The sequence below is a fragment of the Bacillus sp. HSf4 genome, from assembly GCF_029537375.1.
GTDB classification, from domain to species: Bacteria; Bacillota; Bacilli; order Bacillales; family Bacillaceae; genus Bacillus; species Bacillus sonorensis_A.
Genome location: NZ_CP120679.1, coordinates 1,206,766 through 1,434,827, shown reverse-complemented (window position 1 = coordinate 1,434,827; position 228,062 = coordinate 1,206,766). Strand labels below are relative to the sequence as shown.

Genomic DNA, 228,062 nt, shown 5'->3' with positions numbered 1-228,062 from the left:
TGGACTTTTGACTTTGTAAATCCCGGAGGGCAGCTTGTATGATGTTTTTTTACCGCTTGATGCTGACTCTTTCTTTTTCACTTCAATGGCCGCGAGTGCTTTTTCTGTCGCCGGTCCATATATGCCATCAATTGCAATTCCCGCTTTCTTTTGCAGGGATTGAACGGCTTGTACCGTTTCATTTCCGTAAGAGCCGTCGGCCCCATACTTTGGCAGCGGGAAGCCCGCGGCGATCAAACGCTTTTGCAGCGCTTTTACTTTAGAACCTGACGATCCTTTTTTCAAGATCGTGCCTGTTGCATGGCTTGCCTGGCTCGTGGACGCCGCTGTTTTAGAGACGGTTTTATTTCCGAGCAGACGATCGACTGTTGTCCGGAATGCCGCGAGCCGGCTTGAATCGCTCACCCAGGGGGCCGGACAGTTCTTTTGTGTCACATCGTAATGACGGACGATGTTGTCAGTCGATAATCCGTAACGCTTGCAGAGATCGGCCGCTAATTCAGCTGCGTTTTGAACGGTTTCGCTATGGATTTCGCCATCTTTTTCGACGCACATTTCAACACCGATGGCTGTCGTGTTGGCATTCGGCTTTAAGAAACTCACATAACAGCGGTTTTTATCATGTGCATGGTATGCGACCTCATGTTCAGGGATAATCTGCTGCACCTCATGTCGATCAACAAAGTAATGTGCGGATGCATAACGCTGATCGGCTATGCAGGTGCCGTTGAAATAATTCCGCTCATTTAATGCCGATGCGCCGGGCGTCGCCGTCCAGTGCATGACAATTCCTTTCACCTTCGGCAATTTCAGGCCGGGTCGGGTGTATTGATTGACTTTCACAAAGTTTTCCACAACTTTAACCATTTACCTCAACTCCAATTCTGATTAAAATAACTGCCGGCCGGCTTCCTTATTTCACCAATCCTTTTTGTTTCAATGCTTCTTTTTGCAGCTTTCCTTTTTCGGTGACATAGTTGTTTTTATACCAGGCCATAAGCGCGGTCATGATTGTAAAAGCCGCAGAGCCTGCCGTATACAGAGCATCCGCCAATGTATTGATCTGATCCTCGCTGACCGGCAAGACAGGTTTGCCGAACATCATCAGCGTCTGGTTTACCAATGCCATAAAAAGAAGCACCGTCCGGACGACCGTGCCTTTGTCAACATTTTTCATCATATGTTCCTCCCTTATTTTTGCAGTAAATTATAAAAAACAGCGATCGCCCCGCCGATGATGCCGGTGCTGACCGCTGTGATGATCGCGCCTGTGATGCTGCGTTTGATCCAAGTTGTGTTTTCTTCGATTTTGTTTAGCTTTTCGTTAATCGAGATGATTTGCTGATCGTGGCGGTCAGATGTTCTTTCTAATGAAACGACCCGCTGCTCAAGTGATTTTTGATCAGCTTTAATCTCGGTGATCTCTTTCTGAAACACATCATATTCATTTGCTTGTGGCATGTCCCGTAGTCCTCCTGTTCTCACATCGTTTCCACCTCCTTTGAGGTAAATTAAAAACACCCTTATTGGGTGCTCCCTAAATCCACACTGCCGGCGGGTATATCATAGCTTCTTCCTGTTATCTGTTGATATTCTGCCGGGGTAATATGGCCCCACTCAACATAATCTCTCATGATAGCGTCATCTTCATAACATCCCCAATTATAAAATTGTTTAATAGCCACAAAGTCTGGATATATCATGAAGAACCACCACCTTTCATTGATGTAACCTCTTTTTGAAGACGTGCCAATTGATAAGTAAGTAAAGCATTTTGCATTTTTAATAAGTCGATTTCATTCGCTTCGGGCTCCGGAGGCTGTAAGCTTTCAATATACTCTTGTGTTGCTGATTCGTACCATATGTTTTGTTCATGGTCGAATTTTGCTAAATATAGGCCATCAGGTGGTTTTACATCACAGTAAAACTTTGGAATACCCCCTGTTTCCTCGTCTATCTGTATTTCTTCACCGGGCATGTAAACAAAGTTTTCATCGTATTTATAAAGCCATTTCATAAAATCGCCTCCTATGCTGCCTTAAATTTAAATGAAAAAGCAATAAATTCGTTTGGATAATCTGGGTTTGATGAATATTGAATGCAAACCCTTCCGTCTACATGGATAAATGTTCTATGAAACTGAGGCATACCGTTCATACCTTTACTGGAAGCAATACCTGCAAAGTGGATTAATTCAACAGGTCTATAGCCTTCAGGCAGTGTAAATGCAGGAACATCAAAACCCACTGTTCCGCCTTTCATAGCCCCGATAATCTCCACTTCACCTAAAGCATTTTTACTGAATTTAACTTGCTGACTATCATCGTAGTTAAACCATCCATTAACTAATGTAGGAGATTGCCAACTAACAGAAGCGTCTGCATCTGTCAGCACTCTTTTCCATCCCCTAAAGTCTCCATCTGTATGAATCGTTGCAAACCACATCGTATTGTGGTAGCTCGCTGTTGCTATGATTGTTTTTCTTCCAGAATTTCCATCCAATATATCATAGTTAAACCACCCTTTATCACTAGGGTCAGGATTGTTAAGGAGTCTATTATTAACACCATAATAATACCCTGCTGGCAATGATAATAGATCAGTGCCATCTGGGATGAAAATTCGTACACCATCATCTTTTGTGAATTTGTAGAGTTGTGCATTATTCCACTTCGAACGCTCTTCAGAAGTAATGTGAATAGATGCATTGTTGGCGTGGGTATCAACTTTTTCTTGCGCTCCGTCTGTTGATTCTATAGGAATCCATTGAATCTCTGTATGGTTTGTATTGTAATAAAACCACCAGGCATTTCCCGATGTATCAACAGCATACCCCATGCCTATCCCTTTTTGACCTACCAACTGCATACCTCGCAGGCTTCCGCTGGATGGCGTGTCTGTTACCTCATTCGTCCCGTAAAAAGTAACAGTCCCCAAGTCTTTTAAAGCATCGAAGAATGAACCAGAAGTTAGACCTATTTTGTGTAATCCGGTATCAGACGTTATTTTAATTAATTGTGCATTATTCCATTTATCTCTTTCTAAATCTGTAATATGACGAATGCTATCATTTTGATGAGAGTCAAACTCAGTTTTGGCTGCCTGCTGAATGTTGTCAACCTGTCCTAAACCAACCTGTTCCTTTGTTACCCCATGGGGATTGTCTTTTTTTGAAGCATGTGTATCCGCATATGCTTTCGCATTCTTTTCCGCCTCTTCAGCGCGCTGTCCAACCAGTTCATCATTTTCATTCAATTGATCAAGCATTTCATTGAAGATATCGGCATGGGCGCGGTCTGAAGTTTCAAAGCGTCTCGGTTTTTGGATGTCCACCTGTGAAAACCTCCTTAATAAATGTCGTCGATTTCAAAGACAAACTCAATGTCGCCGTCTTTATGCTTGTCAGTCATCGTTCTGACTGCGGTGAATTTTCCGTCTTCATCGACAAGAGCGAGCTCGTTAATGACTTCCCCGGCCAGTTCGCTTTCTTCTAATGTACATGTATAGCGGACTTTGGCCGGTTCCATGAAGACAAAGCCGTCGATCTCTTTTTGCAAAAGTTCGTTCTTCAGCGCCTGTTCCGTGCCCTGCAATGAAATCGGTTGTCCCTGGTCATTCGTTCCGCCGTTTCCGAAAGCCATTTTTGTGATTTTCGTAAGCGTTCCGCCTTCCGCTCTGGCTTTCGCCATTTGCTGCCTCGCATAAAGCGTTGTCACCGTTAATTGTTCCGCCATGTTTCATTCTCCTTTATATTGCAATTTTTTCCGTTGTCGCTGCCAGCTGCTTTGTACCGTCTAGCAAAAATGCGCCGTTGAGCGTCCACCATTTTTCCTTCATTTCAAGCGTGCCTGTTTGCTTCACTTCATGCTCGCATTTAAAGGTCAGTGTAAGGGCATGGCGCTTTTCATCTCGTTTGCTTAGACCGGTTTTCATCCGCACGGTCGGTTTTTGCTCTGTTTGCATTTCCGCCTTTTTCCTTATCACAAGATGTGAAGCAGCCAAAATGTTTTGCTGTTTTTTATGCCGCAATAAGAGCTGCTGTCTGAATCTTCGCGGCAAACCGTCGATCTCGCGGAAGCCGTTCAAATAAAATGAATCATCAAGCTGATACTGGCCGTCTAAATAGACCGGAATCGTCCCGAAAAAACCGTTTTTGCTTCTTAACACAAGTCTGTTGTGATCGTTTTTCGGAGGCCGGAATGTATAATAAAACCCGCCCCGAAACGTGTAGGCCAAATGGGCGGGCTTCATGTGGTCAACGGTTTGAATGATGGAAGGAATATATTGCAAATCTTCCCCGTTTACAGTCAGCAAGAAATGGTACCTTCCCGCGGTCAGTCTGACTTCTGCGGAAGGGTGTTTTAAAAAAGCATTGACCGCACGCTCGATTGAGCGGGAGGTAATAGGCGGGATATTGGACATTTTCGTCAATAACCTCGCCCTGCGAATGTCGATGCCGTCCGAAGCTTCCCGCCTGACATTCAAAATCGTTTCCCACCGATCAAGCCCCCAGGTTGCCGTCGTGACAAAAAGCTGGTCTGTCACATCAAATATCTGTTCATTTTGTTTTTCAAACTCCGGGGCTTCTGCAGCTAAAATCTCACTCATCTCCCGGATTTCCGTTAAATAGGGAGGCAGGTAAAATGTCATGTCTTCAAGTTTGCTCAATGATTGTCACCTGCCCCAGCTTCGGAATTTCGGTCTCTGCCAGCTGGAGATTTTTCGCCTCGCCGTTTATGGCAACGTCAGAATAGTCGCTGACAGAGGATGATTCATAGATGATGTTGTTGATTTGCGACAGACGGATGACAGTTTCTTTAAACGCATTCTCTTTAAACAATTGAATGATTTTTTCCTCAATCTCCTGTTTGGCATCATCAATCGTCCGCCCCGTTGCCGGAATGATTGTCGCCGAGATCTGAATGTCTTTCCATACTGCGCTTTCAACAGTTGCATAAGCGCCGATCGGCGCCATCCCCTCCCCTTGTCCGGGTTCAGGATCGATATACTGCTTAACTCTTTCGATTAATGCTTGTGAGGCAGGCTCCATTTTGGCGCTTGTAATCACAATCTTCACGGTTCCTTCACCGTTCCAGAGCGGAAAAACCTTTGCTTTACCGACACCTTCGACTTCCTCCGCCCACTGTTTGTAATGGAGCTGATTCGCGCTGACCGCTTCCCGGCGGACCCGGACCAAATATCTTTCGTAAAGGGATTCGTCCGTCTCTTCATCCCGGCCGGGAATCTCAAGAGTCCCCATGACCGCTTTCTCAAGGCCGGGGATGGTATCGAGCGGGAGCAGCGGTTGGCCTGAGAGGTTTGCATTGCCGCTTGTCCCCGCGGTTTCGCATTCAAGTTTTCCGTCCTCCCGTATCGTAAAGTACAAGTCTTCCAGAAAGAAACGGGTTCCGGGGGGAATTGAAACACCCTCTGTAAACTCGCCTGACCAGATTGCTTTCGATGCCTGATAGCGCGCTATGCCGGCTTCGGCGGCCCTTCTGTCCAAATACTCCCCTTCAGCTGTATCCGCATATACCAAATTCAGCACCTGATCCAGCCAAATATATGAAACGGCCAGCTCAGCCGCCGCCGGGGCAAGCGCATTCCAGATCACGCTGTTTTCACGCTTGTCAATATCAGCGGAAACCCGGTCAAGCATACGTTCCATGATCTCTTCAAATGTCTGGTTTTCAAACATCTTCCCCTATCACCTCCTCTATATCCAGTGTTCCTTCGTCGGTTTCCACTGTAAATGACACGTGAAAAGCATCGCCTTGACGTTCAATCTCAAAGTCTGTGACAGCGTCGATCCGTTCATCATAGATAAGGGCTTCTTCTATCAGCCTCGGAATCTCCATTTCTTTATAAGCGTCTGTTGTTTCATTGTCTGAGAGAACTTCCTGAAGCTCATTGCCAATGTTATGACTGTAGACGGCATAAGCATAGCGCTCCGTTCTCAACGCCATGTAGGCCATCTGTTCAATGGCTTCAAGTCCGGAAATAATGTCGCCTGTCATCCGTCCGGTCTGAAAATCAATTTTGTACGTCTTTGATGTTTCAACAGCTTCGCTGCTATCCTCAATATCTTCGAATGCTATTTCAGGTGAAAGAGCCAAACCAAACCACCTCCTATATCCGGTCGATCACAAAAAAAGATTGCCCGCCCGGCATGGCGGCAATCATGACGCGGTCGCCTTCGTGTAATTGATTGTAAAAGCGAATGGTTTTCTCTTCTCCGTCAACCCGTATCTGCATCGTATGATCGGTTAAATGCCTGGCCACCACCAATAAGTCGGACGGAATCACCAACTTTTCATGATCGCGGAGTTTAAGCTTGAGCGGAGAGGCAGAAATGACTTCCGCGGGCATGATATCAACAGGTGATTCATAATGTACGGCTCCAAGAGCCAGCTCTTTGATCGCATCGCTTAATCTCATGAGGATGCTCCTTCAGGTAGATGATTGTTGGCTACGACATCAATCGTCATGATATGCTTCGTTCCGGAAAAATGATGTTTATCTTTATCAACCCAGTAAGTCTGTTTGACACCGGCTTCCGGAATCGAAATATAAACCGGCAGACCGCTTTGGACTCCGGGAATACCGATGGCCTGTATGCTTTTCAGTTCTTTTTTGACACCTTTCTTTTCTGCCTGCAGCCTCTTTGCCCGATCGCGCAATTGAGCTTGGTTAATATCGTCGGAAACCGTTTCTGTATACTGAAGAACGCCAAACTTTTTCATGGCAGCTTCATCGCTCGCGGCGGCAGTGTAGGTTTTGTTATCCTTCTGTTTCCTCAATTTCACCCTGGTTGCCGTTTCTTCGATTGATGTGCTGTAGCTGTAATCCGTAATGTTGACGCCGGTTTCCAATACCCAAACCTCCTCAGGATCCGGCCATGCTCTTAAACAGAGCCTGCCTTTTTCTGAATAAAGCTGGTATTGTCTGCCCGTTTGTTTTTTCGTTTCCTTCAACGCTTTTAAAATGATGTCATACAGGCTGGTATTATCTTTGAATACAAGCGTTTTGATCGTATGCCCCGTTTCGGCGATCGGACCTTTAGGAATTTGAAAGTCGCTTGCAATCCGTTTGACAATCTCATCGGCCGACTTATTGGAAAAAACATATACGTCTTGGTTTTTGACTAAGTACTGCAGCATATCATACGCTTTAAACGTCATCGTATATTCTTTCGGCACCCTGCTGAAAACGATCCCGCGAAACAATTCCTTTCCCCTCCACTTGAACAGCACGGTATCACCTTCCTGTACGCTGTAGTACTGCTGCGTCCCTTGCTTGATCACGATCTGCGCCTCAATCGAACGCGGCGCCTGAAATCTTTGCCCTTCTAATGAGACGCTTTCTGTGACAAGCTCATACCATTCGCTTTCTTTTATGACAAATAATTCGATCATCATTATCCCCTGCTTTTGATTTACGAAAAAGCACCGGAGACACCGGTGCTTTATTTTACGGTATTTTCAGCTTCTGCCCCGGGAAAATCCAATGGCCCGGCTGCTTGATGTTGCGCTTGCTGCGTTTAATCATTACCTGTTTATTGGCATTCCAAATTTTCCGCCACTCTTGGCTGTTTCCATAGAAGCGCCCTGCAATATGCCAGAGCGTATCTCCTTTTTTGACGGTGTAAACTTTCGGAGCCGCCTTTGACGGCCGTTTCTTTTTTGTTTTCTTTTTTTGTTTGATTTTTCGGGGCGAAGCTGTTTTGTATTCCTTTAAGGTGATATCAAAATCGCGGTCACCGATGTCCTTTTCCCCTTCATGATGGGAAAAGCTTTCAATGCTGCATGTGAGATTGATCTTCGTCCCGGTCACGAGAAATTGAACCGGCTTTTTTGCTTTCAGCCATTTGTCAATCTTAAGAATCGCATTCTCCGGTGATGGAAACCCTTTGTATTCTGCAAGTGAAGAATATTGTTTCGGAAAATGCGACGAAAACGAAATCGTTTTCGCACCCGGTTCATTAATAAAGGTGATTTCGCCGAATTTCGCCACCTTTACCGACTCGTTTCCAAGATTATCGCTGATTTCAAGCTGCTCCGGCAGAACGGGAAGGCGCAGCTTTTCCTTGCCTTGCGTCAGCCAAAATTCGTACACGGATTTAGTCATACGCTACGCTTCCTTTCGTTCCGATATGGATGTCTCGTTCAAGCTCGTCGACAAGGGCACGCTTGATTTTGGCAATCAATGTCTCATGATCCTGCTCATTGTGGTAGTGATGATCACCGGTAATATAAATATTGAGCTCTTTGGCGCCTTTTGCAGGCGGCTGCTCTATACGGCTTTGGCCTGTTGTCGCAGCTGCCGCTTGGCCGCTTGATATAGAGCCGGACGGTTCAGAAGCCGGATCATGGACTTCCATTCCGAGCGCATCTGCAGCCTTTTGCAGCAGATAGCGGCCGCGAATGCCGCGTTCTTCGGGAATGATCCATTCCCGTTTTCCGCCTTCGCCGACGCGGGCAATTTGTTCGTTTGTGATGAGGCCGCCATTGGCATAACCCCTGTAGCCGCCGCCATTTCGCTTACTGCTCATTCCCGGCGTATTAAAAACTGAACCGTAACGAGCTTTAATGTAATTAATGGCCGCCACAGCATTATGAATCGGATTCCAGATATCATTTAACCCTTTCATCTTATAGGCGTTAAAGGTTGGATCAATCGTTTGCATTAACCCTTTGGATGGCGTGCCACGTTGGGCATTGCTATCCCACAAGTTAACAGCCCGCGGGTTTCCACCTGATTCATGCATAGCCATTTGAGATAATGGACCAAGCCAACTCATCGGCGTGCCTGTAATCATAAGGGCTTTGAGTAGCCAATCTTTTACGTTTCCGCCGACTGCTCCCATCCCTGCGAATGCTGCAGCTAGAGAGCCGGCTTGTTTTTCGGCGAAGCTCTTCACATCGACAGAGCTTAGCCCTTTCACAATACCGACAGACGCAAAACGCCCGAGACTCATCATGACTCGGGATGGAGAATGAATATCCAATTCATCGCGGAAGGCTTGTTCCACTTTCTTGGCCAGCTCTTTGGCAGCTTCTTTCACTTCACTGCCCTTTGAATTCATACCCGTTATAAAGTTGCCAATCATGCCATTTCCCCAGCCGGTTGATGACTGTTTCGCATCAAGGAATGGCTTATTGATATGAGTGCTGACAAATTGGTTTGTACCTGTAGGCGTAGAATTCTGGCCAGCCGCGAATCCTTTGACAGTATTCACACCCCAAGAAGATGCTGAATTAACCGTATTTTGAAATGGCGCTTTGACTTTGGACTGCAGGAAGCCATCCGTACCGGTCGCAGTCGCATTTTGCCCTGTAGCATATCCAGTCACCACATTTTTCCCGAAGGATGGAGATAAGGCACTCAAACTATTAAATGGCGTCTGAATATTTTTCTGCTTCCATTCTGCCATAGAAACAACGTTTGAATTTAATCCTTCATCAAAACCATCTGTGAATTGCTGACCAAATGACGATGCTTGATTCGTAACATCGCCGCCCGTATTCATCGATGGTGAGACAGAGGCAGAATAAGAAGCCGCACTTGAAATAGGTGTTACAGTTCCTGCATCAGCGGATGCCGAACCAATATCATCGACAACCTGCATGCCAAGCTGAGTTGCTGCCTGTGCCAACAACATTTTTCCGCGCCCGCGGTTGTTTTGAGTTGGAATGACAAATTCGTTTCCGGCTTCCCCGATCCAGGAGATGGTTGGTTTGGTGATATAGCCGCCCGTAGCCTTTGTATCTGGTTTCTTCTTCCGCTCGAAACCAGTCTTTTCTTTACCGATTTTTTCAAAGGCTGTTTCATTGTCACCATATATAAGATTGTTCCAGCCATCTTTTACAGACCCTCCAAAATCTTGTGCTTTTTTCCAGAGGTCACCAGCCCAACCAAATGCATTTTTAAATGCCGTACCGATTTCTTTGGCGAGGTCTAAAACGGGATCTAAAAGCTTATGAAACCACTTATCTATTCCCTTCCACGTTTCTTTAATATTTTCTATAGCCTCTTCAAACTTGTTCCAGATATCCATTGCAAGTTTGATGACAGGTTTTAAAATGGGATCCCAAACATATTCAATAAACCATGTTGATACGGTGTTCCATGTTTCCTGAATCCAATTCCATGCTTTAACAAGCCAGTCCCAAATGGCGGTTGCCGTGTGTATGGCCGGAACAAGAATTGGGTCCCAAACGTTTTCGACGAACCAAGTTGAAACGGTGGACCACGTTTCAGAAATCCAGTTCCATGCTTTAACAAGCCAATTCCAGATGCTGATTGCCGTTTGAACCGCCGGTCCAAGAATCGGGTTCCACACATACTCCATGAACCAAGATGAGGCTACCCCCCATACCAACTGGATGACGGACCAGGCAACTGCAAAGAAACCGACGACATTGTTTATCACTCTTACTGCAATATTGTAGAAGGGAATCCAAACGTTATCATTAAACCATGTTGATACGGTATTCCAAGTATTTTGAATCCAATTCCACGCTTGAACAAACCATTCCCAGACCTTAATAGCAAAATCAACGACGGGTTCGATCAAAGGAGTCCAAACGTTGTCCTGAAACCAAGTTGTTATGCTTGACCATGTGTCCTGGATCCAAGTGAGGGCATCATCAAAAGCTTTAGAGATTGGATCTGACACATTATCTGTGAACCAGTCAGACACCTTCTCCCATGTTTTTTGAATTTTACCCCATGTTTTTTCTGATTTTTTTACAATGGAATCCCATGTCTTCATGACGCCGCCGTTGTCGTCTAACATCTTCCCAAAATATTCACCGAGACTTGAGCCGCCCATGCTGCCGACGATGCCGCCGATAGCGCCTCCAATTGCCGTCCCGCCTACTGGAAGAATGGCTGTTCCGAGTGCCGCTCCCGCAGCTGCACCGGCTAGCCCGCCTCCAATTCCACCGCCTGCAGAACCGATTTTTTGACCTGCATTTTCGCTGTTCATGTCCATTAATTCAGTAGCAGATAATGCAACCCCTGCATAAGGGAGAAGTTTTCCTGCCCCCTTCCCCAATGCTTTAAGGCCTCTCTTCCATCTGCCTCCGGAACCATTTCCAGAAGGATTTCTCCCGGAACCTCTCCCTCCTGCAGGAGAGCTTTCTTCACTTCCAGGCCTGCTGCTTGTCGCCGGTTCATTGATCAGAGAACCGCCGCCTTCACAGCAGCAGCCACCGCCACCATCTTCTCCCTTGAAGAACTTTCCGAGCACTGCATCAAACGACTTATCCATAATCTTTTCGGGAAGACCCTCTACCCATTTTACAAACTTATCTTTACCTGCATTTAGGATTGCCGTCCATATCGCTTCTTCTTTTCCCTCTGAGGATTCACCGCCCGGCTTTTCCACTTTTGCATTGACTTCAATCGTTTTCTTCGCCTCTATGTCATTCAGTTTTTTCCGAAGAGCTTGGAGTTTGCCTGTTGCCTGGTCATTAAGTGTGAGGGTCGCTTGATGTTCCTTTGCAAAATGGCTGCTGATAAATGATGAGATCCGGCTGACTGTTTTTGTTACTTTATCGATCACATACAGGGTTGCGGTAAATCCTTTTTGCAATGTCGCCTTCATGTAACCGGTGATTTTTTGCACGGCTCCGGTCACTCGGTCATTGACGGCTGTGGTGATCGTATATTCATGAGATGCGAGAGCGGAAAGCATGTTTTTAATTTTACGAATGCCCGCTGTCGCCTGGTCATGAACAGAGATCGTGAATTGAAACCTCTCGGGAAGGTTCTTTTGGAGCTGATCCGAGATGTTTTGAATGGTGCTGCTTGCCAGGTCAACAGCCGATATCTTCAGCTGCCATGAGCTCAGATTTGCTTTTAATGTAAGATGAAGTTTGTTCAATGTTTTCGCGGCCTTGTCAGCCCTGACCTTAACAGTCAGTGGACGGCTGAGCATTTTTCGTCTTTTCTCTAAATTCTTAAAACCCTTTTGAATCCGCCGCAGCTTCTTCGACACCCGGTCTTCCAGCTCAAAACGTGCAGTCAGTTTAGCCATGGATTATGTACCTCCTTTCCGTGCTTCTTTTTCCAAGATGTCAAGCTTGTAGCTGATCAAGCCGTACAATAAAGCTTTAAAAGGTTTTGGCGCCTCATAAAGCTCGAGAAGCTCGGATGGAGAATAATGAAGGTCATGCATCGCAAAATAGAGATACACCGCTTCTTTATTCCCATCCTTGATCAGTTTTTTGCTTCTTCTTCCAGGTCTTCGAGATCGTCTTCAAAGCCGTTGATTTCAATCGCCTTATTGAGCCAGTTTGCGTATTCTCCGCCGACGGAGAGAACGCGTTTGGCGACTTCGACAGGATCGGCTGTTTGATATGCGTCTCTTAATTCTTTTGAACGGAAATCAGGATAGATGGTGGATTCGATCGCAATTCTCGCATAAAAACGCTGGGTGTCGAGGTCTTTGACACGGCCTCTGCCTTTGATGTTTTTATATGTTGTATTTTCTTTTTCCAGCTCATCGATTCGCTCTGTTGTAATCGGCTTGAACACAAACGGAATGACATTGCCCTTTTTATCAGCGAACCGCTTTGAAATCGGCACTTTTATTTCCTCGGCTTCAACGGTTTGGCCAGGCATAAAAAAGGAAAGATCGTATACTTTTTCTTCTTGTTTTTCGCTCATGGTTGATTGCTCCTCCTGAATTTTCATTTCTGCACAATAAAAAGCGCCCTCGGATGAGCGAGAGCACTTGGTTAAATATTCCTGCCGATCTGTTTCTATGGCAGGACCGGCGAACGTGCTTCATTAGGTGCGACCAGCACCTTTAAGCCTGTTTTTATTTAAAAGGTGTCTTTCAGCTTTTCCGGCACATCAAAATCTTCAAATGTGAACGGAACTTCTTCTTCAAGCGCCTCTGAATCGACATCAAGGCTGGCGATTTTGGCGGAGTCGAAGTTCACGTCATACAAGGTGACGCGTTCTGTTCCGCGGCCTGACGACTGGTCGTCAAGGACGGCTTGAAGAGTAAAATACGGATCATCGCCTTTTTTCACATAGTTCATCATTAAAGTGACGAATTGAGACGTTACTTTATAGAAGGTCGCCGTTCCTGTACCATTTGCGCCTGTTGTTTTATGGCCGGTCATCCGGCGTCCCATGATGTTGACTTCCGCTTTATTTTTTTCAACATTCGCCTCAAATGTTTTAATGTGCGCCATTTCCTCACCGTCAAGAAAAAGGCGTCCTTCTTTTCCTGAAATCGTGTTTTGCGCTTTTAATGCCATATTATTTTACCTCCACATTAAAGTAGAATTTTTCTGCTGCATCAACCGGCTGAATGGCTGCATCGATTAAAAATCCGTCGCGGTCTTCGTTCAGTGCAATGGCAATGTCGTTTTCCGAATCAAAACCGGAAATGCCGCCCGCTTCCTGAAGCGCCGTCATGTATTGGATGATCAATGTTTTGACATACTGCAATCCGTCCTCGGAAGCAGGAATGTCGCTGCCGCTTGCTTTACGGGCTTTGATTAAAGTCTTCAATTCACGGGTCAAGTCGTTGTTCACCCCGTCGAGGACGCGGATGATTTTGTTTTTCGAAAATTTCTTGTTCTTTTCCTCCGTAAAGCTTGTTAAAGAGTTGATGTCTTTTTCGACGCTGACCGATTGATCGCGGGCGTCAAAGGTAAATAAGAACTCGCCTTTTTTGAGGCGCTCAATCACCTGGTCTTCGTCCAGGCGGTCAAGAACGTCAACAGCACCTTCGTATTCGACAAAGGTTAATGACTGATTAAAAGTCGCGCCCGCGCTGGCTCCGGCCACCCATGCCGTTGCTTTGTCAGGAGTGATTTCCGTGCCGTCTTCAAGGACGACGCCTCCTGTCACATTTATGATGCCTTCATGATCAGCGGCATAATTGGCGACAACACCTTGAACTTTTTGGCCTTGTTTGTCGCGCAGACGCTTAATGAAAGCTGCAAATGTCGCTTTCAGCTGCTCGTTGTCAGCGACAGGCAAAGCGATCGTATGAAAATATTCTTTTTCGGCAGCATCCAAAAAAGCCGTGTAATCCGCGACGCTTGCTGTACCGTTTTCACCGCCGGACAGCGCCGTGCCGGCTGTCAGCTCAAGTGCGCCTTCACCTTGAAAAATGACATAAGCATTTGCCGTGAGCTCTGCACCTGTCGTAACGGTCTGGCGGTCTGCTTCATCTGTACCGACAAACGTCGTCACATCATATTTTTTTGGATCGAGAACATTCTCGGAAATGCGGATGGATATGTTATTCCCTTTTTCACCGCCGTATTTTGCAGTGACCGTCAGTGTTTCGCCAATTTGAGCTTTGGCTGGAACACCTGTATTTAATCGGTATAAAAGGACCGTCTCCGCGTTTTTCTTCGCTTCGCGGAATAACAGAAGAGACGGATCATCAATGTTCAATCCCACTTTTTTGTTTAAATCCTCGATGCTTGAAATGGCTGCGAATGTTTTCGGCTCTCCCCAGCTGGTGACAAGAGGAAGCGCCACAGTGCCGCGGTTTCCGAGAGAGACCCGTTCCTCTGCTGTCGTTTTGAAATTAAAGTAAATGCCGGCACGCTCTTTTTCTTTGCCTGGTGTGAATGTTCCGCCGTTCATTAATTGATGACCTCCTTGGCTAAAAATGTTTGGATAAGCTGACTTGCTTCGGTTTTTGCAATCTGTCTTTCTTTCACATGAAAAAGAGCACCGTCAAGCACTTCCGGCTTTACACCGAAAAGCTCTTTCGCGTGCTCCCGCAGATCCTCAATGTAAAAAAGCGCTTCCTGTGGCGCCTTTTTTGCTGCTGATTTCGTCTTTTTGCTGACTGTCAATTATTTCACCCCGTTTGTCACATCAATTGTTTCAAGTGAAGGCTGAGCCTCTCTTTTATACCAGTAGCGGCTGTTCCATTGCACAATAATGGAGGCCGTCCCGCGATCCCCGATCCTTGTCTCGATTCTGTTGATTCTCAAGCTTTCCCCGGTGCCGGCGCCCGACTGATCAATCAGCGGGATCATATGACGTGCCTCTCTTACGGCGTCTGCGATCCGTTCCGCTTGATCGAGGGCCGCTTGTGAGTCATGATGAAACAGTCTGACATTCAAGGTGAACACCTTCTTGAACGTTGAGACTGTATCATTTTCATCAAAGACACGAGGAGGCGGAAAATAAAGCGACGGGATTTGAAAATGATCGGGAACTTCTTTTTCATAGCATACCGCAGGAAATGTTTGATAAAAGAAATTCATGACAGATCCCGTTTCATCGTTCACATCATCACCTCCTTACAAGGAATCGAGCCAAGTTTCCAGCCTTTCAGACAGGCGTTCTTCAAATAAACGCGCAAATATCGAAAACGCGTGCTCCCAATAGCCTGTCCCTTCCACCCATTTGCGTTTCAAGGCCATACCGGCCGTTGATCCGGGATCATAGAAAAAGCGGCCGCCCTGCCACCTTCCGGGAATCCACCTGATTCCGTCCTTTGCTCCTGTCCAATGGCCGTCATTTACAAATGAGGCATACTCCAATTCAGTGCCTAGTTCAAGCGACAGCCCGCCGCTTTCTACTATCCAAATATTTTCCTCGGCTCCCCGCCGGAATGAGCGCAGCAGCCGGCCGGTATCAACAGATTCCGCCTGAATGATTTCCCGGCTGATGAGCTCTAAAAAATCGAGTCCGGCCTGTTCCAGCCAGGCGGCCGCCTGTTTCTGAAAGCCTCCGCTTGCCGCTTCGTCAAGCGCTTCTGACAGCTGTTTCAAGCCTGTGATTTTCATAGTTTTTCATCCCTTACTGCGAGCACTTCCCAATGATGATCTTTGATGTTTCGCGGTTTTTGCAGTGTGTAGCCGGTACCGTTCCAGACGACTTGATCATGCAGACGGACATCCGCATCCCGCGGAAAATGCACCAAATAAGAATGATAAATGACCTGTTCCGGATCCTTTTGCACAAGCGACTGATTTTTTTCTGCAAAATAGCAGGGAACATCGACGTGATCAGGGGTTTCTCCGTATGTGCGAAGCGGCTGAAGGTCCGCCGCCGGAACGCCGTATTTCGTTTCCGGCGCCTGTTCTTTTTTGACGTGATAGATATCACAGCGGTCGCTCAATAAATGCCGGTAGCTCATATCGCACGCACCTTGAAGCGGGCGGATTCGTAATCGGAAATATATTCTTCAAGAAGTTTGTAAACATCCGGCTTCACCATGCCCCCGCCGCCGGAGAGGGTATAAGAATAGTCTCCTAACTTCTCGGATTGATAGCCCTTCATGAATGACTCATCACCGTTTTTTAACGCATGATACTGCGCCAGCTTCAGCAACGCGAGCCTTGCTTTGTCCGGCAGCGGCTGATATGTCACATCAGTGAAAAGGTGGCCCGTGATCTGTCTGACATCTGCTTCGGCTTCGAGAATATCCTGGCGCAGCAACTCGGGAGAACGTTTTTTCACAGCCTCAAACACGGAATACTGGATGATATCATCAGGTGTGATCAGCATTTTCGTTCATCCTTTCCCGCCATCCTCCGGCGCGTTTCCTTCACTTCAAAGCATGGGTTTCCTTTTAAATACCTGTAAAGATCTCTGGAAATGGGCTGTTCTTCTTGAAAGCTGAACCTTATGCCTTTCACATCATATGTTTTGCCTTTTACGAGTCTTGCGCTATACATTGCTGCTACTCTTTCACATTCATGATTTTTGCCACGGCATCTTCTTCTTCGAATTTGCTGTCCAGTTTTGCAGTCAGGACGATGATAAATTTGCGGGCGCGAATGTCTTTATCAACTTCGATTCTGATATTCCGCGAGAAACCGAGAATAATATTTTTCGGATGCGTCAAAATGATGTCCGAAGCTTCTCCTGCTGCATCCCCTTCCCCATAGGTATACGGCTGAATGTTTGATACCCCTTTTACTGGCACGCCGAATGCGGTTGACAGCCCGCCTTGAACGGCCGCATCCCCGAGATTGGTCTGCCGGTCTGCGACGCGGTCCTTCCATTCCACTTCCTGACCGATCGATGTATAGAACCTGAATTCTTGGGGAACGCGCATGTATTTCGCAGGTACTGCTTTGAGCCCCTGTTTAAAAAGCTGGCGGCTGATTTGTTCGCCTCCGGCATCGACGATGTGGGAAACGGACTGCTTCCTGATGCCGTCAAGCTGGGCGAGATACGGATCGGACGATGTGACATCACCGTTGACAATCAGTTCTTCGATATCGACGGCGGCCCGTTCGGCCAGCATTTGCATCAGCGTATTTGTAAGACCGTCTTTTTCGATGTTGTTTTCAAGCGTGTCATACGTAATATTGACTTCTGCGATGACTTCTTTCGTGTTCAGCTGCACGGTGCTTGTCACAGGAACGGTTAATTGATCATCAGTCAGTGTTTTTCCTTCATCGGCTGCCCTTAAAATTCGCTGGCCGAATCCGATTTTTTCAAATTTCTGTGAATCGCTCTCCATTTGGATGACGCGTGATTCATTGAAAATCGTCGGCGTATTTTGCACCATGCGAATAAATGCGGAAGCCTGCGCCGGATTCATCAATCCTCCGCTTTTCAGCGATGCAAGCGACATTTCAGCTTTCTGAATAATATCTTGGTTTCTCATTGTTTTCCTCCTCTTAATTAAAGCAGTCCGCTCCAAATCGATTTTTTCACTTCTTCTGCTTCGCCTTTTTCATCTGCCGTCTGCTTTGAAGCGCCTCTCGTCTTCTCCAGTGCTTCAATGCGTGCAATAAGGGGTTCGAGCATTTTTTGGACGATGTCTTTCACATGTTTGTCAATGTCTGATTGCTCTTGATTTTCGTTTGCTTCCGTCTGTTCTTCCAATGCGTCAAGGCGCTTAAGAAGCGGGGCCAAGACAGATTCGATCGTTCCCTGGACTTCTGCTCGTTTCATTTCTTTTTCTCCCTCTCCCGTTTTTTGTTTATTTCCTGCGAAAATATGCTTAAACATCTGAATGAAGCTGCCCGCCTCATCGTTTTTTTCGCCGGGTGCTGATTGATGGTCAAGCGTTTCAGCGGTGCCGGCCATGCTGTAGCCTGTTATTTCTCCTTTTTTGATCTGCTCCCAGACTTCATCACACGCTTTTGTGACCAGAACCCAAGAGCCTTTGGCAATCGTTTCGCCGTTCACTTCAAAATCGGCCGGAGCGATATAGGATTCGACAACTTCGCCGACACCGCCCTGAAAATTGTGGTCTTTGTCAATCTTGCGGGCGTCTTTCAGAAAACCGTGAGCCGCTTTTTGGATTTCCTCAGCCGTCATGAAATCTTGGTGGGCATCGATGACATTCGGTTCATAGACCACACCGTAGACGAGCTTTTTTTCATCCTCCGCTTTTGCGATCAGCTTGACTTCCTTTTGAAAGGTCGGCGTTTGCTTTGATTTGGTTAAAAAGAATCTCTTTTGGTTGGCTGCCTTGTCGACATAACTGACGAAATTGATTTTTGCATTTTTCAGCTCTCTCGGCACGCAGTGTTCACCTCCTTTCAGGGCTGTTGTTGAACGACTCGATCATCGCTTTTAATTCGGGCAGGAGGCTTGCGATTTCAGAAGCTCCCTGAGTCTGGGCCTGTCCGGCTGCCGGACGGTTGTAAGCTTCTTCAGGCCATTCGTCAAGCGTTTTGCCGAGCACCCTTCCCGCCAAATCCCGCAGATCGTTCGCGGAAACCGCTCCCGCCTGAATAAAAGGACCAAGCACTTTTGCGATCTCCAGCGGGTCGCGAAAGTCTGGTCCTTTTAACTGCAGCCGGGCATGATGAATCCGCAAGTCGCGCAGAAACAGCGTATTCAGCTTGCCGATCAGGATTTTCCGCTCCGGCTCAAAAACCTGTTCCTCGGTTATTTTGCGCGCTGTATCAGCCGTTGCCCTGTTATATTCATGGGCGTCTCCAGTGTAAAGCGGCGGAAGCCTGAAGGATGAACGGATTTTATTGCGGCTTTTTTCGTCATATTCAAGAAACAGCGCATCTTCCTGCAAGATTTCAGCCAGCGATTTGATCTCCACTTTCACCGGGGTAATATCTTGCGTCCCGTGGATATCTTTTTCTTGAGAAATGCCTTCCGCTTCGATCAAAAGAAACTTATGCGCATTTTCGACACCTTCCAAATCATTCATATATTCCTGCAGCTCTCTGTAGGAAGTCTCTGAAAGCATGCCGTTTTCGACCGTGATCACAGCCGGCACATGCCGCCCCTGTCTGAAATACATGTAGTTCAGTTCTTCCGCCTTCCTCGCGCCGTAGAGATTGACGATATTTCCGATCCATCGGGGAACACCGTAAACACCGCTGCCGATTTTAAAATGAACCGCTTCATTCGCCCTTTCTTCAACAGGCGTCTTCCGGTTAAATTCGCCTGTTGTCATATCCATGATGCGCGGGTCGCCGTACTCTTTGAAGTACACCTTTCTTCCGTCGATCATCTGAACATATTTGCGGAATTTTTTCTGCCTTTTCATTTTTTTCACGGTTCCGTTTTCTAAATAGGCAAACTCGATCTCGACCGGCTCTGTCAATCCGCAGACGCGCATGTTTTTCACATCAAGATACTCAATTCCCGCCGGCTGCCCCGCGCCGTTCCTTAACACTTCCAAAAAGCCGTTCCCCGTTTTTTCCCGGTCTTCTATCATATAGCCCAACACCGTTTCAGCCGATTCATCGAAATGAAGATGGCGGCAAAATTCCTCAAGCTTGCTCCAATCAGCTTCAGCCGCTGCTTTTTGCTCAGGTGTTACATCCGCTCCGTTAAAATCAAATGCGTATTCGGCTGAAAGCCCGAATCCGGCAATATTTGTCTTATAGGCATCAATACATTGCTGGAGAATGGAAGAATATTCGGCGATCATTTTCAGCTCCTTGAGATTGTATGGAGGCGCGAGAATGTCATCGCCGTAAATCTCCGAAAATTGATCTTCATAAATTTGTTTTGTCACAGGTCCCCGATACTGGGATTTCATGACCTTTGCTCTTACCATTTGTTGAGAAGTCATGTGTTACCTCCTTTTCCTGTTCGGACGTTGTTTCACATCCGGTTCCGCTTTTAAATCTGTGACTTCATAGTCATCGAGCGCGTACCATAAAGCGGAAAGAGTGTGCGGGTCAATCGTGAACCGGTCCTCTTTCAGGTGTCCGTCTTTATCCGCGGCATAGGTCAGGGGCTGTAATTCATAGATCGTATGGATGCAGCGGTCGGAGCAAAAGATTTTTTTAAACCGTTTGATTTTTTTCGTATATTGGAGGCGGGACCCCTGGAATTTGCGGGCGCCTATCATATTAAAACCGTTTTGCCTGAAATACTGGATGCTTTTCGGCTCGGCCGGATCGGCTTTAATGAGCTCCTGTGTGCCGCGGAGCTCATCAAGGTCCTTCGCCGTCATATCGTCTGTCAGCTTGTTTTTGTAATACTCCCAGTAAATATAAAGGTATTTTTGCTCGGGATCGATCACCGCACGAATGACGGCATTGTAGGATTCTTCAAACCCAAAGTCCATTCCGGTTCGCTTTAAAGGATTTGAAATGCGGTCGATTTGTTTCATGACCGTTTCATGCTTCATCACTTCAAACTGCGGCAAAACCCTTGTGCCGTTCACTCCAAAGCGGCCTTTCCGGGCAATCCGGTAAAGATCCGGATCATATTCCTTCATATCGTCAAGCTGCCTGATGTAGCTTTTCGGCAGAAACAAATTGTCCTCTGCCGTGGAATGGTGGTAATACGTATCACCCACGGTGACAATCCGCTTTTTATATAAGGCTTCGTCGTCCAAAATAAACCGTTTCTTCAGCTCATCTTTAAAAAAGTGTCTGTACGTCCAGCTGCCTTTGCTGACAGGGTTTGTCGTCAAGATCATATGGAGCTTCAAAAAAGGGTGGCGCAGCCGGCCGATCAGTTCTTTAAAGCCTTCATACTTCACTTCCGAACATTCCTCAATCCAGATCAGCGATATATTATTGATCGATTTCAATTTAGACGGATTGTCCATGCCTTTAAAAATGATCCGGCTCCCATTGGCAAACCTGATGTGCATCGGTGAAGAAACCGCTTGTACCGCTTTTTGCGCCCCCAGCTCCTCAATAATCGTTGAACATAATGAAAAGGTGGAATCGCGGTGTGTTTCAAACACCTCTCGCACAACCAACGCGGTTCGCTTTTCCTGCAAGAGCTTTAACATGATTTTTAATGCGGTGTGATAGCTTTTTGATGAACCGTAGCCGCCGACAAGGAACTGAAAGGTCTGCTCCCAGTTGAATACATAATCTTCAAAATGGGGATTGATTTCCTTCCTGATCAAACCGAATCACCTTTTCGGGTGATCAGCACTTCAACCGTACCGTCTTCAGCGTCTTTTTCCGCTTTTTGTTTGGCAAGCTTCAGCTTTTCTTTTTCGATTTTCCGTTTAAACGAATCCGGGAACAGGTCAAAGTATTGAGACAGCTTGTCCAGCGCCTTCATCTTGTCGGCCAGCTTGATCTTGATTCCCTCTTTTCCGAGCTTCGCTTCTGTGACCACTGAACCGTCGATGAAATCGGAGTGTTTGACATCGACAAAGCTGACCTCTTTCATGACGGGATTGTTTTCTTCATCAAAGATCGGCCCTGCTTTTCCGACAGCCTGCACTTCTTTCTTGCCGAATGTTACATAATCCGTTATATCTGCAAACGCGATTTTTACATAGACGTGAAGGACATCCATCGCCTCGACGAAAATCTCGCCCACCATGTCTTTTTTGATGCGCCTGATTTCTTCGGCAACCTTTTCGTTTTTAAGAAGACGGCAGCCTGTCACATGAGCGCTCGCAGGCGAGTATCCCGCTTTAACGGCGGCTTGAGTGGCGTTGAAGCTTTTGACATAGTAAATGCAAAACAGCCGCTGGCGCTCATTCAGCCCTTCACTGTGAATCAGGCCGGCATCTTTTCCCTTGCGTTTCTGTCCGCTGTTTAACGCTTCCTTCCAGCGGTCGCGGCTTTTCCAGGTGCTGATCTTTTGGTTTGAAACCCCAAGCTCATCAGCGATCGCCCGATTTGCAATGTTTCCTTCATATTTTTTAAAAAGCTCGAATGCCTCGTCTCTTTTCGGGTCTCTTGGCCTTGGCATCGCAGGTCTTCACCGCCTTTCTTTTGTAGCCTGTTATATTTGATCTTTCATTCGTGCGAACGTTTGTTTCCTTCTTTCACTTATAGGTGGCAAACGTATGACAAGTGTGAATGTTTTTATGCCAAATCATCCAGCGGTTGTTCAATTCGCTTTGCCATTTTTGTTTGCGCCCGTTTCACATTGGTTTGCACGGTTGACTTTTTGATGCCGAGCATCGCGGCAATCCGCTCATAGGAAAATCGCTCTACTTTATGTAAGATGAAGATTTCCTTTTCCCTTGCCGTCAGAACGGAAAGAGCCGCTTCAATCCGGGCTTTGTCAAACGGTGAAAGCTCCTGAGCCGGCTGGAATGTCATCCGTTCTGAAAAAGTATCGATGATTTGCGGGTCCTTGATCAGCATTCGTTTATAAGAATCCCGCCTGTCAATGGCCCGTCTGATCCCAGGCTCTCTGCCGTTCTCAAGCCAGGCGATCACATACTCCAAATCCGTGATCATGTTTCTGATCAGCTTCTTATCTTTCAGCTGTTCAGCCGTCAATTCATGTTCATCTTGTAATGGCTGATACAATTTTTTTGTCGCCTTCAATGTTCTTTTATATTGAAAAAGTAAATCTTCCATGTTCGGTTCCCTCCGTTTTTCCAAATAAAAAAGGACACCAATCAGCTGCAACCAGTGCATTCTGATCAGTGTCCGCAGGCTTTCCGTCTTGGACATCTTCCATTTTCGAATCTGCTAAAGTTTATATCCGATTTCAAAATCGACCCTGGCCAGGTCTCCTTTTCGCGTTTCCACAACCGTTTTTCCGTGCTCCGGGGCTTCAGTCTGCCATGCCGTTCCTTTGACTCCGTCAAGGACGATCACCGTCACCTTCCCCTTTGTGATGCGGCTTGCGAGAGATGTCTCCTCTAAGGAACGGATTTGTGTCGGGTGTTTCATTCTGATTCCTCCTCATGTTGTGTTTCCGCTTTTGAAATGACTTTATTTAAAACATGGATCAGCTTACCCTCGATCGACTCGGGGGCGGCCGGACCTTTGCTCCGCAAATAGGCAAGAGCCAGTTTTGATGCAGTCAACAGCTCTGGTGCCGCGGCGATTAAATGAGCATTTTTTTGTTGAGAAAATGCGGTGTAATCTGCGATTTGGGCGATGAGCCTCCCGTTTGAATACGGGAAGCGCTGTTTCTCCTGCTGACTGTATGCTGAATAAATGTATAAATCCGAGCTCGTTCTGACGATGCGCCATGGCGGCGGACTGTAAACTTGAGCTTCTTGTTTCACTTTTTTCACCTTCCGTCTTCCTGAAGCCATTTTTCAATTTGCGCCTCTTTTTTCGCTGCTGTCAGAAAAATGACAATCAGCTTATATAAACATTTAAGCACTCTGTTTCACCCTTGCTTTCATTTTGAGCATCAATGCTTCAAGCTTGTTGATCGTCTCCGTCAGATCGCCGCGTTTGTCCCGGCAGTTCGGACAGGCGGCGAACATTGTAGCGGAGCCGATCTGCCTGTGCACTGTTTTTCTTCCTTCACATAGTCGGCACATTAAAGCATTCCCTCCAGTCTATGATTGATGTCGAAAGCGTTCCCTTTCAGGATGACGAGAAAGTCCCGGCACATTTCTACAAGCCTTGTACCGAGCGCTTCATCAATCGCGATGATTTCTTCTATATCAAGCTCGCTTGAAAGCAAAATCGGCTTATGGTTCAAATATCTGTAATTGACGACCGCATAGGTTTGTTCAATCTGCCATTCCGTTGCCCTGGGCTTACCGCCGGCAGGCTTGAACAAATCATCGAGAAACAGAACTTCAACTCGCTTCATCCTGTTTAGCTTATCCTCAAGCAATGCAAAGTCCCGTTTTAAATCGTTGAATCCTTCGACAAAAGGGAAATAAAGGACCGGCACATAAAGCTTCTGCATCAGATGATTGGCTGCCGCCGTAAGCAAATGGGTTTTTCCCGATCCCGGACGTCCTAAAAGCGCGATGCTGTTTCTCCGGCTTGTTCGAATCTCCGGATAAGCTTGTCCATATTCAAGGGCACAATCATAAGCGTCTTGTACAGACGGATGCTTGCCTTCGGTCTTAAAATGTTCAAAACTGAGGGTTTTAAATGCTTCGGTAATCTCACTGGACTTTAAAAGCCTTTGCGCCCTGCGCCGTTCTCTGCAGGGGCATGCCACCCATACTTCCGTATCTCCGCGCCGCTCGATAAACCCGAGTTCGTCTTTGCACATGGGGCAGTCAAACCGTTTGCCGGCGAATTCGTCCGGTTTGGCCGCCTGTAATGAACGGCTTTTTTTTCTCAGTTCTTTCATGACATCGTCGATCGTGCGTCTGCCCATTATTTTCCCTCCTTGACCTTGTCCCGGCGCCTGACTCTTGCAGTCGATCCAGGATATATTTTTCACAGTAGCTGAAGACTTTGATCGTTTCCTGTTTGCTTTTTCTCCGTTCTTCATACTCGAGAAAGCATTGTTCAAGCCATTTGATTGTTTGCGGCAATGAGACACCGCGGGCGACAATCCGGGCGATGGCTTCATAATCCCTCTGTGCAGGCCGGACATCCCTTCCTTCCTGCAAAGACCTGAGAGCTGCGAAACGTTCAGCAACCGCCTGAATTTGCTTTTGTTTTGTTTTCATCTGTATAACATCTTGATTAGATCGGACAGGTTTGCCGGTATCACTAGACTCATTTGTCCGTTCCGCAGACTGTGAACGGACATTTCGGGCCAGCCATTTTTTCGAATGTCTGACAGACAGAATCAAACCGTAAGGAGCCCGCGTCACAGCAATGTAACCGCTCTGTTCGAGCTGGGAAAGCCACCTTCTGATCGTTTTTTCATTCACACCGAATACGGCGGCGAGCTCCGACGCTTTCAGCGGCTTATTTCCGAGCACAATTCCCCATGTGATGTCTTCTTTTTCAATTTCTTTCGTCGTTGAACTGATGCACCATAAAAACAGCCAGATGGCGCTGCCGATTTTGTCGTAATGCTTCCGGTTTAAAATGCCTGAATAAATCGGGAACGGGTAACTTTTTTCAGTCATCGGCCGCCTCTTTCCGCTGTAGAGGCACTCTCTCGCTTGAGCATCACATATCGCTCATATTGGTCTTTCGTTTCAAATTGAAACACCGGCGTTCCGTCCTTTGTAAATGAGATCGATCCGCCGGCTTCTCCAAGTCTCCATTGGTCAAACCGGTTATTGCTGTATGGAATGGCAATCGCCTCCATGCTGTATCCCCCTTCTACGGCCCCTGCTTTCGCCTTCCATATCGGCTGCCGAACGACAGCCTCCCGCGGATAACCATAGGCCCGGATTTGTGTAATCATAGGATGTTCGAGATTCATCACATCGCCTTCTTTCCTCATGTGTTCATTAGATACATTTCGTATCAAGAATAACCTGAAAAAGATCGGGAAAAAGCTCACGATCCGAAACAGCATAGAGTTTTTCAAACTTCAGCATCGTTTCTCTGCCCGGATTTCGTGCCCCATTTTCGATTTTGCGAACATAGACCTCAGATATTCCCAATCGTTCGGCCACTTGCTTCCGAGTCCATCTCCGCCTTAAGCGTTCTTCCATTAAACGTTTTCGCAAATGTTTTCACCCCGCTGTTTTGATACAATTCGTATCTGTATGTCTATGATTATAATTGATACATTTATTATCATCAATACTTTTTTGATACTTTTTTTATCATTTATTTCATTCGATACATTTTGTATCTATAATGGGTATTATAATGACGAAGTGAAGGAAGCGAGGTCATTCTATGCTGGGCGGCAGACTGAAAACCTTAAGAGGAAAACGGACACAGGAAGAAGTTGCGAAACAGATTGGCGTATCACGAGCGCGCTATTCCCATTATGAAAACGGAAGAAGCGAGCCAGACTACGAAACATTGAAAAAACTGGCCGATTACTATAAAGTGACAATCGATTATTTGCTGACAGGTGCGGAAAAAAAGGAGCCGCTTCAAGACAGCCTTGATGACCCCGATCTTCAAATTGCCTATCGGGACATGCGGGAATTTTCCCCTGAAAGCAGACAGCAGGCGATTGAGTTCATTCAATATTTGAAGGAAAAAGAAAAAAAACGGCAGCCTGAAGACAAACAAACGGATAAATAAGGTATTTTTATTAAACATTCCCTGATGAGCGCCGATTTAATGAATAAGACCTGCATCAAAAGGGAAAGATTTGCTCAGGCGGTTTCTCATGATATATAGTATAATCTGCATGTGTATTAAAGCCCCTTAGCCGGGCTTTTCTTTCCCGCTCAAAACAGAACATTCGTTCGAAGGGGTGTCTCGCATTGGAATTTTATTTAACCCATCTTGAAGAATACGTCAAAAATATGTATCTAAAGTTTGGTTTTTTCGAACCGCAGCACATCGATATGAACAGAGTCGCAGCGGGGCTTAATATTTGGATTCACTATGAAAATATGGACAGCATGATGATCAAGCATGACGGAATGTACAGCATCATTCTTAACAGCAAGCTCTCAAGACAAAAGCAGTGGGAGGACTTCGCACACGAGCTGTGCCACGTTTTAAAGCATGCGGGAAATCAATTAAACATGAACAAAATGTTCAGGGAGCTTCAAGAATTTCAAGCCAATCAATTTATGTATCATTTTTGCGTGCCTACTTTCATGCTCTTGAAATTGGATTTTCCCGAACTGCGCTGCAATGCCGTGAAAATGGTTGCCGACCTGTTCAATGTAACAGACGAATTTGCCGCCAAACGAATCGAACTATTTGAAAAACGCCAGACCGGAATCGAGTTCCACAAAGCGTGGACGGACAGCCTGCAAATCGCAGGAGAGCATGCTGAAGGACGGGATCAAGAAGATGAATTGACACGCTATAAACGGGAAACCAGGCGCCCATACGCCGCCCGAAAAAGCGCTGAAAAGCTGCTTGCGGCTGAAAGGCAGACAGCATATATGCTGAAAAAGTGACGGAGAAAGCCGGCAGAAATGCCGGCTTGCGGATCATCGATACACTTTTTCAATCCCCTCTTTTATCGCTGCTATATAACGGAAAAACACCTCGTTCTTAGACGCTTCCCTTCCCTTTAAACTGAAACGCCCGAACATCGCCTTTCGCTGGGCTGTGCTGATTTCTAATTGCACGCTTAAACCTGTTTTGCACCGATTGTTGATGCTCGCAGGATTCGTCCCCGACAGATGGGCGTCTGCCGCCAGGAGTTCAGCGGAAAACCCGTGGTTGTGTAATGCTTCGGCAAAAATACGGGCCCGTTTGTGATCAGTCCCGCCGACCAGCGTCCGGCAAAGAGAGGGTTCTTCATAGCCGTGCAAAGCCAAAATATAATGGTGTCTCTCGGCCATTTGCACGGCAAGCGGGTCATCAAAATGGGCGCTTGTAACGTGAAGCTCTTTGTTGCCGGATCTTTTCAGCCCCTCAAGCAGATAAACGGAAAAATCCGCGGCCAAACAGCGGACGATTTCACTGATCCCCGGCTCAATCCCCCCTCCGTGCGGAGCCATCACAAGCAGACCGCTTTCTGATACCCTTGAAAAGACCGTATAATCGATCCCCTTCTGTTTATTTTTCGACAGCTCTGTAAAACTGGCGTATTGGTCTGTCAATCTGTGTTTCATCGTTCTCCCCGGAATGTCTGTTTTTCAAGTAGTTTACCCGCAGTCACTAAGTTTGTAAATTACAATTGGATATTTTTTTGATATGATCAGATGTATACCGCATGATTAGGAATGAATGCTTAATGAAAAAAACACTAGGAAACATGGTCGCAGTCACCTTAATCTTTCTTTTGATCCTCTTTGTCTTCGCACTCTTATTCGGATCTTATTTTTTCGGGACCGCCGGTTTTTTCGCCATTTTCGGTGTAACCTATGAATCACCGGCCTCACTGCTTTGGTTTATTCTCCTGAGCTTTGTCCTCGGCGTCGTCTTTGAAATTCCCGAAAGATTTTTAAGCCTTTTGATCAGACGTAAAGCCGTCACTTTTACAATTGATTGCTTCTTCACTTGGCTGGCGATCCATTTAGCCGATGAAATGATGGACGGGATCAATATCCCGATCGATGTTGAAATCATCGCCTGCTTGTTTTTATTTGTGATCCAGCTGGCCTTTGATGAAAATAAAGAAAGGAGCATATCTGATGACTGAGCAGGAAAAAGATTTGCAGCGTTTTCGAAAAATGAGAACATGGGAGCGGAGATCGGATTCATTTTATGGTTTATCCATGATTTCCGATTCTATGATGGTGTGTGTCAAATGGATCGGTGGTATCATCGTTAAAATAGTCCTTTGACACCATTTCGAAAAAAGGCCTTTATGAAGGGCCTTTTTTTTCGTTACAATACATGATGTTGACCGATCAGTATAAATACAAAGGAAATGATAAAATGACGGAGCAAACAAAAAGCCGCGACAAAATCCTGCGCACGGCTTCCAGGCTGTTCCGCAAACAGGGCTACCATGCGACTGGACTGGCCCAGATAACGGCAGAAAGCGGAGCCCCAAGAGGATCGATTTATTACTACTTCCCCGGAGGCAAAGAAGAGCTTGCCGCCGAAGCCATCAAATTAACGGGTGAACGGATCAAAACCTATATATCATCAACTCTCAGCCGGGAAGCGGACCCTGTAAAAGCGTTTCAAACATACATGCAAACGATGGCTGACGGCGTAAAAGCGCACATGATGGAAGAAAACGATGATATCCCGATTGTCTCAGTCGCTTCAGAAACGTGGTCTTTCAGCGAGACGCTGCGGAAAACGTGTGATCAAGTTTATCAAGATTGGCAGCTTGTCTATCAGGAAAAACTGACACAATCAGGCTTTCCCAAAGAAAAAGCGGCTTGTTTGAGCATTGCGATTCAGGCGATGATAGAAGGCGCTTATGTACTCTCCGTGACGAAAAAAAACGGCCGGCCGCTGAGCGCGGCTGCTCAACAAATTCCATATATGCTTCAACAATAATCAAAGGTGGGAAATCAAATGGAACATACAAAAAAAGGATCCATCATGATCATCGCAATCTTAATCGTCGGCAACTTCCTTGCTTTGATTAATGAAACGGTCATGAATGTGGCATTGCCGAAGATCATCGACGACTTCCGCATATCTGCAAATACGGCTCAATGGCTGTCTACCGGATATATGCTCATGATCGGAATCGCCGTACCGGTGACTGCGTTTTTAATGCAGCGGTTTACGACACGGCAGCTCTTCATTTCCGCCATGGTCTTATTTACAGCAGGGACTTTTTTGGCGGGGGCGGCTCCCGTTTTTCCCCTCGTCCTCGCAGGGCGGATCATCCAGGGCTCCGGAACCGGACTGATTCTGCCCTTGGTGATGACTGTCATTTTGACATTGGTTCCCCCAAAAAAACGCGGAACGGTCACGGGGATGCTGACCCTTGTCATTTTATTTGCCCCGGCGATCGGTCCGGTGATTTCCGGCTATATTGTCGAGCATTATTCATGGCGCATCGTCTTTTTCATGATGCTCCCTGTCGCGCTTTTCATGATCGTCTTTGCCGTTTTCAAATTAAAAAACGTCACCGAACTCACCTATCCGAATATTGACATATTGTCGATCATCTTATCGACCGTCGGATTTGGAGGGATCGTTTTTGGCTTCAGCAACGCCGGAGAAGAAGCGGGCTGGAGCAGCCCGAAGGTGATCATCGGACTTGCGGCCGGCATCATCGGTTTACTGCTGTTTGTCCGCCGCCAGCTGAACATGAAAGTGCCGATGCTTGACATGAGGCCTTTCCGCTCCAAAATCTTTTCCGCGGCAGTCGTCCTGATGTGGATCGTCATGATGCTGCAATTTTCCATGATGCTGATTTTGCCGCTGTACTTTCAAATGGCGCTCCAGCTCTCCCCGATGGATACAGGGCTTTTGATGCTGCCGGGAGGCTTGGTACTGGCCATGACCTCTCTTGTGGCAGGACGCCTGTTCGATCAGCTCGGATTTAAGCCGCTTTTATTCACAGGCTTAATCATTGTGATGGCCGTGCTTTGGCTGTTTACGAACATTTCAAGCGATACCTCGATGGCAGCGGGAATGATGCTTTACGCAGGGTTTACACTCGGCGTCGGCCTGACGATGGCACCGATCATGACGCTTGGCTTAAACCAGGTCCCGAAACCTTTATATCCGCACGGTTCGGCGATCATGAACACGGTCAACCAAGTATCAGGCGCAATTGGACCGGCTTTGTATACAACGATCCTGACAACTGTTTCAAACCGTTACATGGAGCAGTCCTCCATCACAAACAAACAGGAACTGCAAATGCAGGGAATGACGTCAGGCGTTCATACGGTTTATTTCGTCGCCATCGGTTTTGCCTTTACTGCTCTCATTATTTCATTTCTTTTAAAAGCCAAGAATGAATACTCTCAAAACAGCTAAAATAAACAACCTAGCTTAGGCTAGGTTGTTAGTTTATCGAATAAATGCGAGGGCAATTCCAAAGCCTCTGTGAACATCATATTCAGACGTTACTTTCATAACTTGCCACCGTTGACTTGATTTTTCCGCTTTTGTTGCAATACCACCATGTGCCTCGATAAAATCACCCGCCTTCACCGTTTCGTCACATCTTACATACACCTGTCCGACAAGTCCGACCACATTCCATTCTTCTCGATCCTTTCTAGATTTATATTCTTTTTCAGGACGGTAATCAGGGTTTTCTTTTGGAACCATAACCATTTCGCCGTCAGGGCCTTTTTGCAATTCATATACATATCCGCCAAACTCATTTTTGAGGTAGCGACCTGACCAATGAAAACTTGCTTCACCAAGGATAACGCCAGCGGTTTCTGAGATAGCGCCCAGCAGATGATCGCCTTTTTCAGCAGGTCTGATCTTATCTCCCTCAAGTGCGACAAGTGTGCCAGTCGGAATCCTTTTGCCCGTCAGGCTTTCGAAATACTCTCCGTAATCCGTGAAGGTTTGGGAACCGGTAATGCTTCCTGACGCTTTAATTGTGCCGTTTCTAGCATGTAATTCAATCTTTCTGTTCGATGTGGAAGGAGAATTGCCGGAAGCCCAACCCATAGCAACAGAATCAGAGTTTGGATTTATCGTATTGTATGAAGAAAGGACAGTCGATTGTGCAGCTCCATCAGCTCTTCCTCGGACTGAACCTGCCACAAAATTATTATTGCCGGTCGCATGGGACTCTCTTGAACCGATAATCCCGCTGCCCTTATGTTTAAATAGAAAATACGGGGTGACGACTCCACCAATTTTAAAATCTGTTTCATAGCCAGAAAAATCACAATTTGACACGTTCAAGTCGGGATCTACAGAATAAATTCCTATTGTTCCGGCATTGTTTTTCGGAGATCGCTGCCCCCATACATTCGAAACAACTGACTCGTACATCCCGCTTCCAAAAGCTACACCATATTTAGCAGAATCAATTAAAGTTACGCCATCGACCATTACTTTGCCGACAGAATTATCTCCTCCGACAATATACAAATCGTTGACTGCTGTTTTAAATCCTCTAATCGTAATGTTTTTCAAGCTGATTAAACGCCCTTTATAGAACACGCTGACAACCGGATTATCACCATAGTTAATGCTGCTATCATCACAAATCGCATGGAAATTTACAACACTGACTCCATCATATCCGGAAATTTGCAAAGCATTTGGCCCAGCACCTTTATAAAGGTCATTAGGTCTTGGATTGTAGGCAATACAATTTACAAGCTGTATGTCATGAGCTGAGGCAGACTGAGGCTCATCTGCTTTATGATGTCCTATATGCCTGATCGCATAACTAATTGCATTTTCAGAAGCACGACAGTTAACTAATTGTACACGCTTAGCCGCCGGTGCATAATCATGGGCTTTTATTTCAAAACCGCGAACTCCTCCGACAGCAATACAATTATCGATCATTACATCTTGAGAACCGTCGTCAATTTCAAAGCAGTTCGTATTTGAAGATCCGTCATTCAATCCCATAGGATGATAAGATAGGCAGTGGCTGAATGTCGTGTGCCGCCCAAAATGACATGTAAAATTATCATCTCCTGCCCCCGTTGCTTCGCAGTGAGAAAATGTGACAAAATTGCATCCATTGGGCTGGTAGTATGTCGGATCATCCTGTTCGCCGTGCCGGTTGTAATTCGGACTTGTTGAATCAAAGCCGTGAAGTCCGCCGTTTTTAGCAAACACATGCTCTACAAAAGAATAATCTACATTGGCAAAAAGCAAGCAGCTTGAGGTCGGACCTTTTGGGATTTTCCATCCCGCCGGTCTTGTATCCTTGTTCCAATCAAGTGTTAAGTGGCCGATATAAATATTTTCATTACCGTTTGTCCAATCGCTGTTGGTCAACACCGAGTTTTCGACCGGTGTGTCGTCCAACAATTTAATGATCGTTTTTTTCTTCCCTGAGCCGAGCAGCATCGTATCAGATGGGACATGCAATCCGGAGGTTCTGAAGACTCCGGCGGGAATGACTACTTTAAAGCCGCCTTCTCCCATAGCATCATGAAAAGCCTGAGTATCATCAGTTACTCCGTCTCCTTTTGCTCCAAAATCCATAACATTCCGTTCAATCAGGCTGTCAAATGTGTTTTCATAGATTTTAAGCCGTTCATTCAATCTTTCATTTGTCGAGCCTTCATCGTCAAGTACAGGGTCATTTTCACGTTCAATCAAATCAGAATTTACAGAAATTTTTTTGTCCGTTTCAAGGTTTTTGGATTTGTGAAATCCCAAATAAGATGTGTTGTTTTTTTTCAACTGTTCCGCCTCCATTTTTTTAGTTTAATACCTTTTCACCAATAGTTGGCAAACGTATGACACATCAAAATGCGACAACTTTTTGCTTCTCCTCAAAAATAAAAAGACGCAGAAGGCGTGTCTGCCTCTCTGCGTCTTTTTTATTAATCTAAAATTTGAACCTTAACGGTTTTGACGCCCCATTTCATTGCGTCTTGTTTATTTGGAATAAATACATCTATCTTATTTCCGTTAATGGCGCCTCCGGTATCTTCAGCCGTCGCTTCGCCATATCCTTCTACATATACTTTGGTACCAAGCGGAATGACGTCCGGATCGACCGCAATCACTTTCGCATCCTGGTTGGCATTCAAGTCGACTCCCGTTTTGGTGATGCCCGAGATCCCGCCGTCGTTTGCCGTATAGGCTGTCGCCGTAACAGTCAGTTCTTTATTCGTCTGCTCAGGCTGCTGTTCTGCAGCTTCTTGCTTCACCGGTGTTTGAAGAGCGGTGCTTTTTCCGTTTATGGCAATCGTATCACCGGCAAAAATCAAATCTGATTTGATATTGTTCCACTCACGCAGATCATTTACAGCAACACCAAAAGCTTGAGCAATGCGTGAGAGTGTATCACCGGATTTGACAGTGTACTGTTTCTGATCAGATTTTACTTCTTGAGAAGTAATGTTCAGCTTTTGACCTGGAACAATGAGGTCTGTTGAAAGCTGATTCCATTTTTTTAAGTCCTTGAGGTTCATCCCGTTCTCTTGAGATATCCCCCAGAGCGTGTCCCCTTTTTCAACTTCGATTTCTTTTGCCGAGGCATTTGCTCCGAATGCAGTCACAGACACCGCTGCGGCTGCAGCCAAGGACATGATTGTCTTCTTCATAAGTTTAAATCCTCCCTTGTTAGCTCTTTTGAAACTAACAGGGAAAATCGTAACATAGCAAAATGTCATCCCCATGACAGATTGATATGAATTTGATTACAGTTTGTTTACTGAAATAGTTTTATTTTTTGTAAAATTCGGTTTATTACACCCTCTACATCTCTTCTGCTCCCCGCCCGGTTTCAGCCTAAAGGATGATGTTTTTTTATCGTCAAAAAAGGGAAAGATACTAAAGAAGCTTCTATTTCGTAAGATTTCTCCCTCTGAATGGCGTGTTCTTTAAGGCGAAGGAAAAATTTTCTCGCAAACTACTTGTAATCTATCTGTAATTATTGTAACATTTGTAACATAAGAGAAACGTTGAAGGAGAGAAGAACAATGAAAAAGTTTTTGCTTTGTTTATTGGCTGCTTTATTAATCTTGCCCGTCGGTACAACGATTGCAGCGAAAAAACAAACATCAGGAGAGTTAACAAATCAAGAGGTATTGACGATGGCGCTCGAGGCCCGGGAGCATTTTTGGAATGCGATGAGCGGTCATAACCCTGAGGCTCAAAACTCAACCTGTGAAACAAAAATATTTGAATACCGCGGCATTCCTTATACGTACATGTGCAGCGAATTCAGCACAAAGGCAAAATTAACGGACTACTTGACACAGATCTTTACAAAAGACGCGATTGCCAAAGGCTTTGAAAAATACAACATCATCTCTTATAAAGGAAAAATGGCCGTCCCTGTCGGCGATGGAAGCAACCTTTTAGGATGGGAGAAATCTAAAATCAAGCTCGTTTCCAAAAAAGCCAATGTCCGCACATATGAGTTTGCCGTGCCCGCGCTTGACGGTTCAGTGACGGCAAAAAGAAAGATTACATTCGTCAAAGAACATAACAAGTGGAAAGTCGATCAGTTTGATGCTGCCATTTAGAAAAAAAGCCAATGTCTAAAATCCAGACATTGGCTTTTTCCGGTCTGTTACACTGTCAATTCAACAAAATTTCCATCCGGATCTTTAATGACGCTTTCATAATATCCGTCACCGGTGACGCGCGGCTTCCCGACAACCTGAAACCCGCTTTCTGCAAAACGTTCCGTCATCTCGTCAACCTTTTCGCGCGATCCCAAAGAGAATGCCATATGGGCATAGCCAGAAGCCGTCTCTTCCCCCTCGGCCAAGTCCGGACGCCTCATCAGTTCCAGACGCGTGCCCGATTGAAAGCGGATGAAATACGATTCAAACTGCTTTTTTGGATTGATGTATTTGTCGCTTGCCGTTCCGTGAAAAAATTCCGTGTAGAATGCTTTCATTTCTTCTAAATTCCTCGTCCAGATTGCGATATGTTCAATGTTCATTTTCCCTTCCCTCCCACTTGATATTACCATATATGAACACCCTCTATGATCTTTTAAATCTGTAAGTATTCATGAAAATCCCGATACAGATCAAAAAAGCGCCGGCCATGATGTTGTATGTGATCGGTTCGCGCAATTGCAGCCAGCCGAAGAAAAGGCCTAAAACAGGAACAAACATGAGCGCCATCGATGCTTTTGACGCTTCGATTTGGTTGAGAACCCAAAACCAGATAACAAATGTAAAGGCCGTGGAAAACAACCCGTTAAATAATAAAGATAAGACGGCTGCATTTGACCAGTGAAGCGAGTGAGTCGGCTCCAGAATGAAAGAGAAAATCAACAGGAAGACCGTCCCGATGAGCAGCTGCCAGGCATTCATATGAATCATATCCGTATTGTGAAATCTCAGTTTGCTGAAAACATTGGCAACAGCCCAGCTGAGTGCAGCTATGAGAACGCACAGCTCCCCGAATATGACGTTTTTTTCGAAATGAAGAATCTCTGTGCCAAAAATAAATAAAAGTCCGATAAAACCGGATATTAAACCAATCATTTTATAAACGTTGATTTTCTCGGTTAATCTAAAATGACTGATGACCGTTACAAAGATTGGCATCGTATACACGAGAACTGACGTTTTGCCGGAATCGACAAACTGCATGCCATATGTCAGCACCCCCATATACCCTAAACCCATCAAGAGGCCCATGACAAAATAGTTTTTGAGATTCTCTTTTCCGATCGCTCGCTTTTTCCCTTTGATAACGAGAATGATAAACAACGGAACCGCACCGATGAGTAAACGCAGCGCCGAAAACAAAACGGGGGGAATATCATGGATTGCGATTTTCATCGTTACCCACGTATAGCCCCAAATCAATGTTACTGAGATGATTCCCAAGATGACCTTGAACAAATCATTCAGCCTCCTTCCTTACGATGTACTGGTGCTCGCTTTCATCATATGCTATCTTTTTATATAACTGAAATACATTTTAATTATCGGAGGTATAACCTATTGGTTATGAACATGAATCATCTTCACATATTTGTGAAGGTCGCAGAGAAGATGAATTTTACCGAAGCTTCGAGAGAATTGTTTATTTCTCAGCCTGCCGTAAGCAAAGCGGTTAAAAACCTGGAAGATTCACTTCATTTGAAATTATTTATGAGAGATAAACAGAATGGCTTAATGCTGACTGAAACGGGAAAGGACATTTTGGTGCTGGCAAGACAAATGATCGGGATTGAAAGTAAAATCTATCAAACCGCCGATCAGAAACAAAAGCTGTTAAGCGGCAAAGTCAAAATCGGTTCGTTCCCTGCCGTGTCAACCAATATTTTGCCTGAGGCCATCGCTTTGTTCAGATCAAAATATCCGCTGATTGATATTGAATTAGTTGAAGGAACATCTGCGCAAATAAAAGAATGGGTGGGGGATCGATCGGTGGATTTCGGAATTGCGGCATCTCCGTTTGAACCGTTTGAACATCAATTGCTGTTGAGCGATTATATGGTAGCCGTCATTCCTGAAGCATATGCGAAATTAACAAAAGAACAATATATTGACTTAAAAAAATACGAGCATGACATCATTTTTTGTAAAGGCGGCCATGAGATCGCCCTGTCGAAAACATTTCAACAGCACGGGCTTGACGTAAAAGAGAATTTAACGGTACAACACGCCGATACATTAATGAAAATGGTCAAAAACAATCTGGGAATAGGGATTATATCAAACTTTACGCTTTCTTCTGTATCCCATGACCTGGCCGTAAAAGACATTACCCCTCGAATCAGCCGCGATATCGGCATCATTGCCCATGCATTTGCCGAGCTGACACCGGCGGCGCAGCAGTTCACGCAAGTCCTGAGCGAAGTCGGCTGCTTTGCAAAAACAAAATCGCCTTAGCATGCTAAGGCGATTTTGAAAGGATTCAATCATGAAAATTCGTGCCGTCGGTCGTTTCTTTAATAATGCCGGCGCGGATGACGAAATCTCCGAAATGCTCCCCTTCCTCGCGCTCTTTTGCATAGCGCGGAAGAATCGTGCGCAGTTCTTTTAAAATGTCTTCTTCTCCGATGTTTTCGCGGTACATCTTGCTCAGACGGCTGCCGTCAAAAGCGGCGCCGAGATACATGTTGTACTTGCCCGGAGCTTTTCCGATAAACCCGATCTCACCGAGGGCATGGCGGGCACAGCCGTTCGGGCAGCCTGTCATGCGGATCGTGATCTCTTCATTTTGCAGTCCGTTTTCTTCGATGATCTCATCGATCTTATCGATCAATGTCGGCAAGTAGCGTTCCGCTTCAGCCATCGCCAGTCCGCACGTCGGCAGTGCGACACACGCGATGGAACTGCGTCTCAGTGCTGTATAATGCTTGCCGTCGGTCAAACCGTATTGTTCGATCAATTCGTTGATCTTTTTCTTCTTTTGGCTTGATACGTTGGCAATGATCAAGTTTTGATTGGCGGTCAGACGGATATCGCCTGTATGGATTTTGGCGATCTCCCGCAAGCCGGTCATCAGCTTGTAATCTTCATAATCGGTGACACGGCCGCCTTCGATAAACATGGTAAAGTGCCACTTTCCTTTGACACCTTTCACCCAGCCGTAGCGGTCGCCGTTATGATCGAATTGATACGGCTTTGCTTCTCCAAGGCTCCAGCCGAGGCGGTTTTCCAGCTCGTTTTTGACCGTATCCAACCCGAGGCGGTCAACGGTGTACTTGAAGCGGGCGTTTTTGCGGACGGAGCGGTTTCCGTAGTCGCGCTGGATCGTTATCGTTTTTTCGGCGACATCATACAATTGTTCAGGCTTGCAGAAACCGATCACTTTAGCAAGCTGCGGATATGTCGCCTTGTCTCCATGGGTCATGCCCATGCCGCCGCCGATCGCCACGTTGAAGCCGATCAATTTGCCGTCTTCAACAATCGCGATAAAGCCGAGATCCTGTGAAAAGACATCGATATCATTTGACGGCGGAACGGCGATTCCGATTTTGAATTTCCGCGGCAGATATAGCGGTCCGTACATTGGCTCGACTTCTGTCTCAGGCGTTCCGGCGACTTTTTCTTCATCAAGCCAAATTTCATGGTACGCCCGTGTGCGCGGCAGCAAATCATCGCTCAATTTTTTCGACCATTCATACACTTCGGCATGGATCTCGGATTGATACGGATTTGAAGCGCACATCACATTACGGTTGACGTCCCCGCATGCTGCAATCGTATCCAGCAGAACCGAATTAATCTTCTGGATCGTTTTTTTCATATTCCATTTTAAAATGCCGTGCATTTGGAAGGTTTCCCTTGTCGTCAGCTTCAATGTTCCGTTGCCGTACTGATTGGCAAGCTCATCCATGACCAGCCATTGCTCAGGTGTCGCTACACCGCCCGGCATCCGCACGCGCAGCATGAACTGATAGGCAGGCTCAAGCTTTTGCTTTTGCCTCTCATTGCGGAGGTCACGGTCATCCTGCAAATAGCTGCCGTGGTGTTTCATCAGACGGTTGTCGTCATCGGAAATTCCGGAGCTGATCGGCTCAAGCATTGATTCCTTCAGGGTGCCGCGCAAATAGTTGCTTTCTTCCTTAATGCGCTCTACATCGCTTGGAGGGCCTTCCGGTGCCTTTAATATTTCGTTCCCCATGTTGAAAAAACCCCTTTCAATCAAAATCAGTATACATCGCGCTGATAACGTTTTTGCTTTTTCATCTCGGCAAGGTAAGCTTCCGCCTCTTCGCGGCTCATACCGCCTTCTTTTTCGATAATGTCGAGAAGTGCGCTGTGCACGTCTTTTGCCATGTTGTTTTTATCGCCGCAAATGTAGAATGCCGCTCCTTCTTGAAGCCATTCAAACAATTCCTTGCTGTGCTCAAGCATCCGGTGCTGTACATATACTTTTTCGTCGGTATCGCGCGAGAATGCGACATCCATTTTCGTCAGCACTCCGTCTTTCAGCCACTTTTGCCATTCTGTCTGATAGAGGAAATCGGTGACGAAATGCTGGTCGCCGAAGAACATCCACGATTTTCCTGCTGTTCCGGTCTCTTCGCGCTCCTGCATAAACGAGCGGAACGGTGCGACACCTGTACCAGGGCCAACCATGATGATCGGTGTCTCCGGATTCTCAGGCAGCTTAAAGTTTTTGTTTGGCTGAATAAAAATCGGCAGTGTATCGCCAGGCTGCAGGCGCTCTGCACATAAAATCGAGCAGACCCCTTTTCGGTCTCTGCCGTGCGTATTGTAGCGGACCGCGCCGATTGTCAGATGCACTTCATCCGGATTCGCCGCTAAGCTAGATGCGATCGAATAAAGGCGCGGCGGCATTTTCCGCAAAATCGAAACAAATTCCTGCGGAGGCGCGCCGATCGGACCGAAATCGCGGACAAAATCAAGCAGATCGCGGCCATCGATATACGCTTTTAATTTGTCTGCATGTTCCGCTGCGGCCAGCTCGCGCAGTTTTTCATGTCCTAAAAGTTCAGCCGCCTGCTGAATAAATTTCTTCGTTAATACTGTAATCTCAAAGGATGAAGTCAACGCTTCTTTGAGCGGCAGGCTTTCCCCCTGTTTGTCAACCGTGACCGTTTCATTCGGATCCCAATTCAGTTCGCTGAGCAGCATGTCAACAAGCTCAGGGTCATTTTCAGGAAAGATGCCGAGCGCATCGCCAGGTTCATATGTGAGGCCTGAGCCTTCAAGCGATAATTCGAGATGGCGCGTCTCTTTATTCGAGCCGCGGCCGTTTAAATTCAGATTTTCCAGAACCTCAGCTCGAAACGGATGTTTTCTTGAATAAACCGTTTCTCCCGCCTGCGGTGCAGGCGCTGTCTGGACCGGTGCGGCGCTTTCGGCCTGGCCCTGCGCTTCGCTTAAGCCGTTAAAAACGCCTTCGAGCCATTGAGCTGCAGCTTCATCAAAATCAACATCACAATCGACGCGCGGAGAAATTCTCGTTCCGCCGAGCTCAGCCAGCCGCTGATCAAATTCCTTGCCGGTCTGGCAGAAAAACTCATATGAGCTGTCTCCAAGCGCCAATACGGAAAAGCGGAGATCATCAAGCTTCGGAGCCCGTCTCCCATGAAGAAATTCATGGAATGACAGCGCGTTGTCAGGCGGCTCGCCTTCCCCGTGTGTACTGACGACAATCAACAGATTTTTCAGTTTTTTCAATTGATTTGGCTTAAAGTCGCTCATGGAGGAGACAGTGACTTGAAAACCTCGTCCTTCAAGCGATTTGCCCGCATTTTCCGCAACCCCCTGGGCATTGCCTGTCTGTGATCCGTACAGAATGGTCACTTCTTTTGAAACGGGCTGCGCCGTACTTGGGGCCGGGGCTTCAGCCGGAAGTGTTTCCAGCGCCGCCGCTGCATCGTTTGTCTGAGTAGCCGCCAAATATCCGCTCAGCCAAGCTTTTTGCGATGCTGTCAAAGTTGGCAGAAGGCGGTTAAGGAGCTCTGCCTGCTCCTGGTTAAAAGGACTGTTTAATACCTGAAGTTGCAACGATATCCACCTCACTAAGGATTAAAATGATGACTGATTTCTAAAGCGGAAAAAGGATTATCCTTATCATATATCGACTATTCCGATAAATCAAATCGGTTTTCGTGACGCAATTCAACTGCATTTGCCGTTTTTTGATTTCAAAAGAATTGTAAGCGCTCACTCCCCGCTCCCTCTTTGCCGCGTGTCATGATCCAGCTGGAAAACTGTACATTCGCTAAAAAAGATTCTAATTTAAAGTTTACTGGAATACTCAACATTAGTAAAATATATATTAATTATTACAGCTATTAATATTTTTAATAATAAGGCGGGGATGATTTTGTATTATGACGCGCTCAAAACATTTGTCACTCTGGCAGAAGTGAAAAACTTTACGAAAACGGCCGAGATTCTCCTCATGTCACAACCGAGCGTCAGCATGCACATCAAAAACCTGGAGAAAGAATTCCAGACAAAATTATTTGAACGGTCGCCGAAATATTTGAAGATCACCCCGACAGGTGAAATTTTATACGACCGCGCCAAACAAATGATTACGATTTATGAACAAACGAGACAGGATATCCTTGACCACCACAATTCCGTTAAAGGCGAGCTGAAGATCGGCGCAAGCTTCACAATCGGAGAGTATATTCTGCCGTCGCTTCTTTTTGATCTGCAAAAAGAATATCCCGAGCTCGAGCTTAAGGCGGTCATCGGCAACACGGAAGAAGTCGTGCAATCCGTCCGTATGTACAAAGTGGACATCGGTTTAATCGAGGGACAGACAAACGACAAAGAGCTGTCTGTAAACGCCTTTATGCAGGATGAACTGTTCATCGCTGCGTCAAGCAGCCACCCCCTTGCCGGTAAAGAAGAAGTGACAATGGCCGATCTCCAAAACCAGACATGGGTGACGCGGGAAGTCGGTTCTGGCACGCGCGAATACCTGAACCATGTGATCCGTTCAAACGGCTTAAAAGTGAAGTCGTTTCTGACGATCAGCAGCAATCAAGGAATCAAAGAAACGCTGATGACGGGCATCGGGCTTTCCCTCTTGTCGCAAAGCGTCATTGAAAGAGACGTGCAGCACGGAAATCTTTCGGTGATCAAGCTGAAAAACCAAACCTTTAACAGAACGCTTTCATATATATACTCTCCCATCATGCAGGATAAGAAAAATGTGAAGATTTTTATCAATGCGCTCAATAAAAGAACACATATGGAATAGGAGGATGTATTGAAGCAGTTTGCCCCAATGGCTGGCTGCTTCTTCATTGCTCTCAGATCACTAAAGATTCAGCAGGGAAATGATGATTGATGTCGAACTGTTGGGTATAGAAAGACTTGATTGGCAACGTTTTCTCAAGCACGATTTGAAAAACAGGAGGACGGCATGATTTCACTGAAAAACTATATCAGCCTGGTCAAACCCGGAATCATCATTTCCAATTCTATCGCCGCATTCGGCGGATTTTGGATCGCATGTATCAGTTCAGAAAAAGCGTTAGCCGGAGGCGCGTTTTTTATGGCCATGCTTTCGGCGATGGCGGGAACGGCGCTTGTCATGGCGGCCGGGACCGTGTATAACAATTACTTTGACAGGCATATCGATGCCAAAATGGAGCGCACGAAAAGTCGTGCATCTGCAGCCGGCAGATTGTCCCCGCGCTCGATCCTGGCATACGGCACCCTGCTGGGAGTCGCAGGACTCACATTGTTATGTACGCTCAATGTATTGACCGCTCTTCTCGGATTCGCCGCCTTTATTTTGTACGCGGTGATCTATACGGTCTGGTTTAAAAGGTCATCGGTATGGAGCACATTTGTCGGCAGTTTTCCCGGAGCGGCACTGCCTTTAATGGGATATTGCGCCGCTGTGGGACATGTTGACATGACGGCGCTTATTTTATATGCCATTATGTTTTTATGGCAGCCTCCGCACTTTTGGGCGATCGGCATTACCCGCAAGGAAGAATACCGAGCAGCGGGAGTGCCGCTTCTTCCGGTCGTCAAAGGCAACCATATGACAAAAGTGAGCATGATCAGATACATCATTCTGCTTGTGCCTGTCACGCTTTTATTGTATTTCTACGTCGGCCTTGACCGCCTGAGCCCGCTCTATTTTATATCCGCTCTAATCCTCGGCTTTATCTGGATTTATAAAAGCTGCCAGGGGTTCAAAGCAGAGAACGATATCAAGTGGTCCAAAAGCATGTTTCAATATTCGCTCGTTTATTTTTGTCTCCTGTTTTCGATCATGATTGTCGACACCTTCATGATGGCGTTTATCTTTAGAGGATAATCCATTAAAAGTTAAAGATTAACGAAAATTGAACCCGATGGCTTCATCGGGTTCAATAGGGATCCTGCTCTCCAGGTTCGGAAAAAGCATTTATTGATAGTCAACCCAGGCTGCCCCCTGGTCTGCTGACCGCACACAGTTCTCCACCCAGCGAACGCCTTCAACTCCCGCCTCAATTCCCGGGTACCAAACATCGTTGAAAGCTTCTCCGCGGTCCGCTTTCTCCATGGCCTTTGCAAAGCGGGCATACAGATTGGACCACGATTCAAACAATCCCTCTGAATGACCTGCTGCTATCCGGTCGTCTCGAAGCGCCTCTGAGTACAGGTAATCCATCCCCCGGTCTAAAGTCATCGCCGGTCTCCCCTGCACTTCATACCTCAGCTGGTTAGGATGTTCATCCCACCATTCGATGCTTGCTTTAGAACCGATGACGCGAATTTTTTGTCCGTGCATGCTTCCAGCATTCACACAAGAACACCAGATCATCGCCATGGCGCCGTTTTCATATTCCATGATTGTAAAAGCATTGTCCTCCAGCGGTGAGCGGCTCTTCACAAAGCTTTGGCGGGAACACATCAGTTTTTTAATTTTAAAGTTTGGAAGCATCACCTCAGACAAAAACAACGGATGCGTACCTAAATCTCCCAGCACATAGCTGGGGCCGGCCACTTTCGGATCCACCCGCCATTTCGTACTGGCGTTATCGTTTTCTACAGGAGCGGAATGGAATCCGTGGGCAAATTGCATGTTGACAATGCGAATATCGCCTAAATCGCCATTTTCAATCATTCGGCGCGCCTGTTCAATCATCTGGTGTCCTGAATAGCCATATGTAATGCCGACGACTCGTTCTTTTTCCTTCGCCAGTTTTTCCAGTTCCATAGCTTCTTGCGTCGTAAAGCAAAGAGGCTTTTCACAGATGACATGTAATCCGGCATTTAAAGCCGCTTTTGTGATTTCATAATGGGTGCTGTTGGGTGTTGCAATGGACACAGCTTGAATGCCGTCTTCACGCTTCCCTTCTTCATGAAACATGGTTTGATCATTTGGATAGCACCGCTTCGGATCAACGTGCAAATTCACACCGAAGTCTCTCCCCCGGTCCGGATCAATGTCAAATGATCCGGCAACCAATTGAAAATGATGATCGCGCAGGGCGGCCGAGCGGTGAATGTAGCCGATTTGGCTTCCGCGTCCGCCGCCGACCATCGCCCAGCGTATCGGTTTTTCAAGATTTTTTTCCCCATTTATCATCGTTTGATTTCCCCTTTTTTAAAACAAATCTAGAATCCGGCGCGTTTTAAATAGTCAACGCTTTGTTTGACATCGCACAGACTCGCATCCGCGTTTCTCGGGTCGCGCTCCTGTTCAATGGTGATATACCCGTGGTAATCGAACTCTTTTAATAATCGATAAATCGATTTATAGTCAATGACCCCCTGTCCGATCGGGCACATGACACCTTTGGCACAGGCATCAAAAAACCGAATGCGCTCCCTCATCACTTCTTGATAAACATCGATGTCAATGTCTTTAAAATGGATGTAATCCAATCGGTCGAAGAACTTCCCGAGCCAGTTTACGGGGTCCATTTTTGAATAATATAAGTGTCCCGTATCAAGGCAAAGTCCTGCTGTTTCATAAGGAATGTCGTCCATCAGCTTCTTGATCTCATCGGCAAATTCGATATAGCCGCCGGCGTGCGGATGGATGACCGGTCTTACACCATACTTGTTCCACGCTCGTTCTGAAAGGGCCCGAATATGTTTCATCATATTGTCCCAATCCTGTGCGGACAGCCTTTTCCCCCGATCCGGGTGCCCGGCTTGGTAATCCCTTTCACGATGCCCCCAGTCAATCAATACCAAAAAAGGCGGCGAATATCGTTTCCCTTTCAAGCGGGGTTTGGGCAGTTGGGTGATAAAGGAACAGATCTCATCAGCCTGATCCAATAACTTTTCCAGATTAGACTCTGACACGAGATCGTCAAAGATCGTACCCGCGATGATCGTCAAATGATGTTTGGCAAGCACTCTCTGCACTCTCCCGATATCCATCGGTATATATCCGTACGGCCCTAATTCGATTCCATCGTATCCCGCTTGTGATGCTTCCTGCAGCACTTTTTCCCATGGAGGGTTATAGGGGTTCGTTGGATCATCAACACCCCAGCAGCAAGGAGCTCCTGCTAAGTAAAACAGCTTCATCACCTCCAACACCTATATGCTTTATTATAGTTTCAGAGGTGATAAAGCGCTTTCATAATCTTGTTGAATTTCAGCCGTTTTTTCTTTTTCATTCCATAAAACTTTCACTATCTTGTTTTGAAGAAAAAATAGACTAGCTTTCTTTTTTTCTCCATAGCTGACGGTATTTTTTTGGAGAAACCCCGACGATTTTAGAAAAAAGGGTCGCAAAATAACTGGCATTATCATAACCGACCATCCCGGCAATTTTTGTGATATGATCACTTGTGTTGATCAGCAGTGACTGCGCCTCTCCGATTCGGCGCCGGATCATATATTGAATAGGAGAAAAACCGGTCGAATTTTTGAATACATGAACCAGATAATAAGAACTGACATGAAATTGTTCAGAAAGGAGACGCAGTGTAATGTCTTCGAGGTAATGCTCATCAATGTAAGTTTTGATGGCGTTTGCCAATTGCGAATCTTCTGTTTTTAATAAACCTTCATTTTCCTGGGGAATTTGCATAATGAGTGTGATCAGCGTACGAAGCAGGTAGCTGCAAATTTCCTCGGCCCCGGACTTTTCCTCGGAAATTTGCCAGTACATCATCTCCAGCAATGATTCTATATGTGCAGCATATTCCCTGCTATGCAGCACATATGAATGGTCTTTTGGGATCAGATGATTTCTCGGCAGCCCGGGAAGCTTCACATTTGTGATTCCGCAGCAAAAAGTGCTCATATTCGTATCCGGAACGGCAAACTCATCGTGAAGGACACCTTTGTTATATATTAAAATATCACCTTTTTTTGTATGATAATGCCGGTCGCCAATGATGTGGCTGCCGCTTCCCTCTTTTATATAAATGATTTCCATCAAATCATGATGCATATGCATCGTTCGGGGCATTTTTGTGTGGGTGCCGTCAACTTTGCTGATATAAAGCAATTCAGGAATTGAATCGCTTTCAAAACTTGATTGTATGCCTTTTTTAACGAAATATTGAGTCATGATGGATCCTCCTGATCATTTCGTTTGATTTGCTGCCTCTGTAACAAGTGAAGCCGATCACATAAAACACCAATGAAGAGTTCATCGGTGTTTTGACCGTAAACCTTATGAAACGTCAATCTTCTTGATGATTCTTGCCGGATTCCCGCCAACAACAGCATCATTCGGCACATCCTTTGTCACGACCGCACCGGAAGCAATAACGGCATTGTCACCGATTGTAACACCCGGATTGATCACGGCCCTGCCGCCGATCCATACGCGATGGCCGATGACTACCGGACTTCCCGACTCCGCACCGCTCATTCTTTCAGTCGGGTCAAGCGGATGCATGGCTGTATAGATGTGAACACCAGGCCCCATTAAACAGTGATCACCGATTCTGATTTCACAAACATCGAGAAATACACAGTCAAAGTTGGCAAAGAAATGTTCACCGACATGGATGTTATAGCCGTAATCACAGCGGAATGACGGTTCGATGTGAATCGTGCTTCCTGTTGACCCGAACAGCTCTTTGATCAGCTCCGCCTTTCTATGTTCATCCAGTTCTGCATGCTGATTGAACTGGTTCGTAATTCTGCGGGCGTTCTGCCTATCTTTGACCAGAATTGGATCAGCTGCATGATAAAGCTTTCCTTGCAGCATTTTTTCTTTTTCAGATTTCATCTCTATGCCCTCTTTTCAAAAATAAAACCATCTTTAGAGCTTGGCTTCGACTCTTTTTACTCATCTAACAACCCTTTTACATTCTTGTCATACAGCTTTTTTAAAAGCGCGTTTATTTTTCTGGCTTGATCTTCCGGAATCAATTCTTTCCCCTCAAGCGAATAATTTGTATCTGCAAACAGATGGGCCATCATGTCGGTGCAATCTTCATGAAGTCTCACCAATTCCCGGCGCTCTTCTTTTGAAATTGTTCCATCCAGCATTTTTGCCATTAATTCCTTTAACCTGTAGATATGCGTTTGAAAAATTAACCCTTTGACCGTAGACGGGCTGTCTGCCATGTTTAATCCATCCTTTTCCGCATTGTTTTTCATCCAATCATCAAAGCTGACACCTTCTTGTCAACTTCCAAAACTCACAATTGATCCCCTCGGAAATTGTATGTTTTCCAGACTCTATGTATAAAGATATCATACGAACGATAAAAAGGAAAAAAATTCTTTTTAGACCTGTTGCTTCGACCCGATTTAGGAAACGTCTGCTTTCGCGAATGGATGCCCTGTTTTCTTAGAAAGCAAAACCGCAAAACATATTTATAGACTTGGCAACGTCACAAGGAACATGAAAATGAATGAAAACCGCTTTTGATCATTGATTTCGCAAACCAGTTTGATAACAAAAAAATAGCCAAACAGAGGATGATAAGCGTGTCAATCATTTGGAAAGATGAACATCGTCTCCCCCTCTGGTGCTTGCTGTATCTTGTTATTTTCATTATCATTTACGGAAATCCGGCTGGCTGAAAAAGTTCCAGCCGTTTGCTTACGATTTTAAGCTTTTTAAAAGGATGAACAAAAAAATCAAAAAAACAGTTGACGAATTGATTAAACCCACATATAATAGAACTTGTCAGTAAGACAAATACCCAGTGTTACATACCATGATTCCGTAGCTCAGCTGGGAGAGCGCTACCTTGACAGGGTAGAGGTCGCTGGTTCGAGCCCAGTCGGAATCATACCGAATCGAAACGGCAGGAAAACGTTGATATTCAACGGATTTTCTGCCGTTTTTGCGTTTAATTTTTTTCTTCAATACTCCTCTATCCCACCTCATCATTCTAACAAAAAACAGCCTCAGTGTTTGAAAGAGTTATGGTAAAATATTCTTTGTACAAAGTTTGGGCTCACTCAAGGGAAGCTGGCTCATCCCCTATGAAAGGGGGTGATGCTTATGACAACATACGAAACAATCTCGCTAATGATTGCTTTTGGCATGTTAATTGCCGTGTTGTCGAAGAAAGAAAAATAGACTTCCCTTGAGCCCTGGTAAAGTTCATAGGGAAAGTCTATTTTAAAATGACTGAGCCAAGCCCTTGTTGGGCCGCTTTGTACACGCGACTCGACTGTTGGCGCAGTCGGGTCTTTTTTATTTTATGCATTTCTTAAAGGAGAAATACATCTGGCGCGCTTTTCATTTTGAAATGCATCACGCCGCGGAAGATTATAAATCGTCTATATTCAAATTCATATTAGCAATTTTAACCCACTAAATCAACTATAAACTAGTTTCATGAATAAAACCTTTAAAACCAATTCGAATTCTCCCGCAAGGTGCTCCTTCTTTCAACATTTCCAAAAATCTCGTCAAAGTTTTTTTCGCGAAACTGACGTTTTATTTTGGGGATTTTTAAACAACAGCAATTGCAGCTCTGAATCATAAAATAAATAACAATGAGGGTAACCGCATTGTTATTTAGCTTTGCCTGCTATTGTTTTCTTAGTCTTCCGAGTTTTGACTAACGAGGCTGCCCCTATGACTCCTGCATCATTTCCTAACTGCGCTAGTTTAATTTTTGTACTGGTTCGGACATGTGGATAGGAAAATTCATGGAAGTATTCCTCTATTCCCTTTAGAAGGGTTTCTCCTACAGCGGATACGCCGCCTCCAATCACAATTGCATCAGGATTCAACAAGTTCCCGATGTTCCCGCAAGCAAATCCTAAGTAAAAATAAAATTTATTTACTGCCATGAGTGCTAATTTGTCATCTTGTTTTGCTTGGTCAAAAACAATCTTAGCCGTTACTTCCTGACCGTCATCAATTAACCATTTCAGCTTTGATTCACCAGCAAATTCTTCTGATAAATCCCGCGCTAATCGAACCACACCTGTTCCACTAGCTACGGTTTCCAAACAACCGCGATTGCCGCATGTACATGGATAACCATCATGATCCACAATCATATGGCCTATTTCTCCTGCAGCCCCTTTTCCATGAATTAAGTGGCCTTCAACAATCACACCTCCGCCAACACCTGTGCCAAGCGTAATAAAGACTAAATTGGCACAACCTTCACCCGCCCCCTTCCAACGCTCTCCTAATGCGGCGACATTCGCATCATTATCGATGCAGAAAGGAATTCCGGTTCCAGCTTCAACCTTTTCTTTAACTGGCTGCAGCGTTTTCCAGCCTAAATTAAATGCCCCACTAACAGTTCCTTTTTCGATATCGACGGCTCCAGGTGAACCCATACCGATACCTAAAAAATCATCAGCCGACAGACCGTATAAATTTAACCGGTGATTAATGGAATGAATAATCTCGGGAATAATATTCTCCCCTTTATTTTGAACATCTGTTTCCATGCTCCACTTTTGTTGAATCCCCCCTTCTGCCGTGAGAATAGCAAATTTTACGGTAGTGCCGCCTAAATCAATTCCGATTAATTTTTTCATCTTTTTTCCTTCCTTATTCACAAAGCCAATCGTTTCCTTGATTAAGTTTAAGATGTTATGATTTATCTGTTGCAGGCTTTGTTTTTTTCACCATTCGACAATAGCGGAACTGAATACATATTCCTTCTTCTTTAACAAAAAGAGCGGTCTGGAAACATTAGCCTAAGACTTCTCTTACTTTTCTCAAAGCAACCCCGACAACTTTGTCCATATCGTAATATTTGTATTCACCTAAACGGCCGCCGAAGATGACATTGTTTTCTGATTCGGTTAACGCTTTATATTTTTGATACAATCCACTGTTCTTACGGTCATTGATCGGATAATAAGGTTCATCTCCTATTTGCCATTTCATACCATATTCCTTGCTTATGATGGTTTTAGGCTGTGTTCCAAATTCAAAGTGCTTATGTTCAATAATACGTGTGAAAGGAGTTTCTCGGTCTGTATAATTAACGACCGCATTTCCTTGGTAGTCAGGCATTTCCAACACCTCAGTTTCAAACCGCAAGCTTCTGTATCCCAAAACACCGTATTTATAATCAAAATAAGCATCAATAGGTCCGCTATAAACTACTTTTTCTGTAACACTGTTCCAATAGTTTTTATCCTCCAAATAATCTGTATGGAGCTTTACCTCAATTCCTTCTATCATTCGCTCAACCATAGCCGTATACCCGTCAGTTGGTATTCCCTGATAGGTATCGTAAAAGTAATTATTGTCATATGTAAACCTTACCGGTATCCTGCGAATGATAAAGGCAGGAAGTTCTGTGCATGGACGCCCCCACTGCTTTTCGGTGTATCCGCGAATGAGTTTTTCATAAATATCCGGTCCAACGAGATTAATAGCTTGTTCTTCCAAGTTTTGCGGATCTTCCACAAAGTGGTCTTTGCATTGCTGTCGGATTTTTTCCTTTGCTTCATCTGGTGTTACAACGCCCCACATCTTGTTAAACGTGTTCATGTTAAACGGCAGATTATAAATTTCACCATGATAATTAGCGATTGGACTATTGATATATCTGTTGAATTCGGTAAACCGGTTAACATAATCCCAGATTTTTTTATTGCTTGTATGGAAAATATGGGCCCCATATTTATGCACCTGTATATCTTCCACTTTCTCCGTATAAATATTGCCAGCAATATGGCCGCGTTTATCAATTATGAGACATGATTTTCCGGCTTTTTTTACTTCGTGGGCAAATACGGCTCCATATAGACCCGCGCCTACAATCAAAAAATCATATTTCGGTTTCATAAAAGTCGATCTCCTAAGAGTTTTTTCATTGATTTTTTTTATTACAAAAATGACTTTCTATGATTTTTATTTCTTATAAGCTGTTTTCATTCTTCAATTAATTAAATCCGACCAATCTTTGCGAAATTTTGTATACCGACACGGAAATCCCTCGTCCAATCCGGCCGGGTAAGTTAATGGTCCGACCCAAAATCCCGTATTTGAGATGGTAATAAAAATTTATATCCTTCTCTTTAATATACTCCCATAATTCTTTTTTCTTTTTCAGATTCTCTGCTGTTCCTGAACGTATTAATAAAATGGCAGAAACGATCGTAACGATTTCCAGATGGTGAAGCATATACTCTCGGAGCTTTTGACTTGTCACGTTTTCCAGATTCACTTGTTCTATCATAAGCTTGTTAACTTTAATCTGTTGGTCAACCCTTTGAATCATGACACGCTCATTCACCGACTGGTCTTCCCTGCCGATCAAATACCGATAAAAATCAACGTTGATATAGTAGATTTTCTGTACATGTTCAAGTGGTCTGTATACAAATAAATTATCCACATAAAACGTATGCTTAGGCAGTTCAAGACCGCATTCTTTCAGCAGCTGCGTTCTGTAAATAACAGAATGCATTAAAAGATACTGTCCTTTTCGGAATTGCCCTATATCATTCCAAGTGAAAATGGTTCCTTCCGGCAGGACATTTTCATATTTCATAACCTTCTTGTATTTTGTGCCTTCTTTTTCATAAACAAAATTGCTAATCATCATATCCACTGATTTTTCTCTTGTTATAAAGTCGTGTATCTTTTCAAGTATTTTTAGATATGCCCGAGTATCTACCCAGTCATCACTGTCCACTACCTTTAAGTAGTATCCGGAAGCATTTCGGATACCCGTATTTACGGCTTCTCCATGTCCTCCGTTTTCCTGATGAATTGCTTTGATGATGGTTGGACATTTTTTTGCATATTCATTGGCAATGTCTGCTGTTTGATCTGAGGAGCCGTCATTAACTATCAGTAGCTCTACGTCATCGCCCCCGGGCAATAGAGACTCGATGCAATACCTCATATATTCTTGTGAATTATAGCAAGGAATAACTACTGATAATAATTTCATTACATTCACTACCTTTTCTTTGCCTATTTTTCAGGTTCTTGTTTAAAAATAATTTTAAAAATCGGGAAGAATACCAAAAAAGATATTCCGCTGTTAATTATCATTGTAATAATATCAGCTGCTGTTTCACCGGTTGAGCCCCATGTATTCATAAACATATGATATATCGGCGCTTTATAGAAGCCTTGGGCCGCCGCCGCACCTATCGTGATGACAATGTATGCGACAAGATACCAAAACGCCGCTCTCCAAATGTTGCTGTTTGATTTAAATGTAATATTTCTTTGGACAAAAAAGTTGATAATCTGCGCTATCGCAATTGTGATTTGGACTGCAAGGAAATAGGCAAGCCCGCCCCCGCCGCCTGCGGTAAGCGAGCCGGCTGCATAGTCAAATACATAATAAGGCGTTCCATCAAAGTTATGACCAAACTGCAACACTTTAAAACTAATTGAAACCAATGACGTATGTTCGAATAAACTTTTAAAAATAGGCATCAAAACAAGCTGCAGTAAAGTCACACCATTACTTATCATAAAAAACAAAAGGAATTGGGCAATATTTGGATGCCTTTCTTTATAAGAATTCCAAAAACCTGCGGTTCCTGCAACTAATTTTTTATTTTTTGTATCGGTGTTACCCATTCAATTTTACATCTCCTTTGCCGCTGTTTCTGCTGGGGTTATTTATTTAGCGGACTTTACCACCTTTTTTCTTTCCTTTAACACATGACTGGCCCCCTTAAAAAATCGGCCATTCACCATCATCAAGATACCATCGACCATTGGCATATTGACGATTCCTCCTGACATTCTGGCAATTCCCCTGAACGGCAAATGATATATAGACATCATCATGAGATTTGCAGTGCTTCTTTTTCCTATTTTTCGTAGAAACCAGTGGGTAAAGATAATCGAGTAAAACGCCAATTTCCCAAATGCCCCCCTGGCATACTGGCACTGTGCAATGGTATCGTTGTACCCCAGTCGTTTTGTTCGATCCCATTTGGATTCAGGAACTTTATATCCAAGCAAGTTTTCAAATTCTTCTTCACTGACATTGTTTGCATGACCTGAATAATAGGAAGGAAGTTTCTCATTGTCATATGGAATGGGGGCACCTGTACCTTCCACAAAAATAGTGTCTCTTAAACGGATATCTGCACTTGATGCACCGATCAAAATTTCATAATCAGCTTGTTCAATTTCCCATTTATTTGTCTTCACATTAAAATAGCGGAAGGTTTTATCATCAAAAGGAATGGTTACGGTTTTGGTTTCTCCGGGTTGTAATTTTTGCAAATCCCTTTAATTCCTTTTTCGGTCTGAATATCGCCTTGGATTTACATGCTACATACAGTTGTGCGATCTCCATTCCGGCGATATGACCGGTATTTGTTATTTTAAACATCACGCCTTCGATATCAACCTGAATATCCGTGTATTCAAATGTTGTATAGCTCAACCCATATCCAAATGGAAAGAGAACCTTCACACCCGCCGTATCATAATAGCGATAGCCAATATAGGGACCTTCCCGATATTCAACGCTAATCTCTTTACCAGGGAAATGATAAAAGGAAGGCGTATCCTCATAGCGAATCGGATAGGTTTCCGCCAATTTACCGGACGGGTTGACCTCACCAGTCAATACCCGCAATATGGCACTAGCACCAGCCTGCCCACTTAAATACCCATGGACCAACCCTTTTACTTTATCAATCCATGGCATTTCCACCACGGAACCGCAAGACAGAACGGCAACAATATTTGCGTTTACTTTATATAATGCATGTAATAGCTCAATCTGGTTCTCTGGAATCTTCATGTTTTGTCTATCAAGTCCTTCGGCTTCTGTTACTTCATCAAGACCTATATATAAAAGAACCATATCAGCCTCTTTTGCAAGGTCACACGCTTTATTTATTTTTTTCTTATTCTTCTTTCCATAGCGCTCAAAGCCAGGTTCGAATCCGATACTGTCAATTCCTGATTGATCTAGAAAATTTAGTGTTCTGTCTAGTTTAGTAGGATTAATAATAGAGGAGCCGGCGCCTTGGTATCGCGCTTCCTCCGCGAAGTCTCCGATCACAGCCACTCTTTTTCCTTTTTTCAGCGGTAATATGTGATCCTCGTTCTTCAATAGAACTATCGACTCTTCTGCAACCTTTTGCGCCATTCTGTGATGCTTTTCCACATCAATCTCTTTATGTTCCGCCTCGAAAACCGCCTCCGTTGTAAAAATAAGCTCCAGTAATCTGTCTACACATTCGTCCAAAACTTCTTCCTTAATTTCTCCCCCTTTAACAGCCTCGACAATTTCCCCATTGGTCTCCCCTGCAGTCGATGGCATTTCCAGCTCATTACCGGCAAGTAATCCGGCAACCCGGTCATTGCTTCCGCCCCAATCGGTCACAACAACCCCTTGAAAATGCCATTCATCCCGGAGGATATCCCGCATCAAATGGATGTTCTCATTCGTATAAGCACCATTTAACAGATTATAGGAAGACATCATGGTCTTTGCTTTACCTTCTTTAATAGCGATTTCAAATGCGGTCAAATAGATTTCCCTTAGCGTCCTTTCATCGACGATAGTATCGATCGCCATACGTCTTTCTTCCTGATTGTTTGCCGCAAAGTGCTTCACACAAGCTGCTACCCCTTTTGATTGAATACCTTTAATCATTCCCGCGGCCAGTTTTCCGGCCAGATACGGATCTTCACTGAAATACTCAAAGTTTCTTCCTGCCAATGGGCTTCTCTTCATGTTGACCCCAGGCCCAAGAAGGACATTCACTTTCTGGGCTGCAGCTTCTTCCCCCAGATATTCACCCATCTTCTCTCCCAGCTCCACATTCCAGCTATTTGCAATCGTTGCAGCCGTTGGAAAGCAAGTCGCCGGAATACTGGGATTCAGTCCCAAATGGTCGGCAGCTGCTGCCTGTTTGCGAATTCCATGGGGGCCATCGGCAAGAAACATACTATTAATGCCTAGGCGATTGATGTTCTGGGTTTGCCAAAAATTTTTGCCTGACATTAAAGATGCTTTTTCTTCTAATGTCATCTTTCTAATTAAATCTTTATGTTTCATCTCGATTCCTCTTTTGCAGTTTCGGCAGTACCCAGAAGTACTGCCGAAACATTGTTTTTGATCGTACAATTCATCAGTCTATTTTTTAATGAAACTTATATTCAAACGTTTTCAGGCTGAAATATTGACTTTATTCTGCTTTTTCAGTTTTCTAGTGACGAATACAATGATCGCAAGAGCTGCAAGTAGAATGACAACATTTGCAGCAATCAGCCAGTACTGCCATAAAGGCGTAATTTCAACAATTCTGGAACTTGTAGATATTCCATTCATAGCGTTGCTGTTGACAATGGAATAGAGAATATTGTGAACAGATTCTCTTAAATGATTGACCACTGTAGGAGTTAACTGATCATTACTCAGCTTCCACAGTTTGGAATCTGTGTTCAACCAGAGGTTGGTTCCAGCTTCAATTCCTTCTCTCAGATCCTGGTAGGCGAAGTGAGAGAGGGATGCCTGATCGGTTACGACAGTACCTTTAAAGCCCCACTCATTTCGAAGAGTTTCCGTCATAAGGCCTTTATGGCCGCCTGCCCAACGAGCCCCAATTCTATTCATGGCTGCCATAGCACCGCGAGCATCTCCTTCACGGACAGTGGTTTCAAAGGGTTTTAAATAGATTTCGCGCATCGCCTGTTCATTTGCAAACATGGCGCCGCCTAGACGATTCGTTTCCTGATCATTCAGTGCAAAATGTTTCATATATACAAAAGTGCCTTTTGATTGAACACCTTTAACTTCACTTGCACTTAACTTACCTGATAGAAAGCCGTCTTCAGAGAAGTATTCAAAATTTCTTCCACCAAATGGGGTGCGGTGAGTGTTAACACCTGGAGCATACCAACCTGCAACCTCATTTCTAATGCCATCTTCCCCGACTGATTCTCCCATTTTTTTAATGAGTTTCACATTCCATGTCGAAGCCATTACGACTTCCGCCGGATAAGCCATCCCCTGTTTATTTCCGCCCACAAGCGTATTGGAGATTCCTGCAGGGCCATCCAAATTTGACGTTCCGGGTAGGTTGATTGATTTAATCGGTACAGTGGCATACCCGCCCATTCTGACAAGTTTAGTCATTTCATCAACAGTCAGTTGATTCAGCAAGACATCCCAAAGTTTATCGTCATAATCACGTCCTATAAACATGGCAGCATTTAATTCTCCAAATTCTTTACTAATGACACCTGTTTCAGGCATGACAGCATCCTTGTCTTCGGTGTATGAGATGGCAAGATCGTCAAGCAATTCCTTTGATGCGGTTAAGGAACCATCCTCATAGGTGGAAGGCCATGTACCTTTCCAATCCTTTCTGGAAAGATATTTAAAAGAAGAATCATAATGTTTGATGTCAACATCATCAAACTGATTGGATATTTTATTACCCGTTACTGCAGACTCCGCATAAGTTGTAGAATCAAGAGTATCAACAGTAAAATTCTGTACTAATGCCGGATTACCATCATAATCCATACCGTCTTTAGTAGTTTTACCCTTTGCTGCGAGTATGTTATTCAAGGCATCATGTGCGTTTTCACCTGCTGTGAAATAATAATCTCCAGCATCCACAATGTATGTCCCTTTGCCGTTGGCATCGTATGTTTTCATTTCTTCTTTATCCACTTCAATCGTAACGGTTTCTGACTTGCCTGCTTTCATTTCCGAAGTTTTTGCAAATCCTACCAACTCAACAGACGCCTTTTCAATGCCGTTATCTTTGTCATATTTTGTATAAGGGGATTGCATATAAATCTGAACAACGTCTTTTCCCGGAACAGAACCCGTGTTCATCACTTTTAAAGAAACTTCATATTTATCATCTTTTTCCTTTACTCAATAATCGGACCACTTAAATTGCGAATATGAAAGACCATATCCGAATGGGAACTGAACCTGCTCGGAATAATTGTAATCGATTTCCTTTTCGTTACCTAGGACTACATCCTCATATCGAGTCTCATAATACTTATATCCGACATAAATGCCTTCACCGTAAACCATGTATGAATTGCCCTTATCAACTTGACTGTTAGCTATTTTGTAATTCCCGAAATTAGCCATTGCAGGAGAGCTAAATGCATCATACGCATAGGTATCAACTAAATTTCCCGATGGATTGACGCTTCCATTCAATACCTCACCGATTGCATATGCACCGGTCTGTCCCAGAGCACCGACCGAAATAGCAGCATCAATGTTATATTCATCTAAAAAGCCTAATTGTATAGGGTTAGATGAATTGATTAGAACCACAACAGTTTCAAAGTTTTCTTTTGCAAGCTTAAGCATGTCTTTTTCATTGTTGTCAATTTCAAGATAATGATATCCTGTAGAAAGCTTGTCGGTTGCAAGATCAGAGTGCTCTCCACCGGATCGGCCGATCACAACCAGTGCAGCGTCATTGTAATCTTTGAAGCTATTGATTTCCTTATCGGTATACACACTCCGCGGAACTTCATTTACCTCAAAAGATCCCTTCCCTTCTATGTCCGGTGTTTTCTTTCGATAAGAAGAACCTGCGCCGGTCTGATAGAAATCCCAAAGCGTTTTATTGACTTCGAATCCGGATTGTGCAAGCACAGCCTTCAAATCCGGTACTTTTGCAGTTTCAACAGAACCGGAACCGCCGCCTCCATAAACGAGGTCAATTGAGTTCTGACCAAGAACAGTAATTTTTCCCTTAGACTTAAGCGGCAATGCATTGTTTTCATTCTTCAACAGCACAATGCCCTCTTCTACAAGTTTCTGCACTACCTCTTCTGCGCGAGCTTTCTGTTTGTCTGCAGAAGCAAACGAACTCTTATAATATTCATTGTCTTCCTTATCTTTATCATCAGTGACAATTTTGCTGGTCGGATGACTTAAATAGATTGAGATAATCTGCGAATAATTTTTGGCATAAATATCCCCTACAATAACCCCTATAATCAGCACCGCACTTACTATATATAAAATAATGGCTGCGGGCTTTGATATTTTTTTCGTTTTTTTCATGTTTTTCCTCCACCATTTAATTAAACTTAGTAAGCGGACTATATGGACTATGTCAATTTAGCTACTCAAACTGAATACGCTTACATACTTAGCATTTAATTGTGGGCGCGCTTAAATTAATTGCTTTACTTGAATTTACCATATAGATCAAACGGTGCATATCAACGAAAAGTTCCGGGGCATAAACTTTTCGTTGATTATAAAAAAAAGCCGTTTTAACTGGCTGTTCGCCCATCAAAACCGCTCAACTTTATCTTTGCAATAATCCTTTATATAATTTTTGAATAAAGATACGGACTTTGATTCTATGTCTCTTTTCCTGCTGACCAGGTAAATATTCTGAGGGATTTTTTCCTTCAATCGAACGAGTTTAAGCCTATCGTCATGATGCGCCTCTTCAACAAAGTCCACGGATACTGCAACATATCCGTTTGCCTCACAAAGGGAGTGAGCCGTTTTAATATTTCCAAACTCATGAACAATATGCGGAGTGAAGCCATGTTCCAAACATTTATCGATCAAGCTGTGCTCCTTCCCCTTTTCAACAGATTTAATCACTAACGTTTCATTTTGTAAATCAGTTATGGAGATCACGTCTTTAGCTGCCAGGGGATGCCTTTTAGAAACAAGGATTACAACTTCTCCGGTTCCGATCAAATCGCAGTCGCAATTTTCAATTTCTTCACTGCCCATGATTAAGCCTACTTCTGCTTCTTCTTGAAACAAGTCACCTAAAGGATATTCATCCGGCAGCTCTCTTAATTTCATCTGGATATCGGGATACTGATTCGAAAAGGCAAACAGAATTTCTGCAGGAACCATTATCGTTGTTGAGAAGGTAACCACGACATTTAATATGCCATCTTTACCGCTCATTATACTAATCTCTTTCACCAAGTCATCCATTAAATAACAGATATGTTTAGCTCGGGCAAACAATAATTCACCGCATTCTGTCGCTTCCATTCCATGCGACCCTCTAATAAACAATTTTGCCTCCAAATCCATTTCAAGTTGTTTAATCGTCTTACTGAGCCCTTGTGGGGTAATAAATAAGTCTTTAGCGGCAGCAGTAATACTTTTCTTTTCATAGACTTTGATGAAATATTCTAATACCTCTTTATTCATAATTTTCTCTTCCCTATATTTCCTGTCTTACGGCTCTTTTTCATCTTGCTTCTTTCTTTCAATATATGAACAAGCCCTTTAAGAAAACGACCATTTACCATCATTAAGATCCCATCCAGCATCGGCATATTTACGATCCCGCCTGTCATTCTGGCAATTCCCCTGAATGGCATGTGATAGAATGACATCATAATCAAATTGGCAATACTTCTTTTTCCTATTTTTCGGAAAAACCAATGAACAAAAATGATCGCAAAATAAATAAGTCTTCCTGAAACCCCTTTTGCATATTGGCACTGTTCTATAGTATCGTTGTAGCCCAACGGTTTTGTCCGGTCCCATTTCGGGTTGGGAGCCTTCCCTCCCAACAGGGTTTCAAATTCTTCCAGACTGATATTATGTACATTTGCGGAGTAATAGGTTGGCAGTTCCTCCTTGTCGTATGGAAGAGGCGCGCCTGTACCTTCTACAAAAAGGGTATCCGCTAATCGGATATCGGTACACGATGCGCCAACCATAATGTCGTATTCGGCTTCTTCGATTTCCCAGTTATTCGTCTTAATATTAAAATACCGGAATGTTTTATCATCAAAAGGGATCGTTACTGTTTTTGTTTCACCTGCATTGATGAAAATCTTGGAAAACCCCTTTAATTCCTTTTTCGGTCTGAAAATATCCTTGGATTTGCACCCCACATAGAGTTGTGCAATCTCCATCCCGGCAATTTTCCCGGTATTTGTTATTTTAAAACTGACACCCTCATGATTAACCTGAATATCGGAATACTCAAAGGTTGTATAACTAAGCCCAAATCCAAAAGGGAATAGAACATTAAGCTCAGCTGTATCATAATAACGGTAGCCAATAAATGGACCTTCTCGATATTCAACGCTCACTTCCTTTCCTGGAAAATGGTAGGAAGGTGTATCCTCATAGCGAATTGGATAGGTTTCAGCCAATTTCCCGGAAGGATTCACATCACCTGACAACACTCTAAGGATGGATCTTGCTCCCGCCTGTCCGCCTAAATAGCCATGTACAAGGCCTTTTACTTTATTAATCCATGGCATTTCCACCACAGAACCGCAAGAAAGAACGGCCACAATGTTCGGATTTACTTCATTTAACGCGTTCAATAAATCGATCTGGTTTTTTGGGATCTTCATACAATGCCTATCCAAACCTTCAGCCTCTGTCACTTCATCCAGACCAATATACAGAAGAACAACATCCGCTTTTTTGGCGAGTTCACATGCTTTTTCGATTTTCTTCTGATCTCTCTTCCCGTATCGTTCAAAGCCGGTTTCAAAGCCGATACTGACAATTCCAGACTCCTCGAAACAGTTGAGAGTGTGATCCAGTATTGTTGGATTAACGATAGATGACCCTGCTCCCTGGTAACGGGCATCTTTGGCAAAATCCCCAATTACGGCAACTTTTCTGCCAAACCGGATGGGTAAGATATGGTCTTCATTTTTAAGAAGGACTATTGATTCTTCGGCAGCCTTCTGCGAAACCCTGTGATGCTTTTCCACATTAAATTCGGAGTGAGGTTTATTAAATACCTCATTTGTAGTAAAAATAAGCTCTAGTAATCGATCAACACATTCGTCTAACACTTCTTCTTTCATCTTACCGCTTCTGACTGCTTGGAGAATTTCCCGGTCGGTCTCTCCTGCAGTAGTCGGCATTTCCAACTCATTTCCAGCAATCAATCCTGCAATTCGGTCATTGCTTCCTCCCCAATCGGTGACAACAACCCCCTTAAAATCCCATTCGCTACGCAAGATACCCTGCATTAAATGTAAATGTTCATTCGTGTAAGTTCCGTTTAACCGATTATACGACGTCATGATTGACTTAGTCTTACCTTCTTTGACCGCAATTTCGAAGGCGGTAAGATAGATTTCCCTAAGGGTTCTTTCATCGACAATTGCATCAATCGTCATACGTCTTTCTTCTTGGTTGTTTACCGCAAAATGTTTCACACAAGCGGAGATTCCTTGTGATTGAATACCTTTAATCATACCTGCGGCAAGTTTTCCGGCTAGATACGGATCTTCACTGAAATATTCAAAGTTTCTGCCGCATAAAGGATTTCTCTTTATATTAATACCAGGTCCCAATAAGACATTCACATTTTGCGTAACCGCTTCCTTTCCGAGATACTCCCCCATCTTTTCGGCCAGATCTTCATTCCAACTATTTGCTATCGTTGCAGCTGTTGGAAAACAAGTTGCAGGATCCCCGGCATTGAGCCCAGGTTGTTCTGATCCGACTGCCTGCTTCCGAATCCCATGGGGGCCGTCTGCCAGAAGCATGCTTCTGATACCTAGACGATCTATGTTCTGAGTTTGCCAGAAATCTTTTCCCGACATTAATGATGCTTTTTCTTCTAACGTCATGTCTTGGATTAATTCTCTATATTTCATTCGCGATTCCTCTTCTTATCTTTTCAGTATTTCCCCATAAGATGTGCCAGCACATTATTTTGATTTATTATAATTGTACAAAAAATATTTTTTTATAGCTATTGATAATATATTGATAATATTATAGTGGTTCTGTCTGTCAACGGACTTTTGGAAAACCTCAATTTATGTTCTTATAACCTTTTTTCGTATTGGTGCTGAAATAGTTAGTTCAACATGATGTCAGTGGAACTATTTCCAAAAGCCCCACATCATTTAATCTTTATCTACATTAGGATATAAAATCCTGCGAATAAGTCTGAATTTGCAGAAGGTCACTGTTCCAGTGCCGTTTCTTCAACCGGCATCTGGAGGGCTATGAATTGATCTCTAATTGTTTTCCCCTGCATTTTCCTCAAAGAAATTGAAAAGTTCCAGTTCCTCCCCATCCGTAACATTCTAAACTTAGGCCAAAACGATTATGTTAATCCTGTAACGTTTATGTAATTAAATAACATTTGACTGATTGATTTTTAACAACAGTTGTTTTTTTGTTTTTAAGTTTTATTTCAGGACTAAAAAACAAGTCCTTTGTCTGATTGAGGGAGGGCGAACCCCTGCTAAAATAAAATGCGTGTTGTTGGGAAATATTTCTCTAAAAGGGAGGGCCGATTGTTAAAGGACATCGAAATTTGAAAGGAGAACAATTGTGGCTAAGTCTATCATTTCTGGTTTTATTTTATTTTTTCTGCTTATTTTTTCGGCAACTGAACCAACATCAGCGGCTTTTTGGAATACAAAAGGAGACAACATTATTCATGATCCTTCCATGATTAAAGAAGGAAATACATGGTATACATTCGGTACTGGTATCGGCAATGGAATCCGCGTCATTAAATCGACAGATGGAAAAACGTGGAGCGCAGCACCAAGTATTTTTACAACTCCATTATCATGGTGGAAACAGTACGTGCCAAACCATGAAAAAAACCAATGGGCGCCTGATATCAGCTATTATAATGGTCGCTATTGGCTTTATTATGCGGTATCCGCGTTCGGCTCGAATACTTCGGCGATCGGACTGGCTTCAACAGACCGAATCTCTTCCGGGAATTGGCGCGATGACGGACTTGTCACCCGGACGACGACCGCTAACAATTATAATGCGATCGACCCTGAGTTAGTCATTGATAAAGAAGGAAATCCGTGGCTGTCCTTCGGCTCGTTTTGGAGCGGCATCAAGCTGACAAAGCTTGATAAAAAAACGATGAAACCTACAGGGAAGGTTTATTCCATCGCATCAAGGCCGAGCCATGGCGGAGCGGTTGAAGCGCCGTCTATCACATATAAAAACGGCTACTATTATTTATTCGTTTCGTTCGATAAATGCTGTCAAGGTGTGAACAGCACGTATAAGATCGCTTACGGCCGCTCAACAAAAATTACGGGACCTTACTATGACAAAAGCGGCAAGAAAATGACGGAAGGCGGAGGCACAATCCTCGACTCCGGAAACGACCAATGGAAGGGCCCAGGCGGCGCGGATATCGTGAACGGCAACATCATCGTCAGACATGGTTATGATGCGCTTGACAATGGAGCGCCTAAGCTGCTGATCAATGATTTATACTGGGATTCCAAAGGCTGGCCGAAGTATTAGTTTTTAAACCGAGCAGATGTTTTCTGCTTGGTTTTTACTGTTATTTTAGCAGTAGCTATATAAACGATTCATTCAAAATGATCATGCCACTACATTCATCATCCAGGGCTCGTTATGAATAAAAGAGCCGCCATTCAGGTACCAAACAACAGATCCTACATATACGTATAACAAAACCGAGCATAAAAGTGCCCCCATTTTCCTTTTTGGAAGAAAGTCTTGAAAGGCAAAAAAATATTTAATCCGCCATATCTTCAAAATATCGATCATTTTGATCAACTTTTTTAATAAATTCCTCTAGAGAGTCAGCTATTTTTTTATCAAAAAAGAATACTGGAGACTTATCGGGATCATTTAAATCAAGCGTTAAATATACACCTTCATTTACCTCATAAAAAACAAGCTTGTCTTCATCTTCATATATACCATCTAAATCAGGGTCAAATTCGTAAATATCTTCCCTTAAAGTAATATCTGCGATAGTAGCGAGGTCTAAAAATCTGTTTATTGCATTATTATTCCCATTTATAAACCCGTACCCAATCTCTAAATAAAATTCTCTGAGCTCTTTAGGAAATAGAAAACCAAGTCTATCTTCCGCTTTTATTAGATCGTTTTCTTTTAGCTCATAAACCTCATGATGACTATTTTTTATAAAATTAAATTTGTTCAGCCTCATGAACCTCCTTAGAGTGGTGCACCTTTACCATGAATATCCGAAAGATGCTCATCACGGACAGATATCTCCATATTGCATAATCAACCTCCAACGATAAATTTCCTCCTGACAGACAACAGAGCCAGGCCGCCAAACGCTCAAGCAAAACCGTCATATCTTGCTGTTTGATTCCACTATCCGCACCGCTTCTTCCTCTGCACCATTTTGATAAATAATCAAGCGAGTTACCACACCATCCTCCAGAATAAATTCCACTTCAACAGACAATGACCTGAGGAAAAAGCGCGTTTCCGAGGCTGGAAATCATTCAAAACGGATCTGTCCGGTGATTTGCATATAAAGCCGGTCCTTATCAACTGTCACATGAGCGGCGGTGCCATCCTGAAGTGAATAACTTCCGACATATCTTTTGTAAATGGCCGGATCGATCTCTTTTTTCTTTTGATCGGCAGGGCGATCAGGGATTTTGCAGGCCTTGTCAAACAGGATATTTTCAACGGCTTCAAAGATGGCCTGTTCATATTCATCATCCTGTTCCACATTGCTCAAATAAATGAAGGTTTTTCGTTGATCGATATATCGGATCATTACGGTTGAATAGCCTGGCCAGCCTCCGCTGTGACCGACAATTCGCCCTGTTTCAGGACTGTCCCGAAGCACCCAGCCGCACCCGTAATCTACAGACTCTCCGTTTTTCAGAAAAGTGGGGGAAAAAGCAAGCTCTTTTGAGGCTTGATTGATTAAATGGTCTGTATATAAAGCCTGGTCGAACAAATATAAATCATGAATGGTTGAGTTTACGGTTCCGTCCCCCTGAATCCCGTCAAGATAGCAGACATATTTTGTTTCTTCAAGGTCATCAGGCAGAACGTACTGTTCTGTATGCACGTCATACACATATCCATACGCATAGTTCTCAATGGTTTCAGGCTGAAGCCTTCTGTTATACACCCTTGAGTTCCGCATTTCCACCGGTTCAAAGATACTTTTTTTCATATATTCGGCAAAACTCAGACCTGATGCCTTTTCAATGATAACCGCAAGCAGCACATATCCCGTATTGCTGTACAGCCAACCTTCACCCGGGGCAAAATAGCGTTGCGGCTGATGATTCACCAGCATATCAACGATATCTTGGTTAACAGCAATCTTGTTGTGATCCCAATGTTGCAGAAACCATTCCATATAATCGGGCAGCCCTGACGTATGTGTCAATAAATGGTGAATCGTTACGCCCTGATAGGGGAATCCCGTCATCCACCGTTCTATGGGATCCTCGATATTCAATGCCCCTTGCTGTGCTAATTGAAGGATCCCCAAGGCGGTGAACGGCTTGGATAGCGATGCTAATTCAAATAAGGAATGTTCCTGTAACAAACGCTTATCTGCCAGGTTTGCATAGCCGAAGGCGTTTTGATAGAGAATGTCACCGTCTTCAGCAACTAACACTGCCGCATTGATAGGACTTCTTTTATTCAACACACGAAACAGATGGACAAGCTGTTCTCTTTTTTTCTGTTTCACTTCTTCACCTCCTTTCTTTTTATACACATATGGAAATTAAAGGTTTCAACTAAAAAAAGACAAGAATACATCTTGTCTTTGAAGGATGGATATGAGCTGTTTGTCCAACCGGCTAATAAATTTCTTTATCTAAACCAAGCCTTCCCTAAATGATTCATAAAGTTTGGATCATTAAAAGGAACGTTTGCACTTCCAAAATCCGCTGTATTCAATGCGTTTCTTGCAGCAGGTGTTAAGTCTTCCCAGCCGATTAAAGGCTGCATTCCGCCTTTTGCGCTGTCAACGTATAAGCTGTGATTGATCGGTGATTGAGGAGCGTCATATCTGATCTTAGGATGATCGCCATCCATGATATGACTGTTTGGAGCTGTTTTTGCAAATTTGCCGTGTTGTGAATAGGCAATTGACAGTACCTTCGGATTTTGATTGGCCGGGTTGTCAATCCATACGACGATGCCTTCCCAGTCATGTCGATGGCCAAATGGCTTTAAGGCGATCGGTGAATCTTTCGGAAAATACCAAGCATACATGATGGCCCATACCCCGTTGTACCACGCAGATCGCGAATATACTTGTCCGACGCTTTTGCTGCAGTGGCCTTCCGGCGCTCCGGTAGGCTCTAATCCCCCGCTCGTATTGCCCTGCGCGTCTACTGCGGGAAAGGGCACACATCCGCTGGCCACCTTTAAATATGGCTGAAAGCGTTTCGCCGCTTTTTGCGTAACGGTAACAGGTGTTACTTCTTTGAAGCCTATCACTTTGTCATGATCGATGACCGCTGCGTTTGCTGATGGTGTTAAGCCGACAAAAGCCAAAACAGACAAAAAAAGCACATATGCGATTTTCTTCATTCTCAACTTCCTTTCCATTCATTTTACAGAAGGATATTGATAATTGCATTGAAGATTGCCTGGACACCAACATCATCTAAAACGTCATCGTTAACTTATGTATTTCTGCAATTCATCTCTATTTGCATTAAGACAAAACAACTGTAACCGTTTTTCTCACCCTCCTTTCATGAACTTAGTATACAAATTTTTCTGCAAATAAAAATGATCCAAAACGATTAACTTCTTGTCCATTCCAAATCTCCAAACGACAGGAATGATCATATCGATTCACAATTCGAGAAATTCAAAAAGATACTTTAGACCTAAAATGAGGTTGAACACAAACTTTCAATCCTTAATGGGATCGTTCTCTCAGTGTTCTTCTGTTCCCTATTGATCAAATCTGCCTTCCAACTTATAATTATCAGATAATTCAAAATAAAGACAGGAGGGGTTTTATGAATTCAGTCATTTCAGCGGATGATGTGTGGATGCTTTGGGGATTTATTGCGGTTTGGGCGGCGGTGAGCATTTATTTGGAGCAGCGGTTTCGCTGGGCGGCGGCGGTGTCAGGCGCGGTGCTGGCGCTTGGCGGGGCGATGCTGTTTACGAATGTGGGGATCCTGCCGACCGAATCGCCTGTTTATGACGCGGTTTGGACATATGTCGTTCCGCTGGCGATTCCATTGCTGCTTTTTCAAATCAACCTCCGGAAAATTCTCCGGGAAAGCGGCCGGCTTCTGTTTATGTTTTGCATCAGTGCGATCGGTACAATGATCGGAAGCATTTTCGCATTTTTTCTTTTTAAAGAGCAGATTCCACACCTTGACAAAATCGGCGGAATGATCAGTGCTTCCTATATTGGAGGAGGGGTGAATTTCGCGGCGATGGCGGCGAAATTTTCCCCTCCTGGAGAATTTGTTTCATCGACAGTTGTCGCTGATAACTTCATGATGGCGCTGCTCTTTTTCACTTTAATGGGCATACCGGCGGTGAAATGGTTTCAAAATCGCTTTGCCGGAGGGAAAGCGGCGGCGCCGAGACAAAACGAGGCGGAAGCCTATTGGAAACGAAAAGAAATCTCATTGCAGGATATCGCCTTAGGGCTGGGAGCTGCTTTTGCGATCGTTGTCGTTTCCGTGAAAGCGGCGGCTTATTTTAAAGAACGGCTCGCTTCCGACGGCGGGTCGTTTTTCGCCCAGTTCATCTCCGGCATTCTCGGCGATCAGTATCTGCTTTTGACAACGCTGACGCTTTTCTTAACCTTCGCCTTTCCGCGCTGGTTTGAAAAGCTAAAGGGTACTCAGGAAATCGGCACTTATTTGATTTATTTATTTTTTGTGGTGATCGGCATCCCCGCAGACTTGCGGATCATCCTCATGAATGCTCCGCTCCTTTTAGCGTTTGTCTTTATCATTGCCATGTCCAATCTGCTCGTCTCGCTGGCAGCGGGAAAAATCCTCCGTTTTCGGCTTGAAGAAGTTTTGCTTGCGACGAACGCCTCTGTCGGCGGTCCGACGACGGCGGCTGCAATGGCAATTGCAAAAGGCTGGCGGGAGCTCATCGCCCCGATCATGCTCGTCGGCACGTTCGGCTATCTGATCGGCAATTATGTCGGAACAATGCTTGGAACATGGTTTTCATCACTTCTGTGATGCAAAAAAGCCGGGGAATCCCCGGCTTTTTCGTCTCCTACGTGCGGAAGAGCGTCTCCGTTACGGTTTCTAAGGCTTGTGCGAAGTCCGCCTGTAAATCATCGGCATGTTCGACACCGACGCTCAGTCGCAAAAGTCCGTCGGTAATACCCCGTTTTGCGCGCTCCTCTTTCGGCATGGCGGCATGCGACATTTTCGCCGGATAGGAGAGAATCGATTCTACCGCTCCTAGACTGACGGCAAAGACGGGGAGAGAGACATTTTCCACAACCTGTTTGACGGCTTCCGCATCCTCCAGCTCAAAGGAAAGCACCGCGCCGGCGCCGTTCGCCTGCTGTTTGTGAACCGAAGCGCCCGGATGTGAAGACAGTCCCGGATAATACACTTGTTTGACGGCAGGATGGTTCACGAAAAACTCGGCGAGCTGCTGAGCCGTCCTGCTCGCTTTTTCAAGCCGCACCTGGAGCGTTTTCAGCCCTCTCAGCACAAGCCAGCAGTCCTGAACACCGAGGACCGCGCCAAACGAATTTTGCAGTTTATAAAGGTCTTCCCCGAGCTTTTCGTCTTTGACGACGGCAAGCCCTGATAAAACGTCGCTGTGGCCGCTTAAAAATTTCGTTGCGCTGTGGAGCACGACATCAACGCCGAGCTCAAGCGGACGCTGAAGCGCCGGGGTCATGAACGTGTTATCGAGAAACGTCAGGCAGCCGTGCGCTTTCGCCAGCTTGACGACGCCGGTGATATCGGTAATGCCGAGCGTCGGATTTGACGGTGTTTCTAAGTAGATGACTTTTGTGTTTTCCTTGATGTTTAAAGCAATTTCATTTAAATCCGTCATATCGACGAATGTGTGCTCAATCCCGAAGCGGCTCAGCACGTCTGTAATCATTCGGTACGTTCCGCCGTAGACATCCTTTGTGACCAGGACATGATCCCCTTTGGACAAAAGCAGAAAAGCGGTGGAAATGGCAGCCATTCCCGAAGAAAACGCAAAGCCGCGCGTCCCCCCTTCCAGCTCGGCGATCGCGTCTTCAAGCGCCTTCCTTGTCGGCGTTCCTGAACGGCTGTAGTCATATTCGCCAAACTGGTCAAATGAGCTTTGATGAAAGGTGGAGGCATGCTGGATCGGTACGCTGACGGCTCCTGTTGTTCCATCGGTTTTATGCTGATTGTGGACAAGCTTTGTCTCGAGTGTCCAATTTCCCTTACTCATCGGCCAACCGCCTCCTCTTTCACTTGCTGCAATGCCTGCTTGAGGTCATCCTTCAAATCCGCTGCATGCTCAATTCCGACCGAAAAACGAAGGAGCCTGTTGCAGACGCCGCCGGCGATGCGGATTTCTTCCGGTATATCCATATGGGTCTGTGTCGCCGGATAGGTGATGAAGCTTTCAACACCTCCAAGGCTTTCGGCGAAGCAGATTGTTTTTAGGTTTTGAAGAAACGGGTTGACCCATTCCTCCTTTTGGACACGGAATGACAGCATGCCGCCTTTTCCCGGATAAAGAACATCGGCAATTTCCTCCTGCTCTTTTAAAAAGGCCGCGAGCTCACGCGCGTTTTCCTCGTGCTGCTTCATTCTGAGGGCCAGCGTCTTCATGCCTCTCATCAAAAGCCAGGAGTCAAACGGTGACAATACTGCGCCGATGGCGTTTTGATGCTGAAACATCTCTTCTGCCAGCTCTTCGTCTTTGGCGACGACAAGCCCTGCCAAAAGGTCGTTATGGCCGCCCAAATACTTTGTCGCACTATGGATAACAAGGTCAGCTCCCAGTTCAATCGGCTTTTGCAGCACCGGGGTGTAAAACGTATTGTCGACAATCAGAAGTAAATCATGGGCTTTGGCGATTCCAGCGACTTTTTGAATATCGGTTTCCTGCATCAGCGGGTTAGTCGGGGTTTCCACAAAAAGCGCTTTTGTGTTCGCCGTGATCTTTGATTTGATACAGTCTTCATCTGCAAAATCATCATACAAAAAGCGCAGACCGTATTTCTTCCATTCATTTTCAAACAGACGGTATGTTCCTCCGTATAAATCCGAGGAAACAATCAGCTCATCTCCGCTTTGAAACAGAGCCATGATCGTCTGAATGGCGGCCATACCCGAACTGAACGCAAAGCCGCGCGTCCCCCCTTCGAGTTTCGCGATCGCATCTTCCACAAGCTGTCTTGTTGGATTTTTTGTGCGGATATAGTCAAATCCGGTTGATTCCCCGATTCCTTTATGCCTGTAGGCGGACGAGAAATAAACGGGGGGGTTGACGGTTCCCGTTATTTCATCACTGCGGTTTCCGATTTGCGCCAATGTTGTTTGTACATGTTCAGTCATATGACACCATCCTTTAAAAAGTAAAAACCCCTTCTTCATAAGAAGAAGGGGGATTATGCGCTTCTTCTTATCTCCCAAGCATTCGCTTGCTGGATTTAGCACCTTGGTACACTGGACAAAGTTCAGTGCAGACCGGTTGCTGAGGTTTCAAAGGGCCAGTCCCTCCACCTCTCGTGATAAGAAATCTGTTTAATTTTCTGATTGTTCTTTACTTTAAACTAATTCAGGACATTTTTCAAGGGTCTTTTTTTTACCTTTCGACCGCCTACATAGTGGTATGATGAAAAAAACGGCCAGTGGGAGGAAGCGATGCCTAAAACACAGCGATTAATCGAATTGATGATGACCATTCAAACAAAGCGAAAATTCACCGCCGGGGAGCTTGCAGCCGAATTCGGGGTTTCCTACCGCACCATTCTCCGGGACTTGGACGAGCTGAGCGCGCTCGGTGTCCCCATCTATTCCGAAACAGGCGCCAATGGAGGCTATTATTTGCTGAATGAGCCGATGCTGCCCCCGCTTTTTTTCACAGAATCTGAGGCAGCCGCCATGTTTTTCGCCTATCAATCTTTGCAGTTTTTTGGCTCGCTGCCCTTCGAAACGGAAACGAGGACGGTTTTAAAAAAATTTTATCATCACCTCCCGGAAAACACGCAAAAGCGGATCGATGCGATGAAGGACAGGATCGTCTTCTGGAATCCGCATCGTCCAAAGGCGGCAGAGCATTTAATCACATTGCTGGATGCCGCTGTAGAGCAATCCGTTTTAACCATCCATTATGAGGGAGCGGCAGAAACGAAAAGATCAATACAGCCGATCGGCTTATACAGCTGGAATGGTTTCTGGTATTTGCCGGCATACTGTTTTAAAAGGCGGGCTTTCCGGCTGTTTCGCGCAGACCGCATTGTCAAAGCGGAAAAAACAACAGACGAACAAGCCCTCTCTCTTCCATATCAATCCGTTCTCAGCTGGATTCAGACTTCTGAAAGCAAGTGTCCGGACCCCGTTCGTTTATGTGCACAATTGACGCCGGCCGGCGTAAGACAGGCGATGTCTGACCTTGATTTGGCGAAAATCGTTGCCATGAATGAAGACGGAAGCGGCTCGATCAATACAGATATTCCAACAGCGGAAATGGACTATATTGCTGACCTATTATGGAATTTAGGCGCTGAAGCTGTTGTGATCGAACCGGCGGAAATCAAAGAGCGCCTAAAACAAAAAGCGGCTGAGCTTTTGGTGCGCTACAGCTGATTTTTTCGAACCATGACAAAAGCTGTCAGGATTGCGTGGTAAGATCAAGGTATATTCACGTAGAAAGGGTGACGCTGATGAATGCTGTTCACACAATGCGAGATGTTCTCTTGCACGAAATGGAAACGGGGGTGCGATCGACATGCCTTCTTTTCGAAAAGGTGAAGGAATCTGACTGGTCCTACCGCCCCGCCGACAACATGCGCAGTCTGAAAGAGCTCGCTTGCCACCTTGCCGCCATACCGGAATCAGACCTGGCGATTATGCAGGAAAAAAAGCAAAGCGATATCGCTGTCATTGAAAACCGCTATGGGGACTTCCAATCTGCGGATGACATGACGCAAGCCATGAAAACAGGCTTTGAACAATTGAAAACCTATTTCGTCTCCATGTCAGATCAAGCATTGTTAACAAAGAAAACAACACCGTTTTATCTTGAAGAAGGCATGACCCAAAGCCGCTGGCTGGCGGAAACATTCACCCATATCTTCCACCACCGCGCCCAGCTGTTCAACTATTTAAAACAGCTTGGTTATCAAGTCAGCATGTTCGATCTCTATATTTGAATGAAGGTGATTTTGATATGAAGCTTCCTCTTACAGACAAAGAACGCTCCGGGTTAAGAGCCGCCAAGTTCAAAGTAAAAGACACAGCGGAAATGGAAGTGAAAAGCCTTGCTCAAGCGCTCGGTTCAACTATGGCGCGGGCCAAATACATCAAAGCGCTCGCCCAATTCCAAACGGTTCCTTCCATCGGCCCGAAAATCGCTCAGGAGGTCATCGATTTAGGCTTTTATTCGCTCGCTGACATCAAAGATGAGACAGGTGCGGATTTGATCATCCGCCTCGAAAAGCGAAAAGGCTATTGGGAAGACCCTTGTGCAGAAGATGCGCTGCGCTGTATCGTCTATTACGCCAACAATCCCGGAAGCGGGAAAAGCTGGTGGGATTTCACAGAAGAAAGAAAAAGATACCGCGAGCAATACGGATATCCTGCGGATCGACCGTCCACCCCCTGGTATGAGAAAAAACGCTGAAAGGCTGCCGATTTCCGGCGGCCTTTTTGATAAGCGAAAATTGCGTTTCGCAAGAGAATTTTTGTGAAATTCGTGTTACAATGTATGGAAACGTTCACAACATCATTTCTGGAGGAATTCACCTTGGCTATGAAAACAGGAGTCATTCAGGAAAAAAAGCTTTTTTCAAAAGAGCTCGGCGAAGAAATGGAGCTTTTGGTCTATCTGCCCGCCTCCTATTCCCCGCTCTACAAATACCATGTCATCATCGCCCAGGACGGGCACGACTATTTCCGGCTCGGCCGCATCAGCCGCCAGCTTGAGGAACTGCTTAACAACGGTGAAATCGAACGGTCCATCATCATCGGCGTTCCTTACAAAAACGTGCAGGAAAGACGGCTTACATACCATCCGGAGGGCTCGAAGTTTGAAGCTTACAAACGCTTTCTCGCACATGAACTTGTTCCTTTCGCAGACCGTGAATATCCGACATACCAGGTCGGATCAGGGCGGACCCTGATTGGTGATTCGCTCGGCGGGACGGTCTCCTTGATGACAGCGCTTGATTACCCGAATATGTTCGGCAATGTCATCATGCAGTCCCCTTATGTCGATGACCATGTATTGGACAAGGTGCTGCACTCCGATTCCCTGCAGCTGATCTCCATCTGCCACCAAATCGGCACAAAAGAAACCGAAGTTCACACAACAGATGAGCAAATACTCGATTTTACGAAGCCCAACCAAAAACTGAAAGACTTGCTTCAACAAAAGAAGGCGGACTATGACTTTGAAACATTTGATGGTGATCATAAGTGGACGTACTGGCAGCCTCTGATCACCCCTGCTTTAAAAAAAATGCTCTAGCTCTCCGTATATCGGCCTATCTTTGATATACTAAACCATATAAATTGTTTAAGGAGGGAACAAAATGAAATACGGTATTGTGTTATTTCCATCAAAAAAACTTCAGGATATTGCAAATTCCTATCGAAAACGCTATGATCCGAATTACGCTTTAATCCCGCCTCATCTTACACTAAGAACATCTTTTGAAGCGTCTGAAGAAAAAATCGGCCAAGTCGTGCAGCAGCTGCGAGAACTGGCAAAAGAACTCAAGCCGATCCCGCTCAAAATCACGAAATTCAGCTCTTTCGCTCCCGTGAACAATGTCATCTACATGAAAGCCGAACCGAACGAGGAGCTGACAGAGCTTCACGAAAAAATGTACAGCGGCGTTTTGGAAGACAAACCGGAATATGCGTTTGTTCCCCATGTCACGATCGCCCAAAACCTGTCAAATGACGAGCATTCCGATGTCCTCGGCTCGCTGAAAATGAGAGATGCGTCACACGAAGAAACCGTTGACCGCTTTCACCTGCTTTACCAATTGGACAACGGCTCGTGGACAGTGTATGAAACTTTTATTTTAGGAGAGTGATGAGTCCCAGTGGAAGCCGTCATCGCGAAGAATAAACAACAGCTGGAAGACGCATTTTTTGTAAGAGAAGAAGTATTTATCAAAGAACAAAACGTATCTCCGGAAGAAGAAATGGATCATCTCGATCAAGAGTCTTCACATCTTGTTATCTATGACGGAAAAGAGCCGATCGGAGCCGGGCGTCTCCGCCTTGTCGACGATTTCGGCAAGCTTGAACGGATCTGCGTCCTCAAAAGCCACCGCTCGCTTGGCATAGGCAACCTGATCATTGAAGCGCTCGAACAGGAAGCCCGGAAACAGGGGGCTCATCAATTTATGCTGAACGCCCAGACGCAGGCCGTCCCATTTTATGAAAAACACGGCTACAAAGTCGTTTCAGAGGAATTTTTAGACGCGAATATTCCCCATGTGAAAATGGTGAAAAAGTAACCGTTCCAAGTCAAATTGGAACGGTTTTTCTTTTCCCGGAAAAACATTTCATAGTTTGTTCATCTTTTGTTTATCGTTTATTCAACATTATCCATTAAAGTTGTTTTTAAGCTTTGAAGGAAGCGCTAAAAATCCGATGGGAGGTCAAAATCGAATGCCGCTATGATCAAACAGAAGCTCGTCACATTATTTCGTTTTGGAACCGTCGGAGTCGGAAACACACTCATTGATTTCGGCGTATTTTTCCTCCTGACGTCACTCCATGTCCCCTACCTTATCGCTCAGATTTTCTCCTATTCGGCAGGGGTGGCTAACAGCTATATCTGGAATCGGACATGGACGTTTCAAGTCAAAGAAAAAGCCCACGGAAAGGAAGTTTTCCGATTTATCATCATCAATTTAGCAGCGTCAGCCATGACTTTTCTGCTTCTATACGCTCTTCAACAAAGGGGGCTGTCCCTTGTGATCAGCAAAATAGCAGCAACTGTTCTCGGCATGGCGGTCAATTTTGCCGGTAACCGGCTTTGGGTGTTTCAGGACCCGGAAACAAATCGATAAACAAAAATGAACAGGAGTGAAGGAATATGAAAGTAAAAAAAGCCGTCATCCCAGCAGCGGGGTTGGGAACAAGATTTCTCCCGGCGACAAAAGCGCAGCCGAAGGAAATGCTGCCGATTGTCGATAAACCGGCCATACAATATATTGTCGAAGAAGCCGTCCAATCAGGAATAGAAGATATTTTGATCATTACAGGAAGAAATAAGCGCTCGATTGAAGATCATTTTGACCGGTCGGTTGAGCTGGAGCAAAGTCTATTAAACAAAGGAAAAACTGAAACATTAAAGGAAATACGGGACATTGCCGACATGGCAAACATCCATTACATCAGACAAAAAGAGCCCCTCGGACTCGGGGCTGCGGTGTTGTCAGCACGTCACTTCATCGGTGATGAACCGTTCGCCGTCCTGCTCGGCGATGACATTATGGTTTCGGAAAAGCCGGCTCTCCAGCAGCTCATCGATGTCTATGAACAATACCAGACAGAAGTCATCGGCGTTCAGACGGTTGAACCGGCAGATGTCAGCAAATACGGGATCATCCAGACGACCGTGCAAAAAAATAAAGTCTATGATATTCAGGATCTCGTCGAAAAACCTTCGGTCAAAGAAGCGCCTTCCAATATTGCGGTGATGGGCCGCTATATTTTGGACCCTGCGATCTTCCCGGTGCTCGAACATACGAAAAGGGGCGCGGGAAACGAAATCCAATTGACCGACGCACTCAGGGAAATCTGCAGAACACGAAACATTTATGCCCGGCAATTGGAAGGAAGCCGTTTCGATATCGGTGACAAACTCGGCTGTTTTAAAGCGAGCACGGAGATCGGCCTGATGCGCGAGGAAATGCGGCCAAACCTGTTAGCCTACTTGGAAAGCGTCTTAAAAAGGGAGATGCAGAAAGGAGCTTTGCGATGAAAACAGTGCTGGTCACCGGTGGTGCCGGATATATCGGCAGCCACACCGTTCTCGAACTCAAAAAACAAAACATAGCCGCTGTCGTTCTTGACAATCTGTCTACAGGGCACAGGGAAGCTGTTCATGCCCCCCACTTTTACGAAGGCGATATCAGCGACAGCGAATTGGTCAAAGCGATGATCAGGCGGCATGAGGTCGATGCTGTCATCCATTTCGCCGCAAAGAGCCTTGTATCAGAATCAATCGAAAAGCCGGAGCACTACTTTAGGGAAAATACGATGAAATCATGTGCATTTTTTGAAACGATTATCGGTGCAGGTATCAAAAACATCGTGTTTTCTTCAACCGCTGCCGTCTACGGTATAACCGGAAACAAACCGATTAAAGAAACCGATCCGCTCGCACCGGTCAATCCTTATGGCGAATCAAAGCTGATGATTGAAAAGTATCTCCATTGGGTCGGCAAAAAGCACGGTGTGAAGTGGGCCGCCCTCCGCTATTTCAATGCGGCAGGCGCCGCCTTAAACGGAGCCATCGGCGAAGACCACAATCCGGAAAGCCACCTCATCCCGCTCGTTCTGCAAACAGCCCTGGGCCGGCGGGCGGCCATCTCCATCTTCGGTGATGATTATCCGACACCGGACGGGACGTGCATCAGGGACTATATTCATGTTTTGGACTTAGCTTCGGCCCATCTTTCAGCTCTTTCCGGGATATATGAAGACAGACTGAAACAAAATGTTTATAATGTAGGGACAGGAGCCGGACATTCCGTAAAAGAAATCATTGAAACTGCGGAAACGATAACAGAACGAATCATTGCGAAAAAAACGGACGGGCGGAGAGCGGGAGATCCGCCTGTGCTTGTGGCAGACAGCGGGAAATTGCAGGAACAGCTCGGGTGGAAGCCGAAATACAGCGATTTAGAAACCATTATTCAAAGCGCTTGGGAATGGCATAAAGCTCATCCGAGCGGGTTTTAACATTCGCTTGTTTCCGTCATTAGCGGCAGGCATTTCTGCAGCTGGCCTGAAAGTTCGGCTGATGAAAGTGTAAAGGCAGGGTGAAAAAAAGAAAATGGGAAGCATAGTGAATGATATTTTAATGTGGCTGACCGATCTCGGATACCTCGGGATTGCAATCGGTTTAATGATCGAGATCATCCCCAGTGAAATCGTGCTCGCTTACGGAGGATACATGGTCTCAAACGGAACGATCACCATCACCGGAGCCGTGATCGCCGGCGTCATCGGGGGAACGATTGCCCAATTGTTTCTTTATTGGCTCGGCTACTACGGAGGACGTCCGTTTTTATATAGATACGGAAAATACTTATTCATCCAAAAGCATCATATCGAAACAGCGGAAAAATGGTTTGAAAAATACGGCGGCGGCGTTGTCTTTTCAGCCCGGTTCATCCCCGTGGTGCGCCACGCCATCTCCATTCCGGCCGGCATCGCCAAAATGCCGATTTGGAAATTCACCGGCTTGACTGTGCTCGCCATCATCCCGTGGTCGATTTTATTCGTCTACCTTGGCATACAGCTGGGCAGCAAGTGGGATCATGTCGAAAATGTCGCCCGGACATACACAACACCGATCATGTTCGCGGCTGCCGCCTTGATTATTCTCTATTTCGGGCTCAAAAAGTTTCGCAAAAAATAACGAAAACCCCGGCCTTCAACAGCCGGGGTTTTTCATGGGCATGACAGTTAAACAGACTCATTGATATGGTTTCCCCTCGTTTTCCGGCCTCCGCCCCGGCGGTTCAGCGCTTTTTTCCGCTTCTTTTCCTGCAGCCGCTTTCCGAAAGCGGACAGATTTTCCTCTCTTTTCTCCACTTCCCGGTAAGCCCGTTCGCTTGGAATATCGGCAGTTTTTTGTATATATGCATAATTTGATTTCCGGTTGATGCTGCGATTGGCGTATTGTCTATACTGATCATTGTGAACCGGCGGCAAATATCCCATCGTTCCTCCCCCTCACACTTACATTCCCAAAAATCGACTGTTTGAAACGGATCTCATTTGATATGATAGACGTTGTCTCACAACCGGACGACTACCAATTGTTGGAGGTGCTCTTTTTGAAATGCGCCCGATTAAATAACCGAGACATTCATATACATAAATATTCGAGAGAACATCTTCAATTCCTCTTTGATGAGGCAAGAAAAGACCGCATCACTTGCAAACACTGCGGCACACCTCTCAGACTGAAATTGACGATTCATGAAGAGCCGCAATTTTTCCATAGAGAAAACGGAGATTTTTCTCTATGTGAAGCGGAAGATCTGAAAGAACAAACAGAAGAGATCAAAGAAGCGGACTATCAGGAAAGCGGCGTCTTCCGCCTGCCGCAAGGAAAAGCGATTGCAGAATCACAGCAGACGGTACATTGGGAGCCGCCGAGAGAAGCGGCTGTTTCGACTCCGTTTGCTCCGGAGACAGAAGTGGCGGCAGAGCAGGTGTTTCCGAATGTCCCTTTAAATGAAAAACAGCTTGAAGCCGTTTCTGCTTCAGAGGAGCCGCTGTTAGTCCTGGCCGGTGCCGGAAGCGGGAAAACGCGGGTATTAACCGCCCGGGCGGCGTATATGATCGAAAAGCTCGATGTCCCGCCGTCAGCCATCCTGCTTGTGACATTTACGACAAAAGCGGTGAAGGAAATGAAGGAGCGGATGGCTTCCCAGTACGGACTGGCCGAACGCACTGTCAACCGCATCGTGACCGGCACATTCCACAGCCTTTTTTATAAAATTCTCTATCATCACGATCCGGATAAATGGAATGGCGAGCATTTATTGAAATGGGAATGGCAAAAAGAACAGTATATCAAAATGGCGCTGGCCGAAGAAGGTCTTGATGAAAAGGATTTTCCCGTTGACCAAGCGATCCAGCAGATCGGCTACTGGAAGAACGCTTACCTTCCGAAAGAGCGCATCCCCCTTGAAGACGAATGGGAAAAGCGGGTGCACCGGCTGTACCGCCATTATGAAGAACGAAAAAGAGAGCGGCGGCAATTCGATTTTGACGATATGGCATCGGCATGCTATGAGCTCTTTCAAGAACGGCCCGATGTTTTAGAGAAATACCAGATGCGCTTTCATGCGATTCTGATCGATGAGTTTCAGGATATCAATCCTGTTCAATACGCGATCATCAAGCTTCTCGCAAGTCCTGAAAACAACCTGACATGCGTCGGGGATGATGATCAGTCGATCTACGCGTTCAGAGGCAGCAGCCCGTCTTTTATACTGGACTTTGATCAAGACTACCCAAACGCGAAAACGATCCGCCTCACAACCAACTACAGGTCATCCCACCCGATCGTGGCAAGTGCGGACGCGGTCGTGAAAAAAAATAAAAAGCGCTTCCCGAAAACATTGAAAGCAGTCAGGGACGACCAGAAAAAACCGATTTTATTTTATCCTTATGATGAGGAAGAAGAAGCGATCATGGTCGTCTCAGATATCCGGAAAAAAATCGAAATGGGGGCAAAGCCGGAAGATTTCGCCGTGCTTTATCGGACAAACAGCGGCGGACGGGCCATTTTTGAACGGCTCCATCAATCAGCCGTTCCCTACGCAGCCGAGCAAGGCGTCAGAACATTCTACAGCAGGCGGATTGTCCGGCAGATGCTCAGCTTTTTGTATTTAAGCCAAAATCAGGACGATGCCGAAGCCATCAAACAGCTTTTGCCGGCGCTGTTTCTCAAACAGTCCGCATTAAATACGCTCAAAGCCGCCTCGATCACGGAAGACTGCACAATGGTAGAGGCGCTCGCAACATTAACTGACATCAAACCGTTTCAGCGCGAAAAAATCAAAAAAATCATTCCTTTTTTCACCGGCCTGAAAACGATGAAACCGGTCGAAGCGATCACGTTTGCCGAGGAAAAGATGGGCTTTTCCGATTACTTGAAAAAGCGCGGAAACGAAGGCAACAAGCTCGAAAAAGGGTCGGATGATCTGCGCGATCTCAAAACAGCAGCGAAAAAATTCAAGACGATTCCGGAATTTCTCGAACATGTCGACCATATGCGGGCTGCCGAAAAAAGCAAACCCGATCCCGGCGGTGTCCAGCTTTTGACGATCCACCGCGCGAAAGGACTCGAATTTAAAACGGTCTATATCCTCGGAGCGCTAGACGGCTCCATCCCCCACGATTTCGCGCTCGATGCGGCGAGAAAAGGGGATGAAACCGCTCTTGAAGAAGAACGAAGGCTCCTCTATGTCGCGATGACCAGGGCCGAACACAATTTATATATCAGCGTCCCTTCGGTCAGAAGAGGCCGAAGCGCATACCGCTCAAGATTTTTGCAGCCGCTTTTAAAACCGAAACCTGAATTGCAACTCAAGTAAAAAACACCGGGCCTCCCTTTCATCGGAAGGCGCGGTGTTTATTTTTTGGAGTTCATCATTTTCGTGATCGTATTGAAATCCATTTTTTCTTTTCCGCTGACAATCGATTCGACGATCTTATCTTCCATTTCCTTCGGAACCCGTTTGTTCGCCAATTGTGCAACGCGCTTAATGACGCTGCGGACCGTATTTTCATCTTTGAAGTTTGCGTTTTGCAAAGAATTTGCCAGCTGCATGACGTCCGTCATACTGACGCCCGTTTTCTTTTCAATTTTCTTGAAAAATTGATTGTCCATACCCCTGCCTCCTTTTTTGGGAGTGATACGCTATCTTATGCATTCGGAAAACGTGTTGTGCTTTTCCACCTGAACAAGAAGAGAGCGCGCAAACCAAAGGCGCGGCGCTCTCTTCCTTTTGAACTAGAGAATTAGTATTTAAAAGAAGCACCTACAATGATAAGAAGAATAAACAACACAACGATCAGCACAAATTGCGAGCCATAGCCGCCTCCGCCATAGCCATAGCCTCCGCCACAACAAAAGCCCATCTAAAGCACCTCCTTTTCTCTCTACACGATATGATAGTTGCTAGGTTTCGCTTGGATTGATGCATAGGGCTTGTGTGGATTATTTAAAAATGCCCGGAAGATTCCCCTCTTTCCCCAGCCGTTTTTCAGCGTATTCCGCAAATTGTTCAAGCTGTTGTTCAAACTGTGCTGCGAAGCAATCAAACCGGTCCAATTCTTTCTCGTTATCAAACATGATCCGCTCATGATCTGCCTGCTTTCGCTGATGCTTTTCGAATATGGACTCGAACAGCTGTTCAAAAAGATTCATGCGATCTTCCTCCTCATGAATGATGTATGCAAGAGGTGAAAAAAGGGAAACAAAAAACCGGATGATTTCCGGTTTTTTTGTTCATATTATTGAATTCTCTTTTTTTTGCCGCATCCGCAGCCTTTTTTCTTCACTTTTTTTGAGAAAGTGGACTGATTGTTGCTGGAAGCATTCTTTAATCGGCCTTGCTGCCGTCTTTTCAATTGTCTCATTGCCATTCCTTCCTTTCTCATTCTTATGTGCCATTATATGATTCTTTCTTCGATAAGTTGCTGTGACAAACCCCCATTCAGTCCAGCCATTTTGATACAATCGTCTCCAGCACCCCCGCTAAGCCTGCGATGGCAAGCAAGAGGATCAGCCATTGGGCGACGTCCGGAATGAAGGCATAAAAAATCAGCAAGAACGCCGTACACCACACCCCCGTGCACCAATAGCAGCTCAACAGCTCGCCGATCCAGGCTCTCAAGCCTTTCCCTTTCATGACAATATAGGTTTCAATTTCACCGGTTTTTTCGTTTTTTTCTTCAATTTCCTCGTGGAAAAAGCTGCGTAGCGGGGCTGTGATCGTATCAAACACGATCAGGCGCGTCAGCCGAAACACCGCAATGGAAATTAAAATGAACAACAGCCAGCTTTGTATCACAGGGCTCCCCCTCTAAAAAAGTCTATTTCCAAATATATGCTATTCGCATCATAAACATGATGCGAGAAGCTTCATTCCTCTAAAATTGGGTGCTGAATTGTATGTTTTCCTTATTCCGCTAAGATACCGGTCTGCATTTAATAAAGTGTGGATAAGAAAGGAGTGAAGGTTATGTCGTTTCATGAAAATGCCGAAGAACTGTATGAGAAAACGTTCAACGAACTAACCAGTGAATATGACCAGTTGATTGAAGTGATTGATTCGGAACATGTCACGATCAACACGGCAAACGTAACAGCCGCACTCTCTTTACAGGCCATCGTCATCACATTGATGATCATGTCGGCGCAGATAGCGATCGAAGATCAGGATACGGCAGACATCGTCACTGAACACGTTTTAGCCGTAAATAGACTGCTAAATAGAAAGAAATTTTTCATTCAAGTCATTGGCAGCCGAAATGTAACCATTACACTTTCCTCTCTGCAGATCCTTCTTACAGTCCAAGTTTTAATTGAAGTGCTGATCGCGCTTTTAACAGAACTTGACATCCTTTAAAGCTTCTTTCTTTCTAATATTTTTTAGAAATTGAGGTGAGAATCAATTGTCAGACCGCGAAAAACTTAAAGCAGATGTCAGCCCGCTAACGAATACGCTTGTCCAAAATATTCTAAGAAAACACGGCGTCTCAAAAGATAATGTGCGGAAGCTGTCAGAAGGGGAAAAGGAAACCATTTTGAACATTCTCGATGATTTGAAAGCACAATCCGAAGCCCTCATCCAAAAACAGAAAGAGAAGCAAAAATCCCAAGCTGAGGCTTCCTCACAGTCTGAAGAAAAACCAAGACGAAGAAGACGTTCAAATAAATTAAGAGAAAAGCTCAAACAAAGAAGGCAACAGGAGACGACAGCCGAAAAAGAAGAAAAAAATGGGGATTTGGAGTAGGGTATCTGCCATATACAAGTTCAAGAGTTTGAACATTTAATAATAGTAAATGGAAGGAGGAAATCAAATGGAAACCAGACCATATTCTTGGGTTGCGCTTGATCCTGAATGCGAGCATCCGGGATCAGAGTATTATCCGAGATTCCCTAAGAAACAGCTTTGTGATGACTACAGCTGCAAATGCGGCAAAGACGAGGCATTTATCAATCAGGAGCTCGATCAGTTCAACATTAACAAACAGCTTTCAGATGAAACGATCATCATCAAAGACTCTTGCGATATCAGAGTCTCTACCGAGGAAACGCAAGTTGTCGCATCCGTCATGACAGCAGTACAGACAGCGATCGTCACAGTCGTTCTTGCAATCATTGATGATGCTGAGCTTGCAGAGCTTGTATCACAAGACCTGCTGCAGGTAACAGCAAACAAACAAGCAAACCGACAAAAATTGGTCATCGACAATTCCCGCGATGTAACAGTCACAACAGAAGATACAGATGTCGCTGTATTGGTCAGCACGGCGGTCCAAACGCTCACAGTTGTCATCGCAACGCTTATTGTCGGCATCATCTAATACAAAAAGCAGAGCCACCAAGCTCTGCTTTTCTTCATTTTTATAGACGATCACCCACACCAACAAGGGCACGGGTACATATCTTGTTAAAGACTAAAGTCAAATATCCTATACAAAGGAGCTGAAATCCATGAGCTGCGGAAAAAACCATGGCCGGCATGAAAATTGTGTATGCGAAGCAGTTGAGCAGATTATTGAAGAGCAGAATGCAGTCGAGGAAACATCAGCGTGCTCGACAAGCTGCTTTGGCAACCTGCTGAGTCCGACTGTTTCCGGTAAAGACACGATTCCGTTCCTTTTGTACGACAAAAAAGGCGGACTGTTTTCAACATTTGGAAATGTCGGCGGATTTTCAGATGATATGCAGTGTTTCGAATCTATTTTCTTCCGGGCAGAAAATCTAAAAGATTGCTGTGCAACTCTTTCAATCCTGAGGCCTGTGGACATAAACGGCGACACACTCAGCGTTTGCCACCCTTGTGACCCTGACTTTTTCGGGCTTGAAAAAACGGACTTTTGCATCGAGGTTGACCTGACATGTTTCTGTGCGATTCAATGTCTGTCACCTGATCTAGTCGATCGCACAGCAGACAAAAATCATCATCATAACGGTTAAAGATGTTGGACTGTATCAAGCCGATTCGCCCATAAGGACGGCTTGGTACACTCTTTACAACGGCTGCCGGCTCTCGGCAGCTCCTTTTGCCAATAAAAACCCGGCCGTTTCGAAACGAAATTAAAATCCTGATTTAGGAGGGATGATAACATGACGAAATTTTCAGGCGACAATTGTGTTTGTGAAGCCGTCGAAAACATCCACGACCTGCAAAACGCCATTGAAGAGGAAGGCTGCCCGACCAGCTGCTTCAGCAACCTGCTGTCACCGACACGCAATTTAGGCGACACCATTCCATTCATTTTATACACATCAAAGTCAAAGCCTTTTGTAGCGTTCGGAAATGTGGGTGAACTTCAAGCAGGCCCTTGTTTCAGCACCGTTTTCTTCAGAGTGGAAAATATCGATGACTGCTGCGCCACACTAAGACTGTTGATCGCCTTTGATGAAAACCGCCGCATTCTCGATTTTACAGATGATAAAGATAAAATATGCGATGTGTTCCGCCTTGAAAAAACGAATTTCTGCATCGAAGTCGATTTGGAATGCTTCTGTGCTATCGAATGTCTCAATCCGCAACTGATCAACCGTTCAAAATAAAAAGTCCCTGAACCGGGACTTTTTTTGTTAAAAGCCGAGCGGGTGCAGCGACGTGATGCTCTCGATCGCAAGTTTCGCCGGAGCGCCTTTGCTCGATGTCCGAACGAAGACCGCTCCGTCTTTTTTGTCAACGATCGTCCCTCTGTATGTTTTTCCGTCTGCTTCTATCAGACAAAGGGTTTTTGGCATATTTCCCGGCAGGCTTGTTAAAAAGTCGATCTTTTCATTGATGGACATTTTGCTGATCGGCTTCTTAACCGGCTTCATCCCTTTTTCAGGTCCGTCCGTCTCCTCTTTGTGCACGGCTTCCGCTTCTTTCTCCTTGGAAGGCGAAGCTTCTGCGCGCTCTTCTTTCCGCTTTGCCTTTTGCTCCGAAGGAACCGGCTTTTCCTTTTTCTTTCGTTTAATGAGAATATCCTGCATGTTGGCGTCCGCCGTGCCATAATCCGGCTGCACAATATACATGAGCGGCTTTTGCTCCGCGTCGTTTTTCTTATTAGACATCTTTATCCCTCCGTTTGCGTTCATGGTATATCTATATGACGGGAACGGAGAAATCAGAAGAAAAGAAAAAAGCAATCCTGTTTAGGATTGCTTTTTCAGCCCTTATTTTATCGGGCAATAATATGATAGCCGGAATCCACATGCAGGTTTTCGCCGGTCATGCCGCGCGAAAGGTCGCTGAACAGGAAAGCGGCCGTGTCGCCGACTTCTTCCGGTGTCGTCGTGCGGCGAAGCGGTGCGCGCTCTTCAATCTCTTTTAAGATGGAGTTGAAGTCGCTGATTCCTTTGGCTGACAATGTCCGGATAGGACCCGCGGAAATGCTGTTGACGCGGATTCCGTCTTTTCCGAGATCGCTCGCCAAATATTTGACGCTTGCATCAAGCGAAGCTTTCGCAACACCCATGACATTGTAGTTTGAAACGACGCGCTCTCCGCCGAGGTATGTCAGCGTGACAATGCTTCCGCCTTCTGTCATGATGCCGCGGGCCGCTTTGGCGACCGCTGTCAGTGAATATGAACTGATGTTGTGTGCAAGGAGAAAACCGTCGCGGGTCGTATTCAAATATTCTCCTGTCAGCTCTTCTTTGTTGGCGAACGCGATGCAGTGGGCAATGCCGTGAATGACTTGAACTTCCTCTTTGATTTTGGCAAAGCATTCTTCAATTTCCTGATCGTTTGTGACATCGCATGGCAGAACAAGCGAATCATTGCGCTCCAAGGAATCTGCCAGCTCCCTGACCGATTTTTCAAGGCGATCTCCGGCATACGTAAAAATCAATCTGGCGCCGGCATTGTGAAGCGAGCGGGCAATCCCCCATGCGATGCTTCGTTTATTGGCAACTCCCATGACGACAATATTGCGACCTTCAAGAGATAAATTCATATGTATTAAATCCTCCTAATGATTAACATTTTATTAGTACCTGATCATAATATATAGTATCACAATTGATAGCAGTCTGACAATTTCCGAAAAAAACAGCAGGCGTTCCGTAAAAAACACGCTGCCGTTTTCCGATTCTTCTTTGTTAGCTACAGTCTCGCGCCCCTCTTTTGATAGGCAAAATGATTGGTCGGCCCGTGGCCGGCTCCGATATCCAGGCTGTTTGCAACCGCTTCGTGAACGAATTCTTCCGCGACTTGAAAAGCTTCATGTATCTCACACCCCTTCGCCGTTTGCGCCGTTAGAGCAGCGGCAAACGTGCAGCCTGTTCCATGAGTGTTTTTCGTCTCAATATAAGGATTGATATGTTCAATGAAGCTTTCTCCGTCAAAGAGGAGATCGGTCACTTTTTGGTTTTCCGGCTGATGCCCGCCTTTAATAATCGGGTAACGGACCCCCATTTTATGCAATTCCTCCGCCGCTTTTTTGCGATCATCCATCGTTTTGATGCTTCTTCCGGTCAGCACTTCCGCTTCCGGAATGTTCGGGGTTGCCGCATAAGCCAGCGGCAGAAGGCGCCGCTTCAATGTCTCCACGGCTTCATCATTTAATAATGAAGCTCCTCCTTTGGCAATCATGACGGGGTCGACGATGACGTTTCCCAAGTCGTATCTCGTGATGTTTTCAGCAATGACTTCAATCATCTCCGCGCTCCAGAGCATTCCCGTCTTCACAGCATCCGGTCTTAAATCTTCGGCGACGGCTTCAATCTGCTTTGCCAGCGCTTCTGGAGAAAGCGGATAAACACCGTGCACCCCTGTTGTGTTCTGTGCGGTAATCGCCGTCAAAGCGGTCATCCCGAAAACTTTTAGCTCCTGAAAGGTTTTGAGGTCGGCTTGGATACCCGCTCCTCCGCCTGAGTCAGATCCGGCGATCGTCAATGCTTTATATATGCTCATCATGTCTCTGCTCCCTTCGGTGTTTAGCCAATCCACCTGTGGTATATCGTTTTCGCTTTGTTGACATCGTTTGTTCCGTGAATAAAAGCGCGGCCGTCACGGAAAATGACGAATTTAAACTCTTTTAGCCTGCAGGATACAAGATAAGGATTCCCTGTCACATCCAAACCTGCTTGTTTCAATTTCACAGCCAGTTCTTTTAATTCAGGCACCCGGCCGCCCGCCGGTCTGATTTGAACCGTTTCCCGGCCGCAGAGCACGGCGGCTTTTGTTTCGTTTTCCGCGGACAAAAACGGGAAATCCCGGGTCCCGCAAGTCGGGCACGCCTGATTTTTAAGGGCATCGGCCCGAACTTCGGATCTTTCGTTTGTCCATATATCAAATGAGCGGAGCACCCCGCCCGCCTGATGTCCTGTCAAAAGCTTAAGAGCATCTATGACCTGGAAGGCGGCTACCTGCTGGACGATCGGACTGATGACGCCTGCTGTGTCACATGTCAGGAAGCCGTCCGGCAGATGCCCCAAAAGGCAATGAAGACAAGGCGTTCTGCCGGGGATAACGGTGTAGGTAATGCCATAGCTTGCCACACATGCCCCGTAGAGAAAAGGAACGCCCAATTTGACGGCTGCATCGTTTACGATCAGCCGGGTTTCAAAATTGTCCGTCGCATCAATGATCAAAGAAGCGCCTTCAGCGAGGCTGATTACTTTCTCGGCGGTTACGTCCGTGACGATTCCTTTGATGCGGACGGAGCTGTTGACGAGACGCAGCCTTTTTTCAGCAGCAGCCGCCTTGGGCAGATGGAGAGCGACATCCTCTTCTGTATAGAGCTGCTGACGCTGAAGATTGCTCCATTCCACATAATCCCTGTCAGCAATCGTCAGCGAGCCGATCCCGGCTCTTACAAGCATCTCAGCACTCGCCGCCCCCAAAGCCCCTGCCCCGATCAGAAGCACATGGGCGTCCTGCAGTTTTTTCTGGCCGTCCGGCCCGATCGGTCGGAACAGCTCCTGCCTCGAATATCTGCCGGTCAAATCGTCAACTTCCCTTCTTCAGGACTTGAGGCAATGCCGTAGTTTTTTTCCGGAATTCTTCCGGCAAGATAACCGAGCCGTCCCGCTTCAACGGCAAGCTTCATCGCATGCGCCATTTTCACAGGATCCTTTGCACCGCTGACAGCGGTATTCAATAGCACCCCGTCAGCACCGAGCTCCATCGCATATGCGGCATCTTTCGGAGAACCGATTCCGGCATCGACAATGACTGGAACTTGAGCCTGCTCGATGATGAACGACAGGTTGAGCGGATTGATGATCCCCTGTCCTGAACCGATCGGGGAGGCCCCCGGCATAATCGCATGGACGCCAAGCTCCTCCAGTTTTTTCGCCAGCACGACATCATCCGATGTATACGGCAGGACGATAAAACCTTCTTCCAGTAAAGTTTCGGAAGCTTTCAGCGTTTCGACAGGATCAGGTAAAAGCGAACGGTCGCAGCCGATGACTTCCACTTTGATCATGTCGCAAAGGCCGCTCGCTTTGGCAAGCTTGGCAATCCGCACCGCTTCTTCGGCCGTTTTCGCGCCGGCCGTATTCGGAAGCAGCGTATAGCGGCTTAAATCAAGCTGTTCCAAAAAGTTAGGCTGCGACTCTTCAAAAATATTCATCCTCCTCACTGCAAAGGTTAAAATCTCAGACTCTGATACACTCACGGCCTCTTTTTGGACCTCAAACGACGGGTATTTTCCCGTTCCGAGCAATAGCCTTGATTGAAATTCTCGATCCGCGATTTTTAACATGTTTATCCCCCTCCGACAAAATGAACGATTTCGATGACATCGTGTTCTTCCAATTCGACTTTGCGATATTGGTCTTTTCCGATAATTTCTCTGTTTCTTTCGACGACGACAACCCGGTTTTCCAGCTGATAGGATGCGAGCAGATCGTAAATCGTCCCCCCGTCATCCTTCCACTCTACCTGCCGTCCATTGAGCTGAATGTTCATCCGCCAACAGCCTCCTTTCTGTCCGCTTTAAACGCTTCTTGCCACGTTTGATCAACAGGTCGGTCCAGTATCATATTGGTGATCATCTCGCCTGTTGCTGGCGCCAAAAGAATGCCGTTTCTGAAATGCCCGGCCGCAAATAAAATCCGTGTGTTTTCCGGATGCCTGCCAATGTATGGATTACCGTCTTCGGTTTCCGGTCTGAGACCGGCCCAGCATTGGTCAATTTTCATGTTTTCGATCTCGGGCAGCATCGTTTTCGCCTTTTTGATGACGGCTTCGATTCCGCCGAGCTCAGGCTGTTCACTCCAATCCCCCGGTTTCATCGTGGCGCCGATGACAAGCTTCCCGCTATGGCGGGGGACGATGTAGCAGTGGTCATGATACAGTGTCCTTGTTAAAGGGATCCCGTCATTCCAAACGGACAGACACTCACCTTTGACAGGGTAAAATCTTTTATTTAAGCCGAGCTGTTTGAAGAAAACACCGCTCCACACACCGCTTGCGATCACGACATGCTCCGCTTCCGCCTTGCCCGCCGCCGTCGTGACCACGTGCGCGCCAGACCCGGGCTCGATCGATATGACAGGGGCAAATTCAAAGATATCGGCGCCCGCCATTCTCGCTCCTTTGGCAAATGCCCGGCAAACGGAAACGGGTTCGACATGAACATCGTCTTGAATAAAATTGGCGCCGAGTATTCCTTTTCCCGCATAAGGCTCTTTCTCATACACCTCTTCCGCGCTCAGCCATTCGGCAGAATCCAGTTCTCCCATCTTCACAAGGCGCTCTCGATCGCTTTCAGAAAAGGCGAGCTTTAAAATTCCGCCGTTATGTCTTTTGATGTCAATCCCGCTGGTCTGTTTTAATTCAGCGGTGAGGCGTTTGTATGCCTGTTGGCTCGCTCTGGCAAATTCAAAGAATGTCCCGGGTTTATCGCATTCGGCATGGGCGCCGAGCATGCCCGCCGCCGCACCTGTCGCTTTTTGTCCGATTTGACCGCTTTCAAAAACAGCCGTTTTGATCCCTGCTTTTGCAAGATGATAAGCAATCGAAGCGCCGATGATGCCTCCTCCGACCACGATTGTGTCATAGCGCTTTTTCATATGAATCTCCCTTCATGATCGAGGAAAGCCGTGCGGCTGCCGCATGCGGGCTGTCGCTCGAAAAGATCCCCGACATGACCGCGATCCCGTCAGGATCAGCCTTCTGCACGTCAGGAAGCGTTTTTGCGGTGATCCCGCCGATTGCGATAACCGGAATGCGAACGGCCGCCTTCACATCAGCGAGGCTCGCGGTTCCTCTTCCTGTCCGGCCTTTTTTGCTGTCTGTCGCAAAAATATGGCCGAACAGCACGTAATCGGCCCCTTCTTTTTCAGCCTGAACCGCCTCTTGAACCGAGTGAACAGATTTGCCGATTTTCAGATGCGGAAAACGATCTCTCACACACTTGACAGAAAAGCCGTGCGACGGCAGCTGAACACGATGGATATTGTGGAACAACGCGACATCCACCCTGTCATTGATGACGAGCTTTTGTTTATCCACGCCGCCGATGAGCAGCCTGCTGATTAAATCAGATATGTCGCCTGTATGCTTTGATCTCTCGCGAATGTGGATAAAGTCAGCAGCATTCTTGATGGAAATAATTTTTGCCGCCAATTCCTCCACAGAATGCCTGTTATCGGTGATCGCGTGAAGCTGCAACCTGATCCACCCCGCTTTGTGACCAGCTTTCTTTTTGATAGGCCATATCCCAGAACCGGTATTCGTAAAAGCTGGAGATGACGAAGTTCTCCTTCATCTTCTCGCGGGTTTTCTCATCAGCGTCTTCAGCCAGTTCATCGAAGCGGTTGATCTGTTCCGTTACAGATTTTTTAAACCAGCCTCCTCCGTATGTCGCGATCCATTCCTGATACACGGCATTGTCAGGTTTGCACGTTTTCAGCGTTTCGCCGACCTCGTAGTAAAGCCAATAGCACGGAAGCAATGCGGCGAGAATTTCCGCAAAATTACCGCTCATGACGGAACGGTACATGTGGCTCGTATAGGCATATGCCGTAGGCGACGGCTGAAACGCGTTGATTTCTTCTTCTGTAATCCCCAAAAGATCAGTAAATTTTCTATGGAGCGACATCTCGGCTTCATATGTGCCTTTCGCGTGGTCAGCCATCCGGCTTGTCGTATACAAATCTTGAGCATATGCCGCTCCAAAGGATTGGACTTTGGCAAAGTGTGTCAAATAGTAGGAATCCTGCATGACATAGTATTTAAATCGATCAACCGGAAGTGTGCCGTCTCCGATTCCTTTGATAAACGGGTGGACAAAGCTGCCTTCCCACCATTCGGCAGCGCTTTTTCGGCATTCTTCTGAAAATTTCATTTCAAGGCTCCTCCTTCATTCCTGAAAAATGAAAAAACCACTTTCCCCGCAGGAAAAGTGGTTTGGAATTTGCATATAGACATCGTCAAATACCTTGCCACTTCCCTACGCAGGTTTGAACCTGTTCAGGTTATGAGGGTCTAAAAGTCACACTTTTATCTCAGCCCTTATCAAGGACTCCCCTAGTGGAAAACATTTCTTTTTCATTCAGTTATACTTTAATCTTATCACGAAATAGAAAATGGTCAAGCATCAGTCTTCAAGCGTTTTTTTCAATTCTGCGATATATTCGCGCGAACCGGTGGCGATCAGCCTGTCGCCCATCTTCAGTCTTGTATCCCCGTGGGGCACAAGGCTGTCGACGCCCCGGAAGATCCGCACAAAAATGACATCTCCTGTAAAAGGAAACTCCCTTAACAGTACGCCGTCAAACCGGTCATTGTTCATATTGATCTGATATAAAGATGCATCCTGATTGGTCAGGAGCTTCATAACCCCCGGCGCTTCAATAAGGGCACGGAGCAATGTTTTCGTTGACAAGAGAATCGAGAATGTGTCGATCCCTTTTTCTTTCAATTCGCTTTCCGCCTGCGGCGAATCTGCGCTGGCGATAATTCTTTCCACCTTTTGCTCCTTCGCGTAAAGCGCAATTCCCGTGTTTCGCTCTTCATTTCCCGTCGCCACGACAAGAATGTCTGTTTCAAAAACGGCAAACGATTTTAATGTGTCATATTCATAATCAGGCAGCACTTCCACATCAAAGACGGAATCGGCCAGCTTCTCTTCTTTCTTTTCCTGATGAACATGGAGAATCCTGACGTTATATTCTTCAGGAGACAGTTCAAGTGTGACCGGAAGCGTCATTTGATTGGCGCCGATAAAAGTGATCGTCTTTTTCTCTATTTCGTTTTCCGCTTTCGGCATCAGCTTTTTAAAGCCGGTCGGTGTAATGATGCATGTGATCACAGCCACCAAAATCAGCGCGCCGGACATTTGCGCATCGATCACGCCGATGCGTTCGCCGATCGTCGTCGCTGCAATGACAAGAGACAGTGTCGATGTCAAAAGAAAACCTGAAGCCAGCACGGTTTTCGTGTCATACCATTTTTTCAAAACCAATGCGGGAATCACCTTGCTGATGAGTAATGCTACAAAGAGCAGCGGAATCATCACTAAAATTTTCGGGTTTCCAAAAAGCGACCAAATATCAAGCTTGACACCGGTCATCACAAAAAAGATCGGGATTAAAAAGCCATAGCCGAATGAATCAAGCTGCTGGACGAGCTCTTTGTTCGGTGAAAGCAGCGACACGAGCACCCCAGCTAAAAATGCGCCGAGAATATTTTCCGCGCCGAGCGATTCCGAAAGGGCGACCAGTACGATAATCAAAGTAAAAATCGCCCTTGTGCCGATTTGAATCGTCCCTTTTGACATCACTTCTACGAAAGAGCGCTTTTGAAAGACCCTTCCGAAAAGGTAGAGGACGACGCCTGCGCCAAACAATATAATCAACAGCCACATGTTGCTGTTTTCTTCACCATAGATCGATGCAAATACCGCCAACAAAATCATCGTCGCAAGATCGGCAATCACCGCCACAAGCAAAATAATCTGGCCGATATTCGTCTTCATGAGACGCTCTTCCTTCAAAGTCGGGACGACGACGCCGAGAGAAATCGTTGAAATGATCAGCGTCATTAAAAAGGCGTTATCAATAAATCCGGCCAGTACAAAGCTGTATGACAAGCCGAGCGACAAAATAAATATTCCGACAAAGATAAAGGCAGCCGTCGTAAATGTATTGGGAGCTGCTTTTCCGTTTGGGAGAAGCAATTTTTTCTTTCCTTTTTCAAAAGCGGAAAAATCAATTTCAAGACCGCTTAAAAACATGAGAAAAATAAATCCGAGCATCGACAGTGTTTCCAACCATGCATCATGTTCTGCAACAAGGTTGAAGCCGCTCTTGCCGATAATAAGCCCCATAATGATTTCCGCAACAACAACAGGTATACTGAGCCTAAAGCGGTGCAGCAGGATGGGCGTTAAAAATGCAAATATGAGTACAACAACTAATGATGAAACAGAAGTGTGCTCCATAAACTGGTACCTCCTAAAAACCGGTTTCCGGGTATGTTTATCTTGCCCTTTTTCAAGGCAAAAAAGATCCATATTTTTGAAATGTTATGTGAGAAAAGATGACCAGGCTTCACTTTGATCACATGTGTAAGAACCGATTTTAACAAGGCTCGCCCAGAAAAAAAAGTGATTTGCCTGATTTTCTCCATTAAAAATTTTCGCCGCCCAAAAAAAGGATGATTTCCAATAAACACTGCTCATGAACAAACGGCTTCGGGCCATGATAAGCATAGAAAATGAACCGCTTTCAGCTCGGGGTAAGACTAAAAACAGGAAGTGAAAAACAGATGAAATATGATGTGATCGGTGATATTCACGGATGCTACGACGAGATGATCGCACTGATTGAAAAGCTCGGCTACTCCTTTCAAGCAGGCCTGCCCGTCCACCCGGATAACAGAACGATCGTCTTTCTTGGAGATTTGACGGACAGAGTGCCCAAATCCATTGAAGTGGTCGAATTTGTGGCCCGGGCCTTTGAAGAAGGAGCCGTTCGGTATGTGCCGGGCAATCACTGCAACAAGCTTTACCGCTTTTTCAAAGGTAATCCGGTAAAGCTGATGCACGGACTTGAAACAACGGCTGCCGAATACAAACAGCTGCCCCAAAATAAACAAAAACAGGTCAAAGAGCAATTCATGCGCCTTTATGAACGCGCTCCGCTCTATGAGATCCTTCATAACGGCGAACTTGTCGTCGCCCATGCGGGCATCAAAGCCGAAGACATTGGAAAAAAACCAGTTGGAAAGGTCAAGCAATTTGTGCTCTACGGAGATATTACGGGGGAAACGATGCCTGACGGAAGGCCTGTCAGACGGGACTGGGCGGCTCATTACCGGGGAAAACCGTGGGTTGTGTACGGCCATACACCAGTCAAAAGCCCGAGGACGCTTCATCATACGATCAATATTGATACGGGGTGTGTCTTCGGCAACATGCTTACCGCCTTCAGGTTTCCTGAGTTAAAGACGGTATCCGTAACGTCCTCAATGCCGTATGACGAATCGCGATTTCGCATGAATCCATAAAAAAGAGAGCTGTTTTAGCTCTCCAATAACTGTCCGATGTCGTTCGGAACCGGTGCCTGAAATGTCAGCTCTTTGGTTGTCAGCGGGTGGATAAACGTCAGCGCTTCGCTATGGAGCGCCTGTCTGTTGATCAACTCCCGGCTTCCGCCATAAAGTGTATCCCCGCATAGCGGGTGTCCGATATGGCTCATGTGGACGCGGATTTGATGGGTTCGTCCGGTTTCCAGCTTGAGCGAAACGTCCGTGATCCGGCCGAGGCGGCTGTTCACCCGAAAGCGGGTCACCGCTTTTTGTCCGTCAGGGAGCACAGCGCGCTCAATAATGCTTGACGCTTTTCGGCCGATCGGGGCGTCGATCGTGCCGCAATCATCGCGGAGCAGTCCATGGACGACTGCGCGGTACCTCCTTTTGACAAGACCCTGTTTTTGCATTCCTGATAAAAGCGAATGGGCAAACCGGTGCTTGGCGACAAGCATCACCCCCGATGTATCGCGGTCAAGCCTGTTGACCAGGTGCACGGTCGCCTGGCACCCGGTCTTTTGATAATAATGAATGAGCCCGTTGGCAAGGCTTCCGCCCGGGTGCTCCCGCGACGGAATGGACGAGAGACAGGGCTGTTTATTCAAGACGAGAACATGATCATCTTCAAATAAAATATCGAGCGGTATTTTCTCGGGCAGCAATGATTCGCTCACGCTTTCCGGCGGAAATTGGATGAGCAGCTCGTCCCCTTTTTGCAGAACATGCCTGACTGTCACATGCTCTCCGTTTACCAGCAGGTCGCCGCCCCCGAATTTGATGTCCGTTAGCATCCGCTTTGAAATGCCCAGGCTTTGCACATATTCTTTCAGAAGCATGCCATGCTCTTTTTCTGTTATCCTTTGGTTCATTGAAAAATCGTTCACAGCAACCCTTCCCTACTCACCCTTGCCGATGAAGGAATCCTGCACCCTCTTCCAAAACGGAAACGGCCGGAAGCGGGCGAATCTGACATTTTCTTTCGCGACGCGGCATTGAATCGACTTCACGTCTTTATGAAGCAATGTTAAATGATCGATTGCCACCTGAAATGTGACATCATTGATCGGTTTGATCAAACATGTGTGGTGTTCAGGCAAAATGAGCGGCGAACCGACCGTCCGAAAGACGCGGTTGTTGATAGACGCCATTTCGGCAAGCTGTATGGCTCTGATGGACGGGTGAATAATCGCCCCGCCGAGCGCCTTGTTATACGCCGTGCTTCCAGACGGAGTTGAAAGGCAGAGTCCGTCGCCGCGGAACGTTTCAAAAAGCTCACCCTTAATCTCGACATCTGTGACCAGCGTTCCTTCAATGCTTTTGATCGTACATTCATTAAGTGCCAAATACCGGGCTTCATCACTGCCGTCATTGTAGCGGACGATCACTTCCAAAATCGGATACTCGACGATTTGAAACGGCGTTTTGGCAATCGCGATCACCAGCTTTTCAATTTCATCGGGAACCCAGTCCGCATAAAAGCCGAGATGTCCTGTATGGACTCCGACAAACGCCGTTTTATCGAGGCGTCCGCCGTATTTGTGAAACGCGTACAAAAGCGTTCCGTCGCCGCCGACGGAAATGACGATATCCGGCTCTTCTTCATCGCACTCAAGGCCGAAGTCAAGCAGATATGTCTGAATTTTGCTTTTTAATGAATCTGAAACCGGATTTCCTTTCGATGATACTGCAAATTTCATCAGTCGATCTCCTTTCCCCTAACGGTCATCCTCGTCCTTTTTCTTCCGCGAGAAAGCCGCCTGGGCTTCCTGAATTTCGCCCCTGATCTCAGACATTTCTCTGTCAAGCCTTGAAGCCGCTTCAGAAGCTCTCTGAAGCCTCAGTTTCACTTTTTCCGGAATGTTGCCGCTGTACTTATAGTTTAAAGAGTGTTCAATCGTCGCCCAAAAATTCATCGCCAGCGTGCGGATTTGGATTTCAACGAGAATCTGTTTTTCTCCGTTTGTCGTCTGCAAAGGATACAGCACCACCAAGTGGTAGGAGCGGTAGCCGCTCTCTTTATGTTCCGCGATATAATCGCGCTTATCCACAACCGTAAAGTCTTTTCTCGCCAGGAGCATCTCCACGACGATGTGAATATCCTCAAAAAACTGGCACATGATTCTGAGCCCGGCGATATCCTGCATGCTCTCAATATTATGTAACGGAATGTTTTTCCGCTTGGCTTTTTCCAAAATGCTCGGAACAGGCTTTACCCGTCCGGTCACAAACTCAATCGGTGAATGTTCTTCCTCATATTCATAAAGGCCTCTCATCCCTTTAAGCTTCACTTTCAGCTCTTCAACTGCCTGCCGGTACGGCGCTAAAAACTGCTCCCATTGTTTTTCATCCATAAACCTTCCCCCAATTTCCTTGCCTTTTTTTCTAGAGGAATACCTTTTTCACTCTCTCTTCCATTTCTTCGCCATAATTTGCATTACCTTTAATATTGTCTATTAAATACGCGAGCTCGTCATGGAACCCGCTAAGCTCCATGCTCTCGTTTCCGATCTTTAAAAACACCGGAAGCTTTTTATCAAGAGCCGATTTAAGTTCGGACCAGATCGCCTCGTTTAAAATGACGTATTGGAAAGATTCACCTTGTTCAAGTATGTAAACAAATGCAAAATGATCGGAGTCCGCCAGCATCCGTCCGGCCGGTTTTCGCTCCGCTCCGTCATTGATCTCGCTTATCAGGACGAGCCGGTCATTTTGCAGATTCGCTTCAGCAATTTCAATTCTATTCTGCATAATGCTCTCCTTTACATAAAAAGTACAGTTTCATTTTATCATATCAGAATCAAGATTGATAAACGTTCCCTCTCACGAGATAATAAGAGAAATGTCATTTCAAACAATTGAGAGGAGTAGAAAATGAGTCAGGAACTCGAAATAGAATTTAAAAATATGCTGACAAAAAAAGAATTTGAACAAATAAAATCACATTATCAATTTTCTGCCGGAGAGTTTTTCACACAAAAAAACCATTATTTCGATACGCCGTCTTTTTCATTAAAAGAAAAAGGAGCGGCTCTGAGAATTCGCGAAAAACAAGGCCGGCATGTGCTGACATTAAAAGAGCCCGCTCCCGTCGGGTTGACGGAAACCCACCAGCAGCTGTCCTTTAAGCCTGACCCAGAATCATTTCAAATCCCGGACGGTCCCGTCTCCGACCGTCTGAAGGGCCTCGGTGTTGCACCAGGAAGCCTCGCATACTTCGGTACGCTTGCAACAGACCGCGCCGAAAAAAAACTGCCGCAGGGGTTAATAGTTTTGGATCGCAGCCGATACTTAACAGTAGAGGACTACGAACTGGAATTCGAAGTCGCTGATTATGAAAAGGGAAAGCATGATTTCAAAGCACTTTTACAATCATTCGGCATCCCTGAGCGACATACCAAAAATAAAATCGTCCGTTTTTATGAGCAAAAACGAGAAAGGATAAATAAGGTGGAAAAACAATGAACATCAATCTAGCCGCCCTTCTGGAACTTCAGGCGATTCGCTCGTTTTATCAAACGTCAGGCAGCACTTCCGAAGATACGGATTTTGACTTCAGCTCGATTTTAAATCAATATTTAGCGAATACAGGCAGCCTCTCGCAGGGAACACTTCCAGCCGTTCAGACGGCATCCGGGTCCCTTCCGGCGGAAAAAACCGCGCCTGTTGCCGCCGCATCATCCACCGCTCAAAAAACCGTTTCTTTTGGCGACCAAAATCAAAAAATTGACGAGATCATCAAACAAGCCGCTGAAAAATACGGTGTGGATGAAAAGCTGATTCACGCTGTCGTCAAACAGGAGTCTGGCTACCGGCAGCAGGCGGTCAGCCCGTCCGGAGCCATGGGGCTGATGCAGCTCATGCCGTCGACGGCAAAATCGCTCGGTGTCAGCAATGCTTTTGACCCCGTTCAAAATATTGAAGGCGGGACAAAATATCTAAAGCAGATGCTTGATAAATACAGCGGGAATGTCAACCTCGCCTTGGCTGCGTATAATGCCGGACCTGGAAACGTTCAAAAGTACGGAGGGATTCCGCCTTTTAAAGAAACGCAAAATTATGTAAAAAAAATCACCGCGAATTACTACGCCTGAGCCGGAAAGATTTCTTTCCGGCTTTTTGCCGCCCATAAAAAAAACCTCCAAATGAATCCTCCAAGTATAAAAAATACACATTTAATAAACGAATATGATATGATATTTCATACAAAACAAGCGATTCCATTCCGCGGGCTAAAAGTCGGTTTATTTGTAGAAATGGAACGGGGTTGCTAAAATAAGTATATACAATCTTGAAATAATAAATGATGCACAAGATAAATATTTTTTTGCAATGGGAATCGTTATTTTTTCCTATTAGCCATTTTAAAAGGAGTAGTCAACATGGGACAATCGTTTAACGCACCTTATGAAGCGATTGGAGAAGAACTTCTATCGCAACTTGTTGATACTTTTTATGAGCGGGTGGGACGGCATCCGCTGCTCTCGCCGATTTTCCCGGATGACTTGACGGAAACGGCGAGAAAACAGAAGCAATTTTTAACGCAATATTTGGGAGGCCCGCCGCTTTACACAGAAGAACACGGACACCCGATGCTGAGGGCTCGGCACCTTCCGTTTCCGATCACACCTGAACGGGCGGATGCGTGGCTTTCCTGTATGAAAGAGGCAATGGATCATGTCGGTTTGAATGGCGAAATCAGGGAATTTCTTTTTGAAAGGCTGACATTGACAGCCAGACACATGGTAAACCAGCCTAAAATGGAGGATGGTTCACATTGACGGTTAATCAGCGTGACCAGTTTTTCTCCCATTGCCACGGACACCCGCAAAAGCCGATGGAAATTTATATGTTTGTCGATCCGCTATCTCCGGAATGCTGGGCTTTGGAGCCTGTGATCAAAAAATTAAAGATCCGCTACGGCCGTTTTTTCACATTGCGCATGATTACCGCCTGCAGCATTACGGCGTTAAATGTCCAAAAGCGAAAGAAACACCGTCTCGCAGAGACTTGGGAAAAAATCGCCTGCAGGTCGGGAATGTCCTGCGACGGTACGCTTTGGTATGACAATGCGCTTTCCGCTCCATACCTTGCCTCCCTTGCCCTCAAAGCCGCGGAGCTGCAAGGCAGAAAAGCCGGGCTTCAGTTTTTGCGAAGCATGCAGGAAAACTTGTTTCTCAATCAGCAAGATATTACCGATGAAGAAGTGCTGTTTCATATTGCGGAAAACACACGGCTTGATGTGGAAGAATTTAAAAAAGACCTTCATTCACAAAGCGCTGTTAAAGCCCTGCAATGCGATATGAAAATCGCTGCCGAAATGGAAGTCGAATCCGTTCCGACGCTTACCTATTTTAACAGCCTCCGCGAAGCGGAGGGGTTAAAAGTAACCGGAAATTATTCATATGATGTATATGAAGAAGTGCTGTTTGAAATGCTCGGCGATGAACCGAAGCCGTCGCAGACGCCGCCGCTCGAATTGTTTGTTGAATACTTTCAATTTGTGGCGGACAAAGAAATTGCTGTCGTGTATGATTGGTCCCTTGAGGAGGTCGAACGCGAAATGAAAAAGCTTGCTTTCGCGCGAAAGGTCGAAAGGGTCGAAGCCAAACACGGCATGTTTTGGCGCTATGTAAACGAAAACGACGATGCCGGGCCGCTCTATCAGTGTGAAAAATGACACGGGATTCCCCGTGTTTTTCTTTTTCTAAAATACCAAACATATGTTCTTTTTAAAAACAGTAAGAAACCGCGCCGGGATAAGCGCGGTTTCTATTATGTCTTAACGACAACAAAGGGGATGGGAGAAATTTTTCACGGTCAAACAAAGGGGTAAATGTTTGTTTGTGATCAATTTCACATCATTATAATATCAAATCATGTCGACTTTTGACAACTGATTTTATTACTTTTCACATTTTTGTCACAAAACATAAAAAATAGATGTCCATCATATGATGAAAGTAGGAAAGAAAACACCTGTGCTTCACAAGGTGCAGGAAGCCTAAAGCCCCGGCGATTCACAGATTTTCCGCTCCGCCTTTACGCTTTTTTTGATTTTAACATTTTATCAGTCCATAGGAGGGTTTTTATGCTGCAAATTGTTTTGGGACTTGCATCAATATTGGTTTTTTTTATATTAAATATTTTAGGCTTGATGCAGATGCTTCCGCTTTATATCACATCCCCCCTGCTGTTTGTATCCATCCTTTTTACGATCAGCCGCTTCAACCACAGAAAAACATTTAAAGGATTTTAACGCGAAAAAGCCGCCGGCAAAAGGCAGCACCGGCAGGCTTTCATATTATGGATTAAGCTTAAGCAGCAGCTCTTCCATTTCATCGAGCTGTTTTTCAAACGTTTTGCATGCGGCTTCAATCGGTTGTGACGACGTCATATCAACGCCCGCTTTTTTCAGCACTTCAATCGGATAATCCGAGCTGCCCGCTTTTAAAAATTCGATATAGCGGTCAACTGCTGGTTTGCCCTCTTTTAATATTTGCTGGCTTAAAGCCTGGGCTGCACTGAAGCCTGTCGCATATTGGTATACATAGTAATTGTAATAGAAATGCGGAATTCTTGACCATTCAAGGCCGATTTCCTTGTCGAGCTCAATATGATCTCCAAAGTACTTTTTGTTCAAATCATAATAGATGCTCGTCAACAGCTCAGGAGTCAGCGGCTCCCCTTCCTGGGCCCTGACATGGATCTCATGCTCAAATTCGGCAAACATCGTCTGTCTGAACACCGTTCCTTTAAATCCTTCAAGCATGTGGTTTAAAATATAAAGCCGCTGCTTCTCATCCTCAAGTGTATTCAACAAATATTCTCCCAAAAGGGCTTCATTTGTCGTTGAAGCCACTTCAGCCACGAAAATGCTGTAGTTGCCGTACGGATACGGCTGATATTTTCTCGTATAATAGCTGTGCACTGAATGGCCGAATTCATGAACGAGTGTAAAGAGGTTGTTGACGTTGTCGTGCCAGTTCAGCAAAATATACGGATTGGTTCCATATGTTCCGGAAGAATAGGCGCCGCTTCGCTTCCCTTTATTTTCATACACATCGACCCAGCGGTTGTTTAAGCCTTCTTTCAGAATCGATGTATAGTCTTCTCCCAAAGGTGCGAGACCCTTCAGCATATAATCTTTTGCCTGTTCATATGTGACCTTCATACCGGCATCTTTCACAAGCGGAGTATACAGGTCATACATGTGCACCTCATCAAGTTCAAGCACTTTTTTTCTGAGCTCGACGTATCGATGCAGGAGAGGCAGATGTTTATTGATCGTTTCGACAAGGTTATCATAGACTTCCTCCGGGATGCTGTTGCGCGACAGCGCCGCTTCCCTCGCCGATTTATAATGTTTAACTTTCGCATAAAAATTGTCTTTTTTCACCGCTCCGCTGAGCGTTGAAGCAAGCGTGTTTTTAAAGCGTCCGTACGTCTCGTACACCGCCTTGAAGGCAGCGCGTCGGACATCACGGTTGTCACTCTCTAAAAAGGTAATATAATTACCGTGTGTCAGCTGCTGTTTTTCCCCGTTTTCATCCGTAATCTCCGGGAATTCCATATCGGCGTTGTTCAGCATTCCGAATGTATTTGACGGTGAAGAGAGGACATCTGAAACCTCGGCCAAAAGCCCTTCTTCCTTCTCACTCAGCACATGCGGGCGCTCTTTGTTAATTTCTTCGAGCGCATGGGAATAAAGCTTTAATTCCTCTTTTTCTAAAAGGAACTGCTGCAGCTTTTCCTCTTGAATCGACAGAATTTCCGGCACCATATAGGCTGTGGCGCTGGCCGCCTGTGTATAAAGGTTGCCCGCTTTATCATTAAGGCCTTGATAAAACGAATTTCCCGTATCTTGATCATAGCGCATATGTGCGTAAGTATACAGCTTGCCGAGCCTTTCCATCACCTGATCCTGAAACGTCAGCGCTTCATACAGATCATCGGCTGAATGGCCGAGCTTGCCCTTGAATTCGGAGAGCTTAGGCAGCAGCTCTTTCACCGCTTGAAATTCCTCATTCCAAGCGTCATCGGTCGGGAAGATGTCCTCGAGTCTCCACGTGTCTTCTTGCTTTACCTCATCTCTTTGAGGCAGTTTCTTCGCTTGTTTTTCTTCAGCCACTGTAATTCCCCTCGCTTTCTTTACTCCAAGTCCATTGTTGCGCAATAAACTTGTATTGTGTTTATCTTCTGTTTTTTCACCGTCTTTTGTCAAATCATTTGCCAAAAAAATCATGCTTGACACCGCGACTAAACAACAAAATACATATCTTTTGATCTGAAACAGGCTAAAGACACCACCTTCCTTTCCTTAGATTGAACGAAAGGCATGGTTGTCATTCGGAAAAATACCATTCGTCACTCTTGAAAAGCTCCGAAAGCCGTGTTTTTGCAACAGGCAAACAGGCGGGATAATAAACTTCTTTCTCTTTCTTTAAAAATCCTTTTTCACAAAGGAGACAAATGTATTCACTCACGGCTCCTGACGCCGTCTCCCGTCCGTTCCACCTCAACTTCAGTTTGCCGCTTGAAATGAGTTTGTTCATGAAAGAAACGGCTGAATTCAGGCGGAAGGAAGACTGCTTCACAAGATGCAGATAAAGGTGGCCTTGCCATACATAAACCGGATGGGCAAATATATAGCCCTTTGATAAGGGAAGAAAAACTTCAGACGGAAAAAAAGGAAGCGGAACGCGAAATTTTTCGTAAAACAATGCAGCTATGTCTTTTTCATCTTTTGATAAAAAGCGCCGGGATGTCGTGCGAAATTTGAGGAGATTCCTCTTCCAGGAATGAAGCTGATAAGGGGAAGGCCTGACAGCGGAACGCAAATCACCGATCGTTGTTTGCTTGAGAGGGAGAAACCTTACCGTTGCGGATATTTTGTTTTTCAAAAACGGGATTAAATGCTCAAGGACAAGAAAAGCCTTTTGATCGGGGCAAAAAAACAAAAGCCTCGGGAGCTTTCTGCCGGTCCCGCTGAACTGCCAATGAAAATGTGAAAGCTGAAAAAAACTGCCCGTCAAGCGCTTCACGCGGTTTGCACCGATGATCCAGAGCGGCTCAATCCCGAGTTTCAGGAAGCCGTCCGTCCTTTTTCGATGCTCCGCCTTGCTGAGATTCGCACATTGAAACTCAACGGCTAACCGGCTGTCCGCAGAGCTTACAAGCAAATCCGGCCTCTGTCTGATCTGATCCAAATAAGGTTCCAGCACCGGATTGAGCCCTTGCCGACTGAACCATTTGTACAGGAGCCTTTTCCCTTGCAGATGATAGAGGCTTTCCGGCTCATGTGAAACAGGACATGTTGAATCCGGCTTATGGGCAAAGTGATGCACCTTTTGAACGCCGATTTTGAGATCGAGCTCATGATGGCAGACCGGACAATAAAAAGCGTGTTTTTTTCTCAAGCGGTTGAGTTCATCTGCGCTGTATCCGTCGGCAAGACAAATCAGCCGCCCTTCATTGTTTTGTGCGCTGAACACTTCTTCTCTCTCCTTTCTTTATTTAGTATTCAACAGATGTACGGTCTCCCCTTTTTCTGAAAACGCTTCAAATTTAAGCTGATTTTATATAAAGTAGTATTATAGAGCACGAAATAGATGGGAAAAGGAGTTTTTGATATAAAAAAGAAACTGACCACAAAACTGACATTGCTCATTCTATCATTGCTGTTCATCTTGCTTTCTGTCATGAGCGGACTTTATCTATTGATTTTAGAAAATTCTTTAAAAACGCAAATTGAGGCCAGAGCGCTCGATATGGCGAAAACGCTCTCCCAAATGCCATCCGTACGGGAAGCCTTTGAAACGCCCGATCCTTCAGAGACGCTGCAGCCGATTGCAGAAAAAGCGAGAAAACAGTCCGGTGCCCAATATGTGGTCATCGGCTCGGTCGATTCGATCCGCTATGCTCATCCCGATCCGGAAAAAATCGGCAAGCGGATGGTCGGCGGGGACAATCAACGAGCCCTTAAAAAAGGCGAATCATACGTTTCCGAAGCCGTCGGCACACTCGGAGCAGCCGTCAGGGGAAAAGCGCCGATCCGCACGGAAAATGGAGAAATCGTCGGCATCATCTCGGTCGGTTTTTTAAAAGAAAACATCCAGGATATCGTTTATCAATATCAGACGAAACTCATATTTTTATTGGGATTTGTTGTGCTGATGGGGGTTTCGGGAGCCGTCTATATTTCCCGCAATGTAAAAAAATCGATTTTCGGCCTTGAACCATATGAAATTAATCAATTATATACGGAAAAACAAGCGATTACCGAATCTGTGCACGAAGCATTGATCGCCATCAACAAACATGAAGAAATCACCCTTTTGAATAAAAAAGCCTGTGAACTGCTCGGCGCAGAAAGTGAAGACCAATGGCTGGGCAGGCCGATTGCCGAGCTTCTGCCGGACACGCTCCTTCCGGAAGTCTTGAAAACGAAAAAAGCCCAAAAAGACCAGGAATTAACGATCGGAAACGAAGAGCTGATCGTCAACAGGGTGCCGATTTTTGAAAAGGAAAGCATCCGCGGCGCTGTTGCGAGCTTCAGGAGAAAGACGGATATCGACGAACTTTCGAAAAAACTGGCGCAGACATCGCAATACGCGGAAGGGCTGAGAGCGCAGACCCACGAATATTCAAACAAGCTCAATACGATCGCCGGCCTGATCCAGCTTGAAAGCTATACTGAAGCGCTTGAATTAATCCAAAAAGAAAACAAAAGCCATCAGGATATGCTGCACTTTTTGATTCATTCCATACCTGACCCGCTTCTTTCAGGTCTCTTACTCGGTAAAATCAATCGCGCCAAAGAGCTCCACATCAACTTGGAAATCGATGAGAGCTCAAAAATAGACGCATTGCCGCCGGACATGGATCAGGGTAAATTCATTACGATCCTGGGGAATCTCATTGAGAACGCATTTGACGCCGTCTCTCAAAAGAAAGAGCGGAATATCCTCGTGTTTTTATCTGATGGAGGGGATCATATCCTGATCGAAGTCGAAGATTCGGGAGACGGAATTCCCGATGCAGACACAGAGCGGATTTTTCAAAAATTTTATTCGACAAAATCTGCAACTCACCGCGGTCTCGGGCTCTTTTTAGTAAAGGAAGCTGTCAATGCATTAAACGGAGAAATTAAAGCGGGCAAAAGCGAGCTTGGCGGAGCATTGTTTACTGTCGTGATTCCAAAAAAAAGAGAAGTGCTGGGGGTAGAAAGATGAAAGCACTGCAAGTTTTTATTGTTGAAGATGATATCAAAAACGCTGATATTCATCAAAAGCTGATCAGCAAAATTGAAGGGTTTTCCGTCGTCGGCATCGCCGAAAATTTTCAAGACGCCAAAGATTTGCTTCCGGTCGTAAAACCCGACCTTGTCCTGCTCGATATTTTTTTGCCGGATGGCTCCGGGATGGAGCTTTTATGGCTGATCAGACAGAAGCTGAGACGCACCGATGTCATGATGATTACAGCGGCCAAGGAAGTGGAATATGTTGAACAGGCGATCCGCGCCGGTGCGGTTGATTATTTGATTAAGCCGATCATGTTTTCCAGATTGAAAGAAACGCTTTTAAACTACCGTTCATACCGATTGAAAGTGAATACGCTGTCATCGATTGACCAGACGGATGTCGACACATTGATGGCGAAAAGAAAGAGCATGATGAAAGAAAAGCGGACAGCGGAAGATACCTACCCGAAGGGCATTGATGGACTGACATTAAAAAAAGTCGCCGATGTGTTGCAGAGCAGCGACAATGCCGACGGTGTCACGGCTGAAAATCTCGGCCGGACAATTGGTATCAGCAGAACGACCGCAAGGCGCTATTTGGAATTTTTAGCATCTGAAAAGCATGTCAAAACAGAACTTTACTACGGAACTGTCGGACGCCCTGAACGCAGATACAAGCCTGTTAAAGCAAATGAAAGTCCGGAAGCGTAGCGTTCCGGACCATCAAATTTTTTTACCCTTCGACATCGATCGATTTGTTTTGCCGGTTTCTCATTGCCCGGGAAATCGGCGGCACGATCAGAGACAGGAGTGCCACAATCAATAGACCGACTGTGACAGGGCTTTCGAAAAAGATGGACAGTCTCCCGGAAGAGAGTGTCATTGCCTGTCTGAACGACTCTTCCATCATACTCCCTAAAATAAAGGCCAAAATAAACGGAGCTGCCGGAAAGGAAAGAACCCGCATCAAATAGCCGAGGATGCCGAAGAAGACCAAAATATAGAGATGGACAATATTAAAGGTCACAGCATAAACACCGATCAAACAGAAGACAAAAATGAGCGAAATCAAGAGCTGCTTGGGAATCAGTAAAATTTTTGCCAAAAAAGGAATGAGCGGCAAGTTCAAAATCAGCAAAAACAAATTGCCGATGTACATGCTGGCGATCACGCCCCAAAAAACGTCAGGATGATCAGTCAGCATAAGCGGCCCCGGCTGAACACCGACGACGAGAAGCGCACCGAGCAAAACGGCGGTTGTTCCTGATCCGGGAATTCCGAGTGTCAACAGCGGGACAAACGCTCCGCTCGTTGCCGCGTTATTAGATGTTTCCGGCGCGGCAATCCCTTTAATATTCCCTTTGCCGAATGATTCAGGATTTTTCGAGATACGCTTTTCTGTAATATACGAAATAAATGAGGCGATCGTTGCTCCTGCACCCGGCAGGACGCCAAGCAGGAATCCGATCACTGAATGTCGTGCAATCGGCCCGGAAATCTCTTTCATTTCGCTTTTTGTCACCTTCAGGCTGCCGACTTGTGAGGCTTCGTTTGTCATCGGCTTGTTTCGCGTTTTAATTAAAAAGGCGACTTCAGCCAAGGCAAACAGTCCAAGGGCGACGATCAAAAAATCGATTCCTTCCAGAAGGCTTGCTGCACCGAAGGTAAACCGCTCTGTTCCCGTTTGCGGATCAATTCCGATCGTGGCGGTCATAAAGCCTAATGTTGCCGAAATTAACGCTTTGACGGTCGATCCTTCCGACAGGCTGGAGATCGCCACCAATCCCAGGAGCATCAGGGCGAAATATTCGGTCGGTCCAAATGTAACGGCGACATTGGCCATCGCCGGAGCGACAAGCATCAGGGCAACGACGGTAATCGTACCGCCGGCAAACGAACAAATGGCAGCTACAGCCAGCGCCTTTCCTGCTTTCCCCTGCTTCGCCATCGGATATCCGTCAAACGATGTGGCAACGGTTCCGGCCACACCGGGTGCATTTAAGAGAATGGAGGATGTCGAGCCGCCAAACACCGCGCCATAATAGACACCGGCCATTAAAATCAAAGCGGATGCGGGATCCATCCCATAACTTAACGGAATCATGATGGCAATCGCAGTGATCGGTCCAAGCCCAGGAAGCATGCCGATCACTGTCCCGATCAATACGCCTAAAAATGCAAACATGATATTTTGCGGGGTCAAAGCCACCTGGAATCCGTATAAAATACTTTCTAACATGCACTTCCCTCCCTACTCGTTTATTAAAAAGGCATAACCCCCTGCGGTAGCATAATGTTCAGCAAATAATGAAATGAAACATAAATGGCGCTGCTGAAAATGAGCGAAACGGCGGCGGCAGTTTTCCATTTGCGATAGCCCAATACCGCCGGCAGGACGATCAGCAGCAAAACGGTTGACAATAAAAATCCAATGATCTCCAGCACCGTAATATAAATGATGAGAGAAGCGACGCAAAAGACCATCACCTTTACATCCTGCTTCTTTAATTGAAACAGCTTTTTTGCTTCCGTGTCTTTCTTGTCCTTTTCAAAAAACAAACAGATCCCGAGTATGACAAGCACTACGCCGAGGCTTTTCGGCAGCACGTCCGCGTCAATGACGGCGTACGGATAACTCTCCAAATTAAAGCTGAGCGCCAAATAGACGGCGGCTACAGCCAAAACCACGACAGAAACGCCCCGGTTTGTGATCCTCATTGGTCTACACCAGCCTTTCTCGATTTCTGACAAGCCGGCGAAGCTTCGCCCGGCTTGCCGTCTGAAACGATCACATCGTGTTTATTTGGCTTCATCACCAAGCCCGATCTCATCAAGCAAACTTTTCATTGCTTTGTGTTGGGCATCAAGATATGTTTTGAATTCCTTATGGTCCATATATTTGTCCTCCCAGCCGTAGCTGTCCCGAATCGATTTCCAGCTGTCTTTTTCCATCATCTCTTTGATTTTCTTCTCATAAAACTTGACAGCTGCCTCACTCATTCCGGGCGGTCCCATAAAACCTCTCCATACGGTGAATTCGTCATCGATTCCCTGCTCTTTTAATGTCGGAAAGTCTTTGACGGTCTCCCCTTTCATGCGCTCCGGCGCGGTGATGGCCAGCACCCTGACCTTTCCGGCTCTCGCTTGTTCGGCGGCTTCACCGACCCCTGTCGAGTAGACATCCGCTTTTTTGCCGAGCAGCATGCTCATGCCGGCGCCGTCTTGCGCCGTAATATACTTGAGCTGCTTCGCATTAACACCCGCTTTTTGGACGGCGCTGACAAATTGCATATGGTCCATGCTTCCCGGTGATGACGTCCCGACAATCGAAACAGACTTCGGATCTTTTTTCAGTGCTTCAATCAGATCTTTCATAGATTGATATGGCGAATCTTTATGAACGACAAACGCGCCGTAATCGGCAATCACGCTTGCGATCGGTGTGAAATCTTCATGGCCGTATTGAGATTGTCCGTTTAACGGGACGAACAAGATCGGCGGTGATGTAACAAAGAGCGTATGATTGTCGCCTTTTTTGCGGTGGACATACGACCAACCTGTCGCTCCCCCGCCGCCCGGTTTGTTGACGACAGCCATCTTGTCAATCAATTGTTCTTCACCCATGATTTTTGCCACAGTTCTGGCCGTTGTATCCCATCCCCCGCCGGCTCCGGCGGGCGCAACAACCTCAATCGGTTTTGAAGGTTTAAAATCTTTTTCTTCCCCGGCTTTATTGTTTGAAGCTGCGTTTCCGCCGCATCCTCCCAAAATGAGCGCAAACACGAGCAAAATCGTCAAGCCGCAAAGTTGACCCCTTTTTGACATTTGTGTTCCCCCTTTATTGTAATCGCTTTCATTATAGCTTCCTTATCTTTTCGTGCACAGTTTAACTGCATAAAATTCTTTTTGTTCATAATGTTCACAAAAAACCTTCCCCAAATATAGATTACAGGCAATTTACCTCCATTAAAGGGTAGGATAGGCTCACAACGGCGGGATCAACTTCTGCTAATTAATAAACCCTTCTCCGCAGAGAAGGGTCAGTCTTTCAATTTGATATTACACACACATTCTTTAAGGAAGATACATCGTAAATTTGCCGTTTGCTACCAGGCTGTTCAGCATGTACAGGCAGGATCCGTAATAATCGTCAGGAATATAGGCGCTGTTAAACACATTGGCAAACCCTGTCCTTAATGAGGCATCGCTTGCTGCAGTCGCTCCGCCTGCATTGGCGGCGATCAGCCCCACCGGACTTCCTCTTTTAACGGCCGTCCCATTCAGCGTATATTCATGGGCCGTTCTCCCGAAGTTTTCCCGTTTCATAAACGTCAAGAACTTGTTAACCGCTTTTTGCTCGCTGGCGCGATATGCGTTATCTGCCGAGGACCAAAGTGTATAATCCATCGCGATGTGGGACACCGTCCGCCAAGCATCATAGCTGAAATTTCGGTCTGTTTCCGTTGAGGAATGTGCCGCATCGCTTACACCGTCGAAGCCGGCTTCATCAGGAAAGAGCCCTGTGGCGGCATTGGTGACGGATGATCCGTTATTTAAAACACTTTTAAACGTCGTTTCTGACAAGTATGTTCGAGATTTGTTTGCTGCCTCTTTCCAAAAATACTGCTGGCTGCTTATGGCGCTTTTAGCGAATAACTCGAAAAAAGCAGGAACGTGGTAGGAAGGATCCGTCCAATTGACATAAGGGCCGAATCGAACCATCTCCTTGCTGTTTTTAATAAAAACTCTCGCTTCCTTGCCAGCGTTGGCGTATTCGCCAGCACCGGCCAAAGCGTCAAGCAGGTCTTGGGCCCGCGCTTTGTAATCATACGGGTACTCTTTATCACCCCAGCGGCCAGACGCCATAAGAAGCGCTGCCGCAAACCAGACTTCACCGTCAGATGCAACATTCTGATCAATGGTTTGCACGTCTGAGCTGTTCGTTTTCATTTGCCAGCGATGGTAGCCGTACAAACTGTCATTTTTCTCGGAATGGCGCATATATTTGCGGACGAAATCCCATAGCCTTTGGAACTTATACTCATCATTCATTTGCAGCGTCATCATCATCCCGTAGCTCATACCCTCTGTTTTGACACTGTAGTAACCATTGCCCAGGTTATCGTCCGTCATCGAAGTGATATAAGCTGAACCGTCCTTCATATAATGAAACAGCGATCCGCCTTTCTCATCAAAATACTTTTTATAGGCCTGATTCAAATTGTTTTTGCCCGTTGGTCCGAGAAGAATATACGGCTGCCATGGCTGTTTGAGAAAAAGCGGCACAAAAACATGTTAAACCAATAAAGACAGCCATAATCCATTTTAAACATCTTCGCTTCAAATCGTTCTCACATTCCAAAATTTGTCATGATACCTCATCCATCTTAATCAATGAAGCGGGAAGTGTATAGATGATATTGACCTATTCGGTTTGGGCCGAAATGATTGGAAAGTGTGAAGCCGTTTGAATGATGGAGAATGGGAGGAGTGAAGTTGCGGGAACTTAAGCTTATCATGATCTTTTTTGTTCCCATCGTTGCTGACTGTGTAAAGGAACGGAGAAAATTAAAGCCGGCTTCAAAAGAAACCGGCTTTTTTATGCAAAGTGCTTTTTTATTGTATGAAGAGCATGATTTGCTGCGATCAGTTTTCCATACTCCTCCAGCATGTGAATCGTCATTTTTGATTCTGAGGCGTATTCCAGCAAAATGCTGAGCTGATTTTCAACCTCTTCATCAGGCAGTTCATTGAAATCCACGAATAAATAATAGCGGTTTTCATGAGAATACAATGTCGTTTGGCAGCCGACGACGGTCATTTTTGACAATGAGATGACATCCTCAAAATCAGCAAATTTTAATACGAATTGCAGCTTCTGCTCTTCGGCATCCTCTTCCTTTTGAAAATCTTCCAGCAATGCATCGAGGCTTTCTTCTGCTGCATCTTGCTTTTTATCTTCAGGAATCGGCAGTTCTAGCTTTTGTCCGTCTTTGGAAAGCTGAGCTCTTGTGACAATGATTTCCAACCCTTTATCAAGGGCCTGCACTTGAATCCAAAGGGGGCCTTCAACGGCAAACTCTTCTTCTTCGTGCACTTCGTCCATCATTTCCCAAAACAGCTCTTCACTGCGTTCACGATTGTACCAGATTTCTTCCCTGTCAAACCCCCGGTCTTCTATATCACCGTAGGAAATATAAAACTTAACCGTATGTTCGTTTATTCTTTCGATTTCCATTTGCCAACCTTCCCTTCTTTGTATGATGGTGAAGGGATAACTAAGCTCCCAATTAATTGTACTTTACTACACTTTACCCATTACGTCCACTTCTTAACCTTATCCCTGAACAATCTTTAATTTCTATTTTATGATAAAAAAGGCGCAAAAGAAATAAAAATGCATAAAAGACAAGCAAACATAATTTCCGCCCCGCTTCATATATTAATTGTACAAGCAGAGCTGAAGATGACGGGTTCTAAAAAAAACGGGCCCGTTTAGCAAAGAGAGGTGCCAGTTGATGGAACACGATGTGTTGATGTCATTCCTTGTCATCATCGGAATCGACCTCATTCTCGGCGGAGACAACGCCGTTGTCATCGCAATGGCCAGCCGCAATTTGCCTCCCATGCAGAGACAAAAAGCGATCATCATCGGCACATGCATCGCCATTTTCATGAGAATCATGCTGACTGCAGCCGCAGTGTATCTGCTGACAGTTCCCTATCTGCAATTGATCGGAGGAATCTTCCTTCTGTATTTAGGATACCAGCTCCTGATTGAGAAAAAAGATACCCAGCATGTCAAAAGCGGGACATCCCTATGGAAAGCGATTCGCATTATTGTGGTGGCTGATTTGTTCATGTCCTTAGATAATGTCATCGCTGTGGCCGGGGCCTCGCATGGGCGGCTGATGCTCGTCGTTGCCGGACTCATGATTTCGGTGCCCGTTATTATTTGGGGCAGCAGGCTGATTCAGATCGCCATGGCCAAATTTCCGCTGTTGCTATACGCCGGCAGCGGTCTGCTCGCATATACAGGCGGCGAAATGATCGTCAGAGAGCAGGAGCTGTCTTCCTTTATGGCCAAACACGGCATGATTGAAATGCTGCTCCCCGTCCTAACAGTTATTTTTGTGATTTTAGCCAGTATTTATTATGAACAACTTAGTGAGAAACATTAAAAAGAAGGCTGAAAAATTTCAGCCTTCTTTACTCTTCACAATTAATTGGCCAGACGCTGCGCTTCCCTCAATTGGAATGTGCGCACTTTGCGAGGCAGGAAGCGGCGGATTTCGTCCTCATTGTAACCAACCTGCAGGCGTTTTTCGTCGATGATGATCGGACGGCGCAACAGGCCTGGATGTTCATTGATGAGCTGGTAAAGCTCTTGCAGAGGCATTGTTTCAAGGTTGACGTTCAACTTTTGGAACACTTTTGAACGAGTTGAAATGATCTCGTCGGTTCCGTCTTCCGTCATCCGCAAAATTTCTTTTATCTCATCAATTGATAAAGGCTCTGAAAAAATATTTCTTTCCGTAAATGGAATATCATGCTCTTCTAACCATGCGCGCGCCTTTCTGCATGACGTGCAGCTTGGTGATGTATATAATGTAACCATATGCTTCACTCCTTAAAAAGTAGAATGAAATAGCGCATTCTTAAATTGAAATTAATCTAAAAAAGTAATCTTTATAGAGTATTATACTATAAAAAAGTAAGTGTGAACAGTCTGTAACAGAAATTTTTTGACAATCCTGCGACTTTTGTTCTTTTTGCCTATTCTCATTCTCAACTAGTTTAGTTCATCGAAAATGTTCTTTTGTTTTTGATCATCAACGATCTTCAGGACATCATCGACATCCTCAAACGATTCTCCATACCATTTTTCATCTTGATATGTATGGATTTTTTCATACGTTTCTTTCATCGCTTCATATACTTCTTCTTCCGTGTTTGAACGGGGAGACCAATATAAAATCTCCATTTCACTGACTTTGCCGGTGGCAAGCGACCGGCGCCGGTAACCAATTGACTCAGCGTGTTTAAAGTTTTGCTTTTGGTAAAATTTGAGACGATTTGCCGTATCTGCATCCTCTTCGTCCACAGGTTCGACTTCGAGAAGGATCGGCTTGTTTTTCTTTTTCAGCTTTTCGAGCAGTTTTGAGCCGAGACCCTGGCCTCTTGCATCTTTAGAAACGAACAGATAGTCGATGAAGATAAAGGAATCAAACTCGGCATACATCAGCACGTGATGACGGCCTTCTTCTTTATGGTAAATATCGTTTTGTTCCTTTAATAATGCCTCCATATGTTCTTTTGATTTCATTTCTTCAACGGGAAAATACTCGCTAAGCTTTTCATACCAGTTCATTGATTTGCTCCTTATGATGTTCTTATGATTCACACCTTAGATATACCCGCTTTCTCTTTAGTTTAAACAATTTCTTTTAAGCATCAGGAGCAGATCAAGCTGAGCATGTTACCTATATATACTAAGACGAACGTCCGCGGCGAAGGTTTCATTTTTTTTTCACAAAAAAACGGAGCATCTGTTTTGCTCCGTCAAAAAGGCAGCCATCAGGCCGCCTTCTATATTATTTCGATTGGTACGCTTTGAACTCTTCTTCAGAACACATGACAAAATGTCCGGGCTTCACTTCGCGAAGCTCCATCTCTTCCCCGTCTCTCAGCTTATGGACGGACGGATCATACGTTTTCCGCATACGGTTGCGCTCGTAATCCGGATCCGGAAGCGGAATGGCTGACAAAAGCGATTGTGTATAAGGATGAAGCGGGTTCTCGTATAATTCATCGGCCGGCGCCAATTCAACCAGCTTGCCAAAATACATGACGCCGATCCGGTCGCTGATGTATTTCACCATCGACAGGTCATGAGCGATGAAAAGGTAGGTCAATCCCCTCTCCTTTTGCAGATCCTTCATAAGGTTGACGACCTGAGCCTGGATCGAGACGTCAAGCGCTGAGATCGGCTCATCGGCAATGATGAATTCAGGCTCGACCGCAAGAGCCCTGGCGATTCCGATCCGCTGGCGCTGTCCTCCGGAAAATTCGTGAGGATAGCGGTTTGCGTGCTCTTTGTTTAAGCCGACAAGATGGAGCAACTCGTGCACCCGTTCAAGCCGTTCTTGCTTCGATTTTGCCAGGCCGTGAATATCGATCCCTTCCGCGATGATATCGGCGACCGTCATCCGCGGATTCAGTGAAGCATACGGGTCCTGAAAGATCATCTGCATCTTCCGGTTGAATGCAAGAAGGTCTTTGGCAGACTTTTTGTCGTGCACATTTGTTCCTTTGAATAGCACCTCACCGGATGTCGCTTCATATAAACGAATGATTGTCCGTCCTGTCGTCGATTTACCGCAGCCGGATTCACCGACAAGGCCGAGCGTTTCTCCTTTATAGATGTCAAAAGAGATTCCGTCTACAGCTTTCACAGTTCCTTTAGGCGTTGAGAAATGCTGTTTTAAGTTCTTGATTTCAAGCAGTTTTTCCGCCATATCATTCACCTTCTTTCACTTGAACCGGTTTTTGGTCTTGAAACTCCCGCATTTTGCTTTTGACGGCCGCAGGCGGTTCAACCTTTGGAGCGTCAGGATGCATGAGCCATGATTTGACATAGTGTGTGTCAGATATTTTAAACATCGGCGGTTCTTGTTCAAAATCGATTTTCATTGCATAAGGGCTTCGCAATGCAAATGCGTCCCCTTTTGGCGGTTTCGTCAAATCAGGAGGCGAACCCGGAATCGCCATCAATTCTTCATCACCGTCATTGTCAAGGCTCGGCATTGAAGCAAGCAGCCCCCATGTGTAAGGGTGTTTCGGGTTGTAGAAAATTTCATCAACCGTTCCGATTTCAACAATCTGGCCGGCATACATAACGGCGACACGGTCGGCCACATTGGCGACGACGCCGAGATCGTGCGTAATAAAAATGATCGATGTATCAATCTTTTTCTGCAAATCTTTCATCAGTTCCAAAATTTGCGCCTGAATCGTCACATCGAGCGCTGTCGTCGGTTCATCAGCGATTAACAGCTTCGGATTGGCGGCGAGCGCCATCGCGATGACAACCCGCTGCCTCATGCCTCCGCTGAATTCGTGAGGATATTGATTCACACGCCGTTCAGGCATCGGAATCCCAACGAGGCTGAGCAGCTCGACCGCCCGCTTATTCGCGTCCTCTTTTGAAATCTTTTCATGTTTAAACAGTACTTCGGTGATTTGGCGGCCGACTTTCATCGTCGGGTTCAAAGACGTCATCGGATCCTGAAAAATCATACCGATGTCTTTGCCGCGAATCGACTGCATTTCCTTCTCTGTTTTCGGCACCAAATCTTCTCCGTCGAATAAAATTTGTCCTTTTTTAAAGTAGCCCGGCGGCATTGGAATCAGCTTCATAATCGCCTGTGAAGTGACGCTTTTGCCTGACCCGGATTCTCCGACGATCGCAAGCGTCTCTCCTTTGTCAACGTGAAAGTTGACACCGCGGATCGCCTGGACTTCGCCGGCATATGTTTTAAAAGAAATGGCCAAATCTTTCACTTCAAGTAAGTGTTTCATCTATCTCACTCCTTTATTTACGAAGCTTCGGATCTAAAGCATCGCGCAATCCGTCGCCGATAACGTTAAATGCAAACATGGTCAAACAGATAAATGTAGCCGGGAAAAACAGGCGCCATGGATAATATTCCAAGCCCTGCACACCGTCGGTTGCCATCGTTCCCCAGCTCGCTAACGGCTGCGGGACGCCGAGGCCAAGATAGCTTAAAAACGCTTCATAGAAAATCGCCGTAGGTACGGTCAATGTCATGGTGACCAAGATCGGGCTCATGATGTTTGGAAGCAGGTGTTTCCTGATGATGCGGGAGTTTTTCGCGCCCAATGTTCTCGACGCCAGGACAAACTCCTGGTTCTTAAGCTGAAGCACTTGTCCGCGCACGATTCTCGCCATGTTGATCCAGCCGGTGATGACCATGGCAACGATCATCGTGATCAAGCCTTTCCCCATGACAACGAGCAGCAGGATCGTCATTAATAAGGATGGAATCGCCCATAAGATGTCTGCTATTCTCATCATAATTTCATCCGTACGTCCGCCTCTGATGCCGGAAATCGCACCCCATATCACACCGATCAAAACGTCGATCAGCGCAGCAGCGAGTCCGATTGTCAGCGAGATGCGTGCGCCGACCCATGTTCGGACAAACACGTCTCTTCCAAGGTCATCTGTTCCAAACCAGTGCTCTGCGCTTGGCGGCTGATTCGTATTCGTTAAATCTGTCTCTTCATATTGAAAGCTCGAAAACATCGGCGCAAAGATGGCCATTAGAGCGATCAGGATCAGAATCACCAGCCCAAACAGCGCGAGCTTGTTTTCTTTAAATCTCAAGAATACATCCGTCCAAAACGAAAGGTTTTTCTTAGAGATCTTTTCGGCTTCGCTATGGTCAACAGCTGCAGGTTCAAACATGTCTTTTGGTATTTGCTGCATCCTTTTACTCCCCTTTCTTAGCGCCAAACAGTTTGATGCGCGGATCGATTAAGCCGTACAAAAGATCGACAAGCAAGACGCACAGCAAAAGAATCGCCCCGAAAAATACGGTGACACCCATGATAACCGTATAGTCGCGGTTTGTAATGCTTGTGACAAAGTGCATGCCCAGTCCCGGGATACCGAAGATTTTTTCAACGACAAACGTCCCCGTCAAAATGGATGCCGCCATCGGCCCCATATACGTCACGACAGGCATGATGGCATTGCGGATCGCATGCTTAAAGGTAACCGCTGACGTGCTTAACCCTTTCGCACGCGCCGTGCGGATGTAGTCGCTGCTCAGCACTTCAAGCATGCTTGAACGGGTCAGGCGGGCGATAAACGCCATCGGCATTGAGGCGACTGCGATTGCCGGAAGCACGGTATGTCCCCATGACTCCCATTGTGCGACAGGGAACCAGCCCAGTTTCATCGCCAGCACATACTGCAGAAGCGCCGCCATGATGAAGTTCGGCACGGAAATACCGACAACGGCGATAATCATCGCACTGTAGTCCTGCCATTTATTCCTCTTCAGCGCTGCGATCACGCCGAACAAAACACCGAATGCCAGGGCGAGGCAGATCGCTTCCAACCCAAGTGTAAAAGAGATCGGAAAGCCGGAGTTGATTAAGTCGTTTACAGTTTGTCCTTTATATTTAAATGAAGGCCCAAAATCCCATTTCATAACCGATACTAAGTAATCGAGATATTGTTTAAATAGGGGCTGGTCTAAACCATAGTAAGAATTGAGGCTTGCTTCAATTGCAGGAGGAAGTTTCTTCTCGCCTGAAAAAGGTCCGCCCGGAATTGCTCTCATCAGGAAGAAGGTAGCTGTTACAATAACCCAGAGAGAAATCAGCATATATACGAGACGACGGCCTAAAAATTTAAACATTGTTACACACCTCCGAATATTCAGTCTATTAACTTCTTTTCATAAATAAAAGTATATGGGGGGAAACTCCTAGGCCCCATATACTTTTTGATGCAGTTTTATTCAAAATACGCTGTTTTGAAATAGATCTCTCCAGTCCCTGTCAGAACAACGCCTTTTAAGTTTTCATCTTGCATATAAGGCATTGTGTAGAAGTAAATCGGAGCGATCGGCAGTTCATCCATAATGATGCTTTCGGCTTCTTTCATCAGCTTGATGCGTTTATCGTCATCGGTTTCTGTGGAAGCTTTTTCAAGCAATTTTTTGTATTCTGCATTTTCCCAGTTCGTATCATTGTTTCCGCCTTCTTTGTCACGGTATGTTTCAAGGAAGTTCATCGCGTCGTTGAAGTCGGCGATCCAGCCCATGCGGCCGATTTGATAGTTTCCGGTATGGAGTTTATCAATGTATACGTTCCATTCCTCATTGCCTAATTCAACATCAACGCCTAGATCCCTGCTCCACATTTCCTGTACGGCCTGGGCGATTTTTTGGTGGCCTTCATCCGTATTGTAGGAAAGCGTGATTTTCGGAAGGTCGGACGCCTTTTTCAAACCGAGTTCTTTCAAGCCTTTATTCAAGTATTCTTTTGCTTTTTCAACATCGTGATCTTTGAAATAACCTTTGTTTGACTCAAACCCGGTGACAGCCGGCGGAACGAATCCCATCGCCGGAATCTGTTCAGCCTGTGTGATGTTTTTAACGATCGCCTCGCGGTTGATCGCGTATGTCAAGGCTTTACGGATGTTGACATTGTTCAATGGAGCAGCTTCCGTATTGAATTTGTAAAGGTAAACGGCTGCGAACGGATCGATATGCAAGCCTTCTTTTTTCAGGCTTGGAATCGCATCTGTCGGAATCTCATCAAGTGGCTGTCCGACGAAATCAATCTCGCCTTTTTTGTACATGTTGAGGCCGGTGTTGGCGTCGTTGACCATCGCCATGTTGATTTTCTTCAGCTTGACAGCGTCTTTATCCCAGTACTGGTCGTTTTTCTCCAGCACGATGCTTCCGTTGTGCTTCCATTTCGTCATTTTGAAAGGTCCGTTGGATACGTAGTTCTCGTCGGCTTTTGTATACCATTTCGGATTTTCCTCAGCGACCTTTTTATTGACTGGCATATATGTGTAGAATGCCGTCAATTCCGTAAAGTACGGTGTCGGTTTTTCAAGCTCGACTTTCAACGTCTTGTCATCAACTGCTTTAACGCCGACATCTTCAATTTTGCCTTTGCCGGTGTTCGCCGCTTCACCGCCTTTTAAGTAGTAAAGCTGGTAAGCGTATTGTGACTCATTTTTCGGGTCAAGTGCCCATTTCCAAGCGTATTCAAAATCCTCCGCTGTTACAGGATCTCCATTTGACCATTTCGCGCCATCGCGGATCGTAAACGTGTATGTCTTCTGATCATCGCTGACTTCGATTTTTGACGCGGCAGCTTCAACCGGCTTTCCGTCTTTGCCGATTGTCGTCAATCCTTCAAAAGTCTGACGAAGTACGTTTGCAGAAACCGAATCGTTCGCAAGTCCCGGATTGAGTGAAAACGGCTCGGTTTTAATGTTTACATTCAATGTGTCTTTGCCTTTGCTGTCTTTTTTACCACCATCGCCAGAGCTTGAGCCGAAGCCGCAGGCGCTGAGAACGAGAGTGAAAATAAGCATTAAACTGATTAATGACCAACGCTTCTTCAAAAAGAAACCCCCCTAATTCATATTTTTTAGTTCCTTACTCCTGAACATTCAGATTTATCATAAAAAAGTATTAGGTCCACTTGCCATACTTTTTTCTCTGTTTCGTCTATTCTGAATATTTTTATGTAAAGAACCTGTAACACCGAAGTGAACAAATTCATTATAATTAATAGAATAATTTATTGCAATATTAATTTTCAATTATTTTTTTATTCAAACAATTTAACTTTGTCAGTTTTTCTACCAATGATACAAATATACTTCTCTGTATTAAAGCGTAAACACACTAAAATGAAAGTCGATATTTAACAGAAAGAAACGTTTTACACATATAACATTTACTATTCGTTATAAAGAATTCACCACTGTCAGGCCGACTCTTCTCATCCCGATATTGTTTTTCTTTTTGGAGCCCCGTGACTTTCATTTCGAATTTATATATAATAAAATTATGGATAAATGCTTTGAAAAAGAAGAGTACACATTTCTCCCCATTTACAGAGAGTCCGCGGGGCTGGGAGCGGATAATGGCGAATGTGGAATGGGCTTTGGAGCAGCTGACCGAACACGTATAAGTAGGCTCAGCCGGAGCAGGCTTCGTTAACAACGTTTAAAGTGATTTCATTTTGATCATAATGAAATAATCAGGGTGGCACCGCGGTTCATTCGTCCCTTTCTTAAGGGAAGAGTGGGCCTTTTTATTTTGAAATGAAAAGAGGGATTCATATGAAGAAAACGATATTTTCCGGAATTCAGCCGAGCGGCTCTGTTACGCTTGGCAACTACATCGGTGCGATGAAGCAGTTTGTCGAGCTGCAGGATGATTACAATTGCTATTTTTGCATCGTTGACCAGCATGCGATTACGGTTCCGCAGGACCGCCTCGCATTGAGAAAAAACATCCGCAACTTGGCCGCGCTTTACTTGGCCATCGGCCTTGATCCGGAGAAGGCGACGCTGTTCATCCAATCCGAGGTGCCGGCGCATGCCCAGGCAGGCTGGATGATGCAGTGTGTCGCCTATATCGGCGAGCTTGAGCGGATGACTCAGTTTAAAGACAAATCACACGGAAAAGAAGCCGTCGTCTCCGGTCTCTTGACATATCCCCCGCTCATGGCGGCCGATATTCTGCTGTATGGCACAGACGTCGTTCCCGTCGGCGAGGATCAGAAGCAGCATCTTGAGCTGACGAGAAATTTGGCAGAACGCTTCAACAAAAAATACAATGACATCTTTACGGTTCCCGAAGTGAAGATTCCGAAAGTCGGCGCCCGCATCATGTCGCTTGCCGACCCGCTCAAAAAGATGAGCAAATCGGACCCGAACCAAAAAGCGTTCATCACCCTGCTTGACGATCCAAAGCAGCTTGAGAAAAAAATCAAGAGCGCCGTCACCGATTCTGACGGAATCGTGAAGTTCGACAAAGAAAACAAACCGGGCGTCTCCAATCTGCTGACCATCTATTCGATTCTCGGACAAGTCTCAATCGATGAGCTTGAGGCCAAATACGAGGGCAAAGGCTACGGCGAATTTAAAACCGATCTCGCCGACGTCGTCGTCGGCGCCCTGAAGCCGATACAAGATCGGTACTATGAATTGATCGAATCTGAGGAATTGGACCGGATTCTGGACGAAGGCGCCGAACGGGCAAACCAAGCGGCGGGCAAAATGCTAAAGAAAATGGAAAACGCGATGGGGCTCGGCCGCAAAAGACGTTAAGCAAAAAACACCTTCTTGATTGCTTCTGCAATGAGAAGGTGTTTTTCATAAAGAACAGGCCTGCACGGCCGCAAAATGCGATATTCCTATAATTCGCGTTGATGAAAACATGCCTCTGGTCCTGCAGAAGCCGCTTTTTCGCCGTGTTTTTTCTTTATTAGTATAAGGTTCTGTTTTTTAATGGAAAGCGCAAAAAAGCCATCGGCATGACCGACGGCTTTTTAGTTGACTTTTGACTCATTTTCAATTTCCCAAAGCTTCTCAAAAAACGGCTGTCCTTTAATTAAGTTTTCACAAAAGTCCCGGTGTTTGTCAGACCAGCCGTCAATCGTTTCATTGAAAAGCATGTCCCAGATTTCTTCAAATGTCATCCGTTTAATCTGTTCATACATATACGGATTCCATTCCGTGTACCAGTAGGCGATCTCAGCGCGGTTTTTAAGACCTTTCAGCTGATCAAGCGCCATGAACAGCAGCTGTTTCAGCTGACGTTCTTTTCTTGTTAATCCTCTGACATGCTCCGGTGATAATGATAAGATGTGGTATTCCTTGGAAGACTGCAGCTTTTCCGGTGCAAATTCGTATTCTTGTGCTTCAACGTCCTTGACCATGTCATAGACGAGCTGTTCCTGTCTTGGGATGAGGCGGCTTTTTCTGACGGGGATCGAATAGCCGGCTGTATCAACCGCCAGGATTCCGATGCCGTCTGTTACGACGAAGCAATGATCAAGCTGTGTACGCTCATGGTTTTTGCGGATATATGCTTTTTGATGGACATCCTTTAATAATTCGGATGGAAGTTCTGATAGATCATTTTCTATGTAGTTGAACAAAACGGACGAAACTCTTAATAAAGGCACCTGATCCAACAGTTCAACACTGTCTTCCTTCCGCCATTCATGAAAGTGACAGACATTGTAGCCATTTTCTTCTCCCTCAAACCAATTCACCCACACATCATGAAGAAATAACATTTCCTAACCCCTCACTTTATAAAAACTGTTGTCCACAGTATAGGCAAGGGTAAAGGAAATTATTCCATCTATGGCAATGGCTCATAAAAAAAACAGGGCCGCCTGAAAGACGCCCCTGTTTTCTCATTTAATATTCTTCGGATCAAGCGCATCTCGGAGCCCGTCTCCGAGAAAATTAAAGCACAAAACGGTGATTAAAATCATCAAGCCCGGAAACAGCGGATACCACCACGCTTCAATCATGATCGTAAAGTTTTGCGCATCCTGCAGCATGTTGCCCCAGCTCGCCATCGGCGGCTGGACGCCGAAGCCGAGATAGCTTAATGCCGATTCCGCAAGAATCACGGTACCGACGGACAGTGTCGCCGCAACGATGATCGGCCCCATGGCGTTCGGCAGGATGTGCGAAAAAATGATTTTGTAGCTCCGCGTCCCGATCGTTTTTGCGGCCAGGACAAACTCCCGCGATCTCAAGGACAAAAATTCTCCGCGCACAAGCCGCGCCGTCGTCGTCCATCTCGTCAAAGCGAAAATCAGAATCAGCTTGTCAATGCCAGGCTGGAAAATCGTGACCAGCGTGATCAAGAGAAAGATATCCGGGATGGATAGGATGATATCAACGATTCTCATCAATATCGCATCAATGATTCCGCCGAAATAGCCGGCAATGGCGCCGACCACGGTTCCGATCGTGATCGACCCGAGCACTGAGGCGAAGCCGACAAGCAAGGAAATTTGCGCACCGTACAGCAGGCGGCTGAAAATATCGCGGCCGAATTTATCCGTTCCCATCAAATGTTCGGCACTCGGCGCTTGCAGCTTGTGAAGCAGATTTTGCTGTTCCGGTGCATATGGAGCGATCAAAGGTGCAAAAAGCGCTGAGAGTACCACAATTAAAAGCATCAGGCCGCCGGCGACAGCCAGCTTATTTTTAAAGAATTTCTCAAAAAAGATTTTCGTCATCGTTTCCGGTTTTTGCGGAATGTTTTCCTGTAATCCGATTTCCGCTGAAGGTGCTGAAGGATTTGGCTGTGGCATCGTTTATCCCCCCCTTATTGTTAATACTCAATCCGCGGATCGATCACCGCATACAGAATGTCGGCGATTAAGTTGCCGATGACGACCAGCACGGCAGAAATGACGGTCATGGCCATAATAACCGGGTAATCCCTTTGAAACGCGGAATCAATAAACAGTTTTCCGAGACCCGGCCAGCTGAAAATCTGTTCGGTAATGACCGCTCCGCCGATAAAAGAAGGAATCATCAGTCCAAAAATCGTCACGACTGGAAGCAGTCCGTTGCGCAAACCGTGCTTGTACACGACGCGATTTTCTTTAAAGCCTTTTGCTCTGGCCGTTCGTATGTAATCCTGTCTGAGCACATCAAGCATGCTCGACCTTGTATACCGCGTGAGCCCCGCCATATCGGCGACCGCAAGTACGAATGCAGGCAAAATCAAATGATGAACCCGATCCCATATGCTGAAACCGGAGTTGAGCGTCATCACACCGCCGGTCGGAAACCAGCCCAAGTTGACCGCAAGAACCATAATCAAGATCAGACCAAGCCAAAAATTCGGGATCGCAAGCCCGATGAATGATGTAAACGTAATGCCGTAATCAAGCTTGGAATAAGGGCGCCGCGCCGACAGCACGCCGAACGGTATCGAAATCAAAAGCGCCAGTATGGTTGAAACAACCATTAACAGAAGCGTGTTGGGCAGCCGCGCAAGAATCAAATCAATGACAGGCGTTCCTTTCCTGACGATCGAGGTGCCAAAATCGCCCTGCAACATATTGCCGAGCCATTTCAAATATTGAATATGCTCCGGCTCATTCAACCCGTATTTCTCGATGAATCGCTCCCGGTCAGCCTGGGTGATCGACGGATCAAGCATGAGCGAAACCGGATTGCCGGGGGCCGATTTCATAATCGCGAAGGAAAGAATGGTAATTCCAAGCAAGATCGGAATAGACATTAACGTTCTCCGAATAATGTATGTCACCATCTTCTATTCCCCTTTTATCATGGATTTTAAAGCGCAGGGAGAGGAAAACCGCCCTCTCCCCTTTAGAGAATATGAGATTATTGTTTCAGCCACCATTTGTTAATATTGTAGAAATCATCTTTCGGATGGAATTCAAAGCCTCTTAAGTTTTTAGGAACCGCCCGGTGGTAATTATAGTAGAACAAGAACGTGTACGGCTGATCTTCGGCAATTAATTTATAAATTTTCTCGTACGCTTTTGAGTATTCTTCGCGGTCTTTCAGTTTTTTCGCTTCCACAAGCAGCTTATCGACTTCTTCGTTTTTGTACCAAATGTTGTTGAGACCCGATTCAGACTGGCTGGAATGGAAAATGTCGTATTGATCAGGGAAGGTCCCTAAGCTCCAGCCTAACAGAAGCGCATCGTAATCCCAGTTTGGCGCGCTCGTTTGCTCAATTAGAGCGCTGAACTCGACAATCTGCGGCTTCGCTTCAATGCCGACTTCTTTCAGCTGCTGCTGAATGACGACGGCCGCATCTTCACGCACTTTGTTTCCTTGGTTTGTTTTCAGTGTAAACGAAAACTTTTTCCCGTCTTTGTCTAAAATGCCGTCACCATCTGTATCTTCCCAACCCTCTTCTTTCAGCATTTTTTTCGCTTTTTCCGGATCGTAGTCAAAGACCGGAATATCGGCATCTTTCGGATAGTTCCATGAGACTGGGCTTTCCGGGATATTCGCGACTTCTCCGTCGCCGTCAAGGACATTATCGACGATCGCTTTGCGGTCAATCGCATGTGTCAGCGCCTGACGGACTTTTTTATCTTTAAACAGTTCGTTTTTCTCGTTCCAGCCAATGTACGCATAGTTCAGGCCGAGTCCTGATTCATCCCTTACATGATCAAATTTTTCGACCGTTTTGACATCTGTTCCAGGGACGACGAAATAATCAATGTCCCCTGCCTGAAGCTGGGCGAGCGCCGCGTTGGCGTCCGGAATCACTTTGTATGTCAGTGTGTCGAGATAAGGTCCTTCCCCGTAGTAATCTTCATTTGCTTCCACTTTGACGTACTGCCCCTGCTTCCATTCCACAAATTTAAACGGCCCGGTGCCGATCGGATTTTTCCGGTTAAATTCATGGTCGCCGAGATCTTTAATCGGCACATCTCCCAAAATGTGTTCAGGAAGAATATAGTAGCTTAAAGTGACAGGCAAAAATGAAGGGTCGTTATGTTTCAGCTTGAATTCCACTTCGTATTTTCCTTTTTTTGTCACTTCGTCGATCATTTCGAAGTTTGAGCCGCGTTCGCCCGCATAATCTTTGCTGAGCGGAATGTTGTACGTAAACACGACGTCATCCGCGGTGAATTCCTCGCCGTCATGCCACTTGACGCCTTCTTTCAGTTTGACGTCAAAGGTTAGTCCGTCCTCAGACTCATCAATCTTTTCAGCGAGTTTCATCGTCGGATTTAGTTTCGTATCAGAGCCGACAAGCCCGTCAAATATAAACCCTTCGATATCAGAGCTGGAAACATCTGTTGAATATAAACTGTTAAATAAAGTAGGCTCTCCTGTCGAACCGATAACCAAGTCCCCGCCTTTTTGCGGCTTTCCGTCAGATTTGCCTTCTTTTTCTTCCCCGCCGACTTCACCGCTGTTGCAGCCCGCTAGAAAAATAGATAAGATCAATAGCAAGCTAAAAATCGAAAATCCTGTTTTGCGCATGTTCATTTTATGAATTCCCCCTTATTAAACTGTTGTCCTTCCTTTCAGACGAATTGACCCCCGTTTTTTAAGAAGACATTCCCCCTCTCAAGGATTAAATATGTGAAGGCCTTTCCCTTTATTCGTAAAGGTGGCATGCCACAAAATGGTTGGCTTTCACTTCCTTGAAAGCGGGTGCCGTTTCCGCGCAAATCGCTTTTGCCGCCGGACATCGCGTATGAAAGACGCAGCCATTTGGAGGATTGGCAGGGCTCGGCAGCTCCCCTTTCAAAACGATCCTTTCCCGTTTCTCCCGGCCTTTTTTCCTTGTGACGGGGACGGCGGAAAGCAAGGCCTGTGTATATGGATGAAGCGGATTGTCGTACAGTTCATGCTTATCCGTCAGCTCCATCATTTTGCCGAGGTACATCACGCCGACTCTGTCGCTGATATGGCGGACGACGCTCAAATCATGGGAGATGAACAGATACGTCAAGTTGAATTCTGCTTGAAGCTCTTCCATCAAATTGATCACTTGGGCCTGAATCGACACATCCAAAGCCGAAACCGGTTCGTCGGCGATGATGAGCTCAGGGTTTAAGGCGAGTGCCCGCGCGATTCCGATCCGCTGGCGCTGGCCTCCGGAAAATTCATGGGGATAGCGGTTTGCAAAGGACGGATGCAGGCCGACCCTCGCCAATAGCTCTTCAGCTTTTTCATTGCGCTCTTTGAGATTGTACATATGATGTGTGGTGAAGGGTTCATTGATGATGGAACGCAAGGTTTTTCTCGGATTCAAAGAGGCGTATGGATCTTGAAAAACCATTTGGATATTTTTGCGGACGCTTTTTCTCAAAGCTTCTTCCGACAGCCCGGAAATGTCCCGGCCTTTGAAAAGGATTTGCCCTGCTGTCGGTTTGTAAAGACGGATCATCGTCCTGCCGGCCGTTGATTTTCCACAGCCCGACTCACCGACGATCCCGAGCGTTTCGCCGCGCTTTAATGAAAAGCTGAGGCCGTCGACCGCCTTGACATCGCCGATTCTTTTCTGAAAAATTCCCGACCGGATCGGAAAGTATTTTTTGACGTCCTTCAGTTCGAGCAAGGGTTCGTCTCCGGTTATCTGCTGTGTGGTCTCCAACTGTTCTACATTTGATGTCATCGCCTTACTCCTCCTCCTCATATAAGAAGCATCTGACGGACCGGCCGTCCGGCCGCGTTTTCAAGCCGGGCTGGGCACCCCAGCATTTATCGACCGCGTTCGGACACCTCGGGGCAAAACGACAGCCTGCCGGAAGGTTGTCAGGCGTTGGTACATTTCCTTTTATGGCTGTTAATTTTTCAATGGAGCCGTCAATCACAGGGATGGAGTTTAACAGGCCTTTTGTATAGGGGTGCAGGGGTTCATCAAAGAGTTCGTCTACTGCAGCGTTTTCCACAACTTGTCCGCAATACATCACGATCACGCGGTCTGCGATTTCCGAGACGACGCCGAGATCATGGGTAATGAGAAGAATCGAGGTATTAAATTTGTCGCATAAATCTTTCATCAGCTCCAGCACTTGTGCTTGAATCGTCACATCCAGCGCTGTCGTCGGTTCATCGGCGATGAGCAGTTTCGGGTTGCAGCTGAGGGCGATCGCGATCATCACCCTTTGCCTCATGCCGCCGGACAAGCGGTGGGGGTAGTCTTTCATCAGCTGTTCCGCTCTTGAAAAGCCGACAAGCTTTAACAGTTCAACCGCCTTTTGTTCGGCCTCTTTTTTAGAAAGCTTTTTATGATAGATCAATACCTCTCTGATTTGTTCGCCGATCGTTAAAACAGGGTTGAGCGATGTCATCGGCTCCTGGAAAATCATCGAGATTTCGTTTCCGCGAATCTTGCAGAAATCTTCTTCCTTGTATGTAACGAGATCCTGGCCTTCCAGTTTGATGGAGCCGTTTATGATCTTGCCGCCGGAGCTCTGAACCAGCCCCATGATGGAGAGGGATGTGATGCTTTTTCCTGAGCCTGATTCTCCAACCAGCGCCACGGTCTCCCCTTTTTTGATCGAAAAATCGACGCCGTCAACCGCCGGAATCGGCTGTTTTTTTCTAAAAAAATAAGTTTTTAAATCATTGACTTCCAGCAATGCGCTCATCTAGATTCCCCTTCCCATAGATCAGAAGTTAAATATAATTGAAAACTAATATTTATTTTTTCAAAAGCTGCTGGATAAGACTGAATTATCTTAAAATTTTATAGTTGTATATTATTACATAACCATTACAAAAGCAAGGAATTTTTAGATTAAATGTAATAATATTAATTTAATCCCATAATTTTAATGTTTTAAAGCGACAGCTCTATAAAATCTTCAGACGGAAGGGATAAAACATCGGCAACTTTCAATTTCTTTTTCGACAAATATTTTTTTACAATATTGTAGCCGACGGCATAACCGAGCATATCAGGATAATAACCTTTTCCAAATAAAATATTGGAGAATAGTCGTCCTTCGTGGCGTTTCAGCTCGAAATGCGGCTCAACGAGGCGGGTTTGAAAATGGGCGAGCTGTTTTTCCGAGTAAATCTTGGTCCATGCTGCTGTTTCCGATGCTCCAAGACGTTCATAAACGGCATTTTCGGCCAGGCCTTCGAGAATAATTGTATCAAGAAGCGTCATATTTTTTTCTTCTTTTGCGATATTTTCTAACCGGCAGACATGGTTATATTCATGGGTCATGACCGCTGAAACGGCCGGGGGAGAAAGGTGTGCAGAAAGAAACAAAAAGAGTTTGTCATGAAAGGCAAGCCCTGATTTTGATCCGAATTCGGCGCGGATTTTGCGGTTTCTTTCATCGACTGGAAGGATGATGATCGGAACGTCGGGTCCGTTCCACCGTTTTTTGAGCAGCTGTTCTTCTTTTTCCGCTTGTTCAAATACGCCTTTTTTCTTGAGCTCCTTCATCGTATCCCTGCCTTCCGGCCAATTTTTGACCATGCCGTGGGATTGCAGATGGCTGATCAGCGACATGCTTTTTTCCTTCGGCGCCCCTTTGAAATACGGCAGAAGAAAAAAAGACAGCTCCCGCATTGATAAAGCTTGTTCATACCATTCGTATGTTTTAGCGACACTCATCTTCTCTTCACTCCTTTTTCACCTGTATGTTATGCAGGCCATAAAAAACGGCTACCATCTAGATGGCAGCCGTTTCAAAGAGGCTATTCATATTTTTTGAAAATAAGTGTCGCATTGTGTCCGCCGAAGCCGAGCGAATTGCTGAGCACAACATTGACATCCTGGCGGCGCGCCTTGTCCGGAACATAGTCCAGATCGCAATCTTCGTCAGGCGTTTCAATATTGATTGTCGGAGGAATGATGCCTTCTTTAATAGCAAGCACTGAGAAGATCGCTTCGATTCCTCCGGCAGCGCCAAGCAGGTGCCCTGTCATCGATTTTGTCGAACTGACGGCAAGCTTGTAGGCGTGTTCGCCGAAGACTTCTTTAATGGCGATCGTTTCGAATTTATCGTTGTACGGTGTGCTTGTGCCGTGCGCATTGATATAATCGACAGATTCAGGAGCGAGACCCGAGTCTTTAATCGCTTCTTTCATCGCTCTGACGCCGCCTTCTCCGTTTGGCGCAGGCGCGGTGATGTGGTATGCGTCTCCCGTTGAACCGTAGCCGACCACTTCCGCGTAGATTGTCGCTCCGCGGTTTAATGCGTGCTCAAGCTCCTCAAGGACGACGATTCCCGCTCCTTCTCCCATGACGAAGCCGTCGCGGTTTTTGTCAAACGGGCGGCTCGCCGTTTTCGGGTCCGGATTTGTCGAGAGCGCTTTGTTCGCAGAAAAGCCCGCAAATGACATTCTTGTCAGCGGCGCTTCCGTTCCGCCCGAGATCATCACATCGGCGTCGCCGCGCTGAATGACTTTAAAGGCATCGCCGATGGAATTCGTGCCCGTCGCACATGCCGTAACCGTACATGAGTTAACGCCTTTTGCACCGAGCGCGATCGAAATTTGTCCAGTCGCCATATCGGGGATCATCATCGGCACGAAAAACGGGCTGACCCGGCGCGGTCCTTTTGTCAAAAATGTTTCGAACTGCTGCTCAAGCGTTTCGAGCCCGCCGATGCCGGAACCGACCCAAACGCCGATTCTGTCGGCATTTTTATCATTGATGTCAAGCCCCGCGTCTTCGACAGCCATTTTCGCAGAGACAACGGCATATTGTGTGAACCGGTCCATTTTTCTTGCATCTTTTTTATCCATGTAATCTTCTATTTTAAAATCTTTCAATTCTGCGGCCACTTTTGCAGGATACTCATCCGCATTGACCCGTGTAATCGGCCCGATCCCGGAAACCCCGTTAACCGCATTATTCCAGCTCGTTTTGACGTCATTACCAAGAGGTGATAAAGCTCCTAATCCGGTAATGACTACTCTTTTACTATTCATAAGTTGCACCTCACCTTTCTTTCTAGCGGCCCCAGCGCATGGCAATGGCTCCCCATGTCAAGCCTCCGCCGAAACCGACCATCACAATGACGTCACCGTCTTTAATGTTACCAGCTTCAAGCTCTTCCACAAGTGAAATCGGAATTGAAGCGGCTGATGTGTTTCCATATTTATGAACCGTTTTAGACATTTTTTCAAGCGGAAGCTCCAAACGTTCGCGCGCCGCCTCCATGATCCGGATGTTGGCCTGATGAGGCACCAAAAAGTCGACATCCTCTTTAGTCAGTCCCGCTTTTTCAATGACATTGACACTGGATTCTCCCATTTGGCGGACGGCGAATTTGAACACTTCCCTGCCATTCATGATTGTATGATCTTTTTCATCCAAGTACAAGTGTTTTCCGCCTCTTCCATCTGCGCCGAGCTCAAAGGAAAGAATGCCTTTGTCATCGCTGACTGGTCCGACAACCGCGGCTCCCGCTCCGTCTCCGAATAAAACGGCCGTGTTGCGGTCATCCCAGTCGGTAATGCTTGAAAGCTTCTCCACTCCGACAACAAGCACATGCTTGTATGTTCCGGCTTCGATAAACTGTTTTCCGGTGACAAGACCGTACATAAAACCGGCGCAGGCCGCACTGATATCCATCGCACAAGCGTTGAATGCACCGAGCTTTTCTTGAATCATGCAGGACACTGTCGGGAATGACTGATCAGGAGTAACGGTGGCAACGAGGATCATATCAAGATCTTCCGCCTTAACATCTGCATCTTCCAGCGCTTTTTTTGCAGCGGCGACAGCCATGTCAGACGTCATTTCGTCTTCGGCTGCGATTCTTCTTTCTTCTATTCCTGTTCTTGTACGAATCCACTCGTCAGAAGTTTCAACCATCTTTTCCAAGTCGAAATTGGTCAGTATTTTTTCAGGGATGTACCGGCCAATTCCAATAATTCCAGCTTTCATAGGAAAGACTCCTTTATTCATGATTTTTTCCAACTAATGTTATGAGTAATTATTAGTATCTGGTACTAATCCTACCCTATTTTTTTTCAGTTGGCAATATATTCGTCTAATCTATCAGCAGAGAACCTTCATATAGTAGTGGTAAATAGAGCAAGGGGGGATGATGGATGGCAAATGACGATTTTTTCTCAAAAATGATGTTCGGCACAAATCAGCCCGCACACCGCGAGGAACAGTCTGATCGCCAGGAAGCTGAAGAAACAAACACCGCACAGGAACCCGACTACATGCATGTCATGAACCAGGTTGGACAAATTATGGATTCGATCGATGAACTGAAGCCGATGTTTAAAGAAATCGGCTCGATGGTGAGCGCTTTGCGAAAAAAGATTTCCATCTAAAAAGCCACTTCTCTTTAAAGTGGCTTTTCCCAGTTATCAAGCGTCTGCGTCGGCATCTGCTTTTCCGAGCTCATACGCTTCAGCCATAACCTTCGTAAATAAGGTCATAAACGGCTGGAGCATATCAGGTGAAAGCTCAATGCCCGCTTTCTCCATTTCTTCTTTTGCTTCGGGAACGTACTTCATGGCAATTTGCAAAAATTCCATCGATTTTTCATGCTGCATCTCTCGGTCACCTCGCATATTCATTTGGCAGTTTATTTGTTTTTTTGTATTGTTCAATCAACCTTTTCATGTCTTTTTGAAACGATTGATCGACGACCGGGCTGAACTCCCCCATCTCGATGACGCCTTCCTGAATGTCGAAGGTCCGCCGGCCACCCTTCAGTTCGCCTTTGTTAAATTCTGCGGCTGTGATTTCATAGGCCTCGTCGACATGCTGAATGGTGCTTGTCAATACGACGTTTTCCCCCAATTCAGACTGGTCGCTCACATAGCCGATGGCGTACAAACCGTCTTTTTTGATTTGTTCAATGACAGGGACATTATACCCGTCTCCGGCGGGATACACAACATCGACGCCCTTCTTTTTCATTTTTTCATATAATATAATGGCTTTTTCGGCGTCATCCCACTGCCCTACATAGTCTGTGATGACCTCGATGTCCGGATTTATGTATTTCGCGCCTTCGATAAAACCTTCAACTTCAGGCTGCCACTTTTGTGTCGCAAGCACGCCGATTTTGTTCGATTTCGATTGGTGGGCTGCTGTCATGCCTCCGAAAAATCCCATCGCTTTTCCTGCGAGGGATATGCTTGTCACATTTTGATGTTCGGCCTTGCTGTTCATCAGCACAAAATGAATATCGGGATAGTCGTCAGCTATGTCATTAAAGGTTTTTTCGTATTCGCTTCCGTGCCCGTAGATTAAATTGACGCCTTTTTTATGAAAATCCTCTACAGCCATTTTGACTGCCGCCTCATTGTCAATTCCTTCTTTATAATAGACATCGACATTGAAAACAGACTGTATTCTTAACAAGCCTTTATATCCTTTGGTTCCCCATACTTGATCACTTATTGTATCAGGGACAAGCAAACCGACTTTTTCAATTTTCCCCGCAAGCGGCGCTGAGCGGCAGCCGCATAAGGCAAGGAAAACCAAAAAAATCATGCCAAGCCTGTACACCATGCCATGTTCAACTCCCTTTCAAAAAACAAGCAGTTTTAATCTATCTTTATTGTATCCTTTCAAGGGTAGATAAGGAAGATCTTTCTTATTTTTTGTCGAAAGTTGTAGACATTTGTCTCTTCCATTCCTCGATTTTGGCATCGGCCTCTTCCGCAGTTGTTTTCTGTTCGAACTCCAATTCCTCAAGGTTTTGGTGCACCATGAAATCGGCGAGCTGAGCTGCAACGTCATCCACAAAAAAACACGCTTCCCCTTGCTCTGGACCTTCTTCTTCCGCTTTCCAGGGACCGTACATATCCGGCAGTACGATGGTCTTCACTCCTTGCTGTGCAATGCGCTGGCACCAATCTTCTTCCATTTGATGCTGATAGACAAGCAAAACGGCGGGCTTGTTTTGCGTCAATGCGCTCAGCTCTTTTTCGGACATGCAGCCTGTATATTGAATAAACACCTTGTCGTATTCGCTTTCAGGCTCTTTTTCAATGATGCGGAAATGTTTGTTTCTCACAAGCCACATTAACCGCTCTTCCAGGTAAAGCCGTCTGATGTCATCGTCCGGCTGATTTAATTTGACACCGATGTCAACGCCTTCCTCAAGAAGACGTTCGCAAAATGAAAGGCCGAAGAATTCATCTGCTCCATACACCAGCGCGGATTTCATGTGCTTTGACCACCTTTCGATCCAGCTTTTTCTCCAAGTAAAAACAGCCCTGATCAAAAACGGGCTGCTACCATTCTATTCTCTATAATACTTTTTCATGCATTTTGAAAAATTGCGCGATCGCTGAGTGGAGGCGTTGCGGATGATCAAACAGATGCAGTGTCAGCCCCACCCGGTAATCGCCTTTTTGCTGCCGCTCCTCAAACGTTTTGGCATGGATCATATACGGGTATGGAGAACCGTTTAGCCTTTGCCAAATATGGACAGGGACGAGGTTGTGGTACGGGGAGATGCTTTTAAACGGGTAATCGGCCGCCTCACGTTCAGAGATGCGGTAGCTTTCTGCAATTTCTTTCATAAACTGCTTATAAAAAAATTTATTTTCTTTTTCCCTTTGATGATGAGCCTGAAGATCGAGGCAAGGATTGAGAAGCGCTGCAGAACGTATTTGATCCGGAATCGAGCGGAGGAGTTCATCGGTGATCAGCGCGCCTGTTCCTTCTGCCAGGAGATGAATTTTTCCATTTAAAATTTCCTGTTTGAACACATAGTGAATGAGCTGCTTCGCGTATGAAATCGCTTTTTCAGAGCCCCAGTGCCTGCCGAACAAATTGCTGTTGACAAGGGTGTAGCCTTTGTTTCGCAAACTTGTCAACAGCTCGTGTCTTCCGTGATGCTGCAGCCAAAAACTCGAATCTTCCCCGACGAAATGGTTCCGGTCGCCGAAAATAAACACCGCAAAACCGTTTGGTCTGTATGGAAGATGGATCACATTCCACTCTGAATCGACTTTAAAAAAACGTTCCGTTATTTTCATCACTTGCCTGCCTCCTTCCTGCCGTAATCTGCTCCAATATTTTATGTGGAGAGCGCATCAAACGAATAAGGAAAAGTCCCAGTCAGCATGATGAAAATAAACTTTTAGAAACCGCCGATCTGATTTTTCTGAATACGAAGCTCAAGGAGAGCTTGTTTGTTCATGAAAATGCCCTTTCTAGTTTACCTTATGTGTGGTATGATAAGCTTTAGAATTGAATGAGAAGGACGAGGTGTGGAGAACGTGCGATTTGTCGTGACTTTTATTTGGACATTTCTTTTGGCGCACATGGCCTGCTACATTGTCGGCGCCATGAACGGTGCTGCATACAACTTTCAGACCAGTTCCATTATGGGCTTCATCATTTTTGCAGCCGTAATTGTTCTTGGAGAAATTATGCCTGTTAAACAGGAAGCAAGTCAACAATAAAAACCCCTGCTTTAAATAGCGGGGTTTTTTTATTGCCGTCCATATCGGACGGCTGTTTTTTTACGGCTTTCTTTTATAGGTCCAAAGCCGGTTATGGTTGGATGTCTCAGGGAAATATTCACCTGCCGACAATTTAATTTGCTGCGGATTTTTCACCATGCTCCCAGTTTCGCCGATTTCAACATATACACCGTTGTTGGGCGCTTTTTGGCCCGGGCGGAATTGATGCTGCTGTCCCAATTTGTTTCACCCCTTTTTAGCCTTTAGATTTCCCTGTTCATGCACAAAACATGTTGATTTTATCTTTACAATCTTTTGCTTCTTTTAGTTTAATGAAAAAAGCGGTTGATTATTGAAACATAACATCTTTCCCTCCCGTCTGTTAGAAGGGCGGAAGAGAATACATGTGAAACGGAGGAAAACCATGGATTTTTTAATGTTGATTAAGTATGTCCTTTTAGGGCTCCTTCAGGGATTTACCGAACCGATCCCTGTCTCATCAAGCGGGCATTTGGTCCTTGCACAGCATTTTTTAGGCTTGAAAATTGAAGGGTTCAGCTTTGAGCTGTTGATGAATGCCGGCTCTTTGATCGCCGTATTGCTCGTGTATAAACGCGATATCATCCGGCTGGCGACGAACGGCTTGTCCTATGTAACAGCCGGAAACGAAAAAGGAAAGGCAGACTTCAGATTTATCGTCTATCTGATCATCGCCACAATCCCGGCTGGTGTTGTCGGCGTTTTATTCGATGATGAAATCTCGGCTTTCTTTAAAGACGGTGTGCGCATCACCGCGATCACATTGCTCATTACAGGTTTGGCGTTGTTTTTGATCCGCAATCTTCGCGGCCGGAAAAACGACGGGGAAATGAGATTGAAAGACGCCGTCATTATCGGGCTTGCGCAAATGGTTGCCCTTGTACCCGGCATCAGCCGCTCGGGAGCGACGATCGTGCCGGCTATGGCGCTCGGCCTTAAGTCTGAAACCGCGCTGCGCTTTTCGTTTTTGCTATACATACCCGTCAGCCTCGGCGGAACGATTTTAAGCATCACCGATATTTTCAATGATCCGCGCCTGGGAGAGCTTTTCCTTCCTTATTTGTTTGCGTTCATCGTCTCCATCATTGCCACGTATTTTTCTTTGCGCTGGTTTATGAATATTATGGCGAAAGGAAACTTGATTTATTTCTCCATCTATTGCTTTATCATCGGAATCGCGGTATTGATATTTGCATAAAAAAACGGCTGATCTTCATTGATCAGCCGTTTTTTCGTTTTAAGCAAGCAGCGCCTTCAGCAAAGCTTTCTGCGCATGAAGACGGTTTTCCGCCTGCTGGAAGACGGCTGAGTTCGGTCCGTCGATGATCTCCGCTGTCACCTCTTCTTCCCTGTGGGCGGGAAGGCAGTGCAGGAAGATATAATCGGGTTTGGCGCCGGAGACAAGGGCGCCGTTCACTTGATACGGCTTAAACACATTGAGGCGCTCGTTTGTTTCCGCTTCCTGCCCCATGCTTGTGAAAACATCTGAATAAATGACATCCGCATTCTGTACGGCTGTTTTTGGATCATTGGTGATCGTCACCTTCGCACCGGATTCAGATGCGAACACTTCGGCAAGCTTGACAATCTCCCCGTCCGGTTCATAGCCCTTAGGCGAGGCAACCGTAATGTCGCTGCCGACTTTGGCACAGGCGATTAAAAGCGAGTGGGCGACATTGTTGCCATCGCCGACATAAACGATTTTCAGCCCGCTTAACGTTCCTTTTGCTTCTTGAATGGTCAAAAGGTCTGCGAGCGCCTGGCACGGGTGAAAAAGGTCTGTCAAACCGTTGATAACGGGAATGTCCGCATGTTCGGCAAGCTCTTCAACTTTTTCGTGTTCAAATGTGCGGATCATGATGGCGTCAACATAGCCTGAGAGCACCTTTGCCGTATCGGCGATCGTTTCGCCTCTGCCGAGCTGCATATCCTTGCTGCTTAAAAACAAAGCGTTTCCGCCGAGCTGGGCCATGCCAGCTTCAAACGATACGCGCGTCCGCGTCGATGATTTTTCAAAAATCATCGCCAATGTTTTTCCGTTAAAGATGTTTTGTATTTTGTTTTTCTTCATGGCGGCTGCTTCTTCGAGCAAATAAAGGATTTCCTCTTTCGCAAAGTCTTTCAGGCTTAAAAAATCTTTGCCGGACAAATCAATTTTTGGGGAACTCCCGATGTTTACAGTAGACATATTTCCACTTCCTTTTTGTATAAATCCTTGAGGGAAACGGCCCGTGTCGTTCCGCTCCCGCTTTTTAAAAATGCCCGCACCGTGTCTTCTTCCGTCATCACGGCCACTCCATGGGTAATGGCGTCCATGCGCTGCCGTTTCGCCTCAGCGGAATTCGTCAAATTAATATGAAGCGCTTTGTCCGGCCGTTTGATCCAGCTTGCAAAATCGGCGGATTGAACGGTGAAGCCCGCCTGCTCTGCGACATGTTTCAGATCATTGCCCGCTTCCATGTAGATACAGCCTTTCGTCTTCCAGACGCCTGCAAAAATTTTCTTCATGGCGCTTTCCGGGCTGTATGCGACATACATTCCTTCCCCTGTCGATTTCATCTCAGGTCCGAGCTTCAAATCGACATCCTGGATCGCATGTGATGAAAAGACCGGAAATTTCACAGCCACACCGCGGCTGTTTTGTGACATGGGCTTCAGCTCTTTGAGCGTCAATCCGGTTAAAAGCTTTGCCGCGAGCGGAATCATTTGGACTCCCATCACTTTGCTGACGACGGGAACGGTCCGGCTTGCCCGCGGATTGACTTCAAGGATGAGCAGTTCGTCTCCGTTCGCGATGAATTGAATGTTCATCATCCCTTTAAATTCAAGCTTGCGGACGATTTTTCCGGCTGCTTCTGCAGCGGCGCGCTTCATTTTGCCGGTCACAGAAGGCCCCGGGAGAATCGCATAGCTGTCGCCGGAATGGACCCCGGCTTTTTCGATATGTTCGATATAGGTTGGGATATAAATGTCCTCACCGTCGCTTACAAGGTCAATTTCAAATTCTTTTCCGGAAATGTATTGATCGATCAAAATCGGATACGGCATCGCTGCACCGTCTGCCAGCTCCAGAAGCTCTTCTTCCGACTGAACGATCATCATTCCCATCCCGCCGATGACATATGACGGTCTGATCAGCACCGGATAGCCGATATCATGTGCTTTTTGCACGGCTTCTGTTTTTGATGATGCCGTCTCCCCTTTGGCATGGGCGATGTCCAGTTCATCAAGCAGCTGATAAAACTGGTCTCTGTCTTCAAGCAAATCAAGTGTTTCAGATGACGTACCCAAAAGGGGGACACCCGCTTTCTCGATCGCTTCAGCCACATTGATGGCCGATTGGCCGCCGAATTGAACAATGGCAAAATCGATATCCTCGGCTTCCGCGACATTTAAAATATGTTCGGGTGTGATCGGTTCAAAGTAGAGACGGTCTGCCATTTCATAGTCCGTGCTGACCGTTTCCGGGTTGTTGTTCAGCATGATCGTTTCATATCCGAGGCTTTTCAGCGTCATGACGCTGTGAACGGCGCTGTAGTCAAATTCGACGCCCTGGCCGATCCGGATCGGTCCGGACCCGATGATAAGGGCCCGTTTTTTCGTTTTCCGTGAGAAATCTCCGTCGCTTTCTCCGAAATAAGTGGAGTAAAAATAGTTTGTTTTTGCGTCAAACTCTGCGGCGCAAGTATCGACGATTTTAAATGAGGCGGTAATGCCTTTTTGCTTGCGGAGCGCGCGTACGTCTTCCTCCGTTTTTCCCGTTAAAGAAGCGATCGTCAAATCGGTGAAGCCCTTTTCTTTGGCCTTTTTCAACAGGTCGCCGGAAAGGGCGTCCCCCTGTTCCATCAGCGTGTTTTCAAGCTGGATCATGTTGGCGAATACATGGAGGAAATAGTAATCGATCTTCGTTTTCACATGAATGTCTTCGATAGAAACGCCCCGGCTCAACAGCTCCATGACCGCGAAAAAGCGGCGGTCATCAGGGGTCTCAAGCAAAGTCCACAAAGCATCGGAAGACACGTCGCCAAGCTCTGGCAAATGGGTTCCGACCGTTTTCAGTTCAAGGGATGCGACCGCTTTTTGCAGCGCCGCTTCAAGGTTGCGGTCGATCGCCATGACCTCCCCTGTCGCTTTCATTTTTGTGCCGAGCTTCCGGTCGGCGTTTTTAAATTTGTCAAACGGCCAGCGCGGGAATTTGACGACGACGTAGTCAAGCGCCGGTTCAAAACTCGCATATGTCGAATCTGTCAGCGGATTTTTCAGTTCATCGAGCGTGTAGCCGACGGCCAGTTTGGCCGCCATTTTCGCGATCGGATAGCCGGTCGCTTTCGAAGCGAGGGCTGAAGACCGGCTGACCCTCGGATTGACTTCGATGACATAGTAGTTTTGACTCTCCGGATCAAGTGCAAATTGAATGTTGCAGCCTCCGACCACATCGAGCGCTGAAATGATTTTCAGGCTGGCCGAACGCAACCGTTGATAATCAGCATCGGTTAATGTCTGCGACGGGGCGACAACGATCGAGTCACCGGTGTGGATGCCGACCGGATCGATGTTTTCCATGTTGCAGACGGTGATGCATGTATTGTTCTTGTCGCGCATCACTTCGTATTCGATTTCTTTAAAACCGGCAATGCTTTTTTCAACAAGGCATTGATGGATCGGACTGGCGAGGAGCGCGCTTTCGATCAGGGGCATGAACTCCTCCTCCGTCTTCGCGATGCCCCCGCCTTTTCCGCCTAATGTATAAGCCGGGCGAACGATGATCGGAAAACCGATGGAGAGTGCAAAACGAAGCGCGTCCTCTTTGTTGTCGACGATTTCCGAATCGGGAACCGGCTCATTCAGCTCCTTCATCAGGGCGCGGAATTTTTCCCTGTCCTCGCCTTTTTCAATCGTATCCACCGATGTTCCGAGCAGCTTCACCCCGTATTTATTGAGAATCCCGGCTTTTTCAAGCTCGACCGCTAAATTGAGCGCCGTTTGCCCGCCTAAATTGGCAAGCAGTCCGTCCGGCTTTTCGCGCTTGATAATTTGCGTGAGGCTTTCTGTCGTCAAAGGTTCAAAGTAAATCTCATCGGCAAAAGACTCATCGGTCATGATCGTCGCCGGATTGTTGTTGACGAGAATTACCCGAAAGCCTTCATTTTTCAGCGCCATGCATCCTTGTGTTCCGGAATAGTCAAATTCTGCAGCCTGCCCGATGATAATCGGGCCTGATCCGATAACGAGTATGCTTTTAATGGTGTGATCTTTAGGCATGGGCGATTTCTCTCCTTGCTTCGTTCAATTTCTGTAAATATTCGCTGAATATCCACTCGCTTTCAGCCGGTCCCGGATGAGCTTCCGGATGAAACTGAACGGATATGACAGGCCGTGTTTTATGCATCAGTCCTTCGACAGAACCGTCATTGACATGCTGAAACCTGACCGAAAATTCCTTTGTGCTGATCGCAGCCTCATCTACCACATAGCTGTGGTTTTGGCTCGTCATAAAAACGCGGCCGGTTTCTCTGTCTACGACAGGATGATTGGCTCCCCTGTGGCCGAATGGCAGCTTATACGTGTCACCGCCAAAGGCGAGGGCGATCAGCTGATGCCCGAGACAAATGCCGAGCGTCGGGTAGGCTTTGATTAACCCCCGAAGCGTTTCCATATACGGGAGGATGGCTTTCGGATCCCCCGGGCCGTTCGAAAGGACGATCCCGTCCGGATTCAGCTTTGAGACGTTTTCCATCTCTTGATATGGAACGATCGTCACTTTGCAGCCTTGTTTGACAAGGGATGAAGCGATCGATTTTTTATAGCCGAAATCGATCAGCACAACATGTGTCGAGCCTTCTCCAAAAGTGCCGTTTTCATTCTGTCCGGCGACCTGTGCTGCGACATTTTCCATTAGACGCGGACCCGGCTTGCTGTCCTTTTGCAAGGTCAGCTTGGCATTGAGCGTTCCTTTGGCTCTGATATGCTGGACGACCGATCTCGTATCAACCTGTGACAAAAGCGGAACATCCCATTTCCCCAAGTAATCGCGCAGGCTTTTTTTCGCCTGATAATGGGAAAACTTGTCGCACGCTTCATAGACGACAACGCCCTTTACCTGCGGGCGCTTGCTTTCATAATCGCTGTCATTAATGCCGTAGTTGCCGATCAGCGGATATGTGAACACAATAATCTGTCCTTTATATGAAGGATCTGTCAAAACCTCCTGATAACCGGTCATTCCCGTGTAAAAGACGACTTCACCGGTACAGCCATCAAGGCCTTCCAATTCACCGCTGAAGGCAGTTCCATCTTCAAGAACCAAATATCCTTCCATCTTATGCCCACCTCTGATGAATAAATAATAATATTTATGAATTTTTATACCGTTCGTGCGAAAAAAAATTACTGTTTGACAGCCATATGATCTGTAAACACGCGGTTCAGCTTCTCCACCGCTTGACTGATTTCGTTTTTTTCGACCGTGAGCGGCGGCAGGAGCCTGATCACATTTTCACCTGCCGGAAGTACAAGCAGGCCTTCTTTTTGAAGCGCTTCGATCAGCGGCTGAACGGGTTCTTCACATTCAATGCCGGCGATCAGCCCTTTCCCTCTGATGTCTTTAACAAATGGAAACTGAAGTTTTTCTTGCAGTTCCTTCAGCAAATACGCTCCTTTTTCCGCGACTTCTTCGAGAAAGTTTTTTTCAAAGATCGTTTCCAATGTGGCGTTTGCCGCTGCCATGGCCAGCATATTTCCGCCAAAAGTCGTCCCGTGTGAACCTGGGGAAAACACTTCTGAAAGCTCTTTTTTACCGATCACCGCTCCGACCGGAAAGCCGCTTCCCAGCCCTTTGGCGACGGTGATGATTTCAGGCGTCAGCCCTTCGTGTTCGTATCCGAAAGCTTTTCCTGTCCTGCCGATACCCGTCTGCACTTCGTCCACGATGAGAAGGGCTTCATTTTTTCGGCAGAAAGCTTGAACTTCCTGCAAAAAAGCTTTGTTCGCCGGAATAACTCCGCCCTCGCCTTGAATCGTTTCCAGCATCACCGCTGCGACATCCTCTTGATTGCTTAATGTTTGAAAAGCCTCCGGCTCATTGTACGGGAGATAGTGAAACCCGGTCAGCATCGGTCCGAACCCGTGTTTAATCTTTTCCTGTCCGGTCGCGGCCATCCCTGCATACGTGCGGCCGTGAAAGGATTGCTTGAACGTGATGATCTTCGTCTTCTGCGTATATTTCCGCGCCAGTTTAATCGCCGCTTCATTGGCTTCGGCCCCGCTGTTGCAGAAAAAAACGAGATCGCCTGCACTGTGGTTGGCCAGATGTTCTGCTACTTTTTCTTGAAGGTTATTTTCGAATAAATTTGAAACATGCCAGACCTGATCGAGCTGTTTCTTGATCGCAGCTGTCACAGCATCAGGACAATGCCCAAGATTGCAGACCGCGATTCCCTGCACAAAGTCCAGGTATTGTTTTCCGTTTTCGTCTTCGGCGATCGTGCCTTTTGCTTTTGTAATGTTGATATTCCAGCGGCTGTACGTCTGAAATAAATGGCTCACGATACCGCCTCCTTTTGCTTGATGATTTTTGTGCCGATAAATGCATCCTCTTTCAGGAAAGAACCTTTTCCGCTGACGATCATGACCTCCTCCATTTGTTCGCTGAGAGCCGCGACCGCGGAATTCACCTTCGGTATCATCCCGCCGGAAATCACGCCAGCTGCAATCAGCTTTTCGATCTCTTCTGGTGTCAGTGCTGACAGCATGTTCTCGTTTTTCATGATGCCTTTTACATCTGTCACAAACATCAATTTGTCAGCGCGCAGAGCTCCGGCTATGGCTGATGCCGCCAAATCGGCGTTTACATTCAGCGTCTCGCAAGCCGCAGTCATTGACAGCGGGGCAATGACCGGGATGAAGCCTTTTTCCATGAGCGCTTCCGCCATCTGTCCGTTTACCTTTGTAATACGTCCGACCTTGCCGTATTCTTTTTCGTTTAAATATTCGGCCACGAGGAGGCCTCCGTCTTTTCCTGAAACCCCGACCGCAGGGAGCCCGTGTTTTGCAAGCTCAGAAACGAAATACTTGTTGATGGAACCGGAAAGCACCATCTCGGCGACATCCAGAACCTTTTTGCTCGTTTTCCGCTGTCCGTTGACAAACTCTGTATCGATGTTCAGTTTATCCAGCATTCTTGTAATGTCAGGGCCGCCGCCATGGACGACCGCGATATGCCAGCCTTCTTCAGCCAGCTTTTTTAGATTCTCAAAAAATTCGTCTGAAAGCTCGCGAATGACGCTTCCGCCGCATTTAAAAACGATTGTTTTGCCCATTGCTTTCCCCTTTTTACGTGCGATAGCTCGCGTTGATTTTGACGTATTCATAGGTTAAATCACAGCCCCAGGCCGTCCCTGTTCCGTCTCCCTCACCCATACAAACATCGATTTTCACTTCGCTGTTTTCCAAGTATTCTTTGGCAAGCTCTTCGGAAAACGGCTGTGGTTCATTGTTTTTAAACAGACACTGCCCGCCGAGGTGGATTTCCACCTTTTCAGGTGTCACAGAAGCCATGCTGTCGCCGATTGCGACGATGATTCTGCCCCAGTTGGCATCCGTTCCGTAGATCGCTGTTTTGACAAGGTTGCTGGCGACGATTTTTTTGGCGATGATCCGTGCCTCAAGATTCGTTTTCGCGCCTTTGACCCGGGCTTCGATGAGTTTCGTCGCCCCTTCACCATCCCTTGCGATTTGTTTGGCGAGGTCGGTGCAGACAAGGTGCAGACCTTTTTTAAACACCGGCCAATCCTCATGCTCCTCGCTGAGACACTCATTTTCGGCGCAGCCGTTCGCCATCACGAGGACCATATCGTTAGTGGATGTATCGCCGTCGACCGTAATCTGGTTGAACGAGGCATCGGTGATTTCCCTCAGCGCTCTTTTCAGCGCGCCCTCTTCTATACAGGCATCTGTGGTGACAAAACCGAGCATCGTCGCCATGTTCGGATGGATCATCCCCGAGCCTTTGGCGGCTCCGCCGATCGTCACTTTTTGACCGCCGATCATCAGTTCATAGCAGGTTTGTTTTGTCACCGTGTCCGTCGTTAAAATCGCTTCTTCGAAATCGCCTTCTTCGGGCGTCGTCTCTTTGAGAAGGCTGATCCCTTTTGTGATTTTCTCCATATCGAGGTGCTCGCCGATGACACCTGTTGAGGAAACGGCCACAAGCTCCGGAGCAATGCCGAGAATTTCCGCCGTTTCCCGGCGCATCTCATATGCATCAACAAGCCCCTGTTGACCCGTACAGGCATTGGCAATCGCACTATTGACAATGACCGCTTGAAGGTGCGCATCCTTTTTGAGGCTGTCTTGTGTCACCTTAATCGGTGCGGCCTGGAAATGGCTCTGCGTATAAACGGCCGCACTCACCGCCGGAACTGTGCTGATGATGATGCCCAAATCCTTTTTGGAATAGCGAAGGCCGCAGTGAATTCCTTTAGCCGCATAACCTTTCGGCGAAGCGATGCTTCCATCTGTTTTTTTGATGCTGTCTTGACTCACCTGAATCATGATTTGCTCTCTCCCGTCTTATGGATAAATTGGCGTAAAATCAAGTCCCGCCGCTTCATTCCAGCCGTTCATGATGTTAAAGTTTTGAACAGCCTGCCCCGCGGCACCCTTCATTAAATTGTCGATCACCGATACGATCGTCACCCTGTTCGTCCGCTCGTCTACAGTGACGCCGATATCGCAGAAATTGCTGCCGTACACTTCCTTTGTCGCCGGAAATTCACCCGATTCTCTCACTCTGACAAAATAAGAATCTTGGTAAAAATCAGAAAACACTTGCTGCAGCTGATCACCTGACACACTTTCTTCAAGCTCTGTATAAATCGTCGCCATAATTCCTCTTGTCATCGGCGCCAAATGCGTGCTGAATGTGATCGGTTTAAAATCGGGGTCCCACCGTCTTGCAGCCTGCTCGATTTCCGGTGTGTGCTGATGTTCGTTCACCTTATAGATTTTAAAATTGTCGTTGACCTCGGAAAAATGAGTTCCCATTGAAGGCTTTCGGCCGGCCCCTGATACACCTGTTTTCGCATCAACGATGACAAACGATCCGCCGATGAATCCCTTTTTGACGAGCGGAGCCAGCCCGAGCAGAACCGCTGTCGGAAAACAGCCGGGATTGGCTATGTAGTTCGCCTTTTTGATTTCTTCCCGATTTAATTCGGAAAGCCCATACACCGCTTGTTTCAGTACATCTGCCGGAGCCGGCTCCCTTTTATACCACTTTTGATAAACAGATCGGTCTTTGATTCTGAGATCGCCGGACAAATCGATGATCGGCAGGTCGTATGAAGCAAACTGCGGCGTCAGGCGGCTGGATACGCCCGAAGGAGCCGCCATAAACAAAAAATCGATTGTCTCTGCTATTTCCTCGATTTCAATCGGTTTAAGGGTTTGATTCGTCAATTTTACAAGGTGCGGATATGACTGATGGTACGGAACCCCCTCATCACTCGATGAATACAATATGCATTCATCTGCATAAGGGTGCGACCTGAGGATTCTTGTGATCTCTGCGCCTCCATAGCCAGTTGCACCTATAATACCTATTTTCAAAACGAGTTCACCTTCTTGGTCTTTGTGAAATTATTTAACATTATAACATGAATAAAAATTAATTCAATTGTATATTTAATATTTTTTTATGATTTGGCAGATTGATTTTCACCATCAAAAAAAGCCCGCACTCCATGCGGGCCGGAAAAAACGTTTGAAGCTGCCGGCGAATCATCCGAGCTTGACGAATGATCAGCCCGGAAGGTCAAGCGGCCATGAGACGCCGAACTGATCGGACCCAGGCGACTTTTTGGCTGAATCCGTAATCGCCGAGCGGCATCAACACTTCTTCGCCGGCGGTCAGCTCCTGATACAGCCTGTCGATATCCGCTTCTGTTTCACACGTCAAAAACATAAAAAAAGAAGGGATGAACGTAAAATCGTGTTTCACTGAACAGTCTATATACATAAATTCCTGTCCCTTCACTCCCTTCTCCACCATAACGGGTCAGACTCTTGATTTCCGCTTCCTCAATTAAAGATATGTATGTTCTGGCTTTTTCCGCATTTCCTTGAAACATGAAAAACGGTGTTATCTTTGCACTCCTTTAACAAAAGAGCCTGTCAAAATTCGACAGACTCTTCATCCATTATTGTATACCGAGGGCAATTTTTGCATAGCGGGACATCTTATCCCGTGTCCAAGGCGGATTCCAAACGATGTTGACATCGACCTCTTTCACTTCCGGAATATCTGCGAGCGCTTTTTTGACTTCATCGACGATGATCGGCGCGAGCGGACAGCCCATTGAAGTCAGCGTCATGGTGACGTCGGTCTTCCCGTTTTCATCCATGTCCACTTCATATACGAGGCCCAAATTTACGATATCGACGCCAAGCTCAGGATCGACGACCTGCTCAAGAGCGCCCATGATATTTTCTTTCAATGCTTCATCCACAGCACTTCACTCCTTTTTTCATCAGTATAACGTACTTTCGTTATTTTCTAAAATGAAAGTACTTTAAAGATGCTTGTCAAACCACTCCACTGTCTTCAAGAGGCCTGTCCTTGAGACTTTATGGCCCGCGCGTTCATCAGCGATAAACTGAAGCAGGTCCGGCTGTGATTCGTATTGACCGGTGATCGCTTCATAGAATCTGTGCGCCGGTGCAAACGGAACGGTGCCGTCCTGTTTGCCGTGCCAAAACAAAAGCGGCCTCATGTTCAGTTTTTCCGGCTGAAGCGAGAGATCATATTGTTTCAATTCTTCCCGCTGCTCTTCAATTTGTTCTTCAGATACAGGAATCTTGATTTGTTTTTCACGGAAATACGCGAGCTGCATGTCGAAAAATTCCACATAAGCAGGACAGCCCATCAAACTGACAGCCGCTCTGATCCATTCGTATTCGGTCAAGGCGCCCAATGTGACGATTCCGCCCATGGACGTTCCAGCTACCCCGATGCGTCCATTTTCAATCAGATTTCCCTGTTCAAAATGGTTTTTCAGCACTTCCAGCTCTTGAATTTCATTGGTGATAATCGTCCAAAACCTTGAAGCCAGCTGATCGGAAGCAAGCTGCTCCTCCCTCTCGCCGTGGCAGGCCGCCTCAGGCAAAATGACGCGCATTCCCTTTTCGGCAAGGAGGTATGCATAATGAAGGTTGTGTTCTTTTGCGCTTGTAAATCCGTGTATAAACATAACAAGAGGAAGAGCTTTCTCTTTGTTTTCCTCTTTTACAACATGTAATAAAGGAATGTTTGCAATCTGTTGATTATCGATTATGATCACGATTTTTTCTTCCTCCTTTAGGATGTCCATCATCATCAGTTTAACATGTAGACAATAAAGAAGGTAAAAAGATACACTAAGGGTAAGTCAGAATTTTAAATTTACGGTTAAAGGAGCACTTATGGAAACAAAACCATATTTAATTGCACTGGACTTAGACGGTACATTATTAAAAGATGACAAGACCATATCCGAAAGCTCTGCCGAAGTCATTCAGAAGCTCAGGGAAGAAGGCCATAAAGTCTGCATTTCGACCGGAAGGCCGTTTCGGGCAAGCTCCATGTATTATGAGCAGCTTCAGCTTGACACCCCGATCGTCAACTTCAACGGAGCGTTCGTCCATCATCCGAAGGATGAGACTTGGGGAAGATTTCACACATCCCTTGATCTGGATGTCGTCAAACAGATTATTGAAGTCAGCGAGTCCTATGATGTACACAATATCCTTGCTGAAATCGTCGATGATGTCTATTTCCACTATCATGATGAAAAATTGATCGACGTCTTTACAATGGGAAGCCCGAACATCACAGTCGGCGATTTAAGAACAAACCTCGGCCAAGATGTGACAAGCGTCCTCATCCACGCCAAAGAGGAGGATGTTCCCGCGATCCGCTCGTATTTGTCAGACGTTCATGCAGAAATGGTCGACCATAGAAGATGGGCCGCTCCATGGCATGTCATTGAATTGATCAAAAGCGGCATTAACAAAGCGGTCGGCCTGCAAAAAATTACGGACTACTACGGCATTCCCGCTGAACGCGTGATCGCCTTCGGTGATGAAGACAATGACCTGGAAATGCTTGAATTTGCAGGATGCGGCGTGGCGATGGGAAACGGTATTGCAGGTGTCAAAACCGTCGCCGACCGCGTGACAAAGTCGAATGAAGAAGACGGCATCACCGACTTTTTGAAGGAATATTTCGCATTGTAATTTTTAATTTGCCATTCATAAGCAGGTTTAAGACAGCCATACTAGAGAAAGACGGAATGTCCGTCGAACTCGCTTTAAGGGGGCAGTCAGGATGGGTAAACGAAGCAAATCGAAAAGGTTTATTCAGCAAGGCAAAGACTCGCTTAAACAGCATGCCGCCAGGTTCCCTTACCGTTCCACATTAGAAGAAGCCGAACGGCGCACAGGACCGACCGAATGCGGAGGTCTGTAGCATGAGAAACGAATTGTTTCAAATGGCAAAGACGGCCGTTCAGGAAGCGGAAACGATGGCCAATACCGCGGAAGCAAGCGAACAAATGAAAGCGATCGAAAGGGCCAAAAACGCCGTTTCTTCCGCATTCGCCAATTCCACTGATGCAGAGCGCCGCGAGCTTCAACATCTTCAGGAACAGCTAGATCAATTATCTTAAAACACCAGGAGTTTGTGTCTTTGACACAGACTCCTTTTTTCGTTCATCAAAAACATCCATATTTCCCCATCCCTTTAAATGATAAAAAATTTGACATCAGAAACAAAACAGAGTACATTATAAAAGGCGAACGTTTTACGATATAAAATAAATAACATTCGTTTTTAGGAGTGGATATGATGGATAACGTGTTTGATTATGAAGATATTCAATTAATTCCTGCAAAATGCATTGTCAGCAGCCGTTCTGAATGTGATACATCCGTCAGCTTGGGCGGACGGACATTTAAGCTGCCTGTCGTGCCCGCCAACATGCAGACGATTATAGATGAAAAACTTGCGGCTTCATTGGCTGAAAACGGTTACTTTTATGTGATGCACCGCTTTGAACCCGAAAAGCGTCTCGATTTTATTAAAAACATGCACGAGCGCGGCTTGTTTGCTTCGATCAGTGTGGGCGTTAAGCTTGAGGAGTATCAATTTGTACAGCAGCTTTCAGAGGAAAATATCGTTCCTGAGTACATCACGATCGACATCGCACATGGGCATTCAAACGCCGTCATCGACATGATTCGGCACATTAAAAAACATTTGCCGGAAACCTTTGTCATCGCCGGCAATGTCGGAACGCCGGAAGCGGTAAGAGAGCTGGAAAACGCCGGAGCTGACGCGACAAAGGTCGGAATCGGCCCCGGAAAAGTATGCATCACAAAAATCAAAACCGGATTTGGAACAGGCGGATGGCAATTGGCCGCACTGCGCTGGTGTGCCAAAGCTGCCAGCAAACCGATTATCGCCGACGGCGGCATCCGCACCCACGGGGATATTGCGAAATCAATCCGATTTGGAGCAACGATGGTGATGATCGGTTCATTGTTTGCCGGACACGAGGAATCTCCCGGAAGAACGATTGAAAAAGACGGAAAGCTTTACAAAGAGTACTTTGGTTCCGCTTCGGAATTTCAAAAGGGCGAAAAGAAAAATGTAGAAGGCAAGAAGATGTATGTTGAGCATAAAGGCGCGATCATGGATACGCTGACCGAAATGGAACAGGATCTTCAATCATCGATCTCATATGCCGGAGGAAACAAGCTTGAGGCGATCCGCAATGTCGATTACGTCATCGTCAAAAACTCCATCTTTAATGGGGATCAATATTAAAAAAGCATCCGGTAATGAACTGCACCCCAATTGTTAGACACCATCTAACAATTGGAGGTGCAGTTTTCTTATGGTTGCATTTATAGCTAAGAAAAGTACTCAAAGGGCATCAATCGATTGCCAGATGTGTTGCAGAATACATGAATGACTGCGATCACAAACAAATGAAAGCAAGATGAAAAGGCATGAGCCCGGTACAATATCGGACTCATGCCAATCAAACTGTTTCATGAATTATTGGGGGCGCTTCATAAGGGATGCTTTTTTCATTTCACTTCAAATGTTTTAGACGCCCGCAATGCGGAAGCGACCTGTTCCGTTCTCCCCTTGAACATGACGCTCACTTCATATTGGCCCGGCTCCGGCACTTCTTTCCACACATCTGTGAAATCATATGTTTCCTTCGGGTTCAATGTCATCGTCTGAAAAGCTTGTGTAAACATTTTCCCTTTTGAATAGCGATATCTTTCGGTACCCGCCTCGTCTGTGACGACAAGCTCGAACTTCTGCCCGCTGCTGAATTCGAACACAACGGCTTCATCCGTATGATTGACAACCGACATTTGGAATTCGATTTCCCCCGGTTTTTGCACGGGTTCGACCGTCAAAAGAACACTCCCGTTATCCACTTCCCCAGATACCTCCTTTTCGGGGCCATCCGCCCCGTTTTGACCGCATCCACTGACAAACAGCAGCACCACAATGATCGATATCAGCCGCATTCATTCACCCTTCCTTCAGTCTTTGCGGAAAAACCCTAACACTTGAGTTGTTTGCACGACATTTGTGAAAGCTTTTGGATCAACTTCATTGATAATCTTTTCTAAATCGTATAGTTCATACCTCGTGATGACGATCACCATCATTTCTTTTTGTTCATTGGTAAAAGCACCTTTGGCCGGCACGGTTGTAATGCCGCGGACCATTTTTCCGTAGATTGCCTCCTTGATCTCCTCCGCTTTCTTTGTGACGATCATGACGGTGAGTTTGGCATGGCGGGTATGGATCGCATCAATCACCCTTGTTGTCACATATAGTGTAACGAGCGTATATAATGCTTTCTCCCAACCGTTCAATAATCCTGCTGTTAAAATGATGGCTCCGTTTAAAATAAAGAAATAGGTGCCGACCGGCTTATCCTTCCATTTCGCCAGAATCATGGCGATGATATCCAAACCGCCCGTTGAAGCTCCGTATTTCAGCGTCAGCCCGATTCCGACCGCTGCGATCACCCCGCCAAAAACGGCGTTCAGCAAAATATCGTTTGACAGGCTCGTTTCCGGCAGCATGCCAAGGAACACCGTCGTCAGCGCAACGCTTAAAACACTGTAAACCGTAAAAGAACGCCCGACCTTCAGCCACCCTAAAATGCCGACGGGAATGTTTAAAATAAACAAAAGCGTCCCGGTTGAAAAATAAATCGGGCTGTACTGGTCAAGCGCGCTCGATAAGAGCTGCGCAACACCTGTAAAACCGCTGGCATACACATCTGCGGGAATTAAAAACAAGTTTAAGCCGATCGCATTCAACAATGCACCGATGATGACAATGAACAATTTTTTCGCTTCTGCTATGACCATTTTTTGAGTTCCTCCGCTTATTCCGTATATATTTGGTTTACCCTTAAAACAATATTTTGAAAACGGCAATTTAAAAATATATGATATAGTTGATCTGAAAACAAGCTGGAATAGGCGTTCGATTTTCATCAAGGAACAGCTGTCCGCGGGCTTTCCCGCCCAAAAATCCTAACCATTTTTCAGAAAGAAGGGGTTCAAATGACCGTTCATCTTATAGCCGACAGTGCGGCGGATTTGCCTAAATCATATTATGAAAAGCATCATATCTCGTTCATTCCGCTGCGGGTGCTGCTCGATGACCAAGAGTATGATGATCTTCTCTCCATTCAGCCGTCCGACGTATATGAAGCGATGCGCGAAGGCAAAGCGCCGAAAACGTCGCAGCCGTCTCTAAAGCTTTTGCGCGACACCTTCAGCCGGCTGGCGGAAAAAAAGCAACCTGCTTTATATGTCGCCTTTTCCTCAGAGCTTTCGGGAACCTATCAGACCGCTGTGATGGCGGCAAACGAAGTCAAGGAAGAATTTCCGGAATTCGATTTGCGAATCATCGATTCAAAATGCGCTTCACTCGGTTACGGTCTGGCTGTAAGGCACGCCGTCGAACTCGCTACTAACGGCAATACAATACAAGAAATCGAATCGTCTGTAAAGGACTTTTGCGAACATCTTGAACATATTTTCACAGTCGATGATTTAACTTATTTGGCCAGAGGCGGAAGAATCAGCAAAGCATCGGCCTTCGTCGGAGGACTGTTAAACATTAAGCCGCTTCTCCATGTCGAAGATGGCAAGCTTGTCCCTCTGGAAAAAATCCGGGGCAAAAAGAAACTGCACAGGCGGATGATCGAATTGATGAAAGAAAGAAGCCGGGATTTAAGCGGGCAAACGGTCGGCATCAGCCACGGAGACGACGCGGAAACAGCCGAAGAAATCAAACGCCTGATTGAAGCCGAATTCGCGCCGAAAGAAATCGTCATCAACATGATCGGTTCAGCCGTCGGCGCCCATGCGGGACCCGGCACATTGGCGATCTTTTTTCCGGGAAAAGATAAAAGATAAACAAAAACAGGCCTGCTTAAAAGCAGGCCTGTATCGTCAGTCGTCCACGTTGATTGTCCCTTCACCAATGATCGGTGAAAGCGATTCGGCGACCGCAGTCCCGACATCCGGACCGCCAGCCCCCTCGATCACCTTTTCCATTGTGACCGGAGAAATCCTGTACGCTCCGCCGAAGTTGACAATCCCTCCCGCAGACACATGATGAATGTAAACTGAGCAGCTATGTTTCATACTAAGTCTCCTTTTTCGGGTCTTATGATATATGTATGCCGGCGGAGGAAGAAGGCATAAACTTCCCGGCAAAAAATATCGCGATGGGAGAATACATAGTTTTGCCTCCGATGAGCAACATAAAAGCGACATTTTAACGGGAGGTGCTTCCTCATGAAAGATGATGATAAAAAGCCGGTTGACAACAACGCCGTCAACCAAAAGAAAAACCGGCTCGCCGAAAAAAACAGACAAGCCGGAAAACACCAGTATTCCAAAAAAACCGATCATTTGTAAGCCAAAGGGGCGATTGCGCCCGCCCCTATTTTTTCTCGTATGTCCAGCCCTCTTCCTGATAGATTTTCCCCTGCTTCATCAGGTGGCCGAGCGCTCTTTTAAACGCCGCCTTGCTCATGTTAAACCGCTCTTTGATATCTTCCGGGTCGCTTTTATCCCAAAAAGGCATCGCACCGTTTCTCGTCCTCATATAAGTGAGGATCTGTTCGGCGTCAACAGACATGGCGTCCTGCTTTCTCGGCAGGAGCGACAAATTGACCGTACCGTCTTCTTTTACTTTGATCACCCTTGCTGTCAGCCTCTCTCCAAGCCTCGGCTCTTCTTTTCTTTCAGATGAATGGATAAAGCCTCTTATGCCTTCATCGGAAATCAAAAAAGAGCCTGATGCGATCAAACGGTATACTGTTCCTGTCATCTCCTTGTTCATTAAATCGTCCGAAGCTTTGTGAAAAAGCTCGCTCATCTTGTCTTCCGGAGCAGGTTTGGCAAACATTCTGCCGTGGCTTGTGATCTTCAGCATGCAGTACAGCCTGTCCCCTTTTTGAGGCCAGACAGATTCATAAGGCGGAAGATGTTCGGTGGCGACAAGCGCATCCTTTGTGAGCCCGACATCGACGAACACCCCCATGTCGCTGACGGCATCCACGACTTCCACCCAATCGTAGTGATCAGCGCTGATGATCGGTTTTCTCATCGTAGCCGCCAAGCGCCCCTCATGATCGACATACACAAAAACGTCGACTTCTTCCAGATCTTCTATATCCGCGGTGACCTCGCTGTGATGGAGGAGAATCGATTCATCTCCGTCCGTCAAAAAGTACCCGTAGTCGGCTTTGTGATCTATTTGCAAAGTTAATTGCTGTCCCGGTCTCATATTGATTCTTCCTTTCTTCATGCACCTGTTCTATTGATGTATTCCTCCAATGTTCAAATTATTGCCAGATAACGGCCAGGCAAAACCGTACCATATTGGAAGTTTCACCTTATTCTACTATAATTGACTCATAAGTAAAATGGATGGAGGTTTTCACATGGCAAAAGAAAGCTCATTTGACATCGTCTCAAAGGTTGAACTCCCTGAAGTTCAAAACGCAATTCAAACCGCTCTGAAAGAAATCGGCACACGCTATGATTTCAAAGGTTCAAAAAGCAGCATTACGCTTGAAGGAGACGAGCTTGTCCTTGTCTCAGACGACGAGTTTAAAATGGACCAGCTGAAAGATGTCCTCGTCGGCAAGCTGATCAAGCGGAATGTCCCGACAAAGAACATCGAATACGCAAAGCTTGAGAACGCTTCAGGCGGAACCGTCAGACAGCGGGGCAAACTGGTTCAGGGGATCGATAAAGACAACGCAAAGAAAATCAACAATCTGATCAAAAAATCTGGGCTGAAAGTCAAATCCCAAATTCAGGATGATCAAATCCGGGTAACCGGAAAAAACAAAGACGATCTCCAGCAAATCATCGGCTTAGTCAAAGAAGCAGACCTTCCGATTGATGTTCAATTTATAAATTTTCGATAAATTCTCAATTTACTGTTGATTATTCCCCCGATTTTCGGTAAATTGAGTTAAAGTATTCATCACACAATTGAATAGCTGTTCTTATCAAGAGAGGCAGAGGGACTGGCCCGATGAAGCCTCAGCAACCGGTGAATGAATATTCATGACCAAGGTGCTAAATCCAGCAAGCAGTCTGCTTGGAAGATAAGAAGACCGACATTGTCGCTTAAAAGTCTTCTTATCAGAAGACTTTTTTATTTATCAACATGTTCAAGGGGGAAAACAATGGGTTTTTTGGATGATATAAAACACAACATTTTAATCGCCGACGGTGCCATGGGGACGCTCCTTTATTCTTACGGAATCGACCGCTGTTTTGAAGAATTGAATATATCAAAGCCCGATGAAGTTAAACGCGTCCATGAAGCATACGTCCAAGCAGGCGCCGACATTATTCAAACGAACACGTACGGTGCAAACTTCATCAAGCTGTCCAGATACGGCCTTGAAGACGAAACGAAGCAAATCAACGAAAAAGCCGTCCGCATCGCCCGTTCTGCCGCCGGTTCCGCGTATGTTTTCGGAACGCTCGGCGGAATCCGGACGTTTAATAAAAACACGTATTCACTCGATGACATTAAACGGAGCTTTCGCGAACAGCTTTACCTTCTATTAAATGAGGAGCCTGACGGGCTTCTTCTGGAAACCTATTATGATTTGGAAGAAGCGCGCGAAGTGTTGAAGATTGCCAGAAAGGAAACAGACCTGCCGATTGTTCTGAATGTCTCCATGCATGAGGAAGGTGTTCTTCAAGACGGAACACCGCTCAGCGACAGCTTAAAGCTTTTGGCTGATCTCGGAGCCGACGTGGTCGGCATCAACTGCCGCCTCGGTCCCCATCATATGATCAAAGCGCTCGAAGAAGTGCCGCTTTTGGAAAACGCCTACCTTTCCGTCTATCCAAACAGCAGCCTTCCATCCCTTGTTGAAGGTCGCCTCGTCTATGAAACTGATGACCAATATTTCAGAGACAGTGCGAAGGAATTTCGCAACCAGGGCGCACGAATCATCGGCGGATGCTGCGGTACGACGCCGCACCACATCAGAGCGATGGCTGAAGCGGTCAAAGACCTTCCGCCCGTCACCGAAAAACATGTCAAAATCAAAAAGCAAGCGCAAGCGGCCGTTCAACAAGAAAGAACAGAGCCCGCACTGGACGAACTGGCAAAAGAAAAACGATCGATCATCGTTGAACTGGACCCTCCTAAACAATTAAACTTTGAAAAGTTTCTCCGCGCAGCAGAGGAATTAAAGGCGGCGGGAATCGATGCCCTGACCTTGGCGGACAACTCGCTTGCGACTCCGCGGATCAGCAATGTCGCCTGCGGGGCGCTGTTAAAGCAGCGGCTCGATATGAGGTCACTTGTCCATATCACCTGCAGAGACCGCAACCTGATCGGCCTGCAGTCTCATTTAATGGGCCTTGACACCCTCGGGCTGTCCGATGTGCTGGCGATCACCGGCGATCCGTCGAAAATCGGCGACTTCCCGGGCGCCACCTCCGTCTATGACTTGACGTCATTTGATTTGATCGGCCTGATCAAGCAGTTCAATGAAGGTTTGTCCTATTCCGGGAAACCGCTCGGCAAAAAAACGAACTTTTCTGTCGCCGCCGCCTTCAATCCGAACGTCAGACACATTGATAAAGCGGTCAAACGGATCGAGAAGAAAATCGACTGCGGCGCCGACTATTTTATTTCCCAGCCGGTCTACTCGGAGGAACAGCTCATCAAGATTCATGAGGAGACAAAGCATCTTGAGACACCGATCTACATCGGCGTCATGCCTTTGACAAGCAGCAGGAACGCGGAGTTTATTCATAATGAAATTCCCGGGATCAAGCTGTCGGATTCGATCCGCGAAAAAATGGCGCTTGCCGGAAATGACAAACAAAAACAGACGCAGGAAGGCCTCGCGATCGCCCGCTCACTGCTTGACGCCGCATGTGATTTGTTTAACGGCATCTACTTGATCACACCGTTTTTGCGCTCTGACTTGACAGCAGAACTGACGGCTTACATTCACCAGAAAGAAAAGGAGACCGCAAATGTCTATCATCAATGACCAGCTGAAGAAAAAAATCCTCGTCCTTGACGGTGCGATGGGCACGATGATTCAAGACGCAAACCTGTCTCCCGCCGATTTCGGCGGAGAGGCATATGAAGGATGCAATGAATATTTAAGTGTGACGGCCCCGCACATCATCCAAGGCATCCATGAAGCGTATCTCGCCGCAAAGGCCGATATCATTGAAACGAATACATTCGGTGCAACCCGGCTCGTGCTTGACGAGTATAACCTGGGACATCTCGCCTATGATCTGAATCTCGCTTCCGTCAAGCTCGCCAAAGCGGCCGCTGAAAAATTTTCAACGCCTGAGTGGCCAAGATTTGTCGCAGGTGCAATGGGGCCGACAACGAAAACACTCTCGGTCACAGGAGGGACAACATTTGATGAGCTGATCGCCAATTATGAGGAGCAGGCAAGGGCTCTGATCACAGGCGGCGCCGATCTGCTCCTGCTTGAAACAAGCCAGGACATGCTCAATGTTAAAGCCGGCTTTATCGGAATCAGGCAGGCTTTTGAAAAGACCGGCACAACCCTTCCCCTCATGGTATCGGGAACGATAGAGCCGATGGGCACGACGCTTGCCGGGCAGGATATCGAATCATTCTACATCTCGCTTGAGCATATGAAACCGGTCAGTGTCGGCTTAAATTGTGCGACAGGCCCTGAATTTATGACCGATCATATCAGAACCCTTTCTTCACTCGCGCGGACGGCCGTCAGCTGTTATCCAAACGCCGGCCTTCCCGATGAAGAAGGACAGTATCACGAATCCCCACAGTCACTGGCGAAAAAAATCAGGGCTTTTGCCGAGGAAGGCTGGCTCAACATCGTCGGCGGATGCTGCGGAACGACGCCCGCCCATATCGAAGCGCTGGCCGAAGAAGTCGCTGCACTCCCGCCGCGTCCGTTGCCTTCGGGGAAAAGACCGCACACCGTCTCAGGGATTGACGGCTTAATCTATGAAGAAACGATGCGCCCTCTTTTTGTCGGCGAACGGACAAATGTGATCGGTTCACGCAAATTCAAACGGCTCATCGCCGAACAAAAATTTGAAGAAGCCGCCGAAATCGCCAGAGCCCAGGTGAAAAACGGGGCGCACGTCATCGACATCTGCCTCGCCGATCCTGACCGGGATGAAGCGAAAGATATGGAAGGCTTCTTGAAGGAAGCCATGAAAAAAGTAAAAGCGCCGTTTGTCATTGATTCAACCGATAAAGAAGTCATCGAAAAAGCGCTCAAATACTCTCAAGGAAAGGCGATTATCAACTCGATCAACCTGGAAGACGGCGAAGAGCGGTTCGCCGACATTCTCCCGCTCGTCAAACGGTTCGGCGGCGCACTCGTCGTCGGGACGATCGATGAAACAGGAATGGCCGTCACCGCGGACAGGAAGGTTGAAATCGCGGTCCGCTCGCATCAGCTGCTCACCGAAAAATACGGAATTCCGGCAAGCGACATCATCTTCGATCCGCTCGTCTTCCCGGTCGGAACCGGTGACGAACAATATATCGGGTCTGCGAAAGAAACGATTGATGGTATTCGGCTCATTAAAGAACGGCTGCCTGAATGCTTGACGATTCTCGGGGTCAGCAACGTCTCCTTCGGCCTTCCTCCCGTCGGCAGGGAAATCCTGAATGCCGTCTTTTTATACCATGCCACACAGGCCGGGCTTGATTACGCGATCGTCAATACGGAAAAGCTTGAGCGGTTCGCTTCCATTCCAAAGGAAGAGATCGAATTAGCCGAAAAGCTGCTGTTTCAGACAGATGATCAAACACTTGCCTCGTTTACCGATTTTTACAGGGGAAAGAAAAAAGCGGACAAACAGCCGAAAACGTCCCTTTCCCTGGAAGAGCGTCTGTCCGAGTACGTGATCGAAGGTACGAAAGAAGGGCTGATTCCCGACCTCGAACAAGCGTTGGAAAAATTCGACACCCCGCTCGATGTGATCAACGGGCCGCTGATGGACGGCATGGCGGAGGTCGGGCGCCTGTTTAACAACAATGAGCTGATCGTCGCCGAAGTCCTTCAGTCAGCTGAAGTGATGAAAGCCGCCGTTTCCTTTCTCGAAAACTATATGGAGAAAAAAGACGATAGCGGCAAAGGCAAAATTATTTTGGCGACCGTCAAAGGCGATGTTCATGATATCGGCAAAAACCTAGTCGACATCATTTTAAGCAACAACGGCTACAAAGTCGTCGATCTCGGCATTAAAGTGACACCGCAGGAGTTGATTGAAGCGATCCGCAAAGAAAATCCCGACATCATCGGTCTGTCCGGCCTGCTCGTTAAATCGGCGCAGCAAATGGTCGTCACCGCACAGGACTTGGATAAAGCCGATATCTCCGTACCGATCATGGTCGGCGGTGCGGCGCTTTCGCGAAAATTTACGAACATGAAAATCTCGCCTGAATATAAAGGTCCGGTTTTATACGCGAAGGACGCCATGGACGGCTTATCGCTCGCCAATCAGCTGCGGACGAACCCGTCGCAGTTCCTTGAGAAAAAAGAACAGGCTGCACCTCAAGCCGTCGCAGAAAAGAAACCGTCGAAAGCTGTTGTTGAAATGCTTGAAAAGCGCGCCCACATCCCGAAAGCGCCCGTCTTCAAGCCGGAGGATTTGAAGCGGCACTATTTGAAAAACATCGATCTATCCTATATCGTGCCGTACGTCAATCAGCAAATGCTGCTGGGCCACCATCTTGGGTTAAAAGGAAAGGTGAAAAAACTTTTTGCCGAAAAAAATCCGAAAGCGCTCGAGTTGAAAAACGTAATCGATGAATTGCTGAGAGACGGAAAAAAACACGGCTGGTTCGATCCCGCCGTCGTCTATCAATTTTTCCCGGCCTATAGTGAAGGAGATTCGCTTCATATTTTAGATCCGGAAAAACAGGACAACATCCTTGAAACATTTGTGTTCCCGCGGCAGGAGAAGCTTCCGTTCCGCTGTATTTCCGACTACATCCGGCCGAAAGGCGAGCTAGACTATGTATCGTTTTTTGCCGTGACAGCCGGTAGAAAAGTGAGGGAAGTGGCCAACCGCTTTAAAGCGGAAGGCGACTACTTAAAAAGCCATGCGGTACAAGCGCTCGCTCTTGAGCTGGCCGAAGGGCTCGCCGAGCGGACACACCAAATCATCCGCGACCGCTGGGGCTTTCCGGATGCACCCGACTTTACGATGGAGCAGCGTTTTCAAGCGAAATATCAAGGCCAGCGCTACTCCTTCGGATATCCGGCCTGTCCGAATCTCGAAGATCAGGAAAAGCTCTTCAGACTCATCCAGCCGGAAGGCATCGGCGTCCGCTTGACAGATGGGTTTATGATGGAGCCGGAAGCCTCCGTTTCGGCAATCGTCGTCTCACACCCGGAAGCGAGATATTTCAATGTTCATTAAAACAACCCCTGCCTGCCGATTGCGGACGGCAGGGGTTCATTCATGTTTTTCGGCATCCATTCTGCTGTTTATAATGGGCAACAATCGATTCAGCCATTTTCAGCACCTTGTCGTGCAGTTCTTTCGGTTCAATCACCAGCATATGCTCGGCAAAACCGAGTATATATCTTTTCGCTTCCTCTTCCGTATCAAATGATAATTTAATTGGTATCCACCCCTCCTCATCGACTTTACCCGTTTCCATGATCCGCACAAAATGATTGGTAAATGATAATCTTGGCAAGATTGACTGAGCCGCCTTCACCCACACTTCATATGTCGGTAATTTTTCGATAAAAGCATTTGTTGAAGATCTCCATACTTGAGCAATGTCAAAGTTTTCAGGTCTTTCAAATGTTTCATGAACGGAAATGGCAGATTGAATCCGCGAAGCTCTGTAATTTCGAATCTCCCCATTTTCTTTAGATGCAATCAGATACCAGTTGGACCCTTTAGCCACCAGTCCAAGCGGCGCTACAACCCGATCACTCACTTTTCCATCTGCCCGCTGATAGACGATTTTTAATTTTTGATCTTTCCATATAGCATCTTTCAGCACTTCAAAGGATGCTGCTTTTTCCTTCTTATGACGCCATGAACTCGTATCAATATATATTCGATTCCATACATCTTTTGCGTTTTGGCGATATCCCGAAGGGAGCGAAGCGATCAGTTTATTTCGGGCATCTTCGGATGTACGTGTCAATCCGAGATCATCGAGGAATTGTTCGGAAAGCGGGACAAATAGTGCGCGTATTTCAGATTCTTTTAAGCCGGTTAATTTGGTCTGGTAATCATCAAGCAATGACCAGCCTCCGTTTTTTCCGCGTTCGGCAAAAACGGGAATACCCGTCCCGCTTAAAGCTTCCATATCCCTGTAAATCGTTCGTTCAGAGACTTCCAGCCTTTCTGCCAATTGTTTTGCCGTCATCTGTCCATAAGCTTGCAGCAGCAAAAGAATAGATATCAATCGGTCTCCTCTCATGATGATCTCCTTTTTATAAATGATTTATCTTCATTTCATTAAATATGACAGCTGTTGTCAAGAATCGGTTCTTATAATGACAATATCTTCTTTATGAAAGGAATGAGATGGACTTGAAAGGAAAAGTCGCTCTTGTAACAGGCGCAAGCAGAGGAGCCGGTCGCGGCATTGCTGCAGAACTGGGGAAAGCCGGTGCAATCGTGTATATCACAGGCCGCAGCATTCATGGGGCTTCAACGAATCATTGGCCTGGGACAATCCATGACACCGCTGCACAAATTGAGGCTTCCGGCGGAAAAGGTATTGCTGTACAATGTGATCATACGAACGATTCGGACACAGAGGCTGTCATCACTAAAATTCGCGAAGAACAGGGAAAATTAGATATTTTGATCAACAATGTGTGGGGTGCGCATGATCTGGGTGTTGACGAAAAACCTTTTTGGGAATTGTCTTTGAAGAATTGGGATACGATGTTCACCGCCGGGGTGCGCGCCCAGTTGGCGACGAATCATTTCGCCGTTCCGCTGCTTCGTGAAAATAAACAAGCCCTCATCATTCACACGACCTTCTGGGATGGTGACAAGTACATTGGACAGTTTTATTACGATTTAGCCAAAAACGCATTAACACGTATGGCGTATGGACTTTCATTAGAATTAAAACAGGACAACATTGCCGTTCTTGCCGTTTCACCTGGATTTATGAGAACTGAGCTTGTCTTGAAACACCATGAATCAGATGAAGAGCATTGGCAGGAGTCAGAAGATTTAAGGAGAACCGAAACGCCCTATTATGTCGGACGCGGAATTACTGCGTTGGCAAATGATCCGAATGTGATGGAGAAAAGCGGACAGGTGTTAAGAATAGGCGATTTAGCCAAAGAGTATCAGTTTACCGATATCGATGGACGATATATTCCGCCATTTACGATATAGTTAGTCATTCTCAAAACACCGGGTGATCTGCCGAATCCATCACCTCTCATGAGTTCGACAACCGAAGGAGGAACCATATGATCGAGATCAAACAAATCGACGCCGAAGAAACGTATGAGATCAGACACCGCATTCTCCGGCCGAATCAGCCGCTTGAAGCATGTATGTATGAAACCGATTTGCTCGACGGAACATTTCATCTCGGCGGATTTTACCGCGGCAGGCTCATCAGCATCGCTTCCTTTCACAAAGCCAAGCATGCGGAGCTCAAAGGCCGGAACCATTATCAACTGAGAGGGATGGCGACGCTGGAAGGATACCGCGAACAAAAAGCGGGAAGCACACTCATCCGCCATGCCGAAGAACTGCTCCGGAAAAAGGGCGCGGACCTTTTATGGTGTAACGCCAGGACATCTGTGAGCGGCTACTATAAAAAGCTCGGCTTCAGCGAACAGGGCGAAGTCTACGACATACCGCCGATCGGACCTCATATTTTAATGTATAAGAAATTGACGTAAAAAAACCCCGCCTGAAGCGGGGCATTCCCGGCCGCAGGAGCATTACAGCTTTGCGGCCTCTTTTTTAAATTTCGCAAGCGCGTTTGTCACTTTTCCGAATTCGGAGGCGTGCGGGCGGTCATCGCCGTCCTTGTAGCCGTAGTCGACCATCCGGTTTCTGTTGAGGCAGAGCTTCGTCAATTCCGGTTTGAATAAGTCGAACAATTCGAAGCGCTCACGCAGTTCCGGGAATCTTTGCTGATAATCCAAAATCGCATCAGCCAAAGCTTTCCACAGACGCTTTTCAGGAAGCAGACCGTCATTTTCCAAAATGTTGGCCACATAGCGCAAATGGCAAATGAAAAGCCCTGTAAAGATAAACTGCACAAGCCCTTCCGGCGGCTCGCTTCTGAGAACGGCTTTTAAATCTTCTGTCAAACCGCTCAGTTCAGGAAGCGGCTGGTCGCTGATATTGACGTCATCAACAAAATCTTTAATCGCCAGCCTGTGCGGCTGATGATCTTTTAAGACGAGAATCGTATTTTGTCCGTGCGGCGAAAATACGGTTCCGTAGCGGTACATGAAATGCAGAAGCGGCGGCATCACGGTGTTAAACAGCTTTCCGATCCACTCCTCCGCTGACAGCCCCGACTTTTCGATCAGGCGCCTGATAAACGGCACACCGTCTTGATCGATGTATGTTAAAGAAGCGAGTGTAACAGGCCGCTCTCCTTCTTCCAAATACGTATAGATGCTTTCTCTGAAAATGGCGCCGAGCATTTCCAAATATTGATACGGAGCTTTTTCAAGAGAATGATAGTATGGGTGGTCGACGTTCAGACTGGCATTTTCGCCTGGCAGGATCACCCGGCATTCGTCTTTTAGAAATGCGTCGTTTTCGGCGATCCCTTTGATATGCTCAGTGATTTTCGGAGCGATCACCGTCCGTTCCGACGGCAGTCCTCTGTATACAAGCGTATTTAAAATGCTCATCGGCAGTTTGATATGATGCTTATGTTTGTTTGTGATGTTTGTAAAGGTTCTGATCGATTGCTGCGGCAGATACTCGTCTCCGCCTTCCCCCAAAGGAATGATCGCTTTTGCAGCGATCTCTTCAGGAAATTGCTGAATGATCGTATTTGTCCACTGCCATTCGTGGACGGGCAAATAATAATAGGCTTCGCCGGCTGCGCCCTGCTTTTCTATCACTTTAGCGAATTGCCTTAAAGTCAGCTCATCAAGCTCTTCGTTGATCAGCGTTTCATAATCGAGCCCTTCAACCGAGTAGAATGACGCGGTCTCTTTGTGTACGGCGATCCACAGCAGCCGTTCGGCTCTTTGATTTTCCGGCGCAAAGCGGAGATAGTCATCATAGCCAAAGCCGATTCTTCCTTTGTTGTATACAATCCACGGATGGCCGGTCATCTCGCCTTCAATCACGGCATAATCGGCTTCTGTCAGCTCATCAGAGGTAAGCGCATCCTTAGCCAAAAGGTGGGCATCCGCCAGCATCGTATGGTTGAACTCCTTGATCAAATGCCCCGCTGTTTCCGGACTCATCGGGATATGCGGCTGAATATCGAGGAGAAACTCTATTGCGTTCACGTGTGTCGTCCATTGTCCGTCCTTAAAGACTTTGATCGTCTCCGGCATCGTGTCAAAGCTGTCAAACATGCGGGGTTTGGCCGCGAACCGGTATGCCTTATCTTCCGCCGTTCTCAGCTCATACCGGTTGATGCCGTCTTCCGTTTCAATCAGATCAGGCTTGATAATATCCTCATACATATATTCAGAAACCATCTTCGCCAGTAGTCGCTGATTGACTTTTCTCCATCTCTCCGGATTGAGCACCTTTTTTAATTCGTCTTGAAACAACATCAAATTGCCTCCTTGATCAGCCGTTTGGCACGGCCGTTTTTTCCGTGATTCCTGTTCCAAATGTCTGGAAGACCGTTTTATGGCTGACGCGGTATACTTCCCTCCCGGCAAGCTGATTGATGATCACCGAGTTCCGGTAAGCGCCGAGCCCCAGGTCAGGCGCACCGACACCGTGTGTGTGCAGCTCTCCGTTTTGAACGAAAATATGGTTTTCCGATTCGGCTGCCGTCACCAGCCTGTAATCGCGTGTAATGACATTGCGGCCGCTCGCGTCCTTTTCAATCAGGGTGTCAACAGGTGCCAGGCATTCCGGCAGCCTCTCTTTATAGCCCGTCGCCAAGACGACGACATCCGCCTGCCGCTCAAATCGTTTCTCATCCACGCGGTGTGCGCAATGAAGAATCATTGTTCCCGCATGCTGTTCGATCCGCTCTACTTCTGTCATCGACTGAAGGTCAAACGCCGCTTCCCGTCCGCCGCAGGTCCGCTCATACAGAAGGTGGTAAATATCGCTGATCGTCTTCGCGCTGATGCCTTTATAAAGCAGATCCTGCTGCCTTAGCAATTCATCTTTTTTCCATTGCGGGAGCTGATAGAAAAAATCGATATAATCAGGTGAGAAATACTCGAGCCCGAGATTTGAATATTCCATCGGGAAGAAGCCTTTTGAGCGGGTGAGCCAGCTGACATGCTCCGCTTCATCTTCACCGACCAGGTCATAAAACACCTCGGCTGCGCTTTGTCCGGAGCCGACGACGGCAACCCTTTTCCCTTTAAACCCGCCGGGTTTTCTCATTAAATACTCGGCTGAATGGAACACCGAGTCGCCCAAAGCGTCTGAGAGCGCTTCGGGAACGTGCGGCCCCGTGCCGATGCCGAGCGCGATATGCCTTGTGTAATAAACGGCTTCCTCGCCGTTTTCCTGATTCGCGACCCGCACTTCAAAAAGCGCATCCCGGTTTGATTCAATGAGTGAAATGCTTTCGACATTCATTCCGAAACGGCACGAGTCGAGCTGTTCGGCCACCCAGCGGCAGTAGTGGTTATATTCCTTTCTCGGAATATGAAAGTCTTCTAAAAAATAGAAAGAATAAAGACGGTTATGCTCCTGGAGATAGTTTAAAAAGCTGTATTTGCTTGTCACATCGGCCATGCTCACCAAGTCGGCCAAAAACGGCACCTGCAGTGTTGTCCCTTCAATCAGCATGCCGGGATGCCAGTTAAAGCTTTCATTCCGTTCAAAAAACAGCGCATTGATCTCAGGCACGGAATCAGCCAATGCGGCAAGGCCGAGATTAAACGGCCCGATGCCGACGCCGATGACATCATATACATCATTGGGTCTCTTTGTAGAGTTCATCTTTTTTCTCCTTTTCAAAAAAACGTTCTCGTTCGCAAAACATCAATAATCCGGTTTTATCAGGAAGATCCACAGGTTTAATAGGGCGAAACCCGCATTTTCCAAAAATATGAATCATTTTTTTATTGCGGATATCCGGCTCTGCGATGACCTTTTTTGTGTCAGGCTCGGCAAATTGCATGCTGACCATCGCTTTTAAAAGCGGAAGGGCAAGACCTTTTCCCAAATACGCTTTTTCTCCGATCAACAGATGAATGCCCTGGTCAAAAGGTTCATTGTCATAGTGGTGTTCAATGATGTCTCCCTTAACCCAGTACGACTCCCAGTAGCTCATCGGCACACCGTCGATAAAGCCGATGTACAGCGTTTGGTGAGGGTCTGTGATCGCCTTGTGAAAATGGGCTGCAAACTTTGCAAACGGCATGTTTAAATGCCAGAACGGGATGACGTGCTCCTCCTGCATCCAGCGGTAGACGAGCGATACGTCTCTTTCATAGTCCGCTTTTTGAAATGTGATCCGTTCATTCATGGACGGCAGCCGCCTCCTTCAGAAGCGGATTTTGAACTGACGTGTAGCGCGACTGGGTTTCAAGGGAGCCTGTCAGCTCATCCATGTCATAAAATCTCGTCAGCAGATTGGCCTTGCACGGAAGCTCAGGAAAACGAAGCAGGCTGTCGGTCAGCTCAGTGATGCCGTAAATTTGTTCCGCTTTCTCAAGCCGCTCTCTGATCATGGACAGGAGCGTTTCTTCCCGGATCAGCCCTTCGCAGCCGAAACCGTTCACAAGTCCAAACAAATGGTTGAAGAAGAAGTAATAGCGCAGTCTCTCAACAGCCACGCTGTCCGAACAGATCGTCTCGCTCCTTTCGCTTAAGCCTTCGAGCAGGCTGGAGAGCATGTCCGCTTTTGATTCGCTGTAATAGTAGCCTTGGTTATCCCTGTAATAAAACGTGTCAGGGTAGCCGTTTTTTAAACGGATGACGGCGTTCTGCTGGTGCGCTTCAATCGCCAGCCCGTATGTTTCAAACAGCCATAAAACAGGCTCAAGCGAAATGGACAAATACTTGTCAAACCAGTCGGCGCACACTTCTTCCGTTGTCCGTCCTTCTTTTAACGCCAGCTCACGGATGACAGAGGACAGCCTTGACTCTTTCCCGTAAGCGTGATCCTGGCAGAGCCCGGCGATCAGGCTTGCCGAACGGTCGTCTTCATAAAACGGGTTCTCTCTGATCACGACTTCAAAGCCGGATTCCCCGTTTTCTCCTTGAATAGAGATGTAAGCCGGATCTGTGATGACGCGGAAGCCGGGAAACTCCTGGTACAACCGTTGACCGAGCTCTGTCTGCAGAAGCCGGGCCATTTCCACTCCTCTGTCCAGCTCTTTCTGCTTGTTCACACGAAGCGAATTCGTAATTTTGATCGGCACCGAGAATTTGTACATATAGCGCGAGTGCTTGCTGTAGACCGTGCGGACGGAGGATGTCGCCGTAAACGTCCGCCCTTTTGCGCCGAGATATGTAAGGAGACCCTGATCGATCAATTTTTGCACATACGGCTCCTCCAACAAGGCTTTCGCCTGGAGCGGGTGTGCGGGAAGAAGCGCAAAGTCCGGATCGGATGTTTCCTCATCAAGCCACGCTTTGTCAATCATCGGATCGTTCTTCAGTTCCTCTTGAATGACCAGCGGCGCTTTTGTTCCTGTACTTGAGTCGTGCAGAACGAGGGAGGCGTGCGCCTTAAAATAATGAAGCTGAAACTCCCCTTTAAGTTCAGGCGAATAGATGCTTTCCTCTTCAGGCTTCATCCCCTGCCTGCTTTTTGGCGTCGGATGCATCAGGTGGCCGAGCAAAAGCGATTGCTCTGCTTCGATAAACGTAAAATCGGCCGCGTTCAGCTCATGTTGATCACCCGCCCGCTCTTCCACATAACGGCTGATATTACGGCAGCTCAAAATGACTCTAAGCATGAATTCATCCTCGGCGCCCCCGCTGTTTTGCCGAAGAAGCAATTCTTTTGAAGCGAGGGAGACGAGCGTGACATAGTCGAGCGGAAGCCGGTTTTCGTCTTGAGTTGTTTTATAATAGAGCGGAAATGAGAAGAGGTGCCTTCCCGTCTTCGACCAATACTTGACCGGAACGATCAGCTCGATGTGCTGGCGTTTTAGCGGGACCACCAGCATTTTTTGGGAGCCGTCCGCGATCTCACGGGTTTCGATGCCGGTTTCCCGCAAATAGCAATTTAAAAAGCTTTGAATCGTAGCATTTTCTGCTATTTCTTTAAATGAACTCATCTTGTTATCCTCCTGCTATTCAAATAAAGGCCCGCAAGCTCTTGAATCCGCCCGAGAACGTCGTCAAGATCAGAAAGCGCCATTCTCGGATTGAGCAGCGTGAATTTTAAATATGTCTTCCCGTCTGCTGCCGTCTTGGCGATCACCGCCTGTCCCGTTCTGAACAATTCTCTGTGAATATATTTATTCAAGCTGTCATTCTCCGCATCGTCTTCTGCGGCGAGGCAGCGGAAGACGACAGCGTTCAGTTCAGGGTGTGGATTCAGCAGTTCGAACCGATCGCTTGCGGAGATTTTTTTCGCTGCCGCTTCAGCCAATGCGAATGTCCAGTCAATCATCTCGGCGAATGTATCTTCCCCGAGCACACGCAATGAGACAAACAGCTTTAACGCGTCAAAACGCCGCGTCGTCTGAATCGATTTATTGACGAGATGGACGATTCCCTCCGCTTCATCCTCCTCGGGATTTAAATAATCGGCATGATAATCAATCAAGCGGAAATGCCTTCTGTCTTTTACAAGAAAAGCGCCGCAGCTGACCGGCTGATAAAACTGCTTGTGGAAGTCGACGCTGATTGAGTCGGCCCTGTCAATGCCGGTCAATTTATAACGGCGGGCCCTGCTCAATATCAATGCCCCGCCATACGCGGCATCAACGTGGAGCCAAATTCCTTCAGCATGCGCGGCATCCGCAAGTTCGGAAAGCGGGTCGATGCTTCCGAAATCCGTCGTTCCGCATGTTGCCACAATCGCAAAGGGATGTAAGCCCGATTCCTTCAGCATCGCTGTTTTTCGCTTTAAATCGTAAAGGCACATTCGCTTTTCGTCATCCGTGTCGACGAGAACGACGGCACGCTCTCCGAGACCGAGCTGGGAAGCCGATTTTTTCACGGTAAAATGGGCATCTTTAGAACAGAGGATCCGCAGCCGGTGCGCTTCCGGCGGCAGGCCGTCCTTTTGGACGCTCCAGTTCCACCGCTTTTCGCAGTAGGCATCGCGGGCCAAAAGAAGCCCCATATAATTGGACTGTGTCCCTCCGCTCGTAAATGTTCCGTCAGCATCTTTTCCGTATTCAAACTTTCGGCAAAGCCACTGCACCATTTCTTCCTCGATCAATGAAGCCGCTCCGCTTTGATCAAACGAATCCATCGACTGATTCAGCACGCTGATCAGCATCTCTGCAGCGAGCGCTGGGATCAGCGGCGGACAGTGAAGGTGTGCGGCGCATTTTGGATCTTCGACATGAATCCGGTGCGGCAAATAGGCTTCTTTCAGCTCTCTGAGAACATCCGCAAGCGGTTCTCCCGCTTCCTGAAACGAAAATAAGTTTTTGATTTCGTGCTTCAATTCGTTCGGCATCTTCCCGCTGTACGGCTTCGATTTATCCTTCCAGTCGGCCCACAGCACATCAACAGCGGTCTCGACCGCATCACGGTAGGCTTTGATTCCCTGTTCACCGTTGTGCATAAACAGGGAATCAAAGTTTTTCTGTTTACTTGACTGCTTCATAGACGGCCTCTTTGAAAATCGCGGTGATGTCGTCAATTTGCTCTTCCGTTACGATGAGCGGAGGCAGGAAGCGGATCACACTACCGTGGCGGCCTCCCGTTTCAACGATCAGTCCCTTTTCAAAGCATTTTCTTTGAATGACGCTTGCAAGCTCCGCATCGGCCGGGTAGCTGCCGTTTGCGTTTTGCTTTTTGTGCGGTGCGACAATTTCGGCGCCGATCATCAGCCCTCGTCCCCGGACATCGCCGATTTCGGGAACGTGCTCCTGAATGCCTTGTAATTCACGCATGAGTTTCGCACCGACTTTTTCCACATGTGATAGCACATCATGCTCTTTTATATATTTTAAAGTTGCACTTCCGGCCGCCATCGCCATCTGGTTCCCTCTGAATGTGCCGATGTGCGCCCCCGGTCCCCACTTGTCAAGATCTTGATCATAGATGACGACTGACAGCGGCAGGCTTCCGCCGATCGCTTTTGAAAGGACGATGACATCCGGTATAATGCCGGCGTGCTCGAACGCAAACATTTTTCCGGTTCGGCCGATGCCGGTCTGCACCTCGTCAATGATCAACGGGATTCCGCGTTCTTTTGTGATCCTTCTCATCTCTCTGATCCATTCCGCCCGCGCCGGAACCGATCCCCCTTCACCTTGCACCGCTTCAAAGATCATTCCCGCCGGCTGCAGAATACCGCTTTCAGGGTCATCCAGCATATTTTCGATATATGAGCTTGACAGACGGTGGGTGTCGTCCCCTCCGGTGCCGAACGGGCAGCGGTATTCATAAGGATATGGGAGAAAATGAACGTCAGGCATTAATCCTTGGACGTTTTCTTTCGGAGAGAGATTGCCGCTTAATGCCATCGTTCCGTGTGTTGCTCCATGGTATGCGCCATGAAATGAGAGGACGGTTCTCTTTCCTGTCGCTGTTTTCACCAGTTTGAGCGCGGCTTCGATCGCATCGCCGCCAGTCGGACCGCAGAACTGAATTTTCGCCCGTTTGGCGAAAGCTTCAGGCAGGCTCTCAAACACCTCGCTGATAAACTCTTCTTTTATTTCCGATGTGATGTCAAGCGTGTGCAGCGGTCGTTTTTCATCAATCATTTTTTGAATGGCTTCAATGACAACTGGATGATTATGACCGAGTGCAAGCGTTCCCGCTCCAGCCAGGCAGTCATAATACTGCTTTCCATCTGCATCCTTGACCAAGATGCCTTCCGCCGTTTGCATGGCGAGCGGAAATCTGCGCGGATAAGAACGCGCATTTGATTCTCTTCTATTTTGCTGCTCCAAAAACGCTTCATTTTTAGAACGGGTTTGTACAGACATAGAAAGCATTCCTCCAATTGATAAAGATTATCATTTTCATTGACAAAAAAAGTGTATATTTTGTGACGATGATGTGTCAACAAGATTCGAAAAAATGGGACATTTCTCATAACAGAGGCTCTATTAAACTTGTTTTTCAGAAATAGAGTTCTTCATATGAGTCAATAGTTTGTTGATATGATGAATTTTGGAATTTAATGGATTAACTTTAACCATCTTGAGTCCTTAAAGAAGGAAAAAATAGAAAGATGCCGGCTAAAAAAGCTTCAGCCGGCAGTGGCGGTTAAAAGTTCCCGTGCCAGTTCGGCGACGGTTCGGATTCCGGTTTCGAGGCCGCTAAGAGAAGCGTAGGAATAAGACAGTCTGATGCTTCTTTTCGCTTCTTTATCGTAAAGGGTTCCCGGATTGATGAGGATGTTTTTTTGCAGCGCTTTTTCAAACAGCACATGAAGCGGCAGTGACTGAAAAAATGTGACCCAGATGTAAAACCCGCCGGGCGGCTCCTTCCAGTCAGCGATCCCGTCAAAGTGCGCTTCAAGGCAGCGGATGGCTGTGTCACGCCTGATTCTCAAGTCATTCCTGATCAAATGGAGGTTTTCTTCATAAAGTCCGCTTGAGAGCCATTTTGCAGCAGCCCACTGGGAGAGGGAGCTTGACCCATAGTCCGTCTGCATTTTGATATCTGCCAGCCTGTCGATCACAGGCTCGGGCCCGGCGATCCAGCCGATGCGAAGGCCGGGGCTGACCGTTTTCGATAATGTGCCGACATAAAGCACGTTTCCGTCTTGGTCGAAGGTCTTAAGCGGGGGCGGAGGCGGACTGTCAAGCCACAAATCGCCGTATGCATCATCTTCAATAATGGGAAGAGATAAGCGCTTCGCGGTCTGAATCAGCTCTTTTCTCCTTTCTTCCGTCATCAAAAAGCCCGTCGGGTTGTGAAAAGACGGAATCGTATACAAAAGGTCGGCGCCATGCTTGTTTTTGCAGGCCTGAATAGCAGCCGGACTCAATCCCCCTTCATCAATCGGAATGCCGTAAAGCCTCATCTCCATCGATTGGAACACATGGAGCGAGTATAAGTATGACGGCTTTTCGGTGAGGACGGCGGCCTTCCGTTTCAAAAGGCCGATCGAGATGAGCTGGAGGGCTTGCAAAGCGCCGGAAACGATCAGGATGGCATCCGGGGAAACATGAATGCCTTTTTGTTTTAAATGAGCCGCCAGCACTTCTCTCGTATACCGGTTTCCTTTCGGTTCTTCATATCCGAGCATCAGCTTGTCTGATTCAGCATCACGGAGCATTTTTTTGACCTGCTGATAGGGCAAAAGCTCAGGCGACAGTTCACCGGTCCCAAGCCGGATGATGTCTTCCCTGAACTCCTGCCGGTTGATTTCCTGGATCGTCAAAGAATTCGGGCGGTGGATTCCCGAACGGACATAGCCGTTCCAGTCGAGCGACGGTCCGTCCGTCATGCCGCTCCATGTATGATTCATCACTTTTGTGCCGCCGCCCCGCTTGCCTTCAAGAAGCCCCTGGGCTGTCAATTCGTCAAGCGCCGCGGTCACCGTGCTTCTGTTGACTTGAAACATGCCGGCGAGCTTCCGCTGGGACGGAATTTTGGTTCCGGCCGGCCATTCGCCCCGCGACATTTTGTCTTTCAAGATTTGTTCAATTTGCTGATACAATGGTATTTCCGAGTTTCGATCGAGCGAGAATTTCATCTCTGTTTCAGCTCCTTTTTGAACATGATAACATTTGGCTGGCTTCTGAAACCATCCAAATGGCCGGAGACACCTCTCCTTTCATCCGCTACAATAAAACGGATATTGTTGAATGAAAGGGGATTTATCAAGAATGACCGCAGCCATTCACGGCATCATTCTCGCTTTTGGACTGATTCTGCCTTTAGGGGCGCAAAACGTCTTCATTTTTCAGCAGGGGGCGGCGGCACCGAGCTTTTTCCGGGTTATGCCGCTTGTGATTGCCGCAGCGATTTGTGATACGCTGCTAGTGATTCTTGCTGTTGCAGGAGTTTCGGCGGCTGTCGCCGGCATCCCGGCGGTGAAATTGATTTTATTGAGCGGCGGCTTCTGTTTCCTGATGTATATGGGATGGATCACATGGCACGCCAAACCAGCTGCAGGGGAAAAACGAACGGATGGAATGACGGTGAAACAGCAAATCGCTTTTGCAGCGGCTGTCTCGTTGCTAAATCCGCACGCCATTCTCGACATCGTCGGTGTGATCGGCACCAGCTCGTTGGCATATGACGGGGCGGAAAAATGGTTATTCACCGTGGCATGTATCCTTGTCTCATGGGCATGGTTTGCCGGACTGGCGGCAGCGGGCCGGGTGATCAGGCGCCTGGATCGGTCGGGAGCCGCGCTTATCTTGTTCAACAAAGGATCTGCTCTCATCATGTGGGGACTTGGCCTCTATCTTGGCGCTTCACTATGGTCCTGAAAAAACGTCCGTTTTTCGTTCGGGCGTTTTTTCTTCATACATATTTTCAGAAAAAGGTACACACAATACATTCAACTGGAAACCGGTTTGGGGGATGCCCATGTTTCAAAAGAAAGATCAAACACCATTCACAGCCGATCAGCCGGCTGTCAGTGCAGAAGCCATTGAAGCAGCGATTGCCGGCATGAGCGATGCCGTATCAGAAGAATATGAAATGAAGAACGGACAAAAAGCCGTGTTTTATTACATCAATACGATCATTGACGAAGGAAGTCTGCACGAATTGATCATCAAGCCCATGATCAGCTGCGGCGACGTTACGGTGTACGATTATTTAAAAGGTTTGCTCTTGAACGTTTTGCAGATTACAGCTTTGGATGAAGCGACAAATCTGCTCATGACAGGGGCCGTTCTTGTCTTTGATCCGCGGCACGGGCACTGGTATGCCATCCCGCTCGAAAACCGGCTGGGGCGGCAGATTGAATCATCGAAACACAGCTTTACAGAACAGATCGGCCTTAATTTATCTTTAATACGCAGACGGCTACCTTTGACAAATTTGAAAACCGAGAGACTCGAAATCGGCGCTTTAAGCAAAACGTCGATCGTTCTCATCTATATCGACGGACTGACCAACCCTGAATTTGTGGAAGAAGCGAAAAAAAGAATCGCCGCCATTGATTTTGATACGATGCTTGATTCGTCACAGCTTGCGGAATTGATGGAAGATCACCATCATACCATCTTTCCTCAGTTTCAGCAGACAGAGCGGCCCGATATTTGCACGTACAATTTGAGCATCGGAAAGGTCACGATTTTGGTCGATAATACACCGTTTGCGCTGAATGCGCCGATCACGCTTTTTCATCTGTTTCATTCATTCGAAGATTATACAATGCGCTGGCCAATTTCCAGCTTTTTTCGCTGGCTGCGCTATTTCAGCTTTATTCTGTCCATTGCGTTAATTCCTGTATATGTCGCTTTATCGACCCATCATTATCACATGATTCCTTTGCAAATCCTTAATGTATTGATTGAATCAAGGAGCAAAGTGCCGTTCAACCCGTTTTGGGAAGCGTTTCTCATGTTGATCGTGATCGAATTTATTAAAGAGGCCAGCGTGCGGATGCCGACAAAGTCAAGCTCAACCTTGGGTGTCATCTCAGGGATCGTCATCGGGGAAGCAGCGGTGCAGGCCGGCTTTGTCAGCAAAGTTTTGGTTGTCTTAGTCGGGATCGCAACGGTCACCTCTTTTTTGATTCCGAATTACATCGTGGCGAAGGGGTATACATTGATCCACTTTACGATTCTGTTATTATCAGCTTGCCTCGGCTTTTTTGGAATCATGCTCGGGTTTATTGGATTATTTGTCCATTTAAATGGGCTTACTTCTTTAAGACAGCCTTATTTGGCCCCTGTTACACCTTTTTATCCGCGGGATTGGCTCGATCTTTTCATTCGGGGCCCGTTCACTTGGCTAAAAAAACGCCCGGCATTTTTACACCCTCTCAAAAGCTGGCGGTACAGCAAAAGGAGATGATTCTGCTTGAGCCCTTTTAGATTGTTCCATAAAACAAGACCTCTTGGCGGCTTATATATGATCATCATCCTGAACCGCACTCAGGTTCTGTTTTTCATCCTCATCCTGCCGATGTATTTGGTCCATCCGTTTATGATTTTCGGACTCTTGATCATCGGCGCGCTGTCTCAGCTTAATCTGTTCATCCTGTCCAAATGGCTGTCATCTCCTTACGCGCCCAAAGGATATGAGGGCTTCAGAGACGTTTTCGGCGAAGGAAAGCTCCGTTTTCTCGTGTTGCTTTGCTTGATTCAGCTGTTCATTAAAACGGTGATTCTGATCGTGAGTTATGCGGAAACCGTCCGGTACTTTATTTTTCCGGCCATCAATTTAAACTGGCTTGTTCTGTTCATCGTGTTGATCGGCGCCTATGCGGCGTCCAAAGGAATGGAAAATACGATGCGGTTTGCGATCATCGCATTTTTATCATCGTTTTGGATCGTATTCTTGTTTATCCGGTTCTACATACCGCCGATCGCTTCGCTGAACGACTTATATCCGCTGATTCCATTTGAGTGGACAAAAAAATCGTGGCAAACATTGCTTGTGACCTGGTCTGCTTTTTCAGGTCCCGAGTATCTGATTTGCCTTGCTCCATGGTTTAAAAAACAGGAGCGTGTCATCAAATACTTATCTATCGGAAATGCGATTTCCATTCTTGAATATTTGTTTTTGTTTGCGGCATCACTGTTCTTTTACGGTTCGTCTTATTTGCGGGAAACCATTTTCCCGGTCATCAACATGCTCCGCTATTTGGAATCCCCGATTCTGGAGCGGGTTGATACCTTTTTATTGTCCGCGCATATGTTTCATTACGCTTTTGTCATCGCCATCTTTTTACTTTGTTTATACGGCGGCGCCCGGATCGTGATCAAAAGAGTCTCGAAACCGGTTACCCGCAAAGGGTTTATTTTCAGCTTTCTCTTGGTGTTGGCCGCATCGCTCATATTAAGCATATGGTTTTGGGAAAATGGAGAACAAAAGGAGATGTGGTTTATCCTGGAGGTTACGCTGGGAGCCGTTACATATGCGCTTGTTCCTTCACTGCTTCTGGCAGCCGGTAAACGAAAGGGGCGATCATCATGATGAAGGGAAAACGGGCTTTATTATGCTCTGTCATGCTCAGCCTTTGCCTGGCGCAGGGCTGCTCTCCATTTGTGGAAAATAATGAGATTGAAGAAATTTCTCCGGTTACGTTTTGGTTTATCAAGGAAGGAAAAAACAAAAAACTGTCTATGAGCACATTGGTCCCGCCGATCGGACTTGAGAAAAAACGCGTCTTCAATATCGAAGTGAACATGATCAAACAGGCCGGCAAGGATTTTAATTTAAACTATTACAACGAGCTGCAAAACGGGCAGCTCCGCATGCTGATCATTGAAGAAAAGCTGGCCAGAAAAGGAATCCTTCCGATTATCAACACGCTTTTGAACGATCCAAAAACCCCTCAGCGACTATACGTGATGGTCGTCAAAGGGGACTTTGAAAAATACATGCTTAATGAACTGAAACAAAGCGAAAAATTTGATTTCTATCTCTATCAGACCTTAAAACATTTCGAAAAAGCAAGTCAGGGCGAAATGACCATCGTCAACCTGCATCAGTTCAAAAATTTGCTTTACACCCATTTTTCCGATCCCTACACACCGGTTTTCAAAACGGATGAAGATGATTTTATTTATGAAGGAACAGCCCTTTTTAAAGACGACAAATTGCAGAACATCATAGGCGGCGTGGATGACCAAATGTTTCAGCTGATCAACAACAACAAATACCTCAAGCTCCTGGCGCTCCCCGAGATTTCTCTCGTGATCGGCAAGGCCCGGTCATCCGTCTTTTTCAATTTGAATAAAAAAAATACAGCGCTATCCTTGAAAGTGAATGTTGATGGCGGAATTGAGGAATATACCGGTGACAAAAACCTGCAGGATGAGCGGGAATTCAATGCGCTGATCCATGAGGCCGAAGCGCAATTGGAAAAACAGACCGCCGAACTGCTGAAAAAGATGCAGGATATGAAGGTTGACCCTTTTGAAATCGGCGGTGAAGCATTGTTCCCGTTCACTAAGCCGATGAGCGACAACACGTGGAAGAAGAAATGGAGTAAGATGGATATCGATGTTGATTATCGATTGAACCTCAGAACAGTTACAAATACGGAGTAGAATTCCCCGGCCCTGCATGGCTTTGCGGCAATTCAAGGGCGGCCGCAAAGCTTCTCCCACTCATCTCTTAACATCCCGTACCTGATCGAATCATAGTAGGTTCCCTTATAATATCTGACCTTGCGGATACGCCCCTCCATCGTAAACCCCGCCTTTTCTGCGCATTTCATCATCCGCTGATTTCCGGACCATGTGGTCATCCCGATTCTCGGGACATCGAGATGATCAAATAAGTAGCTGACCCATAATGACACAGCCTCAGTGCCGTAGCCGCCGTTCCAAAAGAGTGGGTCATAGATGACGATTCCGCACTCAAGCCAGCGGGTCGGCCGGCACTCCCAATAATACGAAACCGTCCCTTTCAGCTCTCCCCCGATTTCTATCCCCATGTAGCGTGGAGGTCTCTCATTCAAAGCCTGCACAAAGGAATCGGCGAAATACTGATACGGCTCAGGCAGCAGCGGGAAGTAGGGAGCATCCCACTTTTTCCATTCAGGATCTTTCACACCGTATATCCATTTCCACAACAGAGGCAGGTCATCCATCGTAATTGAACGCAGTTTGACTTTCTTACCGTTTATGACTGCCAAGCTTTTCTCCTCCGATCCGTTTGGACTGTTACGAAATTATTCAATATTCCTCTTCATCATCTTTCGGTATTCGATAGGGGATATTCCTTCTATTTGCTTGAAAAGCTTCGAAAAGTAGGTCGGGTCATCGATGCCGACTTGCTCTGCGATCGCTGACATTTTCTCATTGGTCACGGAAAGAAGCCGCTTCGCTTCCAGGATCCGCGCCTTGTTGGCGTATTGTCCAGGCGTGATGCCGAACACTTTCTGCATGCAGCGGGTGATGTAGTCCTGGTGATAATGAAGGGCGGCGGAAAGCTGATCCATGCTCAGCTTTTCTTTATAATGCCGGTCAATATAGCGCTGCGCTTCTGATGCGACACGTTCATTCGCCGAAGGAATGTGAAACGCTTCCTTTTGCAAATGAATCAGCAGCTCTTCAAACAGCAGCTGCTTTCTGAGAGGCAGATCAGAATTTTCCGCTGCTTCATCCATTAAACTTCTAAACTGCTTTTCAATGAAAGCCTTTTGATCGACCTTTCCCTTTCTCGGAAGCCTTAAATGATATAAAGGCGGTGTTTCAAATGTTCCGTGCTGAAGCTTGAGCTCAGTCCAGTTATCTCCTCCCCGCTCTCCCAATTCGTACGCCCCATCCTGAAAATGAAGCCAAAAATAATGGGTTTCCTCTCTGCAGCCCTGATGTCCGTAATGTTCGAGCCCCGGCACGAGGATGATGTACTCCCCCTGCCGGATGCGGTGAGGCACACCGTCTTCTGTCAAAAACAGTTCCCCTTTGATCACATATAAAAGGTCAAAGACAGGATATTCTCGCTTGACATGTTTTTCCCCTTTTTTAAACACGCCTTCTCCGCAGACGATCAAAACGGGGAGCGGCGGGATCGTGAAAATGATGTGTTCCATATGGTTCTCCCTCTTTTGATTTGGTCGGATTTCTCCAAGAAGTATCGGTTTCGTCTCTTCTTATTATAAAAAAATGGCGTTACACTATAAAACGGATTTTTGAAAAGAAAGGGGTTATACGCCATGAAAAAAACAAACACCCAAAACCTCTCCTTATTCGCCTTGACCTGGCCGATTTTTATCGAGGTTTCATTATATATGCTGATGGGAAACGCCGACACCCTGATGCTCAGCCAATATTCCGACGACAGTGTGGCAGCCGTCGGCGTCAGCAACCAGATGCTCAATTTAATCATCGTCATGTTCGGCTTTATTGCGACAGGTACAACGGTGATCATTTCACAATTTCTCGGCTCGCGGCAGAAGGCAGAAGCGATGGAAGTCGGATATGTTTCCATCAGCGCCAATTTTATCATCAGTCTATTCATCAGCGCTTTGATTTATCTGCTTGCCAAGCCGCTTTTATTGATGATGGGCCTGTCAGCCAATCTGCTCAGCGATGCCGGCATTTTCTTGAAGATCGTCGGCGGGCTCTCCTTTATCCAGGCGCTGATCATGACATACAGCGCGATTTTAAAAAGCTACGGTTATACAAAGGACACGATGGCCGTTACGATCGGCATGAATATGCTGAATATCGCCGGCAACTATCTCGTGATTTTCGGACCGTTCGGCTTTCCGATCCTCGGAGTGGCGGGTGTGGCGCTATCCACTGCAAGCGCGCGCATCATCGGCCTTTTGGCGATCGCCTTGCTTGTGAAAAAGCGGATCGGGATGCCGATTTTTTCGAAGCGCTTGTTTTTCATCCGAAAAAGCCATTTAAAAAAGCTGTTGAGAATCGGCATTCCTTCAGCGGGTGAGCAGCTTTCCTATAACGCGTCACAGATGATCGTCACCTATTTTATTACGCTGATGGGCGCACAGGCCTTGACGACGAAAGTGTACACGCAAAATTTGATGATGTTCATCATGCTTTTCGGTGCGGCGATCAGCCAGGGAACGCAAATCTTGATCGGGCGCCATATCGGCGCGAAACAATTTGACGAAGCGTACAGCCGCTGCTTGAAAAGTCTATGGTGGGCGCTGGCGATTACGACATGCACGTCCGTTGTGATGGCGGTTTTTTCAAAGCAGCTGATCGGGATCTTCAGCAGCAATCCCGAAATTATCGCAACGGCCAGCATGCTGATTTTGCTGACGATCATCCTGGAACCCGGCCGTTCATTTAATGTGGTGATCATCAACTCATTAAGAGCGGCCGGTGACGCAAAGTATCCAGTTTACATGGCGATTGTCTCGATGTGGGGAATCGGGCTTCCGATTGCTTATATTTTCGGCATCCAGCTTGGATTTGGTCTGGCGGGCATTTGGTTTTCATTTATTGCCGATGAATGGGTGAGGGGAATTTTCATGTACAGACGATGGAGATCAAAAATATGGCTCAAAAAAGGGTTTGCAGTTTAGCCGGCTTTCATTTGAAGCCGGTTTTTATGTTATAAAAGTTAACATATACAAGAAACCACGAGTAAAAATCTAATAGTGAATAGGTCTAATAGATTAATTTTTTTGAAAATTCGTATTGATTTTCATTTTAATTTTACGTATGATAATAAACATAACAATAAAACGTAATAAAACCTTACATCTATAAACAAGGAGGATCTATATGAAAAAAATCGAAACGATCATCCGTCCTGAACAGTTTCCCCGGCTCCGCAAAAAGCTTGAAGAAGTCGGGATAAACGGATTAACCGTTTCAGAAGTCGCAGGCTGCGGCCAGCAGCGCGGAAAACAAGCGCTTTTTCGCGGGACCGCTTATGAAATCAAACTGCTGCCAAAGGTGAAGGTTGAAATGGTCATTGAATCTGAAAGTGTCGATGAGATCATACAAATTATCGAAAGCACATGCTCGACAAATACGGTCGGCGACGGAAAAATATTTGTGCTCCCCATCGAAAACGCGGTTCGAATCCGAACTGGGGAATCCGGAAAAGAAGCGATTGTATAAAAACGGTTTACCTCCGTGTGAAACGCTAAGAAAGGATGATTCTTTTGAAGAAAAAGATATCTTTCGCACTCTTTTTAAGTTTTCTGCTGCCGGTATCGGCTTTTGCCGCTGAGCCGACGGTTCAGTCGGTCAACGAATCTGTCAATATGTCCTGGGTGGCGATCGGCACCTTGCTCGTGTTTTTTATGCATGCCGGCTTTGCCATGGTCGAATCGGGTTTTACAAGAGCGAAAAACACCTTGAACATCTTGATGAAAAATTTCCTGACGATCTCGATCGGGTCGATTCTTTATTTCTTTGTCGGATACGCATTCATGTTCGGGGACAGCGCCGGCGGATTGATCGGCACAAGCGGATTCGCTTTGACGGGTGATCAGGACATCGGGTTTTTCGTTTTCCAGGCCGTGTTCGCGGCAACATGTGCGACGATTATTTCAGGCGCCGTTGCTGAACGGATGAAGCTCGGCAGCTATATGATTTTGACGCTGTTTATGACCGGCATCATCTATCCGGTTGTCGGCCATTGGACTTGGGGCGAAGGCTGGCTTTATGATCTTGGCTTCATCGATTTCGCAGGATCTGCTATCGTTCATTTGACAGGTGCCGCCGGCGCGCTCGCAGCCGTCATCTTCCTCGGTCCGCGCATCGGCAAATATGCAAACGGAACAGTCAACGCCATACCGGGACACAGCATTCCGCTCGGCGCCCTCGGCGTCTTCATCCTCTGGTTCGGCTGGTTCGGATTCAATGGCGGCAGCACGCTGGCGGCTGATCCCGCAGCCGTCCCGCACGTCATTACGACAACCCTTTTAGCCGCTTCAGGCGGAGTGGTCAGCTCGGCGCTGTTTACTTATTTCCGCTTCGGCCGAATCGACCCTTCCCTGACGTTAAACGGCGCACTCGCAGGGCTTGTCGGGATTACGGCCGGAACAGATGGCGTATCATTTACAGGTTCGATTTTAATCGGACTCATCGCCGGCGTCATATTAGTCATCAGCGTTCAGTTCATCGACCAAGTTCTGAAACTTGATGATCCGGTCGGCGCCATCGCCGTCCACGGTGTCTGCGGAATTTGGGGGACACTTGCAGTCGGACTCTTCAACACATCGAGCGGCCTCTTTTACGGTGGAGGAGCCGCCCAGCTCGGGATTCAGGCGCTCGGCATTTTAGCGATTGCCGGCTGGACGCTAGCCGCCACTTCGATCATGATCGCGGTCATGAAAGCGGCGGGTTCGATCCGGGTGACGAAGGAGGAGGAAATTTCCGGCCTCGACTATGCTGAGCACGGTTCTTCCGCCTATGAATATAAAGAAAGCTTCATCGATCAAGGGGACGCTGAGATAACCTCTGACTTCGGCACAGATCTCGTCTCAAGGCTAAACAATTTGAAACCAGGCCACTCTTCCAAAACCGAACAGGTGTAAAAAGCAAACTCCCGGCAGCACGCCGGGAGTTCTTTTGCCGTCCTTACACACAACCCGAAACAGAGAGCAGACTTTGAGAGAAGGTGATAAAGCCTGACAATGAATCAAGCGTTGGGGACACGATGAAACACCCGGCAGTTCGCCGGGTGGTCTATTCTTCTATATCGATTCTGTAAGCCTCAAACCAGGTATGGATTTGCGCAAGATGCGCGATAAGCTGTGGTCCTTTCATCAATTGTCCGAACCACGGAACCTGAAAAGATGCACCTTCTGTCTCGATCAGCCGGTCGAGTTTTTTCTTGTCTAAAAAGACGTGCAGCGCCGAATCCTTTTGAGACAGCAAAGACTGAAGCCACCCTTTAACAGCTTTTGTATACGCCGGGTGGTGTGTTTTCGGATACGGGCTTTTTTTGCGGTATAAAATCTCTTCTGGCAAAATGCCTTCGAGGGCTTTGCGGAAGACGCCTTTTTCGCGGTTTCCGTGCATTTTAACATCCCACGGAATGTTCCAAACGTATTCAACAAGCCTGTGGTCGGCAAACGGAACCCGGACTTCGAGGCTTGCACCCATGCTCATTCTGTCTTTTCGATCTAAAAGTGTTGTCATAAACCAAAGCATATTTAAGTAAAACAGCTCTCTTCTTCTTTTCTCCTCGCCTGTTTCACCTTCAAGAGGCGGTGTTTCATTTACCGTTTCTTCATATTTGGCCGTCACATATTCCTTGAGGTTCAGCTTTTTTTGCCAGGTGTTCTGCAAAAGGCCGATTCGTTCTTCCATCGACCTCATCCATGGAAAGCCTTTCACATCTTCAGCCGAATGGAACCAAGGGTAGCCGCCGAAAATTTCGTCCGCGCATTCTCCGGACAGACTGACGACAAAATCCTTTTTGATTTCCCGGCAAAACCATAATAGTGATGAATCGACATCCGCCATTCCGGGCAAATCCCTGACCATCACGGCTTCCGCTAAATGGCCGGCAAGATCCTCCTGGGAAATGACACAGTTGTGATGGACGGTCGCAAATTCTTCAGACATTTTTTTGATCCATGGGCCGTCCGCGTTCGGCTGGAATGAATTTGCCGTAAAGTACTGATCATTGTCTTCATAATCGATCGAAAACGTATGAAGCGGCGCCTTTCCTTCTTTCCCGAAATGTTTGGCCGCCGTCGCGGTGATCGCGCTTGAATCGACTCCGCCGGATAAAAACGTACAGACCGGCACATCGGAAACAAGCTGCCTCGTGACGGCATCTTCAAACAGGAAGCGCACATTCTCTACCGTCTCTTCAAAACTGTCCGTATGCTTTTCGCTTTTGACATTCCAATAGCGCCAGATCGTCAAGCCGTCTTTTGAAAAGCGCATGGCATGCCCCGGCCTCACTTCTTTTATTCCTTTAAAAACTCCGCTGCCGGGCGTCCTGGACGGGCCGAGTCCGAAAATTTCCGCCAAGCCTTCACGATCCACTCTCGCCTTTACTTCTGGATGGGCCAGAATGGCTTTGATTTCCGATCCGAACAGAAACGATGTCCCCTGCTCAGAATAAAACAACGGTTTGACGCCGAGCCGGTCCCGGGCCGCAAACAAAAGGTCGCGCTGTTCATCCCATACGGCAAAGGCAAAAATGCCGTTCAGCCTGTGAACGCATTCTTCTTTCCATTCCATGTATGAATGAAGCAAAACCTCCGTATCGGAATGGCTCTTGAATTGATGCCCAAGCGTGAGCAGCTCTTTTCGCAAATCCTCCGTATTGTAAAGCTCCCCGTTATAGCAGATCGTATAGCCGCTTCCTCGATATGTGCGGGTCATCGGCTGTCTGCCGCCTTCTAAATCCACAACGGCCAAACGCTTATGTCCGAATAATACATGGTCCTTTCCCCAAATGTTCGTGTCATCAGGTCCTCTTTTTGAAAGCGTATCAGTCATTTTCTCCATGACGGACTGTTCTCGGACAAGCGGTTTTTTAAAATCCACCCACCCCGTAATTCCACACATTGTCGATCAGCTCCAATTCTCATGTTCTGTCTCTTTTTAGGCTTCACTTCCTAGTCACTTTACTTATTTTATGCGCCTTACAATAATAGTTGAATTGTCCACTTCAGACTTGTATGAGACAAGCCCGTTTTGGAAAAAAAGAAGAAGGAAAGGAGAACAGCATGAATAGTGAACGTGAAAAACGAATGTATGCCGAAAAGCGCAAATGGATTTACGGCAAGATTTTAATGGAGGACGGCATCTGCCTGATCGAAAATGAAGAAGGGGATTTATTTTTAGTCGAAAGTTTAATCAGTCCCGGCGTTTTTATCAGCATAGACGGAGAATGGCTGAAAGCGGAATTGTTCGACCAATTCGCCGTCACAGAACATTCGGAGACGATACAATTGAAAGGCGGTGAATCGATACGCTATCTGAAAACGGTCAAACAGGCGTTTTTGGAGTTTTTAGAGGGGCTGGATAACGGCCGGTTTTATTCCTTTTTGGAGCAGCTGAACGACCTTGGCTTTTCCGTGTTTGACTGCGTCTATGCCTATAACGGCTTATGCTTTATATCGGAGAAAAAGGGTGCTAAAGGTGTTTCATTTTATCAGTTTTCGAATGATTTAAAGCAATGCGCCCTTCAGCATCATTATGAGCGAAATGGAGATCATAAAGACCGGTTTGAATGGACGACATCAGACGGAGAGCGGATTGTGACGATTTCAGCTTCAAAGCCGCCGTCATAAAAAAACACCAGTCCTTAGCGAAGAACTGGTGTCTCTCGGTTAAAACACTTTAAATCCTAACGGAAGACGGAGTCCGAGCGCAATCGTCAAAAGCAGAATGACAATGAACCCGACCCAGATTCCTGTAATCGATTTTTCCTTTTCCTTGCGGATTAACAGCATTTCCATCAATCCGACTGTTAAAAGACCGAGTACGGCCTTTCCTATGTATTCCCCATTCCAGGATTTAAACATAAACAGGAGCTGTCCTCCGGTTAAGATGATCAAAATGTAGAATAAGCGGAGAACCATATGGGTGATTTTTGCCCCTTTGTGATTGCCTGCAGAATAAAGCCCGTACGCGACGAAGACTAAAATAAGCGCGATGACCCATGTTGTAATGTGCATATGCGTCATATTTATTTTTCCCCCTATCAGATCAGGTATCTTTTTTATATTATCACGAACCCGTCCATTAAACAAAGAATGTGAGCGCTGTCATTACCGCGTCAAAAAAGACGCTGAAACTTCGTCTCAGCGTCTTTTAACATTTATCTTTTTTTGTGTTTTTTCATGCTTTTCGAGATTTGCTTCCAGCGTTTTTTTTCCTGCTGCATCATTCGTTTATCAGCCTTTCTGGCAAGATATTCGAGCTCTTTTTTCAGCTTCAGGTAGCTTTGAAACCTGCCGGCATCCAGCCGTCCTTCGGAAATGGCCGTCTTCACCGCACAGTCCGGCTCTTCATCATGGCGACAGTCCGCGTATTTGCAGTTTTCGGCAAGCTGTTCAATGTCGCTGAATCCCTGCCGGAAGCCTTCTTCCGATTCCCAAAGCTCCAACGCCCTCATTCCCGGCGTGTCGATTAAAAGGCCGCCGTCCGGGAGCAAAAACATCTCCCTGTCAGTCGTCGTATGCCGGCCCCTATCATCACCTTCACGGACGTCCTGGACATTTTGCCTGTCTTCTCCCAGAAAAAAGTTGATCATCGTCGATTTCCCGACGCCTGAAGAGCCTAGAAGGGCAACGGTTTCCCCTTCTTTGACATACGCTTTAAGTTCCTCCATGCCTTTTCCTTCATAGGCGCTTACGGCATGGATCGGCACGCCGATCGCAACTGATTCCGCCTGCCTGATTTTTTCTTCTATCCCGCTTGCGATATCGGCTTTGCTCAGGATGATGACGGGATTGGCTCCGCTTTCCCAGGCAAGCAGCAAATAGCGTTCCATTCGCCTGATGTTAAAATCCCGGTTGAGCGCATTGACGAGAAAAATCGTATTGACGTTGACCGCTGCGATCTGTTCTTCAGTCGTATCGCCGCCGCTTTTGCGGGAAAATTTGCTGAAGCGGGGGACAATGTCCACAATCATTCCTTTCTTTTCATCATCCCGAGGGCGCATATACACCCAATCGCCGACCGCAGGATAATCTTCGCGGCTTTCCGCTTCAAACCTCATCTTACCGGAGATTTCGGCGAGCCATTCTCCTTCTTCCGTCCATACCCGATATATCCTTTTATGTTCACGAGCCACTCTCCCTAAAACGAGCCCGGCTTCCTTCCCGTCCGTGACATGTCCGCTAATATATTTGATGCCCAATGCTGTTAAATTCAATCCGATTTCCTCCTCATGATCTGATGATTTCTACGAATCAAAAAGAGCCCGAAACAGGGCTCTTTTTCCGCTTTTCTCCAAGCAAAAAATTCCATGAGCCGTGTGCACAGCCCATGGAACATCACCAGATCAATCTGAAGATAACCGTTCAATAATATACTACATGGGCTGTGTAATGATCAGTTGTCCGGCAAACATTGCAATATCCTTTCTCATCACACATCCCTCTTTTCTTAAAAAATAATAGCTTTATTATACAAGATCAACCATTTTTTCATAAGGACTTATTTCACTTGATTCGAAAGCGTCCCGATTGGCTCTATCGTGATCTCAATTTGGTCACCTTCCCGGAGGAACTTCGGCGGATTAAAACCCTTGCCTACTCCCGAAGGCGTTCCGGTAGCAATAATGTCACCCGCTTCAAGCGTCATTCCGCTGGAAAGCGTTTCGATCATTTCCGCCACCGGAAATATCATATCTTTCGTATATCCGGACTGGCGGAGTTCGCCGTTCACCCGCGTCTCCACTTTCAGGTTCTGAGGGTCGCCAACCATCGATTTATGTACGAGAAAAGGGCCCATCGGACAGGTCGTATCCAAGCTTTTCCCTATGAAAAATTGCTTATGCCGCTTTTGCAGATCGCGCGCCGTCACGTCGTTCATAATCGTGTAGCCGAATACATAGTCCAGCGCTTCGGCTTTCGGAATGTTTTTTCCGGATTTTCCGATCACGACCGCAAGCTCTCCTTCATAATCGAGCGCTTCTGTCACGCCTTTGTGGGCGTCAATCGCTTCCCTGTGCCCGATCACTGAAGTCGGCGCTTTTGTAAAAACCATGATATGCTCGGGAATATCCGCTTCGCTCCCCATTTCAATCGCATGATCCCGATAGTTCTTGCCGACGCACATTATGTTTTTCCGCGGCGCAGGAATCGGTGCAAGCAGTTTGACATCTGAAAGCGGATAAATGAAAGAACCGCTTTCCTCGCTGTTTTTCTTTTTTGACCACTCGACGAGCTGCTCGACATGACGGACAAACTTGTCTCCCTCACCGACACATTCGATGAGTGTATCAGGTATCGTTTCAAGCTCAAACAGCTTTTTTTCCGCCTTCTTCAGATCCATGATTCTATCATCCATGACAAGCCCTACAAATCTGCGGCTGTGCAGCTCTGCTGTCGCAAACTTCATAAAAATTCCCCCGAGTTATGATTTCAACCTTTTTACATATTCTCTACAACATTTCAAAATCCTTTTTGCTTTCTCAAAACCGCATCAAAAGTCATGCCTAAAAAAGAAAATGGCGGCTTACCATGCAAGCCGCTCATACTACCGTTTCCGGTATTTAATTTCTTCCAGGTTTCCGTCAGACCATGTTGTAATCGTTTCAAAGCCGTCTCTGCCTCTTTTGTGATGATGGGTTCTTTTATGGGAGTGATCCCGCCGTTTGTGTCGGCAGTGGTCGTGTTTTTTGCAACGATCCGGCTTTTTGCTTTTGTGCGATTTGCAGTCATCCGGCTTCTTGCTTTTGTGTGATTTGCAGTCATCCGGCTTTTTGCTTTTGTGTGATTTGCAGTCGTCCGGCTTCTTGCTTTTGTGTGATTTGCAGTCGTCCGGCTTCTTGCTTTTGTGTGATTTGCAGTCGTCCGGCTTCTTGCTTTTGTGTGATTTGCAGTCGTCCGGCTTCTTGCTTTTGTCCGGTTTGCTGCAATCGTCCGGTTTCTTGCTTTTATCATGCTTGCTTTTGTCCGGTTTTTTGCTTCTGTGCGGTCTAAACCCCCACCATTCATCCCAAATACTATACGGGCGCCTGCCTTTGAAAGAACCGGCCGAGTCAGGTTCACGGTCTAAATAATGGTCTCTTCCTTCACTTTTAAGCTGGTCCACAGCTTTTTTAATGTCATGATCATGGACATCACTCATTCTTTTACCCTCCTTTTCATGTCCTGCTTTATCATACGCAAGGTGAAGACAGGTGGACTAAGGCAAATGACTGTTTTTTGCTCAGGATTGGGCGGACCGCTTCCGGGACAGGCTTTTTACACATATGATATGGCAGCTGGAAAAGGAGGAAATGATGATGAGTGCCACTGCTTTGGCCGCCTTCAGGCTTCATGTTCGTCCAAAGGATCTGCTCGATTTAAAAAAAGATATCTGGAATGACAAAGCGGTTCCTGGAATGCTTCAAACCGTTTCAAAACAAGCGCCGGTCTTCATTTCATACAGAGGGGCTCACACCCGCAAACTCCGGAAGAAATCCTATTTTGTTCAATATCAAAAACAGACCGGGAAAAAACCGGAAGCCGAATTTCATTTAAATGCTGAATACAACGACCCTTCCTTCATCCGCAACAGGCTTTCCTTTCATTTTTTTGAAAGAATCGGCGTCCTTTCTCCATCAGCCTCACATTGTTTCCTCTATGTAAACGGAAAAAAGGAAGGCATCTATTTAAAAATCGAATCTGTTGACGATGAATTTCTAAAGAGGAGACATTTAACAGACGGGGCGATCTATTATGCGGTGGATGACGACGCCAACTTTTCACTGCTCAGCTCTTTCGATAAAAAGGCAAAGCAAAACCTCCGGCAGGGTTATGAGCAAAAAACAGGCTCCAAGATCCATGACAAATACTTGGAAGAGTTCATCTATTTCGTCAATACGGCAAAAGACGGCGTTTTTGAAAAAGAAATTAAACGTTATCTCGATGTCAAACAATATTTGCTCTGGCTGATCGGCGCCGTCTGCACGCAAAACTTCGACGGTTTTGTTCATAATTACGCCCTTTATTTAAATGATGACGCAAAAACATTTCAAATCATTCCTTGGGATTATGACGCGACATGGGGGCGGAATATCCATGGGGAAGAGATGAAGCACGACCGCATTCCGGTGACCGGCTATAATACATTGTCCGCCAGACTTCTTGATATTCCAAAGTATAAATCGCAATACTTTATGTTAATGAAAAACATATTGCAGCATGAATTTACCATCAGACAGATAGCTCCTTACATGACAAAGTGGCACGCTGACATCGCTCCATACCTTGAGCAAGACCCTTATACAGCCGTTACTTTCGACCGTCTTGAAGAGGAACAGAAACAGATCTTTCATTACATCGACAAAAGAAAACGCTTCCTCCTGTTCGAGCTTTCCAGGTTTTAGCGGGACCGCATGGCGGCTTTCTGTTCCAAAAGGCCGAAAATCATGTCACATTTTTTGTCATATTGACGAAAAAAATCCTTTTAGCGCAAAATAGGGTATACTAGCATTATCAGAAACAATGAGAAGCCTTCTTCTCAAACGAGCGGATCAAAAAAATCAATTGAAAGTTGGAGACTGCGATGATGAACAATAAAATTGAAGCAAAAAGACTGGCCTTAATTGAAACTGCCGAAAAATTCGGAATCAACTCCAAAGAAGCCATTCAATGCAGTCAGGAATTGGACAGCCTGCTGAATCAGAGGATGCAGAAGCAAGAAAACAGCCTGCTTCAAGAAGACACTTTCAAAAACGCCAATCAGCGCACGTTTTGATAATCGCCCTTATTTTGCGCTTATTCAACCAATGTCTTTTGCACATAAACGATCGTACAGACGCCATATGCAAGGATTGCAGAAGAGGTAAACGATTCCTGGTACGGGATATGAATAAAACCGTTCAGCAATAATAAAAATCCGCTGTTCAAAAAGAAATATCCGGTGATTTTCGCCAGTTTATCCTTATCCCTGATTCTCTCCTCGCGAAATCCACGCAATATCCACGTCTGTTTTTTGATCCCTATGCTGTACGCTGCGGCAAAAAACAGCAGCGCAGCCGCTATTGACTGCACATTTCCGGAAAAATACATACGACTCCCTCCAATCTCTTCTTTCTTACGTTCTCTTTTCAAAAAAAGTTCCATGCTCATCTTTTCACATTATTTGAAGCATAGCGAATCAGTCACAGATGCGCCTAAAAAACATAAGATATGGTGAATAGCCCATCAATAAATGTTTGTTCAATGTAAAGGATGTGCCTCTAAAATGCCAGCGATTGTCGGAGCTTTTAAAGTAAATGCCGTCGGTACGAGCGGCGTTGTTCATGTCGGAGACTGCATTACGATTTCTCCTTATGCCGAAGTTAAAACATTTGCGGGCGCCGGAAGCTTCAATACCGGAGACGGATTAAGTGTATACAACCAAAACAGCATTACCAACGTCTATGACAACGATAACATTGATCAGCCGATCGCAGGTAATCTGTAAGGGGGCAAGGCATGAACTTTTATATTAATCAAACGATACAAATCAATTATTTAAGGGTCGACGGCATCAGCAATTCTTCCGTTCTGCAGATCGGCAGCGCCGGTTCGATCAAAACGCTTGCCAATCTCTACAATACCGGAAGCTATACGGAACCGGCGCCGCCGGTAACCGGAGCACCTATGGACGAAGCTTTCGGAGAGGGGCAGCCTTCTCAAGTCCTCGTTCCTCTTCAGGCTCCATCTGTGACGATTCAATAAATGGGGTGGTTATCATGAAACAGAGCAATCCCTCTTACGGACAAAACTGGTATGCATATTTGCAAAAGCAGGCTGCGCAAATCCAGCAAATTGAAAGGCAGATGATCGCTTTACAAACTGAATTAAACCAGCTGAAAGAAAATCCCGGCACCCGGATCGACCGGATCGAATACAAATTTGATCAGTTGAAAATCGAACGGCTGGACGGAACGCTGAACATCGGACTCAATCCGGCTGACCCCGACAATTTGGAGAATTTTGAGATCAGCAAGCAGTCGCCGGATATCGGAATGGGAATGCTTCAGCAGGAATTACACAGCCAGCTGATGCAGCAAACGAGGCAAATCGTCGACGCCTACTTAAACGAAGAAGCCCCCCTTCTGCTCGAACAGCTTGAAAATCGCTATGAAAGCAAACTGGATGATACAAACCGGCAGCATATTATAGAAGACATACGAAAGCAGATCGACAGCCGCATCCGCTATTACGTGAAGCATGTAAAACCGGATGATTCCCTTTCTCCAAAAGAGCATGCCGAGCGGCTGGCTGACTATGTCAAACAGGATGTCACCCGGGCAATTGAGCATTTTCTCAAAACGATACCTGAGAAAGGGGCTGATCACGAATGAATTTTACTGTTGTGAACCGCGATTTTGATGTGGGAAACATTCATATTACCGCGGTTTCAAGTTCCTCTGTTTTTCTGGTGGGAGATACCGAATGCATTTCACTGTCATCCATTTTTGATACGCCGCCGGAATCGCTGATCATCGGGCCTTTCAGGCCGCTGGCTCCTGAAACGCCATGATCAGGACGTCAAAGGTGAAGTTTTTGAAAGTGCAGTCGGTGTTGATCTCCAGCACGTTGAAAATCGGAGACACTGACGAGTTGAATCTCAAGACAAAGATTCTGGCTGTTCAAAGATCTTTATCGCTTTTTTTCGGAAATGAAGGTTCGTTGCGGCAGGAAGACTTTCAGCTGTACCGGCAGCCAATCCCCCAATTGCTGCCTGAAACCGGCGTCCGTTCAGCCTTTTTCCACGAGGTTCCGGTCATTCGTGTCAGAGCAATTAAGGTTCTGGGTGTTTCCACTTCTTCTGTTGCCCAGGTGGGATCGACCCGCCGCATCATGGCCGATTCGAGGGTGAAGCATATTAGAAAGCTCATTCGATAAACTCACAATAGCAGGGCGGCCGACATATACTGTCTGCGAGACTTCTAAAAAGGATGTCGATCAATCATGCCAGCCATTGTCGGCCCCATTAAGATCAACGAAATCTCAGGAGGAGTAGTGAATTTCGGCGATTCCTTTTACCTTTCTCCAAAAAGCACGTCAAAATCTGCGCTCGGTTCTGGTGCTGGTAATACAGGAGATTTCCTTATCGTCAACAGTGGTATAAACGCGACAAATTATATAGACCCCGATGTAAGCGACCAGAATGTTGTCGGAAATGCATAAAGCAGCCTCTTCAGTTAAAAGGAGGCTGCTTTTTAGCTTGGGATTCTTGCGATTCAAATCATTTCAAGTGATACAGACGTTCCTTTTCCGCTCGGCTCTGCGGGATGAACGATCAATTTTTTCGGAAGCCTCGCGCGAAGCTCCTGGACATGGCTGATCACGCCGACCGACAGATTGTCAGACTGAAGCTTTTCCAAAGCTGTGACGACCGTGTCCAGCAATTCCTGGTCAAGCGTGCCGAAGCCTTCATCCAAAAAGAAGAACTGGAGCGGATATTCCCCGCGAAGCTGGATCTGTGCGGAAAGAGCGAGGGCAAGGGCCAGCGACGTCAGGAATGTTTCGCCTCCCGACAAGCTTGTGACAGGGCGTTTGACTCCGCCATTGGCGTCGTCCCTCATAACGAATCCGCCTTCTGAATCAACTTCAATCGCATACCTTTGCCTTGTCAGGCCTCCGAGTCTGGCTGACGCGTCTCTAGTCACGCTTTCAAGCTGTTCTTCCGCCAAATATTCAACAAAGCTGTTCCCTTTGAAGACGGCTTGAAGCTTATCAAGACGGTCGATATAAGTCTGCCATTCTGTCAATGATGCTTCAAGTTTTTTAAACCGTTTATGGTTTTCATGAATGACGGCGAGCGCTTTTCCGGCTGCTCCCCTTTCCTCTAATGCCGTGCTGTACGCTTCTTCCGCCTGTTCCTTTAGCTCGGCGGCCTTTTCCCATTCTGCGGGGGAAATCGATCTGGCTCCAAGTTTTTCCGCAATCCGCCTGATATTTGCTTCACACTGCTTCGTTTGATCCCAATAAGATTGAATGTCCTGTCTCAAACGGTCAAGCTCTTCATTGTCCAAAAGATGGTTTTGCACCTCGGCTGCTTCATTAAACATTGTGTTTCGGGCTTTTTCCGCCCACTCGTCCGCCGCTTTTGCAAGCCTTGCAGATGCTTCCCGCAAAGCGAGCTCACAGCCTTTTGTGTGGCCTCGTAAACGGCTGATGCGCGACTCTGTTTCCTTCAGCTGTTCATAAAGTGTTTTTTCCTTGTCGTTCAGCTGATTCAATTGTTGTTTGACGTTCTGCAGCCGTTCTTCGATTGCCGCTGTATCCGGGTAATCCTGAAGCTCTTTTTGGCAGTCGCTTAGTTCTTTTTTCAGGCTTTCAAGCGAATAATGAAGGTCGAGCTTTTCTTTGTCCAATTCATACAGACGGACTGTCAGCTTTTCTTTCAGCAGTTCCTGCTCTTTTAGAAACGTGACGCTCTTTTCGATCCTTTTTTCATAATCTTCTGCGGCTTGGTCTTTTTCCTCAATTGATGTTTGCCATTCCTGAGCCTGTTCAGGGGTCAGTCCGGCAAAACGTTCGCCAAAGCTTTTTTTATGTTCGCTCAACGAATCATCAAGGTGCCCGACCCGCTGTTTCAGCCGTTCTTGCTCTTTTGTTTCATAAGTGATCTGATCGCGGAGCTGTTCGCGTTTTTTGGCCGCTTCTTTATACGCATGAAGCAGTTTGGCCATACGGCTTTTCGCTTCATGGATATCCTGTTTGATTCCCTTCCATTCCAAACGGATTTGCCTGAAGCGTTCGGCGGCCGTTCCTTCTTCCACAGCTGCGGCGGTCTCCTGCATGCCGGAACCGGGTGCGCTTCTGATTAAAAACGGACATTCGCTGATCAAATGGTCTGACTGCTGTTCAAGAGCCACTTTGGCAGAAAGAAATTCCTGCGCCAACGCGGAAGCTTCCGAGATGATCGTTTCCGCTTCCTTTAATTCGGCTTCCGTTTCTTTGAATGAGACGGTTCCGCCGCTTGTGTGTGCAGGGTTTTCATGATGTGTGGAACCGCAGACAGGACACGGCTCACCTTCTTTGAGATGTTTGGACAGTTCTTTTGTAAGCTCCTCGATTTTAGCCTGTTCGCGTTTGGAGAGGATGTCATCCTTTTTCTGAACCGCCTGATGAACCGCTTCGGAGAGAGATCTGTCCGTTTCGCAAACAAGCGCATAAGCGCGTTCAACTGCGGCAAAAACAGATTGAATATGCTCCTCCTCTATTCTCATCGCACGGTCGAGCTCCTGCTGTTCGCGTTGCAGCAGAGTGACTGCCGCTTTCTGTTTGTCAAGGCGTTCCTGCTCTTGTACCGCCTCATGCTGAAGCTGCCGGATTTGAAAAGCAAGCTGGCCGGCGTCGCGGCAGTTTTTCCGTTCTTCGCTTGTCACCTGAACGGATTTCAGTTCTTTTTTCAGCTGATTCTGCCTGTCGGCGCCCCTTTCCAGAAGGCTTTTTACTTTTTCCAATTCATCGGCAGCACGTTTGATTTCTTCCTCTTTTAATCTCTTCTCTTCCTGTTTCCGATCTAATTCTTTTTGAATGGCGAGCCGCTTCTTTTCAATTTCCTTCAGTGCGGTGAGCTGTTCCTCCTGCTTCAGAAGCTCAGGTTCTTGTTCCTTCTTTAGCGTTCTGAAGCTTTCATAATCCTCTTGCTCCCTCTCTAAGCGATTTTCAAATGTCTTCAATTCCTCGCGGGCCTTTTTTTCTTCCTGTTCGGCCAGTTCGGCATCTGTTTGCGCTCCCAGATAGCTATCGGCATACGGTTTCAGCATACGGGCTGTTTCGGCCAGCCGCAAACGGTTTTCTTTTTCGGCAATCGCGTCTTTTTTCTTTAACAGTTCCGCCTCTTCTTTGGCATATCCTTCCTTTTCCTTTTGCAGATTCCAGATTTCCTGGCATTCCGTAAAGTGCTGCACTTTTTGTTCGCGCTCATCCCGTTTATGTTGCAATGCCTGTTCTGCTTCTTCCAGATGCTGTTGTGCTCGTTGAAGCGCTTCTTCACCGGCATCGCCCAGTCCTGCTTGTTCGGCGAGCATTTCATTTTTTTTCGCATACGCTTTTTGCGTCTGTCGTTTGAGTCTTTTCACGAGGCGGTCGCCATACTGTTCAAGGTTGAAGAGGCGCTGAAGCATCTGCCTGCGGTCCGCTCCTTTTAAGGACAGAAATTCAGCGAATTTCCCTTGCGGCAGGACGACCGCTCTTGTGAAATCATCGATCGTAAGACCAAGAAGCTCCTCGACTTTGCGGTTGACTTCATTCGCTTTGTCAGCTAAAACCGTTTGTTCCTCTTTCATTTCAATGAAACGGCAGATAGTGGTTTTCACCTTGACCGGATCTGTCCGTTTGAAAACCCGCTCGACTTTATAAGCCGTTTCATGATTTTTCTGCAGCTTGAAGGTGAAAGAGACAGCAAGCTCATCTTCGGCATGGTTCAAAATGCCGTGCGTGTTGTTTGAAGCCCGTTCGACTTTTCCGTATAAAGCCAGGGTCATGGCATCGAGAATCGATGATTTTCCGCTGCCGGTCGGTCCGAAAATACCGAAGACCCCGTCATCACACAGGCTTTCGAAGTCGATGACCTGCTCTTCCCTGAAGCTGTGCAAACCTTTGATGGACAGGGAAACCGGCTTCATCTTTCATCCCCCTCTTCTAGTTCCTCACCGGAGGCAAGCTCCATAAACAGCTTTACGGTTTCTTCATCGGGAACCGCGCCGCCGGTCTGTCTTTCATAGAATGCTTTGAACCGTTCTTCAATCGGAATACGCCGCGACTGAGCCGTTTTTTTGTCAATCGGAAGGTCTTCAAACACCGGACGGATGTGGATGATTCCCTGATGCGCTTTTCGCAAACGATGGATCTCTTCGATCGAGAGCTGGTCCGTCAGATGGATGTCAAGATCGATCCATGCGTTCTTATCCCGTTCTTCCTCGAGCCAGCTGTACACTTGCGAGATCCCTTCGGTCGCCTTCCATTTCACAAGCGGTTTGCCGCTCGACAGAAACACTTCCTTCCATTCGGCCGGTTTGCCCGGTTCGGCTTCAACGACCGTGACCGATTTGGCGTATCCGGCTTCCGAAAAGCTGTAAGCGAGCGGTGAGCCGGAATATCTGGCAAGCGTACGGGCGCGTTTGATCGTCTGCGGACGGTGAAGGTGGCCGAGCGCCACATATGCGGCTGTTTCAGGGAGGCTTTCGGCCGCAACCGTATATGCGCCCCCGACTTCGATCGGCCGCTCTGAATCCGTCTGGCTGCCGCCCGCCACATAGATGTGGCTTGCCGCAATCTGGACGGCATCCTTTCTGAACTTCTGACACATATGCTGAAAAGTCTGCCTGATTTTCTCGTCATACTGGTCGCGAAGCAGCTTTTCATCAAAAGTCTCTGACAGCACTTGATTCAATCTCGATTCTGAAGGATAGGCAAGCGCCGCAACAGACAGGATATCCCCGGAAGACGCGACTTCGATATCAACCGGCTCACTTTGCGGGTATCCGATCAGGTGGATACCGTGATCTGTCGTCAACGGTGAGGCAGCGGAAAGGCGGTCCGGGTTGTCATGGTTTCCGGCAATGACGACGACCGGACGCTTTCCTTTATCAGACAAGGCGGAGAGGCTTTCGTAAAATAGCTGTTCGGCAAGCGCAGGCGGGTTTACTGTGTCAAAAGCATCCCCTGCCATGACAACGGCATCGATTTTCTCGTCTTTTACGATCTCGGCAAGTTCTTCAAGAAAATCCTCCTGCTCCTTCAAGCGGCTTCTTCCTTCAAGCGTCTTTCCCAGATGCCAGTCAGCTGTATGTAAAATTCTCAATATGGGTCCACCTCTCTTTGATCAACACTTCCCCCTGATAAAGGGGGAAGCAGATTGTTAAAACTTGAGTACATGCCCGCCGTCAAAAAAGTACAGGGCGCGGCCTGCAAGCGGGGTCTTGAGCATTGTTTCAACAGCGCGTGAATAAAGTTGAATCTGAGTTTCATAGCGTTTCCTTAAAGCCGGCTCGGCGTCGGCCATGCCGTTTGCGTATTTCCCTTGTATCCGGTCTGTTTTGTAATCGAGCAAATAAAACCCGTCAGCCGTCTCAAACAAACAGTCGATTATTCCCTGAATCAACACGGGTTCGTCCGCTGTCTGCAATTCGGGATAAACCTCTCCGGCCGGAAGCGTCATATTAAAGGGAACTTCACGCTCCACCCGGCGGGCGCCGAGGAGCTTTTCACCGATCTCCGTTTCGAAAAACGCGAGAATATCGTCTTCATCGATTGCAGCGCGCTGCTCTTCTGTTAAAAGCTCATGTTGAACAAGCCTGTCGAGAAAGAGGCTGAGCTCGTCTTGTTCCGGAGCTTTCGAAAGCGGGATGTGCTGCATGACGGTGTGCATCGCCGTTCCGCGTTCGGCCGCGGTTAGTCCCTTCGCCATCATAAAGGATGGCCGTCTGAACAGGTGTGACTCATTTGTCTGGCGGATCAATGAACGGTCACCGTACTCGTCCTCATATTCCTTTTGCCTCTTGATTTCGGAAACAGACTGTTTGGTGCGGATTTTCGCTGCGTCTTGATGCGGATATGACCATGTCAGCCGTTCTCCGACTTCTTTTTGATAGTCAAACCGGGCATTGATCGGCTGTCCCATTTGAATTTGGGCCAGCCTTTCCTGTTTTTCGTCCCCGGCTTGTTTACCGTTTTCGGCTTGAAGGTCAGCGGCGGAGAGCCAGCTGATCTGAAAGCGGGACGGGTGATGCCGGATTTCGTCATCCGCCGAATCGAGGCCAACACCTGCCATATCCCTGTGACGCACTACGGCCGGACCGACAAAATCCAAGTAAGATTTGGCCTGAAAGCGGTCAAAGTCCGGCAGCAGCCATCCCGGCCGCGCAGCCGAAGTTCGCCATTTCGCCAAGAGCTTTTCCTTATCTTTTGCCGATCCGAGCAAATAAAGCTTTTCCTTCGCACGTGTCAGTGCGACGTACAAGACGCGCAGTTCCTCTGACAAAAGTTCGCGGCGCATTTTTTTCTTCATCGCCACAAGAGGCAGCGTCGGATAGCTGATCCGCCATTTTGGATGGATGAATTTCGTGCCGAAGCCGAGCTCTTTATCGAGCAGATACGGTTTGTTCAGATCCATCATATTAAAGCTCCGGCCGATCCCTGCCGTGAACACGACAGGAAATTCCAGCCCTTTGCTTGAATGGATCGTCATCAGCCGCACGACATCCTCCTGTTCGCTGAGAGCTCTTGCCGTTCCGAGGTCATCGCCGCGCTCCTGCATCCGCTCAATAAATCTTAAAAAGCGGAACAGGCCGCGGAATGAAGTCGCTTCATATGATCTCGCCCGGTCGTAAAGCGCGCGCAGGTTGGCCTGCCGCTGTTTTCCGCCCGGCATTCCGCCAACATAATCCAAGTATTTCGTATCGCGGTAAATTTCCCAAATCAGCTCAGCTACCGAGTGGTTTTTCGCAAACACTCTCCATTTTTTCAGAAGCCCTTCAAAGCGGCGGAGCTTATCGTAAAGGCTGTCATTGCGGTCGGCAAGCGCGAGGTAAGCCTTCATCGCTTCGTAGAACGTCGCTTTCTTGTCCTGAATCCTGATCAGGGAAAGCTCATTTTCATCAAGGCCGACGACAGGAGATCTGAGCACAGAGGCGAGCGGGATGTCCTGGTACGCATTGTCAATGACTTTTAATAATGAAAGCGTGACGGAAACTTCAGCCGCTTCAAAATAGCCTGTCGACAAATTCGCATAAACGGGAATCCCCTGCTGTTTGAACTCGTCCATAATCTGCGGCGCCCATGGCATGGACCGCAGCAAAACAACAATATCGCGGTATTGGATATTGCGGGTCGTTTTCGTTTTGCCGTCATAGACCTGAAATTTCTCCGCAATCAGTTTGCGGATCTGTCCGGCCATGGCCCGCGCTTCCAGCTGAACCGTTTCAAGCTCCTCCGCTTCTTCATCGGCGGCTTGTTCCTGTTGTTCGATGATCACAAGCTCTGTTTTTGTTTCTTCATTCGGAGGGTAAGATGCGCCGAGCTTCAATTCGGCTTGTTCGTCATATTCCACTTCACCGACTTTTTCCCCCATCAGCTGCTTAAACAAGAAATTGGTGCTGTCCAATATGTCTGAACGGCTGCGGAAGTTTTTGTTCAAATCGATTTTTTGGCCCGGGCCTGAGCCGTCCTCTGTAAACCGTTTATATTTCGAGAGAAACAAAAGCGGTTCTGCGAGGCGAAAGCGGTAAATCGACTGTTTGACATCGCCCACCATAAACAGGTTCCCCTCATGCTCCTCTTTGGCGACCAGCTTTAAAATCGCTTCCTGCACAAGGTTGGTGTCTTGGTACTCATCGACAAGCACCTCATGGAACTGGTGCCGGTAATGCTTCGCCGCTTCACTCGGCACTGTTTCGCCGGCTTCGTTTTTTTGCGCCAAAATCGCCAGGCAATCGTGCTCAAGATCAGAGAAATCCACGATCGCCTTTTCCTGCTTCGCCGCCTTATAGCGCTTTCCATATTCCAGAACAAGCTTGACAAGCGTATCAATGACAGGCTTCATCGCCTTCAGGTCAGTCAAATGCTGATCAGGGGTCCGGGCAAAATAATCGCTTTTCAGTTTTTCCAGCTGTTTTTTCGCACCGTTGCGGAGCTCTGTCGCTTCATCGATTAATGCGGGCTCAAACTCGTCTCCTTTGCACGGTTTTGCCCTTTTGAACGATACAGCGGGAACAAGCTCATAAAGGGCGGAAAAGTCATCCTTGTGCTCGATCAGCCTATCGATCTGCGCCAAATCGTCCGCGAAGTTTTCGGCGCGGGGAGCGGGTCCGCCCGGCTGTTTGGCCAGCTCCAGCGCACGCGCAAGCTTTTCCCGCGCCCCTTCAAGTACGAGCGCGATATCTTCCTTAATATAAGGATAGAACGGCAGTGACTCCACACCCGTGTCTTGACCGGCGTCATAAAGGTCGGCAAATGTTATAAGCCAGCCTTCCGGATCGGGATGTGACCGTGAAAATTCATAGACGCGCTTCACAAGATACTGCAAATCAAGATCATGGCGGTCTGTCGTATATCGATCCACAAGTTCGAAAAAGGCGGGATCTCCTTTTTTATATTCATCTTCAAACAGCTCATCAAGCACCTCATCGCCAAGCAGTTCGCCTTCGGTCTGATCGGCGATCCGAAAAGCCGGATCGATGTCGATCAGATAATAATATTTGCGAATGACCTGCAGGCAGAATGAATGCAGTGTTGAGATGCTGGCCCTGTTCAATAAAGCGAGCTGTCTGCGCAAGTGAAGGGAGCCGGGGTTTTCGGCAATCTCTTTTTCAAGCGCTTCACCGATCCGATGCTTCATCTCTGCCGCCGATGCATTCGTAAAGGTCACGACAAGCAGCCTGTCCACATCAATCGGGTTTTCCTTTTTCGTAATTTTTCGGATGATCCGTTCGACAAGAACGGCCGTTTTTCCGGACCCCGCCGCTGCGGCAACTAATATGTCCCGGCCGGATGAGACAATCGCCTTCCATTGATCATCTGTCCATGTGCTGCCCTTTGGCTTCGTCATGTCCACTCGTCTCACCCTCCTTTTTCAACCGCTCCAATATCACATTGTCTTTTTCCTGCTTCAGCATACGGTATTCATTCTCCTCAAGCGATTCGTCAAACTGGCAGAACGATTTAAAAGCGCAGTATGTGCACGGTGTTTTGTCTTTTAATTTATACGGTTCAATCGACACGTTGCCGTCTGTGATCTCCTCGCCGGCTTCTTGAAACGTCCGGCGAATGTGGCGCCTCAATAAATGAAAGTCATCCTCTGTGACGACAGCGGAATCCGAACGGAGCGAACCGTCTTTTTTCAGGCCGGCGCTGATGATGTCTGATCGGCCCTGTTCAAGGGTCGTATCCATCAAGCGGATCGCTTCCTGGTCGCCTAAAAGCAGACCTTTCATCTTAAATTGCTTGAAGATTTCCTTTTCAATCTCATCAAGGCCCAGCGGCACGGAAGCCTGAATCATCGGATCATGTACATGAAAATAAAGAACTCCAGCAGGTGTCGCCTTCATCCCGAGCCAGTCCGCCGAATGGGTGATGGACAAATCAAGATATGTCAGCATTTGCAGGGCGAGACCGTAATAGACTTCTGCTAAATCAAGCCCTTTATCACTCGATTTGTAATCAACGATCCGAAGCAGCAGACCTTTTGAACTTTCCGCTTTGTCGACCCTGTCAATTCGGCCGACAAGCTCCATTGTGCATCCGTTTTTCAAGGTAAACCGCATCGGCGGAAGCGGGCCGTTCCCGCCGAATCCAAGCTCGAGACCGACGGGAGCGAAGCCGCTCGCTTTCGCATGTTCGCTTAAAATGCCGGAAACCCTGGAAATGATTTTTTGCAGCTTCTGCTTCACATAATGATGGCGGTTTGAGCTCAGCAGAATCTCTTTTTGCAATTTTGGGGCGAGCCGTTCCACGGCATCGGTGGACAATGTGTCACATTGTTCCTTCGTCAGATCGCGCCACTCCAGTTTCAGCTCATGAAGCCGGTCTGAGATCAGCTTCAACGCCGAGTGGAACAGCTGGCCGATGTCGGGCGCTTCAAGTTTGAAAAACTGCCGTTCCTTCAGCTTTAAGCCGTGTGAAGCAAAGTGTGAAAACGGACACGCTTTGTACGTTTCCATCCGTGAAACGCTCCCCTGAATGTTCTCCCCGTACAAATCGCGGCTCACTTGCTGATTCAGCTTTTGCACTTGATTTCGGAAAAACAAGCTCGACAAAATGTTTCGGGAAAAGAGCCGGTCAGGCTCATTCATCAAAAAGTTGTATGTACTCCACCATACGTCGCTGATCGAATATTGTCTTGTCCAAAGCCTGAGCTGTCCTGCCAAATAGCTTAAAGCCGCGCTTTTATTGACAAGAAATTCAAGCTGCGCTTCATCGCTTACTTGTTCCGGCTCATTGACCAGCATCTTTTCTCCGTGATCGGGAAACAGCTCGTGCAGCTGCTTCACAACCGTTGAAGGCAGGAGTGTCTTTCCTTCGGGATCGGCGATCGGATATGAAACGTAAAGCTTTTCAGACGGGCTTGAAAGCGCCATATAGATCAGAAAGGTCTCATCCAGAAGCTGTTCCCTGCCCGTCGCCGCAAGCTCGGCTCCGTTTCGTTTCAGCCATTCTCTGTCGTCATCAGACAAAACCCCGTCATCAGCGGGCCGGGCCGGCAATACGCCATCGTTTGCGCCGATGAGAAATGCGCAGCTCGTCTTATACATTCTGGAAAGGTCCATATTGCCGATAAACACCTGATCGAGTGCTGGCGGAATCAGCGCGAATTTCAAAGACTCCAACCCGGTATCGATCATTTGCTGAAACAGGGAAAAGGAAATATGTTCCTCTCCCATCATCTCGACGAACTCGTCCAATAACTGGATAACGGCGTCCCATACCTGGTCATGCTGCCGCGATTCCGCGATCCGGCCGTCTTCTTCGGCCATCCGCCTTTCCTGTTCAAGCTTCATCGGAACATCGGCTTCTTCAAGGTAAAGGTATAGCGCTTCTGCCATCTCCCTGACTGTTCCGGCTTTTTTCAAGCGCTTTTGCAGCGTGTGAATAGGCGGGACAATCCAGCCTTTCAATTCGTTGAGCATCCGCTCAGTCTCTATTTCCTGATCTGTCTTGGCAAAGTCCTCGTCCAAGGAGGCATATCTTCGATAGGTGAACGGATCCTTGCTTGTCCACCTTTCTCCTTTTATGCCGTAGGCGATGCAGTAGTTCTCGAGCTGGTCAATCTGCTCCCTGAGCCGTTCAGCCGGCTGATCCTGCGGAAATAACAGCTCTGTTTTGATGCAGCGGAAAACCGCTTCATATCTCCAGTTGCCCTTGATGATATCAAGGGTTGAACGGATCAATTCGATCAGCGGATGATTCTGCATCGATTCCTTGCCGTCTATGAAAAAAGGAATATCGTAATCGGTAAAGACTTCTTTTATCGTATCCTTATAGTCTTCGACATTGCGGGCGATGACGGCGATATCTCTCAGTCGATGCGTTCCTTTGCGGACAAGGGAATGAATTTCGCGCGCGATCCCCTCGATTTCGGTTCTTCTGCCGGCCGCCTGCATGATCGAGAGCGCCTCCATTTTTCCTGTATACGCTTTTATCGGCCGTTCATCAAAATGCCGTTCCAAATGCCGGAGTTCCGGAGCGTCCTTATGCCGCTTATCATCTTCAAGACGAACTTCTGTCAGGTCAAGGCCTAACGCCTGCGCTTTTTGATAGAGATCATAATACGCCTTGCCCGTCATCCGAAATAGATGCAGTTCATGGGGAATGTTGTTTGTAAACGGCTTGTCCGCTGTCAAAGAAAACGTCATCTCCCCGGCATGCGCCATCAGCTGTTCAAGCACCTCCATCTCCTGCGGTGTGAATTGATGAAAGCCGTCCACATAGACGGAAGCGTTTTTGATCTCTTCGGCATACGGGATCTGCTCGGCCAGGAGCGTCAAGTAATCTTCCGACTGAACGTACCGGTTCTCGAGATGTTCTTCCAGTTTGCTGTACAAAATATATAAATCGTGCAGCTTATCGGCAAGAATCCGTTCATCCTCATATTCCGACACCCCGCTTCCCTGCATCATCCCGCGGATGGTTTCAGGTGTGAGGCAATGCCGTTTGAATTCGGTCAGCATCCGTTCCACCTGCTCCGTAAATCCGCTCTTATCGCTCGCATTTTGATAGACCTTGAATTCCTCCTTATGCTCTTCGATCAGTTTGCGAAGCAGCATTTGAATCCCTGTTCCCGTCAAAAACGGGCGGTTTGCGCCTCCGGTGTGCTGGAGAATTCGCCAGGCAAGCCTTGAAAAACTGTAGACCTGGGCGCGGATGGTGCCGCCCAAATCATGTGTTTTGCTAAGCTCGTATTCCATTAAAAACGTCATTTGATCCGGGACTAGAAAAATGATCGGTTTTCCGAGCGGTTCATGGCGGAGTTTTTCTCTGATTTCATTTAAAATAAAGGTCGTTTTTCCACTCCCGGACCTGCCTGATAAAAATACTGCTCCCACTTTGTCCGCCTCCTTTTATGTTTTTTCTCATCTCTTTATTCTATCGAATCATTCGTAAAATAACCATTCTCTAAAACTGGCAAAAACCGTATGAGCTCTGCCCCATACGGTTATTTTTGCTTAAACTGCACAAAAAACAGCATCAAAAACGAAATCAACGCAATCGAAGCGACCCACAGCCATGCCAGCGTCATGTTTCCGGAGTCGATCGCCACATAGATCGCCGTCGGGACCGTCTGCGTAACACCCGGTATTATGCCGGCGAACATCAGCGTTGCCCCGAATTCGCCAAGCGCCCTGGCAAAGCTGAGCACACTGCCTGTGATGATTGCATTTGAGGCAAGCGGAATCGTGACGAACAAAAAAACCTGCCATTCGTTTGCCCCGTCAACTCGTGCAGCATCTTCAATTTCCCGGTCAACTCCCAAAAAACCCGACTTGGCCGACTGATACATTAAAGGGAACGCGACGACTGCCGCTGCGATCACCGCGGCCCACCAGGTGAAAATGAGCGGGGCCTGAAAAACGGTTTCAATCATCCGGCCGATCACGCTCTGCCGGCCGAAGATCACGATTAAAAAGAAACCGACAACAGTCGGCGGCAGGACGAGCGGCAGCATCATGACGGTCTCAATGACGGATTTTCCTTTAAACGTTTTTTTGGCCAAGAGCCTGGCCGCAGCCGTTCCAAGGACAACGGCGATGGTGCCGGCCGCAACTGACACTTCAACGGAAATTTTGATGGGAGAAAGAAATTCTTCGAGCATTTCAGCGCTCAGCCTTTCTTAAATCCGTACTTTTCCATCACTTGAATCGCACTGTCACTTTGCAGAAATTTGTAGAAATCCTCAGCCTGCGCTCTGTGCTTCGTATTTTTCACAATCCCGAGCGGATAAATGATCGGAGTGTGCAGGCCGCTATCGGCGGTTTCCACCGTCTTCACCTGATCTGAAGAAAGGGCATCCGTCTTATATACGATGCCTGCAGCAGTATTGCCCGTTTCAACATATGATAGCACTTGCCGAACATCTTTGCCGTAAATGAGTTTAGGACGAACTTTAGACCATAAATGGAGATTCGTCAACGTTTCTTTTCCATATTTTCCGGCCGGAACAGAGTCGGGGGTGCCGATCGCGATATTTTCGACTTTATCTTTCTGTAAATCTTGAAAACTGTTTACTTTCTCGCTTTTCCCTTTCGGTACGATCAGCACAAGGCTGTTTTCCAAAAGCTTGACGGAGTCGCTTTTCGCAATCAATCCTTTATCAACCACTTTATTAAACTTGTCTTCAGCGGCGGAAAAAAACAAATCGGCCGGTGCGCCCTGTTCAATTTGCTGCTGGAGGGCGCCTGATGAGCCAAAGTTAAACTTGACGCTTACATTCGGATGATCTTTTTCATATTCAGCTTTGAGTTCTGTGAGCACGTCTTTGAGGCTTGCAGCCGCGGAGACTGTAAGCTGTACACTTTCAGACTTTCCGCTGCCTGATGCGCCTTTTTCCGCCTGACAGCCGATCAGTAAAAAGGCCGCCAGCAAAACGGTCATCCCCATCAACATGATCTTTTTCATTCGTCTCACTCCAATTTCATCAATATGACATTTATCAGCACTAAAATCCATTTTACGTCAAACTTGATTTTTTTAAAATAGATTCACATGATTGACACATTCTCCGCTCTTTTTCTACAGGCACGCGCTGCCATCGTCATTCATATACTGACAGCGCAAATAAACGATGAAATGTCGAGGTGAAAAAGATGTGGTATGCAGAGCCTTATCCATATGATCACGCCTTCTTTGGCAGGCAAAACACGGAGCTTGTCAAGGATATTGAAAAAGCGGTGAACGGCGAACACAGCGCTGTTGTTTGCTATCAAAAACTCGCGCAAATGGCGCCCGACTCTCGGACTAAAAAACAGATTTTAGAAATCAGACAGGATGAAATTCGCCACTTTAATACCTTCTTACAGATTTACATGTCCCTCGCCGGACAGAAGCCTGTCATCAAAACTACGGAGCCGTGCCCTTCTCAATACCGCGACGGATTGGAATTCGCCCTTAAAGATGAACAGGAAACGGTTGATTTTTATTTGGACATCGCGGACAAAGCCAAATCTCCTGCCATTAAACAGGCCTTCACAAGAGCGGCCGCTGATGAACAAAATCACGCCGTCTGGTTTTTATACTTTCTGACAAAATGACTTAAAGAAACCTCTTTATGCCCGCCAGCAAACTTGATCCATATACCCTTATAGGGTATATTTTTAAAATAGCAATCTTTTATTTTCACTATTTTTTGGTAGTAAAGAGGTGCTAAACACATTGAACGTGCTGCTTATCGATGACGAAATCCGGATGCTGGATCTGCTTGAACTTTATTTGGAAAAGTACTCGTGTACGAAAGCCGCTTCCGGAGAGGAAGCGCTGAGGTTGATTGAAAAACAAACATTTGATTTGGTCATCTTGGACATCATGATGCCGGAAATGGACGGCTGGACCTTATGCGCTGAAATCCGCAAGCTCACGAACGTCCCGATGATCATGCTCACGGCCAAAAATGGGCAGGATGACATCGTCCGCGGGCTGACGCAAGGAGCGGACGATTATTTAACGAAGCCGTTCAGCGAAAAAGTGCTGCTTGCAAGAATAGAAGCCGTCTTGCGCAGGACCGGGGGGCGCTCAGAAATCCGTTTCAGCGATTTAATCTGGAATAAACAAAACCATATGGTCCGCATCAAAAACAATGAAGCCGGCCTCACACCATGCGAGTTTGAACTGCTCGGCATCCTCTTAAACCATCAGGACCAGGTGCTGACAAGAGACCAATTGATCGAGCGTGTTTGGGGATTCAACTCTGACATCGACCCCCGCACCGTGGATTCACATATGAGAAATTTGCGGAACCGTTTGAAAAAAGCGGGTTTTCCCGTTCAACAATATCTTCAGACCGTCTATGGGATCGGTTATAAATGGACGAGCAAAGGAACTAAACCGAATGCAAAAAATTTCATTTAAGCTTGCAGGATCATTTTTCGTGTTAACCTTGTTCATCGAAGCGATTCTTTTTATCACGCTGTATACGTCGATCGTCAACACAAGAATAAATGAAGAGATCCACGCCCTAAAAGGAAGAGGCAACAGCCACAGAGACGTCTTGGAAAAACATTTTGACAAAAAAACGATCGAACATGTGGCTCAGATGGAAACGGAGGCAGATACAAACGTCATCATCACCGATCATAAACGAAATGTGCTGGCTCAGTCTGTCTCCGGAGATATGACGGCACACCTTCATTTCGAAGAAAAAAACATTCCCGCTTCAGGCACCGTTCTGGAGTCCCATTGGAAAACGTCGAAATACATCTGTACAATCAGTCCGATTATAAAAGGCAGGGATACGATCGGTTATGTTTTCATGTATTTGGATACGTCCTCCATCCAGACGCTGGTAAAGGATATCACCCATCGTTTTTTCATCAGCTTTGGCTTAACCGGCATCTTAACGATCGCCGCCATCTATGTGTTCAGCCGTTTATTGACGAGGCCGATCATCATGATGAAAGCGAAAACCGAAAAAATAGCAGAAGGCCGGGACAATATTTCGCTGAATATTAAACGGAATGATGAGCTGGGAGAGCTTGCCGCTTCGATCGAAAACCTTTCTTCAGATCTGAACCGGCTGCAAAAAGAACGGAACGACTTTCTCTCAAGCGTAGCCCATGAACTGCGGACACCGATCACATACATTAAAGGTTATGCTGACATCGCGATGAGAGATAAGCTTGATCCAGCCGCAAGAAATCATTATTTGTCGATTATTCAAGAAGAATCTGATAACATGACCCGCCTTGTCGATGATCTATTTTTACTGACAAGATTGAAGCAGCCCGGCTTTCAGATCAAGAAGAAACCGATTCACCTTCAAACCTTTGTGGAAAAGGAAGTTCAGAAATCGCAAATCGCCTTTGCGGAAAAGCGAATCGGACTTTTCTCTCACATTCCCGCAGACTTGTATGTTTCGATTGATGAAACGCGGTTTTCCCAAGTGATCACAAACCTGCTGAATAATGCCCGCCATTATTCTGAACATGATACAAATGTGACTGTCACGGCTGCGGTTTCAAATGACCGTATCATGATCACGGTTGCCGATGAAGGCTGCGGAATTCCGGAGGGCGAACGGGACTATATTTTTGACCGCTTTTACCGCATCGATAAATCGAGGTCGAGACAAACAGGCGGCACCGGAATGGGACTTGCCATCGTCAAAGAAATTGTCGAACACCACGGCGGCGAGATTACGGTAAACGGCAGACATCCGAAAGGAAGCGAATTTGTCATTTCCCTGCCTGCTGAAGCTTAATACAATTTCTGCATCAGTTTTGCACATTTTACAGGTATACTATGCGGCAAAACCACGAAGGAGGAAAACACCGTGAAAATGAAATCCGGCTTTCTTTTTGTCATGCTTCTGTTTGTTCTCGTCTTGGCGGCATGCCAAAATTCAGGCTCTAACCAAGGGAATGGACATGATGACCATCAAATGAAAGAGCATTCGGATGCAGAAAAGAAAACAACCGCTTCACTCCCGTCTGATTTCAACAAACAAGCGGCCGAAGGCTTGATCGTCAAAAACACGAAAAACACAACAAGGCTTGATGCCAAAACTCCTGAAGAGCTGAGCATTAAAACCTCGCAAACGATATGGCCAGCCACCCATAAACAAAACAGACCCGGAGCCGTCATTTTGGTTTCCAAAGATTCGTGGCAAACAGCACTGGCCGCAGCGGATCTGATCCATCACCCGAATAACGGACCGGTTTTGTTCACTGATACGGACCAACTCTCTCTTAACGTCCAGAACGAAATCAAGCGCTTAAGTCCATTGGGAACCTCCGACGGCACGCAAATCCTGGCTGTCGGAAATTTTGACAAACAGGCACTCAAGGTCTTGAAATCGTATAAAGTCAAACAGCTGACCGGCGAAAAGCCGGCGGAGATCGCCGAAAAAATAGATGAGGAATATGCAAGCTCAGCGGGTGAATATCCGAAAAGCGTCATCATCGGGTCCTCCGAGGATCGTGCGGAGCTTTACACTTTGCCTAGTGTCAATTGGATCGCACACATGCCTGAGCCACTCCTTTACATCGACAATCAAGGCATTCCCGAAGCAACAGCTCAAGCATTAAAGAAAAGAGACGGCAAAGCGAACATTTATATACTCGGCCCTGCAGCAGCAGTTTCTGAAAAAACGGAAAAAGCTTTAAAGGAATATGGAACCGTCAAAAGAATATCCGGAAACGATCCTGTGACAAACTCGATCGCATTTGCAAAATTCAAAGATCAAGACACCGATTTCGGCTGGGGCGTCACAGATCCGGGACACGGCTTATCCTTTGCATCAACTGCAAAGCCTGAGCTCGCTCTCGCGGGAGCGCCATTTTCCCATTTAGGAAAACACGCGCCTCTGCTTTTGCTGAAAGACGGACAGGCTGACCAAAGCGTGTACTCCTATTTAGCCGATATCGAACCTTTTTTTGAGAAGTATCCGCAGGACGGGCCTTACAATCATGGGTTTATCCTCGGCTCAGAAGATGACATTTCGTTTCAGACGCAAGGCATTCTTGACGATATTCTCGAGATCAAATCGAAAGACGGAGGACATTCCGGTCATTAAGTGAAGAGAGGCTCTGATCAAGAGCCTCTTTCTTATTGCAAGCGCACGAGCAACAGATTCGAACAATCCCAGCTGTATTCAAAGAACAGCTCACCTTTTGAACCAGATGCTCTATAAATTGATCCGCCCTTCATCATTGAGGGCAATCCCCTTTATGGCGCCGCCCGCTTTGACGCGAATTTTATTTTAAAAAGGGGCAGCGCGCAAACCTCTTCTGCTAATTCGGCATCCACCTTACCAAGAAAGCTGATTCTCCTGTCTGCTTCAGCAATCGCGCGCAGGGTTTCTCTCACCCGTACGGCCTTTTCCCTTCCATTTCGGGGATAACTTGTACGTGCAGAAAGCTGTTTTCTGTTAAAAGCAGATGAAGCCAGCTCATCTCTGTTGAATGGCCGAAAGTGGCATTGTCATGAATCAGATCGGCTTTTGCCATAACAGGTTTTTTCATCAGCTCTTCGGCTTCAAACGAACACTTTATAGTACCTGGTACTAGAACAAAGTGCTATAATAAAAACAACATGGCCCCCAGGAGGTAAAAGGCACTATGAAAACATTAAAGAAAGAAACCATCGGTACTTTATTAAAATCAGCCGCTGACAGGTTTCCGCATCATGAAGCGGTTGTGTATGCCGAACTCGGCTTGCGTTATTCGTATCGGGAGCTTGCTGAAGAAACCGCTATAATAGCAAAAGGCTTAATGGCGCTCGGTATTCAAAAAGGGGAGCATGTGGCCATCTGGGCAACGAACATTCCCGAATGGATCCTGCTTCAGTTCGCAACCGCGAGAATCGGCGCCGTGCTGGTGACCGTCAACACCAGCTATCAGGCGAGAGAGCTTGAATACTTATTGGATCATTCGGATTCCACCACCCTTTTTCTGATGGACGGCTATAAGGGCACATCATATATCGAGATGATTCAGTCGATCAAGAAGGACGGAAAACTGTCAAAGCTGACAAGGCTCGTCTATCTTGGAAAGGGAGAAACGCCGGAACATTTGATGCCGTTTGCCGACATCGCGAAAAAAGGCGAAACCGTTTCTGATGACGCTCTCTGGACCAGAGAACAGTCCCTCACACACGATGATGTCATCAACATGCAATATACGTCAGGAACGACAGGATTTCCAAAAGGTGTCATGCTGACACACCATAACATCGTCAACAATGCGGCGATTGTCGCTGAGAGAATGGGGCTTGGGAGCGAAGATCGATTGTGCATCCCCGTACCGCTCTTTCATTGTTTCGGCTGTGTGCTCAGCACGCTTGCTTGTGTGTCGGTCGGTGCGGCCATGCTGCCGATCATCGAATTTAAGCCTGAAACGGTTTTACAAACGGTCGAACAAGAAAGGTGCACGGGACTGCAGGGCGTGCCGACGATGTTTATCGCAGAGCTCACCCATCCCAACTTTGCAAAATATGACCTTTCTTCACTGCGAACCGGCATCATGGCGGGATCTCCGTGCCCGAAAGAAGTGATGAAGAAAGTGATGAAACAGATGAATATGACAGACATCACGATCGCATACGGACAGACGGAGTCATCGCCTGTGATTACACAGACGACCGTCACCGACACGATCGAACGCCGCGTCGAAACAGTCGGAAAGGTGCACCCGCATGTCGAGATGAAAATCATCGATCCTGATACGGGCGAAACGCTCGGGCCTGATCAGCAAGGCGAATTGTGCACAAGAGGGTATCTTGTCATGAAGGGATACTATAAGATGGATGAGGCGACAAACAAGGCGATTGATGAGGATGGCTGGCTTCACACCGGCGATCTCGCCGAAATGGACCGGGATGGTTATGTCAGAATCACCGGCCGTTTAAAAGATATGATTGTCCGCGGCGGGGAAAATATTTATCCGCGGGAAATTGAAGAGTTCCTTTATGGACACGAAGATATCGTCGATGTTCAGGTCGTCGGCGTCCCCGATGAAAAATACGGAGAAAAAACGGCGGCCTTTATCAAGTGCAAACCGGGCAAAACGCTGACGCTTGAAGACGTGAGGACATTTTGCAAAGGGCAGCTTTCCTATTATAAAATTCCTGAATACGTATTTCTGATTGATGAATATCCGCTGACGGCTTCGGGAAAAGTGCAAAAATACATTTTAAGAGACCGCGCCCAAGCGTTATTGGCAGGGGCGGCAACAATATAGGACATCAAAAAGCCGAACATACCGTGATAAAGGATGTTCGGCTTTTTTACACATGTTTAAAACACTTTTTTGCGATCCCGCTCTTCTTTTAAAATTTCGACTGCTTCACGGAAGCGCTGCGAGTGAACGATTTCCCTTTCTCTTAAAAACGCCAGCCCGTCGTTTAAATCGGGATCATCAGACATATCGATCAGCCACTGATACGTCGCCCTCGCTTTTTCTTCCGCCGCGATGTCTTCATATAAATCGGCAATCGGATCTCCTTTTGCCTGGATATATGTAGCTGTGAACGGAACACCGGCCGCATTGTGATAAAACAGGGCTTTGTCATGATCAGCGTAATGAGCGCCGAGCCCGGCTTCCTTCAGCTGTTCCGGTGTCGCGTCTTTTGTTAATTTGTATACCATTGTCGCGATCATTTCCAAATGGGCGAATTCTTCAGTGCCGATATCTGTGAGGAGGCCGACGACTTTGTCAGGAATGCTGTAGCGCTGGTTCAAATAACGCAGCGCTGCCGCCAATTCACCGTCCGCTCCGCCGTACTGTTCAATTAAATATTTTGCAAGCCTTGGGTTGCATTCCCTCACTCTCACGGGGTATTGCAGTTTTTTCTCATACAGCCACATGAACCTGACTCCCTTCCTTCTTTAAACTTGCCATGGCCAAGGACTTCGTTTCCAGCTCCAATATGATTCCGTCTGATCGGGACTTCCCTGTGTGAGCGGTCCGAACCTTGATTCAAACGCCGCTTTCAGCTTTCTGGCATACCGGGCGTACTGATTGTATTGCTGGATCGCATCCGTATCATCAGGATGTGTGTCAAGGTACAGCATCAACTCGATCAGGACAAAGTCGACGGCCTGAATCTCATGAAGCTTTTGATAGTAGTCTTCCGATAATGAGTTCTTCACCCCCCTGACCTCCCATCTTCATACGGATTCTCATAATGATCATAGAAAACGGGCCAAAGCGTCCCTCTTTTTAAAGCCTCCATCGGCGAAAACTGCGGGAGACCGCGGGGCTGGAAGCCTAAATACAGATTGGGAGGGGTTCTGTAATACCTTTTGCCAAGCGGCGGACACGGGTCAAAAGGGCCGCGGAACGGGACGTATGATTTGACCTTGGTGAATGATTCCTTCGAATGTTTCACATCGGTTCACCTCTATTTGTGATGGAATCTAATTCAATGTATTCAAATCGGCTGTCTGATATGTTTTGCCAAGCTCGGTTTTTCAGTGATCAGCTTTTCTTATCAATCTTTTAAATAAATTCGTATTTTACCAATCACTAAAATTATATTATAGTTATATATAGAAAATACTTTACCTAGTGAACAAAATCATATCGCAGCATACAGGAAGAAGGGTTTTAATTTGAGGGAACAACATGAATTCCTTCGGGATCTTTTATTGATATTGATCAGCAGCCTTGGGGGATTTCTTCTCTCATTGACCGGGATGACGATCGGCTGGATGGTCGGCACGATGGCCGCTGCCTCATGTTTATCCTTACTTCGGCCGGACCCGCTGAAAACAGCGATCAGACCAAATGGAATTGCTAAAGGATGGCTCAATTTAGGGCAAATGCTATTGGGAATAGAGCTTGGCCAAAAAATCAACATGTCTGTGATGTCAATTTTCAAGGAAAATTGGCTGATCGTCAGTGTCATGCTGCTCCTTTCCGTTGTTTTCGCAATGCTTTCCGGATTTGTCTTATGGAGATTCAGCAAGGCGGATATGCTGACGAGTTTTGTAGGGACGGCTCCGGGCGGCCTTTCCGCCATGCCCGGAATCGCCCAGGAAGTGGGAGCGAATACGGCAATCGTCAGCCTCGTCCAGATGATACGGGTGCTTTTGGTTGTGATGACGATCCCCTTTTTCGTTTTTTTCATTAATTCAAAACAGCCCGCGTCTCAGGGCACCGTTCATCAGATTGCCGCAGGCGGAACCTCGGCATTTGCACCATCCCACATCATCTGGACGGCGCTTTTGGTTCTGGCCGCGTTTTGGGCATGCAAAGCATTAAGAGTGTTAAGGTTTCCGGCGCCCTGGCTGCTCGGAAGCATGATTTCCGCAGCCGTGGTGCAGATCGCCTGTGGTCCATTGACCGGATTCACCCCGACGGCATGGTGGCCCCACGGTTTTTCTGTGCTGTCACAAGTTTGCCTCGGAGCAACGATCGGGTCCAAGATCAAAAAAGAGATGTTTATCGGCGCCAGGCAGACGCTCATCGTTGCGCTTGCCGGCTCTGTCGGCCTGATCATCGCCATGATCTTAAGCGCCGCCGTGACCGCAAAGGCTGCGGGCATTTCCCTAACGACAGCCATCTTGGCGTTTGCTCCGGGAGGAATCGCGGAGATGGCGACGACTTCCGTTTCCCTCCATGCCGATTCGACTTTTGTTGTGGCCGTCCAAGTGTTAAGAGTCGTGCTCGTTATTGCGATGCTGCCGCCGTTTTTTCGCCTTTTGCACCAAAGATCGGAAAAATCGGCGCATCCGCATATGAAAAAAGCCAGAGCCGAAGGCTGATCCTTCTGCTCTGGCTTTTTTATTCCCCTATTGAAATGCAGGGAGCCATTCGCCATGTGCTTCTATCAGTTCATCACACATCTTGACGATGTCATCCATCGACAATTCCGCCGATGTATGCGGATCAAGCAATGCAGCTTGGTATATGTGCTCTTTCTTTTTCGTGATGGCTGCTTCTATCGTCAAAAGCTGTGTATTGATATTGGTCCGGTTTAAAGCGGCCAGCTGTTCGGGCAGTTCTCCGGCAATACATGGGGTAATTCGGTTCCGCTCGGCCACACAGGTGACTTCAACAACGGCTTTTTCCGGAAGGTTTGTGATCAGTCCCCGATTCAGCACATTTCCGCCGAATGTGAAAGGCTGATTCGTTTCGATCGCTTCGATGATTCGCGATCCGTATTCCTTTGACCGATCATGCGTCAAATGCTGGTTGCCAACGATTTCATCGCGCATGTCTTCCCAGTTTTGGATCTGCTCTTCACACCTTCTCAAATACTCATCAATCGGAATATTCAGCCCCTCGATCAGTTCGGGATACCGGCTTTTAATGAAATAAGGGTGGTATTCAGCGTTGTGTTCGGAGGATTCAGTCACATAGTAGCCGAATTTATCCATCAGTTCAAACCTGACCATATCATGATGCTTTGTTTTCTGCTTTTCTTTCGCCCTTTTTTTAATTTCCGGATATAAATCTCTGCCATCCCTTTTCACTTCCAACAACCAGGCCATATGATTGATGCCGGCGATTTTTTCCTCGATTCCTTGATGTTCCATACCGAGCGTCTCAAAGAGGTCTTGCGTGCACACCTGGACACTGTGGCAAAGGCCGACCGTTTTCACACCGGTATAGCGAAGCAACGCCCCTGTCAAAGAAGCCATCGGATTTGAGTAATTTAAAAACCATGCGTCGCCTGCAACGCTTTCGATATCCTTTGCCATATCCAATAAAACGGGAATTGTGCGAAGCGCTCTGAAAATCCCGCCGATTCCGACCGTATCTCCGATCGTCTGCTTGAGCCCGTATTTCTTCGGAATCGCAAAATCGATAACCGTGCTCGGTTTATACCCGCCGACCTGAATCGCATTGATGATATATTTCGCTCCCTGCAAGGCTTTTTTCCGATCATCATACGCGCGGATCGAAATGCTTTCATTATAGCGATTTTTCAAGTGTTCAAGCATCTCCTTCGATTCTTTCAGACGCTTCGGATCGATGTCGTATAAAGCAAATTCAAATCCTTCAAGCGCCGGAACCATCAGACAGTCCCCCAATACATTTTTCGCAAAAATGGTGCTCCCCGCTCCGATAAAAGCGATTTTAGACATTCACATCTTCCTTCCTGTCTTCAATTTTGCTCAGCCTTTCAGTGCTCCTGATGACAATCCCTTGATAAAGTATTTTTGCAGAAACAAAAATAGAATGGTCATTGGCAGCATCGCCATCAGTGAAGCAGCGGCCACCAGATGCAGATTGTTCGCGTTTTGCCCAAAGAAGCCGGCGATCGCCACCGTCAGCGTCTGCACTTCTTTATCCTGCAGGAAAAAAATCGAAAATTGATAATCGTTCCAAATGAAAACACACGCAATAATGCAGATTGTCGCCGTCACCGGCTTCAGCAAAGGAAAAACGATTTTGAAGAAGATCCCGGCTGTGCTCGCTCCGTCCATCCTGGCCGCTTCTTCAAGCTCCTGCGGGATGGTAGAGCGGATAAAACCGGCGTATAAAAAAATCGTCAAAGGCATGTAGGCCGCGGTATTATTCAATATCGCAATCTCATACGTGTTCAGCATGCCGAGCTCAACCACCATCTTGTATAAAGGAACCATGGAGGTCAGCGGCGGGATAATCATGATCGCAATAAATAAGAAATAAACGGCCTGGTTCAGTTTCGTCCGGCGCCTTGCAAGCGGGTAGGCGGCCAGTGAACCGAGCAAGACCAATAGAACAGCGGAGACACATGTAATCACAGCGGTGTTGTAGAATGCATTGGCCAGACCGGCTTTTTCCCAAGCCTCCGTAAAATTGGCAAGGCTGAATTCGCCGGGAAACTTCCATTTCGAGCTGAAATCCCCCTTTTCCTTAAGCGCTGTCGTCAGCAGAATATAGAAAGGAACAAGGTGAAAAACGGTAATGATAACAGAGAGCCCCGTCCATACAGCCCGTCTCTTTTTGTACGAACAATTCACCTATGCTTCCACCTCCTTGCGTTTAAAATAAATAAGGGCGCTGAAGCTGATCAACAGAATCATCGCCGCCATCAGCACGCCTTGTGCGGCTGCATACCCGGCATCCTGTCTCTTAAAATACAAATCATACATAAACGTCGACATCGATTGTGATGCATTTCCCGGCCCCCCGCCGGTGAGCGCCAAAATGACATCAAACAGCTTTAACCCGCCGATGATGTTGATCACCATGTTAATCGTCACAGACGGCATCAACAGCGGCAGCGTAATTTTCCAAAACTGCTGAAAAGCGCTTGCTCCGTCGATCTGCGCCGCTTCATAACAATCTTTTGGAATGCTTCCAAGCCCTGCTAAATAGATGACCATCGCAATTCCGACAAATTGATAGGAATTGACGAAAACAATAATCCAGGGGTTGATCTCCGGACTGCTCAAAACATTGACAGGTCCTGTGCCAAACAGCTTGAGCAGATCATTCAATGCCCCGCCTTCATAAGAGAAGAAAAAATACCAGATGTATCCCATAATCAGCGGGCTGATGATGACCGGCAGATAAACAACCGTTCTTGTCACCGCTTTCATTTTAATGCTTTGAAACAGAAGAAGAGCGTAGAGAAGTCCGATGACGTTTTGCCAAATCGTGCTGCCCAAGCCGTACAGCAGTGTATTTCTGACGACAAGCCATGTTGCGGGGTCGAAAAGCATCCGTTTATATTGGCCAAAACCGATCCAGTCATAGGTTTGCGAAAAGCCGTTCCAGTTCGTAAATGTGATTTTGATTCCGTTTAGAAACGGGTAGATCATAAAGACTGACACAAGCAGCAAAGCGGGAAAATACATCCACCATAACGGGATGCTGACTTTTAATAAAGATTTCCTCTTCCTTTTTGCCATCGCAAGGTTTTTTTCTTTAGCTAATTCGCTCATCATGTCCCCCCTTCTATTTTTCACTGTTTCTTCAATCTGCTGTATTCCTCTTTTTCCGACACTTGCTTCGGTGTCAGCGTGCCGGCCAGCAGCTCCTGTCCGGTCGTCCCCATCACGTCCCACATTCCGCTCGGCAGATAGACACGGTCAAAATAGGGCTCGGTTTTAATATCCCGATACTGCTCATAATACTTGGCATAGTCGTTTTCAGCTTGTGTGTTGGTTAAAGCTTGAGGAAATGAAGTGGCTTCAGCGATCATTTTCACATATTTGGGCTGTGCGGCAAATTCGATAAACCGCTTCGCTTCATCGAGATGTTCAGAATCTTTCCAGGCGGCAACCGTGTGGCGTTCTCCTCCGATCCAGCTCGGTTTGTCACCTTCATGTACGGCCGGTGTCGGGATGACGCCCAATTGGATATCTGGATTCACCTCTTTCGTATCAGCCCCGATCGATGTCACCGACAGTGTAAAGGCGATTTTTCCCTGCACCATCAATTCAACCAGCTGTGAGGATTTTGCCGTCAAAATATCTTGATTGATCAGTTGTTTGTCCTGCATTTTTTTGAATGTATCCGCCAGCAGGGTGTATTTCGACCAGTCGAATGTCCCTTCCAGCAGGGCTTTTTCTTCATTGTGGTGTTGATCTGTGATGAGCAGTGGTGTAGCAAGCTGATCATAAAACTGGGCCAGGGCACCTTTATCAGAACCGGCGAACCAAAAAGGAATGACATCGCCGCCGCTTTTTTCTTTGACTGCCTCCAGCGCCTTCAACAGTTCGTCAAGTGTCTCCGGAGGCTTGATATTGTATTTCTTGAGAAGGTCTGCGTTATAGACGATACCGTCTTTCGCCTGATTAAATGGATAGGCGTATACTTTGCCGTCCTCGTCCTTTAAAATCGGATCAAGGTTGGGATCAAGCTGTTTGACCCAGTCCATATCCTTTAAGTCGGCCGTATATTCGCCGTAGCGGATTTTCGCCCATCCATGGGTGTCGAACAAGTCGGGCATATCATTCGCCGCCATTTTGACGCGCAGCATATTTTCGTAGTCGGCCCCCGGGAAATTGATATCAACCTTAACCCCCTTATTCTCTTTTTCAAAATCATCGGCAAGTCTTCTGAGGGCCTTTTTTTCACTGTCATTTGTCATTGTTGAAAACATGGTCAAGGTGATGTCGCCGTCTTGCTTCCCAGCGGTTTTTCCGGAACAGCCGGCTGCCAAAGAGGCCAATAAAAAAAGGAGAGTAAAAGAGAAAATCAACTTTTTCATCATTTCACCTCAGCTTATGATTTTTGAATGCCGCAAAACATATCTTCACTAAAGTTTAGTGAACAAATTGGAATCACCTCCTTTTAGGCTTATTCAACTTAGTCAATCTCTTCTGCCGGATCCGCAGCTCTCACGGATGATGAGCTCTGAGGGGACCGTCACTTGCAGCGGCAGACTTCTGCCGCTGATCCGGTCCAGCAGCAGTTTGACACCGGTTCGCCCCATTTCTTCCGTATGGACCTTCACGGTCGAAAGAGGCGGATTTGCAAATTCGGCTGCTTCAATGCCGTTAAAGCTGACGAGCGCGACATCCTCCGGAACCTTGATACCTGATTCCCGCAAGGCTCTTAATGTGCCGATCGCCATCGAATCGCTGGCGATAAAGAAAGCTTCAGGCACATGTTTTGCAAGAAGCGCCTGTTTCATCAGCTCGTAGCCTTGCTGCATCGTATATTCTCCGATATAGACATTGTCCGCATTCTCCGCACCCGCCATCTCCAAAAATGTTGTCAGCCGCTTGTCTTCAATTTCAACCGTTTCTGTCTTTTGATCGCTGATTCTAAAATGTTCCTTCTCCCGTCCGCCGATATAGCCGATCCGCTTGCAACCGAGCGATTTCAGATGATTTACCGCCCTGGCCGCCGCTTTCTGAAAATCGACGACGACGGAGTCGTGCTGTTCTTCACTGTCAGTATGATTAATATAAACGACCTTTGCCGCCTCACCGACGATTTGCCTCAATCCGGCAAAATTGATTCTGCCGATCACGATCAAGCCGTCGACATCGCCGACAGGCTGGCTGGAGCGGATGCTGCTGAGTTGAATGAACTTCGTAATAAAGACTCCTTTTTCAAAACACTCGCTTTCAATCCCCTGTCTGATCGAATAAAAATACGGATCATTCAATTCCTCTTCCTGCGTCTGGCAGACGACGATGCCGATCCGCGGGCTTCCTCCTTCGGCTGCTGGAGCCTGCTCATCGCGGCGTTTCCTGGAGTTCTTGTATCCGAGCTGATGGGCAATATCCAAAATCCGCTGCCTTGTTTCAGGTGCTACCGACAGTGTTTGATCATGATTCAGCACTCTGGAAACGGTTGTGCTTGATACTTTTGCTTGAAGCGCTATATCCTTAATGGTTGCCATGTTCATCCCCGCCTGTCTATAGAATCCATATTCACTAAAAGTTTACTAAAAATATCGTAACAGACAGAGAAAACGTTTTCAATATTAAAAATATTTAGATTTTAATTAGCAGTAAAATACACCCGGCTTAACCGGGTGCTTTTACTGAATATAACGGCCGATGAGTGACAGAAGGTTTTTTTTGCTGTTCCATCCGCAATGATCCTTCTCCCATTTTCACCGGCCGCTGATTCGTTATGTTCAGCCACGCGTAAAATACAGTAAACATGCAAAAAATCCGCCTTGATCTCCAAGACGGATTTTCCCCCGCGCTTTTATCCGACCATCTTTTCGGCAACATGCATGCCTCCTGCTTCAGCATGATGTTCAGCCATAAACCATCCTGAACATAGAGCAACACCGATTGCGGTCACAATGAAAAGCTTTTTCATGACATTCCCTCCACTTTTTTCATCTCTTCTTCTGCTTTAATGGCTTCCAAAAAGAAATAGGCGGCCTCTTTATAAAGAGACTTTTGCCTGTAGACATTGGCCGTTAAGAGTGAAAGTTCGCGCACACTGTCATACTGCTTTGATTTGAATAAGACCTCGAGACAGTTTTTGCAGTCATCGATCGCCTTCTCACCACCTCCTGCATAGGTTGCATAGAGAATATCGATTTTCGCGTCAAATATATCATTCTGCATGCCTTTCGACCTTTCCTTCCCCTCTTCGTAAAAAGCGACGGCCCGGTCATGCTCCCCTATTTTAAACAGTTCCTTAATCATTAAAAATACAGCGTTGAAATAATAGTCTGAAGCGGCATATGCGCGATCGGCCAATACGGTTTCCAGAAAGCTGATGCTCTTTTCTGACTGATCCATCGCTGCATATAGAAGACCGAAATTATGCAAAAGCTGCATTTCTTTGAAATGGTCACCGGCGGCTCTTGCCGTATTGATGGCCTCGGTTAAATATTCTTCCGCTTCTTTATACTTTCCCATTTCCGTATAATTGCCCGCCATCGTGATATATGTAGAGACAAGATTCAAATGATGGTCTTCATAACATCTAAATATCTCCATCGCTTGCCGTGTATGATTTAATGAAACGATATTCTGCCCCAGGTAATAGTAAAGTTTTCCGACTTTGTCGTGGAATTGCGCCACTTCGATTTGATCATGGACATTGGCAAGCTTTTTTTCAGCGATCTTGTAAAAACTGATCGCCTCTTCGTAATTTTTTTTATACACTTCGTATGCTCCCGAAAACAGGTAGTAGTAATACGAAGTCATATGTGATGCAGCGCTGTCGCCGTTTGTTAAATCCTCTTGCTGCTCAATCTTTTCTCCCCTCGTATCATACAGCATGATTTTATGTCTCAGCTCCAGCAAGGAATAGTAGATTAAAACCTCCTGATCCTCCGCCATCTCTGCCAGCATCGGTTTGATTTCTTCAAATAAGCGGATCGACTGTTCCGTATCATTTCTTCTGATGGCGCGGTACCATGAGTTGAGGGTATTGGCGACTTCTTCCGCGGCGATCTTGTTCATTTGGAGCTCCTTTCTTCCAGTCTTCTATTTTTTTGTATTTTTCTTTATTCATATCATACTATAATTTCCCCTTTAGCATTAGTTCATTTTTCACACTTTGCCAATTTCACCTCTCTATTCTCAATTCATTTCTGTTACTTTCAGGTCTTTTGACTCTAATCAACATGAAAATAAGGGTCTGTTGACGCATCAAAAAACACCCTTGCCTTCAGGTATCCAAAAGAGCTTATGCAGGCATAGTTAAGGCGCCTGTTGATGTATGATAGTGTTTCCCCATTCCATAGATGTGCACATCTCCGTTTCCTCCGGCTGAACTGGAGCCTCAAGTTTTTTCCCTGCGCTCCCAGCTCTAAGTGCACAGCCTTATCAAGCGTAATTTTGCCTCATCCCGCTTTGCGCTTTTTTCATCCTTTTATTTTAGAAATGCGCGCTTTCTTAGCTTTGAAAAATCAAAAATGCTCCGATATATAAAGAAAACGCCGCACAAATCAGGAGGAGAGCTGAATGAAAAAGATTGGAAAAACCGCGCTTTCCGGCGTATTGTTTTTTAGCTTCTTCGCGATGACACCGCATGTTCAAGCAGAAGGCCGTGACAAAGAAAAAGAGGTTATCGTCGTCTATAAAAACAACAGCGGCAAAGAAGCGGTCATGGAGCAGGCCGATTCAGTCGAACACGTTTACCGCAAGCTTCCCGCAGCAGCCGTCACCGCTGATGAAAAAACGGTGCGCAAATTGGAACATGACCCGGATGTGCTGTATGTCGAAAACAATGCTCCGGTTAAGGCTGCCGACGCTACAGCATTCAAAGCCGTTTCCAGCGGAACAGAGCAAAACACCGGCTCATTTGCGCAATGGAATATCAAGCCGATTCAAGCTGACCTTGCCTGGCACAAAGGTTTAACCGGAAAACATGTGAGAACCGCAGTTCTAGACAGCGGCATTTCACCTCATGATGAGCTGTCAATCGCCGGCGGAGTCTCAATGGTGGACTATACCGCTTCATACCGTGATGACAACGGCCATGGCACACATGTTGCCGGAATTATCGGTGCGAAGCATAACGGCTTTGGAATCGACGGCATCGCCCCCGGCGCTGAGCTGTATGCGGTAAAAGTGCTTGATAAAACCGGCTCAGGCGATCTTAAAAGCATATTAAAAGCCATCGACTGGTCGATCCAGCACAACATCGACATCATCAATATGAGCCTTGTCGTATCAGGTGACAGCCAAATTTTGCACGATGCCGCAGACCGGGCCTACAAAAAAGGCATCCTTCTTGTGGCGGCCAGCGGCAATGACGGAAACAAAACATCCGTCTATTATCCGGCGGCCTACAGCAGTGTGATTGCCGTTTCAGCTACAAATGAAAAGAATCAGCTCGCATCGTTTTCCAATACAGGTGCGGCCGTCGAGTTTTCCGCTCCGGGAACATCCATTATCAGCACATATGTAAACCGCAAATACGCGAGCTCAAGTGGAACTTCCCAAGCCGTTCCGCACGTTGCGGGCATGTTCGCTCTGTTAAAACAGATGTATCCGGCGAGTACAAATAGCGAGCTCCGCAGAAAAATGCAGTTTTTCACGAGCGATTTAGGCGCACCGGGTCGCGATTCGCTGTTTGGCTACGGGCTGATCCGTTTTAAAGAGGCGGACGCTCAATTGGAAAAAGCGCAGAAAGCCGTCGCAAAAGCGGAAAAGAGCAAGAAAAGAGCCGACATCGACAAGGCGCAAAACACGATCAATCCGCTCCCTGCGAACGTTGACAAAACCAATTTGCGCAAAAGGCTGAACAGCGTGGAAAATCAGCTCAAAAAAACGGCCGAAAGCAAAGTAAAGCTCGCTGAAAAACAGAAAAAGAAAGCCCATGCCGACGCCGCCCAAACAGCGGTCAATGAGCTCGACAAAGGGCCTGTCAAAACAAACTTGCAAAAACGGATCAATGCGGTCCGCTCAAACTTGCTTACAACCGCCCGGAATGCCGTTGCCAGAGCGGAAAAAACAGCGAGCGACACAAAGATCAGCAAAGCGCAAAAAGCGATCAATGAACTGCTTGCTGGGAATGATAAAACAAAGCTGCAAAAACGGCTGGACAACGTAAAAAAGAAAGCCGCCGCATACACACAAAAAGTGAAAACAGCAAAAGCCAAAGTCAAAACGGCTGAACAAAGAAGAACGAAAAAAACAAAATCAGCCGCACAATCAGCGGTCAACAAGCTGAAAGCATCGGCTGAAAAAACGAAACTGCAAAAACGGCTGAACGCGATTAAGCTGAAGTAAGACGAAAAAACCTTTAAGGAGCCGCCTTAAAGGTTTTTCATCTGTCTGAATTTTCACTTCTCATCGATTTTTTCCGCGACAATACCGACAATGTCCTTATCTGATACAAAGCCGAAATGGCGGCTGTCATTGCTGTGGATTCTGTTGTCTCCGAGCACGAAGTAATGGTTTGCCGGAATTTTCTCCTCTCCCGTCACTTCCTTGAGCGTAAAATCCCCGGTCAGGTCTCCGCCTGCCGTAACAGCTTTCAAGTCGTCCAGATAGGGCTCTTTGATCTTTTTTTCATTAATGTAAAGCTGATCATCTTCATATCTGAGCGTTTCTCCGGGAAGTCCGATGACCCGTTTGATGAATATATCTTTTTCAGGTCCTTTAAACAGCACGATATCAAACCTGCCGATCGTTTGAAAATGATGGGCGAACCGGTTGATCAAAAGCTTGTTGCCCTCCTGAAACGTTGGGTTCATGCTGACTCCCTCGACCTTATACTCAATAAAGACGGCATTTTTCACCTGAATTCCAATGATGATGAAAAGGACTCCGGCTATGACCCAAAAACGTTTTTTCAATACTATGTCCCCCTAGTCATTCTCTCTCTGGCTGAATTTCACATTCAGACGATGTTCAACCCGTTTTCCGGCGTACCATAAAATCAAAATCACGATCATGACCCCGGCTGTTCTTAAAGGCTGTGTAAACAGCGCCTTCAGGTCATGGCCAACGAAGCTCACCATAAAAATCATCACGGACTTTCCGCACAGCACCGCAAGCGAAAAGGGCAGCAGGCTGATTCTCGAAAGCCCGGCCACAACATTCACCGCGGCAGAAGGTGTGAACGGAAAACAGAGCAGCAGAAACAAAGGACCGAAGCCCCGTTTTTCCACCCAGATCATCAGCTTTTTCACAGACGGATGCCTGCGGATAAATCCAAGAGCTTTTTGCTGGCCGAAATGGCGGATGAAGAGGAAAACGGCGATCGAGCCCGCAGATGCTCCGATCCAAGTCAAGATGAATCCCTGCCATAAACCGAACGAATTGACATTGGCAACCACAAACACAATCAGCGGCAAAAACGGAAGAAGCGCTTCAATGAACGGCAGCAGTATGGCAACAAAAGGACCAAAAGCCCGATAGCTCTGAAAAAAGTCTGCTAAATTCTCTTCTGTAAAATAACTAAAAAATTGCTCCACCATTTATTCTCCTCGAGACGGTTGTCTACTTCTATTCTACACGTTAACAGAAAAACTTTAAATCATCTGTCTTCAGCAGTTTCTGTATTAGTCTGATTCAACCATAACATTTTAGTCATTTTTTCCCGTTCTTGAAAAAAGAACAGCTTTTCGTGTAAAATAAAAACAAGAACAAACGTTCCTAACACAAGAAAGAGGAGAAATGCCATGACAAGAATTCCCGCCGACATCAGGGACACGATTGAAAAGGCGATTTACCTTCCGATGGCCATCAGCATATTAAATCGGGATTTCAGCATCATCCAGCAGGGGCCGTTCAAGCTGAAAGATCCTTATCTGCGCCTGATTGAGCAGGCGCTGAAGCTGGCTCAGCGCGATTTACACGATGTCAAAAACGATTTGCGAAAACGAAACGTCAAAGTTCATGAAGTGTCCCGGGACGAAGCGTTTACGATGTATTCCTTCATCTATGAAGGATACGAGGAGGAGCACAATTACTTCAACCCCCGCATTCGCAATCAGGTCGCCGCGCTTTTGGAGCACTATTTATTCGCGGCTGAACCCGGTCAGTAGCGCTTTTTCAGCTCTCTGAGGATGAACTCGTAGATCAGCTGGTTTCGGTCTTCTTTCGGATAAAGCATAAATTCCTGCTTTTTCTGCATGGCTCCGCCTTCAATCCTGTCCTGAAATTTGGTTCTCAGCCATGCCGTTCGGTAAACCTGATTCTCGAAAGATGTGATGGACACGGGCAGCTCCAACGTTTCCCCGTTCACAAACGTGACGCATGTATTGTCATATTTCGCCGCGCAAAATTCGTGAACATGTGCATGGGAAAGCCACCCGCACTGAGGCCTCGTTGAGGAGAATGTGGGAAAAAGAAAAATGTTGTTTGAATGGTCCACCATGATCGGCGGCTTGTGGGAAACCTTAATCACTTCATACGTGCCGGCTTTTCTTCCGGCATAGCTTGAGCCGAAATAACGGCAGCTTCTTTCTATGATTTGAAAAGGTCTCATATTGACCCTGAATGTCCTTTCGGTTTCAAGTACTTTTGAAGCGGGTATTTCCCCCTCTCCCAGAGGCAGAACGGCCATTGTCGAACGGTTTACTTCATACGAATCCATTGTCATATCCTCTGTGCTCATCAGCATGATCCTCCTAAACATTAGTAAATTTATACTATTAATCTAACATTATCCTCTAAAAAACGACAGGATTTTTTCCAATTAATTTGAAAATATGTTTTTACAATTCCATTTTTATTTTTTATTCTGCCAAACTTGCTTTTTTGTGTCCGAATTTACAAACTTTTATTATCATAAAACATGCTTACTCAAATAATTTTCTAAAAATTATAAATACTTATTGATTTTTTGATGTGTAATCCATATACTATAAAAAAGGCATCAGGGGGAATCTTTATGAAAGAGAAAAAATCGTACGCTGAGCTCATGAAGTCCCGCAACACCCAAAAGGTAAAAGAACTTGATGTAACCATCATGGATATCTACATCCAAATGGTCCTTGATGAATCGTTGTTTAAACGTCGGTTGAACATGCTGAAAGAGAAGATCGACGAGGCATTAGACAAAGGAGACGAACAATCTTTCCTTGAACTTTCAAGAGAATATACAGCGTTGACATTACACGCATAACAGCCAATCCCGCCAGGATTGGCTTTTTTATGGAAAAAAGGTCAAGTGCGTCCGCATTGACCTTTTTATCCGTTTATAATGGTTCCGCCGTTGACATGAAGAACCTGACCGGTCATGTAAGAGGAATCATCACTGGCCAAAAACAGATAGCTCGGCGCTACCTCAACCGGCTGTCCCGGGCGCCCCATCGGCGTCGTCGAACCGAACACCTCGACTTCCCTTTCGGTAAATGTCGACGGAATGAGCGGCGTCCAAATCGGTCCCGGAGCAACCCCGTTGACGCGGATGCCCTGATCAACGAGCGACAATGCGAGAGAACGGGTAAATGATGTAATCGCCCCTTTTGTCGACGAATAATCGATCAGCCTTTCATTTCCGGCATACGCCGTAATAGACGTCGTATTGATAATCGAGCTGCCTTTTTTCAAATGGGGCAGGACGGCTTTTGTCAAATAAAACATCGAAAAAATATTCGTTTGAAACGTCCTGATCAGCTGATGGCTTGTGATTTTGTCGATTCCCTTCTGCGGATGCTGTTCAGCCGCATTATTGACCAAAATATCGATCGTCGGAAACGCTTCTTTCGCCTGACGGACGACCTCATTGCAAAAGGCTTCGTCCCCGATGTCTCCGGCAATCAGTAAACACCCGACACCTTCTTGTTCGACATAGCCTTTTGTTTCCTCTGCATCACGGTGCTCATTGAAATAAACGATGACCACATTTGCGCCTTCCTTTGCAAACAAAACGGACACCGCCCGGCCGATTCCGCTGTCTCCCCCAGTAATGATCGCGGTTTTCCCAGCAAGTTTTTTGGCCGGTTTCGGGCGGTCAAAAACAGGGCGGGGATTCATCAAATACTCCAGCCCGGGCTGCTGGGTCTGGTGCTGGGGAGGCAGTACTTTTTTCGGCTGTTTACTCAAAACAATTCCTCCTTCACATCAATGTAACCTTACTATTTTATGAACTATATCATGTTTTATCCAATTCATTTTCATGCATGAATGTTTTGTAATTGGAAAATTTAAGAACAACTTAAATTTTGGAGGGACCCCTTGTGAATCAAGAAAAACTGCCGGACTCACCCGAATCGTTTTGGAGAGACAGCACAGTGTTTCCCGAATTTCCGTGCCTCTCAGAAGATGTGAAAACAGATGTCGCAATCATCGGGGGCGGGATGACCGGAATCACAACGGCTTATATGCTGACAAAAAAAGGGTATAGCGTCGTTTTGATTGATGCAGACCGCATATTGAATGGAACGACGGGACATACGACGGCGAAAATCACCGCCCAGCACGACCTGATTTATGATGAGCTGATCAACCATATCGGA

The 228,062-nt window shown here is 46.6% G+C and carries 239 protein-coding genes, 1 tRNA gene, 3 pseudogenes, 3 riboswitches and 1 other annotated feature (2 of these 247 only partly in view); of the genes and pseudogenes, 79 read left to right on the top strand and 164 right to left on the bottom strand.

The window, feature by feature from the left end; all coding sequences use genetic code 11:
* The 37 genes from P3X63_RS07355 to P3X63_RS07180 form a co-directional block, all read right to left on the bottom strand.
* Window positions 1–867: the 5' portion of a peptidoglycan recognition protein family protein gene (locus tag P3X63_RS07355; RefSeq protein ID WP_077736989.1), read on the bottom strand. 213 nt of this gene lie to the left of the window's left edge; only the first 867 of its 1,080 coding nucleotides appear in the window; its start codon is at window positions 865–867; its stop codon lies off the left edge, out of view.
* A gap of 46 nt (window positions 868–913) precedes the next feature.
* The gene (locus P3X63_RS07350) at window positions 914–1,177 is read right to left on the bottom strand and encodes a phage holin (protein WP_077736990.1); all 264 of its coding nucleotides are present in this window, start codon (window positions 1,175–1,177) and stop codon (window positions 914–916) included.
* A gap of 14 nt (window positions 1,178–1,191) precedes the next feature.
* Complete coding sequence (locus P3X63_RS07345) at window positions 1,192–1,461, bottom strand: hemolysin XhlA family protein (protein ID WP_277692673.1); 270 nt, start codon at window positions 1,459–1,461, stop codon at window positions 1,192–1,194.
* A 62-nt stretch (window positions 1,462–1,523) separates the two neighbouring features.
* Window positions 1,524–1,703, bottom strand: a complete 180-nt coding sequence (locus P3X63_RS07340; protein ID WP_277692672.1) for an XkdX family protein — start codon at window positions 1,701–1,703, stop codon at window positions 1,524–1,526.
* A complete protein-coding gene (locus P3X63_RS07335) occupies window positions 1,700–2,017 on the bottom strand; it encodes a hypothetical protein (RefSeq protein ID WP_277692671.1) in 318 nt (105 codons plus the stop codon). The genes P3X63_RS07340 and P3X63_RS07335 overlap by 4 nt, the downstream gene beginning before the upstream one ends.
* Before the next feature lie 11 nt (window positions 2,018–2,028).
* On the bottom strand, window positions 2,029–3,333 hold the full coding sequence (locus P3X63_RS07330; protein ID WP_277692670.1) for a hypothetical protein: 1,305 nt from the start codon (window positions 3,331–3,333) through the stop codon (window positions 2,029–2,031).
* Between the two features lie 14 nt (window positions 3,334–3,347).
* Window positions 3,348–3,734 (bottom strand): phage tail-collar fiber domain-containing protein, encoded by a 387-nt coding sequence (locus P3X63_RS07325; RefSeq protein WP_026586604.1) that lies wholly within the window; start codon window positions 3,732–3,734, stop codon window positions 3,348–3,350.
* A gap of 13 nt (window positions 3,735–3,747) precedes the next feature.
* Window positions 3,748–4,650, bottom strand: coding sequence for a YmfQ family protein (locus tag P3X63_RS22835; RefSeq protein WP_410206957.1), 903 nt, complete (start codon window positions 4,648–4,650; stop codon window positions 3,748–3,750).
* A gap of 4 nt (window positions 4,651–4,654) precedes the next feature.
* A complete protein-coding gene (locus tag P3X63_RS07315) occupies window positions 4,655–5,698 on the bottom strand; it encodes a baseplate J/gp47 family protein (RefSeq protein ID WP_277692669.1) in 1,044 nt (347 codons plus the stop codon).
* Complete coding sequence (locus P3X63_RS07310) at window positions 5,691–6,116, bottom strand: DUF2634 domain-containing protein (RefSeq protein ID WP_277692668.1); 426 nt, start codon at window positions 6,114–6,116, stop codon at window positions 5,691–5,693. The genes P3X63_RS07315 and P3X63_RS07310 overlap by 8 nt, the downstream gene beginning before the upstream one ends.
* A gap of 13 nt (window positions 6,117–6,129) precedes the next feature.
* On the bottom strand, window positions 6,130–6,438 hold the full coding sequence (locus P3X63_RS07305) for a DUF2577 domain-containing protein (RefSeq protein ID WP_026586600.1): 309 nt from the start codon (window positions 6,436–6,438) through the stop codon (window positions 6,130–6,132).
* Window positions 6,435–7,415, bottom strand: a complete 981-nt coding sequence (locus P3X63_RS07300; protein ID WP_277692901.1) for an XkdQ/YqbQ family protein — start codon at window positions 7,413–7,415, stop codon at window positions 6,435–6,437. Before P3X63_RS07300 ends, P3X63_RS07305 begins: the two co-directional genes overlap by 4 nt.
* A 55-nt stretch (window positions 7,416–7,470) precedes the next feature.
* A complete protein-coding gene (locus P3X63_RS07295) occupies window positions 7,471–8,127 on the bottom strand; it encodes a LysM peptidoglycan-binding domain-containing protein (protein WP_026586598.1) in 657 nt (218 codons plus the stop codon).
* Window positions 8,120–11,632 carry a transglycosylase SLT domain-containing protein gene (locus tag P3X63_RS07290; protein ID WP_481748570.1) on the bottom strand — a complete coding sequence of 1,171 codons (3,513 nt, stop codon included), beginning with the start codon at window positions 11,630–11,632 and terminating at the stop codon, window positions 8,120–8,122. The genes P3X63_RS07295 and P3X63_RS07290 overlap by 8 nt, the downstream gene beginning before the upstream one ends.
* A 414-nt stretch (window positions 11,633–12,046) precedes the next feature.
* Entirely contained in the window at window positions 12,047–12,184 is a 138-nt protein-coding gene (locus tag P3X63_RS07285) for a hypothetical protein (protein ID WP_142246159.1), read from the bottom strand.
* 41 nt (window positions 12,185–12,225) lie between these two features.
* A complete protein-coding gene (locus P3X63_RS07280; RefSeq protein WP_026586596.1) occupies window positions 12,226–12,675 on the bottom strand; it encodes a phage tail assembly chaperone in 450 nt (149 codons plus the stop codon).
* Window positions 12,676–12,833: 158 nt separating this feature from the next.
* A complete protein-coding gene (locus tag P3X63_RS07275) occupies window positions 12,834–13,277 on the bottom strand; it encodes a phage tail tube protein (RefSeq protein ID WP_026586595.1) in 444 nt (147 codons plus the stop codon).
* Window position 13,278: 1 nt separating this feature from the next.
* Window positions 13,279–14,625 (bottom strand): phage tail sheath family protein, encoded by a 1,347-nt coding sequence (locus P3X63_RS07270; protein WP_277692666.1) that lies wholly within the window; start codon window positions 14,623–14,625, stop codon window positions 13,279–13,281.
* Window positions 14,625–14,840, bottom strand: coding sequence for a YqzN/YkzM domain-containing protein (locus P3X63_RS07265; protein ID WP_026586593.1), 216 nt, complete (start codon window positions 14,838–14,840; stop codon window positions 14,625–14,627). Before P3X63_RS07265 ends, P3X63_RS07270 begins: the two co-directional genes overlap by 1 nt.
* Window positions 14,841–15,281 (bottom strand): hypothetical protein, encoded by a 441-nt coding sequence (locus P3X63_RS07260; RefSeq protein ID WP_026586592.1) that lies wholly within the window; start codon window positions 15,279–15,281, stop codon window positions 14,841–14,843.
* Between the two features lie 12 nt (window positions 15,282–15,293).
* On the bottom strand, window positions 15,294–15,782 hold the full coding sequence (locus P3X63_RS07255) for an HK97 gp10 family phage protein (protein WP_026586591.1): 489 nt from the start codon (window positions 15,780–15,782) through the stop codon (window positions 15,294–15,296).
* Window positions 15,779–16,135: a DUF3599 family protein gene (locus P3X63_RS07250; RefSeq protein WP_277692665.1), complete on the bottom strand. Its 357-nt coding sequence runs from the start codon at window positions 16,133–16,135 to the stop codon at window positions 15,779–15,781. The genes P3X63_RS07255 and P3X63_RS07250 overlap by 4 nt, the downstream gene beginning before the upstream one ends.
* Window positions 16,132–16,506 (bottom strand): protein YqbG, encoded by a 375-nt coding sequence (yqbG, locus tag P3X63_RS07245; protein WP_277692664.1) that lies wholly within the window; start codon window positions 16,504–16,506, stop codon window positions 16,132–16,134. The genes P3X63_RS07250 and yqbG overlap by 4 nt, the downstream gene beginning before the upstream one ends.
* The gene (locus tag P3X63_RS22830; protein WP_142246132.1) at window positions 16,500–16,676 is read right to left on the bottom strand and encodes a YqbF domain-containing protein; all 177 of its coding nucleotides are present in this window, start codon (window positions 16,674–16,676) and stop codon (window positions 16,500–16,502) included. Before P3X63_RS22830 ends, yqbG begins: the two co-directional genes overlap by 7 nt.
* A 5-nt stretch (window positions 16,677–16,681) precedes the next feature.
* Window positions 16,682–17,617 (bottom strand): phage major capsid protein, encoded by a 936-nt coding sequence (locus P3X63_RS07240; RefSeq protein ID WP_077736999.1) that lies wholly within the window; start codon window positions 17,615–17,617, stop codon window positions 16,682–16,684.
* 17 nt (window positions 17,618–17,634) lie between these two features.
* Complete coding sequence (locus P3X63_RS07235) at window positions 17,635–18,483, bottom strand: XkdF-like putative serine protease domain-containing protein (protein ID WP_077737000.1); 849 nt, start codon at window positions 18,481–18,483, stop codon at window positions 17,635–17,637.
* A 7-nt stretch (window positions 18,484–18,490) separates the two neighbouring features.
* The gene (locus P3X63_RS07230; protein ID WP_026586586.1) at window positions 18,491–20,002 is read right to left on the bottom strand and encodes a phage portal protein; all 1,512 of its coding nucleotides are present in this window, start codon (window positions 20,000–20,002) and stop codon (window positions 18,491–18,493) included.
* Between the two features lie 3 nt (window positions 20,003–20,005).
* Window positions 20,006–21,301, bottom strand: coding sequence for a PBSX family phage terminase large subunit (locus P3X63_RS07225; RefSeq protein ID WP_077737002.1), 1,296 nt, complete (start codon window positions 21,299–21,301; stop codon window positions 20,006–20,008).
* Window positions 21,298–22,104, bottom strand: coding sequence for a terminase small subunit (locus tag P3X63_RS07220; protein ID WP_277692663.1), 807 nt, complete (start codon window positions 22,102–22,104; stop codon window positions 21,298–21,300). The genes P3X63_RS07225 and P3X63_RS07220 overlap by 4 nt, the downstream gene beginning before the upstream one ends.
* A 116-nt stretch (window positions 22,105–22,220) precedes the next feature.
* Window positions 22,221–22,724 carry a sigma-70 family RNA polymerase sigma factor gene (locus P3X63_RS07215; protein ID WP_026586583.1) on the bottom strand — a complete coding sequence of 168 codons (504 nt, stop codon included), beginning with the start codon at window positions 22,722–22,724 and terminating at the stop codon, window positions 22,221–22,223.
* Window positions 22,725–22,838: 114 nt separating this feature from the next.
* Window positions 22,839–23,042, bottom strand: coding sequence for an XtrA/YqaO family protein (locus P3X63_RS07210; RefSeq protein ID WP_026586582.1), 204 nt, complete (start codon window positions 23,040–23,042; stop codon window positions 22,839–22,841).
* Window positions 23,039–23,383: a hypothetical protein gene (locus P3X63_RS07205; protein ID WP_026586581.1), complete on the bottom strand. Its 345-nt coding sequence runs from the start codon at window positions 23,381–23,383 to the stop codon at window positions 23,039–23,041. Before P3X63_RS07205 ends, P3X63_RS07210 begins: the two co-directional genes overlap by 4 nt.
* Window positions 23,384–23,476: 93 nt before the next feature.
* A complete protein-coding gene (locus P3X63_RS07200; RefSeq protein ID WP_201278492.1) occupies window positions 23,477–23,647 on the bottom strand; it encodes a hypothetical protein in 171 nt (56 codons plus the stop codon).
* Entirely contained in the window at window positions 23,647–24,447 is an 801-nt protein-coding gene (locus P3X63_RS07195; protein ID WP_035428014.1) for an ATP-binding protein, read from the bottom strand. The genes P3X63_RS07200 and P3X63_RS07195 overlap by 1 nt, the downstream gene beginning before the upstream one ends.
* On the bottom strand, window positions 24,347–25,153 hold the full coding sequence (locus tag P3X63_RS07190) for an ArsR family transcriptional regulator (RefSeq protein ID WP_277692662.1): 807 nt from the start codon (window positions 25,151–25,153) through the stop codon (window positions 24,347–24,349). The genes P3X63_RS07195 and P3X63_RS07190 overlap by 101 nt, the downstream gene beginning before the upstream one ends.
* The gene (locus tag P3X63_RS22825) at window positions 25,150–25,455 is read right to left on the bottom strand and encodes a hypothetical protein (protein ID WP_410206905.1); all 306 of its coding nucleotides are present in this window, start codon (window positions 25,453–25,455) and stop codon (window positions 25,150–25,152) included. Before P3X63_RS22825 ends, P3X63_RS07190 begins: the two co-directional genes overlap by 4 nt.
* Before the next feature lie 28 nt (window positions 25,456–25,483).
* The gene (locus tag P3X63_RS07180; RefSeq protein ID WP_277692661.1) at window positions 25,484–25,705 is read right to left on the bottom strand and encodes a helix-turn-helix domain-containing protein; all 222 of its coding nucleotides are present in this window, start codon (window positions 25,703–25,705) and stop codon (window positions 25,484–25,486) included.
* A 175-nt stretch (window positions 25,706–25,880) separates the two neighbouring features.
* On the opposite strand from P3X63_RS07180, the gene xre reads away from it, so the two are divergent.
* Together xre and P3X63_RS07170 are read left to right on the top strand one after the other, a co-directional pair.
* Window positions 25,881–26,237, top strand: a complete 357-nt coding sequence (xre, locus tag P3X63_RS07175) for an HTH-type transcriptional regulator Xre (protein ID WP_026586577.1) — start codon at window positions 25,881–25,883, stop codon at window positions 26,235–26,237.
* Window positions 26,238–26,464: 227 nt separating this feature from the next.
* Window positions 26,465–27,073 (top strand): ImmA/IrrE family metallo-endopeptidase, encoded by a 609-nt coding sequence (locus P3X63_RS07170; RefSeq protein ID WP_409444773.1) that lies wholly within the window; start codon window positions 26,465–26,467, stop codon window positions 27,071–27,073.
* A 33-nt stretch (window positions 27,074–27,106) separates the two neighbouring features.
* Here the strand turns inward: P3X63_RS07170 and P3X63_RS07165 are convergent, their stop codons facing one another.
* Complete coding sequence (locus P3X63_RS07165) at window positions 27,107–27,736, bottom strand: poly-gamma-glutamate hydrolase family protein (protein WP_026586575.1); 630 nt, start codon at window positions 27,734–27,736, stop codon at window positions 27,107–27,109.
* A gap of 122 nt (window positions 27,737–27,858) precedes the next feature.
* Here P3X63_RS07165 and P3X63_RS07160 point away from each other — a divergent pair, with 122 nt between their 5' ends.
* The 3 genes from P3X63_RS07160 to P3X63_RS07150 all read left to right on the top strand — a co-directional run bounded on the left by P3X63_RS07160 (window position 27,859) and on the right by P3X63_RS07150 (window position 30,524).
* On the top strand, window positions 27,859–28,266 hold the full coding sequence (locus P3X63_RS07160; RefSeq protein WP_277692660.1) for a YrvL family regulatory protein: 408 nt from the start codon (window positions 27,859–27,861) through the stop codon (window positions 28,264–28,266).
* Between the two features lie 239 nt (window positions 28,267–28,505).
* Window positions 28,506–29,081 (top strand): TetR/AcrR family transcriptional regulator, encoded by a 576-nt coding sequence (locus P3X63_RS07155; RefSeq protein WP_277692659.1) that lies wholly within the window; start codon window positions 28,506–28,508, stop codon window positions 29,079–29,081.
* 18 nt (window positions 29,082–29,099) lie between these two features.
* On the top strand, window positions 29,100–30,524 hold the full coding sequence (locus tag P3X63_RS07150) for an MDR family MFS transporter (protein WP_277692658.1): 1,425 nt from the start codon (window positions 29,100–29,102) through the stop codon (window positions 30,522–30,524).
* 33 nt (window positions 30,525–30,557) lie between these two features.
* Here the strand turns inward: P3X63_RS07150 and P3X63_RS07145 are convergent, their stop codons facing one another.
* Window positions 30,558–32,882 carry a peptidase G2 autoproteolytic cleavage domain-containing protein gene (locus P3X63_RS07145; RefSeq protein WP_277692657.1) on the bottom strand — a complete coding sequence of 775 codons (2,325 nt, stop codon included), beginning with the start codon at window positions 32,880–32,882 and terminating at the stop codon, window positions 30,558–30,560.
* Between the two features lie 143 nt (window positions 32,883–33,025).
* Window positions 33,026–33,751, bottom strand: a complete 726-nt coding sequence (locus P3X63_RS07140; RefSeq protein ID WP_026586571.1) for a LysM peptidoglycan-binding and 3D domain-containing protein — start codon at window positions 33,749–33,751, stop codon at window positions 33,026–33,028.
* A gap of 378 nt (window positions 33,752–34,129) precedes the next feature.
* Between P3X63_RS07140 and P3X63_RS07135 the strand changes: the two genes are divergently transcribed.
* Window positions 34,130–34,678 (top strand): IseA DL-endopeptidase inhibitor family protein, encoded by a 549-nt coding sequence (locus P3X63_RS07135; protein WP_026586570.1) that lies wholly within the window; start codon window positions 34,130–34,132, stop codon window positions 34,676–34,678.
* A gap of 47 nt (window positions 34,679–34,725) precedes the next feature.
* Here the strand turns inward: P3X63_RS07135 and P3X63_RS07130 are convergent, their stop codons facing one another.
* Window positions 34,726–35,103: a VOC family protein gene (locus P3X63_RS07130; protein WP_077737013.1), complete on the bottom strand. Its 378-nt coding sequence runs from the start codon at window positions 35,101–35,103 to the stop codon at window positions 34,726–34,728.
* Window positions 35,104–35,146: 43 nt separating this feature from the next.
* Window positions 35,147–36,019: a DMT family transporter gene (locus tag P3X63_RS07125; RefSeq protein WP_277692656.1), complete on the bottom strand. Its 873-nt coding sequence runs from the start codon at window positions 36,017–36,019 to the stop codon at window positions 35,147–35,149.
* Between the two features lie 102 nt (window positions 36,020–36,121).
* Between P3X63_RS07125 and P3X63_RS07120 the strand changes: the two genes are divergently transcribed.
* Window positions 36,122–37,015, top strand: coding sequence for a LysR family transcriptional regulator (locus P3X63_RS07120; RefSeq protein WP_077737015.1), 894 nt, complete (start codon window positions 36,122–36,124; stop codon window positions 37,013–37,015).
* A 25-nt stretch (window positions 37,016–37,040) separates the two neighbouring features.
* On the opposite strand, the gene cysI is transcribed toward P3X63_RS07120, so the two are convergent.
* Window positions 37,041–38,756 (bottom strand): assimilatory sulfite reductase (NADPH) hemoprotein subunit, encoded by a 1,716-nt coding sequence (cysI, locus tag P3X63_RS07115; RefSeq protein WP_026586566.1) that lies wholly within the window; start codon window positions 38,754–38,756, stop codon window positions 37,041–37,043.
* 26 nt (window positions 38,757–38,782) lie between these two features.
* Complete coding sequence (locus tag P3X63_RS07110) at window positions 38,783–40,612, bottom strand: assimilatory sulfite reductase (NADPH) flavoprotein subunit (protein ID WP_026586565.1); 1,830 nt, start codon at window positions 40,610–40,612, stop codon at window positions 38,783–38,785.
* A 322-nt stretch (window positions 40,613–40,934) separates the two neighbouring features.
* On the opposite strand from P3X63_RS07110, the gene P3X63_RS07105 reads away from it, so the two are divergent.
* Entirely contained in the window at window positions 40,935–41,825 is an 891-nt protein-coding gene (locus P3X63_RS07105; protein WP_026586564.1) for a LysR family transcriptional regulator, read from the top strand.
* Between the two features lie 165 nt (window positions 41,826–41,990).
* Window positions 41,991–42,899, top strand: a complete 909-nt coding sequence (gene cyoE / locus P3X63_RS07100) for a heme o synthase (protein WP_277692655.1) — start codon at window positions 41,991–41,993, stop codon at window positions 42,897–42,899.
* A gap of 90 nt (window positions 42,900–42,989) precedes the next feature.
* Here cyoE and P3X63_RS07095 read toward each other — a convergent pair whose 3' ends face one another.
* The 5 genes from P3X63_RS07095 to P3X63_RS07075 form a co-directional block, all read right to left on the bottom strand.
* Complete coding sequence (locus P3X63_RS07095) at window positions 42,990–44,156, bottom strand: Gfo/Idh/MocA family protein (RefSeq protein WP_277692654.1); 1,167 nt, start codon at window positions 44,154–44,156, stop codon at window positions 42,990–42,992.
* A gap of 29 nt (window positions 44,157–44,185) precedes the next feature.
* Entirely contained in the window at window positions 44,186–45,109 is a 924-nt protein-coding gene (locus P3X63_RS07090) for a sugar phosphate isomerase/epimerase family protein (protein ID WP_277692653.1), read from the bottom strand.
* 133 nt (window positions 45,110–45,242) lie between these two features.
* The gene (locus tag P3X63_RS07085; protein WP_077737019.1) at window positions 45,243–46,103 is read right to left on the bottom strand and encodes a helix-turn-helix transcriptional regulator; all 861 of its coding nucleotides are present in this window, start codon (window positions 46,101–46,103) and stop codon (window positions 45,243–45,245) included.
* A gap of 105 nt (window positions 46,104–46,208) precedes the next feature.
* The gene (locus tag P3X63_RS07080) at window positions 46,209–46,772 is read right to left on the bottom strand and encodes a sugar O-acetyltransferase (RefSeq protein WP_277692652.1); all 564 of its coding nucleotides are present in this window, start codon (window positions 46,770–46,772) and stop codon (window positions 46,209–46,211) included.
* Between the two features lie 56 nt (window positions 46,773–46,828).
* Window positions 46,829–47,113 carry a hypothetical protein gene (locus P3X63_RS07075; protein ID WP_026586558.1) on the bottom strand — a complete coding sequence of 95 codons (285 nt, stop codon included), beginning with the start codon at window positions 47,111–47,113 and terminating at the stop codon, window positions 46,829–46,831.
* 601 nt (window positions 47,114–47,714) lie between these two features.
* On the opposite strand from P3X63_RS07075, the gene P3X63_RS07070 reads away from it, so the two are divergent.
* A tRNA-Val gene (locus P3X63_RS07070) sits at window positions 47,715–47,787 on the top strand.
* A 209-nt stretch (window positions 47,788–47,996) separates the two neighbouring features.
* Window positions 47,997–48,080 (top strand): putative holin-like toxin, encoded by an 84-nt coding sequence (locus P3X63_RS07065; protein ID WP_016886607.1) that lies wholly within the window; start codon window positions 47,997–47,999, stop codon window positions 48,078–48,080.
* Window positions 48,081–48,520: 440 nt separating this feature from the next.
* Here the strand turns inward: P3X63_RS07065 and P3X63_RS07060 are convergent, their stop codons facing one another.
* The 10 genes from P3X63_RS07060 to P3X63_RS07015 form a co-directional block, all read right to left on the bottom strand.
* Window positions 48,521–49,507: an ROK family glucokinase gene (locus P3X63_RS07060; RefSeq protein WP_051290350.1), complete on the bottom strand. Its 987-nt coding sequence runs from the start codon at window positions 49,505–49,507 to the stop codon at window positions 48,521–48,523.
* Window positions 49,508–49,664: 157 nt separating this feature from the next.
* Window positions 49,665–50,771 carry a UDP-galactopyranose mutase gene (glf, locus tag P3X63_RS07055; protein WP_077737022.1) on the bottom strand — a complete coding sequence of 369 codons (1,107 nt, stop codon included), beginning with the start codon at window positions 50,769–50,771 and terminating at the stop codon, window positions 49,665–49,667.
* Between the two features lie 97 nt (window positions 50,772–50,868).
* Complete coding sequence (locus tag P3X63_RS07050) at window positions 50,869–51,885, bottom strand: glycosyltransferase family 2 protein (RefSeq protein WP_277692651.1); 1,017 nt, start codon at window positions 51,883–51,885, stop codon at window positions 50,869–50,871.
* 23 nt (window positions 51,886–51,908) lie between these two features.
* Complete coding sequence (locus P3X63_RS07045) at window positions 51,909–52,529, bottom strand: hypothetical protein (protein ID WP_026586470.1); 621 nt, start codon at window positions 52,527–52,529, stop codon at window positions 51,909–51,911.
* A 42-nt stretch (window positions 52,530–52,571) separates the two neighbouring features.
* A complete protein-coding gene (locus P3X63_RS07040) occupies window positions 52,572–53,186 on the bottom strand; it encodes a fibronectin type III-like domain-contianing protein (protein WP_277692650.1) in 615 nt (204 codons plus the stop codon).
* Window positions 53,137–54,978, bottom strand: a complete 1,842-nt coding sequence (locus P3X63_RS07035) for a glycoside hydrolase family 3 protein (RefSeq protein ID WP_277692649.1) — start codon at window positions 54,976–54,978, stop codon at window positions 53,137–53,139. Before P3X63_RS07035 ends, P3X63_RS07040 begins: the two co-directional genes overlap by 50 nt.
* 111 nt (window positions 54,979–55,089) lie before the next feature.
* A complete protein-coding gene (locus P3X63_RS07030; protein ID WP_277692899.1) occupies window positions 55,090–56,769 on the bottom strand; it encodes a glycoside hydrolase family 3 N-terminal domain-containing protein in 1,680 nt (559 codons plus the stop codon).
* Between the two features lie 42 nt (window positions 56,770–56,811).
* Window positions 56,812–57,972, bottom strand: a complete 1,161-nt coding sequence (locus P3X63_RS07025; RefSeq protein ID WP_277692648.1) for a glycoside hydrolase family 3 protein — start codon at window positions 57,970–57,972, stop codon at window positions 56,812–56,814.
* Window positions 57,973–58,206: 234 nt separating this feature from the next.
* Window positions 58,207–59,100 (bottom strand): LysR family transcriptional regulator, encoded by an 894-nt coding sequence (locus tag P3X63_RS07020; RefSeq protein WP_026586467.1) that lies wholly within the window; start codon window positions 59,098–59,100, stop codon window positions 58,207–58,209.
* Window positions 59,097–61,532 (bottom strand): beta-glucosidase, encoded by a 2,436-nt coding sequence (locus P3X63_RS07015; RefSeq protein ID WP_277692647.1) that lies wholly within the window; start codon window positions 61,530–61,532, stop codon window positions 59,097–59,099. Before P3X63_RS07015 ends, P3X63_RS07020 begins: the two co-directional genes overlap by 4 nt.
* Before the next feature lie 700 nt (window positions 61,533–62,232).
* Between P3X63_RS07015 and abnA the strand changes: the two genes are divergently transcribed.
* Complete coding sequence (abnA, locus tag P3X63_RS07010; protein ID WP_277692898.1) at window positions 62,233–63,171, top strand: arabinan endo-1,5-alpha-L-arabinosidase AbnA; 939 nt, start codon at window positions 62,233–62,235, stop codon at window positions 63,169–63,171.
* Window positions 63,172–63,409: 238 nt separating this feature from the next.
* Here the strand turns inward: abnA and P3X63_RS07005 are convergent, their stop codons facing one another.
* The 3 genes and pseudogenes from P3X63_RS07005 to P3X63_RS06995 form a co-directional block, all read right to left on the bottom strand.
* Window positions 63,410–63,844: an SMI1/KNR4 family protein gene (locus P3X63_RS07005; protein ID WP_277692897.1), complete on the bottom strand. Its 435-nt coding sequence runs from the start codon at window positions 63,842–63,844 to the stop codon at window positions 63,410–63,412.
* Between the two features lie 156 nt (window positions 63,845–64,000).
* A pseudogene (locus P3X63_RS07000) lies at window positions 64,001–65,374 on the bottom strand (serine hydrolase).
* A gap of 125 nt (window positions 65,375–65,499) precedes the next feature.
* Window positions 65,500–66,225: an NPP1 family protein gene (locus P3X63_RS06995; protein WP_026586463.1), complete on the bottom strand. Its 726-nt coding sequence runs from the start codon at window positions 66,223–66,225 to the stop codon at window positions 65,500–65,502.
* A gap of 440 nt (window positions 66,226–66,665) precedes the next feature.
* Here P3X63_RS06995 and P3X63_RS06990 point away from each other — a divergent pair, with 440 nt between their 5' ends.
* Complete coding sequence (locus tag P3X63_RS06990; RefSeq protein WP_277692646.1) at window positions 66,666–67,862, top strand: DUF819 family protein; 1,197 nt, start codon at window positions 66,666–66,668, stop codon at window positions 67,860–67,862.
* A 37-nt stretch (window positions 67,863–67,899) separates the two neighbouring features.
* Here P3X63_RS06990 and metC read toward each other — a convergent pair whose 3' ends face one another.
* Window positions 67,900–69,075: a cystathionine beta-lyase gene (metC, locus tag P3X63_RS06985; RefSeq protein ID WP_277692645.1), complete on the bottom strand. Its 1,176-nt coding sequence runs from the start codon at window positions 69,073–69,075 to the stop codon at window positions 67,900–67,902.
* Complete coding sequence (locus P3X63_RS06980) at window positions 69,072–70,190, bottom strand: methionine biosynthesis PLP-dependent protein (RefSeq protein ID WP_277692644.1); 1,119 nt, start codon at window positions 70,188–70,190, stop codon at window positions 69,072–69,074. Before P3X63_RS06980 ends, metC begins: the two co-directional genes overlap by 4 nt.
* Before the next feature lie 64 nt (window positions 70,191–70,254).
* Window positions 70,255–70,373, bottom strand: a riboswitch (SAM riboswitch).
* Between the two features lie 126 nt (window positions 70,374–70,499).
* Between P3X63_RS06980 and P3X63_RS06975 the strand changes: the two genes are divergently transcribed.
* The 10 genes from P3X63_RS06975 to uptA all read left to right on the top strand — a co-directional run bounded on the left by P3X63_RS06975 (window position 70,500) and on the right by uptA (window position 77,469).
* The gene (locus P3X63_RS06975; protein ID WP_077737028.1) at window positions 70,500–71,444 is read left to right on the top strand and encodes a helix-turn-helix transcriptional regulator; all 945 of its coding nucleotides are present in this window, start codon (window positions 70,500–70,502) and stop codon (window positions 71,442–71,444) included.
* A 77-nt stretch (window positions 71,445–71,521) separates the two neighbouring features.
* The gene (locus P3X63_RS06970; protein WP_277692643.1) at window positions 71,522–72,010 is read left to right on the top strand and encodes a DinB family protein; all 489 of its coding nucleotides are present in this window, start codon (window positions 71,522–71,524) and stop codon (window positions 72,008–72,010) included.
* Between the two features lie 17 nt (window positions 72,011–72,027).
* Window positions 72,028–72,480: a helix-hairpin-helix domain-containing protein gene (locus tag P3X63_RS06965; protein ID WP_277692642.1), complete on the top strand. Its 453-nt coding sequence runs from the start codon at window positions 72,028–72,030 to the stop codon at window positions 72,478–72,480.
* Window positions 72,481–72,603: 123 nt separating this feature from the next.
* Complete coding sequence (locus tag P3X63_RS06960) at window positions 72,604–73,326, top strand: esterase family protein (RefSeq protein WP_026586456.1); 723 nt, start codon at window positions 72,604–72,606, stop codon at window positions 73,324–73,326.
* Window positions 73,327–73,390: 64 nt separating this feature from the next.
* Window positions 73,391–73,900 (top strand): YjcG family protein, encoded by a 510-nt coding sequence (locus P3X63_RS06955; RefSeq protein ID WP_026586455.1) that lies wholly within the window; start codon window positions 73,391–73,393, stop codon window positions 73,898–73,900.
* A 9-nt stretch (window positions 73,901–73,909) separates the two neighbouring features.
* The gene (locus P3X63_RS06950; RefSeq protein ID WP_026586454.1) at window positions 73,910–74,329 is read left to right on the top strand and encodes a GNAT family N-acetyltransferase; all 420 of its coding nucleotides are present in this window, start codon (window positions 73,910–73,912) and stop codon (window positions 74,327–74,329) included.
* Between the two features lie 162 nt (window positions 74,330–74,491).
* The gene (locus P3X63_RS06945; RefSeq protein WP_026586453.1) at window positions 74,492–74,887 is read left to right on the top strand and encodes a GtrA family protein; all 396 of its coding nucleotides are present in this window, start codon (window positions 74,492–74,494) and stop codon (window positions 74,885–74,887) included.
* A 26-nt stretch (window positions 74,888–74,913) separates the two neighbouring features.
* Window positions 74,914–75,804, top strand: coding sequence for a UTP--glucose-1-phosphate uridylyltransferase GalU (gene galU, locus P3X63_RS06940; RefSeq protein ID WP_026586452.1), 891 nt, complete (start codon window positions 74,914–74,916; stop codon window positions 75,802–75,804).
* On the top strand, window positions 75,801–76,787 hold the full coding sequence (gene galE, locus P3X63_RS06935) for a UDP-glucose 4-epimerase GalE (RefSeq protein ID WP_026586451.1): 987 nt from the start codon (window positions 75,801–75,803) through the stop codon (window positions 76,785–76,787). Before galU ends, galE begins: the two co-directional genes overlap by 4 nt.
* Window positions 76,788–76,881: 94 nt before the next feature.
* Complete coding sequence (gene uptA / locus P3X63_RS06930; RefSeq protein ID WP_026586450.1) at window positions 76,882–77,469, top strand: undecaprenyl phosphate transporter UptA; 588 nt, start codon at window positions 76,882–76,884, stop codon at window positions 77,467–77,469.
* Window positions 77,470–77,516: 47 nt separating this feature from the next.
* Here uptA and P3X63_RS06925 read toward each other — a convergent pair whose 3' ends face one another.
* Window positions 77,517–77,774, bottom strand: a complete 258-nt coding sequence (locus tag P3X63_RS06925) for a hypothetical protein (RefSeq protein ID WP_026586449.1) — start codon at window positions 77,772–77,774, stop codon at window positions 77,517–77,519.
* Window positions 77,775–77,890: 116 nt separating this feature from the next.
* On the opposite strand from P3X63_RS06925, the gene P3X63_RS06920 reads away from it, so the two are divergent.
* Window positions 77,891–80,164, top strand: coding sequence for an ATP-dependent helicase (locus P3X63_RS06920; protein WP_026586448.1), 2,274 nt, complete (start codon window positions 77,891–77,893; stop codon window positions 80,162–80,164).
* A 38-nt stretch (window positions 80,165–80,202) separates the two neighbouring features.
* On the opposite strand, the gene spoVIF is transcribed toward P3X63_RS06920, so the two are convergent.
* The 5 genes from spoVIF to P3X63_RS06895 form a co-directional block, all read right to left on the bottom strand.
* Window positions 80,203–80,460: a sporulation-specific transcription regulator SpoVIF gene (spoVIF, locus tag P3X63_RS06915; protein WP_026586447.1), complete on the bottom strand. Its 258-nt coding sequence runs from the start codon at window positions 80,458–80,460 to the stop codon at window positions 80,203–80,205.
* Window positions 80,461–80,591: 131 nt separating this feature from the next.
* On the bottom strand, window positions 80,592–80,711 hold the full coding sequence (locus P3X63_RS06910; RefSeq protein ID WP_026586446.1) for a YjcZ family sporulation protein: 120 nt from the start codon (window positions 80,709–80,711) through the stop codon (window positions 80,592–80,594).
* 79 nt (window positions 80,712–80,790) lie between these two features.
* A complete protein-coding gene (locus tag P3X63_RS06905) occupies window positions 80,791–81,000 on the bottom strand; it encodes a hypothetical protein (RefSeq protein ID WP_026586445.1) in 210 nt (69 codons plus the stop codon).
* Between the two features lie 86 nt (window positions 81,001–81,086).
* A complete protein-coding gene (locus P3X63_RS06900; protein ID WP_268884412.1) occupies window positions 81,087–81,212 on the bottom strand; it encodes a hypothetical protein in 126 nt (41 codons plus the stop codon).
* Window positions 81,213–81,289: 77 nt separating this feature from the next.
* Window positions 81,290–81,646 (bottom strand): DUF1360 domain-containing protein, encoded by a 357-nt coding sequence (locus tag P3X63_RS06895; RefSeq protein ID WP_026586444.1) that lies wholly within the window; start codon window positions 81,644–81,646, stop codon window positions 81,290–81,292.
* A 171-nt stretch (window positions 81,647–81,817) separates the two neighbouring features.
* Between P3X63_RS06895 and P3X63_RS06890 the strand changes: the two genes are divergently transcribed.
* From P3X63_RS06890 to P3X63_RS06870, 5 genes are all read left to right on the top strand, one after another.
* Window positions 81,818–82,204, top strand: a complete 387-nt coding sequence (locus P3X63_RS06890) for a spore coat protein (protein ID WP_026586443.1) — start codon at window positions 81,818–81,820, stop codon at window positions 82,202–82,204.
* A gap of 46 nt (window positions 82,205–82,250) precedes the next feature.
* Window positions 82,251–82,592 (top strand): hypothetical protein, encoded by a 342-nt coding sequence (locus P3X63_RS06885; RefSeq protein ID WP_026586442.1) that lies wholly within the window; start codon window positions 82,251–82,253, stop codon window positions 82,590–82,592.
* A gap of 67 nt (window positions 82,593–82,659) precedes the next feature.
* On the top strand, window positions 82,660–83,166 hold the full coding sequence (locus P3X63_RS06880; protein ID WP_026586441.1) for a spore coat protein: 507 nt from the start codon (window positions 82,660–82,662) through the stop codon (window positions 83,164–83,166).
* A gap of 130 nt (window positions 83,167–83,296) precedes the next feature.
* Window positions 83,297–83,782, top strand: coding sequence for a CotY/CotZ family spore coat protein (locus P3X63_RS06875; RefSeq protein WP_026586440.1), 486 nt, complete (start codon window positions 83,297–83,299; stop codon window positions 83,780–83,782).
* Window positions 83,783–83,932: 150 nt separating this feature from the next.
* Window positions 83,933–84,382 carry a CotY/CotZ family spore coat protein gene (locus P3X63_RS06870; RefSeq protein WP_026586439.1) on the top strand — a complete coding sequence of 150 codons (450 nt, stop codon included), beginning with the start codon at window positions 83,933–83,935 and terminating at the stop codon, window positions 84,380–84,382.
* A 27-nt stretch (window positions 84,383–84,409) separates the two neighbouring features.
* On the opposite strand, the gene P3X63_RS06865 is transcribed toward P3X63_RS06870, so the two are convergent.
* The 10 genes from P3X63_RS06865 to P3X63_RS06820 form a co-directional block, all read right to left on the bottom strand.
* Window positions 84,410–84,886, bottom strand: coding sequence for a CotO family spore coat protein (locus P3X63_RS06865; RefSeq protein WP_026586438.1), 477 nt, complete (start codon window positions 84,884–84,886; stop codon window positions 84,410–84,412).
* A 107-nt stretch (window positions 84,887–84,993) separates the two neighbouring features.
* Complete coding sequence (gene fabI / locus P3X63_RS06860; protein WP_026586437.1) at window positions 84,994–85,770, bottom strand: enoyl-ACP reductase FabI; 777 nt, start codon at window positions 85,768–85,770, stop codon at window positions 84,994–84,996.
* Window positions 85,771–85,919: 149 nt separating this feature from the next.
* A complete protein-coding gene (gene thiD / locus P3X63_RS06855; RefSeq protein ID WP_026586436.1) occupies window positions 85,920–86,729 on the bottom strand; it encodes a bifunctional hydroxymethylpyrimidine kinase/phosphomethylpyrimidine kinase in 810 nt (269 codons plus the stop codon).
* A 23-nt stretch (window positions 86,730–86,752) separates the two neighbouring features.
* Window positions 86,753–87,763: a ThiF family adenylyltransferase gene (locus tag P3X63_RS06850; protein WP_277692641.1), complete on the bottom strand. Its 1,011-nt coding sequence runs from the start codon at window positions 87,761–87,763 to the stop codon at window positions 86,753–86,755.
* Window positions 87,760–88,527 (bottom strand): thiazole synthase, encoded by a 768-nt coding sequence (locus P3X63_RS06845; protein ID WP_026586434.1) that lies wholly within the window; start codon window positions 88,525–88,527, stop codon window positions 87,760–87,762. The genes P3X63_RS06850 and P3X63_RS06845 overlap by 4 nt, the downstream gene beginning before the upstream one ends.
* Window positions 88,528–88,529: 2 nt before the next feature.
* Window positions 88,530–88,733, bottom strand: coding sequence for a sulfur carrier protein ThiS (thiS, locus tag P3X63_RS06840; protein WP_026586433.1), 204 nt, complete (start codon window positions 88,731–88,733; stop codon window positions 88,530–88,532).
* Window positions 88,730–89,839 (bottom strand): glycine oxidase ThiO, encoded by a 1,110-nt coding sequence (thiO, locus tag P3X63_RS06835; protein WP_277692640.1) that lies wholly within the window; start codon window positions 89,837–89,839, stop codon window positions 88,730–88,732. Before thiO ends, thiS begins: the two co-directional genes overlap by 4 nt.
* Window positions 89,823–90,440 carry a thiazole tautomerase TenI gene (gene tenI, locus P3X63_RS06830; RefSeq protein WP_026586431.1) on the bottom strand — a complete coding sequence of 206 codons (618 nt, stop codon included), beginning with the start codon at window positions 90,438–90,440 and terminating at the stop codon, window positions 89,823–89,825. The genes thiO and tenI overlap by 17 nt, the downstream gene beginning before the upstream one ends.
* A complete protein-coding gene (tenA, locus tag P3X63_RS06825) occupies window positions 90,415–91,116 on the bottom strand; it encodes a thiaminase II (protein WP_277692639.1) in 702 nt (233 codons plus the stop codon). Before tenA ends, tenI begins: the two co-directional genes overlap by 26 nt.
* Before the next feature lie 85 nt (window positions 91,117–91,201).
* A riboswitch (TPP riboswitch) is annotated at window positions 91,202–91,310 on the bottom strand.
* A 58-nt stretch (window positions 91,311–91,368) separates the two neighbouring features.
* The gene (locus P3X63_RS06820; RefSeq protein WP_026586429.1) at window positions 91,369–93,213 is read right to left on the bottom strand and encodes a monovalent cation:proton antiporter family protein; all 1,845 of its coding nucleotides are present in this window, start codon (window positions 93,211–93,213) and stop codon (window positions 91,369–91,371) included.
* A gap of 326 nt (window positions 93,214–93,539) precedes the next feature.
* Between P3X63_RS06820 and prpE the strand changes: the two genes are divergently transcribed.
* Window positions 93,540–94,280 carry a bis(5'-nucleosyl)-tetraphosphatase PrpE gene (gene prpE, locus P3X63_RS06815; RefSeq protein WP_277692638.1) on the top strand — a complete coding sequence of 247 codons (741 nt, stop codon included), beginning with the start codon at window positions 93,540–93,542 and terminating at the stop codon, window positions 94,278–94,280.
* Window positions 94,281–94,294: 14 nt separating this feature from the next.
* On the opposite strand, the gene P3X63_RS06810 is transcribed toward prpE, so the two are convergent.
* The 4 genes from P3X63_RS06810 to P3X63_RS06795 are packed head-to-tail and all read right to left on the bottom strand — an operon-like array spanning window position 94,295 to window position 97,049.
* Window positions 94,295–95,170, bottom strand: a complete 876-nt coding sequence (locus tag P3X63_RS06810) for an RluA family pseudouridine synthase (protein ID WP_410206954.1) — start codon at window positions 95,168–95,170, stop codon at window positions 94,295–94,297.
* Window positions 95,171–95,197: 27 nt separating this feature from the next.
* Window positions 95,198–95,998, bottom strand: coding sequence for an NAD kinase (locus tag P3X63_RS06805; protein WP_277692636.1), 801 nt, complete (start codon window positions 95,996–95,998; stop codon window positions 95,198–95,200).
* Window positions 95,999–96,016: 18 nt separating this feature from the next.
* Window positions 96,017–96,652, bottom strand: coding sequence for a GTP diphosphokinase (yjbM, locus tag P3X63_RS06800; protein ID WP_026586424.1), 636 nt, complete (start codon window positions 96,650–96,652; stop codon window positions 96,017–96,019).
* Window positions 96,653–96,683: 31 nt separating this feature from the next.
* Complete coding sequence (locus tag P3X63_RS06795; RefSeq protein WP_026586423.1) at window positions 96,684–97,049, bottom strand: UPF0738 family protein; 366 nt, start codon at window positions 97,047–97,049, stop codon at window positions 96,684–96,686.
* A 123-nt stretch (window positions 97,050–97,172) separates the two neighbouring features.
* Between P3X63_RS06795 and P3X63_RS06790 the strand changes: the two genes are divergently transcribed.
* The 5 genes from P3X63_RS06790 (at window position 97,173) to P3X63_RS06770 (ending at window position 100,557) form a co-directional block, all read left to right on the top strand.
* Complete coding sequence (locus P3X63_RS06790; protein WP_026586422.1) at window positions 97,173–97,763, top strand: CYTH domain-containing protein; 591 nt, start codon at window positions 97,173–97,175, stop codon at window positions 97,761–97,763.
* Window positions 97,760–98,392, top strand: coding sequence for a lytic transglycosylase domain-containing protein (locus tag P3X63_RS06785; protein ID WP_026586421.1), 633 nt, complete (start codon window positions 97,760–97,762; stop codon window positions 98,390–98,392). The genes P3X63_RS06790 and P3X63_RS06785 overlap by 4 nt, the downstream gene beginning before the upstream one ends.
* 288 nt (window positions 98,393–98,680) lie before the next feature.
* A complete protein-coding gene (locus P3X63_RS06780) occupies window positions 98,681–99,079 on the top strand; it encodes a globin domain-containing protein (RefSeq protein ID WP_026586420.1) in 399 nt (132 codons plus the stop codon).
* Window positions 99,076–99,978, top strand: coding sequence for a protease adaptor protein SpxH (gene spxH / locus P3X63_RS06775; RefSeq protein ID WP_077737037.1), 903 nt, complete (start codon window positions 99,076–99,078; stop codon window positions 99,976–99,978). Before P3X63_RS06780 ends, spxH begins: the two co-directional genes overlap by 4 nt.
* Before the next feature lie 411 nt (window positions 99,979–100,389).
* Window positions 100,390–100,557: a hypothetical protein gene (locus P3X63_RS06770; RefSeq protein WP_026586418.1), complete on the top strand. Its 168-nt coding sequence runs from the start codon at window positions 100,390–100,392 to the stop codon at window positions 100,555–100,557.
* Between the two features lie 45 nt (window positions 100,558–100,602).
* Here the strand turns inward: P3X63_RS06770 and pepF are convergent, their stop codons facing one another.
* Both pepF and P3X63_RS06760 read right to left on the bottom strand, forming a co-directional pair.
* Window positions 100,603–102,429, bottom strand: coding sequence for an oligoendopeptidase F (gene pepF, locus P3X63_RS06765; protein ID WP_306292036.1), 1,827 nt, complete (start codon window positions 102,427–102,429; stop codon window positions 100,603–100,605).
* A gap of 214 nt (window positions 102,430–102,643) precedes the next feature.
* Window positions 102,644–103,792, bottom strand: coding sequence for a competence protein CoiA family protein (locus P3X63_RS06760; protein WP_026586416.1), 1,149 nt, complete (start codon window positions 103,790–103,792; stop codon window positions 102,644–102,646).
* Window positions 103,793–103,909: 117 nt separating this feature from the next.
* On the opposite strand from P3X63_RS06760, the gene P3X63_RS06755 reads away from it, so the two are divergent.
* Together P3X63_RS06755 and P3X63_RS06750 are read left to right on the top strand one after the other, a co-directional pair.
* On the top strand, window positions 103,910–105,532 hold the full coding sequence (locus P3X63_RS06755; protein ID WP_026586415.1) for an ATP-binding protein: 1,623 nt from the start codon (window positions 103,910–103,912) through the stop codon (window positions 105,530–105,532).
* Window positions 105,529–106,251: a response regulator gene (locus P3X63_RS06750; protein WP_026586414.1), complete on the top strand. Its 723-nt coding sequence runs from the start codon at window positions 105,529–105,531 to the stop codon at window positions 106,249–106,251. Before P3X63_RS06755 ends, P3X63_RS06750 begins: the two co-directional genes overlap by 4 nt.
* A 22-nt stretch (window positions 106,252–106,273) precedes the next feature.
* Here the strand turns inward: P3X63_RS06750 and P3X63_RS06745 are convergent, their stop codons facing one another.
* The 6 genes and pseudogenes from P3X63_RS06745 to P3X63_RS06720 form a co-directional block, all read right to left on the bottom strand.
* Window positions 106,274–107,779, bottom strand: coding sequence for a tripartite tricarboxylate transporter permease (locus P3X63_RS06745; protein ID WP_026586413.1), 1,506 nt, complete (start codon window positions 107,777–107,779; stop codon window positions 106,274–106,276).
* Window positions 107,780–107,802: 23 nt separating this feature from the next.
* Window positions 107,803–108,258: a tripartite tricarboxylate transporter TctB family protein gene (locus tag P3X63_RS06740; protein ID WP_026586412.1), complete on the bottom strand. Its 456-nt coding sequence runs from the start codon at window positions 108,256–108,258 to the stop codon at window positions 107,803–107,805.
* An 81-nt stretch (window positions 108,259–108,339) separates the two neighbouring features.
* Window positions 108,340–109,365 carry a tripartite tricarboxylate transporter substrate binding protein gene (locus P3X63_RS06735; protein WP_277692635.1) on the bottom strand — a complete coding sequence of 342 codons (1,026 nt, stop codon included), beginning with the start codon at window positions 109,363–109,365 and terminating at the stop codon, window positions 108,340–108,342.
* Between the two features lie 249 nt (window positions 109,366–109,614).
* Window positions 109,615–110,826: a family 8 glycosyl hydrolase gene (locus P3X63_RS06730; RefSeq protein ID WP_277692634.1), complete on the bottom strand. Its 1,212-nt coding sequence runs from the start codon at window positions 110,824–110,826 to the stop codon at window positions 109,615–109,617.
* A gap of 313 nt (window positions 110,827–111,139) precedes the next feature.
* A complete protein-coding gene (gene mecA, locus P3X63_RS06725; protein ID WP_026586409.1) occupies window positions 111,140–111,778 on the bottom strand; it encodes an adaptor protein MecA in 639 nt (212 codons plus the stop codon).
* Window positions 111,760–111,891 (bottom strand): annotated as a pseudogene (locus tag P3X63_RS06720) (hypothetical protein). Before P3X63_RS06720 ends, mecA begins: the two are co-directional and overlap by 19 nt.
* 167 nt (window positions 111,892–112,058) lie before the next feature.
* Between P3X63_RS06720 and P3X63_RS06715 the strand changes: the two are divergent.
* Window positions 112,059–112,721, top strand: coding sequence for a TerC family protein (locus P3X63_RS06715; RefSeq protein WP_277692633.1), 663 nt, complete (start codon window positions 112,059–112,061; stop codon window positions 112,719–112,721).
* Window positions 112,722–112,762: 41 nt separating this feature from the next.
* Here P3X63_RS06715 and spxA read toward each other — a convergent pair whose 3' ends face one another.
* The 7 genes from spxA to P3X63_RS06680 all read right to left on the bottom strand — a co-directional run bounded on the left by spxA (window position 112,763) and on the right by P3X63_RS06680 (window position 119,719).
* Window positions 112,763–113,158, bottom strand: a complete 396-nt coding sequence (gene spxA, locus P3X63_RS06710; RefSeq protein ID WP_009328833.1) for a transcriptional regulator SpxA — start codon at window positions 113,156–113,158, stop codon at window positions 112,763–112,765.
* A 174-nt stretch (window positions 113,159–113,332) separates the two neighbouring features.
* Window positions 113,333–113,911 carry a GNAT family N-acetyltransferase gene (locus tag P3X63_RS06705; protein WP_277692632.1) on the bottom strand — a complete coding sequence of 193 codons (579 nt, stop codon included), beginning with the start codon at window positions 113,909–113,911 and terminating at the stop codon, window positions 113,333–113,335.
* 223 nt (window positions 113,912–114,134) lie between these two features.
* Window positions 114,135–115,058: an ABC transporter ATP-binding protein gene (locus P3X63_RS06700; protein WP_026586406.1), complete on the bottom strand. Its 924-nt coding sequence runs from the start codon at window positions 115,056–115,058 to the stop codon at window positions 114,135–114,137.
* 1 nt (window position 115,059) lies between these two features.
* Window positions 115,060–116,121 carry an ABC transporter ATP-binding protein gene (locus tag P3X63_RS06695; protein WP_026586405.1) on the bottom strand — a complete coding sequence of 354 codons (1,062 nt, stop codon included), beginning with the start codon at window positions 116,119–116,121 and terminating at the stop codon, window positions 115,060–115,062.
* A gap of 13 nt (window positions 116,122–116,134) precedes the next feature.
* Entirely contained in the window at window positions 116,135–117,052 is a 918-nt protein-coding gene (locus P3X63_RS06690) for an ABC transporter permease (protein WP_026586404.1), read from the bottom strand.
* 4 nt (window positions 117,053–117,056) lie between these two features.
* On the bottom strand, window positions 117,057–117,992 hold the full coding sequence (locus tag P3X63_RS06685) for an ABC transporter permease (RefSeq protein WP_026586403.1): 936 nt from the start codon (window positions 117,990–117,992) through the stop codon (window positions 117,057–117,059).
* 98 nt (window positions 117,993–118,090) lie between these two features.
* Window positions 118,091–119,719 carry a peptide ABC transporter substrate-binding protein gene (locus P3X63_RS06680; RefSeq protein ID WP_077737043.1) on the bottom strand — a complete coding sequence of 543 codons (1,629 nt, stop codon included), beginning with the start codon at window positions 119,717–119,719 and terminating at the stop codon, window positions 118,091–118,093.
* Window positions 119,720–120,174: 455 nt separating this feature from the next.
* Window positions 120,175–120,396, top strand: a binding site (T-box leader).
* 49 nt (window positions 120,397–120,445) lie between these two features.
* Between P3X63_RS06680 and trpS the strand changes: the two genes are divergently transcribed.
* Window positions 120,446–121,438, top strand: coding sequence for a tryptophan--tRNA ligase (gene trpS / locus P3X63_RS06675; protein ID WP_077737044.1), 993 nt, complete (start codon window positions 120,446–120,448; stop codon window positions 121,436–121,438).
* Window positions 121,439–121,659: 221 nt separating this feature from the next.
* Here the strand turns inward: trpS and P3X63_RS06670 are convergent, their stop codons facing one another.
* The 9 genes from P3X63_RS06670 to P3X63_RS06630 form a co-directional block, all read right to left on the bottom strand.
* On the bottom strand, window positions 121,660–122,412 hold the full coding sequence (locus P3X63_RS06670) for a YjbA family protein (RefSeq protein WP_077737045.1): 753 nt from the start codon (window positions 122,410–122,412) through the stop codon (window positions 121,660–121,662).
* Window positions 122,413–122,535: 123 nt separating this feature from the next.
* Entirely contained in the window at window positions 122,536–123,450 is a 915-nt protein-coding gene (gene opp4C, locus P3X63_RS06665; protein WP_277692631.1) for an oligopeptide ABC transporter permease, read from the bottom strand.
* A 20-nt stretch (window positions 123,451–123,470) separates the two neighbouring features.
* Window positions 123,471–124,421, bottom strand: a complete 951-nt coding sequence (locus tag P3X63_RS06660) for an ABC transporter permease (RefSeq protein ID WP_026586399.1) — start codon at window positions 124,419–124,421, stop codon at window positions 123,471–123,473.
* Window positions 124,422–124,498: 77 nt separating this feature from the next.
* Window positions 124,499–126,130, bottom strand: a complete 1,632-nt coding sequence (locus tag P3X63_RS06655; protein ID WP_026586398.1) for a peptide-binding protein — start codon at window positions 126,128–126,130, stop codon at window positions 124,499–124,501.
* Window positions 126,131–126,242: 112 nt separating this feature from the next.
* Window positions 126,243–127,265: an ABC transporter ATP-binding protein gene (locus P3X63_RS06650; protein WP_277692630.1), complete on the bottom strand. Its 1,023-nt coding sequence runs from the start codon at window positions 127,263–127,265 to the stop codon at window positions 126,243–126,245.
* A 4-nt stretch (window positions 127,266–127,269) separates the two neighbouring features.
* A complete protein-coding gene (locus P3X63_RS06645) occupies window positions 127,270–128,244 on the bottom strand; it encodes an ABC transporter ATP-binding protein (RefSeq protein WP_026586396.1) in 975 nt (324 codons plus the stop codon).
* Between the two features lie 191 nt (window positions 128,245–128,435).
* Window positions 128,436–129,224, bottom strand: a complete 789-nt coding sequence (locus tag P3X63_RS06640; RefSeq protein WP_077737050.1) for a DUF2268 domain-containing putative Zn-dependent protease — start codon at window positions 129,222–129,224, stop codon at window positions 128,436–128,438.
* A gap of 83 nt (window positions 129,225–129,307) precedes the next feature.
* Complete coding sequence (fabF, locus tag P3X63_RS06635; RefSeq protein ID WP_277692629.1) at window positions 129,308–130,546, bottom strand: beta-ketoacyl-ACP synthase II; 1,239 nt, start codon at window positions 130,544–130,546, stop codon at window positions 129,308–129,310.
* A gap of 22 nt (window positions 130,547–130,568) precedes the next feature.
* Window positions 130,569–131,507, bottom strand: coding sequence for a beta-ketoacyl-ACP synthase III (locus P3X63_RS06630; protein WP_077737051.1), 939 nt, complete (start codon window positions 131,505–131,507; stop codon window positions 130,569–130,571).
* 167 nt (window positions 131,508–131,674) lie between these two features.
* Between P3X63_RS06630 and P3X63_RS06625 the strand changes: the two genes are divergently transcribed.
* Window positions 131,675–131,908 carry a hypothetical protein gene (locus tag P3X63_RS06625; RefSeq protein WP_026586392.1) on the top strand — a complete coding sequence of 78 codons (234 nt, stop codon included), beginning with the start codon at window positions 131,675–131,677 and terminating at the stop codon, window positions 131,906–131,908.
* 36 nt (window positions 131,909–131,944) lie between these two features.
* Here P3X63_RS06625 and P3X63_RS06620 read toward each other — a convergent pair whose 3' ends face one another.
* From P3X63_RS06620 to P3X63_RS06605, 4 genes are all read right to left on the bottom strand, one after another.
* Entirely contained in the window at window positions 131,945–132,133 is a 189-nt protein-coding gene (locus P3X63_RS06620; protein ID WP_026586391.1) for a ComZ family protein, read from the bottom strand.
* Between the two features lie 7 nt (window positions 132,134–132,140).
* Complete coding sequence (locus P3X63_RS06615) at window positions 132,141–133,100, bottom strand: BMP family ABC transporter substrate-binding protein (protein ID WP_077737052.1); 960 nt, start codon at window positions 133,098–133,100, stop codon at window positions 132,141–132,143.
* An 85-nt stretch (window positions 133,101–133,185) separates the two neighbouring features.
* On the bottom strand, window positions 133,186–133,761 hold the full coding sequence (locus P3X63_RS06610) for a hypothetical protein (protein WP_026586389.1): 576 nt from the start codon (window positions 133,759–133,761) through the stop codon (window positions 133,186–133,188).
* Between the two features lie 82 nt (window positions 133,762–133,843).
* Window positions 133,844–134,578: a hypothetical protein gene (locus P3X63_RS06605; protein WP_026586388.1), complete on the bottom strand. Its 735-nt coding sequence runs from the start codon at window positions 134,576–134,578 to the stop codon at window positions 133,844–133,846.
* Between the two features lie 243 nt (window positions 134,579–134,821).
* On the opposite strand from P3X63_RS06605, the gene P3X63_RS06600 reads away from it, so the two are divergent.
* Window positions 134,822–135,007, top strand: a complete 186-nt coding sequence (locus P3X63_RS06600) for a YjzD family protein (protein WP_026586387.1) — start codon at window positions 134,822–134,824, stop codon at window positions 135,005–135,007.
* A gap of 60 nt (window positions 135,008–135,067) precedes the next feature.
* Here the strand turns inward: P3X63_RS06600 and P3X63_RS06595 are convergent, their stop codons facing one another.
* Window positions 135,068–135,247 (bottom strand): YjzC family protein, encoded by a 180-nt coding sequence (locus P3X63_RS06595; RefSeq protein ID WP_026586386.1) that lies wholly within the window; start codon window positions 135,245–135,247, stop codon window positions 135,068–135,070.
* Between the two features lie 184 nt (window positions 135,248–135,431).
* Between P3X63_RS06595 and P3X63_RS06590 the strand changes: the two genes are divergently transcribed.
* Window positions 135,432–136,244 (top strand): undecaprenyl-diphosphate phosphatase, encoded by an 813-nt coding sequence (locus P3X63_RS06590; protein ID WP_026586385.1) that lies wholly within the window; start codon window positions 135,432–135,434, stop codon window positions 136,242–136,244.
* Between the two features lie 39 nt (window positions 136,245–136,283).
* Here P3X63_RS06590 and argF read toward each other — a convergent pair whose 3' ends face one another.
* The 10 genes and pseudogenes from argF to yjfP form a co-directional block, all read right to left on the bottom strand.
* Window positions 136,284–137,234 carry an ornithine carbamoyltransferase gene (gene argF, locus P3X63_RS06585; protein WP_077737056.1) on the bottom strand — a complete coding sequence of 317 codons (951 nt, stop codon included), beginning with the start codon at window positions 137,232–137,234 and terminating at the stop codon, window positions 136,284–136,286.
* A complete protein-coding gene (locus P3X63_RS06580; protein WP_277692628.1) occupies window positions 137,222–140,308 on the bottom strand; it encodes a carbamoyl-phosphate synthase (glutamine-hydrolyzing) large subunit in 3,087 nt (1,028 codons plus the stop codon). The genes argF and P3X63_RS06580 overlap by 13 nt, the downstream gene beginning before the upstream one ends.
* The gene (locus P3X63_RS06575) at window positions 140,301–141,365 is read right to left on the bottom strand and encodes a carbamoyl phosphate synthase small subunit (protein WP_277692627.1); all 1,065 of its coding nucleotides are present in this window, start codon (window positions 141,363–141,365) and stop codon (window positions 140,301–140,303) included. The genes P3X63_RS06580 and P3X63_RS06575 overlap by 8 nt, the downstream gene beginning before the upstream one ends.
* Window positions 141,366–141,433: 68 nt before the next feature.
* A complete protein-coding gene (locus P3X63_RS06570; RefSeq protein ID WP_277692626.1) occupies window positions 141,434–142,591 on the bottom strand; it encodes an acetylornithine transaminase in 1,158 nt (385 codons plus the stop codon).
* Window positions 142,588–143,364 (bottom strand): acetylglutamate kinase, encoded by a 777-nt coding sequence (argB, locus tag P3X63_RS06565; RefSeq protein ID WP_026586380.1) that lies wholly within the window; start codon window positions 143,362–143,364, stop codon window positions 142,588–142,590. The genes P3X63_RS06570 and argB overlap by 4 nt, the downstream gene beginning before the upstream one ends.
* Window positions 143,365–143,377: 13 nt before the next feature.
* Window positions 143,378–144,598, bottom strand: coding sequence for a bifunctional ornithine acetyltransferase/N-acetylglutamate synthase (gene argJ / locus P3X63_RS06560; protein WP_077737061.1), 1,221 nt, complete (start codon window positions 144,596–144,598; stop codon window positions 143,378–143,380).
* 18 nt (window positions 144,599–144,616) lie between these two features.
* Entirely contained in the window at window positions 144,617–145,654 is a 1,038-nt protein-coding gene (argC, locus tag P3X63_RS06555) for an N-acetyl-gamma-glutamyl-phosphate reductase (protein ID WP_277692625.1), read from the bottom strand.
* Window positions 145,655–145,846: 192 nt separating this feature from the next.
* Window positions 145,847–146,175: pseudogene (locus P3X63_RS06550) on the bottom strand (VOC family protein).
* A 69-nt stretch (window positions 146,176–146,244) separates the two neighbouring features.
* Entirely contained in the window at window positions 146,245–146,553 is a 309-nt protein-coding gene (locus tag P3X63_RS06545; RefSeq protein ID WP_026586377.1) for a metal-sulfur cluster assembly factor, read from the bottom strand.
* A 63-nt stretch (window positions 146,554–146,616) separates the two neighbouring features.
* Window positions 146,617–147,384, bottom strand: a complete 768-nt coding sequence (yjfP, locus tag P3X63_RS06540; RefSeq protein ID WP_026586376.1) for an esterase — start codon at window positions 147,382–147,384, stop codon at window positions 146,617–146,619.
* 121 nt (window positions 147,385–147,505) lie between these two features.
* Between yjfP and P3X63_RS06535 the strand changes: the two genes are divergently transcribed.
* From P3X63_RS06535 to guaC, 4 genes are all read left to right on the top strand, one after another.
* Complete coding sequence (locus tag P3X63_RS06535) at window positions 147,506–148,318, top strand: Cof-type HAD-IIB family hydrolase (RefSeq protein ID WP_277692624.1); 813 nt, start codon at window positions 147,506–147,508, stop codon at window positions 148,316–148,318.
* A 91-nt stretch (window positions 148,319–148,409) separates the two neighbouring features.
* A complete protein-coding gene (locus P3X63_RS06530) occupies window positions 148,410–148,550 on the top strand; it encodes a hypothetical protein (RefSeq protein ID WP_179115743.1) in 141 nt (46 codons plus the stop codon).
* A 1-nt stretch (window position 148,551) separates the two neighbouring features.
* A complete protein-coding gene (locus P3X63_RS06525) occupies window positions 148,552–148,749 on the top strand; it encodes a DUF3813 domain-containing protein (RefSeq protein WP_026586374.1) in 198 nt (65 codons plus the stop codon).
* 179 nt (window positions 148,750–148,928) lie between these two features.
* Complete coding sequence (gene guaC, locus P3X63_RS06520; RefSeq protein ID WP_077737064.1) at window positions 148,929–149,909, top strand: GMP reductase; 981 nt, start codon at window positions 148,929–148,931, stop codon at window positions 149,907–149,909.
* 266 nt (window positions 149,910–150,175) lie between these two features.
* Here guaC and P3X63_RS06515 read toward each other — a convergent pair whose 3' ends face one another.
* Entirely contained in the window at window positions 150,176–150,631 is a 456-nt protein-coding gene (locus P3X63_RS06515) for a BsuPI-related putative proteinase inhibitor (protein WP_026586372.1), read from the bottom strand.
* Between the two features lie 15 nt (window positions 150,632–150,646).
* Complete coding sequence (locus P3X63_RS06510; protein ID WP_026586371.1) at window positions 150,647–151,489, bottom strand: YitT family protein; 843 nt, start codon at window positions 151,487–151,489, stop codon at window positions 150,647–150,649.
* 198 nt (window positions 151,490–151,687) lie between these two features.
* Between P3X63_RS06510 and P3X63_RS06505 the strand changes: the two genes are divergently transcribed.
* On the top strand, window positions 151,688–152,548 hold the full coding sequence (locus tag P3X63_RS06505) for a DegV family protein (RefSeq protein ID WP_026586370.1): 861 nt from the start codon (window positions 151,688–151,690) through the stop codon (window positions 152,546–152,548).
* A gap of 36 nt (window positions 152,549–152,584) precedes the next feature.
* Here the strand turns inward: P3X63_RS06505 and P3X63_RS06500 are convergent, their stop codons facing one another.
* Complete coding sequence (locus P3X63_RS06500) at window positions 152,585–152,779, bottom strand: spore germination protein (RefSeq protein ID WP_077737065.1); 195 nt, start codon at window positions 152,777–152,779, stop codon at window positions 152,585–152,587.
* A gap of 153 nt (window positions 152,780–152,932) precedes the next feature.
* Here P3X63_RS06500 and P3X63_RS06495 point away from each other — a divergent pair, with 153 nt between their 5' ends.
* The gene (locus tag P3X63_RS06495; RefSeq protein WP_077737066.1) at window positions 152,933–153,055 is read left to right on the top strand and encodes a DUF3941 domain-containing protein; all 123 of its coding nucleotides are present in this window, start codon (window positions 152,933–152,935) and stop codon (window positions 153,053–153,055) included.
* Between the two features lie 25 nt (window positions 153,056–153,080).
* Here the strand turns inward: P3X63_RS06495 and P3X63_RS06490 are convergent, their stop codons facing one another.
* Window positions 153,081–153,929, bottom strand: coding sequence for a CvfB family protein (locus tag P3X63_RS06490; RefSeq protein WP_077737067.1), 849 nt, complete (start codon window positions 153,927–153,929; stop codon window positions 153,081–153,083).
* 157 nt (window positions 153,930–154,086) lie between these two features.
* Between P3X63_RS06490 and P3X63_RS06485 the strand changes: the two genes are divergently transcribed.
* The 3 genes from P3X63_RS06485 to metH all read left to right on the top strand — a co-directional run bounded on the left by P3X63_RS06485 (window position 154,087) and on the right by metH (window position 160,081).
* Window positions 154,087–154,578, top strand: coding sequence for a YajQ family cyclic di-GMP-binding protein (locus tag P3X63_RS06485; RefSeq protein WP_026586367.1), 492 nt, complete (start codon window positions 154,087–154,089; stop codon window positions 154,576–154,578).
* 78 nt (window positions 154,579–154,656) lie between these two features.
* A riboswitch (SAM riboswitch) is annotated at window positions 154,657–154,768 on the top strand.
* A 74-nt stretch (window positions 154,769–154,842) separates the two neighbouring features.
* Window positions 154,843–156,681 carry a bifunctional homocysteine S-methyltransferase/methylenetetrahydrofolate reductase gene (locus tag P3X63_RS06480; RefSeq protein WP_026586366.1) on the top strand — a complete coding sequence of 613 codons (1,839 nt, stop codon included), beginning with the start codon at window positions 154,843–154,845 and terminating at the stop codon, window positions 156,679–156,681.
* Window positions 156,665–160,081 carry a methionine synthase gene (gene metH / locus P3X63_RS06475; protein ID WP_277692623.1) on the top strand — a complete coding sequence of 1,139 codons (3,417 nt, stop codon included), beginning with the start codon at window positions 156,665–156,667 and terminating at the stop codon, window positions 160,079–160,081. The genes P3X63_RS06480 and metH overlap by 17 nt, the downstream gene beginning before the upstream one ends.
* Before the next feature lie 40 nt (window positions 160,082–160,121).
* Here metH and P3X63_RS06470 read toward each other — a convergent pair whose 3' ends face one another.
* Window positions 160,122–161,105, bottom strand: coding sequence for a helix-turn-helix transcriptional regulator (locus P3X63_RS06470; RefSeq protein WP_026586364.1), 984 nt, complete (start codon window positions 161,103–161,105; stop codon window positions 160,122–160,124).
* 107 nt (window positions 161,106–161,212) lie between these two features.
* On the opposite strand from P3X63_RS06470, the gene P3X63_RS06465 reads away from it, so the two are divergent.
* Together P3X63_RS06465 and P3X63_RS06460 are read left to right on the top strand one after the other, a co-directional pair.
* A complete protein-coding gene (locus P3X63_RS06465) occupies window positions 161,213–162,043 on the top strand; it encodes an SDR family NAD(P)-dependent oxidoreductase (protein ID WP_277692622.1) in 831 nt (276 codons plus the stop codon).
* A 77-nt stretch (window positions 162,044–162,120) separates the two neighbouring features.
* Complete coding sequence (locus P3X63_RS06460; protein ID WP_277692621.1) at window positions 162,121–162,561, top strand: GNAT family N-acetyltransferase; 441 nt, start codon at window positions 162,121–162,123, stop codon at window positions 162,559–162,561.
* A 42-nt stretch (window positions 162,562–162,603) separates the two neighbouring features.
* On the opposite strand, the gene P3X63_RS06455 is transcribed toward P3X63_RS06460, so the two are convergent.
* From P3X63_RS06455 to P3X63_RS06425, 7 genes are all read right to left on the bottom strand, one after another.
* The gene (locus tag P3X63_RS06455; RefSeq protein ID WP_077737070.1) at window positions 162,604–164,418 is read right to left on the bottom strand and encodes an IucA/IucC family protein; all 1,815 of its coding nucleotides are present in this window, start codon (window positions 164,416–164,418) and stop codon (window positions 162,604–162,606) included.
* Window positions 164,419–164,434: 16 nt separating this feature from the next.
* Window positions 164,435–165,778 (bottom strand): lysine N(6)-hydroxylase/L-ornithine N(5)-oxygenase family protein, encoded by a 1,344-nt coding sequence (locus tag P3X63_RS06450; protein WP_077737071.1) that lies wholly within the window; start codon window positions 165,776–165,778, stop codon window positions 164,435–164,437.
* A complete protein-coding gene (locus tag P3X63_RS06445; protein ID WP_077737072.1) occupies window positions 165,753–166,307 on the bottom strand; it encodes a GNAT family N-acetyltransferase in 555 nt (184 codons plus the stop codon). The genes P3X63_RS06450 and P3X63_RS06445 overlap by 26 nt, the downstream gene beginning before the upstream one ends.
* The gene (locus P3X63_RS06440; protein ID WP_026586358.1) at window positions 166,300–168,069 is read right to left on the bottom strand and encodes an IucA/IucC family protein; all 1,770 of its coding nucleotides are present in this window, start codon (window positions 168,067–168,069) and stop codon (window positions 166,300–166,302) included. The genes P3X63_RS06445 and P3X63_RS06440 overlap by 8 nt, the downstream gene beginning before the upstream one ends.
* Window positions 168,066–169,577 carry a pyridoxal phosphate-dependent decarboxylase family protein gene (locus P3X63_RS06435; protein WP_077737073.1) on the bottom strand — a complete coding sequence of 504 codons (1,512 nt, stop codon included), beginning with the start codon at window positions 169,575–169,577 and terminating at the stop codon, window positions 168,066–168,068. Before P3X63_RS06435 ends, P3X63_RS06440 begins: the two co-directional genes overlap by 4 nt.
* The gene (locus P3X63_RS06430; protein WP_026586356.1) at window positions 169,561–170,907 is read right to left on the bottom strand and encodes an aspartate aminotransferase family protein; all 1,347 of its coding nucleotides are present in this window, start codon (window positions 170,905–170,907) and stop codon (window positions 169,561–169,563) included. Before P3X63_RS06430 ends, P3X63_RS06435 begins: the two co-directional genes overlap by 17 nt.
* 266 nt (window positions 170,908–171,173) lie before the next feature.
* Window positions 171,174–172,628: an aminotransferase-like domain-containing protein gene (locus P3X63_RS06425; protein ID WP_277692620.1), complete on the bottom strand. Its 1,455-nt coding sequence runs from the start codon at window positions 172,626–172,628 to the stop codon at window positions 171,174–171,176.
* Between the two features lie 133 nt (window positions 172,629–172,761).
* Between P3X63_RS06425 and P3X63_RS06420 the strand changes: the two genes are divergently transcribed.
* The 4 genes from P3X63_RS06420 to P3X63_RS06405 all read left to right on the top strand — a co-directional run bounded on the left by P3X63_RS06420 (window position 172,762) and on the right by P3X63_RS06405 (window position 177,114).
* Window positions 172,762–173,370 carry a LysE/ArgO family amino acid transporter gene (locus P3X63_RS06420; RefSeq protein ID WP_277692619.1) on the top strand — a complete coding sequence of 203 codons (609 nt, stop codon included), beginning with the start codon at window positions 172,762–172,764 and terminating at the stop codon, window positions 173,368–173,370.
* Between the two features lie 100 nt (window positions 173,371–173,470).
* Complete coding sequence (locus P3X63_RS06415; protein WP_277692618.1) at window positions 173,471–174,910, top strand: spore germination protein; 1,440 nt, start codon at window positions 173,471–173,473, stop codon at window positions 174,908–174,910.
* A gap of 57 nt (window positions 174,911–174,967) precedes the next feature.
* Complete coding sequence (locus P3X63_RS06410; RefSeq protein WP_236251216.1) at window positions 174,968–176,035, top strand: GerAB/ArcD/ProY family transporter; 1,068 nt, start codon at window positions 174,968–174,970, stop codon at window positions 176,033–176,035.
* Window positions 176,032–177,114: a Ger(x)C family spore germination protein gene (locus tag P3X63_RS06405; protein WP_026586351.1), complete on the top strand. Its 1,083-nt coding sequence runs from the start codon at window positions 176,032–176,034 to the stop codon at window positions 177,112–177,114. Before P3X63_RS06410 ends, P3X63_RS06405 begins: the two co-directional genes overlap by 4 nt.
* A gap of 32 nt (window positions 177,115–177,146) precedes the next feature.
* Here the strand turns inward: P3X63_RS06405 and P3X63_RS06400 are convergent, their stop codons facing one another.
* On the bottom strand, window positions 177,147–177,704 hold the full coding sequence (locus tag P3X63_RS06400) for a GNAT family N-acetyltransferase (RefSeq protein WP_077737074.1): 558 nt from the start codon (window positions 177,702–177,704) through the stop codon (window positions 177,147–177,149).
* Window positions 177,705–177,740: 36 nt separating this feature from the next.
* Window positions 177,741–178,604 carry an AraC family transcriptional regulator gene (locus P3X63_RS06395; RefSeq protein ID WP_026586349.1) on the bottom strand — a complete coding sequence of 288 codons (864 nt, stop codon included), beginning with the start codon at window positions 178,602–178,604 and terminating at the stop codon, window positions 177,741–177,743.
* Window positions 178,605–178,727: 123 nt separating this feature from the next.
* On the opposite strand from P3X63_RS06395, the gene P3X63_RS06390 reads away from it, so the two are divergent.
* The 3 genes from P3X63_RS06390 to P3X63_RS06380 all read left to right on the top strand — a co-directional run bounded on the left by P3X63_RS06390 (window position 178,728) and on the right by P3X63_RS06380 (window position 182,036).
* Window positions 178,728–180,068 (top strand): MATE family efflux transporter, encoded by a 1,341-nt coding sequence (locus P3X63_RS06390; RefSeq protein ID WP_026586348.1) that lies wholly within the window; start codon window positions 178,728–178,730, stop codon window positions 180,066–180,068.
* Between the two features lie 202 nt (window positions 180,069–180,270).
* Entirely contained in the window at window positions 180,271–180,612 is a 342-nt protein-coding gene (locus P3X63_RS06385; RefSeq protein ID WP_026586347.1) for a P-II family nitrogen regulator, read from the top strand.
* A 44-nt stretch (window positions 180,613–180,656) separates the two neighbouring features.
* Window positions 180,657–182,036, top strand: a complete 1,380-nt coding sequence (locus P3X63_RS06380) for an ammonium transporter (protein WP_077737075.1) — start codon at window positions 180,657–180,659, stop codon at window positions 182,034–182,036.
* Window positions 182,037–182,187: 151 nt separating this feature from the next.
* Here the strand turns inward: P3X63_RS06380 and asnB are convergent, their stop codons facing one another.
* Window positions 182,188–184,029, bottom strand: coding sequence for an asparagine synthase (glutamine-hydrolyzing) (gene asnB, locus P3X63_RS06375; protein WP_026586345.1), 1,842 nt, complete (start codon window positions 184,027–184,029; stop codon window positions 182,188–182,190).
* A 161-nt stretch (window positions 184,030–184,190) separates the two neighbouring features.
* Between asnB and P3X63_RS06370 the strand changes: the two genes are divergently transcribed.
* Complete coding sequence (locus P3X63_RS06370) at window positions 184,191–184,757, top strand: DUF2777 domain-containing protein (RefSeq protein WP_026586344.1); 567 nt, start codon at window positions 184,191–184,193, stop codon at window positions 184,755–184,757.
* Window positions 184,758–184,796: 39 nt separating this feature from the next.
* Here P3X63_RS06370 and P3X63_RS06365 read toward each other — a convergent pair whose 3' ends face one another.
* The 4 genes from P3X63_RS06365 to P3X63_RS06350 form a co-directional block, all read right to left on the bottom strand.
* Window positions 184,797–185,153 (bottom strand): YisL family protein, encoded by a 357-nt coding sequence (locus P3X63_RS06365; protein WP_277692617.1) that lies wholly within the window; start codon window positions 185,151–185,153, stop codon window positions 184,797–184,799.
* Between the two features lie 134 nt (window positions 185,154–185,287).
* The gene (gene rsgA, locus P3X63_RS06360) at window positions 185,288–186,346 is read right to left on the bottom strand and encodes a ribosome small subunit-dependent GTPase A (protein WP_277692616.1); all 1,059 of its coding nucleotides are present in this window, start codon (window positions 186,344–186,346) and stop codon (window positions 185,288–185,290) included.
* A 284-nt stretch (window positions 186,347–186,630) separates the two neighbouring features.
* Window positions 186,631–187,536, bottom strand: a complete 906-nt coding sequence (locus tag P3X63_RS06355) for a fumarylacetoacetate hydrolase family protein (protein WP_026586341.1) — start codon at window positions 187,534–187,536, stop codon at window positions 186,631–186,633.
* A 138-nt stretch (window positions 187,537–187,674) separates the two neighbouring features.
* Window positions 187,675–188,268, bottom strand: coding sequence for a CotG/ExsB N-terminal domain-containing protein (locus P3X63_RS06350; protein WP_277692615.1), 594 nt, complete (start codon window positions 188,266–188,268; stop codon window positions 187,675–187,677).
* A 157-nt stretch (window positions 188,269–188,425) separates the two neighbouring features.
* Between P3X63_RS06350 and P3X63_RS06345 the strand changes: the two genes are divergently transcribed.
* A complete protein-coding gene (locus P3X63_RS06345) occupies window positions 188,426–189,511 on the top strand; it encodes a CotH kinase family protein (RefSeq protein WP_277692614.1) in 1,086 nt (361 codons plus the stop codon).
* Between the two features lie 182 nt (window positions 189,512–189,693).
* A complete protein-coding gene (locus tag P3X63_RS06340; protein ID WP_026586338.1) occupies window positions 189,694–189,882 on the top strand; it encodes an aspartyl-phosphate phosphatase Spo0E family protein in 189 nt (62 codons plus the stop codon).
* A gap of 20 nt (window positions 189,883–189,902) precedes the next feature.
* Here the strand turns inward: P3X63_RS06340 and P3X63_RS06335 are convergent, their stop codons facing one another.
* Window positions 189,903–190,196 carry a DUF3784 domain-containing protein gene (locus P3X63_RS06335; RefSeq protein WP_035427991.1) on the bottom strand — a complete coding sequence of 98 codons (294 nt, stop codon included), beginning with the start codon at window positions 190,194–190,196 and terminating at the stop codon, window positions 189,903–189,905.
* Between the two features lie 175 nt (window positions 190,197–190,371).
* Here P3X63_RS06335 and P3X63_RS06330 point away from each other — a divergent pair, with 175 nt between their 5' ends.
* From P3X63_RS06330 to P3X63_RS06305, 6 genes are all read left to right on the top strand, one after another.
* Window positions 190,372–190,593 (top strand): spore germination protein, encoded by a 222-nt coding sequence (locus P3X63_RS06330; protein ID WP_277692613.1) that lies wholly within the window; start codon window positions 190,372–190,374, stop codon window positions 190,591–190,593.
* Between the two features lie 11 nt (window positions 190,594–190,604).
* Complete coding sequence (locus P3X63_RS06325; RefSeq protein WP_277692612.1) at window positions 190,605–190,850, top strand: spore germination protein GerPB; 246 nt, start codon at window positions 190,605–190,607, stop codon at window positions 190,848–190,850.
* A gap of 14 nt (window positions 190,851–190,864) precedes the next feature.
* Window positions 190,865–191,479: a spore germination protein GerPC gene (gene gerPC, locus P3X63_RS06320; protein WP_481748569.1), complete on the top strand. Its 615-nt coding sequence runs from the start codon at window positions 190,865–190,867 to the stop codon at window positions 191,477–191,479.
* Complete coding sequence (locus P3X63_RS06315; protein ID WP_277692611.1) at window positions 191,476–191,658, top strand: spore gernimation protein GerPD; 183 nt, start codon at window positions 191,476–191,478, stop codon at window positions 191,656–191,658. The genes gerPC and P3X63_RS06315 overlap by 4 nt, the downstream gene beginning before the upstream one ends.
* A gap of 14 nt (window positions 191,659–191,672) precedes the next feature.
* The gene (locus P3X63_RS06310) at window positions 191,673–192,023 is read left to right on the top strand and encodes a spore germination protein GerPE (protein ID WP_277692610.1); all 351 of its coding nucleotides are present in this window, start codon (window positions 191,673–191,675) and stop codon (window positions 192,021–192,023) included.
* A gap of 66 nt (window positions 192,024–192,089) precedes the next feature.
* Window positions 192,090–192,308 carry a spore germination protein gene (locus tag P3X63_RS06305; RefSeq protein ID WP_026586331.1) on the top strand — a complete coding sequence of 73 codons (219 nt, stop codon included), beginning with the start codon at window positions 192,090–192,092 and terminating at the stop codon, window positions 192,306–192,308.
* A 53-nt stretch (window positions 192,309–192,361) separates the two neighbouring features.
* Here P3X63_RS06305 and sbcC read toward each other — a convergent pair whose 3' ends face one another.
* The 6 genes from sbcC to modA all read right to left on the bottom strand — a co-directional run bounded on the left by sbcC (window position 192,362) and on the right by modA (window position 205,745).
* The gene (sbcC, locus tag P3X63_RS06300; protein ID WP_277692609.1) at window positions 192,362–195,760 is read right to left on the bottom strand and encodes an exonuclease subunit SbcC; all 3,399 of its coding nucleotides are present in this window, start codon (window positions 195,758–195,760) and stop codon (window positions 192,362–192,364) included.
* A complete protein-coding gene (sbcD, locus tag P3X63_RS06295) occupies window positions 195,757–196,938 on the bottom strand; it encodes an exonuclease subunit SbcD (RefSeq protein ID WP_026586329.1) in 1,182 nt (393 codons plus the stop codon). Before sbcD ends, sbcC begins: the two co-directional genes overlap by 4 nt.
* A gap of 57 nt (window positions 196,939–196,995) precedes the next feature.
* Window positions 196,996–200,688, bottom strand: a complete 3,693-nt coding sequence (gene addA / locus P3X63_RS06290; RefSeq protein ID WP_077737082.1) for a helicase-exonuclease AddAB subunit AddA — start codon at window positions 200,686–200,688, stop codon at window positions 196,996–196,998.
* Window positions 200,648–204,175 (bottom strand): helicase-exonuclease AddAB subunit AddB, encoded by a 3,528-nt coding sequence (gene addB / locus P3X63_RS06285; protein WP_026586328.1) that lies wholly within the window; start codon window positions 204,173–204,175, stop codon window positions 200,648–200,650. Before addB ends, addA begins: the two co-directional genes overlap by 41 nt.
* A gap of 110 nt (window positions 204,176–204,285) precedes the next feature.
* Window positions 204,286–204,942, bottom strand: coding sequence for a molybdate ABC transporter permease subunit (gene modB, locus P3X63_RS06280; protein ID WP_026586327.1), 657 nt, complete (start codon window positions 204,940–204,942; stop codon window positions 204,286–204,288).
* An 8-nt stretch (window positions 204,943–204,950) separates the two neighbouring features.
* Window positions 204,951–205,745, bottom strand: a complete 795-nt coding sequence (gene modA / locus P3X63_RS06275) for a molybdate ABC transporter substrate-binding protein (RefSeq protein ID WP_026586326.1) — start codon at window positions 205,743–205,745, stop codon at window positions 204,951–204,953.
* 188 nt (window positions 205,746–205,933) lie between these two features.
* Between modA and P3X63_RS06270 the strand changes: the two genes are divergently transcribed.
* The 4 genes from P3X63_RS06270 to P3X63_RS06255 all read left to right on the top strand — a co-directional run bounded on the left by P3X63_RS06270 (window position 205,934) and on the right by P3X63_RS06255 (window position 209,853).
* On the top strand, window positions 205,934–206,377 hold the full coding sequence (locus tag P3X63_RS06270; protein WP_026586325.1) for a ferritin-like domain-containing protein: 444 nt from the start codon (window positions 205,934–205,936) through the stop codon (window positions 206,375–206,377).
* A 121-nt stretch (window positions 206,378–206,498) separates the two neighbouring features.
* Complete coding sequence (locus tag P3X63_RS06265) at window positions 206,499–207,191, top strand: response regulator transcription factor (protein ID WP_026586324.1); 693 nt, start codon at window positions 206,499–206,501, stop codon at window positions 207,189–207,191.
* Window positions 207,172–208,539: a sensor histidine kinase gene (locus tag P3X63_RS06260; RefSeq protein ID WP_277692608.1), complete on the top strand. Its 1,368-nt coding sequence runs from the start codon at window positions 207,172–207,174 to the stop codon at window positions 208,537–208,539. The genes P3X63_RS06265 and P3X63_RS06260 overlap by 20 nt, the downstream gene beginning before the upstream one ends.
* 72 nt (window positions 208,540–208,611) lie before the next feature.
* Window positions 208,612–209,853 carry a cell wall-binding repeat-containing protein gene (locus P3X63_RS06255; RefSeq protein WP_277692607.1) on the top strand — a complete coding sequence of 414 codons (1,242 nt, stop codon included), beginning with the start codon at window positions 208,612–208,614 and terminating at the stop codon, window positions 209,851–209,853.
* A 289-nt stretch (window positions 209,854–210,142) separates the two neighbouring features.
* Here the strand turns inward: P3X63_RS06255 and P3X63_RS06250 are convergent, their stop codons facing one another.
* Window positions 210,143–210,301 carry a hypothetical protein gene (locus P3X63_RS06250; protein WP_163170554.1) on the bottom strand — a complete coding sequence of 53 codons (159 nt, stop codon included), beginning with the start codon at window positions 210,299–210,301 and terminating at the stop codon, window positions 210,143–210,145.
* 96 nt (window positions 210,302–210,397) lie between these two features.
* Between P3X63_RS06250 and P3X63_RS06245 the strand changes: the two genes are divergently transcribed.
* Window positions 210,398–212,017 (top strand): AMP-binding protein, encoded by a 1,620-nt coding sequence (locus tag P3X63_RS06245; protein ID WP_277692606.1) that lies wholly within the window; start codon window positions 210,398–210,400, stop codon window positions 212,015–212,017.
* 56 nt (window positions 212,018–212,073) lie between these two features.
* Here the strand turns inward: P3X63_RS06245 and P3X63_RS06240 are convergent, their stop codons facing one another.
* From P3X63_RS06240 to P3X63_RS06230, 3 genes are read right to left on the bottom strand one after another with little or no spacing between them, the layout of a single operon-like run.
* Entirely contained in the window at window positions 212,074–212,643 is a 570-nt protein-coding gene (locus tag P3X63_RS06240) for a manganese catalase family protein (RefSeq protein ID WP_026586320.1), read from the bottom strand.
* Between the two features lie 21 nt (window positions 212,644–212,664).
* Window positions 212,665–212,928, bottom strand: a complete 264-nt coding sequence (locus P3X63_RS06235) for a spore coat protein CotJB (RefSeq protein WP_026586319.1) — start codon at window positions 212,926–212,928, stop codon at window positions 212,665–212,667.
* Window positions 212,925–213,167 (bottom strand): spore coat associated protein CotJA, encoded by a 243-nt coding sequence (locus tag P3X63_RS06230; RefSeq protein WP_026586318.1) that lies wholly within the window; start codon window positions 213,165–213,167, stop codon window positions 212,925–212,927. Before P3X63_RS06230 ends, P3X63_RS06235 begins: the two co-directional genes overlap by 4 nt.
* 223 nt (window positions 213,168–213,390) lie before the next feature.
* On the opposite strand from P3X63_RS06230, the gene P3X63_RS06225 reads away from it, so the two are divergent.
* Window positions 213,391–214,545: an AbrB family transcriptional regulator gene (locus tag P3X63_RS06225; RefSeq protein WP_026586317.1), complete on the top strand. Its 1,155-nt coding sequence runs from the start codon at window positions 213,391–213,393 to the stop codon at window positions 214,543–214,545.
* A gap of 27 nt (window positions 214,546–214,572) precedes the next feature.
* On the opposite strand, the gene melA is transcribed toward P3X63_RS06225, so the two are convergent.
* The 7 genes from melA to P3X63_RS06190 all read right to left on the bottom strand — a co-directional run bounded on the left by melA (window position 214,573) and on the right by P3X63_RS06190 (window position 221,604).
* Complete coding sequence (melA, locus tag P3X63_RS06220; RefSeq protein ID WP_277692605.1) at window positions 214,573–215,871, bottom strand: alpha-glucosidase/alpha-galactosidase; 1,299 nt, start codon at window positions 215,869–215,871, stop codon at window positions 214,573–214,575.
* 30 nt (window positions 215,872–215,901) lie between these two features.
* Window positions 215,902–216,681: a carbohydrate ABC transporter permease gene (locus P3X63_RS06215; RefSeq protein ID WP_409445083.1), complete on the bottom strand. Its 780-nt coding sequence runs from the start codon at window positions 216,679–216,681 to the stop codon at window positions 215,902–215,904.
* Between the two features lie 51 nt (window positions 216,682–216,732).
* Window positions 216,733–217,659: a carbohydrate ABC transporter permease gene (locus tag P3X63_RS06210; RefSeq protein ID WP_277692895.1), complete on the bottom strand. Its 927-nt coding sequence runs from the start codon at window positions 217,657–217,659 to the stop codon at window positions 216,733–216,735.
* 20 nt (window positions 217,660–217,679) lie between these two features.
* Window positions 217,680–218,930, bottom strand: coding sequence for an ABC transporter substrate-binding protein (locus P3X63_RS06205; RefSeq protein WP_277692894.1), 1,251 nt, complete (start codon window positions 218,928–218,930; stop codon window positions 217,680–217,682).
* Window positions 218,931–219,032: 102 nt separating this feature from the next.
* Window positions 219,033–220,073 carry a LacI family DNA-binding transcriptional regulator gene (locus tag P3X63_RS06200; RefSeq protein ID WP_277692604.1) on the bottom strand — a complete coding sequence of 347 codons (1,041 nt, stop codon included), beginning with the start codon at window positions 220,071–220,073 and terminating at the stop codon, window positions 219,033–219,035.
* 314 nt (window positions 220,074–220,387) lie between these two features.
* Window positions 220,388–220,504, bottom strand: coding sequence for a hypothetical protein (locus tag P3X63_RS06195; RefSeq protein WP_026586310.1), 117 nt, complete (start codon window positions 220,502–220,504; stop codon window positions 220,388–220,390).
* Window positions 220,501–221,604: a Rap family tetratricopeptide repeat protein gene (locus tag P3X63_RS06190; RefSeq protein ID WP_026586309.1), complete on the bottom strand. Its 1,104-nt coding sequence runs from the start codon at window positions 221,602–221,604 to the stop codon at window positions 220,501–220,503. Before P3X63_RS06190 ends, P3X63_RS06195 begins: the two co-directional genes overlap by 4 nt.
* A 504-nt stretch (window positions 221,605–222,108) precedes the next feature.
* Here P3X63_RS06190 and P3X63_RS06185 point away from each other — a divergent pair.
* Window positions 222,109–223,881 carry a S8 family peptidase gene (locus tag P3X63_RS06185; protein WP_277692603.1) on the top strand — a complete coding sequence of 591 codons (1,773 nt, stop codon included), beginning with the start codon at window positions 222,109–222,111 and terminating at the stop codon, window positions 223,879–223,881.
* A gap of 53 nt (window positions 223,882–223,934) precedes the next feature.
* Here the strand turns inward: P3X63_RS06185 and lepB are convergent, their stop codons facing one another.
* The gene (gene lepB / locus P3X63_RS06180; protein WP_026586307.1) at window positions 223,935–224,450 is read right to left on the bottom strand and encodes a signal peptidase I; all 516 of its coding nucleotides are present in this window, start codon (window positions 224,448–224,450) and stop codon (window positions 223,935–223,937) included.
* Window positions 224,451–224,462: 12 nt separating this feature from the next.
* Window positions 224,463–225,074 (bottom strand): TVP38/TMEM64 family protein, encoded by a 612-nt coding sequence (locus P3X63_RS06175; protein WP_035427984.1) that lies wholly within the window; start codon window positions 225,072–225,074, stop codon window positions 224,463–224,465.
* A gap of 204 nt (window positions 225,075–225,278) precedes the next feature.
* On the opposite strand from P3X63_RS06175, the gene P3X63_RS06170 reads away from it, so the two are divergent.
* Window positions 225,279–225,644: a YhjD family protein gene (locus P3X63_RS06170; protein ID WP_026586305.1), complete on the top strand. Its 366-nt coding sequence runs from the start codon at window positions 225,279–225,281 to the stop codon at window positions 225,642–225,644.
* Here the strand turns inward: P3X63_RS06170 and P3X63_RS06165 are convergent.
* Window positions 225,638–226,216 (bottom strand): competence protein ComK, encoded by a 579-nt coding sequence (locus P3X63_RS06165; protein ID WP_026586304.1) that lies wholly within the window; start codon window positions 226,214–226,216, stop codon window positions 225,638–225,640. The genes P3X63_RS06170 and P3X63_RS06165 overlap by 7 nt on opposite strands.
* Window positions 226,217–226,492: 276 nt before the next feature.
* On the opposite strand from P3X63_RS06165, the gene P3X63_RS06160 reads away from it, so the two are divergent.
* Window positions 226,493–226,726, top strand: coding sequence for an IDEAL domain-containing protein (locus P3X63_RS06160; RefSeq protein ID WP_026586303.1), 234 nt, complete (start codon window positions 226,493–226,495; stop codon window positions 226,724–226,726).
* A 65-nt stretch (window positions 226,727–226,791) separates the two neighbouring features.
* Here P3X63_RS06160 and P3X63_RS06155 read toward each other — a convergent pair whose 3' ends face one another.
* Window positions 226,792–227,649 carry an SDR family oxidoreductase gene (locus tag P3X63_RS06155; RefSeq protein ID WP_026586302.1) on the bottom strand — a complete coding sequence of 286 codons (858 nt, stop codon included), beginning with the start codon at window positions 227,647–227,649 and terminating at the stop codon, window positions 226,792–226,794.
* 134 nt (window positions 227,650–227,783) lie between these two features.
* On the opposite strand from P3X63_RS06155, the gene P3X63_RS06150 reads away from it, so the two are divergent.
* Window positions 227,784–228,062 carry the beginning of an FAD-dependent oxidoreductase gene (locus tag P3X63_RS06150; RefSeq protein ID WP_277692602.1) on the top strand. 1,251 nt of this gene lie beyond the right edge of the window, so only the first 279 of its 1,530 coding nucleotides appear in the window; its start codon is at window positions 227,784–227,786; its stop codon lies off the right edge, out of view.

Excerpts from the sequence above, each read along its gene's own strand:
- P3X63_RS07150 (WP_277692658.1), top strand. The coding sequence starts at position 29,100 with ATGGAACATACAAAAAAAGGATCCATCATGATCATCGCAATCTTAATC.
- P3X63_RS07075 (WP_026586558.1), bottom strand. The coding sequence starts at position 47,113 with ATGGCAGACAGCCCGTCTACGGTCAAAGGGTTAATTTTTCAAACGCAT.
- P3X63_RS06670 (WP_077737045.1), bottom strand. The coding sequence starts at position 122,412 with ATGTTATTTCTTCATGATGTGTGGGTGAATTGGTTTGAGGGAGAAGAA.
- P3X63_RS06365 (WP_277692617.1), bottom strand. The coding sequence starts at position 185,153 with ATGACGCATATGCACATTACAACATGGGTCATCGCGCTTATTTTAGTC.
- P3X63_RS06445 (WP_077737072.1), bottom strand. The coding sequence starts at position 166,307 with ATGAATGAACGGATCACATTTCAAAAAGCGGACTATGAAAGAGACGTA.
- P3X63_RS07020 (WP_026586467.1), bottom strand. The coding sequence starts at position 59,100 with ATGAATAAAGAGGTATTAGAATATTTCATCAAAGTCTATGAAAAGAAA.
- P3X63_RS07135 (WP_026586570.1), top strand. The coding sequence starts at position 34,130 with ATGAAAAAGTTTTTGCTTTGTTTATTGGCTGCTTTATTAATCTTGCCC.
- argJ (WP_077737061.1), bottom strand. The coding sequence starts at position 144,598 with ATGATTCAGGTGAGTCAAGACAGCATCAAAAAAACAGATGGAAGCATC.
- P3X63_RS06890 (WP_026586443.1), top strand. The coding sequence starts at position 81,818 with ATGTCGTTTCATGAAAATGCCGAAGAACTGTATGAGAAAACGTTCAAC.
- P3X63_RS07345 (WP_277692673.1), bottom strand. The coding sequence starts at position 1,461 with ATGCCACAAGCAAATGAATATGATGTGTTTCAGAAAGAGATCACCGAG.
- cysI (WP_026586566.1), bottom strand. The coding sequence starts at position 38,756 with ATGGGGAACGAAATATTAAAGGCACCGGAAGGCCCTCCAAGCGATGTA.
- P3X63_RS06880 (WP_026586441.1), top strand. The coding sequence starts at position 82,660 with ATGGAAACCAGACCATATTCTTGGGTTGCGCTTGATCCTGAATGCGAG.
- P3X63_RS06160 (WP_026586303.1), top strand. The coding sequence starts at position 226,493 with ATGAAAGAGAAAAAATCGTACGCTGAGCTCATGAAGTCCCGCAACACC.
- P3X63_RS06870 (WP_026586439.1), top strand. The coding sequence starts at position 83,933 with ATGACGAAATTTTCAGGCGACAATTGTGTTTGTGAAGCCGTCGAAAAC.
- P3X63_RS06500 (WP_077737065.1), bottom strand. The coding sequence starts at position 152,779 with ATGAAACATAGCTGCTCAGTTTACATTCATCATGTGTCTGCGGGAGGG.
- argB (WP_026586380.1), bottom strand. The coding sequence starts at position 143,364 with ATGGGCAAAACAATCGTTTTTAAATGCGGCGGAAGCGTCATTCGCGAG.
- P3X63_RS07060 (WP_051290350.1), bottom strand. The coding sequence starts at position 49,507 with ATGAAAAAATTAATCGGAATTGATTTAGGCGGCACTACCGTAAAATTT.
- P3X63_RS06685 (WP_026586403.1), bottom strand. The coding sequence starts at position 117,992 with ATGTTTAAATTTTTAGGCCGTCGTCTCGTATATATGCTGATTTCTCTC.
- P3X63_RS06260 (WP_277692608.1), top strand. The coding sequence starts at position 207,172 with ATGCAAAAAATTTCATTTAAGCTTGCAGGATCATTTTTCGTGTTAACC.
- P3X63_RS07285 (WP_142246159.1), bottom strand. The coding sequence starts at position 12,184 with ATGCATGACCTTCATTATTCTCCATCCGAGCTTCTCGAGCTTTATGAG.
- thiS (WP_026586433.1), bottom strand. The coding sequence starts at position 88,733 with ATGAACATTCAGCTCAATGGACGGCAGGTAGAGTGGAAGGATGACGGG.
- galE (WP_026586451.1), top strand. The coding sequence starts at position 75,801 with ATGAAAACAGTGCTGGTCACCGGTGGTGCCGGATATATCGGCAGCCAC.
- P3X63_RS07280 (WP_026586596.1), bottom strand. The coding sequence starts at position 12,675 with ATGAGCGAAAAACAAGAAGAAAAAGTATACGATCTTTCCTTTTTTATG.
- P3X63_RS07255 (WP_026586591.1), bottom strand. The coding sequence starts at position 15,782 with ATGAAAATCACAGGCTTGAAACAGCTGTCAGAAGCGCTTGACGAAGCG.
- P3X63_RS06165 (WP_026586304.1), bottom strand. The coding sequence starts at position 226,216 with ATGAGCACAGAGGATATGACAATGGATTCGTATGAAGTAAACCGTTCG.
- thiO (WP_277692640.1), bottom strand. The coding sequence starts at position 89,839 with ATGAAAAAGCGCTATGACACAATCGTGGTCGGAGGAGGCATCATCGGC.
- P3X63_RS07350 (WP_077736990.1), bottom strand. The coding sequence starts at position 1,177 with ATGAAAAATGTTGACAAAGGCACGGTCGTCCGGACGGTGCTTCTTTTT.
- P3X63_RS07270 (WP_277692666.1), bottom strand. The coding sequence starts at position 14,625 with ATGAACGGCGGAACATTCACACCAGGCAAAGAAAAAGAGCGTGCCGGC.
- P3X63_RS06340 (WP_026586338.1), top strand. The coding sequence starts at position 189,694 with ATGAACAATAAAATTGAAGCAAAAAGACTGGCCTTAATTGAAACTGCC.
- P3X63_RS06170 (WP_026586305.1), top strand. The coding sequence starts at position 225,279 with ATGACAAGAATTCCCGCCGACATCAGGGACACGATTGAAAAGGCGATT.
- argF (WP_077737056.1), bottom strand. The coding sequence starts at position 137,234 with ATGTCTACTGTAAACATCGGGAGTTCCCCAAAAATTGATTTGTCCGGC.
- P3X63_RS06370 (WP_026586344.1), top strand. The coding sequence starts at position 184,191 with ATGAATAGTGAACGTGAAAAACGAATGTATGCCGAAAAGCGCAAATGG.
- P3X63_RS06910 (WP_026586446.1), bottom strand. The coding sequence starts at position 80,711 with ATGGGCTTTTGTTGTGGCGGAGGCTATGGCTATGGCGGAGGCGGCTAT.
- P3X63_RS06625 (WP_026586392.1), top strand. The coding sequence starts at position 131,675 with ATGGCAAATGACGATTTTTTCTCAAAAATGATGTTCGGCACAAATCAG.
- P3X63_RS06845 (WP_026586434.1), bottom strand. The coding sequence starts at position 88,527 with ATGTTAAAAATCGCGGATCGAGAATTTCAATCAAGGCTATTGCTCGGA.
- P3X63_RS06745 (WP_026586413.1), bottom strand. The coding sequence starts at position 107,779 with ATGTTAGAAAGTATTTTATACGGATTCCAGGTGGCTTTGACCCCGCAA.
- yjbM (WP_026586424.1), bottom strand. The coding sequence starts at position 96,652 with ATGGATGAAAAACAATGGGAGCAGTTTTTAGCGCCGTACCGGCAGGCA.
- P3X63_RS06810 (WP_410206954.1), bottom strand. The coding sequence starts at position 95,170 with ATGAACCAAAGGATAACAGAAAAAGAGCATGGCATGCTTCTGAAAGAA.
- gerPC (WP_481748569.1), top strand. The coding sequence starts at position 190,865 with ATGAAACAGAGCAATCCCTCTTACGGACAAAACTGGTATGCATATTTG.
- P3X63_RS06780 (WP_026586420.1), top strand. The coding sequence starts at position 98,681 with ATGGGACAATCGTTTAACGCACCTTATGAAGCGATTGGAGAAGAACTT.
- fabF (WP_277692629.1), bottom strand. The coding sequence starts at position 130,546 with ATGAATAGTAAAAGAGTAGTCATTACCGGATTAGGAGCTTTATCACCT.
- P3X63_RS06975 (WP_077737028.1), top strand. The coding sequence starts at position 70,500 with ATGCCTAAAACACAGCGATTAATCGAATTGATGATGACCATTCAAACA.
- P3X63_RS06495 (WP_077737066.1), top strand. The coding sequence starts at position 152,933 with ATGAAAGATGATGATAAAAAGCCGGTTGACAACAACGCCGTCAACCAA.
- P3X63_RS07095 (WP_277692654.1), bottom strand. The coding sequence starts at position 44,156 with ATGATAAATGGGGAAAAAAATCTTGAAAAACCGATACGCTGGGCGATG.
- modA (WP_026586326.1), bottom strand. The coding sequence starts at position 205,745 with ATGAAAAAGATCATGTTGATGGGGATGACCGTTTTGCTGGCGGCCTTT.
- P3X63_RS06245 (WP_277692606.1), top strand. The coding sequence starts at position 210,398 with ATGAAAACATTAAAGAAAGAAACCATCGGTACTTTATTAAAATCAGCC.
- P3X63_RS06655 (WP_026586398.1), bottom strand. The coding sequence starts at position 126,130 with ATGAACATGCGCAAAACAGGATTTTCGATTTTTAGCTTGCTATTGATC.
- thiD (WP_026586436.1), bottom strand. The coding sequence starts at position 86,729 with ATGAGCATATATAAAGCATTGACGATCGCCGGATCTGACTCAGGCGGA.
- P3X63_RS06525 (WP_026586374.1), top strand. The coding sequence starts at position 148,552 with ATGAGAAACGAATTGTTTCAAATGGCAAAGACGGCCGTTCAGGAAGCG.
- P3X63_RS06190 (WP_026586309.1), bottom strand. The coding sequence starts at position 221,604 with ATGAACAAGATCGCCGCGGAAGAAGTCGCCAATACCCTCAACTCATGG.
- P3X63_RS06875 (WP_026586440.1), top strand. The coding sequence starts at position 83,297 with ATGAGCTGCGGAAAAAACCATGGCCGGCATGAAAATTGTGTATGCGAA.
- P3X63_RS06535 (WP_277692624.1), top strand. The coding sequence starts at position 147,506 with ATGGAAACAAAACCATATTTAATTGCACTGGACTTAGACGGTACATTA.
- P3X63_RS06345 (WP_277692614.1), top strand. The coding sequence starts at position 188,426 with ATGAGTGCCACTGCTTTGGCCGCCTTCAGGCTTCATGTTCGTCCAAAG.
- P3X63_RS06715 (WP_277692633.1), top strand. The coding sequence starts at position 112,059 with ATGGAACACGATGTGTTGATGTCATTCCTTGTCATCATCGGAATCGAC.
- P3X63_RS07065 (WP_016886607.1), top strand. The coding sequence starts at position 47,997 with ATGCTTATGACAACATACGAAACAATCTCGCTAATGATTGCTTTTGGC.
- P3X63_RS06405 (WP_026586351.1), top strand. The coding sequence starts at position 176,032 with ATGATGAAGGGAAAACGGGCTTTATTATGCTCTGTCATGCTCAGCCTT.
- P3X63_RS07210 (WP_026586582.1), bottom strand. The coding sequence starts at position 23,042 with ATGAAACACCCGACACAAATCCGTTCCTTAGAGGAGACATCTCTCGCA.
- P3X63_RS06705 (WP_277692632.1), bottom strand. The coding sequence starts at position 113,911 with ATGAACTGGTATGAAAAGCTTAGCGAGTATTTTCCCGTTGAAGAAATG.
- P3X63_RS06185 (WP_277692603.1), top strand. The coding sequence starts at position 222,109 with ATGAAAAAGATTGGAAAAACCGCGCTTTCCGGCGTATTGTTTTTTAGC.
- P3X63_RS06420 (WP_277692619.1), top strand. The coding sequence starts at position 172,762 with ATGACCGCAGCCATTCACGGCATCATTCTCGCTTTTGGACTGATTCTG.
- P3X63_RS07085 (WP_077737019.1), bottom strand. The coding sequence starts at position 46,103 with ATGACTCAATATTTCGTTAAAAAAGGCATACAATCAAGTTTTGAAAGC.
- P3X63_RS06490 (WP_077737067.1), bottom strand. The coding sequence starts at position 153,929 with ATGAGACCGGGACAGCAATTAACTTTGCAAATAGATCACAAAGCCGAC.
- P3X63_RS07340 (WP_277692672.1), bottom strand. The coding sequence starts at position 1,703 with ATGATATATCCAGACTTTGTGGCTATTAAACAATTTTATAATTGGGGA.
- P3X63_RS06900 (WP_268884412.1), bottom strand. The coding sequence starts at position 81,212 with ATGAGACAATTGAAAAGACGGCAGCAAGGCCGATTAAAGAATGCTTCC.
- P3X63_RS07315 (WP_277692669.1), bottom strand. The coding sequence starts at position 5,698 with ATGTTTGAAAACCAGACATTTGAAGAGATCATGGAACGTATGCTTGAC.
- P3X63_RS06995 (WP_026586463.1), bottom strand. The coding sequence starts at position 66,225 with ATGAAGAAAATCGCATATGTGCTTTTTTTGTCTGTTTTGGCTTTTGTC.
- P3X63_RS07240 (WP_077736999.1), bottom strand. The coding sequence starts at position 17,617 with ATGAGAAACCAAGATATTATTCAGAAAGCTGAAATGTCGCTTGCATCG.
- P3X63_RS07230 (WP_026586586.1), bottom strand. The coding sequence starts at position 20,002 with ATGACTTCTCAACAAATGGTAAGAGCAAAGGTCATGAAATCCCAGTAT.
- P3X63_RS06205 (WP_277692894.1), bottom strand. The coding sequence starts at position 218,930 with ATGAAAAAGTTGATTTTCTCTTTTACTCTCCTTTTTTTATTGGCCTCT.
- P3X63_RS06785 (WP_026586421.1), top strand. The coding sequence starts at position 97,760 with ATGAACATCAATCTAGCCGCCCTTCTGGAACTTCAGGCGATTCGCTCG.
- P3X63_RS22825 (WP_410206905.1), bottom strand. The coding sequence starts at position 25,455 with ATGAATCTCGAACATCCTATGATTACACAAATCCGGGCCTATGGTTAT.
- P3X63_RS07015 (WP_277692647.1), bottom strand. The coding sequence starts at position 61,532 with ATGAAATATAGAGAATTAATCCAAGACATGACGTTAGAAGAAAAAGCA.
- P3X63_RS06610 (WP_026586389.1), bottom strand. The coding sequence starts at position 133,761 with ATGAAATCCGCGCTGGTGTATGGAGCAGATGAATTCTTCGGCCTTTCA.
- P3X63_RS06770 (WP_026586418.1), top strand. The coding sequence starts at position 100,390 with ATGCTGCAAATTGTTTTGGGACTTGCATCAATATTGGTTTTTTTTATA.
- guaC (WP_077737064.1), top strand. The coding sequence starts at position 148,929 with ATGGATAACGTGTTTGATTATGAAGATATTCAATTAATTCCTGCAAAA.
- P3X63_RS22835 (WP_410206957.1), bottom strand. The coding sequence starts at position 4,650 with ATGACATTTTACCTGCCTCCCTATTTAACGGAAATCCGGGAGATGAGT.
- P3X63_RS06980 (WP_277692644.1), bottom strand. The coding sequence starts at position 70,190 with ATGACTGAACATGTACAAACAACATTGGCGCAAATCGGAAACCGCAGT.
- P3X63_RS06210 (WP_277692895.1), bottom strand. The coding sequence starts at position 217,659 with ATGAGCGAATTAGCTAAAGAAAAAAACCTTGCGATGGCAAAAAGGAAG.
- trpS (WP_077737044.1), top strand. The coding sequence starts at position 120,446 with ATGAAGAAAACGATATTTTCCGGAATTCAGCCGAGCGGCTCTGTTACG.
- glf (WP_077737022.1), bottom strand. The coding sequence starts at position 50,771 with ATGAAACCGAAATATGATTTTTTGATTGTAGGCGCGGGTCTATATGGA.
- P3X63_RS06690 (WP_026586404.1), bottom strand. The coding sequence starts at position 117,052 with ATGCAGCAAATACCAAAAGACATGTTTGAACCTGCAGCTGTTGACCAT.
- P3X63_RS07305 (WP_026586600.1), bottom strand. The coding sequence starts at position 6,438 with ATGAGATTAAGCGATGCGATCAAAGAGCTGGCTCTTGGAGCCGTACAT.
- P3X63_RS06175 (WP_035427984.1), bottom strand. The coding sequence starts at position 225,074 with ATGGTGGAGCAATTTTTTAGTTATTTTACAGAAGAGAATTTAGCAGAC.
- P3X63_RS06620 (WP_026586391.1), bottom strand. The coding sequence starts at position 132,133 with ATGCAGCATGAAAAATCGATGGAATTTTTGCAAATTGCCATGAAGTAC.
- prpE (WP_277692638.1), top strand. The coding sequence starts at position 93,540 with ATGAAATATGATGTGATCGGTGATATTCACGGATGCTACGACGAGATG.
- P3X63_RS06805 (WP_277692636.1), bottom strand. The coding sequence starts at position 95,998 with ATGAAATTTGCAGTATCATCGAAAGGAAATCCGGTTTCAGATTCATTA.
- P3X63_RS06510 (WP_026586371.1), bottom strand. The coding sequence starts at position 151,489 with ATGGTCATAGCAGAAGCGAAAAAATTGTTCATTGTCATCATCGGTGCA.
- P3X63_RS07275 (WP_026586595.1), bottom strand. The coding sequence starts at position 13,277 with ATGGCATTAAAAGCGCAAAACACGATTTCAGGAAAAGAAGGACGCCTT.
- galU (WP_026586452.1), top strand. The coding sequence starts at position 74,914 with ATGAAAGTAAAAAAAGCCGTCATCCCAGCAGCGGGGTTGGGAACAAGA.
- P3X63_RS06650 (WP_277692630.1), bottom strand. The coding sequence starts at position 127,265 with ATGACATCAAATGTAGAACAGTTGGAGACCACACAGCAGATAACCGGA.
- metH (WP_277692623.1), top strand. The coding sequence starts at position 156,665 with ATGTCTATCATCAATGACCAGCTGAAGAAAAAAATCCTCGTCCTTGAC.
- P3X63_RS07045 (WP_026586470.1), bottom strand. The coding sequence starts at position 52,529 with ATGGGTAACACCGATACAAAAAATAAAAAATTAGTTGCAGGAACCGCA.
- P3X63_RS06430 (WP_026586356.1), bottom strand. The coding sequence starts at position 170,907 with ATGTCTGTACAAACCCGTTCTAAAAATGAAGCGTTTTTGGAGCAGCAA.
- P3X63_RS06335 (WP_035427991.1), bottom strand. The coding sequence starts at position 190,196 with ATGTATTTTTCCGGAAATGTGCAGTCAATAGCGGCTGCGCTGCTGTTT.
- P3X63_RS06195 (WP_026586310.1), bottom strand. The coding sequence starts at position 220,504 with ATGAAAAAGCTTTTCATTGTGACCGCAATCGGTGTTGCTCTATGTTCA.
- P3X63_RS07300 (WP_277692901.1), bottom strand. The coding sequence starts at position 7,415 with ATGATCGAATTATTTGTCATAAAAGAAAGCGAATGGTATGAGCTTGTC.
- cyoE (WP_277692655.1), top strand. The coding sequence starts at position 41,991 with ATGATTTCACTGAAAAACTATATCAGCCTGGTCAAACCCGGAATCATC.
- P3X63_RS06640 (WP_077737050.1), bottom strand. The coding sequence starts at position 129,224 with ATGAGTGTCGCTAAAACATACGAATGGTATGAACAAGCTTTATCAATG.
- P3X63_RS07165 (WP_026586575.1), bottom strand. The coding sequence starts at position 27,736 with ATGAAACACAGATTGACAGACCAATACGCCAGTTTTACAGAGCTGTCG.
- P3X63_RS06435 (WP_077737073.1), bottom strand. The coding sequence starts at position 169,577 with ATGAAGCAGTCAAGTAAACAGAAAAACTTTGATTCCCTGTTTATGCAC.
- P3X63_RS06270 (WP_026586325.1), top strand. The coding sequence starts at position 205,934 with ATGTGGTATGCAGAGCCTTATCCATATGATCACGCCTTCTTTGGCAGG.
- P3X63_RS06865 (WP_026586438.1), bottom strand. The coding sequence starts at position 84,886 with ATGTCTAATAAGAAAAACGACGCGGAGCAAAAGCCGCTCATGTATATT.
- P3X63_RS06455 (WP_077737070.1), bottom strand. The coding sequence starts at position 164,418 with ATGTTGTTTCAAGACGAATTAAAAAAGGTGCTCAATCCGGAGAGATGG.
- P3X63_RS07025 (WP_277692648.1), bottom strand. The coding sequence starts at position 57,972 with ATGAAAAAAACGAAAAAAATATCAAAGCCCGCAGCCATTATTTTATAT.
- P3X63_RS06790 (WP_026586422.1), top strand. The coding sequence starts at position 97,173 with ATGAGTCAGGAACTCGAAATAGAATTTAAAAATATGCTGACAAAAAAA.
- P3X63_RS06580 (WP_277692628.1), bottom strand. The coding sequence starts at position 140,308 with ATGCCTAAAGATCACACCATTAAAAGCATACTCGTTATCGGATCAGGC.
- uptA (WP_026586450.1), top strand. The coding sequence starts at position 76,882 with ATGGGAAGCATAGTGAATGATATTTTAATGTGGCTGACCGATCTCGGA.
- tenA (WP_277692639.1), bottom strand. The coding sequence starts at position 91,116 with ATGAAATTTTCAGAAGAATGCCGAAAAAGCGCTGCCGAATGGTGGGAA.
- melA (WP_277692605.1), bottom strand. The coding sequence starts at position 215,871 with ATGTCTAAAATCGCTTTTATCGGAGCGGGGAGCACCATTTTTGCGAAA.
- P3X63_RS06425 (WP_277692620.1), bottom strand. The coding sequence starts at position 172,628 with ATGAAATTCTCGCTCGATCGAAACTCGGAAATACCATTGTATCAGCAA.
- P3X63_RS06385 (WP_026586347.1), top strand. The coding sequence starts at position 180,271 with ATGAAAAAAATCGAAACGATCATCCGTCCTGAACAGTTTCCCCGGCTC.
- P3X63_RS06970 (WP_277692643.1), top strand. The coding sequence starts at position 71,522 with ATGAATGCTGTTCACACAATGCGAGATGTTCTCTTGCACGAAATGGAA.
- P3X63_RS06755 (WP_026586415.1), top strand. The coding sequence starts at position 103,910 with ATGGGAAAAGGAGTTTTTGATATAAAAAAGAAACTGACCACAAAACTG.
- P3X63_RS06240 (WP_026586320.1), bottom strand. The coding sequence starts at position 212,643 with ATGTGGCTGTATGAGAAAAAACTGCAATACCCCGTGAGAGTGAGGGAA.
- P3X63_RS06450 (WP_077737071.1), bottom strand. The coding sequence starts at position 165,778 with ATGAACTCTACAAAGAGACCCAATGATGTATATGATGTCATCGGCGTC.
- sbcC (WP_277692609.1), bottom strand. The coding sequence starts at position 195,760 with ATGAAGCCGGTTTCCCTGTCCATCAAAGGTTTGCACAGCTTCAGGGAA.
- P3X63_RS06700 (WP_026586406.1), bottom strand. The coding sequence starts at position 115,058 with ATGGCGGAAAAACTGCTTGAAATCAAGAACTTAAAACAGCATTTCTCA.
- P3X63_RS07195 (WP_035428014.1), bottom strand. The coding sequence starts at position 24,447 with ATGGGCAGACGCACGATCGACGATGTCATGAAAGAACTGAGAAAAAAA.
- P3X63_RS07130 (WP_077737013.1), bottom strand. The coding sequence starts at position 35,103 with ATGAACATTGAACATATCGCAATCTGGACGAGGAATTTAGAAGAAATG.
- P3X63_RS06415 (WP_277692618.1), top strand. The coding sequence starts at position 173,471 with ATGTTTCAAAAGAAAGATCAAACACCATTCACAGCCGATCAGCCGGCT.
- P3X63_RS07295 (WP_026586598.1), bottom strand. The coding sequence starts at position 8,127 with ATGACTAAATCCGTGTACGAATTTTGGCTGACGCAAGGCAAGGAAAAG.
- metC (WP_277692645.1), bottom strand. The coding sequence starts at position 69,075 with ATGAGTAAGGGAAATTGGACACTCGAGACAAAGCTTGTCCACAATCAG.
- spoVIF (WP_026586447.1), bottom strand. The coding sequence starts at position 80,460 with ATGGACAATCAATTTTTCAAGAAAATTGAAAAGAAAACGGGCGTCAGT.
- P3X63_RS06645 (WP_026586396.1), bottom strand. The coding sequence starts at position 128,244 with ATGAGCGCATTGCTGGAAGTCAATGATTTAAAAACTTATTTTTTTAGA.
- P3X63_RS06355 (WP_026586341.1), bottom strand. The coding sequence starts at position 187,536 with ATGAAGTTTGCGACAGCAGAGCTGCACAGCCGCAGATTTGTAGGGCTT.
- P3X63_RS06395 (WP_026586349.1), bottom strand. The coding sequence starts at position 178,604 with ATGGAACACATCATTTTCACGATCCCGCCGCTCCCCGTTTTGATCGTC.
- P3X63_RS06945 (WP_026586453.1), top strand. The coding sequence starts at position 74,492 with ATGATCAAACAGAAGCTCGTCACATTATTTCGTTTTGGAACCGTCGGA.
- P3X63_RS07325 (WP_026586604.1), bottom strand. The coding sequence starts at position 3,734 with ATGGCGGAACAATTAACGGTGACAACGCTTTATGCGAGGCAGCAAATG.
- P3X63_RS06390 (WP_026586348.1), top strand. The coding sequence starts at position 178,728 with ATGAAAAAAACAAACACCCAAAACCTCTCCTTATTCGCCTTGACCTGG.
- P3X63_RS06575 (WP_277692627.1), bottom strand. The coding sequence starts at position 141,365 with ATGGAAGGATATTTGGTTCTTGAAGATGGAACTGCCTTCAGCGGTGAA.
- P3X63_RS06350 (WP_277692615.1), bottom strand. The coding sequence starts at position 188,268 with ATGAGTGATGTCCATGATCATGACATTAAAAAAGCTGTGGACCAGCTT.
- P3X63_RS22830 (WP_142246132.1), bottom strand. The coding sequence starts at position 16,676 with ATGTATAGCGCAAGACTCGTAAAAGGCAAAACATATGATGTGAAAGGC.
- opp4C (WP_277692631.1), bottom strand. The coding sequence starts at position 123,450 with ATGCCACAGCCAAATCCTTCAGCACCTTCAGCGGAAATCGGATTACAG.
- P3X63_RS06605 (WP_026586388.1), bottom strand. The coding sequence starts at position 134,578 with ATGAAAATAACGGAACGTTTTTTTAAAGTCGATTCAGAGTGGAATGTG.
- P3X63_RS07215 (WP_026586583.1), bottom strand. The coding sequence starts at position 22,724 with ATGGAAGATTTACTTTTTCAATATAAAAGAACATTGAAGGCGACAAAA.
- P3X63_RS07220 (WP_277692663.1), bottom strand. The coding sequence starts at position 22,104 with ATGCCAAGGCCAAGAGACCCGAAAAGAGACGAGGCATTCGAGCTTTTT.
- P3X63_RS06250 (WP_163170554.1), bottom strand. The coding sequence starts at position 210,301 with ATGAAAAAACCTGTTATGGCAAAAGCCGATCTGATTCATGACAATGCC.
- P3X63_RS07335 (WP_277692671.1), bottom strand. The coding sequence starts at position 2,017 with ATGAAATGGCTTTATAAATACGATGAAAACTTTGTTTACATGCCCGGT.
- P3X63_RS07170 (WP_409444773.1), top strand. The coding sequence starts at position 26,465 with ATGTATCTAAAGTTTGGTTTTTTCGAACCGCAGCACATCGATATGAAC.
- P3X63_RS06750 (WP_026586414.1), top strand. The coding sequence starts at position 105,529 with ATGAAAGCACTGCAAGTTTTTATTGTTGAAGATGATATCAAAAACGCT.
- P3X63_RS06305 (WP_026586331.1), top strand. The coding sequence starts at position 192,090 with ATGCCAGCCATTGTCGGCCCCATTAAGATCAACGAAATCTCAGGAGGA.
- P3X63_RS07090 (WP_277692653.1), bottom strand. The coding sequence starts at position 45,109 with ATGAAGCTGTTTTACTTAGCAGGAGCTCCTTGCTGCTGGGGTGTTGAT.
- P3X63_RS06695 (WP_026586405.1), bottom strand. The coding sequence starts at position 116,121 with ATGAAACACTTACTTGAAGTGAAAGATTTGGCCATTTCTTTTAAAACA.
- P3X63_RS07190 (WP_277692662.1), bottom strand. The coding sequence starts at position 25,153 with ATGACTGAAAAAAGTTACCCGTTCCCGATTTATTCAGGCATTTTAAAC.
- P3X63_RS06315 (WP_277692611.1), top strand. The coding sequence starts at position 191,476 with ATGAATTTTACTGTTGTGAACCGCGATTTTGATGTGGGAAACATTCAT.
- P3X63_RS07080 (WP_277692652.1), bottom strand. The coding sequence starts at position 46,772 with ATGAAATCTGAAAAAGAAAAAATGCTGCAAGGAAAGCTTTATCATGCA.
- P3X63_RS06740 (WP_026586412.1), bottom strand. The coding sequence starts at position 108,258 with ATGAGGATCACAAACCGGGGCGTTTCTGTCGTGGTTTTGGCTGTAGCC.
- P3X63_RS06735 (WP_277692635.1), bottom strand. The coding sequence starts at position 109,365 with ATGTCAAAAAGGGGTCAACTTTGCGGCTTGACGATTTTGCTCGTGTTT.
- modB (WP_026586327.1), bottom strand. The coding sequence starts at position 204,942 with ATGCTCGAAGAATTTCTTTCTCCCATCAAAATTTCCGTTGAAGTGTCA.
- P3X63_RS06480 (WP_026586366.1), top strand. The coding sequence starts at position 154,843 with ATGGGTTTTTTGGATGATATAAAACACAACATTTTAATCGCCGACGGT.
- P3X63_RS06330 (WP_277692613.1), top strand. The coding sequence starts at position 190,372 with ATGCCAGCGATTGTCGGAGCTTTTAAAGTAAATGCCGTCGGTACGAGC.
- P3X63_RS06460 (WP_277692621.1), top strand. The coding sequence starts at position 162,121 with ATGATCGAGATCAAACAAATCGACGCCGAAGAAACGTATGAGATCAGA.
- P3X63_RS07035 (WP_277692649.1), bottom strand. The coding sequence starts at position 54,978 with ATGAAACATAAAGATTTAATTAGAAAGATGACATTAGAAGAAAAAGCA.
- P3X63_RS07030 (WP_277692899.1), bottom strand. The coding sequence starts at position 56,769 with ATGAACACGGGTTCTGTTCCGGGAAAAGACGTTGTTCAGATTTATATG.
- P3X63_RS06505 (WP_026586370.1), top strand. The coding sequence starts at position 151,688 with ATGACCGTTCATCTTATAGCCGACAGTGCGGCGGATTTGCCTAAATCA.
- P3X63_RS06955 (WP_026586455.1), top strand. The coding sequence starts at position 73,391 with ATGAAATACGGTATTGTGTTATTTCCATCAAAAAAACTTCAGGATATT.
- spxA (WP_009328833.1), bottom strand. The coding sequence starts at position 113,158 with ATGGTTACATTATATACATCACCAAGCTGCACGTCATGCAGAAAGGCG.
- P3X63_RS07250 (WP_277692665.1), bottom strand. The coding sequence starts at position 16,135 with ATGAGCTACCGGCATTTATTGAGCGACCGCTGTGATATCTATCACGTC.
- asnB (WP_026586345.1), bottom strand. The coding sequence starts at position 184,029 with ATGTGTGGAATTACGGGGTGGGTGGATTTTAAAAAACCGCTTGTCCGA.
- P3X63_RS06515 (WP_026586372.1), bottom strand. The coding sequence starts at position 150,631 with ATGCGGCTGATATCGATCATTGTGGTGCTGCTGTTTGTCAGTGGATGC.
- P3X63_RS06905 (WP_026586445.1), bottom strand. The coding sequence starts at position 81,000 with ATGAATCTTTTTGAACAGCTGTTCGAGTCCATATTCGAAAAGCATCAG.
- P3X63_RS06820 (WP_026586429.1), bottom strand. The coding sequence starts at position 93,213 with ATGGAGCACACTTCTGTTTCATCATTAGTTGTTGTACTCATATTTGCA.
- P3X63_RS06795 (WP_026586423.1), bottom strand. The coding sequence starts at position 97,049 with ATGCAGAATAGAATTGAAATTGCTGAAGCGAATCTGCAAAATGACCGG.
- P3X63_RS06470 (WP_026586364.1), bottom strand. The coding sequence starts at position 161,105 with ATGAGAGGAGACCGATTGATATCTATTCTTTTGCTGCTGCAAGCTTAT.
- P3X63_RS06325 (WP_277692612.1), top strand. The coding sequence starts at position 190,605 with ATGAACTTTTATATTAATCAAACGATACAAATCAATTATTTAAGGGTC.
- P3X63_RS06410 (WP_236251216.1), top strand. The coding sequence starts at position 174,968 with ATGATCATCATCCTGAACCGCACTCAGGTTCTGTTTTTCATCCTCATC.
- P3X63_RS06990 (WP_277692646.1), top strand. The coding sequence starts at position 66,666 with ATGAATTCAGTCATTTCAGCGGATGATGTGTGGATGCTTTGGGGATTT.
- fabI (WP_026586437.1), bottom strand. The coding sequence starts at position 85,770 with ATGAATTTATCTCTTGAAGGTCGCAATATTGTCGTCATGGGAGTTGCC.
- P3X63_RS07200 (WP_201278492.1), bottom strand. The coding sequence starts at position 23,647 with ATGTGCCGACTATGTGAAGGAAGAAAAACAGTGCACAGGCAGATCGGC.
- P3X63_RS07160 (WP_277692660.1), top strand. The coding sequence starts at position 27,859 with ATGAAAAAAACACTAGGAAACATGGTCGCAGTCACCTTAATCTTTCTT.
- P3X63_RS07050 (WP_277692651.1), bottom strand. The coding sequence starts at position 51,885 with ATGAAATTATTATCAGTAGTTATTCCTTGCTATAATTCACAAGAATAT.
- P3X63_RS06925 (WP_026586449.1), bottom strand. The coding sequence starts at position 77,774 with ATGGGATATTTGCCGCCGGTTCACAATGATCAGTATAGACAATACGCC.
- P3X63_RS06485 (WP_026586367.1), top strand. The coding sequence starts at position 154,087 with ATGGCAAAAGAAAGCTCATTTGACATCGTCTCAAAGGTTGAACTCCCT.
- P3X63_RS06965 (WP_277692642.1), top strand. The coding sequence starts at position 72,028 with ATGAAGCTTCCTCTTACAGACAAAGAACGCTCCGGGTTAAGAGCCGCC.
- P3X63_RS07140 (WP_026586571.1), bottom strand. The coding sequence starts at position 33,751 with ATGAAGAAGACAATCATGTCCTTGGCTGCAGCCGCAGCGGTGTCTGTG.
- P3X63_RS06590 (WP_026586385.1), top strand. The coding sequence starts at position 135,432 with ATGGATTTTTTAATGTTGATTAAGTATGTCCTTTTAGGGCTCCTTCAG.
- P3X63_RS06660 (WP_026586399.1), bottom strand. The coding sequence starts at position 124,421 with ATGGTGACATACATTATTCGGAGAACGTTAATGTCTATTCCGATCTTG.
- yqbG (WP_277692664.1), bottom strand. The coding sequence starts at position 16,506 with ATGCTGATCACACCTGATGATATCATCCAGTATTCCGTGTTTGAGGCT.
- P3X63_RS06630 (WP_077737051.1), bottom strand. The coding sequence starts at position 131,507 with ATGAAAGCTGGAATTATTGGAATTGGCCGGTACATCCCTGAAAAAATA.
- P3X63_RS06615 (WP_077737052.1), bottom strand. The coding sequence starts at position 133,100 with ATGGTGTACAGGCTTGGCATGATTTTTTTGGTTTTCCTTGCCTTATGC.
- P3X63_RS06440 (WP_026586358.1), bottom strand. The coding sequence starts at position 168,069 with ATGAGTTCATTTAAAGAAATAGCAGAAAATGCTACGATTCAAAGCTTT.
- P3X63_RS06465 (WP_277692622.1), top strand. The coding sequence starts at position 161,213 with ATGGACTTGAAAGGAAAAGTCGCTCTTGTAACAGGCGCAAGCAGAGGA.
- mecA (WP_026586409.1), bottom strand. The coding sequence starts at position 111,778 with ATGGAAATCGAAAGAATAAACGAACATACGGTTAAGTTTTATATTTCC.
- P3X63_RS06200 (WP_277692604.1), bottom strand. The coding sequence starts at position 220,073 with ATGGCAACCATTAAGGATATAGCGCTTCAAGCAAAAGTATCAAGCACA.
- P3X63_RS07155 (WP_277692659.1), top strand. The coding sequence starts at position 28,506 with ATGACGGAGCAAACAAAAAGCCGCGACAAAATCCTGCGCACGGCTTCC.
- P3X63_RS06530 (WP_179115743.1), top strand. The coding sequence starts at position 148,410 with ATGGGTAAACGAAGCAAATCGAAAAGGTTTATTCAGCAAGGCAAAGAC.
- xre (WP_026586577.1), top strand. The coding sequence starts at position 25,881 with ATGCTGGGCGGCAGACTGAAAACCTTAAGAGGAAAACGGACACAGGAA.